Source organism: Qipengyuania sp. NPDC077410, assembly GCF_044543405.1.
Lineage (GTDB): Bacteria > Pseudomonadota > Alphaproteobacteria > Sphingomonadales > Sphingomonadaceae > Qipengyuania > Qipengyuania pacifica.
Map to the genome: position 1 here is coordinate 327,238 of NZ_JBITWB010000002.1, position 226,199 is coordinate 553,436.

Annotated in this window: 222 protein-coding genes, 1 tRNA gene and 2 pseudogenes (1 of these 225 running past the window's edge); 128 read left to right on the forward strand and 97 right to left on the reverse strand. The window is 60.0% G+C overall.

What is annotated here, in order from left to right; translation table 11 throughout:
• The 5 genes in view from ACIGGE_RS09550 to ACIGGE_RS09570 are tightly spaced (at most 50 nt apart) and all read right to left on the reverse strand, a layout consistent with a single transcriptional unit that may run on beyond the window.
• Window positions 1-325, reverse strand: the 5' end (the start) of a protein-coding gene (locus ACIGGE_RS09550) for a CCA tRNA nucleotidyltransferase (RefSeq protein WP_397490168.1). The gene continues 854 nt to the left of window position 1, outside the view; only the first 325 of its 1,179 coding nucleotides appear in the window; it begins with the start codon at window positions 323-325; the stop codon falls past the left edge of the window.
• Window positions 325-924, reverse strand: a complete 600-nt coding sequence (locus ACIGGE_RS09555) for a CoA pyrophosphatase (protein ID WP_397490169.1) — start codon at window positions 922-924, stop codon at window positions 325-327. The genes ACIGGE_RS09550 and ACIGGE_RS09555 overlap by 1 nt, the downstream gene beginning before the upstream one ends.
• A complete protein-coding gene (locus tag ACIGGE_RS09560; protein ID WP_397490170.1) occupies window positions 921-1,469 on the reverse strand; it encodes a DUF1285 domain-containing protein in 549 nt (182 codons plus the stop codon). Before ACIGGE_RS09560 ends, ACIGGE_RS09555 begins: the two co-directional genes overlap by 4 nt.
• A 27-nt stretch (window positions 1,470-1,496) precedes the next feature.
• The gene (locus tag ACIGGE_RS09565; RefSeq protein ID WP_103022650.1) at window positions 1,497-2,024 is read right to left on the reverse strand and encodes a GNAT family N-acetyltransferase; all 528 of its coding nucleotides are present in this window, start codon (window positions 2,022-2,024) and stop codon (window positions 1,497-1,499) included.
• A gap of 50 nt (window positions 2,025-2,074) precedes the next feature.
• Complete coding sequence (locus tag ACIGGE_RS09570) at window positions 2,075-3,262, reverse strand: PQQ-dependent sugar dehydrogenase (RefSeq protein WP_103022651.1); 1,188 nt, start codon at window positions 3,260-3,262, stop codon at window positions 2,075-2,077.
• Between ACIGGE_RS09570 and ACIGGE_RS09575 the strand changes: the two genes are divergently transcribed.
• The 5 genes from ACIGGE_RS09575 to folP all read left to right on the forward strand — a co-directional run bounded on the left by ACIGGE_RS09575 (window position 3,261) and on the right by folP (window position 9,250).
• The gene (locus ACIGGE_RS09575) at window positions 3,261-3,887 is read left to right on the forward strand and encodes a ribonuclease HII (RefSeq protein WP_103022652.1); all 627 of its coding nucleotides are present in this window, start codon (window positions 3,261-3,263) and stop codon (window positions 3,885-3,887) included. The two genes, ACIGGE_RS09570 and ACIGGE_RS09575, sit on opposite strands and share 2 nt — an antisense overlap.
• Before the next feature lie 210 nt (window positions 3,888-4,097).
• The gene (locus ACIGGE_RS09580) at window positions 4,098-5,237 is read left to right on the forward strand and encodes a site-specific DNA-methyltransferase (RefSeq protein ID WP_397490171.1); all 1,140 of its coding nucleotides are present in this window, start codon (window positions 4,098-4,100) and stop codon (window positions 5,235-5,237) included.
• Window positions 5,238-5,336: 99 nt separating this feature from the next.
• Window positions 5,337-6,326: a GGDEF domain-containing protein gene (locus ACIGGE_RS09585; protein WP_397490172.1), complete on the forward strand. Its 990-nt coding sequence runs from the start codon at window positions 5,337-5,339 to the stop codon at window positions 6,324-6,326.
• Between the two features lie 133 nt (window positions 6,327-6,459).
• Window positions 6,460-7,782 carry a chloride channel protein gene (locus ACIGGE_RS09590; protein ID WP_397490173.1) on the forward strand — a complete coding sequence of 441 codons (1,323 nt, stop codon included), beginning with the start codon at window positions 6,460-6,462 and terminating at the stop codon, window positions 7,780-7,782.
• 352 nt (window positions 7,783-8,134) lie between these two features.
• A complete protein-coding gene (gene folP, locus ACIGGE_RS09595; protein ID WP_397490174.1) occupies window positions 8,135-9,250 on the forward strand; it encodes a dihydropteroate synthase in 1,116 nt (371 codons plus the stop codon).
• A 20-nt stretch (window positions 9,251-9,270) separates the two neighbouring features.
• Here folP and ACIGGE_RS09600 read toward each other — a convergent pair whose 3' ends face one another.
• Window positions 9,271-10,689, reverse strand: coding sequence for a sigma-54 dependent transcriptional regulator (locus ACIGGE_RS09600; protein ID WP_103022658.1), 1,419 nt, complete (start codon window positions 10,687-10,689; stop codon window positions 9,271-9,273).
• A gap of 186 nt (window positions 10,690-10,875) precedes the next feature.
• Here ACIGGE_RS09600 and ACIGGE_RS09605 point away from each other — a divergent pair, with 186 nt between their 5' ends.
• The 16 genes and pseudogenes from ACIGGE_RS09605 to ACIGGE_RS09680 form a co-directional block, all read left to right on the forward strand.
• The gene (locus ACIGGE_RS09605; RefSeq protein ID WP_196846581.1) at window positions 10,876-11,001 is read left to right on the forward strand and encodes an aa3-type cytochrome c oxidase subunit IV; all 126 of its coding nucleotides are present in this window, start codon (window positions 10,876-10,878) and stop codon (window positions 10,999-11,001) included.
• 4 nt (window positions 11,002-11,005) lie between these two features.
• On the forward strand, window positions 11,006-12,133 hold the full coding sequence (locus ACIGGE_RS09610; RefSeq protein WP_397490175.1) for an NAD(P) transhydrogenase subunit alpha: 1,128 nt from the start codon (window positions 11,006-11,008) through the stop codon (window positions 12,131-12,133).
• 86 nt (window positions 12,134-12,219) lie between these two features.
• Entirely contained in the window at window positions 12,220-12,804 is a 585-nt protein-coding gene (locus tag ACIGGE_RS09615) for a fasciclin domain-containing protein (RefSeq protein WP_222827641.1), read from the forward strand.
• Between the two features lie 125 nt (window positions 12,805-12,929).
• Window positions 12,930-13,214, forward strand: a complete 285-nt coding sequence (locus ACIGGE_RS09620) for an NAD(P) transhydrogenase subunit alpha (protein WP_006833497.1) — start codon at window positions 12,930-12,932, stop codon at window positions 13,212-13,214.
• Complete coding sequence (locus ACIGGE_RS09625) at window positions 13,214-14,815, forward strand: NAD(P)(+) transhydrogenase (Re/Si-specific) subunit beta (RefSeq protein WP_397490176.1); 1,602 nt, start codon at window positions 13,214-13,216, stop codon at window positions 14,813-14,815. Before ACIGGE_RS09620 ends, ACIGGE_RS09625 begins: the two co-directional genes overlap by 1 nt.
• Window position 14,816: 1 nt before the next feature.
• Complete coding sequence (locus tag ACIGGE_RS09630) at window positions 14,817-15,161, forward strand: hypothetical protein (protein WP_221597771.1); 345 nt, start codon at window positions 14,817-14,819, stop codon at window positions 15,159-15,161.
• Between the two features lie 53 nt (window positions 15,162-15,214).
• Entirely contained in the window at window positions 15,215-16,408 is a 1,194-nt protein-coding gene (locus tag ACIGGE_RS09635) for a parallel beta-helix domain-containing protein (protein WP_397490177.1), read from the forward strand.
• The gene (locus ACIGGE_RS09640) at window positions 16,405-17,433 is read left to right on the forward strand and encodes an SO2930 family diheme c-type cytochrome (RefSeq protein ID WP_397490178.1); all 1,029 of its coding nucleotides are present in this window, start codon (window positions 16,405-16,407) and stop codon (window positions 17,431-17,433) included. Before ACIGGE_RS09635 ends, ACIGGE_RS09640 begins: the two co-directional genes overlap by 4 nt.
• A gap of 171 nt (window positions 17,434-17,604) precedes the next feature.
• Window positions 17,605-18,294: an aspartate/glutamate racemase family protein gene (locus ACIGGE_RS09645; RefSeq protein WP_103022664.1), complete on the forward strand. Its 690-nt coding sequence runs from the start codon at window positions 17,605-17,607 to the stop codon at window positions 18,292-18,294.
• A gap of 114 nt (window positions 18,295-18,408) precedes the next feature.
• Window positions 18,409-19,569: a deoxyguanosinetriphosphate triphosphohydrolase gene (locus ACIGGE_RS09650; RefSeq protein ID WP_222827645.1), complete on the forward strand. Its 1,161-nt coding sequence runs from the start codon at window positions 18,409-18,411 to the stop codon at window positions 19,567-19,569.
• Entirely contained in the window at window positions 19,562-20,263 is a 702-nt protein-coding gene (locus ACIGGE_RS09655; protein ID WP_301642457.1) for an NAD(P)H-binding protein, read from the forward strand. Before ACIGGE_RS09650 ends, ACIGGE_RS09655 begins: the two co-directional genes overlap by 8 nt.
• 18 nt (window positions 20,264-20,281) lie before the next feature.
• Window positions 20,282-20,731 carry an ABA4-like family protein gene (locus tag ACIGGE_RS09660; RefSeq protein ID WP_397490179.1) on the forward strand — a complete coding sequence of 150 codons (450 nt, stop codon included), beginning with the start codon at window positions 20,282-20,284 and terminating at the stop codon, window positions 20,729-20,731.
• A gap of 71 nt (window positions 20,732-20,802) precedes the next feature.
• Entirely contained in the window at window positions 20,803-22,353 is a 1,551-nt protein-coding gene (locus ACIGGE_RS09665; RefSeq protein WP_397490180.1) for a fatty acid--CoA ligase, read from the forward strand.
• Window positions 22,350-23,030, forward strand: a complete 681-nt coding sequence (locus tag ACIGGE_RS09670; protein ID WP_397490181.1) for a DUF938 domain-containing protein — start codon at window positions 22,350-22,352, stop codon at window positions 23,028-23,030. The genes ACIGGE_RS09665 and ACIGGE_RS09670 overlap by 4 nt, the downstream gene beginning before the upstream one ends.
• Before the next feature lie 667 nt (window positions 23,031-23,697).
• Complete coding sequence (locus ACIGGE_RS09675; RefSeq protein WP_397490182.1) at window positions 23,698-24,015, forward strand: hypothetical protein; 318 nt, start codon at window positions 23,698-23,700, stop codon at window positions 24,013-24,015.
• 243 nt (window positions 24,016-24,258) lie between these two features.
• Window positions 24,259-24,531: pseudogene (locus ACIGGE_RS09680) on the forward strand (DUF938 domain-containing protein); the annotation flags it as partial.
• Window positions 24,532-24,610: 79 nt separating this feature from the next.
• Here the strand turns inward: ACIGGE_RS09680 and ACIGGE_RS09685 are convergent.
• Complete coding sequence (locus ACIGGE_RS09685) at window positions 24,611-24,739, reverse strand: hypothetical protein (protein ID WP_255407954.1); 129 nt, start codon at window positions 24,737-24,739, stop codon at window positions 24,611-24,613.
• A 116-nt stretch (window positions 24,740-24,855) separates the two neighbouring features.
• Between ACIGGE_RS09685 and ACIGGE_RS09690 the strand changes: the two genes are divergently transcribed.
• The gene (locus ACIGGE_RS09690) at window positions 24,856-25,086 is read left to right on the forward strand and encodes a hypothetical protein (protein ID WP_397490183.1); all 231 of its coding nucleotides are present in this window, start codon (window positions 24,856-24,858) and stop codon (window positions 25,084-25,086) included.
• Between the two features lie 13 nt (window positions 25,087-25,099).
• Here the strand turns inward: ACIGGE_RS09690 and ACIGGE_RS09695 are convergent, their stop codons facing one another.
• On the reverse strand, window positions 25,100-26,626 hold the full coding sequence (locus ACIGGE_RS09695; RefSeq protein ID WP_196846568.1) for a CpaF family protein: 1,527 nt from the start codon (window positions 26,624-26,626) through the stop codon (window positions 25,100-25,102).
• Between the two features lie 246 nt (window positions 26,627-26,872).
• Here ACIGGE_RS09695 and glmS point away from each other — a divergent pair, with 246 nt between their 5' ends.
• Together glmS and ACIGGE_RS09705 are read left to right on the forward strand one after the other, a co-directional pair.
• Window positions 26,873-28,696: a glutamine--fructose-6-phosphate transaminase (isomerizing) gene (glmS, locus tag ACIGGE_RS09700; protein WP_397490184.1), complete on the forward strand. Its 1,824-nt coding sequence runs from the start codon at window positions 26,873-26,875 to the stop codon at window positions 28,694-28,696.
• Between the two features lie 97 nt (window positions 28,697-28,793).
• The gene (locus ACIGGE_RS09705) at window positions 28,794-31,130 is read left to right on the forward strand and encodes a putative bifunctional diguanylate cyclase/phosphodiesterase (protein ID WP_397490185.1); all 2,337 of its coding nucleotides are present in this window, start codon (window positions 28,794-28,796) and stop codon (window positions 31,128-31,130) included.
• Window positions 31,131-31,162: 32 nt separating this feature from the next.
• Here ACIGGE_RS09705 and purQ read toward each other — a convergent pair whose 3' ends face one another.
• Both purQ and purS read right to left on the reverse strand, forming a co-directional pair.
• Window positions 31,163-31,840, reverse strand: a complete 678-nt coding sequence (gene purQ / locus ACIGGE_RS09710; RefSeq protein ID WP_301642464.1) for a phosphoribosylformylglycinamidine synthase subunit PurQ — start codon at window positions 31,838-31,840, stop codon at window positions 31,163-31,165.
• A complete protein-coding gene (gene purS / locus ACIGGE_RS09715) occupies window positions 31,840-32,073 on the reverse strand; it encodes a phosphoribosylformylglycinamidine synthase subunit PurS (protein ID WP_103024892.1) in 234 nt (77 codons plus the stop codon). The genes purQ and purS overlap by 1 nt, the downstream gene beginning before the upstream one ends.
• A 271-nt stretch (window positions 32,074-32,344) precedes the next feature.
• Between purS and ACIGGE_RS09720 the strand changes: the two genes are divergently transcribed.
• A complete protein-coding gene (locus tag ACIGGE_RS09720) occupies window positions 32,345-34,348 on the forward strand; it encodes a TonB-dependent receptor (protein WP_397490186.1) in 2,004 nt (667 codons plus the stop codon).
• 262 nt (window positions 34,349-34,610) lie between these two features.
• Here the strand turns inward: ACIGGE_RS09720 and ACIGGE_RS09725 are convergent, their stop codons facing one another.
• Window positions 34,611-37,487, reverse strand: coding sequence for a M16 family metallopeptidase (locus ACIGGE_RS09725; RefSeq protein WP_397490187.1), 2,877 nt, complete (start codon window positions 37,485-37,487; stop codon window positions 34,611-34,613).
• A 124-nt stretch (window positions 37,488-37,611) separates the two neighbouring features.
• Here ACIGGE_RS09725 and ACIGGE_RS09730 point away from each other — a divergent pair, with 124 nt between their 5' ends.
• The gene (locus tag ACIGGE_RS09730) at window positions 37,612-38,493 is read left to right on the forward strand and encodes a diacylglycerol/lipid kinase family protein (RefSeq protein WP_397490188.1); all 882 of its coding nucleotides are present in this window, start codon (window positions 37,612-37,614) and stop codon (window positions 38,491-38,493) included.
• Here the strand turns inward: ACIGGE_RS09730 and purC are convergent, their stop codons facing one another.
• From purC to infA, 7 genes are all read right to left on the reverse strand, one after another.
• On the reverse strand, window positions 38,494-39,297 hold the full coding sequence (gene purC / locus ACIGGE_RS09735; protein ID WP_103024888.1) for a phosphoribosylaminoimidazolesuccinocarboxamide synthase: 804 nt from the start codon (window positions 39,295-39,297) through the stop codon (window positions 38,494-38,496). It abuts the gene before it with no gap.
• A gap of 114 nt (window positions 39,298-39,411) precedes the next feature.
• On the reverse strand, window positions 39,412-40,719 hold the full coding sequence (locus tag ACIGGE_RS09740; protein WP_397490189.1) for a cation:proton antiporter: 1,308 nt from the start codon (window positions 40,717-40,719) through the stop codon (window positions 39,412-39,414).
• A 438-nt stretch (window positions 40,720-41,157) separates the two neighbouring features.
• Window positions 41,158-41,232, reverse strand: a tRNA-Phe gene (locus tag ACIGGE_RS09745).
• A gap of 92 nt (window positions 41,233-41,324) precedes the next feature.
• Complete coding sequence (locus ACIGGE_RS09750; RefSeq protein ID WP_397490190.1) at window positions 41,325-41,513, reverse strand: DNA gyrase inhibitor YacG; 189 nt, start codon at window positions 41,511-41,513, stop codon at window positions 41,325-41,327.
• Window positions 41,503-42,495, reverse strand: coding sequence for a ribonuclease E/G (locus ACIGGE_RS09755; RefSeq protein WP_397490191.1), 993 nt, complete (start codon window positions 42,493-42,495; stop codon window positions 41,503-41,505). Before ACIGGE_RS09755 ends, ACIGGE_RS09750 begins: the two co-directional genes overlap by 11 nt.
• Window positions 42,449-43,024: a nucleoside triphosphate pyrophosphatase gene (locus ACIGGE_RS09760; RefSeq protein WP_196846561.1), complete on the reverse strand. Its 576-nt coding sequence runs from the start codon at window positions 43,022-43,024 to the stop codon at window positions 42,449-42,451. Before ACIGGE_RS09760 ends, ACIGGE_RS09755 begins: the two co-directional genes overlap by 47 nt.
• Window positions 43,025-43,030: 6 nt before the next feature.
• Complete coding sequence (gene infA, locus ACIGGE_RS09765; protein ID WP_007163491.1) at window positions 43,031-43,276, reverse strand: translation initiation factor IF-1; 246 nt, start codon at window positions 43,274-43,276, stop codon at window positions 43,031-43,033.
• 204 nt (window positions 43,277-43,480) lie between these two features.
• Here infA and ACIGGE_RS09770 point away from each other — a divergent pair, with 204 nt between their 5' ends.
• Window positions 43,481-46,429, forward strand: a complete 2,949-nt coding sequence (locus ACIGGE_RS09770; protein WP_397490192.1) for a TonB-dependent receptor domain-containing protein — start codon at window positions 43,481-43,483, stop codon at window positions 46,427-46,429.
• Window positions 46,430-46,457: 28 nt separating this feature from the next.
• On the opposite strand, the gene ACIGGE_RS09775 is transcribed toward ACIGGE_RS09770, so the two are convergent.
• Together ACIGGE_RS09775 and ACIGGE_RS09780 are read right to left on the reverse strand one after the other, a co-directional pair.
• Window positions 46,458-47,642, reverse strand: a complete 1,185-nt coding sequence (locus ACIGGE_RS09775; protein ID WP_397490193.1) for an NAD(P)/FAD-dependent oxidoreductase — start codon at window positions 47,640-47,642, stop codon at window positions 46,458-46,460.
• 1 nt (window position 47,643) lies between these two features.
• A complete protein-coding gene (locus ACIGGE_RS09780; RefSeq protein ID WP_397490194.1) occupies window positions 47,644-48,966 on the reverse strand; it encodes an APC family permease in 1,323 nt (440 codons plus the stop codon).
• 28 nt (window positions 48,967-48,994) lie between these two features.
• Here ACIGGE_RS09780 and uvrC point away from each other — a divergent pair, with 28 nt between their 5' ends.
• Complete coding sequence (gene uvrC, locus ACIGGE_RS09785; protein WP_397490195.1) at window positions 48,995-50,953, forward strand: excinuclease ABC subunit UvrC; 1,959 nt, start codon at window positions 48,995-48,997, stop codon at window positions 50,951-50,953.
• A gap of 268 nt (window positions 50,954-51,221) precedes the next feature.
• The gene (locus tag ACIGGE_RS09790) at window positions 51,222-52,646 is read left to right on the forward strand and encodes a M16 family metallopeptidase (RefSeq protein ID WP_397490196.1); all 1,425 of its coding nucleotides are present in this window, start codon (window positions 51,222-51,224) and stop codon (window positions 52,644-52,646) included.
• 110 nt (window positions 52,647-52,756) lie between these two features.
• On the opposite strand, the pseudogene ACIGGE_RS09795 reads toward ACIGGE_RS09790, so the two are convergent.
• Window positions 52,757-53,087, reverse strand: a pseudogene (locus ACIGGE_RS09795) (M28 family peptidase); the annotation flags it as partial.
• 205 nt (window positions 53,088-53,292) lie between these two features.
• Between ACIGGE_RS09795 and ACIGGE_RS09800 the strand changes: the two are divergent.
• The gene (locus ACIGGE_RS09800; RefSeq protein WP_397490198.1) at window positions 53,293-54,105 is read left to right on the forward strand and encodes a class I SAM-dependent methyltransferase; all 813 of its coding nucleotides are present in this window, start codon (window positions 53,293-53,295) and stop codon (window positions 54,103-54,105) included.
• Window positions 54,106-54,186: 81 nt separating this feature from the next.
• On the opposite strand, the gene ACIGGE_RS09805 is transcribed toward ACIGGE_RS09800, so the two are convergent.
• Window positions 54,187-55,863: a M28 family metallopeptidase gene (locus ACIGGE_RS09805; RefSeq protein ID WP_397490199.1), complete on the reverse strand. Its 1,677-nt coding sequence runs from the start codon at window positions 55,861-55,863 to the stop codon at window positions 54,187-54,189.
• A 70-nt stretch (window positions 55,864-55,933) separates the two neighbouring features.
• A complete protein-coding gene (locus tag ACIGGE_RS09810) occupies window positions 55,934-57,850 on the reverse strand; it encodes a DEAD/DEAH box helicase (protein ID WP_397490200.1) in 1,917 nt (638 codons plus the stop codon).
• Window positions 57,851-58,117: 267 nt separating this feature from the next.
• Between ACIGGE_RS09810 and ACIGGE_RS09815 the strand changes: the two genes are divergently transcribed.
• From ACIGGE_RS09815 to ACIGGE_RS09835, 5 genes are all read left to right on the forward strand, one after another.
• Window positions 58,118-61,006, forward strand: coding sequence for a TonB-dependent receptor (locus ACIGGE_RS09815; RefSeq protein WP_397490201.1), 2,889 nt, complete (start codon window positions 58,118-58,120; stop codon window positions 61,004-61,006).
• On the forward strand, window positions 61,006-62,019 hold the full coding sequence (locus ACIGGE_RS09820) for a phytase (RefSeq protein WP_397490202.1): 1,014 nt from the start codon (window positions 61,006-61,008) through the stop codon (window positions 62,017-62,019). Before ACIGGE_RS09815 ends, ACIGGE_RS09820 begins: the two co-directional genes overlap by 1 nt.
• 94 nt (window positions 62,020-62,113) lie before the next feature.
• Window positions 62,114-62,665, forward strand: coding sequence for a sigma-70 family RNA polymerase sigma factor (locus tag ACIGGE_RS09825; protein WP_397490203.1), 552 nt, complete (start codon window positions 62,114-62,116; stop codon window positions 62,663-62,665).
• Complete coding sequence (locus tag ACIGGE_RS09830; protein WP_397490204.1) at window positions 62,658-63,416, forward strand: anti-sigma factor domain-containing protein; 759 nt, start codon at window positions 62,658-62,660, stop codon at window positions 63,414-63,416. The genes ACIGGE_RS09825 and ACIGGE_RS09830 overlap by 8 nt, the downstream gene beginning before the upstream one ends.
• Before the next feature lie 241 nt (window positions 63,417-63,657).
• Window positions 63,658-65,781, forward strand: a complete 2,124-nt coding sequence (locus ACIGGE_RS09835; RefSeq protein WP_397490205.1) for a YadA-like family protein — start codon at window positions 63,658-63,660, stop codon at window positions 65,779-65,781.
• An 88-nt stretch (window positions 65,782-65,869) separates the two neighbouring features.
• Here the strand turns inward: ACIGGE_RS09835 and ACIGGE_RS09840 are convergent, their stop codons facing one another.
• The 8 genes from ACIGGE_RS09840 to hisG all read right to left on the reverse strand — a co-directional run bounded on the left by ACIGGE_RS09840 (window position 65,870) and on the right by hisG (window position 74,597).
• Window positions 65,870-66,799 carry an acyl-CoA thioesterase gene (locus ACIGGE_RS09840; RefSeq protein ID WP_397490206.1) on the reverse strand — a complete coding sequence of 310 codons (930 nt, stop codon included), beginning with the start codon at window positions 66,797-66,799 and terminating at the stop codon, window positions 65,870-65,872.
• A 56-nt stretch (window positions 66,800-66,855) separates the two neighbouring features.
• Window positions 66,856-67,734, reverse strand: coding sequence for a transcriptional regulator (locus ACIGGE_RS09845; protein WP_397490207.1), 879 nt, complete (start codon window positions 67,732-67,734; stop codon window positions 66,856-66,858).
• On the reverse strand, window positions 67,731-68,906 hold the full coding sequence (locus ACIGGE_RS09850) for a GNAT family N-acetyltransferase (protein ID WP_397490208.1): 1,176 nt from the start codon (window positions 68,904-68,906) through the stop codon (window positions 67,731-67,733). The genes ACIGGE_RS09845 and ACIGGE_RS09850 overlap by 4 nt, the downstream gene beginning before the upstream one ends.
• Window positions 68,907-69,032: 126 nt before the next feature.
• Complete coding sequence (locus tag ACIGGE_RS09855; RefSeq protein WP_196846547.1) at window positions 69,033-71,198, reverse strand: sodium-translocating pyrophosphatase; 2,166 nt, start codon at window positions 71,196-71,198, stop codon at window positions 69,033-69,035.
• 147 nt (window positions 71,199-71,345) lie between these two features.
• Window positions 71,346-72,206 carry a thiamine-phosphate kinase gene (gene thiL, locus ACIGGE_RS09860; protein ID WP_397490753.1) on the reverse strand — a complete coding sequence of 287 codons (861 nt, stop codon included), beginning with the start codon at window positions 72,204-72,206 and terminating at the stop codon, window positions 71,346-71,348.
• Window positions 72,203-72,655 (reverse strand): transcription antitermination factor NusB, encoded by a 453-nt coding sequence (gene nusB / locus ACIGGE_RS09865; protein ID WP_103024864.1) that lies wholly within the window; start codon window positions 72,653-72,655, stop codon window positions 72,203-72,205. The genes thiL and nusB overlap by 4 nt, the downstream gene beginning before the upstream one ends.
• The gene (gene hisD, locus ACIGGE_RS09870) at window positions 72,652-73,941 is read right to left on the reverse strand and encodes a histidinol dehydrogenase (protein WP_397490209.1); all 1,290 of its coding nucleotides are present in this window, start codon (window positions 73,939-73,941) and stop codon (window positions 72,652-72,654) included. Before hisD ends, nusB begins: the two co-directional genes overlap by 4 nt.
• Complete coding sequence (hisG, locus tag ACIGGE_RS09875; protein WP_397490210.1) at window positions 73,941-74,597, reverse strand: ATP phosphoribosyltransferase; 657 nt, start codon at window positions 74,595-74,597, stop codon at window positions 73,941-73,943. Before hisG ends, hisD begins: the two co-directional genes overlap by 1 nt.
• A gap of 36 nt (window positions 74,598-74,633) precedes the next feature.
• On the opposite strand from hisG, the gene ACIGGE_RS09880 reads away from it, so the two are divergent.
• Entirely contained in the window at window positions 74,634-75,725 is a 1,092-nt protein-coding gene (locus ACIGGE_RS09880) for a DUF2332 domain-containing protein (RefSeq protein ID WP_397490211.1), read from the forward strand.
• Window positions 75,726-75,728: 3 nt separating this feature from the next.
• Here the strand turns inward: ACIGGE_RS09880 and ACIGGE_RS09885 are convergent, their stop codons facing one another.
• The 5 genes from ACIGGE_RS09885 to ACIGGE_RS09905 are packed head-to-tail and all read right to left on the reverse strand — an operon-like array spanning window position 75,729 to window position 79,320.
• Window positions 75,729-76,631 carry an alpha/beta fold hydrolase gene (locus ACIGGE_RS09885; RefSeq protein ID WP_397490212.1) on the reverse strand — a complete coding sequence of 301 codons (903 nt, stop codon included), beginning with the start codon at window positions 76,629-76,631 and terminating at the stop codon, window positions 75,729-75,731.
• Between the two features lie 2 nt (window positions 76,632-76,633).
• Complete coding sequence (locus tag ACIGGE_RS09890) at window positions 76,634-77,446, reverse strand: SDR family NAD(P)-dependent oxidoreductase (RefSeq protein WP_397490754.1); 813 nt, start codon at window positions 77,444-77,446, stop codon at window positions 76,634-76,636.
• Between the two features lie 10 nt (window positions 77,447-77,456).
• Entirely contained in the window at window positions 77,457-78,347 is an 891-nt protein-coding gene (locus tag ACIGGE_RS09895; RefSeq protein WP_397490213.1) for a pirin family protein, read from the reverse strand.
• Window positions 78,344-79,075, reverse strand: a complete 732-nt coding sequence (locus ACIGGE_RS09900) for a glutathione S-transferase (protein ID WP_397490214.1) — start codon at window positions 79,073-79,075, stop codon at window positions 78,344-78,346. The genes ACIGGE_RS09895 and ACIGGE_RS09900 overlap by 4 nt, the downstream gene beginning before the upstream one ends.
• Window positions 79,072-79,320, reverse strand: a complete 249-nt coding sequence (locus tag ACIGGE_RS09905; protein WP_196848132.1) for a BolA family transcriptional regulator — start codon at window positions 79,318-79,320, stop codon at window positions 79,072-79,074. Before ACIGGE_RS09905 ends, ACIGGE_RS09900 begins: the two co-directional genes overlap by 4 nt.
• Window positions 79,321-79,404: 84 nt before the next feature.
• Between ACIGGE_RS09905 and ACIGGE_RS09910 the strand changes: the two genes are divergently transcribed.
• Window positions 79,405-79,998, forward strand: coding sequence for a DnaJ domain-containing protein (locus tag ACIGGE_RS09910; RefSeq protein WP_397490216.1), 594 nt, complete (start codon window positions 79,405-79,407; stop codon window positions 79,996-79,998).
• A 12-nt stretch (window positions 79,999-80,010) separates the two neighbouring features.
• Here the strand turns inward: ACIGGE_RS09910 and rsmA are convergent, their stop codons facing one another.
• From rsmA to ACIGGE_RS09930, 4 genes are all read right to left on the reverse strand, one after another.
• A complete protein-coding gene (rsmA, locus tag ACIGGE_RS09915) occupies window positions 80,011-80,835 on the reverse strand; it encodes a 16S rRNA (adenine(1518)-N(6)/adenine(1519)-N(6))-dimethyltransferase RsmA (protein ID WP_397490217.1) in 825 nt (274 codons plus the stop codon).
• A 74-nt stretch (window positions 80,836-80,909) separates the two neighbouring features.
• Window positions 80,910-81,917 (reverse strand): 4-hydroxythreonine-4-phosphate dehydrogenase PdxA, encoded by a 1,008-nt coding sequence (gene pdxA / locus ACIGGE_RS09920; RefSeq protein ID WP_397490218.1) that lies wholly within the window; start codon window positions 81,915-81,917, stop codon window positions 80,910-80,912.
• Between the two features lie 8 nt (window positions 81,918-81,925).
• On the reverse strand, window positions 81,926-83,272 hold the full coding sequence (locus tag ACIGGE_RS09925) for a peptidylprolyl isomerase (RefSeq protein WP_397490219.1): 1,347 nt from the start codon (window positions 83,270-83,272) through the stop codon (window positions 81,926-81,928).
• Between the two features lie 129 nt (window positions 83,273-83,401).
• Window positions 83,402-85,789, reverse strand: a complete 2,388-nt coding sequence (locus ACIGGE_RS09930) for an LPS-assembly protein LptD (protein WP_196846538.1) — start codon at window positions 85,787-85,789, stop codon at window positions 83,402-83,404.
• A 100-nt stretch (window positions 85,790-85,889) separates the two neighbouring features.
• On the opposite strand from ACIGGE_RS09930, the gene ACIGGE_RS09935 reads away from it, so the two are divergent.
• From ACIGGE_RS09935 to ndk, 4 genes are all read left to right on the forward strand, one after another.
• A complete protein-coding gene (locus ACIGGE_RS09935; protein WP_397490220.1) occupies window positions 85,890-87,350 on the forward strand; it encodes a leucyl aminopeptidase in 1,461 nt (486 codons plus the stop codon).
• Window positions 87,351-87,413: 63 nt separating this feature from the next.
• Window positions 87,414-87,863: a DNA polymerase III subunit chi gene (locus ACIGGE_RS09940; RefSeq protein WP_221597729.1), complete on the forward strand. Its 450-nt coding sequence runs from the start codon at window positions 87,414-87,416 to the stop codon at window positions 87,861-87,863.
• A gap of 31 nt (window positions 87,864-87,894) precedes the next feature.
• Window positions 87,895-88,437 (forward strand): hypothetical protein, encoded by a 543-nt coding sequence (locus ACIGGE_RS09945; RefSeq protein ID WP_301642494.1) that lies wholly within the window; start codon window positions 87,895-87,897, stop codon window positions 88,435-88,437.
• An 82-nt stretch (window positions 88,438-88,519) separates the two neighbouring features.
• A complete protein-coding gene (gene ndk, locus ACIGGE_RS09950; RefSeq protein WP_103024849.1) occupies window positions 88,520-88,942 on the forward strand; it encodes a nucleoside-diphosphate kinase in 423 nt (140 codons plus the stop codon).
• A 58-nt stretch (window positions 88,943-89,000) separates the two neighbouring features.
• On the opposite strand, the gene ACIGGE_RS09955 is transcribed toward ndk, so the two are convergent.
• From ACIGGE_RS09955 to purM, 3 genes are read right to left on the reverse strand one after another with little or no spacing between them, the layout of a single operon-like run.
• Window positions 89,001-90,197: a sulfotransferase gene (locus ACIGGE_RS09955; protein WP_301642495.1), complete on the reverse strand. Its 1,197-nt coding sequence runs from the start codon at window positions 90,195-90,197 to the stop codon at window positions 89,001-89,003.
• A gap of 4 nt (window positions 90,198-90,201) precedes the next feature.
• A complete protein-coding gene (purN, locus tag ACIGGE_RS09960; protein ID WP_397490221.1) occupies window positions 90,202-91,167 on the reverse strand; it encodes a phosphoribosylglycinamide formyltransferase in 966 nt (321 codons plus the stop codon).
• Window positions 91,160-92,269, reverse strand: a complete 1,110-nt coding sequence (gene purM / locus ACIGGE_RS09965) for a phosphoribosylformylglycinamidine cyclo-ligase (protein WP_397490222.1) — start codon at window positions 92,267-92,269, stop codon at window positions 91,160-91,162. Before purM ends, purN begins: the two co-directional genes overlap by 8 nt.
• A gap of 69 nt (window positions 92,270-92,338) precedes the next feature.
• Here purM and ACIGGE_RS09970 point away from each other — a divergent pair, with 69 nt between their 5' ends.
• From ACIGGE_RS09970 to ACIGGE_RS09985, 4 genes are read left to right on the forward strand one after another with little or no spacing between them, the layout of a single operon-like run.
• Window positions 92,339-93,607, forward strand: a complete 1,269-nt coding sequence (locus tag ACIGGE_RS09970; protein ID WP_397490223.1) for a heavy-metal-associated domain-containing protein — start codon at window positions 92,339-92,341, stop codon at window positions 93,605-93,607.
• Window positions 93,608-93,617: 10 nt separating this feature from the next.
• Window positions 93,618-94,232, forward strand: a complete 615-nt coding sequence (locus tag ACIGGE_RS09975; protein WP_397490224.1) for an ATPase — start codon at window positions 93,618-93,620, stop codon at window positions 94,230-94,232.
• A gap of 27 nt (window positions 94,233-94,259) precedes the next feature.
• Window positions 94,260-94,961, forward strand: coding sequence for a serine O-acetyltransferase EpsC (gene epsC / locus ACIGGE_RS09980; protein WP_221597723.1), 702 nt, complete (start codon window positions 94,260-94,262; stop codon window positions 94,959-94,961).
• Window positions 94,961-95,311 carry a DUF2794 domain-containing protein gene (locus ACIGGE_RS09985; protein ID WP_196846529.1) on the forward strand — a complete coding sequence of 117 codons (351 nt, stop codon included), beginning with the start codon at window positions 94,961-94,963 and terminating at the stop codon, window positions 95,309-95,311. The genes epsC and ACIGGE_RS09985 overlap by 1 nt, the downstream gene beginning before the upstream one ends.
• 56 nt (window positions 95,312-95,367) lie before the next feature.
• Here ACIGGE_RS09985 and ACIGGE_RS09990 read toward each other — a convergent pair whose 3' ends face one another.
• Both ACIGGE_RS09990 and ACIGGE_RS09995 read right to left on the reverse strand, forming a co-directional pair.
• Window positions 95,368-96,297: an SDR family NAD(P)-dependent oxidoreductase gene (locus ACIGGE_RS09990; RefSeq protein WP_397490225.1), complete on the reverse strand. Its 930-nt coding sequence runs from the start codon at window positions 96,295-96,297 to the stop codon at window positions 95,368-95,370.
• Between the two features lie 117 nt (window positions 96,298-96,414).
• On the reverse strand, window positions 96,415-97,149 hold the full coding sequence (locus ACIGGE_RS09995) for an HAD hydrolase-like protein (RefSeq protein WP_397490226.1): 735 nt from the start codon (window positions 97,147-97,149) through the stop codon (window positions 96,415-96,417).
• Here ACIGGE_RS09995 and glmU point away from each other — a divergent pair.
• Window positions 97,148-98,509: a bifunctional UDP-N-acetylglucosamine diphosphorylase/glucosamine-1-phosphate N-acetyltransferase GlmU gene (glmU, locus tag ACIGGE_RS10000; RefSeq protein WP_397490227.1), complete on the forward strand. Its 1,362-nt coding sequence runs from the start codon at window positions 97,148-97,150 to the stop codon at window positions 98,507-98,509. The two genes, ACIGGE_RS09995 and glmU, sit on opposite strands and share 2 nt — an antisense overlap.
• A 155-nt stretch (window positions 98,510-98,664) precedes the next feature.
• The gene (locus ACIGGE_RS10005) at window positions 98,665-99,402 is read left to right on the forward strand and encodes a methyl-accepting chemotaxis protein (RefSeq protein WP_282099639.1); all 738 of its coding nucleotides are present in this window, start codon (window positions 98,665-98,667) and stop codon (window positions 99,400-99,402) included.
• A 12-nt stretch (window positions 99,403-99,414) separates the two neighbouring features.
• Here the strand turns inward: ACIGGE_RS10005 and ACIGGE_RS10010 are convergent, their stop codons facing one another.
• From ACIGGE_RS10010 to ACIGGE_RS10045, 8 genes are all read right to left on the reverse strand, one after another.
• On the reverse strand, window positions 99,415-101,538 hold the full coding sequence (locus ACIGGE_RS10010; protein ID WP_397490755.1) for a prolyl oligopeptidase family protein: 2,124 nt from the start codon (window positions 101,536-101,538) through the stop codon (window positions 99,415-99,417).
• Window positions 101,539-101,605: 67 nt separating this feature from the next.
• Window positions 101,606-102,988, reverse strand: coding sequence for an ArnT family glycosyltransferase (locus ACIGGE_RS10015; protein ID WP_397490228.1), 1,383 nt, complete (start codon window positions 102,986-102,988; stop codon window positions 101,606-101,608).
• Between the two features lie 215 nt (window positions 102,989-103,203).
• Window positions 103,204-103,461, reverse strand: coding sequence for an ATP synthase F1 subunit epsilon (locus ACIGGE_RS10020; RefSeq protein ID WP_196846525.1), 258 nt, complete (start codon window positions 103,459-103,461; stop codon window positions 103,204-103,206).
• 4 nt (window positions 103,462-103,465) lie between these two features.
• Window positions 103,466-104,923: a F0F1 ATP synthase subunit beta gene (atpD, locus tag ACIGGE_RS10025; protein WP_196846524.1), complete on the reverse strand. Its 1,458-nt coding sequence runs from the start codon at window positions 104,921-104,923 to the stop codon at window positions 103,466-103,468.
• Window positions 104,924-104,955: 32 nt separating this feature from the next.
• Window positions 104,956-105,291 (reverse strand): hypothetical protein, encoded by a 336-nt coding sequence (locus ACIGGE_RS10030; RefSeq protein WP_103024835.1) that lies wholly within the window; start codon window positions 105,289-105,291, stop codon window positions 104,956-104,958.
• A 59-nt stretch (window positions 105,292-105,350) separates the two neighbouring features.
• Window positions 105,351-106,229 carry a F0F1 ATP synthase subunit gamma gene (locus ACIGGE_RS10035; protein WP_397490229.1) on the reverse strand — a complete coding sequence of 293 codons (879 nt, stop codon included), beginning with the start codon at window positions 106,227-106,229 and terminating at the stop codon, window positions 105,351-105,353.
• 30 nt (window positions 106,230-106,259) lie between these two features.
• On the reverse strand, window positions 106,260-107,789 hold the full coding sequence (gene atpA, locus ACIGGE_RS10040; protein WP_196846522.1) for a F0F1 ATP synthase subunit alpha: 1,530 nt from the start codon (window positions 107,787-107,789) through the stop codon (window positions 106,260-106,262).
• Between the two features lie 12 nt (window positions 107,790-107,801).
• Window positions 107,802-108,356: a F0F1 ATP synthase subunit delta gene (locus tag ACIGGE_RS10045; protein WP_397490230.1), complete on the reverse strand. Its 555-nt coding sequence runs from the start codon at window positions 108,354-108,356 to the stop codon at window positions 107,802-107,804.
• Between the two features lie 207 nt (window positions 108,357-108,563).
• On the opposite strand from ACIGGE_RS10045, the gene ACIGGE_RS10050 reads away from it, so the two are divergent.
• Window positions 108,564-109,394 (forward strand): TauD/TfdA family dioxygenase, encoded by an 831-nt coding sequence (locus ACIGGE_RS10050; protein ID WP_301642508.1) that lies wholly within the window; start codon window positions 108,564-108,566, stop codon window positions 109,392-109,394.
• Between the two features lie 4 nt (window positions 109,395-109,398).
• Here ACIGGE_RS10050 and ACIGGE_RS10055 read toward each other — a convergent pair whose 3' ends face one another.
• Window positions 109,399-110,943 (reverse strand): serine protease, encoded by a 1,545-nt coding sequence (locus tag ACIGGE_RS10055; RefSeq protein WP_397490231.1) that lies wholly within the window; start codon window positions 110,941-110,943, stop codon window positions 109,399-109,401.
• A gap of 83 nt (window positions 110,944-111,026) precedes the next feature.
• On the opposite strand from ACIGGE_RS10055, the gene ACIGGE_RS10060 reads away from it, so the two are divergent.
• Both ACIGGE_RS10060 and ACIGGE_RS10065 read left to right on the forward strand, forming a co-directional pair.
• A complete protein-coding gene (locus ACIGGE_RS10060) occupies window positions 111,027-112,070 on the forward strand; it encodes a bifunctional transcriptional activator/DNA repair enzyme AdaA (protein ID WP_397490232.1) in 1,044 nt (347 codons plus the stop codon).
• Between the two features lie 70 nt (window positions 112,071-112,140).
• The gene (locus ACIGGE_RS10065) at window positions 112,141-112,902 is read left to right on the forward strand and encodes a siderophore-interacting protein (RefSeq protein ID WP_397490233.1); all 762 of its coding nucleotides are present in this window, start codon (window positions 112,141-112,143) and stop codon (window positions 112,900-112,902) included.
• A gap of 69 nt (window positions 112,903-112,971) precedes the next feature.
• Here ACIGGE_RS10065 and ACIGGE_RS10070 read toward each other — a convergent pair whose 3' ends face one another.
• The 3 genes from ACIGGE_RS10070 to ACIGGE_RS10080 form a co-directional block, all read right to left on the reverse strand.
• Entirely contained in the window at window positions 112,972-113,877 is a 906-nt protein-coding gene (locus ACIGGE_RS10070) for an OmpA family protein (protein ID WP_221597713.1), read from the reverse strand.
• 255 nt (window positions 113,878-114,132) lie between these two features.
• A complete protein-coding gene (locus tag ACIGGE_RS10075) occupies window positions 114,133-115,698 on the reverse strand; it encodes a cryptochrome/photolyase family protein (protein ID WP_397490234.1) in 1,566 nt (521 codons plus the stop codon).
• A gap of 34 nt (window positions 115,699-115,732) precedes the next feature.
• Entirely contained in the window at window positions 115,733-116,329 is a 597-nt protein-coding gene (locus ACIGGE_RS10080; RefSeq protein WP_221597711.1) for an NAD(P)H-dependent oxidoreductase, read from the reverse strand.
• 80 nt (window positions 116,330-116,409) lie between these two features.
• Here ACIGGE_RS10080 and ACIGGE_RS10085 point away from each other — a divergent pair, with 80 nt between their 5' ends.
• Window positions 116,410-116,796 carry a helix-turn-helix domain-containing protein gene (locus tag ACIGGE_RS10085; protein ID WP_301642514.1) on the forward strand — a complete coding sequence of 129 codons (387 nt, stop codon included), beginning with the start codon at window positions 116,410-116,412 and terminating at the stop codon, window positions 116,794-116,796.
• Between the two features lie 3 nt (window positions 116,797-116,799).
• On the opposite strand, the gene ACIGGE_RS10090 is transcribed toward ACIGGE_RS10085, so the two are convergent.
• Entirely contained in the window at window positions 116,800-118,362 is a 1,563-nt protein-coding gene (locus ACIGGE_RS10090) for a hypothetical protein (RefSeq protein ID WP_397490235.1), read from the reverse strand.
• Between the two features lie 165 nt (window positions 118,363-118,527).
• Window positions 118,528-120,693 (reverse strand): primosomal protein N', encoded by a 2,166-nt coding sequence (locus tag ACIGGE_RS10095; protein ID WP_397490236.1) that lies wholly within the window; start codon window positions 120,691-120,693, stop codon window positions 118,528-118,530.
• A 65-nt stretch (window positions 120,694-120,758) separates the two neighbouring features.
• Here ACIGGE_RS10095 and ACIGGE_RS10100 point away from each other — a divergent pair, with 65 nt between their 5' ends.
• From ACIGGE_RS10100 to ACIGGE_RS10145, 10 genes are read left to right on the forward strand one after another with little or no spacing between them, the layout of a single operon-like run.
• Complete coding sequence (locus ACIGGE_RS10100) at window positions 120,759-121,454, forward strand: DUF4197 domain-containing protein (protein ID WP_397490237.1); 696 nt, start codon at window positions 120,759-120,761, stop codon at window positions 121,452-121,454.
• A gap of 45 nt (window positions 121,455-121,499) precedes the next feature.
• On the forward strand, window positions 121,500-122,345 hold the full coding sequence (locus ACIGGE_RS10105) for a sugar phosphate isomerase/epimerase family protein (protein ID WP_397490238.1): 846 nt from the start codon (window positions 121,500-121,502) through the stop codon (window positions 122,343-122,345).
• Window positions 122,342-123,001: a fructose-6-phosphate aldolase gene (gene fsa / locus ACIGGE_RS10110; protein ID WP_196846510.1), complete on the forward strand. Its 660-nt coding sequence runs from the start codon at window positions 122,342-122,344 to the stop codon at window positions 122,999-123,001. The genes ACIGGE_RS10105 and fsa overlap by 4 nt, the downstream gene beginning before the upstream one ends.
• 14 nt (window positions 123,002-123,015) lie before the next feature.
• A complete protein-coding gene (cobT, locus tag ACIGGE_RS10115; protein WP_196846509.1) occupies window positions 123,016-124,839 on the forward strand; it encodes a cobaltochelatase subunit CobT in 1,824 nt (607 codons plus the stop codon).
• Window positions 124,840-125,112, forward strand: a complete 273-nt coding sequence (locus tag ACIGGE_RS10120) for a hypothetical protein (protein ID WP_397490239.1) — start codon at window positions 124,840-124,842, stop codon at window positions 125,110-125,112.
• Window positions 125,109-125,783 carry a nitroreductase gene (locus ACIGGE_RS10125; RefSeq protein ID WP_301642519.1) on the forward strand — a complete coding sequence of 225 codons (675 nt, stop codon included), beginning with the start codon at window positions 125,109-125,111 and terminating at the stop codon, window positions 125,781-125,783. The genes ACIGGE_RS10120 and ACIGGE_RS10125 overlap by 4 nt, the downstream gene beginning before the upstream one ends.
• A gap of 26 nt (window positions 125,784-125,809) precedes the next feature.
• Complete coding sequence (gene cysS, locus ACIGGE_RS10130) at window positions 125,810-127,255, forward strand: cysteine--tRNA ligase (RefSeq protein WP_397490240.1); 1,446 nt, start codon at window positions 125,810-125,812, stop codon at window positions 127,253-127,255.
• A complete protein-coding gene (locus ACIGGE_RS10135; protein WP_397490241.1) occupies window positions 127,243-127,563 on the forward strand; it encodes a DUF559 domain-containing protein in 321 nt (106 codons plus the stop codon). The genes cysS and ACIGGE_RS10135 overlap by 13 nt, the downstream gene beginning before the upstream one ends.
• A 37-nt stretch (window positions 127,564-127,600) precedes the next feature.
• Window positions 127,601-128,539 (forward strand): D-2-hydroxyacid dehydrogenase, encoded by a 939-nt coding sequence (locus tag ACIGGE_RS10140; protein ID WP_397490242.1) that lies wholly within the window; start codon window positions 127,601-127,603, stop codon window positions 128,537-128,539.
• A 49-nt stretch (window positions 128,540-128,588) separates the two neighbouring features.
• Window positions 128,589-130,022 (forward strand): aldehyde dehydrogenase family protein, encoded by a 1,434-nt coding sequence (locus ACIGGE_RS10145; RefSeq protein WP_397490243.1) that lies wholly within the window; start codon window positions 128,589-128,591, stop codon window positions 130,020-130,022.
• A gap of 22 nt (window positions 130,023-130,044) precedes the next feature.
• Here the strand turns inward: ACIGGE_RS10145 and ACIGGE_RS10150 are convergent, their stop codons facing one another.
• Window positions 130,045-130,398: a hypothetical protein gene (locus ACIGGE_RS10150; protein ID WP_397490244.1), complete on the reverse strand. Its 354-nt coding sequence runs from the start codon at window positions 130,396-130,398 to the stop codon at window positions 130,045-130,047.
• Entirely contained in the window at window positions 130,388-130,606 is a 219-nt protein-coding gene (locus tag ACIGGE_RS10155) for a hypothetical protein (RefSeq protein WP_397490245.1), read from the reverse strand. Before ACIGGE_RS10155 ends, ACIGGE_RS10150 begins: the two co-directional genes overlap by 11 nt.
• Window positions 130,607-130,745: 139 nt before the next feature.
• On the opposite strand from ACIGGE_RS10155, the gene ACIGGE_RS10160 reads away from it, so the two are divergent.
• From ACIGGE_RS10160 to ACIGGE_RS10170, 3 genes are all read left to right on the forward strand, one after another.
• On the forward strand, window positions 130,746-131,435 hold the full coding sequence (locus tag ACIGGE_RS10160; protein WP_375246968.1) for a helix-turn-helix transcriptional regulator: 690 nt from the start codon (window positions 130,746-130,748) through the stop codon (window positions 131,433-131,435).
• A gap of 142 nt (window positions 131,436-131,577) precedes the next feature.
• Window positions 131,578-131,913, forward strand: a complete 336-nt coding sequence (locus tag ACIGGE_RS10165) for a hypothetical protein (RefSeq protein ID WP_103024812.1) — start codon at window positions 131,578-131,580, stop codon at window positions 131,911-131,913.
• Between the two features lie 90 nt (window positions 131,914-132,003).
• Entirely contained in the window at window positions 132,004-132,645 is a 642-nt protein-coding gene (locus ACIGGE_RS10170) for an MBL fold metallo-hydrolase (protein WP_397490756.1), read from the forward strand.
• A gap of 41 nt (window positions 132,646-132,686) precedes the next feature.
• Here the strand turns inward: ACIGGE_RS10170 and ACIGGE_RS10175 are convergent, their stop codons facing one another.
• Window positions 132,687-133,085, reverse strand: a complete 399-nt coding sequence (locus tag ACIGGE_RS10175; protein ID WP_103024811.1) for an MAPEG family protein — start codon at window positions 133,083-133,085, stop codon at window positions 132,687-132,689.
• 242 nt (window positions 133,086-133,327) lie between these two features.
• Between ACIGGE_RS10175 and rpmF the strand changes: the two genes are divergently transcribed.
• The 6 genes from rpmF (at window position 133,328) to ACIGGE_RS10205 (ending at window position 136,894) form a co-directional block, all read left to right on the forward strand.
• Entirely contained in the window at window positions 133,328-133,507 is a 180-nt protein-coding gene (gene rpmF, locus ACIGGE_RS10180) for a 50S ribosomal protein L32 (protein WP_067464131.1), read from the forward strand.
• 27 nt (window positions 133,508-133,534) lie between these two features.
• On the forward strand, window positions 133,535-134,572 hold the full coding sequence (plsX, locus tag ACIGGE_RS10185; RefSeq protein WP_103024810.1) for a phosphate acyltransferase PlsX: 1,038 nt from the start codon (window positions 133,535-133,537) through the stop codon (window positions 134,570-134,572).
• On the forward strand, window positions 134,569-135,534 hold the full coding sequence (locus ACIGGE_RS10190) for a beta-ketoacyl-ACP synthase III (RefSeq protein WP_103024809.1): 966 nt from the start codon (window positions 134,569-134,571) through the stop codon (window positions 135,532-135,534). Before plsX ends, ACIGGE_RS10190 begins: the two co-directional genes overlap by 4 nt.
• A gap of 129 nt (window positions 135,535-135,663) precedes the next feature.
• Window positions 135,664-135,960: an integration host factor subunit alpha gene (locus tag ACIGGE_RS10195; protein WP_103024935.1), complete on the forward strand. Its 297-nt coding sequence runs from the start codon at window positions 135,664-135,666 to the stop codon at window positions 135,958-135,960.
• A 10-nt stretch (window positions 135,961-135,970) separates the two neighbouring features.
• A complete protein-coding gene (locus tag ACIGGE_RS10200) occupies window positions 135,971-136,339 on the forward strand; it encodes a MerR family transcriptional regulator (RefSeq protein WP_397490246.1) in 369 nt (122 codons plus the stop codon).
• Between the two features lie 321 nt (window positions 136,340-136,660).
• Window positions 136,661-136,894, forward strand: a complete 234-nt coding sequence (locus ACIGGE_RS10205) for a hypothetical protein (protein WP_397490247.1) — start codon at window positions 136,661-136,663, stop codon at window positions 136,892-136,894.
• Window positions 136,895-137,007: 113 nt separating this feature from the next.
• Here the strand turns inward: ACIGGE_RS10205 and ACIGGE_RS10210 are convergent, their stop codons facing one another.
• From ACIGGE_RS10210 to ACIGGE_RS10235, 6 genes are all read right to left on the reverse strand, one after another.
• A complete protein-coding gene (locus tag ACIGGE_RS10210; RefSeq protein WP_397490248.1) occupies window positions 137,008-137,295 on the reverse strand; it encodes a hypothetical protein in 288 nt (95 codons plus the stop codon).
• Between the two features lie 129 nt (window positions 137,296-137,424).
• Window positions 137,425-138,798 (reverse strand): M24 family metallopeptidase, encoded by a 1,374-nt coding sequence (locus ACIGGE_RS10215; protein ID WP_397490249.1) that lies wholly within the window; start codon window positions 138,796-138,798, stop codon window positions 137,425-137,427.
• Window positions 138,799-138,831: 33 nt separating this feature from the next.
• On the reverse strand, window positions 138,832-142,254 hold the full coding sequence (locus tag ACIGGE_RS10220; RefSeq protein WP_397490250.1) for an AAA family ATPase: 3,423 nt from the start codon (window positions 142,252-142,254) through the stop codon (window positions 138,832-138,834).
• A gap of 27 nt (window positions 142,255-142,281) precedes the next feature.
• Window positions 142,282-143,022, reverse strand: coding sequence for a thioredoxin domain-containing protein (locus tag ACIGGE_RS10225; protein ID WP_103023098.1), 741 nt, complete (start codon window positions 143,020-143,022; stop codon window positions 142,282-142,284).
• A gap of 110 nt (window positions 143,023-143,132) precedes the next feature.
• Window positions 143,133-143,837, reverse strand: coding sequence for a thioredoxin domain-containing protein (locus tag ACIGGE_RS10230; protein ID WP_397490251.1), 705 nt, complete (start codon window positions 143,835-143,837; stop codon window positions 143,133-143,135).
• Window positions 143,834-144,364, reverse strand: coding sequence for a DUF721 domain-containing protein (locus ACIGGE_RS10235; RefSeq protein ID WP_375247011.1), 531 nt, complete (start codon window positions 144,362-144,364; stop codon window positions 143,834-143,836). The genes ACIGGE_RS10230 and ACIGGE_RS10235 overlap by 4 nt, the downstream gene beginning before the upstream one ends.
• A gap of 29 nt (window positions 144,365-144,393) precedes the next feature.
• Here ACIGGE_RS10235 and mutY point away from each other — a divergent pair, with 29 nt between their 5' ends.
• A complete protein-coding gene (mutY, locus tag ACIGGE_RS10240) occupies window positions 144,394-145,416 on the forward strand; it encodes an A/G-specific adenine glycosylase (RefSeq protein ID WP_397490252.1) in 1,023 nt (340 codons plus the stop codon).
• On the opposite strand, the gene ACIGGE_RS10245 is transcribed toward mutY, so the two are convergent.
• A complete protein-coding gene (locus ACIGGE_RS10245) occupies window positions 145,413-145,685 on the reverse strand; it encodes a hypothetical protein (protein ID WP_397490253.1) in 273 nt (90 codons plus the stop codon). The genes mutY and ACIGGE_RS10245 overlap by 4 nt on opposite strands.
• A gap of 60 nt (window positions 145,686-145,745) precedes the next feature.
• Here ACIGGE_RS10245 and ACIGGE_RS10250 point away from each other — a divergent pair, with 60 nt between their 5' ends.
• The 3 genes from ACIGGE_RS10250 (at window position 145,746) to ACIGGE_RS10260 (ending at window position 148,597) form a co-directional block, all read left to right on the forward strand.
• Window positions 145,746-147,056, forward strand: a complete 1,311-nt coding sequence (locus ACIGGE_RS10250; protein ID WP_196848124.1) for a serine hydrolase — start codon at window positions 145,746-145,748, stop codon at window positions 147,054-147,056.
• A gap of 78 nt (window positions 147,057-147,134) precedes the next feature.
• Complete coding sequence (gene nudC, locus ACIGGE_RS10255; protein ID WP_353050643.1) at window positions 147,135-147,917, forward strand: NAD(+) diphosphatase; 783 nt, start codon at window positions 147,135-147,137, stop codon at window positions 147,915-147,917.
• On the forward strand, window positions 147,914-148,597 hold the full coding sequence (locus ACIGGE_RS10260) for a DsbA family oxidoreductase (protein WP_397490254.1): 684 nt from the start codon (window positions 147,914-147,916) through the stop codon (window positions 148,595-148,597). The genes nudC and ACIGGE_RS10260 overlap by 4 nt, the downstream gene beginning before the upstream one ends.
• A 16-nt stretch (window positions 148,598-148,613) precedes the next feature.
• Here the strand turns inward: ACIGGE_RS10260 and ACIGGE_RS10265 are convergent, their stop codons facing one another.
• The 3 genes from ACIGGE_RS10265 to ACIGGE_RS10275 form a co-directional block, all read right to left on the reverse strand.
• On the reverse strand, window positions 148,614-148,859 hold the full coding sequence (locus tag ACIGGE_RS10265) for a hypothetical protein (protein WP_196846486.1): 246 nt from the start codon (window positions 148,857-148,859) through the stop codon (window positions 148,614-148,616).
• Window positions 148,860-148,921: 62 nt separating this feature from the next.
• On the reverse strand, window positions 148,922-150,691 hold the full coding sequence (locus ACIGGE_RS10270; RefSeq protein WP_397490255.1) for a methyl-accepting chemotaxis protein: 1,770 nt from the start codon (window positions 150,689-150,691) through the stop codon (window positions 148,922-148,924).
• 169 nt (window positions 150,692-150,860) lie between these two features.
• Window positions 150,861-151,250 (reverse strand): DUF1489 family protein, encoded by a 390-nt coding sequence (locus ACIGGE_RS10275; protein WP_103023108.1) that lies wholly within the window; start codon window positions 151,248-151,250, stop codon window positions 150,861-150,863.
• Between the two features lie 136 nt (window positions 151,251-151,386).
• Here ACIGGE_RS10275 and ACIGGE_RS10280 point away from each other — a divergent pair, with 136 nt between their 5' ends.
• A complete protein-coding gene (locus ACIGGE_RS10280; protein ID WP_397490256.1) occupies window positions 151,387-153,102 on the forward strand; it encodes a serine hydrolase in 1,716 nt (571 codons plus the stop codon).
• 9 nt (window positions 153,103-153,111) lie between these two features.
• Here the strand turns inward: ACIGGE_RS10280 and mgtE are convergent, their stop codons facing one another.
• Window positions 153,112-154,566: a magnesium transporter gene (gene mgtE, locus ACIGGE_RS10285; RefSeq protein ID WP_103023434.1), complete on the reverse strand. Its 1,455-nt coding sequence runs from the start codon at window positions 154,564-154,566 to the stop codon at window positions 153,112-153,114.
• A gap of 101 nt (window positions 154,567-154,667) precedes the next feature.
• Between mgtE and ACIGGE_RS10290 the strand changes: the two genes are divergently transcribed.
• From ACIGGE_RS10290 to ACIGGE_RS10320, 7 genes are all read left to right on the forward strand, one after another.
• Window positions 154,668-155,129, forward strand: a complete 462-nt coding sequence (locus ACIGGE_RS10290) for a peptidylprolyl isomerase (protein ID WP_397490257.1) — start codon at window positions 154,668-154,670, stop codon at window positions 155,127-155,129.
• Window positions 155,130-155,222: 93 nt separating this feature from the next.
• Window positions 155,223-156,566 carry a tRNA (N6-isopentenyl adenosine(37)-C2)-methylthiotransferase MiaB gene (gene miaB, locus ACIGGE_RS10295; RefSeq protein WP_397490258.1) on the forward strand — a complete coding sequence of 448 codons (1,344 nt, stop codon included), beginning with the start codon at window positions 155,223-155,225 and terminating at the stop codon, window positions 156,564-156,566.
• A 174-nt stretch (window positions 156,567-156,740) separates the two neighbouring features.
• Entirely contained in the window at window positions 156,741-157,784 is a 1,044-nt protein-coding gene (locus tag ACIGGE_RS10300; RefSeq protein ID WP_103023114.1) for a PhoH family protein, read from the forward strand.
• A 105-nt stretch (window positions 157,785-157,889) separates the two neighbouring features.
• Complete coding sequence (locus ACIGGE_RS10305; protein WP_397490259.1) at window positions 157,890-158,291, forward strand: hypothetical protein; 402 nt, start codon at window positions 157,890-157,892, stop codon at window positions 158,289-158,291.
• A gap of 203 nt (window positions 158,292-158,494) precedes the next feature.
• Entirely contained in the window at window positions 158,495-158,983 is a 489-nt protein-coding gene (gene ybeY, locus ACIGGE_RS10310; RefSeq protein ID WP_397490260.1) for an rRNA maturation RNase YbeY, read from the forward strand.
• A 72-nt stretch (window positions 158,984-159,055) separates the two neighbouring features.
• Entirely contained in the window at window positions 159,056-159,922 is an 867-nt protein-coding gene (locus ACIGGE_RS10315; RefSeq protein WP_397490261.1) for a hemolysin family protein, read from the forward strand.
• Window positions 159,923-159,990: 68 nt separating this feature from the next.
• Window positions 159,991-160,875, forward strand: coding sequence for a LysR substrate-binding domain-containing protein (locus tag ACIGGE_RS10320; protein ID WP_103023120.1), 885 nt, complete (start codon window positions 159,991-159,993; stop codon window positions 160,873-160,875).
• On the opposite strand, the gene ACIGGE_RS10325 is transcribed toward ACIGGE_RS10320, so the two are convergent.
• The 7 genes from ACIGGE_RS10325 to ACIGGE_RS10355 all read right to left on the reverse strand — a co-directional run bounded on the left by ACIGGE_RS10325 (window position 160,872) and on the right by ACIGGE_RS10355 (window position 165,117).
• Window positions 160,872-161,777, reverse strand: coding sequence for a lysophospholipid acyltransferase family protein (locus tag ACIGGE_RS10325; RefSeq protein ID WP_397490262.1), 906 nt, complete (start codon window positions 161,775-161,777; stop codon window positions 160,872-160,874). The two genes, ACIGGE_RS10320 and ACIGGE_RS10325, sit on opposite strands and share 4 nt — an antisense overlap.
• On the reverse strand, window positions 161,749-162,171 hold the full coding sequence (locus ACIGGE_RS10330) for a Fur family transcriptional regulator (RefSeq protein ID WP_103023122.1): 423 nt from the start codon (window positions 162,169-162,171) through the stop codon (window positions 161,749-161,751). Before ACIGGE_RS10330 ends, ACIGGE_RS10325 begins: the two co-directional genes overlap by 29 nt.
• Before the next feature lie 74 nt (window positions 162,172-162,245).
• On the reverse strand, window positions 162,246-162,686 hold the full coding sequence (locus ACIGGE_RS10335; RefSeq protein WP_397490263.1) for a MucR family transcriptional regulator: 441 nt from the start codon (window positions 162,684-162,686) through the stop codon (window positions 162,246-162,248).
• Window positions 162,687-162,803: 117 nt separating this feature from the next.
• A complete protein-coding gene (locus ACIGGE_RS10340) occupies window positions 162,804-163,256 on the reverse strand; it encodes a GNAT family N-acetyltransferase (protein WP_397490264.1) in 453 nt (150 codons plus the stop codon).
• Complete coding sequence (tsaB, locus tag ACIGGE_RS10345) at window positions 163,253-163,864, reverse strand: tRNA (adenosine(37)-N6)-threonylcarbamoyltransferase complex dimerization subunit type 1 TsaB (RefSeq protein WP_397490265.1); 612 nt, start codon at window positions 163,862-163,864, stop codon at window positions 163,253-163,255. Before tsaB ends, ACIGGE_RS10340 begins: the two co-directional genes overlap by 4 nt.
• A gap of 36 nt (window positions 163,865-163,900) precedes the next feature.
• Window positions 163,901-164,509, reverse strand: coding sequence for a malonic semialdehyde reductase (locus ACIGGE_RS10350; protein WP_397490266.1), 609 nt, complete (start codon window positions 164,507-164,509; stop codon window positions 163,901-163,903).
• 26 nt (window positions 164,510-164,535) lie between these two features.
• The gene (locus ACIGGE_RS10355) at window positions 164,536-165,117 is read right to left on the reverse strand and encodes a NifU family protein (protein ID WP_397490267.1); all 582 of its coding nucleotides are present in this window, start codon (window positions 165,115-165,117) and stop codon (window positions 164,536-164,538) included.
• A gap of 101 nt (window positions 165,118-165,218) precedes the next feature.
• Here ACIGGE_RS10355 and ACIGGE_RS10360 point away from each other — a divergent pair, with 101 nt between their 5' ends.
• The 10 genes from ACIGGE_RS10360 (at window position 165,219) to trxB (ending at window position 178,656) form a co-directional block, all read left to right on the forward strand.
• Window positions 165,219-168,158 (forward strand): M16 family metallopeptidase, encoded by a 2,940-nt coding sequence (locus ACIGGE_RS10360; protein ID WP_397490268.1) that lies wholly within the window; start codon window positions 165,219-165,221, stop codon window positions 168,156-168,158.
• A 123-nt stretch (window positions 168,159-168,281) separates the two neighbouring features.
• Window positions 168,282-169,655 (forward strand): class II 3-deoxy-7-phosphoheptulonate synthase, encoded by a 1,374-nt coding sequence (locus ACIGGE_RS10365; protein WP_397490269.1) that lies wholly within the window; start codon window positions 168,282-168,284, stop codon window positions 169,653-169,655.
• 196 nt (window positions 169,656-169,851) lie between these two features.
• Window positions 169,852-171,105 (forward strand): ergothioneine biosynthesis protein EgtB, encoded by a 1,254-nt coding sequence (gene egtB, locus ACIGGE_RS10370; RefSeq protein WP_397490270.1) that lies wholly within the window; start codon window positions 169,852-169,854, stop codon window positions 171,103-171,105.
• Window positions 171,105-172,103, forward strand: coding sequence for an L-histidine N(alpha)-methyltransferase (gene egtD / locus ACIGGE_RS10375; RefSeq protein WP_397490271.1), 999 nt, complete (start codon window positions 171,105-171,107; stop codon window positions 172,101-172,103). Before egtB ends, egtD begins: the two co-directional genes overlap by 1 nt.
• 52 nt (window positions 172,104-172,155) lie before the next feature.
• Complete coding sequence (locus tag ACIGGE_RS10380) at window positions 172,156-172,815, forward strand: TIGR02281 family clan AA aspartic protease (RefSeq protein ID WP_103023130.1); 660 nt, start codon at window positions 172,156-172,158, stop codon at window positions 172,813-172,815.
• Window positions 172,816-172,849: 34 nt separating this feature from the next.
• Entirely contained in the window at window positions 172,850-173,605 is a 756-nt protein-coding gene (gene otsB / locus ACIGGE_RS10385) for a trehalose-phosphatase (RefSeq protein ID WP_397490272.1), read from the forward strand.
• On the forward strand, window positions 173,602-175,389 hold the full coding sequence (locus tag ACIGGE_RS10390; protein WP_397490273.1) for a glycoside hydrolase family 15 protein: 1,788 nt from the start codon (window positions 173,602-173,604) through the stop codon (window positions 175,387-175,389). Before otsB ends, ACIGGE_RS10390 begins: the two co-directional genes overlap by 4 nt.
• Window positions 175,386-176,777, forward strand: coding sequence for a trehalose-6-phosphate synthase (locus ACIGGE_RS10395; RefSeq protein WP_397490757.1), 1,392 nt, complete (start codon window positions 175,386-175,388; stop codon window positions 176,775-176,777). The genes ACIGGE_RS10390 and ACIGGE_RS10395 overlap by 4 nt, the downstream gene beginning before the upstream one ends.
• A gap of 51 nt (window positions 176,778-176,828) precedes the next feature.
• Window positions 176,829-177,608: a tyrosine-protein phosphatase gene (locus tag ACIGGE_RS10400; RefSeq protein WP_397490274.1), complete on the forward strand. Its 780-nt coding sequence runs from the start codon at window positions 176,829-176,831 to the stop codon at window positions 177,606-177,608.
• A gap of 61 nt (window positions 177,609-177,669) precedes the next feature.
• Entirely contained in the window at window positions 177,670-178,656 is a 987-nt protein-coding gene (gene trxB / locus ACIGGE_RS10405) for a thioredoxin-disulfide reductase (protein WP_272020046.1), read from the forward strand.
• 15 nt (window positions 178,657-178,671) lie between these two features.
• On the opposite strand, the gene ACIGGE_RS10410 is transcribed toward trxB, so the two are convergent.
• From ACIGGE_RS10410 to ACIGGE_RS10420, 3 genes are all read right to left on the reverse strand, one after another.
• Window positions 178,672-179,106, reverse strand: coding sequence for an MAPEG family protein (locus tag ACIGGE_RS10410; protein WP_103023438.1), 435 nt, complete (start codon window positions 179,104-179,106; stop codon window positions 178,672-178,674).
• Between the two features lie 14 nt (window positions 179,107-179,120).
• Window positions 179,121-179,573 carry an MAPEG family protein gene (locus ACIGGE_RS10415; protein ID WP_196846462.1) on the reverse strand — a complete coding sequence of 151 codons (453 nt, stop codon included), beginning with the start codon at window positions 179,571-179,573 and terminating at the stop codon, window positions 179,121-179,123.
• Between the two features lie 68 nt (window positions 179,574-179,641).
• Window positions 179,642-180,595 carry a threonine/serine dehydratase gene (locus ACIGGE_RS10420; protein ID WP_397490275.1) on the reverse strand — a complete coding sequence of 318 codons (954 nt, stop codon included), beginning with the start codon at window positions 180,593-180,595 and terminating at the stop codon, window positions 179,642-179,644.
• Between the two features lie 233 nt (window positions 180,596-180,828).
• Here ACIGGE_RS10420 and ACIGGE_RS10425 point away from each other — a divergent pair, with 233 nt between their 5' ends.
• Genes ACIGGE_RS10425 through ACIGGE_RS10440 form a run of 4 tightly spaced genes read left to right on the forward strand, consistent with a single transcriptional unit; the run spans window position 180,829 to window position 184,536 of the window.
• Entirely contained in the window at window positions 180,829-182,040 is a 1,212-nt protein-coding gene (locus ACIGGE_RS10425) for a saccharopine dehydrogenase family protein (protein WP_196846460.1), read from the forward strand.
• A 2-nt stretch (window positions 182,041-182,042) separates the two neighbouring features.
• Window positions 182,043-182,399 carry a DMT family protein gene (locus ACIGGE_RS10430; protein WP_397490276.1) on the forward strand — a complete coding sequence of 119 codons (357 nt, stop codon included), beginning with the start codon at window positions 182,043-182,045 and terminating at the stop codon, window positions 182,397-182,399.
• The gene (locus ACIGGE_RS10435; RefSeq protein WP_397490277.1) at window positions 182,396-183,358 is read left to right on the forward strand and encodes a peptidyl-alpha-hydroxyglycine alpha-amidating lyase family protein; all 963 of its coding nucleotides are present in this window, start codon (window positions 182,396-182,398) and stop codon (window positions 183,356-183,358) included. Before ACIGGE_RS10430 ends, ACIGGE_RS10435 begins: the two co-directional genes overlap by 4 nt.
• A complete protein-coding gene (locus ACIGGE_RS10440; protein WP_397490278.1) occupies window positions 183,358-184,536 on the forward strand; it encodes a carboxynorspermidine decarboxylase in 1,179 nt (392 codons plus the stop codon). The genes ACIGGE_RS10435 and ACIGGE_RS10440 overlap by 1 nt, the downstream gene beginning before the upstream one ends.
• On the opposite strand, the gene ACIGGE_RS10445 is transcribed toward ACIGGE_RS10440, so the two are convergent.
• Window positions 184,506-186,230 (reverse strand): diguanylate cyclase, encoded by a 1,725-nt coding sequence (locus ACIGGE_RS10445; RefSeq protein WP_397490279.1) that lies wholly within the window; start codon window positions 186,228-186,230, stop codon window positions 184,506-184,508. The genes ACIGGE_RS10440 and ACIGGE_RS10445 overlap by 31 nt on opposite strands.
• A gap of 258 nt (window positions 186,231-186,488) precedes the next feature.
• Between ACIGGE_RS10445 and ACIGGE_RS10450 the strand changes: the two genes are divergently transcribed.
• Window positions 186,489-187,691, forward strand: coding sequence for a type III PLP-dependent enzyme (locus tag ACIGGE_RS10450; RefSeq protein ID WP_375246086.1), 1,203 nt, complete (start codon window positions 186,489-186,491; stop codon window positions 187,689-187,691).
• Between the two features lie 396 nt (window positions 187,692-188,087).
• Here the strand turns inward: ACIGGE_RS10450 and ACIGGE_RS10455 are convergent, their stop codons facing one another.
• The 7 genes from ACIGGE_RS10455 to murI form a co-directional block, all read right to left on the reverse strand.
• Complete coding sequence (locus tag ACIGGE_RS10455; RefSeq protein WP_397490280.1) at window positions 188,088-188,861, reverse strand: hypothetical protein; 774 nt, start codon at window positions 188,859-188,861, stop codon at window positions 188,088-188,090.
• Window positions 188,858-189,550 carry a nitroreductase gene (locus tag ACIGGE_RS10460; RefSeq protein WP_272020053.1) on the reverse strand — a complete coding sequence of 231 codons (693 nt, stop codon included), beginning with the start codon at window positions 189,548-189,550 and terminating at the stop codon, window positions 188,858-188,860. The genes ACIGGE_RS10455 and ACIGGE_RS10460 overlap by 4 nt, the downstream gene beginning before the upstream one ends.
• Window positions 189,551-189,612: 62 nt before the next feature.
• Window positions 189,613-190,803 carry a cell wall hydrolase gene (locus tag ACIGGE_RS10465; protein ID WP_397490281.1) on the reverse strand — a complete coding sequence of 397 codons (1,191 nt, stop codon included), beginning with the start codon at window positions 190,801-190,803 and terminating at the stop codon, window positions 189,613-189,615.
• A gap of 37 nt (window positions 190,804-190,840) precedes the next feature.
• Window positions 190,841-191,698: a TauD/TfdA dioxygenase family protein gene (locus ACIGGE_RS10470; RefSeq protein ID WP_397490282.1), complete on the reverse strand. Its 858-nt coding sequence runs from the start codon at window positions 191,696-191,698 to the stop codon at window positions 190,841-190,843.
• A gap of 56 nt (window positions 191,699-191,754) precedes the next feature.
• On the reverse strand, window positions 191,755-192,033 hold the full coding sequence (locus ACIGGE_RS10475; RefSeq protein WP_397490283.1) for a YdeI/OmpD-associated family protein: 279 nt from the start codon (window positions 192,031-192,033) through the stop codon (window positions 191,755-191,757).
• A 6-nt stretch (window positions 192,034-192,039) separates the two neighbouring features.
• The gene (hemA, locus tag ACIGGE_RS10480) at window positions 192,040-193,260 is read right to left on the reverse strand and encodes a 5-aminolevulinate synthase (protein ID WP_397490284.1); all 1,221 of its coding nucleotides are present in this window, start codon (window positions 193,258-193,260) and stop codon (window positions 192,040-192,042) included.
• Between the two features lie 143 nt (window positions 193,261-193,403).
• Window positions 193,404-194,198 carry a glutamate racemase gene (murI, locus tag ACIGGE_RS10485; protein ID WP_397490285.1) on the reverse strand — a complete coding sequence of 265 codons (795 nt, stop codon included), beginning with the start codon at window positions 194,196-194,198 and terminating at the stop codon, window positions 193,404-193,406.
• A 134-nt stretch (window positions 194,199-194,332) separates the two neighbouring features.
• On the opposite strand from murI, the gene plsY reads away from it, so the two are divergent.
• Genes plsY through ACIGGE_RS10500 form a run of 3 tightly spaced genes read left to right on the forward strand, consistent with a single transcriptional unit; the run spans window position 194,333 to window position 197,518 of the window.
• Window positions 194,333-194,920 carry a glycerol-3-phosphate 1-O-acyltransferase PlsY gene (plsY, locus tag ACIGGE_RS10490; RefSeq protein WP_397490286.1) on the forward strand — a complete coding sequence of 196 codons (588 nt, stop codon included), beginning with the start codon at window positions 194,333-194,335 and terminating at the stop codon, window positions 194,918-194,920.
• Entirely contained in the window at window positions 194,917-195,855 is a 939-nt protein-coding gene (gene dprA / locus ACIGGE_RS10495; RefSeq protein ID WP_397490287.1) for a DNA-processing protein DprA, read from the forward strand. Before plsY ends, dprA begins: the two co-directional genes overlap by 4 nt.
• Window positions 195,776-197,518 (forward strand): recombinase family protein, encoded by a 1,743-nt coding sequence (locus tag ACIGGE_RS10500; RefSeq protein ID WP_397490288.1) that lies wholly within the window; start codon window positions 195,776-195,778, stop codon window positions 197,516-197,518. The genes dprA and ACIGGE_RS10500 overlap by 80 nt, the downstream gene beginning before the upstream one ends.
• A 454-nt stretch (window positions 197,519-197,972) precedes the next feature.
• Here the strand turns inward: ACIGGE_RS10500 and ACIGGE_RS10505 are convergent, their stop codons facing one another.
• Window positions 197,973-198,158, reverse strand: coding sequence for a hypothetical protein (locus ACIGGE_RS10505; protein ID WP_397490289.1), 186 nt, complete (start codon window positions 198,156-198,158; stop codon window positions 197,973-197,975).
• Between the two features lie 112 nt (window positions 198,159-198,270).
• Here ACIGGE_RS10505 and ACIGGE_RS10510 point away from each other — a divergent pair, with 112 nt between their 5' ends.
• Both ACIGGE_RS10510 and ACIGGE_RS10515 read left to right on the forward strand, forming a co-directional pair.
• A complete protein-coding gene (locus tag ACIGGE_RS10510; protein ID WP_397490290.1) occupies window positions 198,271-198,624 on the forward strand; it encodes a hypothetical protein in 354 nt (117 codons plus the stop codon).
• A 216-nt stretch (window positions 198,625-198,840) separates the two neighbouring features.
• Complete coding sequence (locus ACIGGE_RS10515; protein WP_397490291.1) at window positions 198,841-199,203, forward strand: DUF2958 domain-containing protein; 363 nt, start codon at window positions 198,841-198,843, stop codon at window positions 199,201-199,203.
• Between the two features lie 69 nt (window positions 199,204-199,272).
• On the opposite strand, the gene ACIGGE_RS10520 is transcribed toward ACIGGE_RS10515, so the two are convergent.
• The 3 genes from ACIGGE_RS10520 to ACIGGE_RS10530 all read right to left on the reverse strand — a co-directional run bounded on the left by ACIGGE_RS10520 (window position 199,273) and on the right by ACIGGE_RS10530 (window position 201,139).
• On the reverse strand, window positions 199,273-199,551 hold the full coding sequence (locus ACIGGE_RS10520) for a hypothetical protein (RefSeq protein WP_397490292.1): 279 nt from the start codon (window positions 199,549-199,551) through the stop codon (window positions 199,273-199,275).
• Window positions 199,552-199,886: 335 nt separating this feature from the next.
• Entirely contained in the window at window positions 199,887-200,264 is a 378-nt protein-coding gene (locus ACIGGE_RS10525; RefSeq protein WP_397490293.1) for a hypothetical protein, read from the reverse strand.
• A 314-nt stretch (window positions 200,265-200,578) separates the two neighbouring features.
• Window positions 200,579-201,139, reverse strand: a complete 561-nt coding sequence (locus tag ACIGGE_RS10530) for a hypothetical protein (protein ID WP_397490294.1) — start codon at window positions 201,137-201,139, stop codon at window positions 200,579-200,581.
• 330 nt (window positions 201,140-201,469) lie between these two features.
• On the opposite strand from ACIGGE_RS10530, the gene ACIGGE_RS10535 reads away from it, so the two are divergent.
• The 8 genes from ACIGGE_RS10535 to ACIGGE_RS10570 all read left to right on the forward strand — a co-directional run bounded on the left by ACIGGE_RS10535 (window position 201,470) and on the right by ACIGGE_RS10570 (window position 205,301).
• Window positions 201,470-201,856, forward strand: a complete 387-nt coding sequence (locus ACIGGE_RS10535) for a hypothetical protein (protein WP_397490295.1) — start codon at window positions 201,470-201,472, stop codon at window positions 201,854-201,856.
• On the forward strand, window positions 201,856-202,116 hold the full coding sequence (locus tag ACIGGE_RS10540) for a hypothetical protein (RefSeq protein ID WP_397490296.1): 261 nt from the start codon (window positions 201,856-201,858) through the stop codon (window positions 202,114-202,116). Before ACIGGE_RS10535 ends, ACIGGE_RS10540 begins: the two co-directional genes overlap by 1 nt.
• Window positions 202,117-202,306: 190 nt before the next feature.
• Window positions 202,307-202,531: a hypothetical protein gene (locus ACIGGE_RS10545; protein WP_397490297.1), complete on the forward strand. Its 225-nt coding sequence runs from the start codon at window positions 202,307-202,309 to the stop codon at window positions 202,529-202,531.
• Window positions 202,528-202,959 (forward strand): hypothetical protein, encoded by a 432-nt coding sequence (locus ACIGGE_RS10550; protein ID WP_397490298.1) that lies wholly within the window; start codon window positions 202,528-202,530, stop codon window positions 202,957-202,959. Before ACIGGE_RS10545 ends, ACIGGE_RS10550 begins: the two co-directional genes overlap by 4 nt.
• A 545-nt stretch (window positions 202,960-203,504) precedes the next feature.
• Complete coding sequence (locus ACIGGE_RS10555) at window positions 203,505-203,837, forward strand: hypothetical protein (protein ID WP_397490299.1); 333 nt, start codon at window positions 203,505-203,507, stop codon at window positions 203,835-203,837.
• Window positions 203,834-204,220 carry a hypothetical protein gene (locus ACIGGE_RS10560; protein WP_397490300.1) on the forward strand — a complete coding sequence of 129 codons (387 nt, stop codon included), beginning with the start codon at window positions 203,834-203,836 and terminating at the stop codon, window positions 204,218-204,220. Before ACIGGE_RS10555 ends, ACIGGE_RS10560 begins: the two co-directional genes overlap by 4 nt.
• 39 nt (window positions 204,221-204,259) lie before the next feature.
• A complete protein-coding gene (locus tag ACIGGE_RS10565; protein ID WP_397490301.1) occupies window positions 204,260-204,706 on the forward strand; it encodes a hypothetical protein in 447 nt (148 codons plus the stop codon).
• A 67-nt stretch (window positions 204,707-204,773) separates the two neighbouring features.
• Window positions 204,774-205,301, forward strand: a complete 528-nt coding sequence (locus ACIGGE_RS10570; RefSeq protein ID WP_397490302.1) for a hypothetical protein — start codon at window positions 204,774-204,776, stop codon at window positions 205,299-205,301.
• Window positions 205,302-205,504: 203 nt separating this feature from the next.
• On the opposite strand, the gene ACIGGE_RS10575 is transcribed toward ACIGGE_RS10570, so the two are convergent.
• Window positions 205,505-206,155 (reverse strand): recombinase family protein, encoded by a 651-nt coding sequence (locus ACIGGE_RS10575; RefSeq protein WP_397490303.1) that lies wholly within the window; start codon window positions 206,153-206,155, stop codon window positions 205,505-205,507.
• A gap of 192 nt (window positions 206,156-206,347) precedes the next feature.
• Complete coding sequence (locus ACIGGE_RS10580) at window positions 206,348-206,815, reverse strand: hypothetical protein (protein ID WP_397490304.1); 468 nt, start codon at window positions 206,813-206,815, stop codon at window positions 206,348-206,350.
• Window positions 206,816-206,892: 77 nt separating this feature from the next.
• On the opposite strand from ACIGGE_RS10580, the gene ACIGGE_RS10585 reads away from it, so the two are divergent.
• The 18 genes from ACIGGE_RS10585 (at window position 206,893) to ACIGGE_RS10670 (ending at window position 226,152) form a co-directional block, all read left to right on the forward strand.
• Entirely contained in the window at window positions 206,893-208,335 is a 1,443-nt protein-coding gene (locus ACIGGE_RS10585) for a phage terminase large subunit (RefSeq protein WP_397490305.1), read from the forward strand.
• A gap of 74 nt (window positions 208,336-208,409) precedes the next feature.
• Window positions 208,410-209,810, forward strand: a complete 1,401-nt coding sequence (locus ACIGGE_RS10590; protein WP_397490306.1) for a DUF4055 domain-containing protein — start codon at window positions 208,410-208,412, stop codon at window positions 209,808-209,810.
• The gene (locus ACIGGE_RS10595; protein ID WP_397490307.1) at window positions 209,810-210,880 is read left to right on the forward strand and encodes a minor capsid protein; all 1,071 of its coding nucleotides are present in this window, start codon (window positions 209,810-209,812) and stop codon (window positions 210,878-210,880) included. The genes ACIGGE_RS10590 and ACIGGE_RS10595 overlap by 1 nt, the downstream gene beginning before the upstream one ends.
• A gap of 70 nt (window positions 210,881-210,950) precedes the next feature.
• Window positions 210,951-211,595 carry a hypothetical protein gene (locus tag ACIGGE_RS10600; RefSeq protein WP_397490308.1) on the forward strand — a complete coding sequence of 215 codons (645 nt, stop codon included), beginning with the start codon at window positions 210,951-210,953 and terminating at the stop codon, window positions 211,593-211,595.
• Between the two features lie 97 nt (window positions 211,596-211,692).
• Window positions 211,693-212,652 carry a hypothetical protein gene (locus ACIGGE_RS10605; RefSeq protein WP_397490309.1) on the forward strand — a complete coding sequence of 320 codons (960 nt, stop codon included), beginning with the start codon at window positions 211,693-211,695 and terminating at the stop codon, window positions 212,650-212,652.
• A gap of 84 nt (window positions 212,653-212,736) precedes the next feature.
• Window positions 212,737-213,132: a hypothetical protein gene (locus tag ACIGGE_RS10610; RefSeq protein ID WP_397490310.1), complete on the forward strand. Its 396-nt coding sequence runs from the start codon at window positions 212,737-212,739 to the stop codon at window positions 213,130-213,132.
• Window positions 213,133-213,149: 17 nt separating this feature from the next.
• Window positions 213,150-213,467, forward strand: a complete 318-nt coding sequence (locus ACIGGE_RS10615) for a hypothetical protein (protein ID WP_397490311.1) — start codon at window positions 213,150-213,152, stop codon at window positions 213,465-213,467.
• Window positions 213,467-213,763, forward strand: a complete 297-nt coding sequence (locus tag ACIGGE_RS10620; RefSeq protein WP_397490312.1) for a hypothetical protein — start codon at window positions 213,467-213,469, stop codon at window positions 213,761-213,763. The genes ACIGGE_RS10615 and ACIGGE_RS10620 overlap by 1 nt, the downstream gene beginning before the upstream one ends.
• A 9-nt stretch (window positions 213,764-213,772) precedes the next feature.
• On the forward strand, window positions 213,773-214,204 hold the full coding sequence (locus tag ACIGGE_RS10625; protein ID WP_397490313.1) for a hypothetical protein: 432 nt from the start codon (window positions 213,773-213,775) through the stop codon (window positions 214,202-214,204).
• 68 nt (window positions 214,205-214,272) lie between these two features.
• On the forward strand, window positions 214,273-215,178 hold the full coding sequence (locus tag ACIGGE_RS10630; protein WP_397490314.1) for a phage tail tube protein: 906 nt from the start codon (window positions 214,273-214,275) through the stop codon (window positions 215,176-215,178).
• A 114-nt stretch (window positions 215,179-215,292) separates the two neighbouring features.
• Window positions 215,293-215,751, forward strand: a complete 459-nt coding sequence (locus ACIGGE_RS10635) for a hypothetical protein (protein ID WP_397490315.1) — start codon at window positions 215,293-215,295, stop codon at window positions 215,749-215,751.
• Window positions 215,752-216,116: 365 nt separating this feature from the next.
• On the forward strand, window positions 216,117-219,926 hold the full coding sequence (locus ACIGGE_RS10640) for a hypothetical protein (protein ID WP_397490316.1): 3,810 nt from the start codon (window positions 216,117-216,119) through the stop codon (window positions 219,924-219,926).
• Window positions 219,927-219,941: 15 nt separating this feature from the next.
• Entirely contained in the window at window positions 219,942-220,613 is a 672-nt protein-coding gene (locus tag ACIGGE_RS10645; RefSeq protein ID WP_397490317.1) for a hypothetical protein, read from the forward strand.
• Window positions 220,613-220,966, forward strand: a complete 354-nt coding sequence (locus tag ACIGGE_RS10650; RefSeq protein ID WP_397490318.1) for a hypothetical protein — start codon at window positions 220,613-220,615, stop codon at window positions 220,964-220,966. The genes ACIGGE_RS10645 and ACIGGE_RS10650 overlap by 1 nt, the downstream gene beginning before the upstream one ends.
• On the forward strand, window positions 220,966-221,724 hold the full coding sequence (locus tag ACIGGE_RS10655) for a hypothetical protein (protein WP_397490319.1): 759 nt from the start codon (window positions 220,966-220,968) through the stop codon (window positions 221,722-221,724). The genes ACIGGE_RS10650 and ACIGGE_RS10655 overlap by 1 nt, the downstream gene beginning before the upstream one ends.
• A 21-nt stretch (window positions 221,725-221,745) precedes the next feature.
• Window positions 221,746-225,330, forward strand: coding sequence for a right-handed parallel beta-helix repeat-containing protein (locus ACIGGE_RS10660; protein WP_397490320.1), 3,585 nt, complete (start codon window positions 221,746-221,748; stop codon window positions 225,328-225,330).
• Window positions 225,257-225,736: a hypothetical protein gene (locus ACIGGE_RS10665; protein ID WP_397490321.1), complete on the forward strand. Its 480-nt coding sequence runs from the start codon at window positions 225,257-225,259 to the stop codon at window positions 225,734-225,736. Before ACIGGE_RS10660 ends, ACIGGE_RS10665 begins: the two co-directional genes overlap by 74 nt.
• A 71-nt stretch (window positions 225,737-225,807) precedes the next feature.
• Window positions 225,808-226,152 (forward strand): hypothetical protein, encoded by a 345-nt coding sequence (locus ACIGGE_RS10670; protein ID WP_397490322.1) that lies wholly within the window; start codon window positions 225,808-225,810, stop codon window positions 226,150-226,152.
• The last annotated feature ends 47 nt before the right edge of the window (window positions 226,153-226,199 follow it).

Below are 226,199 nucleotides of genomic sequence, written 5' to 3' on the forward strand. Positions count from 1 at the left end.
AAAAGGCGATCGTGGCGCGCCTGCCATCGGTCGCAACATCGCGCCGCAGCGTGGTGATCTCCACATTTCCGTCGTCGAAGATCGCGGTCACGGTGCCGTGGTCGATACCGGTGGGAACAGTGCGGATACCGGCATCCTTGCAGCGATCGATGACGGTGGCGGGCAGATGCCGCGTCGCCGCGTCGATATCATGCACGCGATAGTCCAGCATCGTGTCGCGTACGCAGCCGCCGACCCAGCGAATATCGTCAGCGCCCAGCGTTTCGACGAGCTTGGCGAGGCTCGCGCGCTGCGTCCATTCGGCCTTTGGCAGATGTGCCGTCATCAATGCGCCTCCAGCCACGCTATCCGACGGGACAGGTTCCAGCAGATGGCTGCCGTCACACCCCAGATCCGGTAACCATCATGATTCATTTCCAGATATTCGCGCGTAGCCCCTTTCCAGAAGACCGAATCGTGGTTCCATTGCGAAGCGTCCATGAGCTTTTCGAGGGGGCATTCGAACCAGCTTTCGACTTCACGCGGGTCCGGGCGGATGGAAAGATCGCGTGGCACTGTGGCAAGGACTGGGGTGATATCGAACCCTGTACCGGTTTGATAGCGGTCAGTCGTGCCGATCAGCCGGACGTTCTCTGGCTCGATCGCCAGTTCTTCCCATGCTTCGCGTAACGCCGCGTCCACCGCGCTTTCGCCGTCTTCGACCTTGCCCCCGGGGAACGCGACCTGTCCGGGATGATCGCGCATGGTCCGCGGCCTTTGCGTCAGGATGACTGTGGGATCGGGTCGCTCGGTCACCGCGATCAGGACGGCTGCGTCGGCGGTGCGATCAAGGTCGGCGAAGCGGCTGTCCGACATGAGCTCGCCGACATCACGCGCATGGCCCTGTTCGAACAACTGGGTAAGACGGTCGAAGATCTCGCTCATGTAGGCAGAAGCGAAAAAGTCTCGCCGCCGCTCTTCACGGTCCAGTCGTCACCGCGCTCGAGCGCGATGCGGGCGAGCTGTTCATAGGTCGAACGGTTTAGCCGCGCCTCGCAACCGCGACGGACGTGAATATAGAGCGATGGACTGTCGCCATCGCCGGCCGCGCGTATCGGATGATCAAGCCCAGCCACCACCAGTTCGTCGGTGTTCAGCCGGAAGGCGAGGTCGCCTTCGGTCTCGCTGACATCGGTTGCGATGAAGCAGGCATCTTCCACCTCTATCGACAGTTTCTGATAAGGCACGACGAGCCAGTAGCTGCCGTCTTCTTCCCGGTTCAGGAGGCCCGCAAAGGCGCGCACCATGCCGGGGCGCTTGATCGCCGAACCCTCGTGATACCAGGTTCCGTCGGCACCAATGCGCATGTGACTGTCATCGATATTGTCGGGCGACCATTGTTCGACCGGCGGAAGCTTTCGCTCCGCAACGGCCTCGGCAATCTGTGCCAGCGACATGCCGGCGAGTTCTGGGGGCGGGGTATAGGGCATCGTGGAACTGCCGATGCCAGATAGCGACTAGTTCGCCAAGCTCCACGGGCCCAGCATTCCTTCTGCGGGCAGGATTGCCGGATTGCCGCTGCGCGCCAGCAAGCGGTGTTTTTCGAACGGACCCGGGCAGTGCCAGCCCTGCGTGTGCGCAGCGGTGAACTGCCAGCGATCGTAATAGTCGGGATCACCGATCATAACCTGGGGCAGGGGCGAGGCGCCGTCTTCGAAACCCGCGTCGATCGCGCCGAGACTGGCGGCCATCAGCGCCTTGCCGAAACCTTCGCCCTGCCGTCCCGGCATGACTGCAACTGGACCCACCATGATCATCGGGTGCGCGCGTCCGCGCGGGTCCGTCAGCGCGACCGGCCAGAGCTGGATCGTGCCGGCCAGATAATCGTCATCGTCGAGCGCGGCAAAGCTCAGCGCGTCAAGCCAGTCGGTCCCTTCGCGGATGCGATAGGCCGTGCGGGCATGTCGCCCCTCGCCGAAGGAGGCATCGAGCAATTCTTCGACCATTTGCGGGTCGATAGCGGAAAGGGGAACGAGCGTCGCCATAAGGGCGCGCCGATTAGGGCGCGCCGCAGGCCAAGTCGATCAAATTCGCCTTAGCCCGGTGTTAGTTTGAGCAGCCGCCCGCCTTCCTTGTCTTCGAGCACCCAGATCGCGCCGTCTGGACCCTGTACGATTTCACGCAGACGTTTTTCAAACGGTATGCGCTGCGTTTCGCGCGCGCTTTCACCGTCGATCGTCACGACGACGAGAGCGGAAGGCTTCATGGCCGCGATCACCGCCGCGCCCTTCCAACCTGCGAACTGATCACCGGAATAGAAGATGAAATCGCCCGGCGCGATTACCGGAGTCCAGTTGACTGCCGGCTTGATGAAATCGTCTCTCGTGGAATTGCGGGGTATCGGTTTGCCGTCGTAATGATCGCCGCCAGAGACCTCGGGCCAGCCGTAATTCCCGCCCGATTGCACGAGGTTCAATTCGTCACCGCCAGCGGGGCCGTGCTCCAGATCCCACAGGCGACCCTGGCCATCGAACTGCAGGCCGAGGATGTTGCGGTGTCCCCACGACCATAGCTGTGCGCTGATACCGCCTTCGCCAGCAAGCGGATTGCCTGCTGCAGTCGATCCGTCGAGGTTCAGACGCACGATAGAGCCGAGATTATTCGACGTATCCTGTGCAGGCTGCATTTTCTGGCGGTCGCCGCTGGCAACGAAGAGGTAGCGTTCGTCCGGGCTGAAGGCGAGGCGGTGCGAATAGTGCCCGCGGCCCGTTACCTTCGGCGCCTGCCGCCAGATTACCTCCAGTCCCTCGATTGCACAGGCATTCGTCTGCGCGCATTCCAGAGTTCCACGGCCGACCACAGCCCCGCGCGTATCGCCTTCGCCCGCTTCGGCCCAGCTCAGATAGATCGTGCGGCGATCCAGGCTGCTCGAGGATTCGGACGGCAGGAAAGCTATGTCGCCAAGCCCGCCCTGGCCGCCATAATCGACCTCGGGCGCGCCTGTTACGGTCCCTTGCGTACCGTTCGCCGTATCTACGAATTTGATCGTGCCTCCCCGTTCCGTAATAAACAGCGTATCGGTGCCTGGCGCAAATTCAGCCGCCCACGGCTCGTCGAAGGTGCCGTAATCCTGCGCGTTCAGATCCTGGCCACTGGATACGGAGATGGTTTCCGATGGCATAGGCGTTGATTGGGTCTGCGCGCTATCCCCGGAAGCAGCGTTGCCGCAACTTGCGAGCAGAGCCATAGGCGATAGGGTGGCAGCAAGGACGAACTGGCGCATGTATCATTCAACTCCCGATTGTGGCCTTGGTGCTGCGCCGCTGATCGTCGGTGTGGACGAGGCGGGCCGCGGGCCGCTGGCAGGGCCGGTGGTGGCGGCCGCGGTGGTATTGTGCAACCCGGCACCTCCGGGTCTCGACGATTCTAAAAAGCTTTCGGCCAAGCGCCGTTCCCTGCTCGAGCCGCAAATTCGTACACGATGCGTCTGGGGGCTTGCCGTGGTCGAGCCCGAAGAGATCGACCGGATCAACATTTTTCAGGCCACCATGCTGGCGATGACGCTGGCGGTAAGCCGGCTGGTCGACGCCATGGGCTGCGAGCCGGAAGAGGTTCTGATCGATGGCAACATGACGCCGCACGGTCGCCATCCCGAATGGCGCTGGGCAGGAGCGCGGCCCATCGTGGGCGGGGATGGCAAGGAGAAATGCATCGGTGCCGCCAGCATCCTCGCCAAGGAACATCGCGACCGTCTGATGCGCGAAGCCGCCGAAACCCACCCGCATTATGGCTGGGACCGCAATGCCGGATATGGCACCGCCGAACATATGGAAGCGCTGCGCATGCACGGGCCCACGCCGCTCCACCGGCGCAGCTTCGCCCCGGTGTCGCAGATGGCGCTGCTCTGACATCTGCCGTATCGGGCCAGATTGAGTCCTGAGTGCCACACCCCACAATATTGAGTCCGCATATTTCGCATGGACTCAATATGTTGTGACGGGCACCTTCTGTTCTCTGTAGGACACCCGACCTTAACCATCGTGACTTAGGTTTTTCGTGCTTGACGCGGAGTCCGCTTGGACTCACCCTGTGGATAACTAAGGACAGGGACGAATATCATGGGGGTCATCGAGACCACGAAGAGTCGTGCAAAAGCGGCGGTTAAAATTGCGGATGTACCGAAGGAATTGCTGCCCTTGGGGCGCATCTTGGACGGTGACTGCGTGGAAGCGATGCGTTCGCTGCCCGATGCGTCCGTGGACCTCGTCTTTGCCGATCCGCCTTACAATCTCCAGCTGGGCGGCGATCTGAACCGGCCCGATGGCAGCCATGTGGATGCGGTGACCGATCACTGGGACCAGTTCGACAGCTTCAAGATCTACGACGATTTCACCCGCGAATGGCTGACGGAAGCCAAGCGCGTGCTCAAGCCCGATGGGGCGCTATGGGTCATCGGCAGCTATCATAACATTTACCGTGTCGGCGCGATCCTGCAGGATCTGGGCTTCTGGATCCTCAACGACATCGTCTGGCGCAAGTCGAACCCCATGCCCAATTTCAAGGGCACCCGCTTCACAAATGCGCATGAAACGCTGCTGTGGTGCAGCCAGGGCGAAAAGGCCAAATACCATTTCAACTATCGCGCCATGAAGACGCTGAACGATGAATTACAGATGCGCAGCGACTGGGTTCTGCCGATCTGCAATGGCGGGGAGCGGTTGAAGGAAGGCGGCCACAAGGTCCACCCGACGCAGAAACCCGAGGCATTGCTCTATCGTGTGCTGCTGTCGACGACCGAACGCGGCGACGTGGTGCTCGACCCGTTCTTCGGCACCGGCACTACCGGCGCCGTGGCCAAGCGGCTGGGGCGTGAATGGATCGGCTGCGAACGCGAAGGCAATTATCGCGATGCGGCGCTCAAGCGTATCGAGAAGGAACTCCCACTAGACGAAAGCGCGCTGACCACGATGCAGAGCGCGAAAGCCGCGCCGAAGGTCGCTTTCGGGGCATTGGTCGAAAATGGCTTCATCAAACCGGGCACGCAGGTGTTCGACAAGAAACGCCGCTGGGTCGCAAAAGTCCGCGCCGACGGCTCGCTGGCTTATGAAAAGCAGACCGGCAGCATCCACGGGCTGGGCAAAGACCTGCAAGGCGCACCCAGCTGCAATGGGTGGACCTTCTGGCATTATGAAAATGGCGGCGAGGTAAAGCCCATCGATGCGGCCCGTCAGCTGTATCTGCTGGCTGTGGAAGACTGACGCACGATCCGCGCGGTTTTTTGCAAGAATTTACCAATCGACTGTATTGCCGCACCCGGCCTCACGCAGGCCGGGCAGGTAAATTGTAGTGGCAGGCAGATGAAACAGGACACTATCGGCAGCAAAGTCCTGGCGTTTCTCGCCGGCAATCTGCTCGATCCCACTCCGTTCAACTATCGCTTCGGGTATCTTTATCTCAACCGGACCAGCAAGGTGATCGTCGAGGAAACCGACACCTATATCGATAGCGGCATGCGCATGACGCAGGAAGCTGTTGCCGAAATCATGCAGAAATTCGCCCAGGCTTCGGAAGATCCGGCAGAACGGATTGCCGCACGTGACGAGGCGCTCGACTTATTTCTCGACGCCGCAGGTGAACTGGCGCGTGAAACGCAGCGTCAGGCGGGCGACGTGGGCCGCGACATTGCCGAGGAAAGCCAGGTGATCCGCGAAGGGGCAGAGGGCGAAGATCTGACCAGCGCAATCTGTCGCATCGTCGATCGGGCGGCCCAGGCCGAACGCGAACTGGCTAGTTCATCCAACCGGATCGACAGGCTCCAGCGCGATCTCGAAGAAGCGCGCAACAAGGCGCTGGTCGATGAACTGACCGGCATCGCCAACCGCCGCGCCGCCCGCACGACCATTCAGGATCTCGAAACGCGCAAGGTTCGCTATTGCATCGCGATCATCGATGTCGATCATTTCAAGTCGATCAACGATACCTATGGCCATACGGTCGGCGACCGGGCCCTGAAACTGGTCGCGACCGCGCTGGAGGAATCGCTCGCGCCCTGGCCGGTGGCACGCTGGGGCGGGGAGGAATTCCTGGTGATCGCCGAAATCCCCGACCCTGCGAGGATGGTCGAAAAGGTGCAGGCTGCCAAGGATGACCTGGCCTTTCGCAAACTGAGGCTGCGCGAAACCGACGAGCCGATGAACCCGATCACCTTCTCTGCCGGCGTGGCAGGCTGCTCGAGCACCAGTGAACAAACCCTACGGCGCGCCGACAATGCGCTGTACAAAGCCAAGCAAAGTGGCCGCAACACAGTACTGATCGCGCCGGAGACAGGACGCGTAGGAGACGCTTGACGGTGGTTCGGGAACAAGACTTTCGGCATCCCTCGATAACTGGCTAGACCGCACGACTGCACATCGACGGCGTTGAAGGCACAGCGCGGGGCCCGCTGGACTCATTGCGCCGCCGCCCATAGAGAGCGCTTCGATGGCGCTCATTCCCCGCAGACCCCGGTTTCTGACAGGCAAGATGCCGCAGGAACTGGTCGGTGCGGACGACTGGCACCGGCGTATCGCCATGCTGGTTTCGGCGATATTGATCGGCTTGGCCGCGCTGCTCTTTGCCAAACTGGGCGATGGCGCGCAGGCGATGTTCGCCTCGCTGCGCCGTGATTACGTCTATCTTCCGCTGGTCCTGACCCCGCTGACGTTCCTGCTCGTGTCCGTGCTGACCCGTCGTTTCGCCCGTGAGGCGCGCGGGTCCGGCATACCGCAGGTCATGGCCGCCAGCCGCCAACCGATGGGGCGTATCGCTCGCGCATTGCTTTCCTTGCGCGCTGCACTGGCGAAGATCGTCCTGACAGTCGTCGCATTGCTGGGCGGCGCATCGGTCGGGCGCGAAGGGCCGACGGTGCAGCTGGCCGGTGCGATAATGGTACAGGTCCATCGACTGTTTCGCCTGCGCGTGACGCCCGGGGTGGTGATTGCGGGCGGTGCTGCCGGCGTTGCGGCCGCGTTCAATACGCCGCTGGCGGGAATTGCCTTCGCGATCGAAGAACTGGCCGTCGCCTACGAACAACGCGTCGCGATCCTGGTCATGGGCGCGGTCATGATCGCCGGGCTCACGGCGCAGGGGCTGGCGGGCGACTACATCTACTTCGGCGAACTGGAGGGCAGCCTTCCCATCACCACAGTGCTGGTCGCTGCGCCGCTGGCGGGCCTGCTGGGTGGGCTCTTGGGAGGATTGTTCTCTCGTCTTTTCCTGATGCTGCGCGGCCCGGATGGGCGTTGGGCTGCTTTGCTCGACCGCAAGCCGATGATCACGGCGCTGGTCTGTGGCATTGTAGTGGGACTCCTGATCTTCGTCACCGATGGCGATGCAGCCGGAACAGGCTATGAGCCGACGACCGCTCTGCTTGAGGGGCGAGAGGGCGACTTCTGGTTCGGCCCGGCCAAGTTCTTCGCTGCGCTGGCGACCAGCGCGAGCGGAATTCCAGGCGGGATTTTCGCGCCCTCGCTGGCGGCGGGTGCCGGGTTTGGACAGTGGCTGACTCCGCTTTTCCCAAGCGAACAGGCGGGGCTGATCGTGCTGCTCGGCATGGCGGGATATTTCACCGGCGTGGTCCGCGCACCTCTGACGGCGGTGATCATTCTGGGTGAAGCAACCGGCAGCAGCCACGTCATCCTGCCGCTTTTCGCCACTGCACTGATCGGAGACTGGGCCGGCAGCATGGTGTGCCGCGAAAAACTCTACATCGTCCTCGCACGGGGCTTCCTGCCGCAGCAACCGCGCGAAGACCGACCAGACTGACCTCTTGTTTCACCGCGACCCACTGTCCTACAGAGCTTTCGCGCGCTACGACGTACATCCATGGCCTACAGAGCTTTCGCGCGCTACGACGTACATCCATGGCCAATTTTATGTTACCCGCCTCTCAATGCGTTTCTGCTCGCCGCTACACGCCCAATCTGACGCAGCAATTTATGCAAACCGACGGGATCGGAGCGCAAACAGACAGTATTCCATCGCGAACAGTCAGGTTTTCCGAGCGAGCTGACGGTTTTCTGAGCAAAAAGACCTCATACTGCCCACAGCGACAAATTTTTGCTCCTGAACGGTGTAACACCCGGTCCATGTCTCAGGTTTTGAGGGACAAAGCTGAATGAGTGACAGTGTCTATATTCGGCCCGTCGGCCTCGTGTCGGGTCCGCAGAGCGAGCATGGCAATGCGATCCGGCTTGCGGGCAGCATGGTGTATGCCAGTCGCTTTGCCGTCGTTCTGCGCCGCGATGGCGTTGTGGCGGAGCGCTGGCTGGCAGCTCCCGATAGCATGGCCGAAATCCTGGGTCGGTTGCCCGACGAGTGTGCGGCGGAGGCGGAAACGCAGTGGTCCAATCTCGCGCTTGTGCAGCCGCCCCTGGAGCTTGGCGCACGAACCATCCGGCTCGACCAGCCGCAAATTATGGGCATCCTCAACGCGACACCCGACAGCTTCAGCGACGGGGGCCGGTTCCTCGATGACCGCGAGGCGGGGCGCGATCACGCGGCCACTATGGTCGAGGCGGGCGCTGCGATCATCGATATCGGCGGCGAAAGTACCCGCCCGGGTGCAAAGGCCCTTTGGGAAGGGGACGAGATCGAGCGCATCGTGCCGGCCATCGAAGCCTGTGTCGGCATGGGCGCTGCGGTCAGCATCGACACACGCAAGGCTGCCGTGATGGAGGCGGCGCTGGAGGCTGGCGCGCATCTGGTCAACGACGTATCCGGCCTCGCGTATGATCCGCGCAGCGCGGAGGTCGTGGCTCAGGCCGGTTGTCCCGTCGTCCTTATGCACGCGCCGGGTGCGGGCGGGGACGATCTTCACCACGGCGGGGAATATTCCAACGTCGTCTTCGACGTGTTCGACGCCTTGCGCGAGCGACGCGATGCGGCGCTGTCGGCGGGGATCGAGGCTCGCAATATCCTGCTCGATCCGGGTATTGGCTTCGGCAAGAGCCTGGCGGACAATCTCGCCTTGATGAACGCATTGCCCCTGTTCCACGCGCTCGGGCACCCGCTCCTGCTCGGAGTCAGCCGCAAGCGAATGATCGGTGCACTTTCGAACGAGGCAGAGGCTGGCGATCGACTTGGCGGCAGCGTGGCGCTGGCGGTGAAAGGCATTGATGCAGGCGTTCAGCTCATACGCGTGCACGACGTCGCCGAAACTGTTCAGGCGCGCAATGTATGGCGGGGGCTGCGCGATGCGGCGCTGACCGATTTCGCCGACCTGCCCGCCTGATCGCTTCTCTTACGAGTCGATCAGGCGGCGTCGTCGATCCCGAGTTCGGCGAGTTTGCGATACAATGTCGAGCGGCCGATGCCGAGCCTGCGAGCCACCTCGGTCATGCGCCCGCGATAATGGCCGATGGCGAGACGGATGATATCGGCCTCGATCTCTTCCAGCGGCCTGACATGCCCGTCTTCGGTGTACAGCAGGACACCCAATCCCCGGGCCCGGCTCTCGCCGCGGTCGGCCTTGTCGCCGATCAGGGCGGCCAGCTTCTGGAAACTGTGCGCGGTCAGGGCTTCGCGCTGTTCGAACACGCAGGCCCGGAACAGCACAGCCTGAAACTGGCGGATGTTTCCCGGCCAGTCATAGGCTTCGAGCAGGCTGAGCGCGCTGTCTGCGATAGAATGATGTTTGAGGCCGGGCCGCTCACCGATGAGGCTGAGGAAGTACCGGGTCAGCGCCGGTATGTCGCCCAGCCGTTCGCGCAGCGCCGGCAGGCGGATGCGCGTGGCGGAAAGCTGTTCGAACAACTCCTTGGAAAACTCGCCATTCGCCGTCAGCTTGTCGAGCGGAAGCGTTGAGGTGGCAAAGATACGCAGATCGATCTTGAAGCCGTGGGAGGCGCCCGTCGGGCGAACGATACCGCTGGCAAGCACGCCGGCAAGCCGTTGTTGCTGGTCTGCGGGGAGGCGATCGACATCGACCAGGATCAGTGTGCCGCCATCGCAATATTCGATAAGCCCGGTCTGGCGGTCGAAAGCACCCGCAAAGGCTCCCTTTTCGTGCCCGAACAGCAGCGATTCGAGCGATGCGGGAGGCATTCCTCCGCAATGGACGACGCGCATGATCGCCTTGGCCCGGGTACTGGCCGCGTGCATTGCCCGCGTCAGCATGTCCTTGCCGGTACCGCGCTCGCCCTCGACCAGCACGTGGGCGTGGCCGCGCGAAGCAGTGGCTGCCTTGGCCAGCGCGGTACGAAACGGTGCCGCCGAACCGACCATGGCATCGAAATCGACCGGGTGCGGCAGTTTCTCTGCCAAGGGTTGAAGCTCGGCGTCGGGTAGTTCGGAATGATCCGCCCTGTCGAGCGCCTGCAGCAGTCGATTGGGACCGAGCGGTTTGACCAGAAAATCGGTCGCGCCCGCCCGCATGGCCTCGACCGCGAACAGCGGTGAATTGTCGGCCGTCAGCGCTAGAAGCGGCGTATCGGGCCGCGCATCGCGCAATTCGCGGATCAGGTCGCGCGGCGCATTTCCGTCGGTCCATTTGTCGAACAGTATTGCGTGGACCTGATCAGATTCCGGAGACGCCAGCATTTCGAGCGCTTCTTCGCCACTCGTGAAACTGACGACGCGCCAGCCTGCGCGTGCGGCGAGGGTTGCGACGAGCCGGTTCTGCGCCGGTTCGTCGTTGATCAGCATCAGCAGGCGTGGTTCCTGTGTTGCCATCTTGGTTCGCAATGCTCCCTCGGTCCCCGGACATGGTACATATCCGTTCGCATATGTCTTACGCGCGGCGGGTTAATTGCCAATTAAGGCTGTTCCAAGCGGTATTTGGCAACAGCGGGGTTGAGCAGCGCGCACCACCGCGATAGATCGACTTCAATATCAAACTCCATGATGGGAATACGAAAGATGGACTCCGCCAACGACATGAAGGCGCACAGCAGGACTTACGGCTCCTTTATTGGTACGCTCAAATGGTCCGTGCCGCTGATTGCCCTGATTGCCCTGTTCGTCGTCATTCTGATTTCAGACTAGGCGCATGGCGCTACGCATCGCGGTGATGAAAGAACGCGCTCCCGGTGAAAGCCGGGTGGCGCTGACACCCGAAACGGCGAAGAAGTTCGCTGCGCTCGGGGCCACGGTCGCAATCGAACAAGGTGCCGGGCTCGGCGCCTCGATCACCGACGATGCGTATCGCGAGGCGGGTGCCGAAGTCGGCACCTCGGCCGATGTTATCAGCGGGGCCGATATTATCCTCGGCGTTCAGGCCCCTGATCCGACGCAGCTAACGGGTGCGAAACCCGGTGCGTGGGTTGCAGCGACGTTCGATCCGTTCCGTAATGGCGAGCTGGTTGCGGCCTATGCTGCGGCGGGGCTGGAAGCCTTGAGCATGGAATTCATGCCGCGCATCACACGTGCGCAGAGCATGGACGTTTTGTCGAGCCAGTCGAACCTCGCCGGATACAAGGCAGTGCTTACTGCCGCGAATACCTATGGCCGTGCATTTCCTATGATGATGACCGCTGCCGGTACCGTTCAGGCGGCCAAGGTTTTCGTAATGGGTGTGGGGGTGGCCGGTTTGCAGGCAATCGCTACGGCGAAGAGGCTCGGCGCACAGGTAAGTGCAACCGACGTACGCTCCGCGACCAGGGAGCAGATTCAATCGCTGGGTGCGAAACCGATCTTCGTCGAAAATGTCGCCGGTATCGAGGGCGAAGGTTCGGGCGGTTATGCCACCGAGATGAGCGAAGAATACCAGAAAGCTCAGGCCGAACTGGTTTCCGCACACATCGCGAAGCAGGACATCGTCATTACGACTGCCCTTATCCCGGGTAGGCCTGCACCGCGATTGATCTCGGACGGACAGATCGCCAGCATGAAACCGGGCAGCGTGATCTTCGATCTCGCCGTGGCGCAGGGCGGCAATGTGGAAGGTTCGGTGCCTGACCAGACAGTAGAGAAGCACGGCGTGAAAATCGTTGGCTACGCGAACACTGCCAATCATCTCGCTGCTGATGCCTCGGCGTTATTCGCGCGCAACCTCTACAATTTCCTCTTCGCTTTCTGGGACAAGGAGACGGGACGTCCCGTGCTGGACGAAGAAATCGGCGATGCCGTTCGGCTGACAAAAGACAACAAGGTCGTGAACTCCAGACTGGCAGGCTGAGCTTCCCGCGACTCCTTCAAAATAAAAGTGCATCCGATCTGCACATGGCCGCGTAACTGTTCCTGTAGAAACAGGAGCATCCCACTATGAACTATCCTAAGAAATTCGCCTTCGCCGCTCTCGCAGCGATGAGCGTCGCCACGGCCGGCTGCATGAGCATGGGCGATAACATGGCGATGGACGAACAGGTGGCTTACGTGGACGGTGCGGCAATGTACCCCACGATGAACATCATCGAAAACGCGGTAAATTCGCCAATTCACACGACATTGGTCGCTGCAGTGAAGCAGGCGCAGTTGGTCGATACGCTTTCCGGGCCCGGACCGTTCACCGTATTCGCACCCACCGACGAAGCCTTCTCGCGCGTTCCTCAATCCATGCTCAATTCGCTCATGATGGACAGCAATCGTGCTGCCTTGCAGAAGGTGCTGACCTATCATGTCGTACCCGGACGCATCACGGCTGCCGATCTCATGCAGCGGATCCGCGCTGGTAACGGCACCGCAACGCTGACTACGGTCGAAGGGGAGCCGCTCACCTTCACCATGCAGGGCGGAAATGTGATGATCAAAGGCATGAACAACAGTTCGGCTACGGTAACGCAAGCCGACGTAATGCAGTCGAATGGCGTGATCCACGTCGTCAACGGCGTGCTGACGCCCTCTATGTAATTTGACCTGTATCGAATAGCGGGGCCGCGGATGCATCGAGCATTCGCGGCCCATTTCGTTTGGCGCTCGACTTGCCATGCCCTGCTTGCAATAAGGCAGGGACAAAGAGGGAAGGGGACGTCGCCTTGGATTTCATAAGCATCCTGTCGATCTTCGTGCTGGCATGCTTCGTCGGCTATTACGTCGTCTGGTCGGTCACGCCTGCGCTGCACACGCCCCTGATGGCGGTGACCAATGCGATTTCCAGCGTCATCATCGTCGGCGCGCTGATCGCGGCCGCGGCGGCGGACGTGCCGGGGGCGAAGTGGCTGGGCCTGCTCGGCATCGTGCTCGCCAGCGTCAACATTTTCGGCGGGTTCGCAGTGACGGCGCGAATGCTCGCGATGTACAAAAAGAAGGAGAAGAAGTGATGCTTCGCCTTCTGCTTGCCGCGCCATTCGCGGTCTTGGCCGTGCCCGCCCATGCCGCCACAGGAGAGACCGTCAGCCCTTGGGTCGCGCTCGCCTATCTCGTCGCGGGCGTGTTCTTCATCCTGGCGCTGCGCGGCTTATCCAGCCCTGCGACGAGCCGGACGGGCAACCGCTTCGGCATGGTCGGAATGCTGATCGCCGTCGTGACGACGCTGATGACGCATTGGCCGATGCAATCGAGTGGAAACTGCGATAATTTAAAACTCAGTGACGGGGCCACGTTTGGTTTCTGCACCGAAATTTTCGTCATCGACTGGGCATCCTTCGGCGAAATCCTCGCCGCGATTGCCATCGGCGCGCTGATCGGCATCACCATCGCCCGCCGTATCGCCATGACGGCGATGCCCGAACTGGTGGCGGGGTTCCACAGCCTCGTCGGTCTTGCCGCAGTGCTGGTGGGCTGGGCGGCCTATCTCAATCCCGACGCCTTCGGGCTGTTCGTAGAGATAGACCGGATCGTCGATCTCGATGTTGAGAACATCATGATGGGCATTTCTTCGGTTTCCAAGGTCGAGATGGGCCTCGGCATCGCTATCGGGGCGATCACATTCTCCGGCTCAGTCATCGCCTTCCTCAAGCTCTCGGGCAAAATGAGCGGTTCGCCCATTCTCCTTCCCGCAAGGCATGTCATCAATCTCGGCACGCTCGCCGCAATCATCGTGCTTACTGCGCTCTTCGCTATGGCAGGGCCCGACGAGACCTTGCCGCTGATCATTGCGCTGACCGTGCTCGCTTTCGTCATCGGCTTCCTACTTATAATCCCCATTGGCGGGGCGGACATGCCGGTCGTGGTGTCGATGCTGAACTCCTACTCGGGCTGGGCGGCAGCGGCGATGGGCTTCACGCTCGGCAATACCGCGATGATCATCACCGGCGCGCTGGTCGGATCGTCGGGCGCGATCCTCAGCTACATCATGTGTCGCGCGATGAACCGCAGCTTCATCAGCGTGATTGCAGGCGGGTTCGGCGCGGATGACGGCGGCGGCGCTTCCGGCGAGCCGCGCGAACAGCGCCCGTACAAGCAGGGCAGTGCGGCCGACGCCGCCTTCATGCTGGAACAGGCGGAAAAGGTCATCATCATCCCGGGTTACGGCATGGCGGTTGCGCAGGCGCAGCACGCTCTTCGCGAAATGACCGACGTGCTGGAGGAAAAAGGCGTCGAGGTGAAGTTCGCCATTCACCCGGTCGCCGGCCGCATGCCGGGTCACATGAACGTGCTGCTGGCCGAAGCCAGCGTGGATTACGACAAGGTGTTCGAACTGGAGGACATTAACAGCGAATTTTCGCAAGCCGATGTGGCTTTCATCATCGGGGCCAACGACGTGGTCAATCCGGCGGCCAAGACCGACAAGTCTTCGCCCATTTACGGCATGCCCGTGTTCGACGTGGACAAGGCCAAGCAGGTCTTCTTCATCAAGCGGTCGATGGGCGGCGTCGGCTATGCCGGGGTCGACAACGATGTGTTCTACATGGACCAGACGATGATGCTGCTGTCCGATGCCAAGAAGATGGTCGAAGAAATCGTGAAGGCGCTCGACTGACATGAAACGGGTCGCGATTATTCTTGCGGTTCTGGTTATCGCCGGGCTGATCCTGTGGGCCACCGTTGGCGGCGGCTTCCAGGGATCGGTGGAAGATAGGCTCGAGGATGAAATGGTCGCTGCCGGACTGCCCCAGCCGATGGCCGAGTGCATGGCAGGCCGCATGGCGGACCGGCTTTCGATCGGCCAGCTGCGCAAGCTCGAAAGCCTCCGGCCCGAGGAAGGCGAAGCGGATATTCCGCTGAACATCGCCGAATTTCTCGAGCGGGTACGCCGCGTGGACGACCCCGAAGTGCTGGAAGTTTCCGCCACGTCCGCTGCCATATGCGCCTTCGGGGCCGGCTGAGACCCTTGCAATCGTTCGACCTTGCGCCACAATGCGTTGCAAGGGAGAGACTCATGACCATCAGACTGCCGCTTGCCGCTGCATTGCTCGCCTGTGCAATGCCCGCATTCGCCGCGACGCATAATGTCGCCCCGGGCGAAGACGCTCAGAAGGCCTTGCAGGAGGCGCTGATCCTTGCCGAGCCGGGCGACGAGATCGTCCTTGCGGCGGGCCGCTATACCGTCACCGATGGCCTCAGCCTCGATGTCGACAATGTCACCGTCCGCGGTGCGGGAATGGATGGTACGGTTCTCGATTTCACCGGCCAGCAGGGTTCGGGCGAAGGGCTGCTGGTCACCAGCGACAACGTAACCCTGCGCGATTTCGCGCTGGAAAACCCCAAGGGCGACGGCATCAAGTCCAAAGGCGCCGACAACATCGTCTATCACCGCATTCGCGTCACATGGACGCGCGGCCCGCACGCGGAAAACGGGGCCTACGGGATTTATCCCGTCGAAAGCACCGGGGTGTTGATCGACGGTGTGAAGGTCACCGGGGCATCCGATGCCGGCATCTATGTGGGCCAATCGAACGGCATCACGGTGCGCAATTCGATCGCCGAGGCGAATGTAGCCGGGATCGAGATCGAGAACAGCCGCAATGCCCTGGTCGAACATAACGTCGCGACGCGCAATACCGGCGGCATTCTGGTGTTCGATCTGCCGGCGCTACCGGTCATGGGCGGCGGCAATGTGATCGTGGCGAACAATCTCGTGGTCGCGAACGACACGCCCAATTTCGCCCCTCCCGGCAATATCGTCGCGAGCGTGCGCCGGGGCACCGGCATCCTGATCATGGCCAATGACAAGGTCCTTATCGAGAACAACATCCTTTCGAGAAATCCGACCGCTCCGATCATGGTCATCGCTTACACCCAGAGCTTCGACGACGAGCGGTACAATCCGCTTCCGCGCGATGTCGTGATCGGCGAAAACCTCTATGACGGCGGCGGTTACGACCCCCAGCTCGATGGGGCGGACATGTTGCTCGGTGCCTTCGGGGGCGAGTTGCCGCCGGTGCTGTGGGATGGGCTTGGCTCCGTGACCGCGGTCGAGGATACCTCCGGCTGGAGCCTCAATCTCACCGAAGTGGGCAAGGGGCTCGATGCGGCGAAGCCCGGGCCGTTGACCGTTGCGGCGCCGACTGGCGAATTCGACAGAAACGGCATTGGCGCGCCCGCCGAACTGGACGACCGGCTGGGGGCATGAAACCGGCTGTCGCCCTGCTCGCCAGCGCATGCCTCGCGCTGGCCGGGTCCGTTGCCGTGCGGGCGGAACTTCTCCAGCCGGGAAACTCGCGCGCACAGGTGAACGATGCGGCGGTGCTGCACGGTTTGCCGCAGAACTTGTCCGACTTCGGCTTCTTCGAAAACCAGACTGAACAGCAACCGGGGCAGGGGGTCACGCCTTACCGGCTCAATACACCCCTGTATTCGGACGGCGCCGAGAAATTGCGTTTCGTCTATGTGCCCGGTGGCGCGGCGATGAAGGCGCAAGGCGAAGGGCTGCTCGACATTCCGGTAGGAGGGGCGCTGATCAAGACTTTCGCATTCGATCAGGATGGCGGGCGCCGCCTGATCGAAACGCGTGTGCTGCTGCATCGCGCGGATGGCTGGCTGGCACTGCCTTACGTCTGGAATGACGAACAGACCGAGGCGCGGCTGGCCATTGCAGGCGCGCGTGTCGATGTCACGACACCGGGCGGGGAGGCTATCAGCTACCGCGTTCCGAACAAGAACCAGTGCAAGGAATGCCATGGCCTCGGCGGTGCGGTTACTCCGATCGGACCTAAGGCGCGAAACCTGTCGCGCGAATGGCTTGGCAAAATGGTCGCCTCGGCCCATCTCGATGCGGTCCCGGATGGATCGGACCAGTTGCCGATCTGGGAATTGCGCCAGAGCGCGGATCTGGCCGATGCCGCGCGTGGCTATCTGGACGTCAATTGCGCGCATTGCCATCAGCCCGATGCGACAGCTTCGAACAGCGGGCTGGACCTGCGTTGGGAACAGAAGTCACCGGATGCGATCGGGATCGGCAAACGCCCGGTTGCCGCCGGTCGCGGGGCTGGCGGCCACATGTTCGATATCGTGCCGGGTTCGCCCGACACATCCATCCTGACCTATCGCATGGCCAGCGCCGAGCCCGGTGTTGCGATGCCCGAGCTTGGCAAATCCACAGTCGATGACGACGGGCTGGATATTGTACGACGCTGGATCGCACAGATGAGACCGTGATGCGTGCACGCTCGTCTGCTGGCGGGAATACCTCGTTTTGGGCCTTCTTGGGCACACTGGCGCAGAAGCATGGAAAAGCGATGGAACCGCCTCTGGCGCAACCCGTTCTAACCCCCTGATACGTGGGCAAACTGCGATCAGGTTGATTTCAGGGCGGAAAAGGACGGACGGTTGCGGAAACTCGGCATTATCGGGGGCATGAGTTGGATTTCCACTCGGGCATATTACGAACGGATCAATAAAATCGTGCAGAAGAAGGCGCCGCCGATGGCGAGCCCTCCGATGCTGATCGAAAGTCTGGACTATGCGCCAATCGCGGCGGCCAAGAACGCCGATGATTGGGACAGCATCGCTTCGACGCTGGTAGAATCTGCCCGGCGGCTGGAAGCTGGCGGAGCCGAAGGGCTCGTCATGGCAGCCAATACGATGCACAAGGTCTATGATCGCCTGACCGAAGCCGTCTCCATTCCGGTGCTCCACATCGCCGATTGCGTTGGCAAGGCGATGGAGGAAGACGACTGCAAGAACGCCGCGCTTCTGGGTACCCGTTTCGTGATGACGGAAAGCTTCTATCGCCAGCGTCTCGTCTCGCATGGCGTGGACCTGCTCGCGCCCGATCAGGGTGATGTCGAACTCGTCGACGGGATCATTTACAAGGAACTCATGCTCGGCCGGGTCACACGCGATGCCGAACGCGCGCTCAAGACCATCATTACGATGAAGGAAAAAGAAGGGGCGGAAGCCATCGTGCTCGCCTGCACCGAACTCGAACTCGTCGTCGATACCGACGCCAACGTGCTCCCGGTCTACAATTCCACCGATATTCACTGCCGGGCTGCGGCGGATTGGATTCTGTCCTGACCTGATCCGGACGACGAACCCGGCCTCTGCGCCGCACAACCTGCCGAAAATCCGCCGGGTTCGCTTTTCGTTCACGTTGTCGCCCCCCTGCCGCTGACCTAAGCGTCGCCGCGCATGCACACAGCACCCTACGCATCCGATCCCGCCGCAAGTCGCGGGCGCGAGTTTCCCGAGGAACGAGCAGGTTCGCGCGGCCCCCGCAGCGAATTCCAGCGTGACCGCGACCGGATTGTCCATTCCATCGCATTCCGGCGCCTGCGATCGAAGACGCAGGTCTTCATCGCACCGGATGGTGACCACTACCGCACCCGCCTGACACACAGCCTGGAAGTGGCCCAGGTCGGTCGGGTAATCGCACGCGAACTGGGCCTTAACGAAGATCTGACGGAGGCGCTTTGTCTCGGGCATGATATCGGACATCCGCCGTTCGGACATGCAGGCGAAAAGGCGCTCGAACAGGCGATGGTCCATGCGGGCGGTTATGATCACAATGCTCAGGGCCTGCGCACCCTGGCCCGGCTCGAAGGTCCCTATTGCGACCATGACGGCTTGAACCTGACGTGGGAAACGCTTGAAGGTCTGGCCAAGCACAACGGCCCCGTGGCGGCTCCCAGCTGGGCGCTTGCTGAAATCGATCAGGCCTTTTCGCTCGAACTGTCGACCTGGCCCTCGCTCGAAGCGCAGGTCGCCGCTGTTGCGGACGATATCGCCTATGACAATCACGACATAGACGATGGTCTGCGCGCAGGTTTCCTCTCGCTCGACGATCTGCTCTCGCTCGACTGGCTTGCCGATCAATGGCGCGAAGTCGAACGGCGGTTTCCCCACGCCCCGCGCGATCGCCAGCAGCGCGAGCTCGTCAGGACGCAGATCGGGTTGATGGTAAACGACGTGATCACGCAAACCCGCGCGCAGACCAGCGGGATCATGAGCGTCGACGAAGTGCGCGCAGCAGGGCGCCAACTGGCCACTTTCACTCCGGCGATGCGCGAGCATGAGCGCAGGCTCAAGCGGTTCATGTACGATCGGCTGTATTATCACGATGAACAGATCGCGACGGCTGAACATGCGCGGGACGTTATTGCGCGCCTGTTTGCAGCCTACCATCAGGATGAGACCAATCTGCCTTCACCGTGGCTTGCATCGCTGCCGAAACAGGAACCGGAGCGCAGCCGCCATATCGCCGATTTCATCGCCGGTATGACCGATCGCTACGCCATCGATCAGTGTCGGCGCATTTACGGTCGTGCCCCTGAGGGACTGAGCAATGTCTGATACGATCCGCATCGCGTTGATCGGCGCAACGGGGCTGATCGGCACGACGGTTATCGGTCAATGCATCGGGCGCGAGGACGTTCGCCTGACGGGCATCGCGCGGCGCGAAATGAAGTTGCCTCGCGGTATTCGGATGGAACTTTTCGTCGCTGAACCTGCCAAGTGGGGCGAAGTAATCGAGGCGATACGGCCCACGGCTCTGATTTGTGCGCTGGGTACGACGTGGAAGAAAGCTGGCGAGGAAGAAGCGGCGTTCCGCGCCGTCGATCATGATCTGGTTCTGGAAACCGCGCAGGCTGCCAGGAAACTGGATGTAGAACGTTTCGTCCATGTCAGCTCTGCAGGCGCGGATCCAATGTCGAGCAAGTTCTATCTGAAAGTGAAGGGTGAGGTCGAGCGGGAACTGACCAAGATGCGCTTCGGCCGGTTGGACATACTGCGGCCCGGCCTTCTGATCGGAAAGCGCGAAGGCGATCGCCGTCCAGCGGAACGGTTTGGTATCGCTGCGGCGCCTTTGGGCAACCTCCTGCTGCACGGCAGCTACCGCCGGTTCCGCGCAATCAGGGCCGACAGTGTCGCCCAGGCTGCGCTTGCGCTTGCCAAACGGGCGGCGAGGGGCCGTTTCGTCCATGACAATGACGGCATACTGCGTGCAGCGAAGACGTTACCGCAGATCGAACACGACGCGAGTTAGAGCCTAAGGAGATCCGGCATGTGGGATACGGTTTTCAGCACTGCAAACCTGCTCGCCATGGTCATGTGGGCGGGATTGATACTGCTTCCGCGCTGGCCGGCACTGCTGGCTGCTGTCCTTTACGCAGGCGTCGGCCTGTTGAGCTTTGCGTATCTCGTCGGCCTCGTGGGCATCCTTACTGGAACGTTCGATCCGGGTGGCTCAAGCGGCTCGGCCGGCTTTTCGACGATCGACGGCGTACGCGCGATTTTCGCCAGCGATGGAGGCGTGACCATCGGGTGGATACATTACCTCGCCTTCGACCTCTTCGCCGGCTTGTGGATCGCGCGCGATGCCGACGCGAAGAACTTCTCCCGGCTTGTCCAGGCACCGATCCTGGTGGCCACCTTCATGGCCGGGCCGGTGGGGCTGTTTCTATGGCTCGTAATTCGGGAAAAACGCGCCCGGTCGGCCGGTCGCTGGAAGTGACGCAAAACAGGTTGCACGAAGCAACCGAGATGGCATGATGCTGCAAAAGCTGTCAAAAGCGGAGAGGCTTCATGACTGAAACGCAAAGGCTCACATTCGATGAGCTCATCCACCACTGGGCGCTTGAAAAACCGGATCAGGTTGCGCTCGAACAGGATGGCGATGCGCTGACCTTTTCTCAGCTCGAGGAGCGGTCGCGCAGAATTGTTTCCATGCTGCGAACGCACGGGCTGGCGAAGGGCGACAGGATTGCCTGGCTGGGCAAGAATGCGCGCCATTATTTCGAACTGTTCTATTCGGCTGCGCGCATGGGCGTGGTCATGGTCCCGATCGGCTGGCGACTGGCTGCACCGGAGATCGCCTATATCCTCGAAGACACCGGGGCACGGCTGCTGTTTACCGGGGAAGGGTTCGATGATCTTGCTGCCATGGCTTGCAGCCAGATCGAAAGCCCACCCCAGGTAATCGATACGCGCGGTGCGCAGGCCGAAATTGCTTCTGCACCGGCCGATGATTTTACAGGGGCCGGGCCTCAGGACGCAGTCCTCCAGCTCTACACGTCTGGCACCACAGGGAATCCCAAGGGCGCGGTCCTGACGAATGCCAATCTCTTTTCGCTACGCCAGCCGGCGGAAGAGGCGGCCCAGCCATGGTCGAGCTGGGATGATGATGAAGCGATCCTCATCTGCATGCCATGCGCGCACATCGGCGGAACCGGTTTGGGGATCATGGCGCTGGCTGCCGGCATACGCGGAATTGTGCAGGCCGAATTCACACCCGATGGCGTGCTGGACGGGTTTGAACAGGGGATCACCCGGCTCTTCATCGTCCCGGCCGCGCTGCAGATGGTCGTTCACCATCCGCGCGCCAGGAACACCGATATGTCGGGGGTCAAATACGTCATGTATGGCGCGGCACCGATCCCCCTCGATCTGTTGCGCGAAGCCGTCCACACCATTCCGGATGCGGGCTTTCTGCAATGCTATGGCATGACGGAAACAACCGGCACGATCGCGATGCTGCCACCGGAGGACCATTGTCTCGAAGGCAACGAGCGCATGAAATCGGCAGGCAGGGCCGTCCCGGGCGCAGAGCTCAAAGTGGTGGGTGACGACGGCGAGGAACTACCCATCGGCGAGGTGGGCGAGCTGATCTGCAAAAGCCCCTCGAACATGGCTGGCTACTGGAACCTTCCGGACGCGACGACGGCGGCGCTCAAGGACGGCTGGATGCATACAGGGGATGCCGCCTATATGGACCGGGATGGCTATGTGTACATCCAGGACCGCATGAAGGACATGATCATATCGGGCGGCGAGAACGTCTATCCGGCGCAGGTGGAAAGCGCGATCTACGGTCATCCGGCGGTGGGAGAGGTCGCGGTGATCGGCGTGCCCGACGAAACCTGGGGCGAAGCGGTCAAGGCCTGTGTGGTGCCGAAGCCGGGCCAAGTGCTGGATCCCGACGACGTCATTGCCTTCACGCGCGAGCGACTGGCCGGTTTCAAGGTACCCAAGACCGTGAATCTCATTCCGGAAATGCCGCGCAATGCCAGCGGCAAGATCCTGCGGCGCGAGCTGCGGGCCCCTTACTGGCAAGGGCGGGACAGGCAGGTCAATTGAAACGTCATGCACCCGCTACGGCCCGCAACTCGGGACCGATTGCCGACGTGCTGGCGCAGGAACTGCCCGCCAGCGGACTGGTCCTCGAAATCGCCAGCGGCACGGGCGAACACGCCCTGTTCATGGCCAGCCGCTTTCCCGAACTGACCTGGCAGCCGAGCGATTTCGATCAGGAAGCGGTGGCCTCGATCGACGCGTGGGCCAGCGAAGCAAAGCTCGCCAACCTGCGGCCCGCAATCCAACTCGACGCATCCCATCCCCCCTGGCCTGTTGGAAATGCAGACGCCATCCTATGCGTGAAAATGCATTCTGACAGTTGTTACAACGGAAAATCAGTAGGTTATCGCAAATATGATGCCTGCGTTTGCATCAATATGATCCACATAAGCGATTGGAAAGCGACTGTCGGGCTGTTCAGAGGATGCTCGAAATACCTTACAGAGGCCGCTCCAATTATACTCTATGGCCCGTACTTGGAAGAAGGTGTGGAAACTGCTCCATCCAACTTGGCGTTCGACCGCTCCTTGAAAGAGCGAAATCCGGCTTGGGGCCTCCGTACATTAGCTCACGTGGACGAGGTGGCTGCTACGTTCGGATTTGAACGCACCATCCGCTACGAGATGCCCGCAAATAACCTCTCTGTGGTCTACCGAAGAGGTTCTGCAAGCGGCCTGTGAGCTAGATTTGTACGGAATTACGGCTTTGCTCATTTTCAACAGAGAAGCGGACAGGCAGCTAGCGACCCCATTGTGGACATTACGAACAAGGCTCAGCTAGGATCGGGCGCGGCCTGACCTGCCATAGAGCAGCCGTCTCTAAGTTGTAGGCCCCGCCCTCCTTTGGCTGCAGGACAATCAGGAAGTCACGGTCATCCCGTATCTGCGCGTGAGAGATCGCTGTTGCCGGAATAACCTGCCGCCGTTCTGACCCTCTCACTATTCGCTTGGCGCGGACTTGAAGGCGCCATTCGCTTCGCCAATTTGGCAAGACCTCATCACGATCATGAAGTGTCGTGCTGCCTACTGTGGCGATGCGACCTATTACGACAAGATCATCGCAGCCGTAAGGGAGCTCGCTGGCAGGTTCGTTAGTCTCAATAGTGGTGCAGCCAGCAACAAGGAGAGACAGAACTATTGAAATGCGAGAGGCCATGCTCCCCACACCTACTGGCCACGATGTCCGCTTTCCACCCCTAATCGGACATTCGATAACAGGAACGACCCGTCCAAAAGCGGACTGGCAGCTTTGCCACGGTTGGCACCGAAAGCTGCCTGTCAGCTAACGACCCATTGCGGACATAACTTGAGTAGCTAAAGTTACTCGGAAGGAGAAGGATTGGTGAGCTTGGCGCGGATCATCACATTTCGGAATTTCGCAGTAGCTGTCGGGCTTTGCTTGACTGCATCTGCTACCTTGGCGCTAGTTCCTCTTGTCAATCCGCGCGCGCCGCTCTTTCCGTTCATTGCTGCCAATTGGGTGCTCTGGATGATCGTAGCGGGTGTTTTTCGTCGCTCTAAAGCGGAATGGGTCACACCAGCGGAAAGCGTTTGGTGGGATAGACTTACATCGATCGCGCTAGTTTCCTTCACCTTAGCGGGCTTCTTTGCATTGTATCACGGTGAAGCCCTCATTCGTGCCGGAGATTTAGCTCAATTACGTTGAGCCAATCGCCTCGGGTGGCGCAACGACCGCTTCACACCGCAAATCGGACGCTCACACTTTCCCGTGCGAGGCCGTAGAGTGGACGTTACAAAGCACTCCTGCGAGACCTCCTGAGAGACACTAGTAAGCACGCGCCTAAACTTATTTTTCACCGGCCAATGGATTGATGTGGTCCATCTGCCTGGGAATTTCTAACCTATTGAAATGACTGGATCGAGGTGCACACCTGTAGTGATGCCTAGTATGAATATGGTTCACATCAGCCCGTGGAGAGCGACAGAAGGCCTCTTTGCCGGAGCAAGGCGTATCCTGACCGGCAACGCCCCCCTGATCCTCTATGGCCCCTATATCGAGAGCGACATCGACACGGCGCCATCGAACCTCGAATTCGACGCCAGCCTCAAAGCCCGTAACCCCGAATGGGGTCTCCGGCAGATCTCAGATATGGATGATCTGGCACGCGCCGAACGCCTTCACCGGACCGCGCGGTACCCAATGCCCGCGAACAACCTTATGCTGGTCTACAGGCCCACTCCCACCCCAAATGAAAACGCCCGCCTGTGGCGGGCGCTCTCGATGTGTGGTGGTCAGGTCCTTAGATTTCGTCGTCCACCGTGTTTGCGGCGGATTCGAGATCGTCACCGGCACCGCGAACGGTGTTGCAGGCTGCGGCGGTCAGCGTCATCGAAGTGATGCCGAGTGCAAGCAGGATTTTCTTGATCATGGTTCTTCCTTCCCGAAAAGGCGCCCTGATTGGGTTCCGGGTACAGAACGGGAGATGATGCAACCGGTTCCCGGGGCAATTGAACCTGAGCCGCAGCATATCCATATGCTCGCGCCATGGCCGAGCCCGACTTTCTTCTTTTTGCCAGCGATGCCGAACTCGCCGTGTTCTGGGGCGGCATTTTCCTGCTGATCGCATTGAGCTGCATGTTGATGGAACGGCGCAGGTCCAGGCGCCGCGAAATCAACCGCGTCGGCTGGATGCCATGGACCGGGCTTTTCCTGGTCTTTGCCGTGTTCGGAGGTGGTCTGCTGGCACTGTCCGTGCCGGTAATCTTGCGTGGATAGTGATCATTGACCGTTAAAGACAGGCTTCGAGATAAGCTTGGTCGAAGCCGAATTGCCGCGCCTTTTCGAGCGTATAGGGGCGTAGGCCCGACGAGCGGAATTCGCCCAAGATCTTGCCATCTTCGCTCTCGTCAAGATATTCGAATTTGAACAGTTCCTGGGTAACGATCACATCGCCTTCCATCCCGATCACCTCGGTGATGTTGGTTGTGCGGCGCGAACCATCGCGAAGGCGCTTCACCTGCACGATGAGGTCGACAGATTCCGCAATCTGGCGCGAGATGGCTTCTTTCGGAATCTTGATGTCACCCATCAGGATCATGTTTTCCATACGGCCGAGACATTCGCGTGGACTGTTCGCGTGGAGCGTACACATCGAACCGTCGTGGCCGGTGTTCATGGCGGCGAGGAGGTCGAAACATTCCGCGCCGCGGATTTCGCCGAGAATGATACGGTCCGGACGCATACGTAGGGCGTTCTTCACGAGATCGCCGATGGTGATGGCGCCTTGCCCCTCAAGGTTCGGGGGGCGGGTTTCAAGTGGCAGCCAGTGCGGCTGCTGCAGGCGCAACTCGGCCGCGTCCTCGATAGTGAGAACGCGCTCGCCTGGGTCGATCATCTTCGACAGGGCGTTGAGCATGGTCGTCTTACCCGAACCGGTACCGCCCGAAATGACGATGTTCATCCGGCACGCGCCCGCAATCTTCAGGGCGGTACACATCTTTTCGCTCATCGAACCGAAGTCCTTGAGCATGTCAAGCGTGATCGGCTTTTCGGAGAATTTACGAATGGAAATGGCCGTGCCGCGCAGACTGAGCGGTGGCACGATGACGTTGACGCGCGATCCATCCTTGAGGCGCGCGTCGGCCAGAGGCGTGGTCTGATCGACGCGGCGGCCGACCTGGTTCACAATACGCTGGGCAATCTGGAAGAGGTGGGTTTCATCGCGGAACTTGATCGGCGCGATGATCAGTTTGCCCTTCTTCTCGATATAGGTCTGGTCGGGTCCGTTCACCATGATGTCCGACACGTCGGGATCATTCAGCAACTCTTCGAGCGGGCCAAATCCCAGCAGCTCGTCGACCAGCACCTTTTCGAGCGCAAATTGTTCGCGGCGGTTTAGCGTTACCTTCAGCTCGGCTAGCACCTCCATGATGATCGGACGAAATTCTTCCGACAGTTCATCCTTGGACAAGGTGGCGGCGGCTTCCGGGTCTACTCGTTCGAGCAGGCGCGGGAGAACCTGCTCTTTGATCTTGTGAACGCTTGCTTCGAAACCCCCGACCTGACTCTCGCCAGAGTGGGTGGTGTTCATTCGCTCGTCCAGGCGGGACATCGCGTCGCTACTGCCGGCTGACATGCCAGTTGCCGTTGGCGCGTTTGCAGGAAGGGGCGGGAACTGTTCGCCGCCCGAAGATCCGGAATCCTTCGACTGCTCAGGCGTGGCTGTACCTCCACGCATGGGTTTCGCTACGCCAAATTGCGGACGCGCACCGGCACCCATTCCTGCCGGTCCGTTTTTCCGTCCGAATGCGCTCATTGTCGGTAACCCCCGAGGTATCTCTTGATTCGCCTGGCGCAACCCTGCCCATTCGCGGCAAAGCCCGTGTCTCGAAGCTTGGTGAATAAAATGGAAACCTTGATTTTTCCCTAATGTCTGGTGGTCGGAACGCGATGCTTGGCCTGCAGCAAAGTGCCATGCGGGCGAAACATCGACTGCGCCGATTGATTGCACAGTGAGAACCGCTAAGTCTGCCCCGGCAGCGCTTATCGGAGAATGCGATCCATGTGCGGAATTATCGGTATTGTCGGCAACAAACCCGTGGCGGAGCGCCTCGTCGATGGTTTGCGCAGGATGGAATACCGCGGATACGATAGCGCCGGGATATGCACGATACATGAGGGCGCGCTCGTTCGCCGTAGAGCCGAAGGCAAGCTCAACAACCTCATTGCGGAATTGGCGGACAATCCGGCCCCGGGCGAGATCGGAATTGCTCATACTCGCTGGGCAACGCACGGGGCGCCGACCGCGAAGAACGCCCATCCACATGCTACCGAGCACGTAGCGCTCGTTCACAACGGGATCATCGAAAACTTCAAGGAACTGCGCGCCGAACTGCGCGATGCAGGTCGTGCTCTGGAGAGCGACACCGATAGTGAGGTGGTGGCGCATCTTGTTTCAAGGCTCGTTGAAAACGGCCACAGCCCTCAGGAAGCTGTTGCAGATGTTCTGCCCCGTCTGCGTGGAGCCTTTGCGCTCGCGATAGCATTCCGCGATCATCCAGACATTCTGATTGGTGCCCGTAGAGGATCCCCGCTCGTCGTTGGGTATGGCGTAAACGAGACCTACATCGGTTCCGACGCGCTGGCGCTTGCGCCGCTCACACAGGAAATCAGCTATCTCGAAGAAGGCGACTGGGTTGTGGTCACGCGTGATGGCGCGTCGATTTACGATGCGGAAAATACTGCGGTGACACGTGAAATTCGCAACTCGGGTGCGTCGGCCGCAGCCGTGGAAAAAGGCAATTATCGCCATTTCATGCAGAAAGAGATCTTCGAACAGCCGACGGTGGTGGCCCAGACGCTGGGTTCCTATCTACGCCAATCGGATAATTCGGTCGCCCTGCCACAATTCGATTTCGATATTTCGCGCATCAAGCGCATCACCATCGTTGCCTGCGGAACATCCTATTACGCAGGGATGGTTGCGAAATACTGGTTCGAGCAGTTCGCGCGGGTTCCGGTCGACATCGATGTGGCTTCCGAGTTCCGCTATCGCGAACCCGTGCTTGAGGAAGGCGGCCTCGCGCTGTTCATTTCCCAGAGCGGAGAAACGGCCGATACGCTTGCGGCTCTGCGGCATTGCAAGGAAAACGGTCAGACAATCGGCGTGATCGTGAATGTGCCGACAAGTTCGATGGCGCGCGAGGCCGATCTCCTTTTGCCGACCCATGCCGGACCGGAAATTGGTGTCGCATCGACGAAAGCCTTCAGTTGTCAATTGGCTGTCCTTGCAGCTCTGGCTGCACATATGGCGGTCAAGAAGGGCTTGATGAGCCGGGAAGAAGAGCAGGCAGTCGTCGGTCATCTGCTGGAGGCCCCTGCTGCGCTTAATGCCGCGCTCGATCACGATGATGATATCGCCAGCATGGCTCACCTGATCGCGCCGGCACGCGATGTACTTTATCTCGGGCGTGGTCCGGACTTTCCACTCGCGATGGAAGGCGCCTTAAAACTTAAAGAAATCAGTTACATTCACGCGGAAGGCTATGCCAGTGGCGAGATGAAACATGGGCCGATCGCGCTGATCGACAGCGAAGTGCCCGTTATCGTTCTCGCGCCGTCGGGACCCCTGTTTGAAAAGACAGTCTCGAACATGGAAGAGGTTCGCGCGCGGGGAGGGCAAATCGTTCTGATTTCAGATGCCAAGGGTTTGGAAGAAGCCGGGGAGGGATGCCTTGCGACGATCGAAATGCCGCAGGTTCACCCCCTGATCGCACCGCTGGTCTACGCCATCCCGGTCCAGTTGCTCGCTTACCATGTCGCTTGCGTCAAAGGCACGGATGTCGATCAACCACGCAACCTTGCAAAATCCGTGACGGTGGAGTGACTTATCGACATTTGATCGTACTGCTTGCGTTTTTACCGCGTAATAAGGTTTTGCGGCTAACCGTGCTCGTGTGAGCGACCAGCCCAACAGACAGGACATGAGTGCTACTGCACTCTCTATCCGCCAAGCCATCGGGCTCGAATCGCCCGAAGGCAGCGATTGGTCGCTCATTCATGGGCGGCAATACGCCCTGCTCAGAGAGCGTGTAAGAGCGCGGGCTATACTTCACATCACGGGCTTTATCCTGATCGCAGCCGGGCTATTCAGCTCGGTCAATGCTCTTGTGATCGTTGTCTGGGCTGGTGCCTTGCTAGCAGCCGTCGTTTTCTCCGCTCGCGCAGACATGCGTCTGGCTGATGCCGAGAGTCGGTATGTGGCCGTCGCCGAAATGAAGTCTCATGCTTTTGCGGCGGCGGCGAAAGGGGCGGTGTGGTCATTGGGTATGATCACCTGCGCTTTCATTGCGGATCCGGTTCAAACGGAAATCGTGTGGGCCGTTGTCGCCATGCTGATCCTTGGCACAACGGTAAGCCGCTTCAGCGTTCCACTCAGTGCAATCGCCTTTGCCCTTGCAGCCGGCGTCGGCGGTTTCATCGCGAGTATCGTGACGTTCCAGTTCAGTCTGGCTGCCATCGTCGTCATTTCGACGTTACTGGCGACCTTCGGGGTGATCGAGAGCGCCCGTGTGGCGGTAGCTGCTCGAATTGCTGAAACGGCGATGCAGGAAAAGAGCGAAGTGGTGTCCATGCTGCTGCGCGAATTCGAGGAAGGCCAGGCAGACTGGCTTTGGCAAATCGACACGCGCCGGCGGCTCAAGGCTGTATCACCACGCTTTGCTTTTGCGCTCGGTAAGGAACCTCGCGACGTGGAGGGGCAATCCTTTCTGCAACTCATTTCCGGCAGTGGCTGGAAGACGGGATCATTTCCGGAAAGTCTTCACGAGCTTGCCGAGAAGCTGAAGCGGCGGGAAAATTTCTCGAACTTCACCATCCGTGTGTCGATTGAAGGGCAGGACCGCTGGTGGGAATTGTCAGGTACGCCCATTGTGGATGATGTCGGCAATTACCAGGGGTTCCGCGGTGTCGGGTCCGACGTGACCGAACAGCGGGAATCGTCAGAGAAGATCGCCTATCTCGCCCGCTACGACACGCTTACGCAGTTGCCCAATCGACGCATGCTCAACGAAGCCTTGGGCGATGCGCTGAAGTATTCGGCGGACTGGCGGTCCCGCTGTGCCTGCTTGATGATCGACCTGGACCGCTTCAAGGCCATCAACGATTCGCTCGGACATCTGGTCGGCGATCAGATGCTGGCGGAGGTTGCGGCACGCTTGAAGCCTCTGACTAGAGAAGGCGAGGTTTGCGGCCGATTGGGCGGGGACGAATTTGCAGTCGTGATCCGGGATGCATCCGACAGGAGCCGTATCGAATGGCTGGCTCGCGCGATTATCGAACGGCTGTCCGAGCCGTACAAGATCGAGAACCAGGTCCTTTATGTCGGCGCAAGCGTCGGCTCCGCCTGTGGCCCCCGCGATGGACGCACCGTGGAAGAACTGCTGCGCAATGCCGATCTGGCGCTATACCGCGCCAAGGATGAAGGTGGCGGGATCCACTGCGAGTACGAACCTTCGTTGCATGCGAATGCGGAGGAGAAGCGGCAGCTGGAACATTCGCTGCGCCACGCGCTCGAACGCAACGAGATGCAACTGCATTACCAGCCCGTGGTCGATGCCAATTCGGAGGCGATAGTCAGCTTCGAAGCCCTGATCCGCTGGAAAAGCGCAGAGCACGGCTTTGTCAGCCCGGCAAAATTCATTCCGCTCGCCGAAGACACGCGCCTGATCGTGCCGATCGGTACGTGGGTCCTGCAGGAGGCGTGCAGGGAAGCGGCGGCGGAATGGCCCAAGGACGTGAAGGTCAACGTCAACGTGTCGCCCGAGCAACTGCTCGAACCGGACTTTGCCGCCACGGTCGTGCGTGCGCTGTCGCATAGCGGGCTCGAGCCACACCGGTTGGAAATTGAGGTTACGGAAAGCATTTTCATGCGCGACGGGGGCGTGGCGCGCAAGGCGCTGGAGCAGTGCATGGCGCTTGGATGCTCGATTGCGCTGGACGATTTCGGGACCGGGTATTCGTCGCTGGGGTATTTGCGGAAGCTCAAGTTCTCGACGATCAAGGTCGACCGCAGCTTCGTGCAGGGGGCCGCGCAGAAGAGCCCGGAATCGCTGGCGATCATCCGCGCGGTGGTAGCCATGGCGGATAGCCTGGGCATGACGACGACCGCAGAAGGCGTTGAAAACGCTGAGGAAGCGGCGCTGATCCAGCACTTGGGTTGCAGCAAGATACAGGGCTATTACTTCGGCCGGCCGATGCCCGCCGAGGATGTCCATCGCCTGTTCGACCGGCAAGGCGGCGAGCGCCTCATCAGCGCATAATCAGACGATACGCATGTCAATCATACGTATGATCAGGCCGAAACAAGTGTCTTGATGGCATTTTCGAACAGGGCGAGACCGTCGGTTCCGCCATGCGCTTGTTCGACGGCGCGTTCGGGGTGCGGCATCATGCCGAGCACATTGCCTTCGGCGTTCAGAACACCGGCGATGTCGCGCTGCGAGCCGTTGCAGTTTTCGACGTAGCGGAAGGCGACGCGCCCTTCGCCTTCGAGCATGTCGAGCGTTTCGTCGTCGGCGAAATAATTGCCGTCATGGTGCGCGACGGGAATATCGATGGTCTGCCCCGCTGCGTAACCGCTGGTGAACAGTGAGCGGTCGTTTTCCACCTTGAGCGCAACGGTGCGGCAGATGAAATTCTGGCTGGCGTTGCGCATAAGTGCGCCCGGCAGGAGTCCGGCTTCGGTGAGGACCTGAAAGCCGTTGCAGACACCGAGGACCGGCACGCCGCGTTCGGCCCGGCGCTTCACGCTTTGCATGATCGGGCTGTTCGCCGCCATCGCGCCCGAGCGCAGATAGTCGCCGTAGGAGAAACCGCCGGGCAGAGCGATGAAATCGAGATCTTCGGGCAAATGGGCATCGCCATGCCACACGCGGATCGGCGCAGTGCCCGAAACCCGTTCGATAGCGACAGCCATGTCGCGATCGCAATTCGACCCGGGGAAGGTGATGACGGCGGCGCGGAAAGCCATCAGTCGACCTTCTCGATGCGGTAGTTTTCGATCACCGTGTTGGCGAGCAGCTTTTCGCACATGTCGGCGAGCGCCGCATCATCGGTGCCGTCGGCCACATCGAGTTCGATCAGCCTGCCGATACGCACATCTTCGACCCCGGCAAAGCCGAGCCCTTCGAGCGCATGGTGGACGGCGCGACCCTGCGGATCGAGAACGCCGGGCTTTAGCGAGACATGGACGCGGATTTTCATCGAGCAAGCCTTTCGTGTTGGCGCGCCTATGGCGCACCGTCGCCGAGCGTTCAAGCACCTCGCAACGATCGCATGGTGATGGCGCGGGGCGTGACATATCCGCGACGGCTGTAGCGCCACTGCAACAATTGTCACGATTCTGCCTTATGGGATGGAGAGGAACTCCATTTCATCTCGCAACCTGCTATTGTGCATGTGCGGCGAAGATTGCCGTACCCCTCCAAATGCCCGCCTATCCCAGTTGCGCGCTCAAGCAGGACACCTCCTTAAAATGACGATCCGGACCACCGCTGCCCATCTTTTCGGGGCGAGCACTATCGCTTTTGCAGCCTTCGCTGCGCAGCCCGCCATGGCGCAGACCGCCGATCAGACGGGCACGGAAGCAGCCGCCGACGGGCAGCTCAACACGATTATCGTGACCGCGAACCGCCGTGAGGAGAATCTCCAGGACGTGCCGGTGTCGGCTGCGACCCTGGATGCGAGCACGGTCCGCACGATCTTCGATGCAGGCGCCGAAATCACCGCGCTTTCGGCCCGCGTCCCGGGTCTGTTCATCGAAAGCTCGAACGGACGCGCTGCGCCGCGGTTTTATATCCGCGGTCTGGGCAATACCGATTTCGATCTGGCAGCATCGCAGCCCGTATCCGTCGTCATGGACGATGTGGTGATGGAAAACGTGACGCTGAAGTCCTTCCCGATTTTCGACGTCGAACGGATCGAGGTTCTTCGCGGCCCGCAGGGCACCCTGTTCGGGCGTAACACGCCGGCCGGTATCGTAAAGATCGACACCGTGAAGCCGGGCGACGAGTTCGCCGTCAACGGGTCGCTGAGCTATGGCACCTTCAACACCGTATCCATCGATGGCGGCGTGACGGTACCGCTAGTACCGGGTCTGGCTTCGCTGCGAGTATCCGGCCTGTGGCAGCAACGCGACAACTGGGTCGACAACGGCTTTACCGGCGAAAAGGACGTGTACGGCGGCTACAGCGAGATCGCCGGTCGAGCGCAGCTGTTGGTCACCCCGAGTGACCGCCTGTCGATCCTCGGCAGCTATGCCGTGCGCGACCTCGACGGTCAGTCCACTCTGTTCCGGGCGAACATCCTCGGGCCGGGTAACAACGACCTGAACGACAATTACGACCGCGACACCGTTTTCTACGATGCGGGCGGACGTAACGAGGCGGCCTACAAGGCGCAGATCGCCACGGCGAAGGTCGATTACGACGCCGACTTCGCAACGCTGACCAGCATCACCAGCTGGGCCGATACCGAGGGCCGCAGCCGCGGCGACATCGATGGTGGCAATCTGGTCACCGGGCCGGGTTTCATTCCGTTTCCCAGCGACACGCAGGATTCGATCGATCTGAACCAGTTCACCCAGGAAGTCAGGCTTGCGTCCAATTCGAACGGCCCGTTCGAATGGCAGGTCGGCGGGTTCTATTTCGACAGCGATTTCGACGTCACGACCGTCGGTTTCGACTTCCCGCCTCCCGTTACCGTAAACCACACGAACGAGAGCTGGGCGGTATTCGGTCAAGTCAGTTCGCAAGTGACAGATGCGCTGAAGCTGACGGGCGGCCTGCGTTATACCGAAGACGACAAGGATTTCGTGGTCGTGGCGGGAGCGGCACCGCAGTTCACGACTGTTTCCGACGAGCGGCTGAGCTGGGATCTGGCAGCATTCTACGATCTGAGCGGCGACGCCAGCATCTATGCGCGCGTAGCCAGCGGTTTCCGTGCGCCGACCATCCAGGGGCGCGACGTCGCTTTCGGTTCGGCACCGTCGGTCGCCACGTCGGAAAAGATCATGAGCTATGAAGCCGGCCTGAAGTCGGAGCTGGCGGATCGCCGCATTCGCCTGAACGGTGCGGTCTATTACTACACGATCAAGGACCCGCAGTTCACCGCCGTCGGCGGGGCGGACAATCTGGTCCAGCTGGTCAATGCCGACAAGGGACGCGGATACGGGTTCGAACTGGACAGCGCGTTTCAGGCTACGCCCAACTTCCTGATCACGGCCGGGGTGAGCTGGAACCACACCGAGATCAAGGACAATACGCTGGCGGTCGGCATCTGCGCCCAGTGCACGATCGTGGATCCCACTGTCGTGCTATCGGGCAGCACCCGCGCCCTGGTGGATGGTAACCCCTTCCCCAATGCCCCGGAATGGATTGCGGATCTGACGGCGCTATGCCTTCCCGATCGGCAATGCCGGAGAGATCTTCTTCTTCACCGACTGGGCATATCAGGGGAAGACCAACTTCTTCCTGTATGAAAGCGAGGAATTCAATTCGAACAACCAGATCGAAGGCGGTCTGCGGGCTGGCTATGCCAAGGCCGACGGTACGTTCGAACTGGCAGCCTTCGTGCGCAACATCACCGATGCCGACAATGTGAAGGGCGGGATCGACTTCAACAACAATACCGCTTTCGTCAACGATCCGCGCGTGTTCGGCGTATCTGCCCGTATCAATTACTAAAGGCACATCGAACCGATCGAAAAAGGGCCGGGAGGGGCGATCCTTCCGGCCCTTTTTTCATTCGGCATCCACCAGACTTTCGTGGACGATGCGGATGCGCAGTTCCTGTGCCGGATCGAGATAGCGCAGGGCCGCCTGCTGAAGCATTTCAGGGGTAATCGCGCGTATTCGGTCTTCGTAGCTGCGCACGCGATCGAGGCGTTCGGCGCGCAGTTGCGCTTCGTCGATGATACCGAGCCACCAGCCATTTTCGCGCCTGCTCAGGGCAATCTTTTCCAGCAGCGGCTTGCGGGCACGTTCCAGAAGATCGGTGTCGACGGGCGCGCTGCGGAAGTCCTGCGCGATTTCATCGACGACTTCGAAGACTTCGTCCGCCTGCCCCGGTTCGACCACGACCGAGGTCGAGAAAGTGCCGAAGTCGCGGTAGATGTGCGACATGCTCGATCCCGCTGAGGGAGAATAGGAAGCACCCAGTTCTTCGCGGATGCGGTCGAGCATTTCGAGGCGCATGACGGTGGCGAGCATCTGCATGGTCGCTTCTTCCTGGGCATCATCGTCGTCGGTCGTGGGCCAGTAGGTCATGGCCAAGGCCTGATCCGGCGCGCCGGCATGGGTCAGCACCCGTTCCCTGCGGTCATCGGCAAAATGCGCGATCCGTTCGCTTTCATGGCTGTCGAGCGTTGCAGCGCGCGGAGGAAGCGCCCCGAAGCTGGATGCGACCGCATCGATCACGGCATCGCTGTCGAAATCGCCGACGACCGATATTTCGACAGGCGCGGTCCCGATCCGATCGCTGACGATACGGCGCGCGTCTTCGAGCGTCACCGCTTCCAGCCTGTCTTTCGATGGAACGCCGAAGCGCGGATTGCCATCGGACAGGATCTGGGGAACCTGCGAACGCGCAACGGCCTGCGGGGTCGCATCGAGCTGGGCGATATAGGGCGGGATGAGAGCCTGCCAGCGGGTCAGCATTTCAGGGCGCAGGCCGGGATCGCTGAGATAGGCGGCACTGAGCTGCATCTGCAGCGGCAGGTCGGCCATGGTGCCGATGCCGCGCACGGTAAACATGTCCGCTCCTGCATCGAAACCGTAGGTGACCCGGCGACCGGCAAGGATCTGGCGCAATTCGTCGTAGCCATGCTGGCCGAGCCCGCCCAGCGCACTGACGGCCGACAGGAAGACAGCCTGCGCGATTTCGTCTTCCGGGATGGACAGCTGGCCAGAACCGACGCGGATGGCGAAACGCAGGCGCCCCTTTTCGAAATCGGTTGGCTTGAGATTCAACCGGACATTGTTGGCAAAGCGAATGGTGCGCACGCCGAGATCGTCGATCACCGTATCGTCCGCGATTGCCGAGGGCGGCCCGAAATCGGTGTAGGCGAAGTCCAGCCCGCTGGTGTCGAGCGGGGCGGCGACCGGCTGCGTCTGCGAGGCCCGCCAGACGTCGAGGATCGTTTCCTGTGCGTCGGGAATCGCCTGTTTGGTCGAGACGTGGATCAGCGGATCGGTGAGAGCATAATGCCGGGCGAAAGCCTGCGAGACAGCAGCCGCGGTGATGGACGGCTTTTGCGCGAGGAACAGGTCGTAGGTCGTCTGGGGGCTGACGAAAATCCGTTCGCGCCGTGCCGTCGAGAGAATACCGTCTGCCAGCTGGCTGTTGCGGCGCGTATCCTGCTGGCTGGCCGCATCGCGATAGCGCTGTTCGAAATTGGCTAGCTGTTCGGCGAGTTCCGCATCGGTAAAACCGTATTCGACGGCGCGCCGCCATTCCTGTTCGCCCACTTCGAGCGCGCGCTGCCATTCGCCTTCGCGGGCCTGCACCACGAGCTGTGTCTGACGCTGGATGTCGAAGAAGTCGGAGGAGGACGCGCTGGCGCCGATGATCGGGGCATCTGCGCCGTTGGCGATCGTCTGCAAGCGCCGGTTGAGGATCGCCGTGCCGAGGCTGATCAGGCGCGACTGGTCCGTTTCCGCGACGGTGGGCTTGCGGTCCTGATAGGGGGCGAAGCGATCGATGGTGACCAGATACTGCACGTCGGGATCGACGAAATTCGCCGCAGCGGGTCCGCGCGAAAGATCGAGAGTGCCCTTGTCCACCTCGACCCGGGGCGTTTCCGGGGCCTGCCAGTCGCCGAAGCGGTCCTTGATGCTGGCTTCGACCGCGTCGGGATCGAGATCGCCGACGATGACGAGGGCCGCGTTGTCGGGACGATAGAAGCGGGAGTAGAGGTCGCGTACGGTCGCGCCCGGCGCAGTGTCGATGATCGCATCCGTGCCATCGGCGCGAAAGCGCGTGGCATAGCGGGTGCCGGGCGCGATGAACTGGAAATAGTCCTTGATCCGCCGGATCGAGAAATTGTTGCGGGTGCGGGTTTCCGACTGGATGATGCCGCGTTCCCGGTCGACCGCCTCATCGGCAATGGTCAGTTCGCTGGCCGTTTCGCGCATCAGCATCAGCGCGGTGTCGACCAGATCGGGGTCGGTCCGGGGCAGGTCCAGCTTGTAGATCGTATCTTCGAACCCGGTCGAGGCATTGGTGTCCGCGCCGAAGGCAAGGCCAAGCCGTTCGAGCAGCTTGATCATCTCGCCTTCGGGCACATTGGTCGACCCATTGAAGGCCATGTGTTCGAGCATGTGGGCAAGACCGAGTTCCTGCTCGCCTTCATCGATCCAGCCCACGTCGAAGCCGAACCGGATGACGGCGGTACCCTGCGGCGTACCGTTCCTGAGGATCGCATAGCGCATGCCGTTTTCGAGCACGCCGAAGCGGACCGCCGGATCGGGCGCGATATCGTAAACCGGATGACCCCAACCGGTCGTCGACTGCACCGTATCGGCCGGAAGGGCGGGGGGATCGTCCTGTGCTGCGATGGGCGAGGTCAGGGCAAGGAGCGGCAGCGCGGCGATCGCGCGGCGAAAAACGGTCGACTTCATGCAGATCACGCTATGGGGGCGAGGGGGCAAAGCCAAGCGGCTTGCGACCAAATTCTGCTGGCGGCATCGCCGGTTCCACCAACTGCGTGTTTGCACCGGCATGGCCCTGCGATAGGGGAGGGGGATGCCTGCGCTCGACCTCGTCTACAATCCCGTTTCGGGCAGTTTCAGCGACGACCATCTTGAGGCCCTGCGCGATGCGCTGATCGAGGCGGGTTTTCGTGTTACCCCGATGCCGACGACGGCAGCAGGCGCGCGCCTTTCCGGCCAGGCCGATCTGGTCTGCGTCCATGGCGGTGACGGCACATTGCGCGATACGGTGCAGGCGCTGGGCGAGCGGGCAGGGAGCATGCCGATCTGCGTGGCACCTTCGGGCACGATCAATCTGGTCGCGCGCGAACTGGGCTATCCGCGGTCACCCCAGCGCTTTGCCGAGGCCGTGCGCGCGGCGTGGGAGCGCGGGCCGGAGAGCTGGGTGCAATCCCCGCTCTACCGGCTGGGGGACATGCCGATCGTGTCCTGCGTTTCCATCGGGCCGGACAGCCACGCCGTCGCGAGGGTGGACAGCAGGCTGAAGCAGCGCATCGGGCGCTATGCCTATGTCGTCGCGCTGGCGCAGCAGATGCGCGAGTGGCCCCGCGACACAATGACCATTCGCGGCGAACTCGCCGATGGGGAGCGGTTCGAATATGAAGCGGAAGCGGCCATCGTGAGCCACGCCGCCCTTTACGCCGGGCCGTTCCAGGTCAGCCCGGGGGCCCGGCTGGGCGCGGATTCGGTCGAACTGATCACGGTGAAACGCGCGACGCGGCTCGGCACGATCGCGCTAAGCCTGGGGGTGCTGCTGCGCCTGCCGCTGGCGCGGATGGGGCTCGCCGATATCCGCACCTGCCGCAGGATCGAGTTCGATCGCTGCGTGACGCCGGTGCAGGTCGACGGCGATCACATGCCCGAATGCGCTTTCGCCATCGCGCCGAGCGGGCTGACGCTCAGCTACGTCGTCTGATTATTTCTTGGGCTTGGTCGGGGTCCGCAGCCGGCCACGGTGAGCGTTCATGTCGAGCACTTCGCCGGGGCCGCTATCGTCGTTCTGCAGCAGGCCGAGACGGCGCGCGACTTCCTGATAGGCTTCGCTTTCGCCGCCCAGGTCGCGGCGGAACCGGTCCTTGTCCAGCTTTTCGCCGGTGTTGATGTCCCACAGGCGGCAGCCGTCGGGGCTGATTTCGTCGGCGAGGATCACGCGGCTGTAATCGCCATCCCAGATACGGCCGAATTCGAGTTTGAAATCGACGAGCCGGATATCAATCGCGGCGAACATGCCGCACATGAAATCATTGATGCGGATCGCCATGCTGGACATGTCCTGCAGTTCTTCATGGCTGCACCAGTTGAAGCAGGCGATTTCTTCTTCCGAGACCTTGGGGTCGCCCAGGGAATCGTCCTTGAGGCAATATTCGATCAGAGTGTGCGGGAGCATTTCGCCTTCTTCGATGCCGAGACGCTTGGACAGCGTGCCGGCAGCGACATTGCGCACCACCACTTCCAGCGGAATGATTTCCACCTGGCGGACGAGCTGTTCGCGCATGTTGAGGCGACGGATGAAATGCGTCGGGATGCCGATGTGCGACAGGCGGGTGAACACATATTCGCTGATGCGATTATTGATCACGCCCTTGCCGTTGATCGTGCCCTTCTTCTGCGCATTGAAGGCGGTCGCGTCATCCTTGAAATACTGGATGATCGTACCCGGTTCGGGGCCTTCGTAGAGGATCTTGGCCTTGCCTTCGTAGATCTGGCGGCGACGTGCCATGGGCATGCATTCCTTCGCGCAAAAAAGCGTGCGCCCCGGCAGGTGGAATCGACGCGATCCGCACGCCCCGGGGCGATTGATCCCGCGCTTACCGGAAGGGGCCGGGGAAAGCAATCATGCGGGCGGACTGCCGCGGGCTTCCCGTTCCACGGCGGGCGCGCGATCTTCTTTCAGCTTTTCGATCAGCCGGCCCAGAGTGGCGCGCTGAACCAGGACGCTGAACAGGACGGCGGCGAATGTCGCGGCAAGGATGAGGTCGCGGGTTTCCCCGGGCGGGAGCGAAAGCGCGAGCGCGATCGAAATGCCGCCGCGCAGGCCGCCCCACCACAGCACCGGCCCCGCACCCTTGTCCTGCAGGCGAGCGGCGGGGATCGTCCTGGTGGACACGATGATGCTGATGGCACGGGCCGCCAGCGTAAGCGGAATCGCCGCCAGAGCGAGGATGGCTTCCTCGAAGCCGACGACCAGGACAATCATTTCGAGCCCGATCAGAAGGAACAGCACCGAATTGAGCAATTCGTCCACGAGCTCCCAGAACTTGATGACATAGTCGCGGGTCACATCGCTCATCGCATAGGTAACCCCCTGGTTGCCGACTAGCAGGCCCGCGACAGCCATGGCCAGCGGGCCCGATACATGCAGATAGCTGCACAGGGCATACCCGCCCATGACGATAGCCAGCGTCACCAGCACTTCCAGCGCGTATTCGTCCATTCCCGCCAGAGCGCGGTAGCCGACATAACCTGCCGCTAGCCCGACGAGGATGCCGCCGCCTGCCTCAATCGCGAACAGCCGCGCACCTTCGGCCAGTGAGAATTCGGTGCCGCTGATGGCAGCGCCCAGCAGAATGATGAAGACGACGATGCCCACACCGTCGTTGAACAGGCTTTCGCCCGCCACCGCGCTTTGCAGGGACTGAGGTACGCTCTCTTCCCTGAGCACACCGAGCACGGACACCGGATCTGTCGGGGCGATCAGCGCGCCGAAGACGAAGTACCAGATGGGTGCGACGGGCAGGGCAAGCAGCAGGCCGACGCCCCACATCGCCAGGCCGACGAGCACGGTCGAGACGATCACGCCCACGGTCGAAAGCAGGAGAACCGGAAGCCAGGCGACCTTCAGCCGGTCGAGATCGACATGCAATGCACCGGCGAAGAGCAGAAAACTCAGCATCCCCTGCAGCAGCGTTTCGGTGAAATTCAGCTGCCGCAAGATGTCGGTCACCCAGTCGCCCAGCGTAATCGCGGGAATGAAGGCATTCGCAATCATCAGGCCGATGGCCGTCAACGCGCCCATCACGGTCAAGCCGATGACATGGGGCAGCTTGATGAAATGATGGTTGAACCAGCCCAGCAAGGCGGAAGCCACGACGAGGATCGCGGCAATGTCGAAAGCGGAAAGCGCGCTGCTGGTGTCATGCATAGGGCGTGCCTAGCTTGCGCGGGGGTGGAGGGGAAGCGTCGCGGGTAAGGGGCAGGATGCATACCAGCGGTGAAGCCGAGTTATGCGGTCATCTTCGCGGAACCGTGCGAGGTTCCTCAGCATCAATACGTTAATCGGTCAGGTGAGTATGGACTGCAGTATAGGGGAGCTGGAAATAATCCAGCACGTCGCCCGCCGCTTTCCCGACCGTACTTTGTGAATCCTTGAAGAGCAATTCTCGTAGATTGATACCCAACCCCACAAAAATATGCCGCTTCGGGACGATACCGGCCGCCCTATCTTCCAGAAGGAAATCATCTCCGTGATAGCCCAGGTGCAGTTCGAGGTACCGAAGCGGGCTATTATCGAAGGCTTCGAAGCCGGCCGGCTTGAGCGCAAGGAAATAGCGTTGCTGCTGAAGATCTGCTGGAGAAGAAGTGGTGCCCAGGGGCGGAGTCGAACCACCGACACGACGATTTTCAATCGTCTGCTCTACCACTGAGCTACCCGGGCACACTGCGTCTGCTATGGAGCCTGAAAGGGCCCCGTGAGCAGTGAGAGCGCGCCTATGGCGAAGCTCGTCCGCCTTGGCAAGGGGGGAATTTCTACTCTTCCTTGCCGTCGCTGAATTCCGCCGCGATTTCTTCGGGCAGGGCAGGCCGCCCGGCCACGGAATAGCCGTCGCCAAACCATTTCGATAAATCGCGGTCGCGGCAGCGGCTGGAACAGAACGGCGCGTATTCTTCGCTGCGGGCCCGTTTGCAGATCGGGCAAGGGCGGGATCTAGTCGTCATGCGGGACGATCTGGGCAGTGGCCGCTTCGATCGCAAGCCCCGGGTCGATCGCAATGCGCACCGGGCGCGCGGTGCGCCGCTCGAGTTCGGCGATCCATTCGGGCCCGAGCCGTGGCCTCAACGCGGGATGAACGGTCAACAATGTCGCGCCGGGCCCTTCGACCATTTCGGCGCGGCGTAGCGCCATGCGGGCCGCCATACCTATGCGCGAGGTGGCGAAACGATGCAGCAGCGACGGGCCGTGAAGCCGAGCAACAATCTGAACGAGGCCGAAGCCGTTCATTGCCGTGCGTTCATGGGAAAAACCCGACAACGCCTCTTCGAGCGCCGAATCCACCGCCTTGCGGTCGGATTTCGTCTGGAGGGTTGGAAAATCGATCCCGATCGAGCCGCCGAGATCGAAGAGCGTGAGCCAGCGTGCGATTTGCGGAACTGCGGCGAGGGACAGTTCGCGCGGAGGCAGGTCGCCATCGATATCGATCAGTGTCATGGCCGGCGTCACCGCAAAGAGTAGCGAGCCGCCAGCGAACTCGACCTCGCCGGAGGATGCAGCATGCCAGATGTCTTCCCAGACCCCCGCGGGGAAGCGACGGACCGACCTGGCGTTGGCCGACGGATCAGATAGTGTGCCAGCAATCGTTGAAACCGGCCGGGCGGCTGGGAGTTTGAAGCGTCCGCGTTCCGTCATCGCGCTGCGCGTTATGGCGAAAAGATAGTTTGCGCCCTCGCTTGCATCGCGCGGAAGTTTATCCACCAGAACCTCGCGGCCGGAGGGATGTTGCGCGGTTCCTCGTGCGCCTGTCTTGCGCAGCAGCTTGCCTTCGAATTCATCGCCCGCCTGGATTTCACCCGGCCAGTGGACGCCGGCGGCGAGAGGTGTTTCACCATCAAGCAGCAGGGCCCGGCGTTCGCCGATACCCTCTTCGACCTGCCATTCAGGCAATGTCGAACCCAGCGGCGCGCAGCAATGTGCGCGTTTCATAGAGAGGCAGGCCAACCACACCCGAATGGCTGCCCTGAATCCGGCTGATCAACCCTTCCGCGATGCCCTGAATGGCATAGCCACCTGCCTTGCCTTCCCATTCGCCGCTGGCGAGATAGGCGTCGATTTCGGCGGACGAGAGGCGCTTGAACATTACCACCGTTTCGCTCAGCCGTTCACGGATGGCGCCGTCCGGTGCGCGAAGGGCGATGGCGGAAAGGACGCGGTGGCGTCGACCCGACAGCAGTTCGAGGCATTTGCGGGCCGTGGCTTCGTCTTCGGCCTTGGGCAGGATGCGGCGGCCCGCGGCTACGACCGTGTCGCCGGCGAGTACGTGGCCGTCACCGGATGCGGCAGCCTGCGCCTTTTCGCGCGCCATGCGCTTTGCATAGTCGCGCGGCAATTCGCCCTTATGGGGCGTTTCATCGATGTCCGCGGGATTGATGGCAGCAGGCGTCAACCCGAGACGGGCGAGAAGCTCGCGCCTGCGGGGACTGGCCGATGCTAGAACGAGGGTGGGCTGGCCCACGTGCGCTTATTGGGGGCCGGGGCCGCCGCGACCTGGCATGAAGCGGTAAGTAATGCGCGCCTTCGTGAGATCGTAGGGCGTCAGTTCGCAAAGCACTTCGTCACCGACGAGCACGCGGATACGGTTCTTGCGCATCTTGCCGGCGGTGTGGCCGAGCACTTCATGGCCGTTCTCGAGCTCGACGCGGAACATCGCATTGGGCAGCAGTTCCACCACCCTGCCGCGCATTTCGAGAAGTTCTTCTTTCGCCATGTAGTTCCTTGGACTGTGCCGTTGGTCGATTTGTGTCGCGCGCCCATAGCGGCAGTAGGGACAAAAGGGAAGACTCGGTCGTTAAGCGCGGCGCAAGGCTGGCGCGACATTTTGTTACCCGACATTTCTTGCCTGCCGGCTCCGCCTCGTCCAGCCATGCTGCCGGGGACGGAAGAGAATTGAGACAGGATCACAACGCTTTCCATGCACTATCTCCCCCGTATTTCCGCACTTGCGCTGACCATTGCGCTTGCCACGCCGGCCTTCGCACAGGATGCCGATCCCGCACCTGCGACAAGCCAGCAAGGATCGCAGGACGAACCCCTTCCCGACGATGCCATCATCGTAACCGGCGAACGTGTGCGCGGGCAGGTGCAGACCGATGTCCCGCCGGTGGTCGAACTCGATGAAGCGGACATTGCAGCCTACGGTGCGGATTCGCTGGCTGACCTGATCGAGCAATTGGGGCCCCAGACGGGATCGGCCAGTGGCCGCGGCAGCGGGCGTCCGGTCTTCCTGGTCAACGGACGGCGCGTTTCGAGCTTCCGCGAGTTCCGCCGCTATCCGCCCGAAGCGATCGTCAAGGTAGAGGTATTTCCGGAAGAGGTCGCCCTGCAATATGGCTATCCCGCCGATCAGCGCGTGGTCAATTTCATCCTGAAGGACAATTTCGCCAGCCGCGAGGTAGAACTGGAATACGGACAGCCCACGGCAGGGGGCCGGTCGAGCGGCGAAGCGGAATATTCGCAGCTGACTATCAACGGCGGCGACCGTCTGTTGCTGGGTGCGGAATTCAACACGTCATCCATGCTGACGGAAGCCGAACGCGGGATCATCCAGACCGAAAACAGCGTGCCGACCGTGGCGTCCGATCCGGATCCTGCCGCCTTTCGCAGCCTTGCCTCCGACAGCGAAGGGTTCGAGCTCGAGACAACCTGGAACACCAGTTTCGGCGAAGGCGCGCGGGCGCCGACTTTCTCGATCAACGGCAATCTGGAGCGCAGCGTCACCCGATCGCTGTCCGGGCTGGATACGGTGCTGCTGACCGATCCCGATGGTAACACCGAACTGCGCGCGATCGATGCCGATCCGATCACGCGCCGGACATCTTCGACCACCGCCTCATTGGGCAGTTCGTTGAACGCGCCCGTGGGCGACTGGAACCTTGCCCTGACGCTGGATGCAGCGCGCGGATGGAGCACATCGGAAATCGACCGCCGACGCGATACGAGCGGCCTGGTGGCAGCTGCCGCTGCGGGCGAGATCGACATCACGGGTGATCTGGGGACCGTCCCCAGCGCTGGTTTCGATGAGGCGCGCAGCAAGACCTATACGATCGATACACTCGCGACGCTCACGGGGCAGCCGATCCTACTGCCGAGCGGCGAGGTCAATGTGACCGCCAAGGTCGGGTACAAGCTCAACGGAATCGACAGCACAGACACGCGTACGAACGGGCTGGAAACATCGCTCAACCGCCGCCGCGCGCTTGCCGGCGTCAATCTGGGTATACCGCTTGCCAGCGCGCGCGAGGATTTCCTCGGCGCGTTGGGCGAACTCAGTCTCGATTTGGGCGGTGGCATCGACGACCTTTCCGATTTCGGGACGCTGACGAACTGGAATGCCGGATTGAACTGGCGGCCGTCTGAAAGCCTGTCGCTGCAGGCGAGCTACACCGTGCGCGAGGCCGCACCGAGCCTGACCCAGCTTGGATCGCCGCAGATCGTCGACGTCAACGTCCCGGTGTTCGACTTTGTCACTGGCGACACGGTGCTGGCCAACGTCGTCACGGGCGGCAATCCGGATCTGCTTGCGGAGACGCAGCGCGATATCAAGCTGTCCGCATCCTACGATTTCGATCTGTTCGACAGGTCCAATTTCCGCGTCGAATATTTCCGCAACCGTTCGGACGACGTGACCGAAAGCTTCCCCGTCCTGACACCCGCCATCGAGGCGGCATTCCCTGATCGCGTGACACGCGTCGATGGGCAGTTGGTGGAGCTGGACCGGCGGCCGGTGACGTTTGCCGAACGTAATTCTTCGCGCATCCGCTACGGTTTCAACTTCTTCGGCAAAGTCGGCAAGCCCGCCCCCGAGAGCGAAGGCGGCGGCGGAAGGCGCGGAGGCTTCATGGCGCGCATGGGCGCTGCCGGAGGACAAGGATCGGCACCGGGACAGGGCGGAGCAGGGCAGGGCCGTGGCGGCTTCAACACCGAGCGCTTCGCCCAAATTCGCGCGCAATTCTGCAAGGAAGGCGCAGAGCCCGATATTTCTCAATTGCCAGAACAGATGCAGCAGCGACTGCGCGGCGAAGACGGACAGATCGATCCGGCCCGTGTCGCACAGATGCGCGAACGCTTCTGCAGCGCGGATGGTGCGCCCGATCCGCAGCGAATGGCCGCGATGCGCCAAGCGCTTTGCATAGGTTGGAACGCGGCAGATCCGTCCGCCTCAACCCCGGTTGATCTTGCCGCACTGCCCGAACGCATTCGCGAGCGCCTGACGGGCCCCGATGGCCAGATCGACGAAGCCCGGTTGAACGAGTTGCGCAGCCGGGTCTGCGCTTCGCCGCAAGCCGGAAAAGACGGAGCCGAAACACGTACTGCCGGTTCGTCCGGGGCTGGTGAAGCGCGAGGAGGCGGCCGCCGTGGTGGCGGCGGAGGACGTGGCGGTCGGGGCGGCGGCGACGGTCAAGGACGCTGGAACCTGTCGCTCTATCACACGATCGAACTCGAGAATTCGGCGCTGATCGCGCCTGGCATTCCGGAACTCGATCTACTGAACGGCGACGCCCTGAGCGGATCGGGCATCAGCCGGCATAACTTTACCATGGAAGGCGGGCTGTTCTACAAGGGCATGGGTCTGCGCCTGTCGGGCAATTATGCCAGCGGCACCGATGTGGACACGCTGACGTTCCATGACCTTGCCACTTTCGACCTGCGCCTGTTCATGAATCTCGAGGAGCAGAAGTGGCTCACCGGTGAGACACCGGGCTTTTTCAAGGGAGCGCGCCTCTCGCTCCGGGTCGACAACATCTTCGATGCCCGGCAGCGTGTGACGGATGAGAACGGACTAGTCCCACTTGGCTATCAGCCTGACCTCGTCGATCCGTTGGGACGTGTGGTTTCGCTCGAGCTGCGGAAAGTCTTTTGATTGCTGGCGGGTTGGCGCGGGCGAGCGTTTACAGCGCGTCGCCCGCCGCGACGCCGCTAGCCCAGGCCCATTGGAAATTATAACCGCCAAGCCAGCCGGTCACATCAACTGCCTCACCAATGGCGAACAGGCCGGGAAGGCGCTTCGCTTCCATTGTGCGGGACGACAGTTCGGCAGTAGAGATACCGCCGACGGTGACCTCCGCCTTGGCAAAGCCTTCGGTCCCGTTCGGATGGAACGCCCAGCGTTTCAACCGCTCACCTGCGCTGCGTAAAGCCTTGTCGGGCATATTGCCGAGGTCGCCTTCGATCCCGATCTTGTCGGCCAGGATATCGGCCAGCCGTGCCGGGAGAGCTTCACGCAAAAGAGTCTTCAAGCCAACGCGCGGGCTGGTGCGCTTTGCATCCATCAGCCACTCAGCTGTCTGGTCGGGCAGGAAATCTACCAGCAGCGGATCGCCTGGTCGCCAGTACGAACTGGCCTGAAGGATCGCCGGACCAGACAAGCCGCGATGGGTGAATAACGCTGCTTCTGCAAAGGAGGCTTTGTTGGCAGTGGCCACAACGGGCGCGGACACGCCGGAAATATCGCGAAACAGGACCTCTTCGCCGCCGAGTGTTAACGGAACGAGCGCGGGGCGGGGCTCCACCAGCTTCAATCCGAACTGGCGCGCCAATTCGTAGGCATAACTGGTGGCGCCCATTTTCGGGATGGATGGTCCGCCGGTCGCAATGACAAGAGCGGGCGCGGTTGACGCTTCAGCCGAAGTGGTGACCTTAAATAGGCCGTCACGTTCGACCGACGCAATTTCCTCGCCGCAGCGGATTTCTACGTCGCCGCCACTCTCACGCGCACGTGCGCATTCCTCCAGTAGCATGGCAACGATCTGCTTTGCCGATCCATCGCAGAACAATTGGCCGAGCGTCTTTTCATGCCACGCGATGCCGTAGCTTTCTACAAGCGAGAGAAAGTCGCGCGAGGTATAACGCGCCAGCGCCGATTTCGCGAAATGAGGATTGGCACTGAGGTAATTGGTTGGTCCGGCGCCGATATTGGTGAAGTTGCATCGACCGCCGCCCGATATCAGGATTTTCTTACCCGGTTTTTCAGCCCGTTCGAGCACCAAGACGCGCTTACCCCGTTGACCGGCACGCGCCGCACACATCAATCCGGCGGCCCCCGCGCCGAGAATTATCGCGTCGAAACTGGCCATGTCAGCGCGGGGCGAGCGGTTCAGCCGGTCGTTCCTGCCGCGCGACAAAATAGAGCAGCGTTCCCGCTACGACCAAACCGCCGAAAACCTGCCAGCTCTGTGCATCGGCATGGGTGCCGACCCAAAGTGTGCTCAACACCGTGAGGATCGACACAAAGCCATGTACCGGATCGATCCTTCCTTCGCGATGTTCGATCACCGGAAGAGCAAAGGCTGCGATGAGGTAGGTGAGGAGGCGGGTCAGGGTGCCCGCCAAAGCCAGCACCATGAAACCTTCCCACAGCCCGAAGGCGATGCTCGCGGCGCCATAGAACAGGATCGAGTTGACCGGAGTATCAAGCCTTGGCGACACGGCCATGAACCAGCGTGGCAACATGCCCCGCTCGGCCATGCCGAATGTCATCCGGGGAAGACTGATGCCGCCTGCGAAATTATTCGCTCCGATGCTGAAGGCCGCGGCAATAACTATGGCGATCGCGCCTGCCGGACCCATTGCCGCATCGGCTGCCAATGCCAACGGGTTTTCGGAATCCGCAGCCACGCCGGGATCGATGGCGATATAGGCCCAGATGACCAGCATGTAGAGCAGCGTAACCGCCCCCAGCATCGCGACCAGCGCCAGCGGTACGTCGCGCTTGGGGTTCTTCATTTCGCCTGCGGGCAGCACGACATATTCAAAGCCGATGAAGGCGTAATATGTAAGCAGAACCACGCTTTCCGCATCGGTGAATTCAGGCAGAACCAGCCCCGCACGTGGATCGCCGGCGAATAGCCCGGCAAAGATCAAGGCCAACAGGGGCAGAAGCTTCACGGCTGTGAGGGCGCTCAGCGTGGCAACCGAACTTCTCAGGCTGAAGAGGTTCACGATGGTAATGAAGCCAATGAAGCCTGCGACCAGCAGCGGGCGCAGGACCGGTCCGTCAAGCACGGGAAAGAGCGTGGCGAGATAGGAGACCATGACATGCGTGTTTGCCGCCACGGTAACGATGGCGCTGGCATAACGCGCCCAGCCCGCCTGAAAACCGACGAACCGCCCAAACGCCGCTTCGCCATAGAGGATGGGACCACCCGAATGTTCGAACCGCGCCGACAGCCAGGCAAAGGTCAGCGTGAGTGGAAGGAACAGCAGTCCCCCGAGCAGTATCATCCAGGGCGCGAAGTCGCCCACGGCCAAGAACAGTGTGGCGGGCAGGGCGAAGATCCCCGCGCCGATCATGCCGTTCACCGGCAATAGTGAAGCGCCGAACAGCCCCATGGTCCGCGGCGGTGCGAGTGGTTTCCCGTCCATCGCGCGGTGGATGGCCGCAAACGCTGCTTTGCACAAGCACTCGCCTCGCACTATCTCCACCGCCATGTCGCGTACGAAAGCCAGTTCTCCACACGATCCGAGAGGCAAGGAGCGTTTTCACGAGGAAAGCGCGACCAAGGTCGTGGCCAGCGCGCAGCCCGATCTCGAAGCCGGTATCACGGCGATCCGCGATACGGTGAAAACACTAAAGCCACGGCCCGGCGTCTACCGCATGCTCGATACGCGAGGGGATGTGCTTTATGTCGGGAAAGCGCGCAGCCTGAAGGCGCGCGTGGCGAACTACACCCAGATAAAGGGGCTCACCAACCGCATCCAGCGCATGATCAGCCAGTGCCGCGCGATGGAAATCGTTACCACCAATTCCGAAGCAGAAGCGCTGCTGCTCGAAGCCCAGTTGATCAAACGCTACCGTCCGCCGTTCAATGTGCTGCTGCGCGACGACAAGAGCTTCCCCTTCATCCTGCTGCGCGCCGATCATGCCTATCCGCGAATCATGAAGCATCGCGGTGCGCGCAAGGCCAAGGGGAATTATTACGGCCCCTTCGCCAGCGCCGGTTCCGTCAACAAGACGCTGAACGCGCTGCAGAAGCTGTTCCTGCTCCGCAGCTGCACCGACAGCTTTTTCAACAATCGCGACCGGCCTTGTTTGCTTTACCAGATCAAGCGCTGTTCGGCCCCCTGTGTCGGCCGCATCGACGAAGCGGGCTATGCCAGCCTTGTGCGAGAAGCGAAGGATTTCCTTGGCGGCAAATCGGGCGCCGTTCAGACGCAGATCGAAAAGCAGATGGCGAGGGCGGCCGAAGATCTGGATTTCGAGACCGCGGCCATCCTGCGCGACCGTTTGCGTGCGGCAACCTTCATCCAGGGTAGCCAGGCCATCAATGCGCAGGGAGTCGGCGACGCGGATGTCTTCGCACTCGCAGCCAAGGGTGGGCAAGTAGGCGTGCAGGCTTTCTTTATTCGCGGCGGGCAGAACTGGGGGCACCGCACGTTCTATCCGCGCAATATCGGCGATCTCGACATGGACGAGGTGTTGTCCGATGTGCTGCTGCAATTTTACGAGGAAGTGCCTCCTCCGCGTACGATACTGGTCGATCGCGAACTTGCCGAACAGGCACTCGTTGCAGAAGCGCTGGCTGAAAAGGCGGGACATTCGGTGGCGATCTCGATCCCGCAGCGTGGCACGCGCAGGAAGTTGATGAGCCAGGCACAGCGCAATGCTGTGGAGGCATTGGACCGGAGGCTGGCCGAAAGCGGTACGAAGGCAAAGGTTCTGCGCGAACTGGCCGAATTCCTTGAACTGGATGACGTCCCGCAACGTATCGAGGTTTACGACAACAGCCATATCCAGGGTACGAAGGCGGTTGGTGCGATGGTCGTGGCAAGTGCGGAAGGGTTCGAGAAGGGCCAGTACCGCAAGTTCAATATCAAGAGCGCGCAGACCAATGACGACTTCGGCATGATGCGCGAAGTGATGAGCCGCCGCTTCCGCAACCTCGCTAAAAATCCGGATGGCGAGGAGGGGAAGGCGAATAGCCACGAAACCGTATGGCCCGATCTCGTCCTGATCGACGGAGGCAAGGGCCAGATGTCATCGGTGCGCGACACTCTGGCGGAAATGGGGATCGAGAATGTGCCCCTGATCGCCATTGCCAAGGGCCCGCATCACGGGCGGGAGGGTCGCGAGGTGTTCCACTTCCCGGATGGGCGGGAAAAGACTCTGCCGGTGAATTCACCGCTGCTGTTTTATCTGCAGACCCTGCGGGATGAGGTTCACCGCTACGCCATCGGTGCCCACCGCGCAAAGCGCAGCCGCGCGATCACCGCATCACCGCTGGATGAGATTCCCGGCATCGGCCCCTCGCGCAAGCGCGCGCTCCTGCTGCACTTCGGCACCGCGGGAAAAGTAAGAGCGGCCGCGCTAGACGACCTCAAACGCGCGCCCGGTATCAGCGAAGGCGTGGCGCAGCAGATCTACGACTTCTATCACGCCGGCGGGTGAGGCTCAGAACCATTGAAGGCTAACTCCCCGTCCTGGCTAGTGGATTTAGTCTGGCTAAATTGATCGCGAATATTCATCAGGGTAGATCAGCTGTTTGATTTTTAGGTGGCGAAAAATGTTCATTAGCGTCGCCGTTTTCCTGTGAGAGCATTCCCCGCAACATACTGTGAATGGGTGGCAGCCAGCAATGATGAGACCGTTAACCTGCCGATTTTGGGTAACACTTTCAGCGGTGTTTTTGCTTGGCATTTTGCCCACTGAAGGCTCCTTGGCGTCGGAAGACGTCCAATCGGAGCTTTCCCCACATGGCACTTTGCCCTTGGTAGGTTCTTATGAAGTCATCGACGCGAGGACTGGCGAACTTCCAAACGGCCTGCGTTACGTTATTTTGCCGCGCAAATCATCCGAGCCCGGAATTGGCATCGAGATGTACGTTGAAGGGGGATTCATTGCGGAACGCCGACCAGGTGAGCGCGGACTTGTCCATTTCATCGAGCACATGGCTTTCGATGGCACGACGAACATACCGCCGGGCCAACTCCTCGAGATAGGTATGCCAGTATCATTCCCGGCTCCATCTGCCGGAGCAACCGATTGGCGCGGTTCAAGGTACTACTTCTCGTCCCGCACTAGTAAAGTGAAGGACATAGATACCCTCCTATTTATTCTGCGGGAGTTTGCGAGCGAGCAGACCTTTCTGCCGGAAGCGATTGAGCGCCAACGTGCAGACGTGCTCAGAGAAATGGACGAGAAGAGGATCGGGAATCACATTTATGCCGATCTTGTCGCGGCCGTTGGGCCTGGAACACCGACCGACCTTATCGATGCTCAGAACTCGCAAGATGTGGCGAACGCACCAATCGAAGTGATCGAGGCACTTTATCGCGATCTTTATCACCCAGTATCGACAGTGATCAGCGTTGTTGGCGATGTCGATCCAGATGCAGTCATAGCCTTGATCGAAGACCGTTTCGGTGACTGGCGGCCAGAAGGTACGAGACGAGAGCCTTCTTCGGAATGGGAATTAGAAGCTGATAAGATTTCAAATCTCAGCGTCGCTGCCGAGCCTCGAAGTCGCATCGGCACAGCGCTGAGTTGGTCGCTTCCTTCGTCCGATACACCACTGCGACGCCTTGTTGCGCTCGATGCCGCCCTGATGGACATGCTGGCTGTCGAAGCCCTGTCCGCGCGCTTAGAAGCGCAGGATCCTGACACGGATAAAAGCAATCTGAGAGTGAGCATTGATGATGGCACAAACGGATACCGATTGGTTTTAATTGTTCTCGTGCAACCTGAGAGGGATTGGGTAGCGTCGGTATCCAATCTCTCCGAACTGGCCTGTTCTCTCCACAGTCGTGGATTCTCACCGGACGAGTGGCGCACCGCAAAGGCATCAACCCTCGCATCGCTTCACGACCGGGCGAGGGCGGTTGGATCAGTTACGAACGTGGCTCTGGCCGGCCAGCTTGCAAACGCCCATTCGCGGGGAATTTGGGTTTTCAGCCCGTCAGAGCTTCTCTTCCATGCAACCAAGATTTTTCCCGACCTAGACGAGTCCCGGGGAAATGCGTGGCTGCGAGATCGGATTATCTCTGGTGTGCAGCATTTGCGTGTCGAGACACCCGCGCTGTCCGCTTACGAACACCCTACTGAGATTGTTCGCAAAGAATTTGGGTCGCAGAGTTGCGAGTAATCTTATTGCATTTCAACTTGAGAAACACACTTACTCTTGAGGTTGACGTACGCCCCTCGCGCCTGCGCTTTCCTCGCGCACTTGCTTGAACTCGGAGCCGTCCTTCCACATAAGCCACGCTTGGCAAGGCTGAAATGGTCCGCTCGATAGAACAGGCCGCGTTCGGGAGGCTTTCCTCGCTTACCGTACGCCTCTGGGCTTGTGCAAAGCGGGCAAGATCGTCTTCGTACTGTGGCCTTTACCGATCAGGATCACATCCTTCGACCGGCCCGCGGTTTGCAACATGTCCAGGTTGAAATTGGCGACGGTCTTGTCCAGCAGATAAATTGGATCGGCGGCATAGTATTCGGATCCGAGCAAACCGCGCTCTTCCGCAGTCCAGAAGGCGAAGATCACGCTGCGTTCGGGCGCGGGGCCACTCTTGAATGCGCGCCCGGCATCAGCGAAGGCGTGGCGCAGCAGATCTACTACTTCTACCACGCGGGCGGGTGACGGTCGTGGAATGACTTAGGAGCGCGCTCTGACCGTTTCGATCGTGCTCGTCGCTTTTTCGTAATGAGCGAGAGAATATTTGCTATCCGGATAGGCGCCTTGCAGTTCAAGCACTCCAATCTATAGGAACGCCAAGCAGCTTTTGGAAGAATTTATGCATGAACAGCTTGGGCGCGCCGATGTCGCGGGTTTAGGTGCCCCGTATGCGGAACCTCGAAAAATTGAATCTTTAAGTGATTGTTATTTCTACCACACGATGGACGTCCCCGGCCATGGGACCATCGCAGGCGAGTGGGACCTCCGAGGTCGTGAGGGCGAGTATTTAGGGCATTTCGACTTTGCGGGTAAGCGCGTGCTCGACGTTGGTGCAGCCTCCGGCATTTTGAGCTTCTTCATTGAGAAGCAAGGCGCCGATGTGGTTTCATACGACCTGTCGGATGAATTCGATTGGGATATTGTTCCTTTCGAAGTCAATGACAATAAAGCTGCACGGGAAAGCCGTCGCAATCATTTGCGAATGATTAATAATGGCTACTGGCTATGTCATGAAGCTTTTTCTTCTAGAGCAAAGATGGTCAATGGAGTGGTATACGACATTCCAACCTCAATTGGTTCTGTAGAAGTTTCCGTTTTTGGAAGCATTCTATTGCACCTGCGCGACCCTTTTCTAGCCCTGGAGAATGCCGCGCGTATTACCGATGAGACGATTATAGTTGCCGATCTTTCGCCCTATTCTAAATTGAAGAGCAAGTTTGCGAAAAATCCAAAGTTCATGCCTCGTGGTTCTGATCCGCACGGTATAACTGACGGTTGGTATCGTCTCCCCCCGCTGCTGGTTGAAGAATACTTGCGCATCCTTGGATTTGAGAAAGCGAGGATTGAATGGCACAAGTTTACGTACGGCTCTCAAGAGCGGTGGATTTACACGATCATAGCTGACCGTGTTCGGCCAAAACGGAATGTGTGACGCTCAAGCGCAGGCAATTGAAATGGCTGGCCCTCAGCTTTATTCGGCCGGTTCATTATCGCCTGCATTTTCTCGGTAGGCTTAGTGCGCGCCCCTCGCCCCTGCGCTTTCTTCGCGCACTTGCTTGAACTCGGAGCCGTCCTTCCATTCAGGCCAGTGCTCGCTGTTTGCTAGCTCGGCGCCCATATCGCGGAACAGGGCGATGTCCTCCACCGCTCCTGCAAGGTTCCAGTCTTCGCTCCAAGCGTCGCAGGCGGCGTGGTAGCAATCACCGGTGTAGGCATCGACCCACGCCTGACCGGCGTCGTTACCGCCTTCGACCAGATCGGAAGCGCCCGCGATGCCCATCATCAGCATTACCGGCACGCCGCGCTTGGCAAGGCTGAAATGGTCGGCTCGATAGAACAGGCCACGTTCGGGTAGGCTTTCCTCGCTTACAGTACGCCCCTGGGCCTGCGCAAAGCGGGCAAGATCGTCTTCCAACGTACTTTGCCCTTTACCGACCAGGATCACATCCTTCGACCGGCCCGCGGTTTGCAAGATGTCCAGGTCGAAATTGGCGACGGTCTTGTCCAGCGGATATATCGGATTGGCGGCATAGTATTCGGATCCGAGCAACCCGCGCTCTTCCGCAGTCCAGAAGGCGAAGATCACGCTGCGTTCGGGCGCGGGGCCACTCTTGAATGCGCGGGCGATTTCAAACAGCCCGGCAACGCCCAGCGCATCGTCATTCGCGCCTGCGCGGTAGATGCGGCCCTGTTCGTCCGGTTCACCTTCACCATAGGCGTCCCAGTGAGCGCCGTAGATTATACTTTCGTCCGGTTTTGATGTGCCGGAGATCTTCGCCAGTACATTCTGGCTCTGAACTACATCGCTCTTTACGGGGAACGATGCGGAAAACGTCGTATCAAGATCGACAGGTTTGAAATCCCTGCGCCGCGCAGCGATGCTCAGTTCGGCCAGATCCTGCCCGGCAGAAGCGAACAGCGTTTCGGCGGTTTCTCCTGAGATCCAGCCCTGCAGCGCAAGGCTGGTGATATAATCCTCGGGGCGGACGACATCGTAATTCTCGCCCCCAGGGCTCTCCACGACATTCCAGCCATAACCAGCACCCGGTGTTTCGTGGACGATCAGCGCGCCGATCGCCCCCTGCCGCGCAGCCTCTTCGAATTTGTAGGTCCAGCGGCCGTAATAGGTCATCGTACGGCCCCCGAATGTGCCCGCGACTTCTTCACCATCCTGGGCATGGAAATCCGGATCGTTCACCAGGAACACGGCGACTTTTCCCTTGAGGTCGACACCCTTGAAATCGTCCCAACCTCGTTCTGGCGCATCGACACCGTAGCCGACAAAAACCAGCGGGGCGTTGTCGATAGCGGCCGTATCGGACGGCTGCAGGGTCGACACGTAAATATCTTTCGGGAAGTTCAGATTTTTGGTCGTGCCGCCATGTTTGAACGACAGGGTCCCCGGGGTGCCAAGGCGCGTGTGAAGCAATGGCACCTTCTGGGTCCAAGTACCGTCTTCGCCGCCCGGTTCCAGCCCCAGTCCCTGCAAACGCCCGATGAGGTAACCGATGGTCCGTTCTTCGCCGACCGTTCCAGGCGCTCGTCCCTCAAACTGGTCGGAAGCCATGGTGCGCACGGTTTCTTCCAGCTTGTCCGGATCGATGCCCGCCGGCTCTCCTTCCGGCTGCTGCGCGATCGCAGAAGTGGTGAAGAACAGGGCAGTCGTTATGGCGAGGCTGCGTAGGATCATGGAACGCTCCGGCTAGGGCAAAGCATTACCCTAGCCGGTGTGTTCATAGGTGCAAGGTCAGCGGCCCACTTCAGGGCTTGGGCGGTTTACCCTTCCCCTTGAAGGGCTTGCCCTTCTTGAAGGGTTTGCCGCCGGCAGGTTTGTTATCGCCGGGTTTTCCCCTGAAGCCGCCGCCGGGTTTGCCCTCGCCAGACTTGCCCCGGAAACCGCCACCGGGTTTGCTGTCGTTGGTCTTGCCGCGGAACCCGCTGCCCTCCGGCTTCCCATTGCCGGACTTCCCTCTGAAGCCGCCGCCGCCGCCGGGCTTCCTGTTCAGCGGGCGAGCGTGGACTTTGCCACCGCCACCATGCTTGCGGTTCTCACGCGCTTCGACACGTGGGCCTTCCGGTGCTTCGACAATGGCAATGGCGTCCTGTTCGTCATCGGGGCTTGCTGTGCGCTGCACAGCATCCGCGAACTTGGCAGCAATGGGACGGGGCACCTGAAACCAGGTTTCATGCTGGCCAATGCGGATCGCACCGATTTCATTCCGCGTGATGTGCCCGCGGCGACAGATCAGCGGTAGAATCCAGCGCGGCTCGGCATTCTGGCGTCGCCCGATGTCCATGCGGAACCACACGACATCTTCGAAGCCGGGACGGTGACGTTCGGCCTTGGCCTTTTCACGTGCTTCGGGCGTGTTGGCGAGCAGTTCTTCCGGCTCGGGCATTTCCGCCCTGTGCGCCTGCACCAGTGCAGCGGCGATATCTTCCGGGGCCATACGGGTCATGATGTCGGCAGCGAGTTCGCGATCATACTCTTCGATTTCGCGCGGTGCCGTGAGGTTCTCGATCAGACGGGTACGGTCTTTTTTCCGGATGGCTTCCGGAGTCGGCGCATCGATCCATTCGGCTTCGATCTGTGCGCCCCGCAGCATGCCTTCCACCCGGCGGCGCCGGTTGTGGGGGACCACAATGGCGGCGATACCCTTTTTGCCCGCACGGCCTGTGCGACCGGAACGGTGCTGCAGCGTTTCCGCGTCGCGCGGTATCTCGACATGAATGACGAGGCTCAAGGTCGGAAGATCGATACCGCGAGCCGCAACGTCGGTCGCCACACACACGCGTGCGCGGCGGTCTCGCAGTGCCTGAAGGGCCTGATTGCGTTCGCTCTGCGAATGCTCACCAGAAAGCGCGACCACGCCGAAGCCACGGTTCTGCAAGGTCGCGTGAAGGCGGCGGACGCTTTCGCGAGTGGCGCAGAAGCAGATTGCCGTCTCAGCCTCGTGAAAACGCAGCAGGTTGACAACCGCGTTTTCGATTTCCGACGGCCCGACAGCAACGCCCTGATAGGCGATATCGCCATGTCCACGCGTTTCGCCGACCAGCGAAAGCCTCAATGCGTTGCGCTGATAGCGTTCGGCCAGCCGTTCGATCGGGCGGGGCATGGTGGCGGAGAAGAGAAGCGTGCGGCGTGTCTCGGGTGTCGCGTCGAGGATTTCCTCGAGATCTTCGCGAAAACCCATGTCGAGCATTTCGTCCGCTTCGTCGAGTACCACGCCGATAAGGCCCGACAGGTCCAATGCGCCGCGCTCGATATGGTCGCGCAGGCGCCCCGGGGTGCCGACGACGATGGCCGGTCCGCCACGCAGGTTGCGCCGTTCCTTGCTCGCATCCATCCCGCCGACACAGGTTGCGATGCGCAGGCTTGCACCTGCAAAAAGCCACCCAAGTTCACGGCTGACCTGCAGCGCCAATTCGCGCGTTGGAGCCACTACGAGCACGAGGGGGGTCTCGCTCAATGGCGAGCCGCCGAGGTCGCTCAGCAACTGGTCGGCAAGGGCCAGGCCGAAGGCAACCGTCTTCCCGCTGCCGGTCTGAGCGGAAACGATCAGGTCGCGACCATGCGATTCGGCTTCGGTCACGGCCTTCTGAACGGGGGTGAGCGCCTCGTAGCCACGAGCGGTCAAAGCCTCGCCGATCACCGGTGGGAGGTGGGAAAACGACATTGAATTCTTTCTTTTGGGCGCGGGGCTCGGCAGGGGGTGCCGGCTCGTCGCGGAGCGGGCACGGCCCGCAATCGCGTGCGCCCTACACGCAAATTGCGCGTTTGGCCCGCATTATTTGCACTGACGGTCGGTCGAGCGCTCGCAAGGCCCGGCATTGTGACAAATGAAAGGCAAAAATAGCGCATTTGTCGTCAAACCGCCTCCGTGCGGCAATCAACCGGTCAAACACCGAAGCTAGGCGGCCCTCAACTTACTCGGAGGGCAACCATGAAAATCAGACATTCCCTATTCGCCGGCGCTGCAATCGCCGCCATGTCACTTCCCGTTCTTGCTCATGCTGGCGAGGTCGCCGGGACGGTTTCGGATACAAGTAACACCATTGCGCTGCGTAGTGCGCAGGTCCGCATTGTCGAACTGGACCGCGTGACAGCAACATCGCGAGACGGCTCCTTCCTGTTTGCCGATGTTCCGGCTGGCGATTACACGCTGGAAATTACGTATGTCGGTGCGGAAACCGCCACCCGGTCGATCAGCGTCCCCGCTACCGGCACAGTGCGCGAGGATGTTGCGCTCGCAGGTTTCGGGGATGATGAGATCCTGGTGGTTGGTCAGGCTGCCAACTTGTCCAGCGCGCTTTCGCGCAAGAAGGAAGCCGATGGCATCTCCGATGTGTTGACGCGCGATGCGATCGGCCAGTTCCCCGACCAGAACGTCGCCGAAAGCTTGCGCCGCCTGCCCGGCGTGAACGTGCTGAACGATCAGGGGGAGGGGCGCTTCGTATCGGCGCGCGGCCTCGATCCGGAGCTCGTATCGACCTCACTCAATGGGGTCCGTTTGCCTTCACCCGAAAGCGATGTGCGCTCGGTCGCGCTCGATGTTATCTCCAGCGACATCATCGAATCTATCGAAGTGAAGAAATCGCTCACTCCCGACATGGATGCCGACACAATCGGTGCTTCGGTCGAAATCCAGACAACCAGCGCTTTCGATCGCAAGAAGGACTTGCTGATCGTCAAGCTCGAAGGGAGTTATAACGATTACGCCGACGCACTGACGCCGAAAGCAAGCCTCGATTTCGCCACGCTTCTTAGCGACAATTTCGGCATATCCGGCGGCGTTTCCTATTATCGACGCAAGTTTGAAACCGACAATATCGAAGCCGACGACTGGATCGACGAGGGCGGCATCGTTCCTCTCGAACTGCAGTATCGCGACTATGACGTGGAACGCGAACGGATCAGCGGCACCTTGGGCTTCGATTTTCGCGCCAGCGATACCACCGACCTTTACGTCAAGGGGACGTGGAGCCAATTCGACGATCAGGAATATCGCCGCCGGCTGACGTTCGACATGGGCGACTTCGAGGATTACGGACCGACCAGCTTCGCCAACGGCATCGCAACGTTCAACGATGCGACCATTCAAGATCCGGAAAGCGACGATCCTGCCGACACGGTGCGCCAGCGGATCGGCGTAGAACGCGATATCAAGGACCGTTTCGAACGCCAGCGGATCTGGTCTGTCGTTGCAGGCGGAAAAACCGATACGGGAACCTGGTTCGCTGACTACTCTGCCAGCTATGCCCGCGCTTCCGAACGCGAGAATGGCAGCGTCGACCCGGCAGAATTCCGCCAGCGTTTCTCGGACGACGGCCTCGAAATCGGCTTCGATCTGACGGATCCGCGCGTTCCGCTCTACACCGTCAATTCCGATCCGGGCAGCTTCTACGATCCGGCAGCTTACGAACTGACCGATATCGAATACACCGCGCTTTCGGACGCGAGTGACGAGGAATGGGCGGGACGCGTTGACTTCGGGCGCCGGTTCATCACGGACGGGGGTGAATTCACGGTTCAGGCCGGTGCCAAGGGCCGCTGGCGGGACAAGCGTTACAATGCCAACATCGAATTTTACGAGAACGACAGTTTCACGCTGGACCAGGCTCTGGGCTCTGCCACCTATCGCCTGATTTCCCTCGAACCGATGGCGAGCAACACCGGTGCCAGCGACTTCTTCCGCGCAAATCGTGACGATTTCGAATTTGTTGCACTCGATAGTGCCTTCGATTCAGCGGTGTCTGACTATTCGGTCGGCGAAGACATCATGGCTGGTTATCTTCTTGGCCGGTGGGACAGCTCCACTCTGCGTGTCATCGGCGGTCTGCGTTACGAACACACCAGCAACGACATTCGCGGCAATCTCGTCACGCTCGTCGAGGAAGGGGGCACTTTGCCTGATGGGGGTGAAGCCGCCGACGACACTGTGCTCGTCGAACCCACCACGATCGACAAGAACTATGGCAACTGGCTGCCCAGCCTGAATGTCCGTTTCGAGCCGACCCGGAACGTGGTTCTGCGCTTAGCCGGATACCGCAGTCTCGTGCGCCCAAAATTGTCGCGCCTTGCGCCTCGTTTCGCTGTCGAACAGAATGACGATGACGAGCGCGAAGGCGAGTTCGGCAACCCCGACCTTCTGCCGTACAAGGCGTGGAATTTCGATGCCTCGGCCGAATATTACATGAGCAGCACCGGTGCGATCACGGCCGGCATCTTCTACAAATCCATCAAGGATTACATCGTGGATGCCAATTTCGAGGGTGACGATCCGCCGTTCAACGGTGTCTACCGCGGGATTGAATTCGATGAGGCGGTCATTCCTCTGAATGGCGATACGGCCGAGGTGTTCGGCGTGGAAATCGGAGTTTCGCAGGCGTTTACCTTCCTGCCCGAACCGTTTGACGGGTTCGTCGTCAGCGGTAACTACACTTATACCGATGCAACGGGCACGGTGTTCACCGATGGCGACATTGCCGATCCTCGCAAGATCACGCTCCCCGCGACATCGAAGCATACTGCCAACCTATCGCTCGGTTACGATAAAGGACCGGTCGATATCCGCCTGTCGGGCACCTACCGCGACAAGTATCTCGACGAACTGGCTGGGACGGCCGAATACGATCGCTTTGTCGACGACCACTTCCAGCTCGATCTGTCGGCCAAATTTCGGGTCACCGATGGTATTCAGATCTTCTATGAATGGGTGAACATCAACAACGCGAAATATTTTGCTTACAACACGCTCGGCAACCAGCGTAACCTGTTCCAGTACGAGGAATACAACTGGACCATGAAGGGCGGCGTGAGGGGGACTTTCTGATGCGTAGCACACTTCCCATCCTCGCCAGCGTCAGTCTTGCCGCATGTGCGACTACCCCAATGCCCGGCGAGCCAGCCGTCCCGGTTTATGCCGTTGCAGAAACCGTGCCGGTAGCGACGGCGAATGAAGACGCTGCCGATGATCCTGCGATCTGGCACAACGCCGCATCGCCGAGCGACAGCCTGATCGTCGCGACCGACAAGAAGGGCGGGCTCTACGTCTATGGCCTCGACGGCGAGGTGAAGAGCTTCAGCGAACACCCTGCGCTGAACAATGTCGATCTCGTCGACATGGGCGATATGGGCGTGATCGTCTTTGCCAGTGACCGGAGTGATCCCGTAAATGCCGGCATCATGCTTTATCGGCTCGATACGGCGAAAGGCACGCTGACGAAGCTAGGTCGCGTCGCCACCGGTCCGGGCGAGGCTTACGGTATCTGCGGTACACGTCGCGGCAACACCCTTATCGTCTACACTGCCCCCAAAAGCGGGCGGATCGGGGAATGGGAAATCGCGCTCGACGCGGCGCCTGCCGCGCGCGAACGTCGCACAATGCAGGTCCGCACCCAACCCGAAGGCTGCGTTGTCGATCATCGCAACGGTACGCTCTACATCGGAGAAGAAGACGTCGGCATCTGGCGGTTCCGGTCCGATGCAACGACGGGCGAGCTGGTCGCCGAGGTGGACGGGCGCAAGCTAGTCGCCGATGTTGAAGGACTGGCGCTGGTTCCCGACGGCACCGATGGCGGCTGGCTCTATGCGTCCAGCCAGGGCGACAACACCTATATGCGTTATGCTTTGCCCGACATGACACCTGCAGGGCGGTTTCGCATCGCAAAAGGTGCTTTCGGCAGTGCCGAGGAGACCGACGGGATCGAAGCGATGGCAGGCGATTTCGGACCGGCATTTCCCGGCGGACTGTTCATCGCCCAGGACGGCATGAACGAAGGGAAGGCGCAGAATTTCAAACTGGTCCCGCTGGCTGAGATCGAGAAGGCGCTCGCGACCGAGTAAATACCTCGCGGACATGGTTTTCGCTGACAGAACCTTACCTTGACATCGATGCTCCGGTGGCGGACACATCGGTGTCAGGGGGTAGATGAGACGAATGTCGGCTGCGCGCGAGGAATTGACGGGGGCGATGGCCGGCATTGCTGGCGGCGATCGTAGGGCGCTTAAAACCGTCTATCGCCTGACGTCTGCCAAGCTTTTCGGCACAATCGCGAGGATCGTTCCAGACCGCGAACGAGCCGAGGATGTCCTTCAGGATGTCTATGTCAAAGTCTGGCGGCGTGCCGCGCGTTTCGACAGCCGCAAGGGTAGCCCGATTACCTGGCTATGCACGATCGCACGGAATACCGCGCTCGACGAACTGCGCCGTGACGGTCGGATCGTCGAACGGGCGGAAGCGACGCTGCCCGAAGTCGAAGACACCGATGTTCTTCCCGCCGACGAATGGTTGTGTGCGATGGAAGAGAGCGAAGCTTTGGCGCGCTGTTTGAAAAGGCTGTCGGGTGATCAGCGCCGTTCCATCAGGCTCGCGTTCTTCGATGGCTATTCATATTCCGAGCTTGCTCTCAAAATCGACGTTCCGCTCGGCACATTGAAGAGCTGGATCAGGCGCGGCCTTGCCGGTTTGAAGGGCTGCCTTGGTGGCTGATGACGAAGTAATTCAGTCGGACGACCCGTTCCTGACCGCGGGCGAACTCGCTCTGGGTGTACTCGAGGGCAGTGACCTGGCGGCCGCTCGTCGCTTGCAGCTTTCCGACGTGACCTTCGCGGCGGCGGTCGAATGGTGGGAGGCCCGGCTCGGCGCGATGAGTGAAGGAGCGCGGAGCGCTCTGCCCTCCGATGCTGTATGGCAGGGTATTGTTGCACGGATCGACGCAATTGATGCCCAGCGAGACATGCCGGCCGCAGCAGCGATGGCCCCTGTGCACGGGCGGGGCCCTGCGGGATGGAGCATTGCTGCTGCGCTCGTTGGCGTGAGCGCAGCAGCAGCGGCCTTGGTTCTCTTCCTGTCCACCCCAGCGACATCACCGATTGCACCGCCGGAAATTGCCGCAGTTGCGGGTGATCAACTTGTTGCCCAACTGACAGATGCGGAAGCCAATCGCAGTCTTGCGAGCCGCATCGATCCCGAAAGCGGGCAGCTAAGGCTCGCAATCGCCGGTCTGGAAGCGGAACCGGGCAAGACTCCCGAACTATGGGTCATTCCTGCAGGTGGTGCCCCGATATCTTTGGGCGCAATTCCCCAGCAGGGCAATTTCGCTCGTGACCTGTCGGTCGAGGAAAGCTCGTTGCTGGCGGCGGGAGCAACGCTGGCCGTCACTTTCGAAGACGACACGGGCGAACGGCACGAAACGCCTACCATGCCGATCCTGCTGGCAGGTCCTCTGGCGGAAGTCTGAGCCAAATCTCAAAATAATTCTCTGATACTATTCAGGGCGTTGAGATGCATATTCTTATTTTTCTGCGCGCGAGTGCATCCGATCGGGCTGCACGCAAGTAGCTGTTGGCGTCATCTCGATCGGGATGGCAGCCGAGACCCGTAGGTCTTCGTGCAGAACAAGGTGGAATAACCGCCAGCTGTGGGAGAGGATGGCCCGCGTCGATCGGCTTTCTGGTCCGTTAAAGGAAAGAGAAAGCATCATGATCAAGACTTTCGAAAATCGCATCGCAGCCGCGCTTCTGGCCGGTACTGCAGGCCTGGCATTTGCCACGCCTGCGCTGGCAGATGGAACCCCGGAATGTAATGCCGCCAATACAAATTCTACCGAGTGCGGCATCGATTCGGTTGCGACAGGTAACGGCGGCGTCGCCGTCGGAACAGGTGCCGTGGCAGATGGTACCGATGCAGTGGCAATCGGCAGCGACGATGCCGGAGCCGCCCCCGCTACCGCGACCGGCCCTTCCACCACCGCGGTCGGCGGAGAGTCGGTCGCTACCGGCCCTGGCGCAAGCGCTTATGGCTGGCAATCGATGGCGACCGGTGAACGCGCGACGGCGCTTGGCCATCTTGCGACGGCGCAAGGGGTTCGCTCTGTCGCTGTGGGCGAGAATGCCGATGCCCAGACAGACAATGCGACAGCGATCGGCAATGAATCGATCGCGAATGGCATCGATGCACTGGCTGTTGGTGACACGGCGATGGCAATGGGCAATTCGACCAGTGCAATTGGCGGCGAAAGCGTCGCAACCGGGCCGGGTGCGTCGGCCTTCGGCTGGCAAGCACTCGCAACCGCTGAACGCGCAACTGCTGTCGGGCATCTGGCAACCGCACAGGGTGTTCGCTCCGTCGCGATCGGTGAGAACGCCGATGCCCAGACGGACAATGCAACGGCGATTGGCAATGAATCGATCGCCAACGGTATCGACGCACTGGCTGTTGGCGATACGGCAATGGCCATGGGCAATTCGACCAGTGCGGTCGGCGGTGAAAGCGTCGCGACCGGACCGGGCGCGTCTGCCTTTGGCTGGCAAGCACAAGCCAATGCAGAGCGCTCTACCGCCTTGGGCCATCTGGCAACGTCGGATGGTTTCGCGTCGGTCGCAGTAGGTGAAGCTGCCGCTGCGCAGGGTCGTGGCGGCATAGCTATCGGCGGCAACACCGACGGTGGCGCATTCGGTGCCCTCGCAACCGATGACGCTGGCATCGCACTCGGCGGCGACGCCGAAGCTCGCGGCGTGGGCGCTATCTCCATCGGCAGCGATGGCGACGGTGATGGCGATGGCTCGGTTGCCGACGGTGTGGATGCACTTGCTCTTGGTGCAGACGCGACCGCTATGGGCAATTCGACCTCGGCTATCGGCGGCGAAAGCGTTGCCACCGGGCCGGGCGCGTCCGCTTTTGGCTGGCAGTCCTCTGCCGGTGCAGAGCGAGCCACTGCGCTCGGTCACCTCGCTACCGCGCAGGGCGTTCGCTCTGTCGCGATAGGCGAGAACGCCGATGCACAGACTGACTTCAGCACCGCGATCGGCAATGAAGCGATCGCCAATGGAGTGGATGCTCTGGCAATTGGCGACACGGCGATGGCGATGGGCAATTCGACCACCGCAGTCGGCGGCGAAAGCGTTGCGACAGGTCCGGGCGCGACAGCTTATGGTTGGCAGTCATCGGCTGGAGCGGAACGTGCCACGGCGCTCGGCCACCTTTCAAATGCCTCCGGTGTTCGCTCGGTCGCAGTAGGTGAAGCTGCCGCTGCGGCTGGCGATGGATCGATTGCCGTAGGTAATCTGGCCAGTGCGACGGGCACTAATTCGGTCGCCATCGGTAATGGCGCCAGCGCGACCAACGATGGACAGGTCGTGGTCGCTTCGCTCGACACAAGCACAGGATCGCAAGTCGGACCCATTGCTGTGGTAACAGCCGATGCCAACGGAACGCTGGGCGTCAGTTCGTCAGCAGGGCTGAGTAATCTTGCCAGCTTCACCGACGTGCAGGCAAACAGCGTGGCGATCGCCGGCAACTCCGCCGCTATCATGGATCTGCAGGGCCAAACCGGTCTCCTGTTCGACCTTGCTGCCGAAAACAGCGTGCAGGCCCGCCGTGCAAACGAAGGCGTGGCAATGGCGCTGGCCATGGAATCGCCAATCATCATGCCGGGTAAGCGCTTCGGCGTAGCGGGCGGCTTCGGCTATTATAACGACCGTGTCGCAGGTTCGGCTTCGGTTGGCCTCCGCGTAAGCGACAACACCGTGTTTACCGGTGGCCTTGGGGTCGGCTTCGACTCCGGCGAGGTGGGCGCACGCGCCGGGTTCCAGGCTTCCTGGTAATCCATCTGCCAGCTTCCTGAAGGACCAGGAAGGAAGGGCGGGGTGCCATGCATCCCGCCCTTTTTGCGTCTGCATCCGTTGGGCCGAGCTATTCGCCTGTCTTTACCCGTTTTCGCATCATCCCTTCCTGCGCGACACTGGCGACCAGTTCGCCCGCGCGGTTGAAGATGCGTCCGCGGTTGAAACCCCTCCCGCCACCGCTCCATGGGGCATCGGTGGCGTAGAGCAGCCATTCGTCGGCGCGGGCGGGGCGATGGAACCAGATCGCATGATCCAGGCTGGCACCGACGAGTTCGCCCCGCATCCAGCTAAGCCCGTGGGGCAACGCGCTGGTCCCCAACAAGGTATAGTCACTCGCGTAGGCGATAATCGCACGATGCAGTGCAGGGTTCTCGAGGATCGAAGGCAGATCGGAGACGGTACGGAACCAGGTATGCGCTCGGGGCGCGCGCGGTTCGCTGTTCATCCAGTGCAACTGATCGACCGTGCGCATGTCGATAGGTCGAGGGCGCAGGACGAGAGCGCGTTGCTGTTCGCCCATTCGGTCTCCAGCACGCTCGACCATGGCGCGGCGCATTTCCTGATCGCTCTTGAGTTCTTCGGGCGCTGCAACATCCGGCATGGCCACATCGTCATGCGACAGGCCGTCCTCCGGTCGCTGGAAACTCGCGGTCAGGTTCAGAATGGCGCGCTGCTCGCCAGTATCATCTGCCTGACTGGCAACGACGCGTCGATTGGCAAAACTGCGTCCGTCGAAGTCGCGCGCGGTACGATAGGCGATATCCACGCCCTCCTTCCCGCCACGAAGAAAGTAGGCGTGCAGCGAATGTGCTTCCAGCCCATCAGGCGCGGTCGCTTGCGCGGCTTGCAGGGCCTGGGCAATGACCTGACCGCCGAATACGCGCCCGACCCCGCCAGCTTGCTGCGGGGCGGTAAAGGCGTCTTCGCCGTCGCGGGACACAGTCAGCAGGCTGACGAGCTCTGCGACCAATTGCTCAGGGGACTGTTTTTCGCTCACTCCAATGGCTTTGCGGAGGGTTTACGTATCCGTCAAGCGCCCGACCTGTCAGCAAGTCACTTGGCGGAGCGGAAGGTCCTTCGCCAAGCCCGGTAGGCCAGTGACTTTGCACGATTGCTGGCTGGCCAGCGCCCCGGCGCACGCGGGTTGATGCCCCATTTCCGCACGATCCCGTTGAAGCAGCGGGAATCGGATTCAGCGTAGCTCCATTCGCTGCGCCAGGTGATGGAAAGCGAGATGGAACTGGCCGATCCATTGCGCACGAAATGCGGCGCCATGACAGGCACGTAGACGGCCTCTCCCGGATCGATCGCGAAGGCGGTGCCGCCGGGCAGCAAATCGTTGCTCCAAGGCAGTTCGCGCGGTCCGCCAAGGTGATAGCTTTCATGGACCTCATCGGGAGCATAGGTGGGGTTGCCCGCCGGGAACTGGGTCATGACCTTGTTGCCCTTGAGCTGCAGCAAGATGTTGTGTTCCGGATCGAAATGGTAGGGCGTGACAGCGTTCGGGCTGGATATGAAGATGAAGCCCTGCGGTGTCAGCATGGTGCCGGTCGTGGCCTCGATCATGGGGCGAAGCTCTTCCAGAAGCCCCATCAGCAGAGCGTTATATTCAGGGATTTGCTCGATATTCTTGAGCACTGCCCAGCTGTTGCTGGTGGCTATATGGCGAATGGTTTCGCCGATGGTGAGCCCGTTCGAACCTGGCTTTCCATCCACGCCTACCGGCAGATCTCCGCGGTTGTACTCGACGGAACGCTGCGGCAGAGCTTCCGCCAGACCGGCCAGCGCATCGAGCGCGAGGCGGTCGTCATCCTTCAAGTCATGGCGCAGGACGTGCGGTCTTTCGGGGTAATCACGTGCGAATCGAGCGTATGATTCACCCGAAAACACCCGTGTTCGGCGGGCGGTAAGCGTCTGATCGTGTGCGGTCATCGGTTGTTCTCCGACCTGCGGGCTTCGATTGATGTCAGAATGTCGCCGACCCCCCGGCGGATCGCGCCGCCGACCGGAATGGACAGGGAAACGATTTCGCGGCGATCGTCCCAGATCTGTTCGATCATGGGATGGCCGGCAGCCGCGCAGCTATCGGTCATCCCGATTTCTTCGCGCTCCAGCAGGGCGAGGTTTTCTACCTGCAACAGCATTCCGGGCGACAGTTTGTAAAGATCCTCGTCGAAAGCGGTCTTGAAGCTGTGGGCGAGGGGGGGCGTGACGAAATTGCAGAGCATCGCCACCGGCTTGCCGTCGACATGGAATGCCAGCCGCTCCAGCCTATGCTCCCGGGCCGCGCCGTGAAGGCTTTCACGGAAAAAACAAGCGGTTTGCCGCGCGCTGACGAGCGAGGAACTTTCCTGTCCTTTCCAGCCTGCATCTTCGAGCTTTAGAAACTGGTCGATCCATTCGTCCAGACAGTCCTCCCCTGTCGCTCTGGTAAAAATCGTATGGCCGGTTTCCTCCAGCCGCCGCCGCTTGCGAGACAATTCCTTGCGGCGCTTCTTTCCGAGGATGGAGACCAGATGAGCTTCGGGCGACAGACCGCGGCGAAGACAGGCCCGGCTAACGCGATGGACAACCCGGTTAGCCCTTCGCTTCGCCTTGCAGACACGGTTCAGCGTATCGAGAGCAATCCCGTCGCCGGGGAGACAAGCGATATGAAGGAACAGGCTCGATCGCCAATTACGGTCGCTCCAGTCGAGTAGGGCCGACCAGAACGCGTCTGCATGATCCCCCGCAATCAACGGTTCCCCGCAAAAGCTATTCGGGTGCATCCAGTTGCCGATGTGGGGCAATGGATGGCCGTGATAGTCGCGGGCCCGGTAAAGTGGCATGAGGCCCGCCAGTTCGCCGTCCACGACCAGTGTCGCCAGATGAACGGTGCCGCGAGGATCGAACTGCTCGAGTGAGGGCAGGACGAACCAGTGTTCGCCAAACGGATTGGGCGTGGCTGCGGACGCGGCAAGACGGCGCCACGATTGCACGAACTCCGTCGAAATGCAGTCTTTCCAGGGTCGTACGGAAAGCCCGTCGGGACCAATGGCGCGTGACCCGACGCTCGCGGGTTCCCCACGCCAGCCGTCTTCGATCAGGTCTTCGATCCGCGTCAATTGAAGGCGTCCCCTTGTCGGGCGATAGCATATATCGAAGCGCCTTAAACTTGCTTAATGCGCCAAACGCAAAGGGCGGCGGTACCCGCCGATACCGCCGCCCCGGATTTGGACAAAATTACAAGATCAGCCAGTCGCGAGCGCAGCCAGCAGCAGCAGGGCGACGATATTGGTGATCTTGATCATCGGGTTTACCGCCGGGCCTGCCGTATCCTTGTAGGGATCGCCCACGGTGTCGCCGGTCACTGCAGCCTTGTGCGCTTCGCTGCCCTTGCCGCCGTGATGGCCGTCTTCGATGTATTTTTTCGCATTGTCCCATGCGCCGCCACCGGCGGTCATGGACAATGCGACGAAGATACCGCCCACGATCACCCCAAGCAGCAGTGCACCCAGCGCAGCGAAGCCATTTTCTTGGCCCGCGATCAGCGTGATCACGTAATAGACCACGATCGGGGCCAGTACCGGCAGCATCGAAGGCACGATCATTTCCTTGATCGCCGCTTTGGTAACGAGATCGACCGTGCGGGCATAGTTCGGCTTGCTGGTGCCGGCCATGATGCCCGGATCGCCGGCGAACTGTTCACGCACGTCCTTCACCACATCGCCCGCGGCGCGGCCTACTGCGGTCATGCCCATTGCACCGAACAGGTAGGGGAGCAGCGCGCCCAGCAGCAGGCCGACGATGACGTATGGGTTCTCAAGACTGAAATCGACGTCCGCATTCGGGAAGAATTCGGCAAGATCGGTGGTGTAGGCTGCGAACAGGACCAACGCGGCGAGGCCGGCAGATCCGATAGCATAGCCCTTGGTCACCGCCTTGGTGGTGTTGCCCACAGCGTCGAGCAAGTCGGTCTTTTCCCGTACACTGTCGTCGAGGCCAGCCATTTCCGCGATGCCTCCGGCATTGTCGGTGACAGGGCCATAGGCGTCCAGCGCCACGACCATGCCTGCCAGGGCCAGCATGGCGGTGGCAGCATAGGCAATACCCATGAGCCCTGCGAGCTGGAACGTGGCGATGATGCCCGCAACGATCAGGATCGTCGGCAATGCGGTCGATTCAAGACTGATGGCCAGACCCTGGATGACATTGGTGCCGTGGCCGGTTTCCGATGCCTTGGCGATCGATTTTACCGGGCGATAGTTCGTGCCGGTATAATATTCGGTGATCCAGATGATCAGGCCCGTAATCGCAAGACCGATGAGCGAGCAGTAGAACAGCGACCAGCCGGTGAAACCGCCGATCTGTTCGGAAAGCCCCTCTTCTGCGAGATTGGTACCATCGGTTGCAGCAACGATTTCCGTTACCGTGCTGCCGCCGATGACGGTATCCATGCCGCCAAGGGCAACATTGATCACGATCCAGATCAGCGGGATCGAGAGCAGTGCGGTGACGAGGAAGCCTTTGTACATCGCCCCCATCACATTCGTGCTGCCCTTGCCGAGCTTCACGAAATAGGTTCCGATGATGCTGGTCACGATGCAGGCACCGCCGATCAGCAGCGGCAGGGCCATCATGGGCATCAGCAAATCGCCCAGTCCCTTGAGCAGCAGTGCGGTGAGAACCATGGTCGCACCGACGGTGACGACATAGGTTTCGAACAGGTCGGCCGCCATCCCGGCGCAGTCACCGACATTGTCGCCCACATTGTCGGCGATCACGGCAGGGTTGCGCGGATCGTCTTCCGGAATGCCGGCTTCCACCTTGCCGACCAGATCGGCGCCAACGTCGGCAGCCTTGGTGAAGATACCGCCGCCCAGACGCGCAAAGATGGAAATGAGCGAGGCGCCGAATGCCAGACCGACCAGACCATCGATCACCTCCCGGCTGTTGGGTGCGTGGCCACTGGGGCCCACGAGGTACCAGAAGAACACCGCGATCGCGAGAAGGGCGAGGCCCGCCACCAGCATGCCGGTGATGGCACCGGCGCGAAACGCGATGGTGAGACCCTGCTGCAATCCGCTTTGCGCAGCGGCAGCCGTGCGGACGTTCGAGCGTACCGAGATATTCATCCCGATGAAGCCTGCAACGCCCGAAAGAATCGCGCCGATCACGAAACCGGTTGCCGGGATAATGCCGAGGAAGATGAAGACGAGCACCGCCACGACCACACCAACAATGGCAATGGTGGTATACTGGCGCTTGAGATAGGCCTGCGCACCTTCCTGAATGGCCGCGGCGATTTCCTGCATCTTTTCGTTGCCGGCGCCGGAACTGAGCACCTGGCGGCTGGTGACGAAGCCGTACACGACGGCAAGCAGTCCCAGCACAATTGCTATGAAAACAAGGTCCACTGAAATTTCCCCTCCCGATTGATTTTATATGCGGTCTGCGCGGGAAACGCAGAACCATCTGGGCTAGGGGTATAAGGGGCCTATGTTGCGTGACAAGGCCGAAATGCGCAGCAATCTTCGCCTGCTAGCCATCATGTGCGCAAGCGATCAGTGCCGGTAGCCGAGGCCGTCTTCGGGTGTCAGCATGTCACCATCGAGGAGGAGCCCCGGCGGGCCCGAAAGGACGGTGCCGATGCGGGTGGCCGATACGGGCGGTGCATTACCGTCCGACATGGTGAAGAGCAGCTGATAATCGTCGCCCCAGCGCATGCATTCCTCGCGCCGTTCGGGATCGGCTGCAGGAATGCTGCCGGCATCGATATCGAAGCATGTCCTGCTCGCCTGCGCCATACGCCAGCTATCGAGGAGGAGCCCGTCCGACACGTCCATCATCGCACTCACGAGGGGGGCAAGCGACTGGCCTTCCGCCAGTAGCGGCTGCGGCCGGCGATAGGCGAGATCGTTGGTACTGCCGGAACCACGCTCCTCCATCCCCAGCATCGCACGCCCCAGAACGCCGGTGACGTATATGGCATCACCCGCCTGCGCGCCGCGCCGGTCCGGCACGGTTATGCTGCTGGCCTTTCCGATTGCCGTACAGCCCCAGACCCGCCGTCCATCGGCCCTAACCGTATCGCCTCCCAGAAGCGGTACGTCGTAAGCTTCCAGAATTTCTCCAAGGCCCTGCGCAAACCGATCGTCATCGTCGCCCAGCATATGGGACACGAGCACGCCGACCGGTTGCGCGCCTTTCGCTGCTAGGTCGGAAAGGTTCACTGCAATGAGTTTCCACGCAATGTCGGCCGGGTCTTCATCCTCGCGCACATGGACGCCCTGAACCAGCGTATCATGCGTCAGGACAAGGCGTTCGCCGCCTATTTCGATGACTGCGGCGTCATCTTCCAGCCCACGGGCTGCCGAATTATCTGCCAGCGCCTTCAGCGCAGAGATGAACCCGGCTTCGTTCAGCGTCCGGCATCCTTGGCCACAGCATCCAGGACGCCGTTGACGAACTTCGCCTCGCGGTCGTCGAAGAAGGCTTTGGCGACATCGACATATTCACTGATCGCGCTGGCCTTGGGCACATCGGGCCGGGCGATCAGTTCGTAGGTTCCGGCACGCAATATCTGCAGCATGGTCTTGTCGAGCCTTGCCAGCGTCCAGCCTTCGGCCAGCCGCGCGGTCAATTTGCCGTCGATCTCTTCGCGCCGTGCCTCGACCCCGCCGACGATGTCATCGAAGAAGTCGACATCCGCTTCCGCATATTCCTCGTCCTCGATGACGCGGCCAAGGCGGTGCTGGTGAAATTCGTCAAGCAGCTTGGCAAGGCGCGTGCCTTCCATCTGCTGCTGGTAGAGCGCCTGAACGGCGCCGAGGCGAGCGGCGCTGCGGGCCTGGGATCTGGAATTCTGGCTCATTTCAGTCTCGTCGAAATCGATAGGGCGTGCGCGGGGAGACCTTCTGCCTCCGCCAGTTTCACCGCGGCCGGGCCGATGGCCGCAAGGGCAGCTTCGGAGGCGTCGATAAAACTGGTGCGCTTCATGAAATCAAGCACCGACAATCCGCTGGCAAAGCGGGCGCGGCGCCCAGTGGGAAGAACGTGGTTGGGCCCGGCAATATAATCACCCACTGCCTCGGGCGTGTGTCGGCCCAAAAACACGCTGCCTGCATGGCGCATGGCATCGAACAGGGATTGCGGTTCGTCGACCATAAGCTCGACATGTTCGGCAGCGAGGCGGTCGGACAGGGCAGGGGCTTCGTCGAGGCTATCGACCAGTACGATCAAGCCATGGGTGTCCCAGCTTGCCTTCGCAGTTTTCGCCGTCGGCAATTTCATCAGGGTGATGTCGACCGCATCCTCGACCTGACGGGCAAGGTTTTCGCTGTCGGTAATCAGGATCGATTGGCTCGTCGGGTCATGCTCCGCCTGACTCAACAGATCGGCGGCGATCCAGTCAGGGTTGTTGTTGCCATCCGCGATCACGAGAATTTCGCTCGGCCCTGCCACCATGTCGATGCCGACCACGCCATAAAGCTGGCGCTTGGCTTCCGCGACCCAGGCGTTGCCCGGTCCGGCGATAACATCGACCTTGCCGATCCGTTTCGTACCGTAGGCGAGTGCGGCCACGGCCTGTGCCCCGCCGACGCGCCAGATTTCGTCGACCCCGGCGATATGGGCAGCCGCCAGAACCAGCGGATTGACCTCGCCCTTCGGCGTGGGTGTGGTGACGACGAGACGCTCCACCCCGGCAACCCTGGCAGGGATCGCGTTCATCAGAAGGGAAGACGGATAGGCTGCGCGGCCCCCGGGAACATAGAGCCCGGCGGCATCAACCGGCCGCCAACGCGCCCCGAGGCGCATGCCGATATCATCGGTGTAGTCGCGGTCAGAAGGTAGCTGGCCTTCGTGATAGGCGCGGATGCGCGATGCGGCGAGTTCGAGCGCGTCGCGCAGATCGGCGTCGAGCGCTTCGTAGGCAGCGCAGCATTCCTCCAGCGGAATCTGCCAGTCGCTATCCCGTGTCAGGTGATGCCCATCGAAGCGGGTCGTGTATTCGACCAGCGCACTATCGCCGCGTTCGCGCACTTCGTTGATCATCGTTGCGACATCCCGCCCGACCTGAGCGTCGCTTTCGCGCCTGTCTCGCACGACGCGATCGAATTTCTTGGAAAAATCGGCGTCGCTGGTGCGCAGAAACTGCATCAGGCGGCCTCGCGCCGGGCAGCGTCGGCGCGGAATTCCTCGACCAGCGCAGCGATGCGCGGATCGGTCTTCAAGGCGGCGCGGTTGACGATAAGCCGGGCGGAGATGTCCAGAATGCGGCTGGTTTCAACCAGGCCGTTTTCGCGCAGTGTGGTCCCGGTCGAAACGAGGTCGACGATCCGCCCTGCCAGCCCCAGTGCAGGTGCGATTTCCATCGCCCCGTTCAGCTTGACGCATTCGGCCTGGATACCCTGCCGTTCGAAATGGCGGCGTGTCAGATTTGGGTATTTGGTCGCGACACGCAGGTGGCTGGCCCCGTCGACACTGGCTGCGCCTTCCTTCGGCTCGGCAACCGACAGCCGGCAATGTCCGAAATCGAGATCGACCGGCGCATAAAGATCGGCATAATCGAACTCCTCGATCACGTCCGACCCGACGATGCCCATCTGCGCAGCGCCATGCGCGACGAAAGTCGCCACGTCGAATGCGCGCACGCGGATCAGCCGCATATCGTCGCGCGTCGTCGCGAAGGTCAGCGAGCGGTTGGCCTTGTCGTGAAAGGCATCTTCGGGCACCACGCCGGCACGCGCCATGACAGGCAGGGCCTCGTCGAGGATCCGCCCCTTGGGAACGGCGAAGGTCAGGCTGTCGTTCATGGGCTGCGCAAATAGGCAGCAGGAGGCCAAAGGGCAATGACGATCGACAAAGCGGAATATGTCGCGAGCGATCCCGAAGCTACGGGCCCGGAAACGGTTGCGCGGGCTTTCGAAAACCAAGTTGCATATTGCCGGTCCAGCAACGCTGCCATCACGGCCACGGTATGTCAGGCCTTGCGTGACTTGATAGACACCGAACGCGGCGGTGCGGTAATGCGCAGAGTGCGGCGATGGGCAGGGCCGGCGCTGGCCGATGCCCTGCCACTGAGATTGGCTGGCGGGTTGCACGCGCTTCATCTGAGCGGCGAGGAACCGCGTCTTGCGCCAATATACGAAGGGCTGGGGCCGAACAATGCGGCTGAATTGATCGCCGATGCCATAGAGCGGCACGAACCATATTTGATGCCGTGGCTCGATGGGCCCCCGCAGACCAATGAGGCGGGCCGGTCTGCCGGATATGCGGCGGCATTTCTGTGGTTGGTCGATCACGGGCTTCCCGGCGAGTTCGACCTACTTGAAATTGGTTCGAGCGCGGGAATAAATCTGATGATGCGCCGTTATCGCTACGATCTGGGCGGGGTGGCTGTAGGACCGAAGTCTTCGCGTATTCACCTGACGCCGGAGTGGCGCGGCGAACCTCCGCCGGATCGCGATTTCGATATCATCGCCGCCGAAGGTTGCGATGTTGCACCAGTCGATCTGACCGATGAGAAGCAGGCGCTACGCCTCAAGGCGTTCATCTGGCCCGAATTCACCGAACGGTTCGCCCGGATGGACGCTGCAATCGCGGCGGCTAATACCTTCCCGCCCGAGGTGGCACGAATGCGCGCAGCGGATTTCCTGCGCGATCGCCTTGCCCGGCCCCAGCAGGAGCGTACGACCCGCGTCCTGATGCATTCGGTGGTCTGGCAGTATATCCCGCAAGAAGAGCGGGAAGGGATCGTGGAGATGATGGAACAGGCCGGCCAAGAGGCGAGTAAGGACAAGCCACTTGCCTGGATCAGCCTGGAAGCCAATCGCGATACGCACCGCCATGAACTGACCGTGCGATATTGGCCCGGCGGGCAGGCGTGGCAGAAGCTCGCCACGGCCCACCCCCATGGATCGTGGATTGAGTGGGAGGGCTGACTACTAAGCCGGACGCTCGAGAAACGCCTCCATCGCCTCGTTGACGGCGAGCGGCGCTTCCCATGGTACGAAGTGGCCGCAGTTGGGCACCTCGACCAGCGTGAAATCTTCAATGCACTCGCGCATGCCTGCTGTATTTTCCGGCGGCAGGGCCAGATCGTCCTGCGCCCAGATAACCAGGGTCGGCAGGCGCAGCCGCGGCAGGGCGGGGGCGGTCCAGCCTTCGGGCAATCCGAACGGCGCATCCATCGTGGGCACGTCGATCGGGCTGGCGCGATACCAGTTGAGCATGGCGAAGGCGGCATCACGGTCCTGCCAGTCTTCCAGCAGCATGGCACGCTCTTCCGGCTCCATCCGGTCGGGCGCATCCCATTTGATTTCCTGCATCAGAATCCCGCCCAGCCCGTGTTCGCGCACCAGCGCGTCGTTCGCCGGATCGCGGAAACCACGCATGTACTGGCTGGCTTCGCGCTGAACCTTGCTGGTGTAGAGCAGCTTCTGGAAGACCTGCGGATGCGGTGCGTTGGCGACTATCGCGCGGGTCACGCGGCCCGTATCCTGGCCGGCCAGCGCTACGCCCCATGCGATCGCGCCGCCCCAGTCATGCCCGACGATGGTGAAGTCCTCAACGCCCAGCGCAGCGGCCAGCAGGAAGATGTCGCCCACCAGCTTGTCGGGCGAATAGTCGGCCACCGCCTGCGGCTTGGACGATCCGCGATAGCCGCGCTGGTCCGGCGCGATGCAGCGGAAGCGGTCGGAAAAATGCGCGATCTGATGGCGCCAGGTGCGGTGGCTCTCGGGAAAGCCGTGCAGGAAGATCAGGACCGGCGCATCGCGAGGCCCTTCATCGACCACATCGAGTTCGATTCCATTGCCCAGCGCAATCCGCTTCTGTTCCAGCCCCATGGTCACTCCTCCGCTTTCATCTTCTCCATGTAACCGGCGGCAACCATGCCCGCGACCTGATCGAGCAACTGGTCGGGCGTGCGGCGCAATTCGCCCATCGCTTCTTCCACGCCTTCCGCCACGATGATTTCTCGTTGGTTCGCCTCGACTGCGCTGACGATGCGACTGGCCGCTTCGGCCGGATCGATGCCGTTATCGATCACCTTGTCGCTGCGCCCGCGCTTGCTGCCATCCGCGGTCAGCGCATTGCGGCTCACGTCGGTGGCGACGGAACCCGGGCAGACCACGTGGACCGAGATGCCCGATTGCGACAGCTCGGCGCGCAGCGCATCGGCATAGCCGACCAGCCCGAACTTGGCCGCGCAATAGGCGGTACGCATGGGCACGCCGACCTTGCCCGCAATGGAACTGATGAACAGCAGGTGCCCGCTGCCACGCGCGGTTACATGCGGCAGCAGCGCCTGCGTCGCCGCGATCTGCGCGGTCAGGTCGATATCGATGATCTCGCGATAGACGCTCATGTCCGTGTCGACGGCTGCACTGCGCTGCGACACGCCAGCATTGGCCACGAAAATGTCCACGCCCTTCCAGGCGATTGCCTGCTCGGTCGCGGCCTGCATCGCCATATCGTCGCGCACGTCGAAAGGCAGTACCAGAGATTCGTGCTGCAGTGTGTCTGCGACATCGGCCAGTCTCGCTTCGTCCCGGCCCGACAGGATGATATTGGCGCCCCGGCTTGCCCATTCACGTGCCAGCGCTGCACCGATGCCGCTGCTGGCGCCCGTGATCCAGGCGGTCTTGCCTTCGAAGCTCATCATATCCCCCTTATGGATAGGTCACCGTCTTGGGCGCGCCGTCAGGCAAGGGAATGAATTCCCCGTCTTCGCCCGGCACCGTGCCGAAACGACCTTCATGCCAGTCGTCCTTGGCCTGGTTGATGCGTTCCCGGCTTGAACTGACGAAGTTCCACCAGGCGTGGCGCTTGGTGGTGAACGCCTCGCCGCCCATCAGCATGACGCGCGCGCCGCTCCTGCTCTCCAGAGTCATTTCGCGGCCCGGCTGCAACACGGCAAGCTGGTATAACGTCAGCGCGTGCCCATCGACCGACGCCTCGCCGCCCACCAGCATCACCGCGCGTTCGTCGGCATCTTCCTCCAATGGGATCATGCCACCTGGCTCCAGCATGATTTCGGCGTAGATCGTGTCGGCATGCGTCGTGGTCGGCGCACGTTCGCCCCACAATTCTCCCATGATAACGATGGCCTTGGCATGTCCGTCCTCGATGACCGGCAGATTGGTCACCGCTTCGAAAGCCGGATCGATTTCCTCGCGCCCGTCCGGCAGGGCGAGCCATGTCTGCATGCCATAAAGCTTGGGACCGGCCTTGCGCTCCGCTTCGGGGGAGCGCTCGGAATGAACGATGCCTTTGCCGGCCGTCATCAGATTGACCTGACCCGGGCGGATCGTGGCAAAGCTGCCGATGCTGTCGCGATGGTCGATGGCGCCTTCGAACAGCCAGGTCACCGTGGCGAGATTGATATGCGGGTGGGGCCGGACGTCCATTCCCGAACCCAGATCGAGCTGCGCCGGGCCGAACTGGTCGACGAAGATGAACGGACCCACCATGCTGCGGGATTTGGCCGGCAAGACCCGTCGAACTTCGAACTGGCCCAGATCGTGAGTGGTCGGGGTTAGGGTCTGCTCGAAATTGCTCATGCCGGGTCGAGGTCCTCGTAATGACGGAAGATACCGTCTTCGTTGAAAGCGATACGCCGATCGCTTGCGAGATAAGCTGCAATCCCTTCGATAGTCGAGACTGCATTGCTGCAGGCTATCAGACGGGGGTAGTCGCTCTCCACCGCAGCCATCCGATTGGGGAACGCATAACGCAGCCCTGCGACCAGCTGAAATAACGATGTGTCGACATGCGACCACTTCGTGCCGGCAACGAACGGACCGTCGCAAATGCCGAGGGCGGTCTCGAAATGATCGAAGAATTTGGGAATGCGCTCCTCACGAAATGCCTCGGCAGCCCTGATCGCCGCATCCTTCTGATCGTCGAAATACAGGCCGCCTGCAATCGGATGGTGCACATTGTGCACCTCGGCCACCATGTCGGAAATGGTCAGCTGCAGCTGGATCAGATGAAGGTCCTTCGCCCCGTCGCCAGTGCCCAGATGGTGGCGATCGGTCAGCCAGGTGACGATATGGGCGACCTGCGCGATCGCAAACCCGCTCTCCCGTTCGACCAGATAGGGCGGCGCATAAGGTGCAAATTCATCTGACTTGCTGCGTCGTTCCATATCGTCGACCAGAGCTTCGACGCCATCGTTTCGTGCGCGGTCGCGATAGGTAATACCCGCCGCTTCCATCAACAGGCGAACGAATTCTCCGCGGCCCTGGATAGAGGGCCAGTACCACAGATCGTATTCGGGCCCGCTCACGTTACCGGGGCCGACGCCTGAATGGCGAGGGCATGGACACGTTCACCGGGAATGTCGCCCAGCGCGCGGTTGACCATGCGCTGGCGTTCGAGGCGGGACTTGTCGGCGAAGGCGGGCGCTTCGATGACCACGGTAAAATGCGATTCGCCGCTACCATCGTCTCCGGCATGGCCGGAATGCTTTGCGCTGTCGTTGATTACCTCAAGCCGCGTGGGGCTGAAGGCTTCTTTCAGAAGGTCTTCCATTTCCTGCTGGACTGATCCTGCCACGGTTTCGAATCTCCTTTTCGGGGGTTTCCTTAGCGCACTTCGCTCCCCATCCTAGAACGAATGCGCCAGACAAAGTTTCACGGACGATACGAAGACACCGGGCGGGTATGCGCCCATCCATCCTGCGAAGAACCGGGCGAATTCCGCGCTCCGGGCGGCGGAGGGCATGGTTTCGACGGACCGGGTGAATGGCGCTGGCTGTGTCTTGAGCATGTGCGCGAGTTCAATGCGGGCTATGATTGGTTCGAAGGGATGAGCGCCGAGGAAATCTATAACGCACAGGCCCCGGGGGCGGGCTGGCGGACCGAAAGTCCCAGTTTTCGTCCAACCGCGGGCGTCGATGGGATGCCGCGCTGGTCCGATTTCGACGATCCTCTGGAAGCCATCTCCGCGCGTGCTGCTGGCATCAAGAGCCGTGCCCGGCGTGAGGCAGAAATGGCGATGGACGGCCGCTTCAGTCGCGAAGAGGCAGAAGCGCTGGAAACGATGGGTCTGGGCCTGAACACGGATCGGCGGCGTCTGCGCCGTCGGTATTCGGAACTGGTGCGCCGCTATCACCCGGACCGCAATGGCGGGGATCGGCAATACGAAAGCCAGCTTGGCCGCGTGGTGGAAGCGTACCAACTGCTGCGCAAGTCGCGCGCTATCGCATAGGTTGCAGGTCTCTCAGCGCCCCAGCGACCGGACGAGTTCCACGAATTCCGCGACCGTTACCGTCTCTGCTCTGCGCTGCGGATCGATGCCCAGTTTTTCCAGCGCCTCGACCGCGCCCGGTACGCCTTTCAAACTCTGACGCAGCATTTTGCGGCGCTGGCCGAACGCGGCTTCGGTCAGGCGCTCCAGCATGCGCGCGCTTACCCCTTCGGGCATGGTGCCGGGTTCGACATGCACGATCGCGCTCATCACCTTCGGCGGCGGGGTAAAGGCGCTGCGATGAACCTTCATCGCCAGCTTCGCCGTACTGCGCCACTGGGCCAGTACGGCGAGGCGGCCGTAGGCAGAACCGCCTGGCTGGGCCGCAATCCGCTGGGCGACCTCCTGCTGGAACATCAGTGTGAGGCTGGTCCACAGCGGCGGCCATTGCTCCCCGCCCAGCCAGCGTACGAACAGCGCGGTGCCCACATTGTAAGGCAGGTTCGACAGGACGGCGAAAGGCTCGCCTCCCATCAACTCCGCATGATCCAGCTTCAGCGCATCGCCTTCGATCACCCGCAGCTGTCCCGGAAACGCCTCGCCCAGTTCGGCAAGCGCGGGCAGGCAACGACGATCCATCTCGATCGCCGTGACGCGCGCGCCGGCACGCAGCAAGGCGCGGGTCAGCCCTCCGGGGCCCGGCCCGACTTCCAGCACCTGCTTGCCTGAAAGGTCGCCGGGAACGGCCGCGATCCGGTCGAGAAGATGCTCGTCGAAGAGGAAATTCTGCCCCAAGGCCTTGGACGCAGAAAGTCCGTGGCGGGCGATCACCTCGCGAAGGGGGGGAAGAGCGGTCATGCGCTAAATCCGCTCTGCTGAGCTCGTGGAAGCATAGCCGGGACGCTTGCCCCATCCCGCCGCCTTCGACAAGCTCAGCCTGTGTGTGCGTGCTTCCTGCGGGCGGCGATTTCACCGGCCATCTTCAGGGCCGCGATCATCGCGCCCGGCTCGGCCAGGCCGCGACCGGCAATATCGAAAGCGGTGCCATGGTCGGGGCTGGTGCGCACGATCGGCAGGCCGAGCGTGACATTGACCCCCTCGTCGAAATCCAGCGCCTTCAACGGCACCAGGGCCTGATCGTGGTACATGGCCAGCGCCGCGTCATATGTCTGGCGCGCACGGGGTGTGAACAACGCATCCGCCGGATGAGGGCCGGTGACGGCAAAGCCTTCCGTCACCAGCGTTTCGATGGCCGGCGCGATTATGCGTGCTTCTTCGTCCCCGAAGCGGCCGTTTTCGCCCGCATGGGGATTGAGGCCGCACACGGCGATCCGAGGGTCTGCAATCCCGAAATCATGGGCCAGTGCCGCAGCCACGATCCGGACGCGGCGCGTGATGAGTTCCTCCGACAGCCGTCCGGGCACATCCGCCAGCGCGCAATGAACGGTCAGCGGAACTGCGCGAAGGCTCGGACCGGCCAGCATCATCACGGCTTCATCCGGAGCCAGTCCGCAGACTTCTGCCAGGAATTCGGTCTGGCCGGGATATTCGAAACCGACCTTGGCCAGTTGTGCCTTGCCGATGGGGGCCGTCACCAGACCGGCGGACGCACCCAGCAGGCAGTATCGCGTCGCTTCGGCGAGTGAATGCAGCGCCAGCGCGGCACCAGGCTCGTCGGGTTTTCCCGGCGTAGCAGCCACATCTTCGGTACCAAGAACGGGTATTGCCCGGTCGAAGACAAGGGCCGTCTTCGCAGGATCCGACATGACCTCGATTTCGACAGTGAGGCCACGCCTTCGGGCTGCCTCGGCCAGTACGCTTGCACCCCCGACCACGAAAAAGGGCGCGATGCCAGATTCCTGACGCCGCGCCCAGCTTTCCGCTATGATCTCAGGCCCGATCCCCGCCGGATCGCCAAGGGAAACGGCGAGGGGAGCCATGATCGGTGTCAGTTATACTCGATGTAGGCGTCGTTGCGCAGGTCGCGCAGATAACGCTGGGCACGCTTTTCGATGCGGTCTTCTTCGAGCTGGCCCATGATCTGGTTGAAGTCCGGACCGGCAGCCGATTTCGGATCGTCCCGGCCGCATAGCATGAGCACCCGGACGCCTTCTTCGAACGAGCCGAAGGGCGGGGTGGACTGGCCGACCTGCAGTTGCAGGATGATGTTCTGCAGCTGCTCCGGCAGGGCACGGACGCGGATCTGATCATTGGTCACGACATTCGCGCCGAGTTCGGCGGCGACGTTTTCCGCGTCACCGCAGCCACGGATTTTCTGCACGCCTTCGGTGAAGCGGGCGACGCGCTGCTGGGCCGCGGCCTCGGTCGTACCCGGATCGAATCCGATCTGGATCTGCTTGAGGCTGAGAACGGCATCGCGCGGATCGGCCATCAGCACCTGGCGCCGGTCGATCAGGTAAAGGATCGAATAGCCGCCCGGAATGGCGATCGGCCCGACGAGCTGACCGGGGGTCATTTCGCTGGCTACCTGTTCGAGCTGTTCGTTCTTCAGCTGAGGCAGCTGGATCCAGCCGAGATCGCCGCCGACCGCTGCGGTCGATGCTTCGGAGAACTGGCGGGCATAGGCGACGAAGCTGCCACCCTGACGCAGCTGTTCCACGATCTTGCGGGCATTGTCCTCAACCGCAGATGACGTTTCAGGCGTCGCCGACAGGTAGATCTCGCCAAGACGGTATTCTTCCGTCCCGCGCGAGGCCTCCATGCGTTCGATCATCTCGTTCACCTCGTCGGTCGAAATGTTGACGAACGGGGCCACGTTGCGGCGCAGCAGATTGTTCCATGCCAGTTCGCCCGTGATCTGGCGCTTCAGCGCTGCGGGCGAAGAGCCGATCGATGTGAGATAATCGTCCATCTTCCCAGGCTCCTGACCGAAGTTCTGGGCGGCAACGCGGGCATAGGTCTGGTCGACCTCGGCCTGCGAGACTTCGATTTCCTGCGAGAGGGCCGCCTGGATCTGCAGCGTTTCGTCGATCAGATTGCGCAGCACCTGCATGCGGACGCGGACCATTTCCTGTTCGCTCACCGGGCGTTCGTTCGCGGCGAGGAGCAGCGCGACGCGCTGGTCGATGTCGGTCTGGGTGATCACGAAACCGTTCACCACTGCCGTCGCGACGCGCTTGTTCGGATCGCTGTTCGTGAGCATGCTCAGGTCGCTCGGCAGACCGAGAAGGTCGCCTTGCGCCATCGCGTCCTGGGCCTGTCCCGCGATCGGCGCGGTAGCCAGCCCGGCAGCAGCGGCAGCGGAAAGCAGTCGGGAAATTATGTTTGCAGTCACGTGTCGAACCTATCTAACGGCAACGTCTGGATGCCAATATGCCGGTCGCCATGAAGGGATGCGGCTTAACGGAAGCTGATAATCGCTCGCCGGATAGCGTGTTTGGCGCAAGGTGCCAACAAGCGCCGCCTAGCGGAAGCCCAGATTTCTCAGACTGAAATAGAACTGGAAGGTATCGCCGCGTTCCGCATCGCCCGAACTGATGTAGTCGCGGCGCCACGTCACCCCGATTTCGAGGCAGTCGTCCTGATAGGCGACACCGAGCCGGGTGCGGATCGGATCGAACCCGTCGGAATCGAAGGTCGGGTCCTCCTCGCGGTCGGTCAGATTGAACACGCCCGATCCGAAGATGGACCAGTAATTGGCGAAGGCCACGCGCACCGCGCCGCGCAATTCCTCGCGATCCTGAAGATCCTCGACCTGCGTGATGTCGCGGTTGAGGCGGACATAGCCCAGTTCCGCATAGGTCTTGCTCGACCCGACCGCCGCGTCGATTTCGTTGCGGCGGATGGCGAAGCTGTCCTTGTCCAGCCGGAAACGGTGCGTAAACTTGACGAAATTCTGGTACCGCACCTCCGTCCGGCCGACGAAATCGGAGAATTTTTCCGACAGGCCCGTCCCGTCGGGGAATATCTCCCGGTCGTTGTCGAGCCGGTAGGACTGGCCGATCGTGCTCTTCACTTCCCAGTCGGGCACCCGCAGCGACCAGTCGACGCCGTATGTTACACGCGCCCCGTCTTCCACCCGGTCGTATCCCGGGAAGCGGTTGAGCGCGAAGAGATTGGAATCTTCCAGATCGATCGCCCGCGCATCTTCGTTGGGGATCGCGAGGTTCCTGATCGGCGGCGTCGCCACGAACTGGACCCGCGGGGTGAAGACCTGCGTTCCGCCGAACGCTTCGCCCACGAAGGGCCACTGCACATCCACCGCGCCCAGTGCCACACCGCGATATTCCCAGCCGGGATTACCGCGATAGCTCGGCGTCTGGGTGAGGAAGTTCTCGTCCGAATGATAGACGTCGCCGCGCACCATGCCGGTCAGCGTCACGACCTGGCCCATGCCGGTCACGCGGCGCAGGTCCCATTGCGCGCGGGCGAAGGCGCGCTGCGTGTCCTGGCCGATGTCGCGCGTGATGGCGAGCGTGTTGGCCTGCAGCTCGAGCTGCCCGCCCATGATCGGGGTTTCGGGCCGCCAGCGGGCGTCGAACACCGGCAGCGCGATGGGCACTTCGCCTTGCGGCTGATCCAGGCGCAGCGTCTGCGTGGCCCAGCCGGCGAGCGAGATGTAGCTGTGTTTCCCGATCCGCTCCAGTTCGACCATCGACCGCAGCCGGTCGTCGCGGCTGATGTCGTACCGGCGCAGGAAGGTGCGGTCGGTCGCGCGGCGGATCGATCCGGTCAGGCTCCAGTTCGGGCTCAGCTGGAACTTGCCGTTGGCGAAGAGATAGCCGCGGAATTCCTCTTCCCCGACCAGGTCGCCGGTGCGCGTCGAGATGCGCTGGCTGTGCGTGGCATAACCGGTAACCTGATAGGCGCCGCGGTCGGTCAGGTGCCGCCATTGCCCGGCCAGCATCGGCGCGGCCTGGGTATAGAGATGGGTGGTCAGCGTCAGGTCGCGGTTCTCCGCGAACCGGATGTAATAGCTGCCCGATACTTCCACGCCATTGCTCTGCGACACGCGCAGGTCGGGCACGAGGAAGCCGGAAACCGGCCCGCCATCGGTCCGCAGCGCCAGGCCCGGCAAAGGCAGGATGCGCGCCCCGAACAGTTCCAGATAGGCACCTGTAAAACGGATACGCTGTTCGTCGGGGTTGTAGACCACCCGTTCTGCGGTGATCCGCCAGCTCGGTTCCTTGGGGCAACCCTTGGGCGTTACCACGTCGCAACCGCTGTAGGCGGCATCTTCCAGCGCGACCGTGCCATCGTTTTCGCGCACGCCGCGATTGGCGGCCAGCCGGCCGCCCTGGCGCAGCGCCAGCAGCAGATTGTCCATCGCCCCGGCTTCGAACTCGTCGGTCAGCTCGACGCGTTCGGAAAACAGCTGATTGCCGTTCTCGTCCACGAAGCGGACGCGTCCGTTGGCGACGATCTCGCCCGTATCCTCGTTCCAGGTGACCGAATCGGCGCGCAGCGAACGGTCGCCGCTGCGCAGCACGACGTTGCCGCTGGCCGTAACGACGTCGCTTTCCGAACTGTATTCGAGAATGTCCGCCTCGAACCCGATCTCGCGTTCGCCGGCGGCATTGATGCCATCCGCGCCGGTGGGCGGCGGCGGTGTGTCGAGGCCGGCATTGGGTTCGGGTATCGTCAGCAGCTCGTCGACATTTTCCGCTGTATCGACAGTGGGCTGCTCGCTGCCCGGCTCGCCCTGCGGGTCTTCGACCGTGCCGACATCGTCCGCCGCGGCCTGGGCTGCAAGCGGTGCCGATGCGCACAGGATCAGCGCTGTCGCCGCCAGTGTCACTGGACGAATGGCCACCCGGCTGGCTCGTTTGGCTGACTCGGCAGGCGGGAGCATCACTTGCCTATCGCACCGCCCACGCCTAATCGCAATCGCCATCCTTGCAGGCCGGCTGCCAATTGCGCCAGCCCCACCAGAAATTGTTTTGGGAGATCCCATGGAAATTCAGTTCACCCAGTCCCGTCCGCAGAGCGCGCGCCTTGTTGCCCAAGTCACCGACAAGGGCAAGGTTCCTGTCGGTCTCGACAAGGCGATGACCGAAGGCATGGAAGCTGCGCGGTTCAAGGGCAATACCGGGCAGGTCTTTGACGGGTTCGTCGATCGCGACGGTCAGGTTTTCCGCCTGGCGATCGCCGGTGCGGGCGACGCCAAGGATGATGCGCGGCTTGCCAATCTCGAAAAGGCCGGCGCCGCGCTGACAGCCAAATACCAGTCGATCGGCAACGATGAACTCGTGCTCGACCTGTCGGACAGCAATCTTTCCGGCGAAGAAGCCGCCAGCGTCCTGTTCGGCCTGCGCCTGCGCAACTGGCGCTACGATATCTACCGCACCAAGATGAAGGACGACCAGAAGGTTACGCTGGCCAAGGTCACCGTGGTCGGCGCGCCCGATGGGACGCAAGCCGCGTGGGAAGACATGGCTCATGTCGCTACCGGCGTTGAATTCACGCGCGAACTCATCACCGAACCGGCCAACATCCTCTATCCGGAAACCTTCGTCGAACGCTGCCAGCAGCGCTTCGAGGGCACCGGCGCGGAACTGATCGTTCTCGACGAAGTGCAGATGGAAAAGCTCGGCATGGGCTCGCTGCTCGGCGTCGGTCTCGGTTCGGATCGGGAATCGCGCATTCTTGCCATTCGCTGGAATGGCGGCGCAGGCGATGAAGCCCCCACCGCGCTCGTGGGCAAGGGCGTCACCTTCGATTCGGGCGGCATCTCGATCAAGCCCGGACCGGGTATGGAAGACATGAAATGGGACATGGGCGGCGCCGGTGCGGTCGCGGGGGCGATGCTCGCTCTCGTCGGTCGCAAGGCCAAGGCCAATGTCGTGGGGGTCGTCGGCCTCGTCGAAAATATGCCCGACGGCAAGGCCCAGCGCCCCGGTGACGTCGTCACCTCGATGAGCGGCCAGACCATCGAAGTCCTCAATACCGATGCCGAAGGCCGTCTGGTGCTCGCAGATGCGCTGCACTGGACGCAGGAAGAATTCCAGCCTGCACGCATCATCGATTTCGCCACCCTGACCGGCGCCATGATCATCGCGCTGGGCAATGAATTTGCCGGTGTGTTCTCGAATGACGACAAGCTGGCGAAAGACCTGCACGATGCCGGCGAAATCACCGGCGATCGCAACTGGCGCATGCCGATCGACCGCGCTTACGACAAGCTGATCAATTCCCCGATTGCCGACATGAAGAACATCGGTGGCCGGGCGGCCGGATCGATCACGGCGGCGCAGTTCCTCCAGCGCTTCATCTCCGACGATACGCCTTGGGCGCATGTCGATGTTGCGGGCATGGTATGGTCCGACAAGCCGGGCCGGACCTGGAACAAGGGCGCGACCGGCTATGGCGTGCGTCTCGTCGACCGCTTCGTGCGCGACACGCTGGAGAAATAGGACAGCCCAATCCTCGATCGGCGGCTGCACATTGCGCCCGCCGATCGAACCGACAGGACCCCGATGAGCCAGACCCGCGTCGATTTCTACCAGCTCAGCCGCGATCCGGTGGATGTGACCGTGGCGAAGCTTGCGCGCAAGGTGCTGCAGGCGGGCGAACGGCTGGTCGTCGTCAGTGAAGACGAAGACCAGCGCACCCGCTTGTCCAAGGTCCTGTGGGAGCAGGGGGGCGCGGCCTTTCTAGCCAATGGCATGGCCGACAGCCCGCATGCGGCGCGCCAGCCGATCCTGCTCTCGGCAAATTGCGATGCCCCCAATGAAGCGCGCATGGCGATGATCGTCGACGGGCGCTGGCGTGACGAAGCGCTGGCCTTCGACCGCGTGCTCTTGATGTTCGATGCTGCGCAGCGCGATGCGGCGGCGGATCTGTGGCGGCGCTTCGCGAAAGACGATGCGATCGACAACCGGATCAACAAGCAGGACGAAAACGGCGCCTGGCGCGAAGGGCGCTGACGGAACTCTTCGGCCAGTCGTGCATCGGTTGATGATGAACCGATTCCCGCATGTCCCGAACGTCGCCGCCACGATCCTCGCAGTCTTGGCGCTGGGGGCCTGCACCAGCGAGAACGGCGAAGATGGCGCGTCAGGCACCGGCGATGCCGCTCAGTCGGTCCAGCCGCGCGGGTCCTACGACATCGACCGCGAAACCGGGGAAACGCGGGCGCGTTTCACCGATAACGATGGCATCACGACCACCATGCGTTCCGGGGAAAAGGTCCCCGTTCGCCTGCCTTCCGGCTTCACCGTCTATCCGGACGCGACGATCACCAACAACACCCGGGTGGAACAGGCGGATGGCCTTCTCGTCCTCATCAATCTGGAAACGGACGCCCCGCTCGACGAGCTGGTGGGCTATTACCGCAACGAAGCCGATGCGGCCGGGATCGACGTCGCGACCTCGTTGCAGTCCGGACCGATGACGATGATCGGCGGCGAAAACGGGGATGGCACCAGCTTCTCGCTCACCGCTACGCGGGATCGGGATACCACCAGGGCGCAACTGTCCATCGGGCGCGGCCTCGAATGAATCTTGCCGGGTCGCGCGCGCGGCGCTAGGGGCGCGCGCGAGAACTCTCTCCCCATAAAATCCCTACGCAAGGAACAGTCCCATGGCGGTTACCCGCACCTTTTCGATCATCAAGCCCGACGCCACCCGTCGTAATCTGACCGGCGCCGTCACCAAGATGCTGGAAGAAGCCGGCCTGCGCGTCGTCGCTTCGAAGCGCATCCAGATGACCCGCGAACAGGCCGAAGGGTTCTACGCGGTCCACAAGGAACGCCCCTTCTTCGGTGAACTGGTCGACTTCATGATCTCGGGTCCGGTCGTCGTACAGGTTCTCGAAGGTGAAGACGCTGTAAAGCGTAACCGCGACGTGATGGGCGCCACAAATCCGGCCGATGCCGATGAAGGCACGATCCGCAAGGCCTTCGCCGAATCGATCGAAGCCAACTCGGTCCACGGTTCGGACAGCGATGAAAACGCCAAGATTGAAATCGAATTCTTCTTCAACGAAGACGAAATCGTCGGCTGATTTTTCCGCTGGATGATGACAGGCCTCGTCGCAGCGATGCGGCGGGGCCTTGTCGTATCTAGGCCTCGGCGAAGCGGGCGATCTGGGATCGATGCTCGCGATGCGCCCCGGTGTTTGAACGTTCGTATTCGCGCTCGATCTCCGCCAGTGCGGCGGGGAGCTGCTCGATCTCCAGCGCGGCATAGATGCGGATGATTTCCCGGCGCCAGTCTGCGCCCAGCGCTTCGAATTCGACGCGGGCAACGTGCCCCTCGAACTCGCTCAGCGCCTGCTCGATCCGCTTCTCTCGCAGAGCCAGCTTGCGCCCCCATTCCGCCTGTATCGTGGCAAGGTCGGCCTGACCGCTCTGGAATGCCATCTGACTGGCGATCAGCGACACGGAACTGTCCAGCACCGCTTGACTGTCGCGATGCGTCACGACCACGCGTGCCTCGGGAAACTGCGCCAGCAGGGCAGGCAGGTCTTCCGAAAACTGCGGGCACTTGATCGCGCGGGGCAGGGCCTCGTCGCCCATCGTGGCGGCATCGGTACGCAGGATGCGCGCAAACTCCGCATAGACCGGTCCGGGGTCGCGCGCCTCGCTCCAGCGGACGAACTCGGGAATGTGCCACTGCGCTTCGAACGTAGCGGGTGACAGGGCGGCGGCAAGCCAGCCGATTTCCTCGTCGATGCGCGTGGCGCCGAACGGATGCAGCGTGTCCAGCCAGGGATTGATGCGCCGCGCGATGGCCAGTGCGGCACCCGCCTTCAGCGGGCGCAGGTCGGGCTTGGCCGGTACCGGATAATGGCTGTTGCAGAACCGGGTGCCGGTATGGCGCGGATCGGCGGCGATCAGCCGGTGAATGCGGGTCGTGCCCGTTCGCATCTGCCCCACGATAAGGATCGGCGGGGCAATCTCCGTCGTGGCAAGCTCGGGGCTCTCGCGCCAGATGCGGCCCAGTGCATGGCGTTTGCGGATGGCGGACGTCAGTTGCCCATATGCCATGGTGTGACCCAGCGCGCTCAAATTCGCCTCACCTCTCAGGCTTGTGCAAAGCCGATCCAGCCGGGTGCGGAAATCCTCGACCTCGGCTTCGCTGCGGCCCGCATGCTCGTCTTCGCTGTCGAAGCCCCGGCTGCCAACCGACCACAGGAACTCCGGCTCGAGCGGGGGTTTCGCCGTGACACCGCCATCCCACAGTGCCTGGACCGCCCGGTCGGCCCATATGGCAGGCTTTGCGCGGGCGAGCGGGTGGGGGCGGGGCGGGCTGGCCATGCGGTCAGAATTCGTCCGCTACGTCGAGCAGGCGGGTCACGCTCTTGGGCGCGACAGCACGCCAGCTTCGCTGAAGCCAGTCTGCGACACTCTCCCAGTCGACGCCGGGCCGGTTCAGGATCACGCCGATCCATCCTGCCGCGCCGTAATAGGCGGGTTTGTAATAGGCTTGCGGCTGCGCTTCGACGAGGCCTTCAAGCTCGTCCATGCTCGAACATTTCACCAGCAGCGAAATATGCGGTGTGCCGTGATGCTGGTCGGAAAAATAGGCGAAGAACTTGCCCGATTTTTCCGTGCCCACCCGGAAGCCGGGCGAACCGTGGCTTTCGCGTTCGTGCGTTTCGGGCAGGGCCAGCGCCAGTTCGCGGACGCGGCCCAGCAGCCACTCCGGGTCGCTCCCTCGGGAAACGTAATCCGCCAGGACCCGGGGATAGAGCTGGTGTTCGGCGTGTCGGACGTGTTCGGCCAGCGAATCATACGTATGATTGACATGTATCTTCACTTTGATCTGGCCCAGCACTTCGCCCGCATCGAGCTCTTCGGTGACCAGATGCACGCTCGCCCCGCCATGCGAATCGCCTGCCGCAATGGCCCGCGCATGCGTGTCGAGACCCGGATATTTGGGTAGCAGGGACGGGTGGATATTGAGCATCCGGCCTTCCCAGCGTCTCACGAACTCGGGGGTCAGGATGCGCATATATCCAGCAAGAACAATATATTGCGCCCTGGCATCCAACGCCGCCTGTTCCATCGCCGCATCATGCTCGCTGCGCTTCATGCCCTTGTGGGACAGCGCGAAAGTCGCGACACCTTCGGCCTCAGCCAGCGTCAGCGCCTCGGCCTCCGGATCGTTGGATGCCACCAGGCCGATCTCGTAAGGGCACCCCGGCAACCGGCTCGCATAAAGCAGCGCCGCCATATTCGTCCCCCGTCCGGAAACGAAGACCGCGACCCGCGCCTTGTCAGGCATTATGCGTCGCCGACCAGCTATCGCGCGCGGACCAGCTGCCGGCCGAACCTTTCACCGTGCAGCCCTTGTCACCTTCGGCGATGCGCCCCACGGCAAGGACGGTTTCTCCTGCTTTTTCAAGGCGGTCGCGTACTATTTCGACATTGGCGGGTTCGACGGCCAGCACCATGCCGACGCCGCAGTTGAACGTGCGCGCCATCTCGGCCGGCTCGATATTCCCCTGGGCCTGAAGGAAAGCCATGAGTCCCGGTTGCTCCCATCCATCCGCATCGACTTCCGCATGCGCGCCAGCAGGCAGCACGCGGGGAATGTTCTCGAGCAGGCCGCCACCGGTAATGTGGGCCATCGCATCGATCAGCCCGTCGCGCACCAAGGGCAGCAGCGTCTTCACATAGATCCGCGTCGGCTCGATAAGCGTGTCGATCAGCAGGCGGTCCCGATCGAATACGGCAGGACGGTGGAGATTCCACAGCTTGTCTTCTGCGAGCCTGCGAACCAGCGAATAGCCGTTGGAATGCACTCCCGAACTCGCGACACCGAGAAGGATATGTCCCGGCGCGACACGCTCGCCCGTCAACTGCTCCCCGCGCTCGACTGCGCCGACGCAGAAACCGGCAAGGTCGTAATCGCCGGCGGCATACATGCCCGGCATTTCCGCCGTTTCACCACCGATCAGCGCGCAACCTGCTTGCTTGCAGCCTTCGGCAATGCCGGCAATGACCCGCTCGGCTACGCCATTCTCGAGCTTGCCGGTGGCGAAATAGTCCAGGAAGAAAAGCGGTTCGGCCCCCTGAACGATCAGATCGTTGACGCACATGGCAACGAGATCGATTCCGACCGTGTCATGTTTGCCGCTATCGATGGCGAGCTTCAGCTTGGTGCCGACGCCATCATTGCCTGCCACCAGCAGCGGATCCTTGTAGCCCGCAGCCTTGGGATCGAAAAAGCCCCCGAACCCGCCGATTTCTCCATCGGCACCCGGGCGCATGGTGGCCTTCACCAGAGGCCCGATGGCCTTGACGAGAGCATTGCCCGCCTCGATTGAAACACCTGCCTGTTCGTAGGTGTAAGACGGGGTGTTCTGGCGCGGTTCGTCACTCATGACACCCGCCTTACGCATTCGCGCTTGGATTTCCAGTTGCCTTTGGGCAAAAGGCGCCCTGTTTTCCCCATGAGCCAAGCTATCTCCCTTCAGCACGCCCTTCGCCGTCCCGCCATATTGGCGATCATGCTGGCCGCTTTCTGCGCGCTGGGCGTCGCCGTATGGGCGCAAGTCGGGGGTGAACGTGGTATCGCGCCAGTCGCGTCGACCAGCGATATCCAGGTTTCGGGTGTCGAAGTGGATGTACATGCCGACACCGGTACCGAAGCCCGCGAGAAAGCCTGGGTCGAAGCGCAGCGTAAGGCTTGGGAGCGTCTCGACGGACCCGAATTGAGCGATTCGCAGATCGAAGCGCTCGTGTCAGCCATCGTCATCGAACGCGAGCGACTGGGGCCAAAGCGGTATATCGCCACGCTCGGGGTGGTTTTCGATCGTCAACGGGCATCCCGCTATCTTGGGGCGCAAGGCGAGGCGACCCGTTCCGCACCCATGCTGCTCCTGCCGGTAACCGTTTCGGCAGGCACGCAGATGATCTACGAGCAGCGCAATCCATGGCAACGGGCCTGGGCTGAATACCAGGCGGGCCAAAGCCGGATCGATTACGTGAGGCCCGCAGGCGCCGGCGGCGATTCGCTTTTGCTGACCTATGGACAGACCGGCCGACGCAGCCGCACGTGGTGGCGCAATGCACTGGACCAGTTCGGCGCCGCCGATGTGCTCGTCCCCATCGCCAATCTGCGGTATACCTATCCGGGCGGTCCCGTTGAAGGTACGTTTACCGCAAGGTTCGGGCCGGACGACGACTTCCTGGGTAGCTTCGAAATGACGGCAGCGTCGCCCGCCGAACTGCCGGCCATGCTGGATAAGGCCGTTGTCCGCTTCAATCGCCTGTTCGAAACCGCGCTGGCCAACGGCACGCTCAAACCCGATCCGACGCTCAACATCGGTACTCCGGAACTCAGCCCGGCGCTGCAGCGGCTGCTCGAACTCGGGCGATCGGTCCGTGCGCAGGATCAGGCCGCGGCAACTGCAGAGCCGACGACCGAGAGCGGCGATGCAATCACGGCTGCGCCGATCCGCACGCCTCCGCCCGAAGGTTCCGTCGCGCTGTATACTGTGCAGGTCGCGACCCCCGATGCATCTGCTTTCGATACAGCCGTCAGTTCGGTGCGGGGCACGCCCGGTGTCCGCAATACGGGTATCCGTAGCACGGCGATCGGTGGGACATCGGTGATGACGGTCAGCTATTCCGGCACGATTGCGCAACTGGCGGATGCCCTGCGCGCACGGGGCTTTACCGTCAGCCAGGGCAGCAACGCGCTCGCCATCAGTCGCTGAGACGCAGGCGATGACGTCGCAGATTGCGCTCCCGCTGATTCCGGCAGGTGCGAGAGATTCGGCATCCATCGCCATAGGATCCGGCAACCGTGCGGTTGCAGAAGCGCTTGCCGCACCTGAAAACTGGCCGTTTCGTACCGCCATTCTCCACGGACCACCGCGCTCTGGCAAATCGCTTCTGGCGCGCTGGTTTGCCAACCGGCATGCGGGAGGGGTGATCGATGGCGTGGAGGCGCTTGATGAAACCGAGGTCTTCCATAGCTGGAACAGGGCCCAGGAAGACGGTTTCCCGTTGCTGATTGTGGTTGATGGCGAAAACTGGACGATAACTCTTCCCGACTTGCGCAGCCGTATGGGGGCTGCCCTGCAACTCGAGATCGGTGCCCCGGACGACGATATGGCCGCCGAACTCATGCGCAACCACGCGTTGCAGCGCGGTCTTGTCCTGGGAGAGGGGGCACCTGCCTATCTCATCCCGCGTATGGAGCGCAGCTATGCGGCAATTGAGAAAATCGTGTCGGAAATCGACCGGCTGAGCCTTGAACGGCAGGTTCCGGCAACCCTATCTGTATGGCGAGACGCGCTGGAAGCGGTGCAGGGCCCCGAACAGGGCCGCTTGATTTAACTGCCCGCGAGTGGGAGAATAGTGCCAATGTTGGAACGGCTTGTCGCCTATCTCGACAGCGTGAAGGCACGCGATCCGGCCCCCCGCAGCCGCTGGGAAGTGCTGACATATCCTGGTGTCTGGGCCGTCGGGTATCACCGCATCGCGCATTGGCTGTTCGAGGCGGAGCTGTTTTTTCTCGCCCGATTGGTGAATCACTGGAGCCGTATGTTCACGGCGATCGACATTCATCCCGGTGCGAAGATCGGAAAGAACTTCTTCATCGATCACGGTTTTTCGGTGATCGGAGAAACCGCCGAGATTGGCGACAATGTGACCATCTATCAGTGCGTCACATTGGGCGGGACGAACCCGACGAATGGAAAGGGCGGCAAACGTCACCCGACCATTTCGGATGATGTCATCATCGGTTCGGGGGCGCAGGTGATCGGCCCGATTACTGTGGGTCGGCGCGCGCGTATCGGTGCCAATGCGGTCGTCACGGATGAAGTGCCGGAGGGTGCTACCATGATTGGTCTGAAGGCCCGCAGCACACTGGTCCCGGCTGAGGAGTGGGTGAAGGAATTCATTCCCTATGGCACGCCATGCGATGATCCGTGCGAAAGCACGCGCGAGCTTGGTCGCGATTGCATCGAAAAGCTCGAGAACGAGCTTAAGCAGCTGCGGGCGGAAGTCACTGCCCTGCGTGCCGAACGGGAACCGGTCCGACGCAGCGGGACCGAAGATTGATGAGCTATCTCGGCGACACGGTGGTCGCTTTCCCCGGGCGTAAACCGCAGCAAGTGGGCTTCGGTCGCGATGAACTGACGCGAATACTCGATCTTTACGGACGCATGGTCGCTGCTGGGGAGTGGCGTGATTATGCCATGGACTTCACGCGCGACGTAGCCGTTTTTGCAGCTTTCCGACGCGCAGCGGAAAGGCCGCAGGCGCGGATCGAGAAACGCCCGGCATTGCGCAATAAGCAGGGCATGTGGACGCTCTTCGGTGAACACGGCCAGATATTGAAACGCGGGCATGAACTGCCCGGCGTCATTGCCCCTGTCGAACGTCGCTTGCTGAAAGCGATCGACGATTAGGACATAAAAAAGGGCCCGCATGTGATGCGAGCCCTTTCGTAAGCTGTCGGTCAGTATCAGCTGCGGGCCCTGCTCGGCCCCGTACCGGTTACTTTCTGCATTGCGGTCAGGATAGCGCCCGACTGTTCGCTACCGGACTGCGGGGCCTTGAGGTTCGAAAATTCGCTGATCTTGTCCCAGTTGGCAGCAAAGCCTTCGACCGTGCGATCTTCGTCCTTCAGCCAGACTGCGTCGTTCATAACCGTCCAGGCGGAATGGAAACCACCAGCGCCGGCGCCGACGATGGCATTGGTCGGCGCATCTTCACTAACGAGGAAAAGCGCGGCGGGAACCACATTGACCGGATCGAACAGCTTGAAGGCTTCTTCGGGGAAGAGATCTTCGGTCATGCGCGTGCCAGCCACAGGCGAGATCGTGTTGACCTTGATGTTGTATTTCGCACCTTCGAGCTGCAGCGTTTTGGTCAGGCCAGCCAGACCCAGCTTGGCCGCACCATAGTTTGCCTGGCCGAAATTGCCGAACAGACCGGTCGAGGACGCGGTCATGAGAATACGGCCATAGGCCTGCTCGCGCATGGTTTCCCAAGCTGCCTTGGCGACATTGGCCGAACCGTTGAGGTGAACGTCAACGACGAATTCGAAATCGTCCATCGTCATTTTGGCGAAGGTCTTGTCGCGCAGAACGCCGGCGTTGTTGATGACGACATGCACGCCGCCCCACTTCTGCTTCGCGTCGGCGATCATCTTTTCCATCTGGTCGAATTCGGTGACCGAACCGCCGTTCGAAACCGCTTCGCCGCCGGCCTTTTCGATTTCCTCGACTACCTGCAGAGCCATATCCGAATGGCCGGTACCGTCGCGCGAACCACCCAGATCGTTTACGACGACCTTGGCGCCGCGCCGCGCGAGCTCCAGCGCGTATTCACGGCCCAGACCGCCGCCAGCGCCGGTGACGATTGCTACCTTGTCCTTGAAATCGATGCTCATGGAACTGCTCCTGCTATGTCGTTTACGTAAAGGTCAATGTGGGCTGCGAGGTGGCACGATCCCCTCGCAGTTGCAACAGGGGGCATGGCGGACCGCCATTCCGTAGCGGCGGACTGTTCAGCCGAGCCGCGCGAGAGCCGGTATGAGTTCGGACAACGAATCGATTTCCGCATCCGCACCCAGTTCGCCGCGGGGCTTGTCGCAATATCCATAGCGTGCGCCGATCACCGGCACATTGGCCGCGCGAGCCGCTTTCACGTCGTATGAACTGTCGCCCACGAAGGCGAGCGCCCCCCCACCGCCACGCCTGATGGCTTCGAAGATCGGGTCCGGTGCAGGCTTGGATCGTCCCTTGCCCATGGTATCGCCGCCGATGACGCCGGCGAAGCGATCGCGCAGACCCAGCGATTCCAGGATTTGCGAGGCGAAGCTTTCGAATTTGTTTGTCACCACGACCATGGCGATGCCACGATCTTCAAGGTCGGCCAGTACCTCGGCGGCGTGCGGGTACGGCCGCGTGTGGACTGCGTTGTTCTCTGCGTAGAAAGCCAGCATGGCTTTGTAGAGCTTGCGGAATTCTTCTTCCGGCAGGCCGCCCTGTTCGTCTACCGCGCGCATCAGCATGATCTTCGCACCGCCGCCGATGAGGTCGCTGGCGTGATCGGCGGGGACCTTCTCAAAACCACCGAGCTCAAGGGCGTGGTTGACGGCTGCGCCGAGGTCCCGGTGGGTTTCGAGCAGTGTCCCGTCGAGATCGAAACCGATAATCTGAAATGGCAGTTGGCTCATGCGACGGGCGGTGCAGTATGCGCCTTCAAACTGCAAGGGAATGATGGCAAGGGCCTTGATCATGAAAACCGATCGCGAATTCGCCGCCATAATTCTTGCTGCCGGCAAGGGAACCCGCATGAAAAGCACACTCCACAAGGTGCTTCATCCGATTGCTGGACGCCCGATGCTGATGCATCTGCTCGACAGCCTTGCGGAACTGGAACTCCAGCGCACCGTGGTCGTGGTTGGCGACAAGCGCGAGCAGCTGGATGCCGCGCTGGCGGATCGCGATATCACGACCGCTCTTCAGAAACCCCAGCTTGGCACGGCCCACGCTGCGCTACAGGCGCGCGAAGAATTGGCCGGGTTCACTGGTAACATTCTCGTGTGTTTTGGCGATTGCCCGATGGTCAAGGCGGCTACCGTTCGCAAACTGGTCGCTGCGCTGGACGATGGGGCCAAGGTCGCGGTGCTCGGTTTCCGCCCCAATGACCCACTGCAATATGGCCGCATCATTGCCGATCGCGATGGCCGGGTGGCGAAGATGGTGGAATATAAGGATGCAACGGAAGACGAAAGGGCGTGCGACCTTTGCAATTCCGGTCTCATCATTGCGCATTCGGACGACATGTGGGCGCTGCTGGATGGGGTCGGCAATGACAATGCGCAGGGTGAATATTACCTGCCCGATGTCGCGACAGGCGCCATCGCGCGGGGCGATAGAGTTGCCGTGGTGGAAACCGATGCGGCTGAAGTCGCGGGCATCAACAGCAGGGCCGAACTGGCGGCTGCAGAAGCGCAATGGCAGGATGATCAGCGCGATTACTGGATGAGCGAAGGGGTCACTCTGAGGGCTCCGGAAACCGTATTCTTCAGTTACGATACCAGGCTGGCTGCCGACGTCACGATCGACCCGAATGTGGTGTTCGGTCCCGGTGTGACCATCGCGAGCGGCGCTCATATCAAGAGCTTTTGTCACCTCGAAGGGGCAACTATCGGAGAAGACTGTTCGGTTGGACCCTACGCGCGCCTGCGGCCCGGCGCCGTTATGGGAAAGAACAGTTTTGTCGGCAATTTCGTCGAAATGAAAAAGGCAGTGCTGGGCGAAGGCGCAAAGGCAAGCCACCTCTCCTATCTCGGAGATGCTGAAATAGGCGCTAATGCAAATATCGGGGCGGGCACGATTACCTGCAATTACGATGGCTATTTTAAGTACAAGACCGTGATCGGGGAGCGCGCCTTTATCGGCTCCAACAGCTCTCTCATCGCGCCCGTCACGATTGGCGCGGATGCAATTGTCGGTGCGGGAAGTGCCGTCAGCCGTGACGTCGGTGCAGGCGATCTTCGGGTGGTCCGCGGCGAGCAGAGCGTGAAGCCTGGTTGGGCCGACCGCTTTCACGATGCGATGAAGAAGAAAAAAGCGGCCGAGAAGAAGGACTGACAGTTTCCACTTTCGTCGTACGATTCTTGTAGGCTCGATTTTTCGGAAATCACGGGCAGCGGCGGGCCGAAAGTCCGTCAGCCATCCCTATTCGTTTACAGCTCGTTTACCATGTTCCTTTAGCCGGCGGTGGAGGTTAATCGGGAGCCCCGACATTGGATACGGAAAAGTCTAGCCAGCTGGCCGAGTATAAGGCGGTATGGGCTGCGACAACGCAATCGTTTGGCATGGTCCAGATGACCTTCGACGGGATCATCACCGCAGCAAACGAAAAGTTTCTCGAGATCTTCGGATATCGCGAAAAGCAGGTGGTTGGTTTTCACCACCGCATGTTGTGCGATCATACTTATGCGCAGTCGCACGAGTATCGTAAGTTCTGGGCACAGCTGGGCGAGGGCCTGACGATGGCCAATCGTTTCAAGCGCGAACATCGTAATGGCGGCACCCTGTGGCTTCAGGCAGTCTACACGCCCATCTTCGATGCCGATGGAAAGCCTGCCCGAGTGCTCAAGATCGCGACCGATATAACGCGACAGACGGAGCTCGAACTGGAGCTCGACGACCGCCTACGCGACAGCGAGCGGCTGCGAAAGGAACTGGTGGAGGCTTCCAACATCAAGGAAGCGACCATTTCGGACATCGGCAAGATCGTGCGCACGATCGAGGCTGTCGCTGACCAGACGCGCCTTCTGGCACTGAATGCATCGATAGAGGCCGCGCGAGCTGGTGAAGCGGGCCGCGGCTTTGCCGTCGTCGCCGACGAGGTCAAGAAACTGTCTCTCACGATCGGCGAGGCGACGAGGCAGGCTGAGGGCCTGATGAAAAATGCCCTTGAATCCAAAAATCCGTCCACCCCGGCCAGGCCGGAGGGACGGATCAAATTGGTCGCCTAAGCTGCCCGTTTATCAGTCGGCCAGTCGCTGCAGCAGATAGATCATTTGCAGAGCCTGGAGCCTGGCGCGCTGTTCGTTGTCCACTCCGCCGGAATGGCCACCGGTGGTGTCTTCGAAATAATAATAATCCTGTCCCAGTTCCTTAACCCGTGCAGCGCCCTTGCGAGCATGGGCAGGATGGGTGCGATCGTCCGCAGTCGACGCCCAGAAGAATGGAGCAGGGTAATCCTTGCCTTCCAGCAGTTTCTGATAGGGAGAATAGGGTTCGATCCAGGCGCGCTGTTCCGGAATGCGTGGATCGCCATATTCGCCGATCCACGACGCGCCGCGTCCAATCTCGTGATAGCGCAGCATGTCGAACAGCGGGATCTGGACGATTGCCGCGTTGAATAGCTCCGGTCGCTGGGTGAAGGCCGTGCCGACCAGCAATCCGCCCTGCGAGCCACCCTGGATACCGAGGTGCTCGGGACTGGTGATGCCGCGTGCGATCGCGTCTTCCGCGATAGCAATGAAATCGTCCCAGGTGCGCTGCTTGTTTTCGCGAATTGCCGACTGGTGCCAGTTCGGGCCGAATTCGCCGCCCCCACGCATGTTGCCGAGGATGTAGGCTCCGCCACGCTCAACCCAGATCTTGCCGATCGAACCGAGGTAAGACGGTAGGCGCGGAACCTGAAAACCGCCGTAGCCGGTCAGCAAGGTAGGATTGGTGCCATCCATTACCATGCCCTTGGGCTTGACGAGGAAATACGGAATTTTCGTCCCATCGGCACTGGTCGCTTCGAACTGCTCGACTTCCATCCCGGCCGCATCGAAGTTGCTCGGGGAAGTCTTGATCACTTCGGGCGCGTCACTGCCATCGGAATAGTAGAGGGTCGACGGGGTGAGGAAATCAGTCACCGAATACATGATCTCGTCGGACCCATCGGAAGCCGCCGCTACCCCGAGTGTCGAGTTATCCGGTAGCGCAATTTCTGTGGAAACCCATTTGCCGTCCACATAGTCGAACTTGAGAACCCTGCCTCGAACATTGTCGAGAAGGCTTACATAAAGGCTCTCTGCCGTATTCGCCGCGCCTTGTTTGGTCTGCTTCGCTTCCGGCGCCCAGACGAGCGTCTTGGTCGCGCCATTCGGGTCGGCCTTGAACTCTTCCAGATCGACGGAAATCAAGGCATCCGCTGGGAATGTCTGACCCTGCGTCTTCCAATCCACATCGGTCGAAAAGAGCAACTGGCCGTCTATCAGGCCATAGGGCGCTGCTTTGAGCGGCATGTCGAGGCGCAGCCACTCGCCGTCTTTCTGCCAGAAGTATTCGGTTTCGTGGAAGCTGGTTGCGCGGAAGGCATACGTGCCATGTACAGTGCCGGTATGATCGCGCAGCAGCGTTGCTCCCGACCAAACGTCGGCTTCCTCGCCGCGCCAGATTTCTTCGGCTTGGTCGATTGGCGTTCCGCGTTTCCAAACGCGAGTTGTCCGTGGATATTGGCTTTCCGTTAGTGTGCCTTCACCGAAATCGCGGCTGACGAGCAGTGTATCCTGGTCCAGCCATTGGATGCCGCCTTGGCTTTTTTGATCCAGGACGAAACCGCCATCGACGAAGGACTTGGTCGACATATCGAATTCGCGAAGCACGGTGGCGTCCTCGCCGCCGTCGGATAGCGCGATCATACAGAGGCGCTCTTCTGGCGGCAGGCAATCGTAACCTTTGTAGACCCACTCCCGGCCTTCGGCCTTGGCGAGTGCATCCACATCGAGAACGGTTTCCCATTGTGGATTGTCGGTTCGATAGCTTTCCAATGTGGTGCGGCGGACAAGCCCGCGTGGATTCTGCTTGTCCTGCCAGAAATTGTACAGTCCGTCGGGCCGGATCGACACGTAGGGAATGCGATCTTCACTATCGTAGATTGCAAGCGCTTCGGCCTTGACCTCGCCGAACCGAGGGTCGCCCGCCAGCAACTCCGTAGTGCGTTCGTTTTCCGCCCGCACCCAATCAAGAGCCCTGTCGCTGCGCGCTTCTTCGAGCCAGATGTAACTGTCTTCCTCAGGGCCGGGAATGCCATCTTGAGCAATTGCGGGTGTGTTCGTTGCAAACGTCATGGCAGCCGCAATGGCCAGCGCAGATACGAGTTTCAAGGGCATGTCTCCGAAGAAGCTTGGAATGGCCTCAGAGTGAAGGCTCATCATCGGAAATTCAAGCTTCCGATTGTCAGTCGATCCGCTTCCATACTCTGATTGTGCGTTCGTGGAGGACGCCATTGGTCAATTCGCGATAATGGTCTGTTACCGCTCGCTCAACGAGTTGCCCTGCATCTTCGTTTTGGATCGTGAATTTTGTATCAGCGGTCACGATGATCGGCGGCCGGTTCGCAAGAATGCGTGCCACCTCGTCGGTCTGCTCTAAGCCGAGGGCATTTCGCTCAAGAGCGTTATTCAAGTGATCAGGGTAGATGTAGCGGGTGGGCAGGCAGCTACCGCTGAGCGTGTAGAGCGATGTCGGTCCGTCGAAGACCCACAAACATTTGGTCTTATTGTCGACATTGGGCGCTATGGCCCGTGACAGCCTATTCAGCGTTGCGCTCTGTTCTTGCGACTGTGCGTATTGCTGCGGCAAGAACAGCGTAGATGCTGCACCCGCAAGGACGATTGCAAACGGTATCCAGCGTACTTTTGTCCGGCAGTCGATGAGCGGAAGGGCTACCAGAATCGCGTTTGGGACCAATGCCGCGTAATAATACCGATAAACGGTCGCGGGCAGAAAGACCGTTGCAAGAGACGCGACAAGCCAGAAAAGAATAAAGATATAGGTTTGGCGTTCGCGCGGTGGACTTAATCGGATCGCTGCGTAACCGCCGAGAACGATCAGGACGACGAGCGGCGATACAAATGCGGTGTGATCTATATCGAGCCTGCCACTTGGAGAAGGCAGGCGATCAAAAAACGACGTGAAATTGGCGAACAGGAAAGCATCGAAGTGACCGATGCCAGTGTAGAAGGCGCCTACGGCGATTGTTGGAAATAGGCCCAGAGCGGCGAATGCAATCCCTGGCCGCCAGAGTTTAGACACCGGCGCGCCAAGTTTGTACTGCCCCCAAAGCGCCCACATACCAAAAAAGATACATTGCGGAACGACAGTGTATTTCACTTGCAAGGCCAACCCGCCGATCACCATCGCTGCAAGCGCGCGGCGAAAGGCGCGGGGATGGGCAGGATCTCGTACCAGCAGTGCCATCGCCAGCATCATCGGTACATAGAAAGCCTCCGACTGGCCGGAATGGCTGCCGTAAGTCGACATCAACACAACATAAAGCAGCCCGGCGCCGGAGGCTGCCACACGGTCGACGAGAGCACGGGACAGAACATACATAATCACCGCGCCAGCTAATGTGAACAATCCGGCGAGGACCTGATATGAAGCAGCCGCCGGACCGCCGACGGCATGCGCCAGAGCGAAGAGTGCAAACAGGCCAACCGGCTTTCGGTCCCACAGATCGACAAAGGGTAGTTTGCCTTCCAGCATCGCATTGCCGATGAGAGAATAGAGCTGCTCGTCTACGTCGGCATTTGCATTCCCGATCCACGGCGCGCGCACCGCGATTACCGCCAGCAGGAGGACGATACACGCGGCGACATCGGCGCGCCTCCATTTCCTGATCGGCTCGGTTTGGGGCAGCGAACTCATGACAAGCATATGTCCCGACATTGGTTAAATTACGCGTAAGCACGCTCCTCGGTGCCAAGCCTGCTCCGAAACGAAAAAGGGCGACCCGTGGGGCCGCCCTTCCTGTTTATTCTGTGGTACGAGCTTCAGCCTTCGACGTGCTCGGCTAGGACGGTCAGTCCTTTTTCGCTGACTTCCGCAAAGCCGCCGCGCACCTCGATGCTTTCCGGAGCGGCCCCTTCGGTCTTGTAGACCTGCACGGCGCCGTCGCGGATCGTGGACATGAAGGGCGCGTGACCCTCGAGCACACCAAATTCGCCTTCCGCTCCGGGGACGACGACCATGTGGACGTTTTCGGAGCGGACCAGCTTGGCCGGTGTGACGAGTTCGAAGTGGAGGGCCATGTGCTTACGATTCCTCGGCCAGCTTCTTGGCCTTCTCGACCGCCTGATCGATGCCGCCTACCATGTAGAAAGCGGCTTCCGGCAGGTGATCGTATTCGCCTTCGACGACGGCCTTGAACGACTTGATGGTGTCTTCGAGCTGGACGAACACGCCCGGAATGTTGGTGAACACTTCGGCGACGTGGAACGGCTGGGACAGGAAGCGCTGGATCTTGCGGGCACGGGCGACGGTCAGCTTATCTTCTTCGCTGAGTTCGTCCATACCGAGGATGGCGATGATGTCCTGCAGGCTCTTGTATTTCTGCAGTGTTTCCTGGACCTTACGGGCCGTTTCGTAGTGTTCCTGGCCGACGACGCGGGGTTCGAGAACACGGCTGGTGGAGTCGAGCGGATCGACGGCCGGGTAGATGCCCAGTTCCGAGATCGCGCGGCTCAGCGTGGTCGTTGCGTCCAAGTGGGCGAACGAGGTTGCCGGGGCCGGGTCGGTAAGGTCGTCGGCGGGAACGTAGATGGCCTGGACCGAGGTAATCGAGCCCTTGGTGGTCGAGGTGATGCGTTCCTGCAGATTGCCCATGTCCGTCGACAGGGTGGGCTGATAGCCAACGGCCGAAGGAATACGGCCGAGCAGAGCCGACACTTCCGAACCCGCCTGCGTGAAGCGGAAGATGTTGTCGACGAAGAACAGCACGTCCTGGCCTTCGACGTCGCGGAAGTATTCCGCCATCGTCAGACCCGAAAGAGCGACGCGGGCGCGGGCGCCCGGAGGTTCGTTCATCTGACCGAAAACGAGCGCCACTTTCGAACCTTCGGACGTTGCGTTGCCGTCCGCGTCCTTGGCGATGACGCCGGCGTCGAGGAATTCGTGATAGAGATCGTTACCTTCGCGGGTACGTTCACCCACGCCGGCGAAGACGGACACGCCGCCGTGGCCCTTGGCGATGTTGTTGATCAGTTCCTGGATCAGAACCGTTTTGCCAACGCCGGCGCCGCCGAACAGGCCGATCTTACCGCCACGCGCATAGGGAGCGAGAAGGTCGATCACCTTGATGCCGGTGACGAGAATAGCCGCTTCGGTCGACTGGTCGATGAACAGCGGGGCTTCCGCGTGGATCGGCATCGTCTGGTCTGCGCCGATCGGGCCGCGTTCGTCGATCGGCTGGCCGATGACGTTCATGATGCGGCCGAGCGTCTTCGGTCCAACCGGGACCGTGATCTGTGCGCCGGTGTTGACGACTTCCTGGCCACGAACGAGGCCGTCGGTGCCGTCCATCGCGATGGTGCGAACGGTGTTTTCACCGAGGTGCTGCGCGACTTCGAGAACCAGCGTGTTATCGCCGTTCTTCGTTTCCAGCGCGGTCAGGATGCCGGGCAGTTCACCTTCGAACTGCACGTCGACGACGGCGCCGATAACCTGGCTGATGGTGCCATTGGGCGATTGGTTGAGTACGGGAGCGGTGGCCATGATCTATGTCCTGACTTGGGGTTTATCGCGTCTTAGCCGACGCAAACATTTTCCGGATCGGCAAAGGTCCATTCGCCTTCGCCAGCAGTGAGTGTTGCCTTATTACGCAGGTATTCGTCGTCACCGAGGCCGAATTCGCAGACGACGTCCGGAGAACCCATGCCGGAGCGCTTGCAGACTGCAGTGTTGACGGGCTTTTCGTCGGGGCAAGCTTCTGCATACTTGACCGAAAACAGTTCCTGATCGGGCGCGGGCAGCGTTTCGACCGGTTCGGGCGTCGCGACTTCAGCCACGGGCTGTTCAGCCGGTTCATTGCCACATGCAGCAAGCAGGGCGAGAGCGGCGAGGGCGGGGATAGTCTTGATCATCGTAGTATGGCTCCGGTCAGCGTTCTGCGACACTTTCCGGCATCCTCTCCATTTATATTCTACAGCGCTTCCGCGCCGGCAATGATTTCGATCAGTTCTGTCGTGATCGCGGCCTGGCGGCTGCGGTTGTACTGAATGGTGAGCTTCTGGATCAGATCGCCGGCATTGCGCGTGGCGTTGTCCATCGCGGTCATCGAAGCGCCCTGTTCGGAAGCTTCGCGTTCCAGCAACGCACCGAACAGCTGGGTCTTCACATACCGCGGAAGCAGTTCTTCGAGAATTTCCTCTTCGCCCGGTTCGTATTCGACGACGGCATCGCCGCCGGTAGACGCTGCTGCGGGAGCAGGCGAAGGGACCGGGATAAGCTGATCGACCGTCGGATCCTGCGCCAGTGCCGACTTGAAGATCGGGTAGATAAGATGCGCGACATCGAATTCGCCATTCTCGAAACGCGCAATCAGATCATCGGCAATAGCCTCTGCTTCTTCAAACCCGATATTGCGCACAGCCGAGGTATCGAAATGCTTTTCGATGCTGCTGGCAAAATCGCGCTTGATCGGGGCGCGGCCCTTCTTGCCGACGAGGTAGAACTTCACGCCCTTGCCTTCGGCGATAAGCGCGCGGGCCTTGATCTTGGCGGCCTTGACGATGTTGGAGTTCAGACCGCCGCACAGACCCTTGTCGGTGTTGACGACTACCAGCAGGTGACGCTTGTCATTCCCGGTGCCGGCCAGCAGCCGGGGTGCGCTGTCGCCGCTGACCTTGCCGGCGAGCGAAGCCATGACGCCCGACAGCCGTTCGGCATAGGGGCGTGCAGCTTCGGCCGCAGCCTGAGCGCGACGCAGCTTGGCCGCTGCGACCATCTGTTTGGCCTTGGTGATCTTCTGGGTCGATTTGACCGAGTTGATCCGACCCTTGAGTTCCTTGAGGCTAGCCATTTCGGCTCCCTATCTTAGTGTCTCGTGGACTCAGGCGAACTGCTTGGCGAAGGTCTTCAGCGCGTCGACGACCTTGTTCTTGGTGTCGTCTTCGAACTTGCCGGTGGTGCGGATTTCTTCGAGCACGCCAGCATGTTCGGACCGCATGAAGCTCAGCATCTGGGCTTCGTAATCGGTCACGCGATCCACCGGAACGTCGTCGATGTAGCCATTGGTGCCAGCGAAGATCGACACGGTCTGCTCTTCGAACGGCATCGGCGAGAACTGCGGCTGCTTGAGCAGTTCGGTCAGGCGCGCACCGCGGTTGAGGAGCTTCTGCGTTGCGGCGTCGAGGTCCGAGCCAAACTGCGCGAAGGCAGCCATTTCGCGGTACTGTGCGAGGTCGAGCTTCATCGAGCCCGAGACCTTCTTCATTGCCTTCGTCTGAGCGGCACCGCCCACACGCGAAACCGACAGACCCACGTTAATGGCGGGACGGATACCCTGATAGAACAGGTCCGTTTCGAGGAAGATCTGGCCGTCGGTGATCGAGATCACGTTGGTCGGAATGTAGGCCGAGACGTCACCGGCCTGCGTTTCGATGATCGGCAGTGCGGTCAGCGAGCCGCCGCCTTCAGCCTTGTTCATCTTTGCCGCACGTTCGAGCAGGCGGCTGTGGAGATAGAACACGTCGCCCGGATAGGCTTCACGGCCCGGAGGACGACGAAGCAGCAGCGACATCTGACGATAGGCAACGGCCTGCTTGGAAAGGTCGTCGTACACTATGACGGCGTGCATGCCGTTGTCGCGGAAGAATTCGCCCATCGCAGCGCCGGTGTAGGGTGCGAGGTACTGCAGCGGAGCCGGTTCCGAAGCGGTTGCGGCCACGACGATGGTGTATTCCATCGCGCCGTTTTCTTCGAGCTGCTTCACGATCTGTGCAACGGTCGAACGCTTCTGGCCGACGGCGACGTAGATGCAGTAAAGCTTCTTGCCTTCATCGTCGGACTGATTGGCTTCCTTCTGGTTGATGAAGGTGTCGATCGCGACAGCCGATTTACCGGTCTGACGGTCGCCGATGATCAGTTCGCGCTGGCCACGGCCAACCGGGACGAGGGCGTCGATGGCCTTGAGGCCCGACTGCACAGGCTCGCTGACCGATTCACGCGGGATGATGCCCGGAGCCTTCTGTTCGACCAGACGACGCTCGGTCGTTTCGATCGGACCCTTGCCATCGATCGGATTGCCCAGAGCATCGACCACGCGGCCAAGAAGGGCCTTGCCGACGGGAACGTCCACGATGGTGTTGGTGCGCTTTACGCTGTCGCCTTCGCCGATTTCCTGGTCGGAGCCGAAGATAACCGCACCGACGTTGTCGGCTTCGAGGTTGAGCGCCATGCCCTGAACGCCATTGGCGAATTCGATCATTTCGCCGGCCTGCACGTTATCGAGGCCGTGGATGCGGGCAATACCGTCACCCACCGACAGCACGGTACCGACTTCGCTGACTTCGGCTTCAGTACCGAAATTGGCGATCTGGTCCTTGATGACCTTCGAGATTTCTGCGGCGCGGATATCCATGATGTGTGTCCTTTAAGCCTTCATGGCCTGGGAAAGCGAATTGAGACGGGTGCGGATCGAGGCATCGAGGCGCTTCGAACCGATGGTGACGACGAGGCCGCCCAGCAGATCGGGGTCGACGTTCGTGGAAAGTTTTACGGTGCGACCTTCGCGGGCCGTCAGCTTGGCTTTCAGATCGGCGAGCTGCGCATCGCTGAGCGCATGCGCGCTGGTCACTTCGGCCGTGACTTCCCCGCGCTGTGCGGCGGCGATGGCGCGGAATGCGCGAATTACCTGCGGAAGCTGCGACAGGCGGCGGTTCTGTGCCAGCACGCCCAGGAAGTTCTGTGTCAGCTCTGAAACGCCCAGAAGGGCAGACACGCCCCACAAGGCCTCTTGCGCATTGGCACGCGACACCTTGGGGTTGGTCGTGACGGCAGCGAGCTCGGGCGATTCGCCGAGCGCGGCCTCGATCTTGTCGAGGTCCGATTCGACCGCTGTCACGGTCCCGTTTTCGCTGGCGAGGTCGAACAGGGCCGAAGCGTAACGCCCTGCCAGGCTAGCCTGAATACCGGCGGAAATATCCACGCGCTTGAGGTCCTCTCGGGTCCGGAAGAAAAGTCTGTGCGAGCCGAGCCGTTCGCGGGCAGACAGGAGTCGCCCCGGCAAGGTCGGCGCGCGCCTAGCAAAGCCCCCCGTCAATGGCAAGCCGACTCCGGCCCGGGAATCTGGACTCCGTTGTTAAAGAGCGTAAATTACGTGGCGCAAAGAAACCAATCGCACGGGAGAGAAGCGATGGAGACCGTACCGCTGGCCCCGAATTGCGGGGTCGAAATTACCGGTGTGAATCTGGCCAGCGTGGATGGCCGGGAACTGGATAGCATAAAGCAGGCGATCTTCACGCACGGTGTCGCCCTGTTTCGCGGGCAGGACGATTTCACACCCGACGCGCATATCGCCTTTGCCAGGAGGTGGGGCGGCATCGACATCAACAACTACTTCCCGCTGACGGACGATCACCCCGAAATCGCAGTAGTGCGCAAACGGGCGGATCAGGTCACCAATATTGGCGGCGGATGGCACACGGATCATTCCTACGACCAGATCCCTGCGATGGGATCGATCCTGGTCGCGCGGACGCTGCCGCCAAGCGGGGGCGATACGCTGTGGGCGCATATGGGCGAGGCTTATGATGCGCTGTCCGACGAACTGAAGCAGGAGATCGAGGGGCTGGAGGCCTTCCACACCGCCGACCACATATATGAAGAAGGCGGGCTATACGCGCAGACCGACATCGGCAGCGATTTGCGCGGTCAGGGGCTGAAGACGGGCGCGACCCATCCCATCGTAATCCGTCACCCGCAGACCGGGCGCAAACTGCTGTATGTAAACAGCGCCTTCACGATCAATATCGTGGGCCGGACACGGCAGGAAAGCCTGCCGTTGCTGCAACGTCTATACGACGCCGCAACGCAGGCAGACAATGTCTGCCGCGTGGCGTGGGAAGCGGGGTCGGTGGCGATCTGGGACAACCGCACGACCTGGCATTTCGCGTCGAACGATTATCAGGGACATGCCCGCGAAATGCACCGCATCACGCTGACGGGTGAACCGCTGGCAGCCTGATCCGTCAGTTTCGCGCCTTGCATTCGTAGACCAGGCGTTCGTTCGCCTGCTGCGGCAGCTTGCCCAGCACTTCGCTCTGCAGTTCGCCGAGCCTGGAGGCGGCACCTTCGCTGCCACACTGGGGCGCTTCGAATTTGGCCCGGGCTTCGCGCGCTTCGCTCATTTCGCTGCGGGGAAGAAGATACCGTTCGCTGCGGAAGATGCGGCGGTCGGGATCGAAACTGTTGACCGACACGGCCGCCTCGTCGTTGGGCACGAACACGCGGCTCCACGAACCGCCGGCAAAGCCATATTGCGTGCGTTCGTTGACGCAGCCATCGGCGGTCCAGTCGAATTCCACGTCCTGCGTATCCGCACTGGTAATACGGCTGCGTTCGGGCACGAGCGTGCACAGCAGGGCCAGATCCTTGGCCTCGCCAGGTTCCGCATCGGAGCCATCGGCGCCTTCCTGCATGGAGGCCGCGACGCGGCGGTCGATTTCATCGAGGCCCGGGCGGGTCAGATAGGCGGCGAGGGCGATCAGGACGACGAAGGTCGTCGCGCCGCCGACGATGCGAAGACGCTTCTCGTCACGTTCGCCTGCGTCCTGCTGCCACAGGGTGAGCGCCCACTGGCCCAGGCCGAAGGCGACGAGCAGGAGCACGAAGGCCAGGAATACCCGGTCTTCACGCTCCATGATGACGGCCTGCTGCGCTTCGATCTGGGCGCGTTCGCGCCTGGCACGCGTGGCTTCGGTGCGTTCGGCCAGATCGGCGCGCGCAGCCATCTGTTCGCTCTGCATGCGTTCCCGCTCGGCCGCGTCGAGATCGGCCATGGAACGGCAGGTGGTGTTGTTGACGCGGGGCTCGACCTCGTTTTCGCGCAGGAAGGGAAGAAGCTCGCGATTGGATACGGCGAAATAGAATTCCGCATCGCCGCCATCGTTGTCTGCCCCGAAACTGTTCACCCCGACCACGCGGCCGCAGGCGTCGAGCAGGGGACCCCCGGAGTTTCCGCGCGCGATGGGGGCGGTGTGCAGGATGGTGTCGAACTGACGGCTGGGGCGCGCGCCCGAAATGAAGCCGCGACTTTTCACCGGAGGCTGGCTGCGGAAGATGTCGCTGATGTCGAGCCCCTGGGCGCGGTCGACATTCATCGGATAACCGACGCTGGTTACCTCGCCGCTGTCGGGCGGCAGCCCGCCGGCAATCGCCAGGGGGGGCAGGCGCAGATCGCCCGTGATCCGTATGAGCGCCAGATCGTTGCGCGTCGAAACGGCGATAAGCTGGCCGTAGACCGCCTCGCCCCCGCCAGTGGGGACGATGCCGATCTTCATCACCTCGTCACGCAGCGCGTCGCGCACGACATGGGCGTTCGTCACGACCTTGTCCGGGGCGACGGCGAAGCCCGTGCCGTGGCTGATCGGGAACAGCTCGCCATCCTCTTCGCCGATGATGACGACGCGCACCACGCCGCGGGCGGCCGCATCGATATCGGCAGGATCCGCATGGGCCATCGCCGGCGCGAGGAGCGTGAGCAAGGCGGCAAGGAAGAGTGGAAGGCGTCCCATCGGAGCCGCCTTGTGAAGATCATTGGCTTTGATCGCAAGATGCGGGATGCATCGCGCGGGGGACTGGCGCACATCGGCGTTCCATGCGCTATAGGGAGGCTGCCGTGACCATCACCGACGACACTGCCTGGGCCGCCGTCATGCGGCGCGACCGAACCTATGACGGGCGGTTCGTCACCGGCGTGCTGACCACGGGTATCTATTGCCGACCATCCTGCGCGGCGCGACATCCGGACCGGGGCAATGTGCGCTTTTTTACCGATTGTGCGGCGGCGCGGGCGGCGGGCTTGCGGGCATGCCAGCGCTGTCTGCCGGACGACGTCGGGCGGGACGAGGCAGCCGTGCTGGCCGCGATCGACGAGATCCGCAATGCGCAGGACGTACCTTCGCTCGCGGTTCTGGCCGAGTTGACCGGCTATTCGCCGACGCATTTCCAGCGCATCTTCAAGCGCGCGATCGGTCTTTCGCCGGCGAGCTACGCCCGGGCCCTGCGCGAAGAACGTGCGCGCAATTCCCTTTCGGCCGGTGAAAGCGTGACCGGCGCGATCTATGAGGCCGGCTATGGATCGGCATCACGCTTTTACGAAAATACGAAAGGACGGCTGGGGATGACGGCAAGTGCATGGGCGAACGGCGGAGCGGGCGTGACGATCAACTGGGCGGTGGTCGAAACGAGCATGGGGCCGATGCTCGTCGCGGCGACGCAGAAGGGCGTCTGCCGTCTGTCGTTCGGCGAGGACGAGAGCGAGCTGGCACGCCGGTTCCCGAAGGCCGAGCTTGTGGAAGGCGGCGACGCGTTCGCAAAATTGCTAGCCGAGGTCGTGGCCAGCGTCGAGGCACCGGGTGATTTTTCGCATATCCCGTTGGACGTGAAGGGAACTGCTTTTCAGGAGGCGTGCTGGGACGCGCTGCGTGCAATCCCTCCAGGCGAAACGCGCACTTATTCGGAAATCGCCGCGGCGGCAGGCAATGCCAAGGCGGTACGCGCGGCGGGGAGCGCGAACGCAAGGAACAATGTGGCCGTTCTGATCCCGTGCCACCGCGTCGTGCGCAAGGGCGGCGACCTCGGCGGCTATGCCTATGGCCCCGATATCAAGCGCGAATTGCTGAAGCGGGAACGGCGGTAAGGGCGGTCGCCCTGAGAACCGCCGGAACAATCGGCCTCGAATTGCGAATGATTCTCATTAACTGAAGGCGATGAGCACGAGACCAAGCCCGCGAACCCTTACAGTCCAATGCAGCCGGCGCCTGTCCCCATCGATGATCCGCATCACGCTGGGCGGCGATGAGCTAAGAGACTTTCCCACCGGCTTTGCAGGCGGTTATATCAAACTCATCCTGTCGCCACCGACTGCGACATCGAAAGCGGTTATACGAACCTATACGATCCGCCATCAACGCAGCGATGCGATCGACGTCGATTTCGCATTGCATGGAGGAGAAGCCGCAGGACCAGCGACACGCTGGGCGCTGTCGGCAATGCCGGGTGATACCGTCCTGGTCGGAGGGCCGGGATTGCCCAAGCCCCTGCCGGAAGGTCGCGACTTCTATCTTGTCGCCGGTGATATGACTGCTTTGCCAGCCATCTGCGTCAACCTTTCTGCTCTTGCTGCGAATGCTCGGGGATTAGCCGTCATCGAGATACAAGATGAGGCAGACCGACCGGACATCATCGCTCCCGAAGGCGTGCAGATCCGTTGGCTTATCAATCCGGAACCGGGACGGCATCCCGATCTCTTGGTCGAGGCGCTGCGATCGATCGGGCAGCCTGAAGGAAAGATCGCCGCGTGGGCAGCGTGCGAATTCACCTCGATGAGGAAACTGCGCGATTACCTGCGCGGCCAGATGGGCCTTGGCGGGGACGATCTTTATATCTCGAGCTACTGGAAGCACGGACTGATCGAAGACGAACACAAAGAGATCAAGCGGGCGGATGCAGATGCCCAGCCGGTATCTTGATTGCATGAACGACCGATAGAAAAAGGGCGGACCGTGAGGCCCGCCCTTTTTGCTGAAGATCGGTTCGGATCAGAACCCGGACCCCATCCCGTCTACACTCTTGCTCACGAGGATGTTGACGGCAACGCGGCGGTTCTGCGCTTTGCCGGCTTCGGTCGTGTTATCCGCCGCAGGATCCGCCTCAGCCATGCCGGTCGGCGTCATCATGCGATACGGGGCCCACTTGCATTCCTGCTGGAGGAAGTTGACGACGCGCGCCGCGCGCTTTTCGCTGAGTTCTTGGTTGAACTCGTAATCGCCGGTCGAATCGGTGTAGCCGACGACGAGGAGCAGGGCGTTCGATGTTGCATCTGCCTGGCCAGCGGCCTGACACAGTTCGGCCCGCGCGGAATCCGACAGGGTGTACTTGCCCGTGTCGAAATAGACGTTGGTGACGCCCTTCACGTTGTATTCGTCGATATTGGCGACCCGGCCACGCAGAGCCTCGGTAGCGGCTTCGTTGGAAGCAAAGCGCTGATCCGTTCCGTTGTGGATCATCCGCGCCGTCTTCAAGTCCTTGCTCTTGAGCGCGACCTTGGTCGCGATCAGACCGCGATTGGCCCATTCGACCGTTTGGACTTCGACAGGCAGACCATTCAGGAGATCTGCAGGGGGCAGGGTATCCTTGTTGAGGCCGAGGAAGCCACCGCTGCTGCGGATTTCAGTCGCCGGGCTGATCGCTACGATGGTGCGCGCGCCATCGACAGTGGTAACCTGCATCTTGTCGTCCGTGCGAGCGGAAATGACGCCTTCGACGGTCGGGCCATCGGGCATGCCGGACAGATCGCTGGGAGTGGTGCCGGTGACAGTGGTTAGAACTTCACCGTCCTGACCGTCCTGCGGTGCGATTTCTTGTGCGTAGACACTACCGGTCACAGGCAGAGTCAGTGCGGCAATTATGGCCAATGTCTTCGAACTTTTGGAAATGGCAGTCATAATCTTCTCCTTAAACCGTCAACCGCATGTGCCATGTGCCCGGACCAAACCTGTCCGGTGCACCCCCTCCGTTAAGCATATGCGGGCAAATGAGCCCCCTTTGTCCATCATCAATCACATGCGGCACACGGCCGCGGGTCGGCACCGGTGTGCAGGTCGACCTTATGCGCAAATGAACGTCCCCCCATTTGTCTCCAAACGAGTCGTCAATCTGACCTCAATATGCGGTGAAGCGACGTTCAGGAGGTCGCAGCGTTAACCATCTTTGCGGCGAGCCCAGCCCGAACGGGCCGGTGTGAGGGTATTGAGGAAGCGATCTGCACTACGCAGGTAGTCCCGCTGCTTTTCAGACCCCATCCGATCCCAATTGGCGTAAATCCGGCCGATCCGCCGGTTCTTTTCCAGCCGGTCACGGTGCCGGTGCATAAAGTGCCAATATAGCGGGTTGAACGGGCATGCGCCTTCGCCGGTCTTCTTGTTCGGCGAGTATGCACAGCCCGCACAATAATTGCTCATCTTGTTGATGTAGTTTCCGCTGGCGGCGTATGGTTTGGACGCGAGCTTCCCACCATCGGCATAAAGGATCATGGCCGACACATTGGGCAGTTCGACCCATTCGTAAGCATCGGCATAAACAACAAGGAACCAGTCCTGTACGTCGCGCGGAATTATACCCGCTAGCAATGCAAAATTGCCGAGCACCATCAGGCGCTGGATATGGTGCGCATGCGCGTTATCGCGCGTCGAACGGATACAGTCGGCAAGGCAGGCCATTTCGGTTTCGCCTGTCCAGTAGAATTCGGGCAGCCCCCGTTGCGCATTGAGTTCATTGGCAGTCTGCAAATGCGGCATCTGGTTCCAATAGAAGCCGCGCACGTATTCTCGCCAGCCGATGATTTGCCGGATGAAGCCTTCCACCGAATTGAGCGGCGCCTTGCCGTCACGATAGGCTTGCTCGGCGCGATGGCAGAGATCGAGCGGGTCGAGCAGCCCGAGATTGAGGCTGGTGGACAGCATAGAGTGAAACAGGTCGTCCTCGCCCGCGACCATTGCATCCTGATAGGGACCGAAGCATTCGATCCGTTCGGCGAAAAACGCGTCGGCAGCGTCTTCTGCTTCCTCGCGCGTGACGGGCCATTCGAATTTCTCGAGGCTGCCGAAATGATCGCGAAATCGATCTTCGACCAGTTCGATGACCTGCTGTGTGATCTGGTCTGGTTCGAACTTCGGGCGTTCCGGCGCGGCAAGGCCTTCCTTAGGTGGCTGGCGGTTTTCGCTATCGTAGTTCCATTCTCCGCCTTCGGGCCTGTCCCCATCCATAAGCAGGCCGGTCTTTCGGCGCATTTCGCGATAAAAGAACTCCATCCGCAATTCGGTGCGGCCTTCGGCCCATTCATCGAATTCCGGCTGGGGGCAGATGAAGCGGTCGTCTCGCAGGATCTCCACGTCGCAGGGAAATTTATCGGGCCATTGTTCCATATCCTGGCGGACCCGCCATTCGCCCGCTTCCACGACCCTGATCAGGCGCGGTGAATGGTATTCGACCGCGCGGGCCAGCTCGCCAGTAAAGCTGCCCGCATTGTCTTTGTCGTCGAGCTTGACGTAAGCCACCGTCCAGCCGGCTTCGCGCAACTCGTCGGCGAAGTGGCGCATGGCTGAAAAGATCAGGGCGATCTTCTGCTTGTGATGTTTGACGTATGTTGCCTCGTCCCAGACCTCCATCATCAGGATGACGGTGTCGTCCTTGGCGCACCCACGGATCGACGCGATTTGGCGACTCAACTGATCGCCGAGTATGGGAACGATAACGGGGCCGGGCATTGCCGTTTCAATGCCCAGCGTCCGTCTTGGTGCCTCAGAGTTTTGCGATCGTTTCTTTTGCCGCTTCCATTCCGGCGGCGATCGCTTCCGGACCGAAGCCGGCTTTTTCGACGCGCACGAAATGAAGGTCGTCGACCCCAATGAAACCGAAGAAAGTCGTCAGCAGGCTTTCCTGGTTTTCCGCCATCTGATCGTTGGAATATTCGCCGCCACGCGCCGATGCGATCACGACCTTGCGACCGCCCGCCAAGCCTTCCGGTCCAGCTTCAGAATATTGGAACGTGACGCCGGGCACACCGAGGCGATCGAGCCATGCCTTGAGCTGTGAGGGGATGGTGAAATTGTACATCGGCGCGCCAACGATCACGATGTCGCTCGCGAGAAATTCGTCGAGCACGGCGCGCTGGTCGGGATAGGCAGCCGCGACGGCTTCTTCATGCGTGTCCGGCGCGGTGCGGATCGCCTTGGTGGTGATCGGGTCGATGTGGGCGAGCGGTTCTGCGACGAGATCGCGGGTGACGAGCGTGGCGTCGGGATGTTTGGCCGTGAAGTGAGCGACCAGCTCGTCGGTCAGCTTGCGGCTGATCGATTGATCGCCGGTGGTCGAACTGTCGATGCGAAGGATTTGCACTATTGAAACTCCGTAGTTACTATCGATAACTTGGAGGCTATATGGAAACTACAACCCGACTTGCACAAGAAGGCACTTTTGTGTCCGATAGGGACACCGGTGTAACCCTTGAAGTTCACAACGCGCCGCAATGTACGGCCGTGAACGATATTCTCGCCCGCGTCGGGGATAAATGGTCCGTGCGCGTGGTGATGGCGCTGACCGAGGAATCGCGGCGGTTCAATGAATTGCGGCGCGAAATTCCCGGTATTTCCCAGCGCATGCTGACACGGACGCTGCGCGGGCTGGAGCGGGACGGGCTCGTCAGTCGCGCAGTGACGCCGACAGTGCCGCCCCGTGTCGATTACGCGCTGACCGCGCTCGGCAAATCCTTGTGCAACCCTGTCGCCCAGCTCGGCAATTGGGCTATCGCCAACATCGGCAAGGTAGAAGCCGCTCGCGCCGTGTTCGACAGCGAGCAGGATTAACGTTCATTCTGCGTCTTCCTCCTCATCATGGTCAAGTTTGGGGCGCAATTCTTCAAGCAGGGGTTGGGTAATTCCGGACTTGGCCTGCTCAACCATTTCGCGCAATTCTTCGATTTCTTCCCCCGAAGCATGTGGCAAATTTATGAGCGGGCCGAGAATAACTATCGCTTCGTCGCTGCGATTCTCGAGCAGCAGAAGATAAGCTAACGAGCGGCGAACGCCGATATCAAACGGAGCTATATCGAACGCCTTCTCGAGACCAATTTTAGCGGCGTCCGGAATGGACTCACCAGCATATACAAAAGTATTGAAGTACTCCGTGAGAACATCCGGACGGTTTGGATCTACGCTGTTCGCATCAACGAGCTGTTGTCTAGCCAGCTCGATCTTGGATGCATCACTTTCCGCACCTTCCAGCGCGATCCGAGCTAGGAATGTGCGGGCTCGTATAGAGTTGCTGTTTAGGGCTAGTAGTCCATTAGCCATGTCGGCAGCGGCATCTAGATTTTCAGCGTCAAATTCTGCTTCCATTGCAGCGTCTAAGACTGCAGGTGAGTTTGGATAGCTCGCAACAAGAGTTCGGCTAGTTTTTGCTAAATTTTTGGCATCGCGCTTACGGACCCCCGCGGTTGAGCGAATATGCAACGGCATAACGGCGGCTTCCGCCTCGGTAAGTTTGGTCAGCTCAATTTCTGGGTCGCTTCCTGCAGGGAAGTTGACAGATATAGCCCTAACTCGACCGCGGTGGTACTTACCCAAGTCTTTCTGCAAAATGTCTAAATCGCCAAATGCCTGAGTTGCAGCTTGCAGATTTGGAGTCCCCTCAGTCACGAGCCGTAGATATTTAGCTAGCTGTCCCTGCCTCGAAGGTTCGAAAGAGAGGTAACTCGTAAACATCCATCCATAGGCATACTGACGGGCAATATCGATCCCGCTAACTTTATTTTCTGTAGTATCTAAGTCTAAAATATCCTTTACATTGAAACTGAGTTCTCGCAGCACGAAGTTACGGTATCTCGGAGGTTCGCCTAGTACAAAGCCATCGTCAGTGAAGCGTATGGTGGCAAATAACTCAGCAAATCCTTCACTATACCAAAATGGATAAGCGGCAGGTGCGTGTTGACGAGAAAAATAGTGCGTGTATTCATGAAACAATACTTGCCCAGGGCTTAATTCTTCATGGGTTTGCCCCCGCGTCCCTAAACTACCGCGTGAACGACGTTCCTCCGTGGCGGGAGCGAATGCTACTGAATTGCCGGCTCTCGGGATAAAGAAACCAGCTACATCCCCTGAGTATGCCAACTCACCGACGTCTGAAACTGTACCCGTTTGGTATATCGTTACTTTCTCACTGTCATGAACGTTGCCTTCATCGAGAGGCAAGCCCCTGAATAGCCGCAGCGACTGGTGAAGGCGTTCTAGGTTGACGGCGACGTCTCGCGCTGTCTCCCTGCCGGCTTCAGATATTACACGAAAATGGTCGGTCTCTGCAGACCACCAGTCTTCGGCGGCCATTAAGGGCGTACCAATCATTGCGATGCCGAATACCAATAACTTTTTTATCATTTGCAGACCCCCAGACTAAATTAAGTGGTCTCGCCGGAAAATGTCGCATGTGTCGTGCGAACTAGACAGCACACAGTGCGATACAGGATTTCCGTAACCCCCAACTTGAAGCTATCAGCCTAAATACAGGCAGAAATCTTTGCAAGGGTCTGCGGGCAGTGGCGGTTAGACGAAACTGTAAGGATCGATATCGACTGCCACGCGCACGCCTGCGGGGTGATCGACCTGTGTCAGCCACCGTCGTATCACGTGCTGTAGTTGCACACTGCGACGGGCATTGATGAGAAAACGATAGCGGTAACGCCCGCGCAGCAGGGCCATGGGGGCAGGGGCCGGTCCCAGGATCATGCAGTCCGCCACATCCGGCCGGAAAGCACCAAGGCGATTGGCCGCCTCACGCGCTTCGCCGTCGTCTTCCGACGATATGATGATCGAGGCCCAGCGACCGAACGGCGGAGCGCCGGCCTCGCGCCGCATTTCGGTTTCGGCAGAATAGAAAGCGTCCCGGTCCCCCGCAGCGAGTGCGGCAATCACCGGGGCCCCGGGATGGCGCGTCTGGATCAGGACTTCACCCGGCTTTGAACCGCGTCCGGCACGCCCGGCGACCTGGGCCACCTGCTGATACGTCCTTTCCCCTGCGCGCAGATCGCCGCCTTCCAGCCCCAGATCGGCATCGACGACGCCGACCAGCGTCAACTCGGGGAAATGGAACCCCTTGGTGACCAGCTGGGTGCCGACGATCACGTCGATTTCACGCGCTTCAACCGCAGCGATAAATTCTGCGGCACGGCCCGGTGAATTGAGCGTGTCCGACGTGGCCACGAATACGCGGGCCTGTGGGAGCCGCTCGGCCACTTCGTCAGCAATCCGTTCCACGCCCGGCCCGCAGGCGACGAGGCAATCGGGTTCGCCGCATTCGGTGCAAGCCTGTGGTGCAGGCGCCTCGTGCCCGCAATGGTGGCAGGCCAGCCGGCGGGTGAAGCGATGCTCGACCAGCCAGGCGCTGCAATTGGGACATTGATACCGGAAGCCGCAATTGCGGCATAAGGTCAGCGGTGCATAGCCGCGCCGGTTCAGGAAAAGCAGCGATTGTTCGCCGCGCTCCAACCGTTCCTCGATCCCGTCGATCAGCCGCTGCGCCAGCCACATGCCCTGAGGCGGCTTTTCTTCGGTCAGATCGATCAACTCGATCGCCGGCAATTCCGCGCCGCCGAAGCGGCTGGGCAGATCGACCTTCGCGTAAATCCCGCTCTCCGCCATCTGAAGGCTTTCTAGCGCCGGGGTGGCGCTTGCGAGAATGACAGGCACCTTTTCGAAATGGCCGCGCATAACGGCGACATCGCGCGCATTGTAGCGCACGCCGTCTTCCTGTTTGAAACTCGTCTCATGCGCTTCGTCGACGACAATCAGCCCGAGCTTTGCGAACGGTAGGTACAGGGCGGAGCGTGCGCCGACCACCACCTGCGCCGAGCCTTCGCAAACCGCGCGATAGGCGCGCCTACGTTCGGTCGATTTGAGCGAGGAATGCCACAGGATGGGGGCGGCGCCGAAGCGTTCTTCGAACCGGTGGAGGAAGTTCTCGGTCAAGGCGATTTCGGGCAGCAGCACCAGCACCTGCCGCCCCATGCGCAAGGCTTCCGCCACAGGTTCGAAATAGGTTTCCGTCTTCCCCGACCCGGTTACACCATCGAGCAGGAACGGCGCGAAGTCCCGCTTGCGCACCGCAGCGGAGAACACGTCGGAGACAGCCTGCTGCTCAGCGCTCAGATCGACCTGTACGAAATCCGGGCGTGCGGTGTCGTAAGGCCGGTCGCAATCCACCTCGACAGGTTCGAGGACGCCCTGATTGACTAGCCCTCGCAGGACCCCTTCGGACACGCCCGCAATGCCCGACAACTCGCGAATGTTGGCCTGTTCGCCGTCCAGTGCGTCGATGGCTGCCTGGCGCTGGGGCGTCATGCGTTCCGGCAAGCCGCCGGTGAGGCGATATTCGGTCATCGTCGCCGGGCCCTTCAGCGCTCCCCCGGACGACAGCGCCATTCTTGCCACCCCGGCGAGGGAGGCGACGTAATAGTCGGCTGTCCATTCGATCAGGCGGCGCAGAGGGGCCGAAAGCGGCGGGACGGGTAATATACCGCGTAGCGGTCGCAGCTTTTCGGCCGGAACCTCGGTACCCGGCAGCCGTTCGGCCTCCCAGACGATTCCGATGACGGTCCGCGGCCCGAGCGGGCATTCGACCACCGATCCGGGTTCGACCCTAAGGCCTTCCGGCACCTTGTAATCAAGGGGCCCCAGGGCAGCATTGAGGACAAGGCAGCGCACGCGGTTCATCGCTCGGCCATATGGGCGGCGCAAGGCTATGGAAACAAGGGTGGGATGAAATGAGGACCAACAATATGAACGATATTCTCGTGAAACCCACCGGGCGACGTGCCCTGCTTGGCGGCATGGCGGCATCGGGTGGGCTGCTTTTGCTGCCGGCCTGTACGTCAGTGCCGCGCTTCAGTCTCGTCGATGCCGTGCAGCGTATGCTGTTCCTGTCGAGCGAGCGCGCCTTCGCACGCATGCTGCAGACCGACGGGTTCTGGGACCAGCAGGTTGCACAGGTCGGCTTCAGCAATCTGCTGGGCGCACGCGGGGATGTCCTGTCGCGGATACTGACCTCGGCCCTGTTCAAGGACCGACTGGACCGCGCGTTCGGCGACATCGCCTATGAAGGAGCAGCGCGGGCCGCACCGCTGGTTACCGATGCCGTTCGTGTAGTCGGTATCAACAATGCTCTCGATCTGGTGCGCGGCGGGCCGACGGCAGCGACCGCGTTCCTGCGCCGTTCGATGGGGGCCACGCTGGTGGAAGCGATGGTGCCGGAACTGGGCCAGGCGATACGTATTTCGCAGGACCCTCTGGTCGGCGAACTCATCCGGGGGCTGACGGGTGTTGATTTCGCTGGGGCGACCAATCGTTTCGCGACCAGTCTGGACAATACGATCTGGCGGGAAATCGGTGCGGAAGAAGCGGCGATCCGCCGTGATCCGAGGGCGACACGTGATCCCCTGATCATCGGCGTGTTTGGAGCCGCTGCGCAATATTGATCTAGACGGCTGGGCGCGCCGGGCACGGAATGGCATAGAACATCCATGCGAACCCTTCTCGTCGCTTTCCTTCTGGGCACCACAGCCTGCAGCACACCTGTGATCGAGCCTAGCCCCATCGTCGGCGCGCAGCTTTACACGGTGCGTGAAAGCATGGCGGCCGATCCTCTCGCAACGCTGCGTCGCGTTGCCGATCTGGGGTATCGCGAGGTGGAAATTGCCGGGACCTTCGGGGCCAAGCCCGAGGCGATTTGTCAGCAAACGCGTGCGCTGGAACTGCGGGTTGCGGCTGTGCATGCAGACTGGCAGTTGCTGCGTACGGATCCGGCGGCTGCAATCGCGGAAACCAAGGCGCTATGCAGCGATACACTCATTCTCGCCTGGTTGCCTGAAGATCAGCGGCAAACCTTGGCTCAATGGCGCGAGTGGGTGGAGCATTTGAACCTGATCGCCGACCTGGCAGAGCGGGAAGACGTGCGGATCGCGTATCACGCCCATGATTTCGAGTTTGCAGAGATAGACGGGATCCGGCCCATCGATCTGCTCATGGACGAGCTCGATCCGCGTATCGGCTTCGAACTGGACACATACTGGCTGGCTCATGCGGGCGAAGATCCTCTGCGTTTTCTTCAACGGCATGCCGATCGGGTCACCCATCTTCATCTCAAGGATATGGCGGGTAACGGAAGCATGGCCGATGTGGGCGAAGGCACGCTGCCGCTGGCTCAAATCATCATTCAGGCGCAGCGACAGGGCGTGCGACACTTTCTGGTCGAGCGCGACGATGCATCCGATCCGTGGGCCAGCCTAGCCGCAAGTCTTGACTCGCTGCGCGCTATGCCCTTGCAGCAGGACACAACTTCAAACGCCTTCCGGAGCGCGAATCCATGAAATTCTTCGTCGACACTGCCGACATCGCCGACATCAGGGAAATGGCCGACACCGGCCTGCTCGATGGCGTCACCACCAATCCGTCGCTGATCGCAAAGTCGGGCCGCGATTTCATGGAAGTAACCAAGGAAATCTGCGACATCGTGGATGGGCCCGTGAGTGCCGAAGTCGTCGCGCTCGATCACGACACGATGATGAAAGAAGCGGAAACGCTGCGAAAAATTGCCGACAATGTGTGTATCAAGGTTCCGCTGACGATCGACGGCCTGAAGACCTGCAAGAAGCTCACCGGCGACGGCACACAGGTCAACGTCACGCTGTGTTTCTCGGCCAATCAGGCGCTGCTCGCAGCCAAGGCGGGGGCGACCTTTGTTTCGCCTTTCGTGGGGCGGCATGACGATAACGGCTTTGACGGCATGGAGCTTATCGCCGATATTCGCCAGATTTATAACAACTACAATTTCGGCACGGAAATCCTCGTCGCCTCGGTTCGCAACCCGGTTCACGTGCTCAAGAGCGCGCTGATCGGGGCCGATGTCGCCACCATGCCGCCCGCCGTCATCAAGGGTCTGTTCAAACATATCCTGACCGACAAGGGCATCGAGGGCTTCGTCGCCGACTGGGCGAAGACCGGCCAGAGCATTCCGACACAGTAAGTGACCGACCATAAGTGACCGACCAGACGCCCCTCGACCGTTTCAAACAGGCGCTGACGAGCGCGTCGCGCGCGCTCGCGAACGAGCCTGAGGTCGAGGTGGCGTGGAGCGCGGATGCGCCTGCGCAATCGGGCAAGAATTTCCGTGTCCCGCTGCCTGGCCGAAATCTGCCCCGCGATCAGGCGATCGAGGCGCGCGGTTTCGCTGACAGCTTCGCGTTAAAGCTGCGCCACCATAACGAGGCGCTTCATAACAAGGGCGCGCCGCCAGAGCCCATCGCACGGGCTTGTTACGATGCCGTCGAACAAGTTCGCTATGAGGCGATCGGTTCGACCCGCTATGCAGGCATTCGCGATAATCTGAATTCGGCAGTAAAGCTCCGTACGGCATCGGATCCCATAGTGCGCGCGGACGAAGCGAAAGACGTGCCGCTTCCCACGGCGCTGTCGCTGATGCTGCGCGAGGCTTTGACCGGCGAGGCGATCCCCGAACGGGCTCAAGCGGCCGTCGATCTGGTTCGAGACGATATTCTTGCAAAGATCGGCACCGATATGGACGGGCTCGCCGATGCCCTCGACGATCAGCGCGCCTTCCAGGATCTGACGCTCGATATGCTGCGGCATCTCGACCTTACCCTTCCCGATAGTCCCGAACCGACCGATGCCGAAGATGGCGAGGACGAGGAAGGCGAAAACCCGGAAGAACAGGATACCGACGAGGAAGACGAAGGCGGGGCCGAACCGCAGGCTGCCGATGCGCGCAGCGAAGTCACCGACGGTGAGGCGGAAGGCGATGCCGATCAGGATGTCGATGGCGAGCAGGAAATGGCCGACGGCGACCCTTCGGATGACGGCGAAGAGGGTATGCAGCCCGTCCGGCCAAATCGGCCGTGGACCGATCTTCCCGATACTTTCGAATACAAGGCCTATACCGAGAAATTCGACGAGATCGTCGAAGCACCGGAACTGTGCGATAACGAAGAACTCGACCGGTTGCGGACCTATCTCGACAGCCAGCTCGCCGGATTGCAGGGCGTGGTCACACGTCTTGCCAATCGCCTTCAGCGCCGCCTCATGGCGCAGCAGAACCGCAGCTGGGATTTCGATCAGGAAGAAGGTCTGCTCGATGCCGCGCGTCTGACGCGGGTGGTCGTCAGCCCCGGTCACGCACTTAGCTACAAGATGGAGCGCGATACCGAGTTCAAGGACACGGTCGTCACGCTGCTGATCGACAATTCAGGTTCGATGCGTGGGCGGCCGATTTCCATTGCCGCGATCAGTGCCGACATACTTGCGCGCACGCTCGAGCGTTGCGGCGTGAAGACCGAAATTCTGGGCTTTACAACCCGCGCCTGGAAGGGCGGGCAGGGTCGCGAGATGTGGCTGGCCGATGGACGGCCTGCCAATCCCGGTCGCCTCAATGATCTGCGGCATATTCTCTACAAGAAAGCGGATGAGCCCTGGCGCCGTGCGCGCCGCAATCTCGGCCTGATGATGCGCGAAGGATTGCTCAAGGAGAACATCGACGGCGAGGCGTTGCTCTGGGCGCACGACCGCCTGCTCCGCCGCCCCGAGGACCGCCGCATCCTGATGGTGATTTCCGACGGCGCGCCGGTCGACGACAGCACGCTGTCGGTCAACCAGGCCGGTTATCTCGAGGGACATCTGCGCAAGGTGATCGACTGGATCGAGAAACAGTCGCCGGTGCAACTGGCGGCCATCGGGATCGGCCACGACGTGACCCGTTATTACAAGCGATCGGTGACGATCATGGATGTGGAGCAGCTTGGCGGGACCATCATCGAGCAGTTGGCGGATTTGTTCGAGGTGGACGGCTGAATGGATTGGACGCTAGCACTCACCGGCATGCTAGTAATTATTTGGTCTTTATCCGGTCTTTGGCGGCCTGAGAAAAATGTCGCTAGCGTAGAAGGGTGGCGGAAGAGGCTGAACGAATTAAAGGCCGGTGCGTCCGAAAGCTATTTTGAAGAACGGCGGCAATTGGAGGCGTATCCTCCACCAGAACATGCAACAATCACAAAGTTACGTGCTGTCAGCCTTGTGGGTATGAGCATTGGGGCAATACTGATCGTGATTTCAGCATTCAGATGAACGTCACCGAAGCCGTTCAGTCGCGCCGTTCCGTCCGCGCATTTCTCGACACGCCTGTCGAGCGTGAAATCTTGGCACGTATCCTAGAAAAGGCGCAGCGTTCACCGTCGGGTGGCAACACCCAGCCGTGGCACGGCATCCTCCTGACCGGCGATCCGCTGCAAAAGTTGTTCGACCGGATTGCGGAGGAATTTCCCAAGGGCCGCGCGGCGCATGCGCCCGAATATCACGTCTATCCCCCCGAACTGGATGGCGCCTACGAACAACGCCGCCGCGGGGTGGGCGAAGATATGTACGGCGCGCTCGAAATCTCCCGTGAGGAGAAGGCCAAGCGCCTGATGTGGTTCGCACGCAATTTCCAGGCCTTCGGGGCACCCGTATTGATGCTGGTCCACACGCCGAAATACATGGGGCCTCCACAGTGGAGTGATATCGGTATGTGGCTGCAGACCATCGCCCTGCTGCTGCGCGAGGAAGGGCTCGATTGCTGCTTCCAGGAAGCCTGGGCGGTCTATTCGCCGCAGATCCGCGAAGTGGTCGACATTCCCGAAGACCACATCTTCTTCTGCGGCATGGCAATCGGCTACCGCGATACAGAAGCGCCGGTGAACAATTTCGACGTCAAACGCGCCGGGACCGACGAGAGCGTGCGCTGGGAGGGTTGGCAGTAGGCGTGCCGCCACCTAATGCGCGTTTCATGACCGACGCGCCCCTGAAGCTGTTCAATTCGCTCACCCGCAAACTGGAGGAATTCCGGCCCGTTCACGAGGGGGAAGCGCGCGTCTACAGCTGCGGGCCGACAGTCTACAACTACCCCCATATCGGCAACATGCGCGCCTATGTCTTTGCCGATGTCCTTGGCCGCACGCTGAGCTGGAAGGGCTACGAGCTCACCCACATCATCAACATCACCGACGTGGGTCATCTGACCGATGATGGCGATGCGGGCGAAGACAAGATGGAAAAGATGGCTGCGGCCAAGGCGCAGTCGATCTGGGACATCGCCAAGCATTACACCGAAGCCTATTGGGCGGACGTGAAGGCGCTCAACATCCGCGAGCCGGCCAAGTGGTCGGTGGCGACCGATTACATCGACGAGATGATCGATTTCGCAAAGGGCATTGCCGACAGGCATTGCTACGAACTCGACACCGGCCTCTATTTCGACGTGTCGACAGTCGCCGATTACGGGAGGCTTGCTCGCGCGGTGACTGAAGAGGGCGAGGGACGGATCGAAACGGTAGAAGGCAAGCGCAACGCTGCCGATTTTGCGATCTGGCGCAAGACACCTGCGGGCGAGACACGGCAGATGGAATGGGACAGTCCGTGGGGCAAGGGCGCCCCCGGCTGGCATCTCGAATGTTCGGTCATGGGCGAAAAGCTGCTCGGCTTCCCCTTTGATATCCATACCGGCGGCATCGATCACCGCGAAATCCATCACCCCAACGAAATCGCGCAGAACCAGGCCTTCTGCGGTTGTGGCGGGCTCGATGTGGCGACACATTCGGGCGCGAAAATCTGGATGCACAACAACTTCCTCGTCGAACGGTCGGGGAAGATGTCGAAAAGCTCGGGAGAATTCCTGCGTCTGCAATTGCTGATCGACAAGGGCTACCACCCGCTCGCCTACCGCATGATGTGCCTCCAGGCGCATTACCGCAGCGAGCTGGAGTTTTCGTGGGAGGGGCTTGGTGCGGCCCTCACGCGGCTGAAGCGGATCGTCATGGCGGCGGAAAAGCTGCAAGACGCGCCCTTAGGCGATCGCTCGCACCCGAAATTTGCAGCCCTGCGGGACAAGTTCGCAGCCGCCATGTCGGACGATCTGAACACGGCGGTCGCCCTGGTCGCTCTGGAAGAAGCGCTGGCGATGAAAAAGGTCGATGCCAGTGTAAAGCGCGCTGTCATCGAAGAGATGGATCAGGTCCTGGGACTGGGACTGTTCGGCCTGACCCGCACAGATCTTCGCATCCGCCCCAGCGATGCCCGGATTACCGAAGGCGAGATCGAGGCCGAACTGTTCCGCCGCAAGGAGGCGCGCGTAGCCAAGGATTTCGCCGCGTCGGACGCGATTCGGGAAAGTCTTGCAGACAGTGGCGTAGAGGTTATGGATGGTGATCCTCTCGGATGGGAATGGAAGCTTTGACGAAGGCCGATCCGCAAGCAATCCTGTGGCAACATCTGAAAGACACGCCGCAGGGCTTGTTTTTCGTCCGCGACCATCCGGCAGAAGATTTCGTTCTGCCGTTCTATTGCGAAGAAGCGCATCTCGCCATCGAAGTGGATGACGATCCGTTCCGCCCACGGGACGATGCCGCGCGCGAACGGTGGCAGGATCGGCACAAGGTCGACATCATGCAGGTTCCGCCCAGCCACGTGCTGCGCAATGCCGGCGAAGTTGCGGAAGCAATCCTCGACATCGCTACCCGTCGCAAGGAACGGTTTGCGAAATAGTTTCTGAGCGGCAATGACAGGCGTCGAGGAGAAATCGATGACCAAAGCCGCCCTGTCCGCCATGATCCGTCCACTGGTCGAACCGCGCCTTCCCGAATGGGTCGAGCCGCTGTGGTTCACCAGCAAGGAACAGGCGCTGGATTTCGCGCCGCAGGCAGAGATCGGCTGGTTCGATCTCAATGAAAAAGAACCCATGATCGAAATTGCCCGGGCGGCGACCAACCTCAAATGGTTGAATTCGATCTATGCCGGGCTCGACTTCATGCCTCTCGACATTCTGAAAGAACGGGGTGTGGTCGTCACGAACGGGGTCGGCATCAATGCCATCACCATCGCCGAATACGTCGTCATGCTCATGCTATCCCATGCCAAGGGATATCGCGATGTGGTGCGGGCGCAGGATCGCCATGAATGGCTGCGTGACAGTCCGGGCAAGCGGGAATTGTCGGGCGAGCGTGTGCTTCTGCTCGGCATGGGCGCCATCGGTTCGTTGATCAAGACGCGCCTCGAAGCCTTCGACATGACGGTCGTTCCCGTGCGCCGTTCGGGTGCCGATGGTGCGCTTCGTCCGGGCGAATGGCGCCAGAAACTGGGCGAATTCGACTGGGTCGTGCTGGCCGTGCCATCCACTCCCGAAACGAAGCACATGATCGGCGCGCTGGAACTTGCTGCAATGCGCCCGAACGGTGTGCTGGTGAACATTGCGCGCGGCGATGTCGTCGATCAGGAAGCACTGGTCGCTGCCCTGCGGGAAGAAAAGATCGAAGCAGCACTGCTCGACGTGACGGATCCCGAACCACTGCCCGAAGATCACCCCTTGTGGGAACTTGGCAATGCGCAGGTCACCATGCATCTGTCGGGCAGGGCGCAGACGAAGATGTTCCAGCGGTCCGCCGATCGCTTCATCGAAAATCTCGAACGTTGGCACAAGGGCGAACCCGTCCAGCCGCAGCTCGACCTCGAGCTCGGCTACTGACGGAACGCTCCCGCTTGTCGCGCCGTTGATGCTCCGAACAGGAGATCACATGCCCAGCCTCAAGGAAACCTACCCGCTCTATCTGAACAACAAGGCACAGCAGCCGAACACCGATCTCGAGGTGATGGACAAGTTCACCGGCAAGGTCGCCTTCCGGACCGCGCTGGCGACGCCCGAAATCATCGATCAGGCGATCGCGGGGGCGGTGCAGGCCACGGAACCGATGGCGAAGCTCGCCAGCTACGAACGGCAGGCGGTGCTGCAGCACTGTGTCGATCGCTTCAAGGAACGCTTCGACGAGCTGGCCTATGCCCTTTGCGTCGAAGCGGGCAAGCCGATCAAGGATAGCGAAGGCGAAGTCACGCGCCTGATCGACACCTTCCGTATCGCGGCCGAAGAATCGGTGCGGATGTATGGCGAAGTCATGCCGCTCGACATTTCCGAACGGGCGAAAGGCTATCAGGCGATCTGGAAACGCGTTCCGGTGGGACCATGCAGCTTCATCTCGCCGTTCAACTTCCCGCTGAACCTGGCTGCACACAAGGTTGCCCCCGCCATCGCCGCGGGCTGCCCGTTCGTGATGAAGCCTGCCAGCATGACCCCGCTCGGTGCCATCATCATGGGCGAAGTTCTGGCGGAAACGGATTTGCCGGAAGGGGCCTTCTCGATTCTGCCAGCCCATCGCGACGGCGCCGATATGTTTACCGAAGACGAGCGGCTGAAGCTGCTCAGCTTCACCGGCTCGCCTGCCGTCGGCTGGGCGCTCAAGGCCAAGTCGGGCAAGAAGAAGGTGGTGCTCGAACTAGGCGGGAATGCTGCGGTCGTCGTCGACCGGGACGCCGATCTGGATGACGCGTTGGAACGGATCATCTTCGGCGCCTTCTATCAGAGCGGGCAGAGCTGCATCGGCGTCCAGCGGATCATCATTCACGAAGACGTGTACGACCGTTTCCGCGATATGATGGTCGAGAAGACCAAGAGTCTGGTCGCGGGCGATCCCAAGGACCGCGATACCTTTATCGGACCGATGATCTCGGAAAAGGAAGCGAGCCGGCTCAAGGGATGGATTGACGATGCCATCGATGGCGGCGCCTCTCTGCTGACCGGCGGCGGCTGCAAGGGCAACATGCTCGAAGCCACGCTGCTCGAAAACGTGCACAAGGATGCCAAGGCGCTCAACGAAGAAGCCTTCGGCCCGCTTGCCATTCTCCAGAAATTCTCCGACTTCGACGAAGCTCTGGCAGAGGTTAACCGAAGCACGTTCGGTCTGCAGGCGGGCATCTTCACGCGGGACCTGTTCAAGATGTTCGATGCGTGGGACCGGCTCGAAGTGGGCGGTGTGGTTATCAACGACGTGCCCAGCTACCGGGTGGACAACATGCCGTACGGCGGCGTGAAGGATTCGGGCTTGGGCCGCGAAGGGATCAAATTCGCCATGGAAGACATGACCGAAATCAGGAATCTCGTCGTCCGCCGAAACTGACCCTGTCGCGTTGCCGGACGGATCAACTCTCCTCCAGCAACAGCAGTTCGCACTGCACCAACAGCCGTGGCTCGGGTAGCAGCCGATGCTCGACCTCGAGTATCGCTGCGTCCGCCACGATCTGGCCGGGAATGGCAAATTCATGTTCGGGCAGTTCTGCGACGAACATTTCGCCAGTCGCGACGGCGTCCGCTCCTGCGAAAACAAGCTTGAGCGAATGGCGGGTGCCAGCGAAGGTAATGCTCGCCCATGCTTTCTCCGTATGGGTGAGTACTTTCCCGTCGCCGCTATGCAATTCGGCGAGAGCCTTGCGGACACGATCAGCAGATGTGCGGCGGGCCCGGGGCGATCTGGCTGAATTGCTCTCAAGCAACATAGGCAGTCTCCTGGGCGGCGGGGGTGACGGTACGGGCAGCTTCGAAGCCTGCCATGAACCCGCGGATGCGTTGCTCGGTGCGGTCGCGCGGTTCGCGACCCATCCGCAAATCGAGTACGAATCGCGGGTCCTGAATGGCCAGTCGGCCGAATTTGGTGGCCGGCATTTTGTGCTGCCGGAGGAATTTCTCGACGGATCGGATCAGCATGCGAAGGCTCCCGGTAGGCTGGTCTGACAGACGAATCGCTCGTCTTGTTCCTCATTTGTTCCAACCGAAATCCTACTTGTCTAGGAAAAATACTATGGTATAGGATTTTTCCGCGATCCAGCCAACAAGGAGGCCGGTCATGGACTTTGTCGAACCGCTCGATCGGTACGAGCCCGAGGAACGCTATGCCCGCGCACGACTGCGGGAGATCATTCGTGAGAAGGGGCACAGCCTGTCGGCCCTGGCCCGCCTGATCGGGCGTAATCCGGCGTATCTGCACCAGTATGTCGGTCGTGGAAGCCCTCGGCATTTGGACGAGCCGGACCTGATGAAGATTGCCGAATTCCTGGGCGTCGATCACGAGGTGATCGCCACGCGGGAGATCGTCCGGCCGCGCTCCTCGCGAATGCAGGACTCGGGCGATACTGAAGGCTTCGTGCAGGTGCCGCGCCTGCCGTTGGAGGCTTCGGCCGGGCCGGGTGCCTTCAGTGCGGAGGAAATTTCCTATGACGCCTTTCAGTTCTCCCGCCGCTGGCTGCGCGAGATGGGGCTGGAGGGCGCCGACCTGACCGCCATTCGGGTCGAAGGCGACAGCATGGAACCGCTGCTGCGTTCGGGCGACGAGATCTTCGTCGATCGCAACAAGCGGGGCGGTGAGGGAGTGTTCGTGGTCCGCATCGGTGATGCGCTTCACGTCAAGCAGGTCCAGTCCCGCGGTCCCGGCGACATCGCCCTGATCAGCGCCAACGATGCCTATGCGCCGATCGAGCTGGCGCGCGACGAAATCGAGGTCATCGGTCGGGTCGTGTGGAAAGGGGGCAGGCTTTGACTCTATGCCCAACTCCTCTGTGGATCGTGGTGTCTAGGGGGGCGAGCATGCGCAAATGGAACAAACGCCGGGTGACGACGTAACTCCCATACTCCTGGCGCTCTGGTGGATGTGGCAGGGACATCACACGAGGAGACATCGTATGCGCAAGGCTCTACTTCCCATCGCTATCGTCGGCGCACTGTCGCTGTCCGGTTGCGCAAGTTACGGCCTCGGCGGAATTGGCGGCGGCTCGGATGGCTACGGTTCCGATTACGGATATGGCTATAATGGTCGCGACGATTTCGAACGCGCCGCTGTCAATGCCTGCGGGCGTGAAGCTTCGCGCTATGGGCGAGTTTCGATCAACTCTGTCAATCAGGAAAGCCGCGATAGGGTAGTGGTTACCGGGCGTATGGAAACGCGCCGTGGCGATCGCGATCGCTTCGGCTGCACCTTCGACAGAAGCGGTCGGATCACCGATTTCCGGCGCCTCTGATACGCGGGCGGCAATGGCAATGCGCGCTTGCAAAAGGGTAGGCGCGCAGCCATTTCAGCCCGCATGACCGACACTGCAAGCAAGCCCCCGATGAAAGCCGGTATCGTCCCGGTCACCCCTCTGCAGCAGAATTGCTCGCTGATCTGGTGCACTGCGACCAACAAGGGCGCGCTGATCGATCCGGGCGGCGATCTGGGCAAGGTGAAGGCCGCCGTGGCCAAGACCGGTGTCGAACTGGAGAAAATTCTCATCACTCATGGTCATATCGACCACTGCGGCGAAGCCGGGGTGCTGGCCAAGGAACTCGGTCTACCCATCGAAGGGCCGCAGGAAGCTGATCGTTTCTGGATCAGCCGCCTGGATGATGACGGCGCAAAATACGGCGTTAACGGTCAGGTTTTCGAACCCGACCGCTGGCTCGAAGATGGCGACACCGTTACTGTGGGCGATCTGACGCTGGAGGTCATCCACTGCCCCGGTCACACGCCCGGCCACGTGGTTTTCTTCCATCGGCCCAGCAAGTTCGCCGTCGTCGGCGACGTTCTCTTTCAGGGCAGCATCGGGCGTACGGATTTCCCCATGGGCAATCACCAGGACCTGATCGATGCGATCACGCAGAAGCTCTGGCCATTGGGCAACGATGTGACCTTCATCCCGGGTCATGGCCCCACCAGCACATTCGGGCAGGAACGCAAGACCAACGCCTTCGTCAGCGACTACGCGCTTTCCTGATACTTTGCCGGGCCGGGACGCAGGACCCGGCCTGCACAATCCTACATCACGCCAAGCACGATCAGCACGGCCACCGCCGCCAGCCCGAGCTGTGTCAGCATCGTCACAATCGTCCCGATGGAGCGACCTTTGCCCAGCGTCCCTCCGTCCATACCGAAACCGTGGGCGACACGGCCCAGCATGTAGATGGCAACCACCCAGGCCAGCCAGGGATTCCCGCGGCCCGCCAGTTCTATGCCCGCCACCAGCACCAGTACGAAGGCCGTATTCTCCACGAAGTTGAGCTGCGCCCGCATCCGGGCGGTCAGCGGGCCGCCGTCATCGTCGCCGACGGAAATCTTCGTCGCCATGCGCATCTGGCCTACGCGAATGCTCAGCCAGAGATTTATGATTGCCGCTGCTGCAGCCGCGGTCAGTGTAACCGGCAGGATAACGCCCATGCTTGTCCTTCCCTTGCGATCTCTCCACCGGAGACCCATCTGGGGTGCTAGGGTGATGGTTCGCGCCGCGCAATGCCGATCAGGCAGCGATACGGGTTGCATCCCCTGTGAATTTCGCTATAGCGCGCGCCTTCACCGCCACGGTCGGGATATTCGGGTTCACGCGCTCTTGTGCGGTGCCGGACCATCCCCTAGGGCGGCCACCGAAATTGATTGAAATTGTTTGAGGAACAGGTGCCGCCATGGCCGTCCCCAAGAGGAAAGTATCGCCCCACCGTCGCGGCAATCGCCGTGCGCATGATTCGCTCAAGGTTGAAGCGCATCACGAGTGCTCGAACTGCGGTGAACTCAAGCGTCCGCACAATCTGTGCCCGCACTGCGGCTACTATAACGGTCGCGAAATCATCGCCGTCGGTCTTTAAGACCGTCAGCAAAGCCGGAGAATCCGCATGAGTCTGCCGCGTATCGCCGTTGATGCGATGGGCGGTGATGAAGGCGTGCGCGTCATGGTCGAAGGGGCTGCGCTTGCGCGGCGCCGCCATGACAAGTTCAAGTTCCTGCTGGTAGGTGACGAAACGCGGATCAAGGCCGCGCTCGAATCCCATCCCGGCATGGCTGGAGCCTCCGAGATCCTGCACAGCGACGACGTGGTCGGCGGCGACGAGCTGCCGAGCCGCGCCTTGCGCCGCGCAAAGACCACCAGCATGGGTCTGGCGGTCAATGCCGTGAAGCAGGGCGATGCCGGTGCTGCGGTCAGTGCCGGCAATACCGGCGCGCTGATGGCGATGAGCAAGCTTGCGCTGCGCACCATGCCCGGTCTTGATCGGCCGGCGCTTGCTGCGCTGCTCCCGACGCTTACCGATAATGATGTGGTCATGCTGGACCTTGGCGCCAATCGCGAATGCGATGCGCGCAATCTGGTCCAGTTCGCCATCATGGGGGCTGCCTATGCCCGCGTCGTTACGGGGCGTGAACGGCCGCGCACGCGCCTGCTCAATATCGGTACCGAAGAAACCAAGGGCACCGAAGATATCCAGGCCGCCGCCGAAGCGCTGCGCGCCGCGACCGGTCTTGCCATGGACTTCGAAGGCTATGTCGAAGCTGACAAGATCAATCGCGGCGAATGCGATGTGGTCGTGTGTGACGGTTTTTCTGGCAATATCGCCCTCAAGGCCATCGAAGGGGCGGCACGGTTCGTGACCGATCTGCTGCGCCAGGCATTCACTTCCAGCGTGCGTTCCAAGATCGGCTTCCTCGTTTCGCGCCCGGCCACCGAATTGCTGCGCCACCATCTCGATCCCAACAATCATAATGGCGCGGTCTTCCTCGGCCTCAACGGTGTGGTGGTGAAAAGCCACGGCAGCGCCAATGCCAAGGGCGTCGCCAACGCTGTCGAGGTCGCTGCCCGGCTGCTGGAGGACGACATTACCAACCGCATCAAACACGATCTTGCCGCAGTCGGTACAGAAGGATTGGCAGCCAAGTGATCCGCTCCGTAATCACGGGAACCGGCTCGGCGCTACCGGCCAATTGCGTCAGCAATGCCGATCTTGCCGAACGTGTGGACACCAGCGACGAATGGATCGTCGAGCGGACGGGTATCCGCCAACGCTATATCGCTGGTGAAGGCGAAACCACCTCCACTCTCGCTATCGACGCATCGCGCAAGGCGCTTGCTGCGGCAGGGGTCGATGCTGACGAAATCGGCCTGATCATTCTGGCCACGGCCACGCCCGACCATACCTTTCCCGCCACGGCCACACAGGTTCAGGCGGCGCTGGGTTGCGGCGGCGGTGTCGCCTTCGACGTGCAGGCCGTGTGTTCGGGCTTCCTCTATGCGCTGGCCACAGCCGATTCGCTCCTGCGGACCGGCATGGCAAAGAAGGCGCTGGTGATCGGGTCCGAAACTTTCAGCCGCATTCTCGACTGGGATGATCGCACGACCTGCGTACTCTTCGGCGATGGCGCGGGCGCAATCGTGCTCGAGGCGAAGGACGTGGCCGAAGACGGCCCGGGCATCCTCGCCAGCCGCCTCCATGCAGAAGGCGCGCATAAGGACATGCTCTATGTCGACGGCGGACCGTCCACCACGGGCACAGTCGGCAAGCTGCGCATGAAGGGCCGCGAAGTTTTCCGCCACGCCGTGGTCAATCTGGCCGACGTGCTGCGCGAAGTGCTCGAAGAAACCGGTATGAATGCCGCGGACATCGACTGGGTGGTGCCGCATCAGGCCAATGCCCGCATTCTCGATGCCACCGCGCGCAAACTCGATCTGCCATCCGAAAAGGTGGTCGTCACCGTCGATCGTCACGCCAACACCTCGGCCGCATCCGTGCCGCTGGCGCTCGACACGGCCGTGCAGGATGGCCGTATCAAACAGGGCGATCTCGTCATGTTCGAAGCGATGGGTGGCGGCTTCACATGGGGCGCATCGCTCGCACGTATGTAGGTGCGGCCAAAAATACGCCGAGCCGATTTGCCAGAACTGCGGCAAACCTCTATATTGCTTGGCGAAGTTTGAATTTGGGTCGCATTCTCGCTCAGGGTCGCATCTGGGGGGAAAGAAAGAATGAATATTATGCGTTCCGTAGGCACACTGACGCGGGCCGACCTCGCTGAAACCATCAACCGCAAGATGGGTCTCAGCCGCGCTGAATCGCTCGACATGGTCGAAGCGATCCTGGCCAAGATTTGCGATGCTCTGTCCGATGGCGAAAACGTGAAGATCTCCGGTTTCGGCAGCTTCGTTCTGCGCGACAAGTCGGAACGGGTCGGCCGCAATCCCAAGACCGGGGTCGAAGTGCCGATCACGCCGCGCCGCGTGATGACCTTCCGCGCCAGTCAGCTCCTGAAAGAGCGGATCGCGAACGGCTGAGGATATCCGCATGGCGAGTTTCGACGACGGTAAGGACAGCGGCGCTCTGCGCACCATCGGCGAAGTCGCCAAGGCCACCGGCATCAAACCGCATGTGCTGCGTTATTGGGAACAGCAGTTCCCCACGCTCAGGCCGCTCACCCGCAGCGGCGGGCGGCGCTATTACCGGCCCGAAGATATCGAACTGGTCGAACGCATCGAGCGCCTCGTCAATCGCGAAGGCTATACGCTGAAAGGCGCGAAAGCCGCCTTGCGCGGCGCGTCCGATCAGCAGGCGGCACCGCCGGAAGCGGCAACGCCGGAATCGCCGCCAGCCGCTGACCTGCTCCGCCAACTCGAAGCAATCCGCAACGATCTCAAGGCAGCCCTCGCGGCCTGAAACCGATTCCTCGCGACTCCGGCGCGAAGGGCGGCGATGCCGTAGTTGCCGCGCCGAGGTAAAGTCGGCCCGAATAGGCGGCATCGGGATCTTCTCCGATAACCGAAGATGGCTCGGGAATTGCAACGAGGACTGCCAAGAGCGGACAGTCAGGTAACGCCCCCATTGCGGACATCCCAATCATTGGTAACTTCTCGTTTCGGAGGAATTAGAATGATCCAAGCTGTTATCGCCTTGTTCGCATTCCTGACGCTGATAGGCATGTCTTTGCGAGCGAACCGAAAATTCGCGGGAGAGCGTCGACTACCAATGCAATGGTCCATGTCAGGAACAGTCAACTGGACTGCTCCACGGCTTTTGGCATTATCCTTTACGCCGATGCTGGCGGGACTTGTCCTGGTCGCCGCAACCGCCGCAACGATCATGACCGAACCTCGGCCAGGTCAGGAAGGAATGGCGGTCCCGGTCATACTGTTTCTGTCCGCAGCTTTCCTGGCCGTTCACAGCTTGCATCTGCGGCTGATCAGCAAACTGACAAATCCGACCGGCAGCTAACCACCCTAAATTCAGACCCCCTCGACTACATGCGGAGCGCTTCAATGGCGACCGTCCGATATTCTAGCAACCGCGGCAAATGCGGTCCGGCAGCTAACGACTCCAAAGCGGACTCAATCGTCTTTCTTTGCGGGGTCAGGTCCAAACATGGTCTCGTTGAACCACTCGCTGAGTCTGAGGCCGCCTTGCCAGAGAAAGCTGAAGGCGATTCCACAACCGAACATTGCAAGACCGATTTTTACATCGTTCCAACCGTAACCCCACCCAAACTCCAAGAAGGAGTCAGCGGCAGCAGCAATCGTGAATAGCCCAATGAATGCCAGCCAAATCGGAATAAAAATCCGACCATAGCCTCGGTTGAAGCGAGCCATTCTATGAGCGAACGAACCGAGCGGCATCATTTTAGCCTAGTATCGCGATTGGCAGTTTTCCACCCCAAAAGCGGCCAATAGCGACACTCCAAAATCCACCCAGCAGCGGCCCTCTGGCGCTCCACGTTTCCTCGCCAAAACCACTCCCTGCTCCTCGCATCACTCCGACGGGATCAGCGTGAGCTTCGTCTGCCTGCCATCCAGAAGCCGCACCTTTTCACCGTCGAACCAGGCGTCTTCCTCGGACCGGAAGTCCACCATTTGTCCGCCCCATTCGGGTACGGCGTTGTAACTGGTCAGTTCGATCGACCAGGCGGTGTCGGGGCGCAGGGCGTAATCGCCGCGGGGGTCGCCGTTCTGATTGTCCCAGAAACCGATGGGCGTTCCCGCGCCGTGTCCGTGATATCCGATTGGATGCGAATAGATCGACGGCATCAGTCCCTGCGCAATCGCCTTCGCGCGCGCGCGTGACAGGATCTCGTTTCCGCTCAGCCCGGTTTCGAACGATTCCAGCAGTGCATCCTGCACGCGGTTCGTCGCGGCAAGGCCGTCTGTCAGCCCTTGCGGGGCGGAGGTTTCGCCCGGTTTCAGCACATAGGCCAGATGCTGCGTATCGGTGTTCAGCCGCAGATAGGTAATGCCGAAGTCGGTCCACAGCAGATCGCCCGGCTGGATCACCGTGTCGCCGCGCAACATCCCTTCCGCGCCCTCGCGCTGGATGCCGACCGACGGGTGGAACCAGGGCGTCAGGCCCAGCGAAGCCAGCGTATCGCGATACCACCATTCGACATCCGCCGCGGTGGTCGAGCCGGGCGTGATGACTTCGCGGGAAAAGGCGCGCGCGATCAGCGCATGCGCAATGCGGACAATGCCGGGATAGATTTCCATCTCTTCCGGAATGCGGTGCTCGAGCCAGCGTGTCGCCAGCGTTTCGCCCGACACGATGCGGTCGCGGTAGGTCTGCGGCAACGCCGCGCTCATCAGCCGGTACTGGCTCAGCGTCATCCCGTCGCCAAAGGCGCTGAGGTCGGAGAAGTTGATCGCGATCTTCTGCGGGTCGCGCTTGGCCACGATATCCGCGACCGCCTGCCACTGGTCGGGTTGCGTACCCGGCTCCCATGCCGCTTCGAACAGATCGCCAAGCCCGTATCGGCTCACCGTCAGCCGCTCCACCGGCTGGCCTTCGCCCGGATCGTAAAAGACCAGGATGGTGCGGCGCCGCGCACTCATGCTTTGCCCGTCCAGCATGGTCGCGATGACGGGCTCCTCGAAATATTCGCGCGCCATCAGCACCCACATGTCGATGCCCTCTTCGCGCATGATCTGCGGCACCACCGTGTCGAGCCGTTTTGCCAGGATGCGGTCGATAACCTCGGCACGCTCCCGCATCGACAGCAGTTCCGGCATGTCCGGGGCGGCCTGTTCGCTATCGCTCATGGCGATCTGCGGCGGCGCGGCGTCCTGCGCATGGGATGGCGATGCGGCAAGGGCGGCGCACAGCAGGGCGGCCCTGATCGGGAAACGCAATAACATTGTCGGAAAAATTCTCCCCTCGGGCCGGCCAGCCTATTCCGCGGCCAGCAATTCTTCTGCTCCGCCAAGGTCCACGCTGACGAGACGGCTGACGCCTTTTTCGATCATGGTCACGCCGAACAGGCGGTGCATCCTGCTCATGGTCACGGCATTGTGCGTGACGATGAGGTAACGGGTCTGCGTTTCGCGCACCATCGCGTCCAGCAGGTCGCAGAACCGGTCGATATTGGCATCGTCCAGCGGCGCGTCGACTTCGTCCAGCACGCAGATCGGTGCCGGGTTCGTCAGGAACAGGCCGAAGATCAGCGCGGTGGCGGTCAGCGCCTGTTCGCCGCCCGAAAGCAGGGTTAGCGATTGCAGTTTCTTGCCCGGTGGCTGGGCAAAGATTTCCAGCCCGGCCTCCAGCGGATCGTCGCTGTCGATCAGTGCAAGGTGTGCCTCGCCCCCTTCGAACAGCCGGTTGAACAGGCGCTGGAAGTGGTCGTTGACCTGCTCGAACGCCGTGCGCAGCCGCTCGCGCCCTTCGCGGTTGAGATTGCCGATCGATCCGCGCAACCGGCTGACCGCCTCGCGCAATTCCTCCTGATCGGCGGCATTGGTGCCATGCTCGCTCTCGATCCGCTCCAGCTCGTCCGCGGCGACGAGATTCACCGGGCCGATGCGCTCGCGGCTGGCGGTCAGGCGGTCCATCTCCTCGCTCTCGGCCTCGGCGGACCGGATGGCGTCCTCGTCGAATTCGAAGCGCTGGGGCAGCAGCGGCGGCGGGCACTGGAACCGCTCGCCCGAGATGCGTGTCATCTCGATCCGGCGGCTGTCCTGACTTTCGGCCCGGGCGGCAAGGCCGGCGCGGTTTTCGCGCGCTTCGGCCAGTGCCTCGTTTGCGGCGGCAAAGGCGCGGTCGGCGTCCTGTGCGGCGCTCCCTGCCTCGGCCACCGCCTGTTCGGCTGCGGCAAGTTCGCGGGTCAGCCGGTCGCGGACCTGATCGCCCTGTTCGATCTCGCGTATCAGCCCTTCCGGCTTGGCGGCGACGATCGCGCGTTCTTCCTCGATTTCCTCCGCCCGGATTTCCATCTCGGACAGGCGCCGTGCGGCATCGCCGCTGCGGGCCTGCCAGTTAGCCATGTCGCTGCGCTGGGCCGATGCCCGCTCGCGCGCCACGGCCAGCGCCTGGTCGTGGGCGGCCAGTTCCGCTGCGCGGGCCTGCAGGTTCGACCGGGACCCTTCGTTCCTCGCGCGTGCGGCTTCCAGCGATGCGCGACCGGCTGCGGGATCGGGCAGGGCATCGCGCTTGGCCTCGGCAGATGCGAGATCGGCCTTGGCCGAGGCGATCACTTCGCCATGCTCGGCCTCGCTGCGGTCGAGCTCCTCCAGCCGCGCCGCCAGTCTCTCGCGCGCGGCTTCGGCCTGATCCAGTGCGCGCAGCGCCTGACGCTCCGCATCGGCGGCGCCGGCCAGTTCGCGTTCCGCCGCGATCAGATCCCGCTGAACGTTCACCAGCTGTTCGGCGGCCCGATCAAGCGTATGATTGGCATGCGTTGCAGCGTCTTGCAGGGCAGGCAGGCGCTGGTCGAGCTCGGCAAACCGGTTCTCCGCTTCCAGCCGTGCGGCCTCCGCAGAACCTTCGCCGCGCACCACCAGACCGTCCCAGCGGCGCAATTGCCCCGCCATCGTCACAAGCGCATGACCCGGCTCCAGCGCCCGGCCATCGTCGTCTTGCGCGACATGCACAAGGGCCAGCAAAGCGCGCAATTCCGCGGGACAGCTCTCGACATGGGCCGACAGGCTGTCCTCCACGGGCGAGGGCGCATCGGCCCCGGTCCAGTACCGCCCCTCCGCATCGCCCTCCGGCACGCCCAGCAGCGCCTTGCCATCGCGGCCCAGCGCCGCGGCGACGGCCCGCTCGTATCCCTTGGCGGCCCGCACGCCGTCGATCGCCTGCTGGCGACCGCTGCGCTTGGACATCGCCCGCTCGCGCGCCTCCCGGTCGCGCTTCAGCGCTTCCCACTCGCGCTGCACGCCGGACAGTTCGGCCCTGGCTTCGGCGAGGTGCGACGATGCCTCGTCGCGCTCCGCCTGTAGCTCCGCCTTGCGCGCCTGGAGGTCGTCCAGCCTTGCTCGAAAGCTAGCCAGCGAGGCTGCGGCCTCCTCGGCTGCGGCTTTGGCAGCATCGACATCGGCATCCGGATCTTCACCGGCCAGCGCGGCGCGCTGCTGCGCCATGCGGCGTGCTTCCGCTTCGGCCCGGTCGAGGCGCGCTTTCGCCTGGGCGATCTCGGCTTCGGCCACGCGCCACTCCGCCTCGACCCCGGCGTTGTCCGCTGTCGCCTTGGCCAGCGCCAGTTCGGCTGTGCGGCTGTCCCGCTCGGCCTGCTCCTGCGCGCGCTCGAGGGCAGGGCGGCGTTCCTCGTCCGTGGAGAGAGCCTTCTCGCTCTCGGCCAGATCGCGCTCCAACTTCGAAAGCGCCTCGGCGGCATCCCGCGTCAATCGGTCTGCATCGCCCTTGTCGGCTTCGAGCCGCGCCTTCTGCCGGTCGAGATCGGCGAGCCGCTGCTCGGCCGCTTCGAGCTGTGTGCTCAGCGCCGCCATGCGGTGCCCATGCGCGCTCGCATCGTCCCGGCGGTCCGCCTGTTCCTCGCGCGCTTCCGCCAGCGCTTCGGCGGCCGTCCGCTGCGCCTTTTGCGCCTCGTCCGCAGCCTTCTGCGTTTCGCTTACCCTCGCTTCGGCAGCCGCCGCCGCTTTCTTGGCTTCTTCCGCCGCCGCTGCCGCGTCGCGCCAGCGGGCGAAGACCAGCCGCGCTTCGGCGGTCTTTATCTCGTCGGACAGCTTGCGATAGCGTTCCGCCTGCTTGGCCTGCCGCCGCAGCGAGGCGATCTGGCTGTCGAGCCCGGCCATGATGTCTTCGAGCCGTTCGAGGTTCGTTTCGGTTTGCCGCAGTTTGCTTTCGGCATCGCGCCGCCGCACGTGGAGGCCCGCGATGCCCGCGGCTTCTTCGAGCATCTGGCGCCGTTCGGTGGGCTTTGCGGCGATGACCTGCGCGATCTTGCCTTGGCTGACGAGGGCAGGGCTGTGCGCGCCGGTGGCCGCATCCGCGAAGATCAGCGCCACGTCCTTCGCGCGCACGTCGCGCCCGTTCAGGCGATAGGCGCTGCCGGCGCCGCGTTCGATTCGCCGGACGACTTCCATCTCGTCGCCGTCATCGTCCGCGCCGTTAAGAACGACTTCGGCAAAATCACGCTGCGGCCTGCTTTGTGTGCCGGCGAAGATGACGTCTTCCATTCCGCCCGACCGCATGGATTTGGGCGAGTTTTCGCCCATCACCCAGCGGATCGCCTCGAGCAGGTTGGATTTACCGCAACCGTTGGGGCCGACGACACCCGTCAGCCCCGGTTCGATATGCAAGGTGGAAGGCTCGACGAAGCTCTTGAAGCCACTCAGCTTGAGCTTCGAGATCTCCATTCCTGTCCCGGCCCCCCGTTGCCAGCTTTACCTGGCGCCGGCGCGCTGCAGTATCGGTTCAAGCCCGGCCCAGGTGTTGGCATCGACATCGCGGCCGTTCAGCTTGAAGGTCGGGGTGCCGGTAATGTCGAATTCGCTGCCGTAGCGCTGGGTGAAGTTAGCCTGTTCTTCCAGCTTGGCGGTATCGGCCAGGCACTGACGTCCCTGATCTTCGCTGATCCCGCGTGCGGCGAAGAAATCGAGATAGCCCATCTGTTCGGCGGCCACCACGAAGCGTTCCTGCATCGGGCGCTGCATCGCTGCTTCGAAAGCGGCCTGATTGGTCTGGATCGGCTGCATGATAGTTTCGTAATTCATCCAGACCTGGTCCGATAGCGGCAGGACCGCTTCTACGGGGCCGCATTGGGTCAGCCGGCCGAGCAGCAGGTCGAGCGGGCCATGGATGGCGTATTGGCGCAGTTCGAAGCTGACGACGCCGCTGTCGATATATTCCATCAAGGGCTCGCTGCCTTCCACCGCGAACCGTGCGCAGGTCGGGCAGGTGAGCGAGCCGTATTCCATCAATTTGAGCGGCGCGTCGGGATTACCGACGAGTACGCCGCCATCGTCGGTCATGACTGCCGTGCTGCGCCATTCGGTACCGGCCGGTGCGGGGATGGCGGCAATGGCTTCGCCCTGGATCTCACCGGTTTCCTCTGCACCCGATCCGCAGGCGGCCAGCGCCAGGGCAAGCGGAGCGGCAAGGGCGAAACGCAAGGTCTTGGTCATGAAAATCCTCGTATCTATGCTGGGGAGGCTATGCCGGGGGATGTCCCCAAGGAAAGTCGCTATTGTGCGTATCCACAGGGCTTTCCCCCGAAAAAGGGGTTAACTGGTCTTCAGATTGCGTCCTTGAGACGTTTTTCGAGCGAAGGCCAGTCATGCGCTTCGAGCAGCTTGCCATCGAGTACGAAGCTCGGCGTGCCCGTGAGCTGGTACTTCGCAACATCGGCTGCCGAAGTATCGGCCAGAGCCTTCGCTTTCGCTTCATCGGACAGGCACCGGTCGAGATCGGCCCGGCGGTAGCCACGGGTTTCCATTATCTCGTAGAAATCGAGGTCGCTCGCGATCGCCTGGAACCGCGCCGAATTCGTGCCGAACTGCCAGCGTGAACGCTGCGCCTGTGTCGCATTGCGCGCCTTGTCCATCCATTCGTCAAAACGATACATGATCGCTTCGTGATTCCCGCCGAACTTCTTTTCATCGCCGCAGTGGGTCAGTAACGCGGCGGTCAGATCGACGGGGTCGCGGATCAAGTGGCGGACTTCATAGCTGATCTTGCCGGTGGGAACGTAGGACAGCTTGATTGCCGCATCGCCCTTGCGCGCGAATTCCGCGCAGTGAGAGCAGGTGTAGCTCATGAATTCGATCAGCTTCTTTTCGGCTTCCGGGTTGCCGAAAAGATGCCCGCCATCGAATGCCTGCAGCATGCCGGCCCAGTTGCCGCCGGGCTTCATCAAGCGTTCCTGCGCATTTGCGCCAAGAGCCAGCGTGCTCGCACCGACCAGCGCGAGCGCTGCCATGGCCAACGATTTGATTTTCACTTTATGTCATCCCCGTCTTCTCGAGACCCGATGCTGCGCGCCAGCGATTCCAGCACCGTACGCAGTTCCGGGTCTCCGATATCGCGCAGACTGTCACCCAATTCCATCGGAATCGGTTTGAGCGAAGGCGGCGCTTTCTGCGCCTCTCTTCCCGGTGGTGGCTTAACCTCGCCTTGCCGCAGCTTGATCCGGGCGACGGCACGATATCCGAAGAACCGGTTCACCCGTTCGATTATTTCCGGAATGACCTGCTGGACCAGCGGCGCATGTGCAGGTTTGACCACCAGATGCATGATGCCTTCGGATTTCTCGCCCGGCGGGAAACGGATCATTTCGGGTGTGCATGTCCGGGCGTGTATTTCGCCCACGATTTCAGGCCAGCGGCTGACGACCGAGCTCTGGACGAAGCCGTAACGGCGAAACGCGCTGCGTCCGATCTGCGGCATGAGGTCGCTGATAGGCTTGGCCACCCCGCCGCGTGGACGCCGGTAGTGTTTCGCCTCGGATTTCGTCTTGTCGCTTCCCATGTCGCCTGGCTCCATGCCATAGGCGGGCGGTGGCCGCCACTGTCTCTGACAATTTGCTCGACTGGTATGACGCGCATGCCCGCGAACTGCCGTGGCGCGCGCAGCCGGGAACGCCTCCGCCGGAACCGTACCGCGTCTGGCTGTCGGAAGTCATGCTCCAGCAGACCACTGTCGCCGCGGTGAAACCCTATTTCGAAGCGTTTCTCGCGCGCTGGCCCAATGTGGAGGCGCTTGCGGCAGCGCCAGAGGAAGACGTCATGGCGGCGTGGGCGGGGCTGGGCTATTACTCGCGGGCGCGAAATCTCGTGAAATGCGCGCGGGTCGTGGCCGAACTGGGGCACTTTCCCGAGACGGAAAACGACCTTCGCAGATTGCCGGGCCTCGGGGCCTATACCGCTGCGGCAATCGCAGCGATCGCATTTGAAAAACGTGCCGTGGTGGTCGATGCCAATGTCGAGCGCGTCGTCGCGCGACTGTTCGCTATCGAGGAACCGCTGCCGGCCGCCCGCAAGGCCATTCGCACAGCAGCCGATGCCATCACACCCGATATGCGTGCCGGCGACTTTGCGCAGGCCATGATGGACCTGGGCGCGACGATCTGCACCGCGCGCGATCCCAGATGCCTCCTGTGCCCCTTGTCGAACGCCTGCAAGGCAAGGGCCGAGGGCGATCCGGGACGATTGCCGGTCAAGGCCCCGAAGAAGGCAAAACCGGTGCGACAGGGGCAGGCCTACTGGATGGAAAACGATGGGGCCGTGTGGCTTGTCAGGCGTCCCGGCACCGGCATTCTCGGCGGAATGCGCGCCTTGCCTGACGATGGCTGGAACGCCCGCTCCAGCGGTTCGATGCAAACGCCATCACCGAGAATATGGGAGAGCGCCGGCGTCGTGCGCCACACTTTCACCCATTTCTCGCTCGAGCTGACGGTCCTCACCAGCCTCGCGGCGAGCCAGCCTGAAGGCCAGGGCGAATGGTGGCCGATCAACAGCCTCGACGAAGCAGGTCTGCCGACCTTGTTTGCCAAGGCTGCCCGGTTGGCGCAGTCGGGTTAGATAAGCCCGCCGCCAAGCGACAGCCGGATCGCCGCAATCAGCAGGACGATGAGGCAGAAATTCCGTCCCCCGTTGCTCGACGAAAACTGGCCAAGCACCACGCCGATCACGATCAGCGGCAGTGCGAACCAGTTGGCCCAGCCGAGAAGAGGAATAGTCGCCGGAATGACGACGACGAGGGACACGAGTCCGAACAGGATTGAGAGAAGGTTCAGCATGTGTTCGGTATGGGTAAAGCACCGGGGCAATGCAACAGTTTCAATTCGCAATTGACGGCCCTGCGCCGCTCACGCACAAACCTTCGCAAACAGAGTATCGGAGAGAGACGAATGGCCTATCGCGAGTTCGACACCCCCAGCATGTCCCGCCGCGCGCTGCTGCGCGGGGGCGCCTGGCTTACCGCAGGGGCGGCGCTGGCGGGTGCTCCGATGGGCCGCATGGCTTTTGCTCGCGAAGCTGCTGCGGACTGGAAGAACGTCAGCGCGATGGTCCAGAAATACGTGACCGAACGCAAGGTGGCGAACATGGTCGCGACACTTGGATGGGGCGACAAGGAGCCTCTCTATATCGCTCGCGGCACATTGGCATTGGGCGGAACGGTCAAGGCCGATGCCGACAGTCTCTATCGGATCTATTCCATGACCAAGCCGATCACCGGCATGGCAGCGATGATCCTCATTGACGAAGGCAAACTTGGGCTCGATCAGCCGATCGCGGAACTGCTCCCGGCTTATTCCAACATGATGGTGCAGAAGACCTATGACGGCTCCATCACCGACGTGGTCCCGGCGGAACGCCCGATCACGGTGCGCCAGCTGCTTACCCACACTGCAGGCCTTGGTTACAACATCGTGCAGAAAGGCCCGATCGCGGCGGCCTATACCGAACAGGGCCTGATCCCGGGTCAGGTCAGCCGTCTTCCGCTTCCCGGCCTCGGTCGCGCGACGGCAGTAAAGGGACTGGATGTCTTCGCGGACCGGCTGGCCAAGATGCCGCTGGTGCTGCAGCCGGGTTCGAAATGGAGCTATTCTGTCGGGCTCGATCTGATGGGCCGCGTCATCGAAGTGGCATCGGGCATGAAGTTCGATGAATTCCTGCGCACGCGGATCTTCGAACCCACCGGCATGACCAGTACCTGGTTCACCGTGCCGGAAAGCGAAATCGGCCGTCTGACGACGAATTATGGGATCATGAACGGCTCGCCGCTGCCGATGGACCCGGCGCGGGCGTCGATCTTCCTCGACAAACCGCCATTCCCGTTCGGTGGCGCCGGGCTGGTGTCGAGCCCGCGCGATTATGATCGTTTCCTTGAAATGCTGCTGGGATACGGCGTCATCGACGGACGGCGCGTCATGAGCGAAAAGGCCGTGAAGCTTGGCACCTCGGACCTTCTTCCGGAAACCGCCACGACCAAGGGTACGTGGATCGAAGGCCAGGGCTTCGGCGCGGGCGGGCGCGTAAGCGACGGCGCCTACGGCTGGGGCGGGGCTGCCGGTACGGTCGCCCTGGTAAGCTACAAGGTCGGCCTGCGCGCCAATCTGATGACGCAGTACATGCCGTCCGAAGCCTACCCGGTCCACGACGCTTTTCCAAAGGCGGTGCTGGAAGACCTTGCCGTCATGCAGGGAGCGAAGAGCTAACCCGTGCTCTCCTTCACTGGCTCGCGCCTCGACCGCGCCGACCATGTCCGCGCCGATCCGGAACGGCTTAGCGGCTATATGAACTGGAAAGCGCGGTTGCTGGCGCTGGACGGGTTGATGCCGTCACTGGACGATCACGGGCGGCTGGCATTCGGCACATTGGCCGATGCGCCCGAGAATGCGGAGCTGTGCTTTCTGGGACTCGATGACGGCAAGGCCTGTTTCGCTGCGGTTCCGCCGCGCGGAGACGCCGCTCCGCGCATGGCTAACCCACAACTATGGTCGTTGATGGCGACACTGCAGCCCGACGATCTCGCGCTATATGGCGGTGCTCGCAGCCTGATCGACTGGCATGCGCGCCATCGTTTCTGTGCTGCCTGTGGCGGTGAGACGGTACTGGCCAAGGGTGGTTGGCAGCGCGACTGCACGCAATGCGGTGCCAGCCATTTCCCGCGCACCGACCCCGTCACGATTATGCTGGTCGAACACGAAGGACGGCTGATGCTGGGCCGCGGTCTCGGCTGGCCCGAGGGCCGCTTTTCGGCACTCGCCGGTTTTGTCGAGCCGGGTGAGAGCATTGAAGAGGCTGTCGCGCGGGAGGTGCTGGAAGAATCGGGCGTGCAAGTGCGCGATGTAACCTATGTCGCCAGTCAGCCCTGGCCGTTTCCGAGCCAGTTGATGATCGGCTGCCACAGCCATGCCGATAGCGAGGAACTTACCATCGACGAAACCGAGATGGCCGAAATCGACTGGTACACGCGTGAGGAGGTTGAGGCGGCACTGGCGGGCAACGGCCGCTTCGTTGCCCCTCCGCCGCATGCTATAGCGCATCACCTGATGCAATGGTGGATAGATCGATGAGCAGCCCGCGAACCTTGCGGATCGATATATGGTCCGACGTGATGTGCCCGTGGTGTCTGGTCGGCTGGGGATCCCTGCAGAAGGGGCTGGAACTGCTCGACGGCGAGATCGAGGCGGATGTGCGCTGGCACGCCTTTGAACTCAATCCCGACATGCCGGCCGAAGGGGAAGAAAGCGCCGCGCATATCGCGCGTAAATATGGCTCCACCCCCGAACAGTCCAAGGCGGTACAGGGCCGGATGCGCGAAGCGGCCCAAGGCGCTGGCGTGTCGCTGGATTATGAAGGTCCCGATCCCGAGCCGCAGCGCTGGATGTGGAACACTTTCGATGCGCACAAGCTGCTGACATGGGCCGGTGAGCAGTTCGGACCCGAAAAGCAGACCGAACTCAAACTTGCTCTGTTCAAGGCGCATTTCAACGAGCGTCGCCGCATTGCGGATCATCAGGTCCTGATGGCTATCGCCGAAAGCATGGGTCTCGACCGTTCCGAAGCGCAAGCTGCGCTAAAGAGCGAAGAACTCGCCCACAAGGTTCGCGCGGAAGAGAGCGCTGCCTGGGACCTGAACATCACCGGAGTTCCGGCGATGATCGTAGAAAACAAGTTCATGATCCCCGGCGCTCAGCCACCCGAAGCCTACGCGGATGCACTGCGACGGGTGGCGGCGAAGATTCCGGCCTGATCGCTGCTGCGCCGATCTAGCTGCTGCGCGAATCCTGCATGGCGGAAAGCGTCTTTTCGCCTTTCCGAGCATCCTGATCGGGATTGTCCGAGCCTGTTTCCGGCTCGCGGTTGGCGGGGTCGGTAGCGCTGTTTTCTTCGCCGCGCTTGCCCACACGGCGGTTGACTTCACCGCCAGCGGAACCCTGCTGCGATGGCGTGTCGCCTTCGGTGATTTCCTCGATGAATTCGTTGTCGGGGTGACGCGATTGGCGTTCGGGCATTGGTACATTCTCCTTTGCCGTTTCAATGGGCGAGGGAGGGGGCCTGTTCCGAGATTCTGGCCTTATGCTGCGCGCACTGATTCCACGAACTCCCGCGAGCGGGCATCGAGATCGTGGGCCGTCAGGTCTAATGTATCGGCAGAAGCGAGTACCTGCTCACAAGCTTTGCCCGTATTGCGGGCCATCTGTGCTATCTGCGCGATGCTGCTGCCGATATTGTCGACGCCATTGGCCGCAAGGTCGAGGTTTCGCGCGAGTTCGCGGCTCGAAACCGACTGTTCGTCAACAGCTTGCGCGATGGCGGTCGCCGTCAGTTCGACCTCACGAATGCGCTCACCGATTTGCGCCAGGGCATCGACGCTCTCCCGGCTCGTTGCCTGCATGCCGATTATACGGGCGGCCACCTCGCCGGTTGCATCGCGGGTCTGCCGGGCCAAGTCCTTCACTTCGGAGGCGACGACCGCAAAGCCGCGCCCGGCTTCGCCACCGCGCGCTGCCTCTATCGAAGCGTTGAGAGCGAGGAGATTGGTCCTGTCGGCAATCGCTCCGATCAGATCGACCACATCGCCAATTTCTTCAGCCACGTAAGCCAGCTCAGCCATCTTGGTGTCGGCCAGTTCGGTCGACTGCCGCGCGTCCTGCACCACGCTGGCCGAATTGCCCGCCTGCTTGCCGATTTCCGCTATAGAGAGGGCAAATTGGTCGCTGGCCGCGGCCGCCGCGGTAACGCCGATCTGCGTTTCTGCCATGTCGCGCGAAACCTGCTCCACGAAACCGATCGTCTGGGTTGCAGCTCCGGCCATGTCGGCCGACGTTGACTGAAGCTCCCGCGAAGCCTGCGCAACGCTTACGGCTACTTCACCGACACCGCCGCGGAAATTATCGACCAGCCGGCGGAGGACCGCATTCTGCTCTTCGCGTGCCTTTCGCTGAAGGTCCGCAAGCGCATCGGCGCTTTCGCGGAATACTACCAGCGCTCTAGCCATTTCGCCGATCTCGTCCTCTCGGCCGGTGCCCGGTATGGCGATGGACCGGTCGCCTCCGGCCAGGCTCGTCATCGCGCCCGTGATCTCGCCCAGTGAATCCGAAACCTGTTCCGAAAGTGTCTTGGCGCCGAGGTGAACCAGCGCGATACACCCCGCGATCAGCGTCAGGGCGATGATCATGGTCCAGGTCTTCAGCGTTTCGAGTGACTGCTGGGCGGTATCCGACTGCGCGATCAGGGTGGCTTCGATGTCGGCGGACTGCTGCGCCAGCTGATCTCCGCTTATGTCGATCGCGTTCGCCAATGCGTCGCCAGTGGCGGAAGGACCGTGTGCATCGATAGACGATTGCAGGGCGCGCAGTTCCGGACGGAAGCCTTCGACCTGCGTGACCAGCCATTCCATCTGCTCGCGCGAAGCGGCATCTCCACCCTTCAGCGCGATTGTCGCCTCGACCTCGGCGTGTGCCTGCTCGAGCGTCGTGAAAGCCGATCTGATGACCTCGGCATCGCCACTCGCGGCGAAGCGCGAAGCGAAATAGCGGCTTTCTGCGATCGACGTCGCGAGCTGCGCAGCGGCCATAGCGCGAGATGCGCTGGCGCCTGCCTGATCGGAACGGGCGGTGAGGGCGGCCTGTGCGCCGCCAAGGATAACACCCAGCAGAACCAGGATCGCCGTGAAGGAAATCGTGTACACGCGGACCTTGTCCGCAATGCTGGTGCGCACGAAGCCATAGCGATGGAGGATGCCATTCCGACCTGCAGCCTGGCTTGTCGCAGCCCGTTCACCCCATAATCGCGGGTGGCCCTTGCTAGCGAAACTATCGGCAAAATTCGGCTGGTCGGTCATGGGAGTGCTGCGCTGTTGAAGTCAGGTGCGCCCTAGGTCAGCGCCCTTACCACGACGTAAATATAAGAAGGAAAATGCCCGCAAAAACAGATGCTTATTACTGAAAGCTTCCGGTCGTCCGACGGTCACAATCGTTGTAAAGCAAGGGCTTGTGCCGTGTTCCACCAAATCAGATCAGTCCCAGGCGCTCCAGCTTGCCTGCCAGTTTCCCCGGGAGCGCATCACCAATGTCCTCGCCTTCGGCCAGATCGCGCGGCACGTCTCCCTTGAGATAACGCCAGCCCTGATGCGCGCGCTTCGGGCGGGGATGCACGCGGACGAGTTCGGGCTTGAGGTCGATCGACCAGCGCCCGTCAGCCGTCTCGGAAAATCCGATGATTTCACTGCGTGCCACGATGCTGTGCTGATGGATCCAGTAAAGCGATCCGCCGATGCACTCTTCCCACTTCGTCGGGCGATAACGCGTGGTCAGGTTAGGGCTACGCCGCTGCGCATACCAGCTTTCGATATCGCCATAGCTTTGCGCCCCGAAAGCGATTTTGGTCAGATTGAGCGGCATGGGGACCAGATGGGATGATGGGGCGCCGCACTCAAGTGCATTTTGCCGATAGTCCCAAAAGCATCGCGACATTGATCTGATTGGCATCAGGCGTAAGAATGCCCGGGCAATTTCGCCTGGGGAGCGTGCTTTGAACATGAGAAGCCACATCGGAAATGCCGGTATCGTCGCAGCGCTTGTCGCCGCAGCGCCGGCAGTAGCGCAGCAGGCGGACGGCTATTGGCGCGGCAGTCTCGACCTCAACGGCACCAGTCTGACGATCGGCGTCGCTCTCGAGCGAGCGGCGGACGGGGCCATTGTGGGAACGCTCGACAGTCCGGATCAGAAAGCCTTCGACATTCCGCTTTCGGAAGTGGCGGCTGATGCCGACACTCTATCCTTCTCCGTACCCGGCATAGGGGCAGCCTATTCGGGCACGTGGGATGCCGAGGCCGAAGCCTGGCAAGGCGTGTTCAGCCAGGCAGGAATGCAGTTTCCGTTGACCCTGAGCGCCGCCCAGCCCCCCGAACGGACCGCCGAGGTCAAACAGCCATCCCTTCCGGATGATTGGGAAATTCCCGGTGATGACGCCATCCGGACAGCCATAACCGATCGGCTTGCCGGCAGACCCGGCGCCGAAATGATCGTCGGTACGGTGGAAGCGGCGAACGCGCGCACGATTTCCAGCGACGAGGCGAGCGTGAATGCGCGAACCTTGTTCGAGATCGGCTCGATGACGAAGGTTTTCACCGGGCTTCTGCTGGCCGACATGGTGCTCGATGGGACGGTTTCCCTCGATGATCCGGTCGAGAGTTACCTTCCCGAAGGCGCCACAATGCCCCGGCGTGACGGCAGGCAGATCACTCTGCGAAATCTGTCGCAGCAGGATTCGGGTTTGCCGCGCTTGCCCGACAATCTCAGCCCGTCCGATGTCACGGATCCCTATGCGGATTATACCGAAGCGGACCTGCTCGGTTTTCTCGCCGCCTACGAATTGCCCAGAGAAATCGGCAGCCAGTATGGCTATTCGAACCTCGGCGTCGGCTTGCTCGGTTATGTTCTGGCCCGCGCGGCGAAAAGCGATTTCGAAACCCTGCTGCGAACCCGCATCCTTGATCCTCTGGGAATGGAAGATACCGCCATTACGCTCACGCCCGATCAGCAGGCTAGGTTTATCGGCGGGTTCGACGAATATATGCGGCCCACCAGTGCCTGGAATCTGGCGGTTCTCGCCGGGGCTGGTGGGTTGCGCTCGACGGCGCACGACATGGATATCTTTCTCAAGCGAGCTCTCGACCCGGAATCTCCCATCGCTCCGGCCATGAAACTGACGCTGGGCGAGACGAGGCAGTGGCCGGGGTTCAAAGCCGGTCTTGGCTGGATGATCACAATGGCCCCAGCGGGCGAAGTGATCGGGCACGGCGGCGGGACGGGTGGTTTCCGCTCCTACATGGGTCTGCAGCCTGCCACCGGTCGCGGGGTCGTGGCCCTGACCAATTCCGCCGCCGAACCGTCCGCGCAGGATATCGCACTTCACGTCCTGATCGGTGCGCCGATCGCGGAGGCGAAAGCCGTTCCAGAAGCGCCTACGGGCGTGGACCGTACGGAAGTGGAACTGTCGCAGCAACAACTGGACCGGGTTACCGGCACCTATCGGTTCAACCCCGATCTGGCCCTCGTCGTCACGCGGAAGGGCGATCAGCTTATGGCTGCGATCACGGGGCAGGGCGCATTGCCGATCTTCCCGCGTTCGGAAGCGGAATTCTTCTGGCGAGCCGTCAACGCCGAGATCGTGTTTGCAGAGGAGAATGGGATCGTCACGGGCGCAACCTTCACCCAGGACGGGGCCAGTTCGCCGCTCGTGAAAGAATAATGCCGCCGGTCAGCTGCCGACGATACCGCTGGCCACCGCAAGACCGAGAAACGCGAAGAAGCCCATGGAATCTGTGATCATGGTCACGAAGACGCTGCTGGCCACTGCCGGGTCCTGATCGAGCCTGTCGAAGATCACCGGCACCAGCACGCCGGCGAGCCCGGCGATGACCACGTTGATGACCATCGCAAGTGCGATGACGCCGCCCAGCATCGGGCTGAAGATCACGCCAGTTGCCAGCCCGATGAGGACCGCGATGGTCATGCCGTTGAGTACTGCCACGCGCATTTCCCGCAGCAGGATGCGCCGCGTATTGCTGCGCGTCAGCTGGTTGGTGGCGATTGCACGGACGGTCACTGCCATGGTCTGTGTGCCCGCATTGCCACCGATGCTGGCGACGATCGGCATCAGCACGGCAAGGGCAACCAGTTGCTCGATCGCTGCGCCGAACATGGCGATGATGAGCGATGCGACCAGCGCCGTGCCCAGATTGGCGATCAGCCAGCGGACACGCGCGGAATAGGCTTCGCGGATCGGTTCGTTGATGTCGCCATCACCCGCACCCGACATCAGCAGGGCGTCTTCGCCCGCTTCTTCGGAAATGATGTGGACAACGTCGTCGACCGTCATCTGACCGACAAGCCGATCGTTCTCGTCGACCACGGCAGCGCTGATCAGATTGTATTTCTGGAACATCAGCCCGACCTCTTCCTGGTCGAGCATGACCGGGATGAGCGTCTGATCGCGCTTCATCACGTCCGCCAGCGCCACATTGCGCGGCGCACGCAGCACCCACGACAGGGCGCAGGTTCCGACCGGATGATGCTTTTCGTCGACCACGAACACTTCGAAGAATTCGTCGGGCAGGTCGCGCCCGTCGCGCAGGTAATCGATCAGGTCGCCCACCGTCAGATGTTCGGGCACGGCCACGAACTCGCGGCTCATCAGACGGCCGGCGGTTTCCTCGGGATAGGACAGGGCGGACTGGATCGCGATCCGGTCCTCCAGCTCGACCTCGGCCAGAATGGCACGCTGGTCGGCCTCGTCCAGATCCTCGATCAGCTGGACGGCGTCGTCGGTCTCGAGTTGGTCGACGATCTGCGCCACGGCCTCGGGCGGCAGCGCTTCCATCATGTCCTCGCGGACATAATCGTTCAGCTCGGCTACCACCTCCGACGTCATCAGATCGGTTATGGCGGCGGCGAGCTGGTAACGTTCCTGCCGTTCGAGAAGTTCGAGAAGGTCGGCAATGTCGGCCGGGTGAAGCGGCTCGACCAGTTCGTAGACCGCCTTGGTGTCGCCCTCCTCGAGCGCGTCTTCGACGGCCCGGACGAACTCCGGCTTGAACGTATTTTCCTCGTCCATGCGCTCGTCGTCGATGCGGTCGTCCGGACGACCTTCCTCGGCCGGCTCGTGCGCGAGCAGGAATCCGTCTTCATCGAGGGGGCGGTCGCTCTCCGACATGAGCATCGCTCTAGGCACCCGCCATGGGATTGCAAGCAGAGGGTGACACGCTCTGCACAATCCCTATGTAGGCGCCAATCGATTTACAGGAGACACGACACATGGCTGACAAGCTGACCTTCACACTCGACACCGGCGACGGCGAAAACAAGGACGTGGTAATCAAGCTGCGCCCCGATCTGGCTCCGGGCCATGTCGAACGGATCACCGAACTCGTCGGTGAAGGATTCTACGACGGCGTCATTTTTCACCGCGTCATCCCCGGCTTCATGGCGCAGGGCGGCGATCCGACCGGCACCGGCATGGGCGGCAGCGACAAGCCCGACCTGAAGGCCGAATTCAACAGCGAACCGCACACTCGCGGCACCTGCTCGATGGCCCGCACCCAGGTGCCCGACAGCGCGAACAGCCAGTTCTTCATCTGCTTCGACGACGCCGAATTCCTCGATGGCCAGTATACGGTCTGGGGCCAGGTAGAGAGCGGCATGGAGCATATCGATGCGCTGCCCAAGGGTGAACCGCCGCGTGAACCGGGCAAGATCGTCAAGGCGACCGTCTCGTAACCGTTCCGGTCAGCAATTAGACGGGAAGGGCGGCCATGTGCCGCCCTTCTCATTGAAGGAACCCCTCTTCTTCGCTATTGGCGCACACCTGCTATGAAACCGACTACCGCCCCCAAGACCTATAGGGTCAAGAGCTTCGGCTGCCAGATGAACGTCTATGACGGCGAGCGCATGGCCGACATGCTGGACAAGCGCGGGATCGTGCCGGCGCCTGAGGGCGAGGAAGCCGATCTCGTGGTCCTCAACACCTGCCACATACGCGAAAAGGCGGCAGAGAAAGTCTATTCGGACATCGGGCGCCTGACCAAGGCGGGGCGCAAGGTCGGCAAGGAACCTCTGATCGCGGTAGCAGGCTGCGTCGCGCAGGCCGAAGGCGAGGAGATCATGGCGCGCAGCCCGGCGGTCAGCATGGTCGTCGGCCCGCAGGCCTATCACCGCCTGCCCGAAATGCTGGACAAGGCGGTTCAGGGCGAACGGGCCACGGATACGGACATGCCTGCCATCGCCAAGTTCGCGGCCTTGCCGGAGCGGACAAAACGCTTTCCTACAGCCTTCCTCACGGTGCAGGAGGGCTGCGACAAGTTCTGCACCTATTGCGTCGTGCCATATACGCGGGGCGCGGAGATTTCCCGCCCCTTCGCCGATCTGGTAAAGGAAGCGCACCGTCTGGCGGAGCGCGGCGCGCGTGAAATCACGCTGCTTGGGCAGAACGTCAACGCGTGGAGCGGTGTGGATGCGAAAGGTGACAGTTGCGGGCTGGACGGGTTGATAAGAGAGCTTGCCAAGATACCGGAATTGCAGCGTATTCGCTACACGACCAGCCATCCCAACGATTTTGAAAAAGGGCTGGTTAGGTGTCATGCCGAGGTCGAAAAGCTGATGCCCTATCTGCACCTGCCGGTGCAGAGCGGATCGGACCGCGTGCTCAAGGCGATGAACCGCAGTCACACGGCAGACAGCTACCTGCGGCTGCTGGAAGATATGCGCGCTGCGCGGCCCGACATTGCGCTGTCGGGCGATTTCATCGTGGGATTCCCCGGCGAAACCGAAGCAGAGTTCGAAGAAACCCTCGCGCTGGTCGACGAGGTCAAATATGCGCAGGCGTTCAGCTTCAAATACTCGCCGCGCCCCGGCACGCCCGCCGCCACGATGGACGGGCAGGTGGCAAAAGAGGTCATGGACGAACGCCTTCAGCGCCTGCAGGCGGCTCTCAACCGCGATCAGCTCGCATTCAACGAGGCAAGCGTGGGAAAGACCTGCCAGGTCCTCGTCGAACGCAAGGGCAAGCTGCCGGGCCAGTGGCTCGGCAAGACCCCCTGGCTGCAAAGCGCGTGGTTCGAAGGCGACGTGGCGATCGGCGATCTGGTCGAGGTGGAATTGCTCGAAGCAGGCCCCAACTCGCTGAGCGCCACGCTGCGCGAAAGAGTGGGGGCCTGACCACCCTTACTGGCCCCGCGTCAGGGGAGTCGGTAAAGGTGGAAACGCTCCACGTCTGATGGACGCTCTGGCATGCCAATGACGGAATGATGACTTTCCACCGTCATCGTGCGGCGAACAGCTTGCCTCCGGAGCGATGAGGCTTACATTCCGAGTCGTAGACGAAAGGAGCCTATGGCCCGTAAACCCGCACAGAAGGACACCCGGTCTTTCACCCCGCCGCCCTCTCCGCAACGCGAAGTGCGCCGCGCCCAGGTTGACATAGGCTTTGATAATCAGAGCTTGCTGGGCGCCTTGTTCGGGCAATTCGATGCCAATCTGGTACAAGTCGAAAACCGCTTGGGCGTATTCATCTCGGCGCGCGGCAATCAGCTTCATATCGAAGGGCCGGAAGACAGCGTGGCCCGTGCACGCGACGTGCTGAAGGGCATGTACGACAAGCTATCGATCGGTCAGGACCTCGATACAGGCGCGATCGAAGCCTTGATCGCAATGTCCGACGAACCGACTTTCGATGGGATCGTCGATGCCGAACCGGGCAATGGCAAGGGCGGGCCGCCGATCATGATCCGCACGCGGCGCAAGACGATCGTGCCGCGCAGCGCAATGCAGGCAACCTACATGCGCAGCCTGGTGCGCGACGATATCATCTTTGCTCTCGGCCCTGCAGGAACAGGCAAGACCTATCTCGCAGTGGCGCAGGCGGTGGCGCAACTGATCAATGGCAGCGTCCAGCGCCTGATCCTGTCCCGGCCTGCGGTGGAAGCCGGTGAAAAGCTCGGCTTCTTGCCCGGCGACATGAAGGAAAAAGTCGATCCCTATCTGCGTCCGCTCTACGACGCGCTTTACGACTGCATGCCGCCCGAACAGGTTGAGCGGCGGCTAGCTTCCGGTGAGATCGAGATTGCACCGATCGCCTTCATGCGCGGACGCACACTGGCCGATGCCTTCGTCATTCTCGATGAAGCACAGAACACCACGCGCGAACAGATGAAGATGTTTCTTACCCGCTTCGGCCAAAATAGCCGCATGGTCGTTTGCGGAGACCCACGGCAGGTCGACATTCCGGGCGGCGGCGGCATGAGCGGTCTCGCCGATGCTGTGGGCAAGCTGGAAGGCGTCGACGGTTTCGGCACGATCCGGTTTACGGCCGCCGATGTGGTGCGCCACCCGATCGTGGGGCGGATCGTCGAGGCTTACGAGGGGAAGGATGCGTAGGGTGGTCGACGTCGGCTAACGACCCGATTGCGGACGTTTAGCACCTATGTCACTCTTAAATCGTTCATGGAGGGATTTCGGTAATTGGTAGCGCGCTCTTTATTCTTGACCGTAGCCCTGTGCTTAGCAGCGATGCCTACGGACAGGGCAAAAGCGATCAGTTGTCACACTGGGCCTTTTATCCTTTTCTTCGATAAGAACAGCGCCTTCATAGATGCTGAAGCTCGCAAAATTCTCGATAATGCGATTTTGGCGGCAGAGGATTGCTTCGCGCGATATCCGCAAGTGGCGGGTCATACCGACAAGGTTGAAGGCCCAGAGGTGGGGCAATTGCGGGTGAATGTTGTTAGGAAATATCTGGAGGCTCGCGGCTTCTCCAGCGCGGACACCACGGGGCACAATTTTGGTTCGGATAGGCCGCGAATGCTCGAGAGAGGGCGGGCTGAAGAGCCTGAGAACAGGCGAATTGAGCTTACGTTGTGGCATAAGGGTGCGAGCGATTATTGAACAGCGCTCCATGTGCGCTTTCCACCCAAAGGTAGACGTCTCCAGCCACCGCTTTCCTACCTTCGGACCGTCAGCTAGATGACACCGATGGACTTCGATTTCGCCTCTCTTCCAGTACCAGCCCCCAGCAGTCCGCCGGAAGCCAGCTTTTTCCCCATTGGACAGTGTGACATGCGGTCCATGTCTCGGATTTCTGCGGGCTGATGGAGCTCGACATCGAAATCGACGGATGGCCCGAGGCGCCTGACTGGGCGGCGCTGGCCGATCGCGCGGTCGAGGCTGCCAGCGGGGTCGAACCGGCGCTGGCGAACGCGCGCCTCACTGCCTCGATGCTTTTCACAATCGACGAGGAAGTCCACGCGCTCAACAAGGAGTGGCGCGGCAAGGACAAGCCGACCAACGTGCTGTCCTTCCCCATGTTGGAGCGCGACGACTTGCTCGCGCTCGCATGCGAGGGGCCCCCAGAAATGCTCGGTGATCTCGCACTGGCGCACGAGACCTGCGCCCGCGAGGCGGCGGAAAAGGGCATCGCGCTCGAGGACCACGCCGCGCACCTGATCGTCCACGGGCTGCTCCATCTTGCCGGGCATGATCATGTCGATTCCGACGCTCAGGCCGAAGCGATGGAGGCGCTTGAAATCGCAGCGCTTGCAAAATTAGGCATCGCGGACCCATATGGGGATCGCAACTGACTGGAGTGCATTGTTAGGGCCATGCCCGATTCGTCATCACCCGCGGGAGACGCGGAGAGTAGCAGCGGGCTGATGCTCGCAATCCGGAAATTCTTCGACCCCGATCACGGCGAACGCTCGCTGCGCGCGCAGCTGGAAGAAGCGATCGACGAACATGAGGGGGAGAACGGCGAAGAGGCGCCGGAAAACAGCGGCACCGGCGATCTGTCGCTGGTCGAGCGGCAGATGCTGCGCAATCTGTTGCACTTCTCCGAACACGATGCGGACGACGTAGCCGTGCCGCGCGGCGAGATCATCGCGATCGATGCCAAGGCGAGCTGGGACGACCTGGTCGATACGTTCGCCGAACACGGCCATTCGCGCATGCCGGTATATCGCGATCAGCTCGACGACGTGATCGGCATGATCCACATCAAGGACGTGTTCCCGATCCTCGCTCGCCGCGAACAGCCTCCGCGCGATTGGACCGTGCTGATGAGACAGCCGCTCTATGTTCCGCAAACGCGCAACGCTCTGGACGTGCTGGCCGATATGCGTGCGCAGCGCATGCATCTGGCTATCGTGGTGGACGAATTCTCCGGCACCGACGGCCTCATCACCATCGAAGATCTGGTCGAGGAAATCGTCGGCGATATCGAGGATGAGCACGATGATGCACCCGAAGAATGGATTGTCGATATCGGCGAGGGGATGTGGGATTGTGACGCCCGCGCCGAACTTGACGATGTGGCCGAGAACGTCTCGCCGGCGCTTGCTGAAGTTGAGGAATCTGTCGACACGCTTGGCGGTCTCGCCTTCGTGCTGGCAGAGCAGGTCCCGGAGGTTGGCCGTATACTGGAGCATCCCAGCGGGTGGCGGATCGAAGTGACCGATGGCGATGAAACGCATGTGAAGCGTCTTCGCCTGCACGCCCCCGAACCGGATTCGACCACCGTGTGACAACTGTTGCAGATTTTTGCACATTCGCGCTCGACAGGCGTGATTTGCGTCAATAGCGTGCAACCATCATGGCAACACGGCGATTACCCCCACTTCGAGCTCTGGAGGCCTTCGTCCGCACGGTTCGCCTCGGCTCTGCGCGCGCGGCGGCAGACGAACTCGGTCTGAGCCCGTCGGCTCTTTCACGACGGATCGGCAATCTCGAAGAATTCGTCGGCAAGAAGCTGTTCACGCGTGCCCGTCAGTCGATGAAGCTGACCGATGACGGCCATGCATTTTTCGAAGCAGTGAACCCGCAGCTCGAGGCATTGGCCCGCGCTGTTGAAAGCCAGTCGGAAAACCTTTCCGTCTTGCGTTTGCATTTGGGCGTCTTGCCGCTGTTCGGCACTCAACGTCTATTCCCGCGGCTTGGAGAATTACGGGAGCGGCACCCGCTTCTTCATATCGATATCGATACCGGGGCGCATCTGGAAGATCGGGTCGGCGACGTGCTCGATGCCGCCATCATCCTATCCCGCGGCCCGTCACGCGGGCTGCACGCAGTTCGGCTCGATTACAATAAGGTCCACGCAATCTGCAGCCGCGATCTTGCGGAGCGTCTGGGCTCCACCCCCGATGCATCACTGTTGATGAAGCAGACATTCCTGATCCACAACGAGCTTCCGGAAAGCTTCAATGCGTGGCGCCGGGAGATTGGCATGGGCGATCTTGAACCCACCGCGATCGACCATTTCGATTCGGGGCAGATCATGCTGGAAGCGGCCGCGCAAGGCCTCGGCATTGCGATTATGCATGACGATCACATGCGCCGGGCTGCCGATACCCGGCTAGCCAGACTTTTCGAGGTAGAGGTGGAAAGCCCCTATAGTTACTGGTTCGTGTGCAAGCCAACCGCGCTGGAAGAAAGACCGGTGCGTTTGTTTCACGATTGGTTGGTAAAGGCGGGGCTTTAGTCCGAGATTTCGGTGCTCGCTTTTGGACGATAATGCACGGCTTCGACGACATGCTGGAAGTCGCGCAATGGTCCGCCGAGGTTAGCGACCAATTGCCGCTCGATCTCTTCTCTAGCCTTTGCGGCTACCGCCTTGCGCCCCCTGTAATCCACCGGGCTGAACGGCTCGAGATAGTGTAGCGAGAGCCGGAAGCTGCCTTTGCGCGCCATGACCCGCATCGCATTGTGCAGGCCGCTTTCCTCGCCGATCCAAGCGATATCCTCGGCGTTTTCTCCGTAATTCAGCACGACCGGCTGCACCATCACGCCCGCAGGGGGCGGCTCAAGCACGGATATCATGCTCGATTTGAACGGGAGAAGCGAATGGCCGTCGGTAACAGTGCCTTCGGGAAAAACCGTTACCGACCAGTTGTCCTGCAAAGCTTCTCGCAGCGCATTAATCTGCTCGGCCACGCCCATGCGGTTTTCGCGCTTCACGAACACGGTGCGATTGAGCCCACATAACCACCCGATCACGGGCACTTCGGACAATTCCTGCTTGGCGACAAAAGCCGTACCGCTGGCGCCAGCCATGCTCAGGATATCGACCCAACTGATGTGGTTAGAGATGAAGAAGACGTCGCGCCGCAACGGCGTTCCGACGATCTTGACGCGCGCACCGACGATCCATGCGGTAAAGCGCAAGAAGAGCATGGGGAAGGGGGATCCATAGGCGAAGATCCGGTAGAGGTAATGCAGCGGCACGAACACCAATAGCAGGAGCAGGATGCCGAATGCGCGCAGGGAGAACCGGACCCAGCCAGCGACTGTTAGCGGTACTTTTTCGCCTCTCGCTGCCGCCAGTCGCTTGGCGGTATATTTCGCAAGCTTGCGCTCACTTTTCGCGGTCGAGGCGGACGCCATAGAGTTCCAGCCTGTGGTCGACCAGGCGATAACCGAGCTTGGCAGCGATCTGTTTCTGCAGGGCTTCAATTTCCGGGTCGACGAATTCCACGACTTTGCCGGTTTCCACGTCGATCAGATGATCATGATGGGCTTCCGGCGCGGCTTCGTAACGGGCACGGCCATCGCCAAAATCATGGCGATCGAGAATGCCCGCCTCTTCGAACAGCCGGACGGTACGATAGACCGTGGCAATTGAAATTCCCGAATCGATCTTGTTAGCCCGTTCGTGAAGCAGTTCGACGTCGGGGTGATCGTCGCTTTCCGACAGCACGCGCGCGATTATGCGCCGCTGTTCGGTAATGCGCAGGCCCTTGTCGGCGCACAATTGTTCAAGATCGATTTTCTGGTGCAAGATGGATTCCCGAATGAAAAACGCCCCGCACCCTTATCGGGCCGGGACGTTTTGCTCAAGGCGAACCGGAGCGTTCAGGCCGTCTTCTTCTTCCGGCCCCGCTTCTGACCGGGCTTGCGGCCAAGGCCAATCTTCACGGCCAGTTCGCGGCGCTTTTCGGCATAGCTTGGCGCGACCATAGGATAATCGGACGGCAGGTTCCAACGCGCCCGGTATTCGTCAGGCGTCATGTCATAGGCCGTCTTGAGGTGGCGCTTGAGCATTTTCATCTTCTTGCCGTCTTCAAGGCAGATGATGTAATCCTTCTTGACCGACGAACGGATCGGTACGGCAGGTTCTAGCGGCGCTTCGCTGGTGACTGTTTCCCCGTTGAGGCCCGAGAGCGCAGAATACACATTCGAGATCAATGTCGGGACGTCGTCTACGGATACGCTGTTGTTGCTGACATGCGCTGCGACGATATCCGAGGTGAGAGTGATAAGTGTCTCAGACATGTCTGTTTCAAATTTTTCCATTACTTTCCCTTTTATTTTGAGGGATATCGTTGAACGTCGCGACCCGTTCTTCCGGACATTGTATGAAAACGACAAAAAATTGCAAGTATTTCGCCGGGTTTTATTATCGGCGCTTAGCTACAATGTTTGCACGAAGGTGATTGCATCCAACAGCGTGCCATCCAGCGTGCGGTAGTAATTCGCTCTACGGCCGATTGGCTCGAAACCGCAGGACAGGTACAATTTCTCAGCCGGATTATTTGCACGCATCTCCAAGAATACCCGCTCCGCTCCTTCTTTTCGGGCGACATCCAAAAAATATTCGATGAGCGCGCGGCCTACACCGCTATTTCTTACCTCGGGCCTAACGCCGATCAGCAGAAGTTCTTCTTCGCCAGGCGCGCGCCGCGCCAGAATGAACCCTGCTGCTTCGTGTCCCGGTGCTAGTAACCGCGCGTGTTTATCGAAAATAATCGCATAGGTGTGTGGCATGGCCAGCGAATTTTCGACCTGCTGCCGCGTCCACGCTTCGCGCCAGTGGGGATCGAACGCAGCATCCATCACGCTCATAATGTGATCGAGGTCCGTCATTGCGTGGGAAGCTTTGCGTCGGGCGCCCGGCCATAAAGCGGGGACAACTGGTGACGCAGCAGGGCGTCGGGCACAAGAAGGGCATCGCTCGCATTCGGCAGAATGATCGGCGCACTTGCAACGCCAATCAAGGCGCCAAGGTCCTCCGCTCTCGTGCCTGCCAGTATGTCCTGTGTTCTGCGCATGGCAGCGGTATCTGGAGTCAACGAGGCGACATCATCCAATGGCATTCCATCAGTGCCGAAATCCTGCACGAACCACTCGCCGTGGCCCCCGGACATGCAGACCGTAACGGCCCGGTCCGTACCGGCGCGCGCCATGGCAGCAACCAGCGCTAGGGTAGGGTAGCCGCGTACCGGGACTTTCCAGGCCACACCCAAGGCGCGAGCCACGGCCAGTCCGATACGCACGCCGGTAAAACTTCCCGGACCTAAGGAGATGCGGATCTGCTCTGCATGGCCTTTCTCCGGCAGTTCCGCAATCATCGGAACAAGCCGTTCGGCATGGCCGCGACCAAGCACTTCGTGGCGGGTGTCTATCAGTTGCCCCTGATCGAACAGGGCGATCGAACAGGCTTCGGTTGCAGTTTCAATGGCCAGAATGCGCATGAATGCGCACTGCCTCAGGCAAAGCCGGCCTGCAAGTCAGGCGATGCGGTTGAACCTGTCGAAGTCAGGTCGAGGGCTGCGATCAAAGATGCTGCTGGGATCGCCGTACCCGATGGAGCAGATAAAATTGCTGCGAGTGCGCGGATCGTCAGCGAAGAATTCTTCGTCGACAGCCTTATTGTCGAACCCGGACATCGGACCGCAGTCCAGCCCAACAGCTCTGGCAGCGATCATCAGATAGGCTCCTTGCAAGGAGGAATTGCGAAACGCGCCCTCCTTGCGTCCATCCTCGTCACCTTCGAACCAACTTTTGGCGTCGGTATGAGGGAACAGCCACGGCAGTTCCTCGTGGAAATCGATGTCATAGCCCACGATAGCCGTGACGGGAGCAGTCTTGATCTTGTCGCGATTTCCATCTGAGGCCAGCGCGGCAAGCTTGCCTTTAGCTTCCTGCGACTTCACCCAAACGATACGCGCAGGCTGCATGTTGGCCGATGTCGGGCCCATCTTCATCAATTCGTAGATCGCGTGAATTTGCTCGTCGCTTACCGGTTTATCGAGCCAGCCGTTGTAACTGCGCGCTTCGCGGAAAATCTGGTCGAGCGCATCGCCGGACAGAGCGGTGTCGTGAAACTGAGTGGTCATGAATTATCCCGGTTGGAACTGGAAGATCAGGCTGCCCGGACTTCAACGACCTCTGGGACATAATGTTTCAATAGACCTTCAATGCCATGCTTGAGCGTCGCCGTGGATGATGGACACCCGGAACACGCACCCTGCATTTGCAGATGAACTATGCCGTCACGGTACCCGCGATACTGAATATCGCCTCCGTCGCCCGCGACGGCCGGTCGGACCCTCGTTTCCAGCAATTCGTTGATCTGAGAAATAATGTCTGCATCTTCGTCAAGCTCGTCGACCAGCATACCCTGATTTTCGGGGGGAATCGAAATGCCGCCCGCGCTGCCCGGTGTGAAGAGCGGTGCCTGCGCAACGAAATGATCGAGCAGAATCGCCAGCACCTGCGGCTTGAGATCGGTCCAGTTTACCCCTGGTGCAGCAGTGACGGTGACAAAATCACCGCCGAAGAACACATTCACCACCTCTCCGGTATCGAAGATTGCCTGAGCCAGCGGGCTGGCCTCTGCCGCCTCCGGCGTGGCAAATTCGCGCGTTCCCTGTCCCATGACCGGCTGGCCGGGAAGGAACTTGAGGCTCGACGGGTTGGGCGTGGTTTCGGTCTCTATGAACATGCCTGACGATGTAGGAAGCTCGGGAACCGGGGACAAGGACGGAACGCTTGGCGCGTGAACATTCACCTAGCCTTCACGGTTGTCCCGCCTATATGCCTTCCATGACCAATTTTTCGCGCGCCGTCCGGCGTCTCGCGCTTTTCCTTCCCGCTGCGCTGCTCGTACCGCAGCCCATCCTCGCGCAGGAACCGGCCGTTCCGGCTCCGCAATATATAACTCCGGCAGGTGAAACTCCGTGGATTTATGAGGGCAGCGACGTTCCGCGCGACGAGGAATGGACCTTCGGTGAATTGCCCAATGGTCTGCGCTATGCTGTTCGCAAGAACGGCGTGCCGCCCGATCAGGTTTCCGTTCGCGTTCGCATCGATGCTGGGTCCTTGCATGAAGAGGATTCAGAACGCGGCTATGCCCACCTTCTGGAGCATCTGCTTTTCCGCGAAAGCCAGTATCTGAAGGTCGGAGCGGCCATTCCGACATGGCAGCGGCTCGGTGCGACCTTCGGCAGCGATACAAATGCGCATACCAGCCCGACGGAAACCGTCTTCAAGCTGGATCTGCCCAATACTAATGCGGCCAAGCTGGCAGAAAGCATGAAGCTTCTTTCCGGCATGGTGCGCAGCCCAGTCCTATCCGATACGAACGTGAAAGCAGAAGTACCGATCGTACTTGCTGAAAAGCGTGAACGTGGCGGAGCATCCGAACGGGCTGGCAATGCCAGCCGAGAAGTGCTTTTTGCCGGACAGCGACTGGCGAACCGCATCCCGATCGGGACCGAAGAAACGCTGCGGGCTGCAACCGGCGAAAGCGTCAGCGCCTTCTACAAACGTTGGTATCGCCCTGAAAACGTGGTCGTTGTTGCTGCAGGTGATATCGACCCGATGGTGCTTGCTGCGGAAATCGAAAAGTGGTTCGGCGACTGGCAGGGCGATGGTCCTGCAGTCGCAGCGCCAGACTTCGGCGATCCAGTGGCACCCGCCGGGGCCGATCCGTCCAACCCGGTCGGCGAGATCGGCGTCATCGTCGAGCCCGATCTGCCCCGTTCGTTCACGTACACGATCATGCGCCCCTGGCGACCGGTTCAGGACACCGTCGCCTATAACGAAGGTCTGCTACGCGACGCCTTGGCTCAGGCTCTCATCAATAGGCGACTTGAATCCCGCGCGCGTTCGGGCGGCAGCTATCTCTATGCGCAGGTATCGCAGGATGATGTCAGCCGGTCGTCAGACATGACCTTCGTCACTTTCGCTCCTTTGACCAGCGACTGGAAAGCGGCGCTTGATGATATTCGCGGCGTAATCGCCGATGCTTTGGCCACTCCGCCGACGCAGGAAGAAATCGATCGAGAGCTTGCGGAATTCGAAATTGTTTTCAAAAGCCAAGTCGAACAGCGGCGCGTCCTGCCTGGGCCGCAGCTGGCCGACGACATTGTGAACGCTGTCGATATTCGCGAAGCGGTCGCTGCTCCAGAAACGGTCCTTACCGTTTTCAATTCGATGAAGCAGACTTTGACGCCGGAACTCGTGCTCGAACATACGCGGTCGTTGTTTACGGGCGATGTTATCCGTGCGGCCTATGTCACACCGGCAACGGGTGAGGCGGATGAAGAGGCGATACGATCTGCACTCCAGGAGACGGTCGCAGCCGATACGGGTTCGCGCCTGACCGGCCGCGCCGTGTCTTTCGAAGATTTGCCCGCAGTCGGTGAACCGGGTCAGGTAACTGCTCAGGGACCGATCGGCGTTCTCGATATTGAAAAGGTTGAATTCGCCAATGGCGTGAAGGCCATCCTGTGGTCTAACGATGCCGAACCTGGACGGGTAGCGGTCAAGGTTCGCTTCGGCGCCGGCTATCGCGCACTCGACGCGGAAGATGCCGTCTATGCAAATCTCGGCAGTTCTGCACTGATCGGTTCGGGTATCGGCGAGCTGGGCCAGGAAGAACTCGATCGTCTCGCTACAGGCCGCAAGTTCGGTTTCGATTTTGAAACCGGTGACGGCGCATTTACCTTCTATGCGCAAACGCGCGAAGCTGATCTCGACGAACAGCTCTATCTGTTCGCTGCCAAGCTGGCGATGCCGGGCTGGGATCCCAATCCGGTCATTCGTGCAAAGGCGGCGGGCAAACTCGCTTATGAAAGTTACGCTGCGAGCCCCGGCGGTATCCTGCAGCGCGATTTGGAATATCTGCTGCGTGACAGCGATCCGCGTTTCCAGACGCCCACGCCAGAAATGTTCGATGCTGCGACGCCGGAGAAGTTCCGCGAAGTATGGGAACCGCTGCTCAAGCAGGGACCGGTCGAAGTACTCGTCTTTGGTGAATTCGACAAAGCGGCTACGATCGAAACGCTGCGCAAGACGTTCGGCGCGTTGCCTGCGCGTGAAGAGCCTAGCGCTGCTGTTCTCAACCGCGGGGTCGACTTTCCCGAAGCCGGCGAGACGGTTGTTCGCCATCACCGCGGCGATGCCAATCAGGCAGCCGCCGTCGTAGCCTGGCCCAGCGGGGCGGGCGTCGACAATCTGCGCGAATCGCGTCACCTCGAGGTACTCACGTCGGTCTTCAACAACCGCCTGATGGACGCCATGCGTGAACATGCCGGCGCGAGCTATTCGCCGGTTGTCCGGTCTGAATGGCCGAGCGACGTTAAAAGTGGCGGCCGGATCGCGGCACTCGCCCAATTGCGACCCGAAGACGTGCCGGTCTTCTTCGCCGAAGCCGAACGTATTGCGAAGGAACTGGCGAGCGAACCGGTCAGTCAGGACGAATATGACCGCGTCGTCGAACCGCTCCGCCAGTACGTCAGCCGAGCCTCAACCGGTAACCTCTTTTGGCTTTACCAGCTCGAAGGCTCGACCGTCGATGCTCGCCGGGTAGACATGCTGCGCTATCTGCTGGCCGATTACACCGAAGTTCCACCTGCTCAATTGCAGGCGCTGGCGCAGAAGTATTTCGGGTCCCGCGCAGGCTGGCACCTGGCGATCATCCCACAAGGGCAAGAACTTGCAACTGCGGCCAGCACCGGAGCCGCTGCGGCCAGCCGCTGAGCCGGTCACTGCAATCGGCTTTTTAAGCTGGCCAAGCAAATGCTGCTTGCGACATGATACCTGTTCGTCTGCTAAGGGGCGAACAGTCAGGCGCGACTTTCAGCGACGCAAATGGAAAATATAATGGCAACGAATTGGGCACCCGACAGCTGGCAGGGATTCACGGCGAAGCATTTGCCGACTTATCCCGACGCGGCTGCTCTCGATGCCGCAACGACGACGCTCGAGACGCATCCTCCGCTGGTTTTCGCAGGCGAGGCGCGCGCGCTCAAGGCGGATCTGGCGGAGGTCGCGCAAGGCCACGCATTTCTGCTCCAGGGTGGGGATTGCGCGGAAAGCTTCGCGGAATTTCATCCGAACAATATCCGCGATACATTTCGCGTGCTGTTGCAGATGGCGGTCGTCATGACCTTCGCCAGCAAAAAACCAGTGATCAAGGTCGGGCGCATGGCAGGCCAGTTCGCCAAGCCGCGCAGTTCCGACACCGAAACGCAAGGATCGGTCACGCTACCGAGCTATTTCGGCGACAACATCAATGGCATCGAATTCGACGAAGCCACCCGCGCAGCCGATCCGCAGCGCATGGTGCGCGCCTATTCACAGGCCGCGGCCACGCTCAACCTGCTGCGTGCCTTCGCCACCGGAGGCTATGCCAATCTTCGTCAGGTTCATCAGTGGACGCTGGATTTCATGGGCCGCAGTCCGTGGGCCGACAAATTTTCGGACATTGCCGATCGCATCGGTGAAGCCCTCGATTTCATGGAGGCGTGCGGGGTCGATCCGCACGTGCTACCACAATTGCAGCGCACCAGCTTTTACACGAGCCACGAAGCGCTGCTGCTCCCGTACGAACAGGCGATGACCCGGCGGGACAGCCTGACGGGCGATTGGTACGATACCAGCGCGCACATGGTCTGGATCGGCGACCGTACTCGGTTCGATGATAGTGCGCATGTCGAATTCTGCCGGGGGATCGGCAATCCGTTGGGGATGAAATGCGGCCCCAGCCTCGAAACGGACGCTATGTTGCGCCTGCTCGATACGCTCAACCCAGCGCGCGAACCGGGCCGCATCACGCTGATCAGTCGCTTCGGCCACGACAAGGTGGAAGAAGGCCTGCCCCGCCTCGTTCGGGCGGTAAAGACGGAAGGCCACCCCGTTGTGTGGAGTTGCGACCCGATGCACGGCAACGTCGTTAAATCGGAAAGCGGCTACAAGACGCGGCCCTTCGATCGTATCCTGACCGAGGTGAAGGGCTTCTTCGCCGTCCATCGTGCCGAAGGGACGCATCCGGGCGGTATCCATGTCGAAATGACCGGGCAGGACGTGACCGAATGTGTGGGCGGAGCGGTGGCGATCACCGATGAAGCGTTGAAAGATCGCTATCACACGCATTGCGATCCCCGCCTCAACGCCGCTCAGTCTCTCGAGCTCGCCTTCCTGATTGCCGAGATGCTGAACGAAGAACAGGCCGTTCGCCGCGCTGACGCAGCCTGATCCTTCCTTCCGGCAGACGTCTGCCCACGAGAGTGCGGAACCCGGCGACCTCCGCTGCATTATTCGGAGAATGCAGTTCACTTCATTGTTCGGGCGGGCTTTTCTACCTCAACCCTTTAAACGCTGGGTGAATCGCGTCATAATGGGACAGGCCAGCCATGTCCCGGCTGCCGAAATATAAAGGGGGGGATAGACGATGCCCCATGCCCAGCCGCGATCAATCCTGACGTTAGGGCAAGATCTTCCGGCACGCTACGCCGCTGTCCGCGGGTTGAGCCAGGCTCTGGCCGCGCCGCTGTCCGATGCCGACGCTACCATTCAGTCAATGGAAGATGCCAGTCCAGCGAAATGGCATCTCGCCCATACCACCTGGTTCTGGGAAACCTTTCTGCTGCGCGATCATGCCGAAGGCTACGCGCTCTACGATGAGAATTGGCCCTTCGTTTTCAATTCCTATTACGAGACGGAGGGTGAGCGCATTGCCAGGTTTTCGCGTGGAATGCTTTCGCGTCCGACGCTGTCCGATATCGTGGAATGGCGCAAACATGTCGATGCTGCGATGGATGGCCTGTTAGGGCGCGAAGAACTGGCGCCGCTGATCGAGCTCGGTCTGAGCCATGAACAGCAGCATCAGGAATTGTTGCTGACCGATATCAAACACGCCCTGTTTCAGAACCCTCTTGGCGTGAAGATGTGGGATGTGTCTGCGGCAAAAGCGAATTCCAGCCCGAACGATTGGCATTCGCATCCCGGTGGTATCGCGCGGATAGGTCACCAAACAGACGGGTTCGCCTTCGACAACGAGGGGCCTGCTCACCGCGTTCTCCTCGAACCTTTCGCTCTGTCCTCGCGACTTGTCACGAATGGCGAATGGGATGAATTCATCGCCGATGGCGGATACGACACGGCGACCTTGTGGCTTTCGGACGGATGGGGCTGGGTACGGGAGAACGCCATTCGTGCGCCGCTTTATTGGCGCGATGACGAACAGTTTACTCACGCCGGCTGGCAGACGCGCGATCCCGATGCCCCGGTAACGCACATCTCTTACTTCGAGGCTGATGCTTTCGCCAGTTGGGCTGGCCACCGCCTGCCAACCGAATTCGAATGGGAAGCCATCGCCCGTGGGCAAGAAGGCGAATTGCCTGCGCATGACCCCCAAGGCGGTAATCAACTCGACGACGCGACACCCCCACTGCCGCGTGGCGGCGCCGAACTGTTCGGCGATTGTTGGCAGTTCACCCGGTCCGGATATCTACCCTACCCACGTTTTCGACCTGTCGAAGGTGCTGTGGGCGAATATAACGGCAAGTTCATGAGCGGGCAGTTCGTCTTGAAGGGTGCGAGCTGCGCGACCGCGCGAGGTCATTCGCGAGCAAGCTATCGCAACTTCTTCTACCCACACCAACGGTGGCAATTCACCGGCGTCAGGCTGGCAAAGGACATCTGATGAAAACCGATACTGGCATTGCACTTGTCGATTTGGACGAGGAGGGGGTCGATCGCGCTTTTCGTGCCGACGTACTCAAAGGACTAAATCAGCTGCCGAAGGCCATACCGGCGCGCTGGTTTTACGATCAGGAAGGCTCACGGCTGTTCGAACGCATCACGCAACTGGACGAATATTATCCCACTCGTGCGGAAACCGATATTCTTAAAACCCGCAGCAATGAATTCGCCCAACTTGTCGGGCAGGGCAGGGCCGTGGTCGAATTTGGATCTGGCAGCTCGGTCAAGACGCCGCTCCTGCTCGAGGCGATCGAGCCGGCAGCCTATGTTCCTCTCGATATCTCGGGCGATTTCCTGCGTGAAAGCGCTGTCGCCTTGTCGCAGAAATTTCCCGATCTCCCGGTTCACCCTGTCGAGGCCGACTTCATGCGCCGCGTGAGCCTGCCCGACGGCGTCGGGCCGCTCAAGAAACTCGGATTCTTCCCGGGTTCGACCATCGGCAACATGGTTCCGCGCACGGCGGTCGACCTGCTTCGCTCGATGCGGGCCACGCTCGGAGCGGATGAAGGCGAAAGCCCGTTGCTTTTGATCGGGATGGATCTCGTCAAGGACCAGCAGAAACTCGAAGCCGCCTATGACGATTCCGATGGTGTGACGGCCGCCTTCAACATGAATCTCGTCACGCGCATCAACCGGGAACTTTCAGGGACCATTCCCGCGGATGCTCTCGACCACCGCGCTGTATGGAACGACGATCTCGCACGGGTCGAAATGCACCTGGTCGCCAATCGGGACATCGACTTCACCGTATCGGGTGAAAGCTTTTCGATGCGTTCTGGTGAAACGATACATACCGAAAATAGCCACAAATTCACGCCTCGTAGTGCGAACCTGCTGCTTCTTGCCGGCGGTTGGACGCCGATCAAGCGATGGGTCGACGAAGATGAAAGGTTTTCGGTGGTACTAGCTCGCGCAACCGAGCAACGCGAAGCGCCCTGAGCGACTGCGGCTATTCATGGACGTGTCACCGGCACGTTCCTATATGTAAATAATGGAACTCGAGCCCGTTTTCAGCGCCGCTGCGGATACACTGCGTGCCATTCCCCGGTCGGAGCTGCTGATGGCGGCGGTCGTCGCCATGCTTGTAGGGTGGTTCGGCGCAATGATCGCCAAACGCTCGATGCTCGGCGGCGTGCTACGCATGGCGAGTTCACTTGCGCTTGGTCTCATCCTCCTTACTGTCGTCTTGCAGCTCTCGCGTTTCGATCCCCGCTTCGACATGGCCGTCCCGCAGATCGGCCTGCCCGAACAGGTCGTCGAAGGCGGCGAGACGCGCATTCCCCTATCCGCCGACGGGCATTTCTGGGTCCGTGCCGATGTAAACGGCGTGCCGGGAAATTTCATGATCGATACCGGCGCGACGCTGACGGCGATTTCAGCTGGGCTGGCAGAACGGGCGGGGCTCGAACCAAGACGCGGCGGCATCCCCATCATGCTCGGCACGGCGAATGGGACGGTACAGGCGCATGTGGCAACGGTCGATAGCCTTACCTTCGGCAATGTCAGCGCCAGCGGCACCGATGCTGCGATTGCGGAGAACTTCGGCGACTTCAACGTCATCGGGATGAATGTGCTTGCGCGCCTCGGCTCCTGGCGGGTGGAAGACAACACCCTCATCCTTGTTCCTCGAGCAGAAGATACGATTTCATGAACTCTGGCGTTTGACCGCGCTGCCGGAGCCGCTAGTGGCTTGCAGTATGGACGGTTCGACCACGCTCCCCGCCCCGCCGCTGCTCGGTGAACTCCTCGTGCAGGGACCGGTCGCGCTTTTCCTCGATTTTGATGGCACACTGGTGGAAATTGCTGCTCGGCCCGGTGAAATTTTCGTGCCGGATGCGCTGGCAGGCGCCCTTCAGACCTTGAGCAGTCGGCTGGACGGCAGATTGGCCTTGGTCAGCGGCCGCGCACTGGATGATCTGGCAGGCCACCTGGGTGAACTGGCCGTATGCCGCGCGGGTTCGCATGGTGCATCGCGCTATCTCGCCGATGGCACCCGCTTGGGCGAAGAGCCGCGCGGACTGGCAGATAGCTCGATTGCCGAACTCAAATCCTATGCCGAAGACAATGGGTTGTTCTACGAAGAGAAAGCGCACGGCGGTGCCCTGCATTTTCGTGATCAACCAGCCAAAAAGGACGCGACGCTTGCTTTTGCAGCAGATTTCGCTGGATCGCGCGATCTCTGTGTTACCAGTGGGAAAGGCGTGATCGAACTCGTCCGGCCGGGCGCTACCAAAGCCGCAGCAGTCGAAGCTTTCATGGAAATAGCTCCCTTTGCGGGCGCCACTCCCGTGTTCATTGGCGATGATGTGACCGACGAGGACGGGTTCGCTGGCGCGATAAAATTCGGCGGATTCGGCATCGCCGTCGGAGAACGTCCGAGTGAGCGGGCACGATACGCTCTCGGCAGCGTTGCTGCAGTGCACCATTGGTTGGAGATATGATGAAGCCCGATCTCGAGCTTTCCCCTATCGGTAATTGTCAGGTCAGCGCCTTGATCGATCGTGAGGGAGCCATCGTCTGGGGCTGTGTTCCCCGCGTGGATGGCGACCCGGTCTTCTGTTCTCTGTTGAACGGTGATGCGCGGGATCGTGGTATCTGGCGCTTCGAATTGGAAGGCCAGACCAGCGCTACGCAGCGTTATGAACGCAATACCGCCATTCTCGTCACGCGCTTGGAAAGCGAAGACGGAAGCGCAGTGGAGATCCACGATTTCGCGCCGCGCTTCGAACGTTCGGGTCGGATGTATCGTCCCGTAGCCTATGCCCGCATCGTCAGGCCGGTGGCTGGTGCGCCGCGCATGCGTGTGGTGCTGGCACCGATGATGGAATATGGGGCCAAGCTTGCCGAAACCACCAACGGCACTAACCATGTTCGCTATCTAATCGGTCCGCAGGCATTGCGCCTGACGACTGATGCGCCAGTCGGGTATGTGCTTGAAGGCCGCAGTTACCGGGTCGAGAGTGATCAGCACTTCTTTCTTGGCCCCGATGAACCCTTCGTCGGCAACATCCGCAGCGAAGTCCGTCGTTCGGAAGCGGCAACAGCCCGCTACTGGCAGCATTGGGTGCGCGGCCTGCATATACCTCTCGAATGGCAGGAAGAGGTCATCCGGGCGGCAATCGCGCTCAAGTTGTGCCAGCATGAAGAAACCGGTGCGATCGTCGCTGCACTTACCACGTCTATTCCGGAGGCACCGAACAGCCAGCGCAACTGGGACTACCGTTACTGTTGGATCCGCGACAGCTATTACACCGTGCAGGCGCTTAATCGCCTCGGCGCGCTCGATGTGCTGGAGAAATATCTCGCCTATCTACGCAACATCGTGGACCAGGCCCGCGGCGGGCAAATCCAGCCGCTGTATTCGGTCATGGGGGAAACCGAACTCCACGAATTCGAAGCCGAGAAGCTCGCGGGTTATCGCGGCATGGGGCCGGTACGTGTGGGTAATGCCGCCTACAAACAGGTTCAGTATGATTGCTACGGCCAGATCGTCATGCCGACTGCGCAGGCCTTCTTCGACACCCGTCTGCTGCGCATGGCCGACGACCGCGATTTCGAGCATCTCGAAGAAGTTGGCGAAGCCGCGTGGGCCAAGCATGACAAGCCAGACGCCGGGTTGTGGGAGTTTCGTACCCGGCAGGAAGTGCACACTTATTCCGCAGTCATGTGCTGGGCAGCCTGCGACCGTCTCGCGAACGTCGCTGCTCGTCTGGGCAAAGGCGACCGCGTAATTTACTGGCAGGAAAGGGCGTCCGCCATACGCGCAAAGATAGAAGAGATGGCGTGGGCGGACGAAGGCGACCACTACCGCGCCAGCTTCCAGAGCGACTATCTCGACGCAAGTCTTCTCCAGATGGTTGAGCTGCGTTATCTCAAGCCGGATGACGCGCGCTTCCTGAAGACCTTCGCCGCTATCGAGCGCGACCTGCGCCGCGGCAATCACATGCTTCGCTATGCAGCGGAAGACGATTTCGGTGCGCCCGAGACTGCGTTCAACGTCTGCACCTTCTGGCTGATCGAAGCGTTGGCGCTAGTTGAGCGCCGCGATGAGGCTCGAGGTATTTTTGACGATATGCTCAGTCACACGACCCATTCCGGCCTGCTTAGCGAAGACCTCGATTATGAAACGGGCGAGCTTTGGGGGAACTTCCCGCAGACCTACTCGCTAGTTGGTATAATCAACTGCGCTGGCCTTTTGAGCAAACCCTGGAGCGAAGTCCGCTGACCGGAGATCCACGCCTCGTCGTCATTTCCAACCGCGTTGCGGTTCCCAAAGCTCGTGGAGCGGCCGGTGCCCAAGGTGGCCTAGCAGGCGCGCTGCATGCAGCGTTGAAAGATCGCAAGGGCTTGTGGTTCGGGTGGTCCGGCGAGGAAAGCGAAAGCGGCCGGACGGGTCACATCGATACGCAAACGTCCGACGGGGTAACAACAGCCACGCTCGATCTCTCGCAGCGCGATATCGATGAATACTACAATGGCTATGCCAATTCGACCTTATGGCCGCTATTTCACGATCGACTTGATCTGGCAGAATACGAGCGTGAAACGGCCAAGGGATACGAGCGTGTAAACGAGCGCTTTGCCGAACTCGGCGCTCCTCTGATTGACGCAGAAGATATTGTTTGGGTTCACGATTACCACTTGATCCCGCTCGGCGAACGGCTGCGTTCACGCGGGCTCAAGAACCGCATAGGGTTTTTTCTCCACATTCCCTGGCCGGCCACCAGGATGTTCGTCTCTCTGCCGTATCACGAACGGCTGGTCCGAACTCTGCTATTCTACGACGTCGTTGGTTTTCAAACGCAGGAATGGCTCGAAAGCTTTCTGCATTATTGCGAAAACGAACTGCGCGCGGAAGTTGACAAGGCCAGTGGCACGGTCACCTTTGAAGGCCGCACCACCATCGCAAGAGCTTATCCTATCGGCATCGACTGGGAACATTTCTCGAAGCTTGGTGAGAATGGTGAGGCGCGGCAGGCGCAACAGCGGCTGATCAGTTCGACGCGTCGACGCATCGCGATGATCGGTGTGGACAGGCTCGACTATTCGAAGGGAATTCCGGAGCGCATAGATGGCATCGGACGGTTCTTCGATAAAAACCCGGAGAGCATTCGCGATCTCGTCTTCATTCAGATCGCTCCGCCGAGCCGGGAAGACGTTGGCAGTTATCAGGAAATCCGTGCTGCCCTTGAACAGAAATGTGGCCAGATCAATGGTGCGCGAAGCGAAGTCGACATGGTGCCCATCCGGTATGTGAACCGGGGATATAGCCACGCTGAACTGTTCGGGTTCTTTCGCGGGGCCAAGATCGGACTGGTTACGCCACTTCGCGATGGCATGAACCTTGTGGCGAAAGAATATGTTGCTGCGCAGGATCCGGAAGATCCCGGGGTTCTCATCCTTTCACGCTTTGCCGGCGCTGCTGCTCAACTGAAAGACGCAGTTCTGGTTAATCCGCATAGTCCCGACGACATCGCCCACGCTATTCGCATCGCTCTCGATATGCCGCTGGTGGAGCGGAAGCGTCGGTATGAGAAGATGATCGCAACGGTGCGCGATGACAATGTCCAGAACTGGACCAGGAATTTCCTGCACGATCTTTCCGAGGCCTGATCAAGACCTGCGCGATTGCGCATGCGATGCGCGACTGCCACCGTCTCCGCCATGATTCGTGATCCTTTTCTCAAAACGCAGGGCATCCACAACTTTCGCGACTATGGCGGCTGGGCCACGAAAGGCGGGGGTGCCGTTCGTACGGGACTGCTCTTTCGCTCCGGCCATCACGTCGGCGCGACTGACGCAGACCTTGCAGCCATCGCTCCGCTGGACATCCATACCGTCATCGATCTGCGCGGTGAGAGCGAGCGCAGCGCCAACCCCTGCCGGCGGGTCGAGGGTTTTGATGGCGAAGTTCTGTTCTACGAAGGGGAAACGACAAGCAGTCCCCCTCATATGGATATCGATCCCGAGATGAGTGCGGGCGATTTCGCGCGTCAGCGCATGTTGGCAGTCTATACTCGTATGCCCGACAATCCGGCGATGATCGACATGTTCGGCCGCTATCTCAACATTCTTGCTAACAGGGATGGAGCTAGCCTGGTCCATTGTTATGCCGGGAAGGACCGGACGGGCGTTGCGGCGACCATGCTGCTGCATATTCTCGGGGTATCCGAAGAGAACCAGCGACGTGAATTTTTGCGAACCAATGACAGCCCTACGTTCGAAGTTCTCGCGCGCCAGTCACTCCCCGGCATCGAAGCGCGGCTCGGGCGCAAGCTGGATGACAGTGCGGCAAAGGACCTGCTCGGTGTGCGCGAAGAGTATCTCGACCGCTTTCTCGAGATCGCGAGCGATCGCCACGGGAGCTTCGATGGCTATCTGGAGCAGGCGATAGGTGTGGATGAAGCGCTTCGTGAAGCCCTGATCACACGCTTCGTTGCGTGACTCTCGGCCCTGCGGTTCCCATATAGCCGCAAAACCCATTCAGACTTACGGAATTGACGACATGGCTACCCATCGTACCAAGATGCTTATCATCGGCTCGGGCCCGGCAGGGTATTCTGCCGCCATTTACGCAGCGCGAGCCATGATGGAGCCCATCGTGGTGCAGGGGCTGCAGCCCGGCGGCCAGTTGACCATCACGACAGATGTCGAAAACTATCCCGGCTTCGCAGACGTTATCCAGGGTCCCTGGCTGATGGAGCAGATGCAGAAGCAGGCCGAGCATGTCGGTACGCGCATGATGTGGGACACGATTGTCGATGTGGACATAGCCGGCGGATCGCCTTTCAAGGCGATCGGAGACAGCGGCGACGAATACATCGCCGACGTTCTGGTGATCGCCACAGGGGCGCAGGCCAAGTGGCTCGGCGTTCCGGGCGAGCATGAACTGGGCGGCAAGGGCGTTTCAGCCTGTGCCACGTGCGATGGCTTCTTCTATCGCGGCAAGAAGGTAGCAGTGATCGGCGGCGGCAACACGGCAGTCGAAGAAGCCCTGTACCTGACCAACCATTCTGACGATGTGACCCTGATCCATCGCCGCGACGAATTGCGTGCGGAGAAAATCCTGCAGGAACGCCTGCTCAATCATCCGAAGATCAGCGTGCTGTGGAACAAGACGGTCGAAAGTTTCGAGGCCGGTCCGTCGGGAGCACTGGCCCATCTCAACTTGCGCGACACGGTGACTGGCGATGCGAGTACCTTCGACGTCGACGGCGGCTTCGTCGCCATTGGCCACGCCCCTGCCACCGAACTGTTCAAAGGCAAGCTGCCGATGGACGACGGTGGTTACCTGCTGACCGAGCCGGGTTCACCCAAGACGGAAGTTCCGGGCGTATTCGCAGCGGGCGACGTCACCGACCACGTTTATCGCCAAGCGGTTACGGCCGCCGGGATGGGCTGCATGGCCGCGCTCGATGCAGAACGCTTCCTTGCCAACCTCGAGATCGACATCGACGGCCACGCGCATGCAGCCAAGGAGGCTGCAGAGTAAGCGGCCCGGTCCCCGTCAGATGTGAAGATCGAACACGGCGATGGCGGCGTGGAAGATCAACGCGATCAAAGCGATACTGGACAGCGCAAATAGAACGAAGCGGACCATCACGACATTGGCGGTCGCCTGAACCAGCGAGTGGGTGATCCTGAGACCTACATAGATCCAGGCGATCAGCGCGTTCATGCCGTCACCCCAGCCAATCAGGGCGAGCAGAAGCGCCACCGCGTAGAACACCGTCGGCTGTTCGTGCAGGTGGTTGTAGTTATGTGCCTTCCATTGCACCTGCTCGGGAAGGCGTTCGTCGAGCGTGCCGGTCTTGCGCGCGTCGTCGGGCTGGATCTTCGCTTTCGACATGGCCGGAATGCGGGTGGCGTACATCCAGAGCCACATGATCATGGTCCACGCCATCAGCACGACGACAGGCTGGAGAATTTGCGAATCAATCATCGAAGCGGTCCCTGTCATGCCGGCGCCAGGCTCGGGTCATGGAACATGGTTAGGGCAATGGCGCGATAGGCGAGATACATCAGCGCCGCGCTCGACAGGAAGAAGAGCAGGAAGCGGATCTTTACGACGTTTACCGTGGCCTGCCAGACCGAATGCACGATACGCAGAGCGACATAGATCCATGCAGCAACGACGTCGAAAGCACTGGCGCCGAGCAGCGCGATGATGATCGTGACGGCGTAGAACAGCGTCGGCTGTTCCATGAGGTGAGCGTAATTATGCGCTTTCCAGTTGATCTTGTCCGGCAGGACCCCTTCGAGATCCTGGCCGCGACCGCCCGGACGGGCATTTCCCAGGCCGCCACCGGCCTTGCCCATAGCTGGCAGGCGCGTTGCAGCCATCCAGACAAGCATAATCAGCGACCACGCGATCAGTACCGCCGCGGGTGCGAGCATCTGGGCTAGCATTGTCGATTTCCTCCCCTTCGACCCTTGCCGGCGAACGTGCGGCGGCGCGGATGGAATGTCAAACGCAACTATCGATCAGTGATGGTCGCAGCGAAGCTTGCTGCGTCGGTGTTACCGCCGGTGACCATGATCACCGTGTCCTCGTCCACCGCGACCTTGCCCGCCAGCGCTGCGGCAAGGGCGGCAGCGCCGCCGGGTTCGACCACGAGGTTGAGATGGCCGCAGGCGAAGCGCTGTGCTGCCCGGACTTCCTCGTCAGTTACAGTGATACCGGGTTCGGCGCGCCCTTGCAGCACCGACAGGTTGATCGGCTTGGTCGCATCGGGTTGCAGGGCGTCGCAGATGGTGGAAGGCGGGTTCTCGCCGACATGGACCACCTCGCCAGCCGCGATCGCCCGACCGACCATGTCCCACCCGTGCGGCTCGACAATATGAATAGCACTTTCGGGACAGGCGAGAGCGAGACCGGCCGCCAGGCCGCCGCCGCCGCAGCAGACCAGCAGGCGCGACGGTGCACGGCCAAGCTGCGCCTCGGTCTCTATTCCGGCGCTTCCCTGTCCTTCGATGACCCAGGGATCGCCGAAGGCGTGAACGAGGACTGCGCCGCGTTCTTCCACCAGCTTGGCCGCCACGTCGTCCCGGTTTTGGCCGGGGCGGTCATACAGAACGATTTCCGCGCCCAGAGCACGGGTCGCTTCCAGCTTCACCTGTGGAGCGTTGCGCGGCATCACAATCGCGGCGGCAATCCCGAGACGACGAGCCGCCCAGGCAACGCCCTGCGCATGGTTGCCCGAGGAAACGGCGATCACGCCGCGCGCCCGTTCCATGTCATCAAGGTTCGAAAGCCGCCACCAGCCCCCGCGGATCTTGAACGCGCCGACAGGCTGCAGGCTTTCCGCTTTCACATGGCAGCGAACCCCGCCGATCTCGACCGGCAACAGCGGGGTGGGGGGCAAGATAGCGGCGACAGAGCGCGCTGCGGCAAGCACGCCGTCGCGATTCGGTGCGCGGATATCGCTCATCAGTTCGTCGCTCCGGTAGAACACATGGACCGCATGTTACACCGTCCAAGGGCAAAAAAATCCGGCCCGGTTTGGCGCTGCAAACGGGCGGAGAGGGGGCAGGGGATATAATCGGTCATGCACCCGGCTATGCCGAAATTACGCAAAGTAGGAAACGGGGATGGCGGATCGTTTGGCGCTGCCGGTGCATTTCGCTAGGGAGCGCCCAAGATTCGAACCCGGAGAATATTTTCATGTCGACAGTCCTCGTGATCGGTGCCGGCGGCGTCAGCTCGGTCTGCGTCCACAAGATGGCGATGAACCCCGATATCTTCACCAATATCCACCTGGCCAGCCGCACCAAGAGCAAGTGCGATACGATCGCCGCTTCCGTGAAAGAGCGTACGGGGGTGGATGTGAGCACCTATGAGATCGACGCCGAGGAAGTTCCGGCGATGGTCAATCTGATCAAGAAGATCGGTCCCGAACTCGTGGTCAACCTGGCCCTGCCATATCAGGATCTGCCGATCATGGACGCCTGCTTGGAAGCGGGCGTCGATTATCTGGACACGGCCAATTACGAACCGAAGGACGAGGCCAAGTTCGAATATCACTGGCAGTGGGCCTATCAGGACCGCTTCAAAAGTGCAGGATTGATGGCGCTGCTGGGATCGGGTTTCGACCCCGGCGTAACCAGCGTCTTCACCATGTGGCTCAAGAAGCACAAGCTGAAGACCATTCGCCAGCTCGATATTCTCGACTGCAACGGCGGCGACCATGGCCAGGCCTTCGCCACCAATTTCAATCCCGAAATCAACATTCGCGAAGTGACCGCACCGGCGCGCCACTGGGAAAACGGTGAATTCGTCGAAACCCCGGCCATGGGCAAGAAGGTCGAATTCGACTTCGAGGCGGTCGGCCCGAAGAACATGTACATGATGTACCACGAAGAGCTGGAAAGCCTCGCCAAGTTCAATCCGGAGATGGAACGGGCGCGCTTCTGGATGACGTTCGGCGATGAGTACATCAAGCACCTGACCGTCCTGCAGAACGTGGGCATGACCCGGATCGATCCGGTCCGGTATCAGGGCAAGGACATCATTCCGCTCCAATTCCTCGCTGCGGTCCTGCCCAAGCCGGAAACGCTGGGCGAAACCACCAAGGGCAACACCAATATCGGCGTGATCGCGACGGGTGAAGCGCTGGATGGCAGCGGCGAGAAGACGTTCTACATCAACAATATCTGCAGCCACGAAGCGGCGTATGAGGAAACCGGCAACCAGGCGGTTTCCTATACCACCGGTGTGCCGGCGATGATCGGTTCGGCCATGATGGTCACCGGCAAGTGGACCGGCGACGGCGTGTTCAACATGGAAGAAATGGATCCAGATCCCTTCATGGACATGCTCAACGAACATGGCCTGCCGTGGCAGGTGAAGGAACTGGACGGACCGGTGGATTTCTGACCGTGACCCGCGCGGCTGTGTTCGCGCCGATCGTGCTCCTCGCCCTATCCAGCCTGCTGATGAATCTGGCGTGGTACGGCCATCTCAAGGCTCCGCATCGCGCGTTGTGGGTGGCGGTGCTGTTGAGTTGGGGAGTTGCGTTCTTCGAATACATGCTGGCCGTGCCGGCGAACCGCATCGGCGCGCAGAGCTATTCACTGGCTGAGCTCAAGACCATTGCCGAGATCTGCTCCTTGATCGGTTTCGTCATCGTCGCCTGGGCATTGTTCGGAATTCGTCCCGGACTGAACCAGGCGATCGGCTTCATGCTGATCGCTGCGGGGGCGGTGTTCGTGTTTCGCGGACCTTTTCCGTCATGAAGCGGATAGCAATTCTTGCCGCGCTGGCCCTGACGGCATGTTCGGGCCAGACAAAGCCGGAAGACGCGCCGCGCGCCGAAGTGGATGGCAATTGGGCGGAAATCCCGGAAGGCGTCGCCTGGGGCGAAGTCAGCGCCGTCGATACCGACAGCCACGGGCATGTCTTCGTGCTCCAGCGTGCCGGACGCGATTGGAAAGAGCCGTTTCCGTCCAATCCGATCGAAGAGCCGGTAGTTTTCATGTTCGCGCGCAACGGTAAGTTGCTGGGTCGCTGGGGCGCCGGCGAGATGGTGATGCCGCACGGCCTGTCTATCGATGATACGGACAATATCTGGATCACCGATGTGCAACGCGAGCAAGTGCTGCGCTTTTCCCACGATGGCACGCTGGAAATGACGATCGGCGCGCGAGGCAGATCGGACGATGTGCCGGATCATTTCGGCAGACCGACGGACGTTGCCTTCGGCAGGGACACGGTATTCGTAGCCGATGGATATGCGAATTCGCGGATCGCGGTATTCGATCGGCAGGGTAATTTCCTGAGCCAATGGGGCCATGAAGGTTCGGGCGCTGGCGGGCTTGCCGTTCCGCATTCGATCGCGGTGAAGGACGGCAAGGTCTATGTCGCCGATCGCGAGAACCGGCGCATCAAGATATTCAGTGAAGGCGGGCGTCTGCTGGAAACGTACAATACGCCCGGCTATCCCTATGCGGTCAAACCGCTGGGGCAGGGGTATTTCGTGTCAGTCGAAGGGCGCGATGCCAGCGATCGTGAAGGTGCCATCGTGCGCGTCTGGCGGCCGGATGGTACGATCGAGCGCATTCTCGACGCGAGCGGGGAAGGGCCGTCCAAGGGGCACGACCTTGCGATCGGCGGTGACGGAACAATCTATCTGGCCGATCCGGAGGGCAAGCGTGTGCTGACCTTCGAACTGGCCCAGACGACGGAAGACGAGTGATGGAAACAAAAGCCGGCGATCCAGGCGCATTCGCCCAATTCGATCTGGACCGGGTCAGCAGCCCGGCCTTTGTCGTGGATGCGGCAAAGCTGCGCGCCAACTGCCAGGTGCTGGCAAACATCCGCGACGAGGCCGACATCAAGGTGCTGGCTGCGCTCAAGGCCTTTTCGATGTGGTCGACCGCGCCGATCATCGGCGAATATCTGGACGGTGTGTGTACGTCCGGCCTGTGGGAAGCGCGGCTGGCGAGCGAATTCTACGACGGCGAGATCGCGACCTATTCTGCCGCTTATAAGCCCGACGAGCTGGAAGAGGTGTGCCGGCTGTCCGATCATGTGATCTTCAATTCGCCCGGCCAGCTGGAGCGGGCCGCGTTGATCCTGGAAAATGCGCGCGCGGCGGGCCAGGATTTCGATGTCGGGCTGCGCATCAACCCCAAGCATGCAACGGGCGAAGTGCCGCGCTACGATCCGTCCAGCCCGGGCAGCCGGCTGGGTTTCCCGATCGACCAGTTAACGCCGGAAATCATGGCGCAGGTCGATGGTATCCATTTCCACAATCTGTGCGAACAGGATTTCGAACCGCTCCATGCCACATGGGACAAGGTATTCGATGCGATCGAACCGTGGTTCGGCCAGCTCAAGTGGATCAACATGGGCGGGGGCCACCATATCACCCGCGCCGATTACCAGCGCGAGGAGCTGATCGAATTCCTGCGCGATGCGAAAGAGGATACGGGCGCGGAAATCTATCTCGAACCGGGTGAGGCGGTGGCGCTGGATGCGGGTATCCTCGTCGGGACGATACTGGACACCGGTTTCAACGAACTGCCCGTCGCCGTGGCCGACATTTCGGCCACCTGCCACATGCCGGACGTGATCGAGGCGCCCTATCGCCCGGCCATGCTTGGCGAAAGCACGGACCAGACCGTGCCAGAGGTGCGGATCGGCGGGCCATCATGCCTCGCCGGGGACGTGATCGGCGATTACCGCATTCAAGGCGGCGCAGAGGTGGGCAAGCGTTTCGCGTTCCTTGACCAGGCCCATTATTCGATGGTGAAAACCAATACGTTCAACGGGGTCCAGCTTCCCAGCATCTATCTGTGGGACAGCGAAACCGACCACCTCGAGCTGGTGAAAGAGTTCGGCTACGACACCTTCCGCGACAGGTTGAGCTGAGGACCAAGCAGGGGCGCAGCGTCCCTCGTTTCTCGCAGAGGGTCGCGGCGGTCGAAGCATAGCTGGTCGCGGCCGCTTCGCTTGGCATTGTAAAGCAGCAGGTCGGCTTCGCGATAGCTTGCCTTCGGATCTGCGGGATCGACCTTGGCGAGGCCGGCGCTGGCCGTGATCGGCTCGTCCAGACCGGGCACTTCGTTATCGATCGCGAGGGGGATTGCGCGGCGCACCCGGTCGAGTTCGAGCGCGGCCAGTTCGACCGACGCGGCCCGGACGACGACGGCGAATTCCTCGCCCCCCAGCCGCCATGCGCCGACGAAAGAGCCGGTTGCGACCTCACGTCTCAGCATGTCGCCCAACCATTCGAGCACGCGGTCGCCCGTGGCGTGGCCATAGGTGTCGTTGACCGATTTGAAGCGATCGATGTCGATCAGGCCGAGCATGTCTCCCGCCTGCCAGACGCGCGCATCGTAATCGCGTCGATTCCCAAGGCCCGTCAGCGCATCGTGGCGTGCCTCGCGCGCCAGATCGTCGCTGACGGCAAGAGCGGCGTCGCGTTCCTCCCGCAGGGCTTTGACGCGCCAGCCCACGGCCGCCATCAGCGCAGCAGCTTCGAACGCCAGAGACAGGTAGAAGCCGAAGTCGGCGATCGGCGGGAGCGAGTAAAGGCCGAGGTTGCGGACCAGCCGTTCGATGGAAAATACGAAGGGTACGCTCCACGCCATGACGAATACACGCGCGGCCTCGCTACCCTTGCGCCACGCCGAGGTGGTGATCACCAGTGTGGCGATGGAACCGGGGATGAAGCAGAGGTTGTAAGCGGCGCGCATGCTCATACCCAGCAGGGCGCCAAGCGGAAGCAGAAAGCCGCCTGCAAATACCAGCAGGCCGCACGCGATTGCCACCCGCCGCATGGCAGGCGTGATTGCGTCGCGTTCAAAGAAGGTCAGCGCGAAGGGGGCGAGCAGGGCGATCGCCCAGGCGAGAGTGGCGTAGGAAATCACCGAACGCGTCCAGAGCGAGATGCCCGGCGCAATCAGGAATATGAGGGAGCCCGCAGTGGTGACGTAAATGACCAGCAGAACCGAGAAAGCGAAATGCACGGCGGCGAACCAGCGGCGCAGCGCGATCGCCATGAAACCGCTGACAATCGCGGTAAGTATGAGCATGCCGAGGACCACGCCGAGCAGCACCAGCGATCCGGTACGGTCGCGCTCTGCCGCTTCGGTCGACACGACCTTGAGCCCATGGGCGAGATCGGGCCCAAGCGGACGATCGACGCGCACGAACAAGGGGCCGGTGCCGCCAAGGCTGTGCAAGGGGAGGGCAAAGCGGGTGCCGGTCGTCCAGTTCTTTGCAAGCGCGGCGGAACTCATGGCCCGGCTTGCCATGCGACCATCGGACTTTGCCCGCGCAATGATCAAGCCGCTGGATGCCATGGCATCGCCGATGAGAACCGGCTCCTCGACATGCAGCGCCTCTGCGGGGATGCGAACCCAGCTGTGATCCCCGACCGCATCGAGCTTGGCCGCATCGCATATCCAGTTCGAAGAAGCTACTGCCTCCGCCGAATCGAGCAGGTCGTCCGTAGCAAGGATGCAATTCGCCGCGCCGCTTGCTGCGCGCGCATCCACAGCCATCCCGGAAAGGAAGGTTGCGGCGAGCATCATCAGCAAATAGTGGACGGCGCGTCTCATAAAGGCGGCGCTAGCATCACATGTTTGCGTGTGGGTTAATCTTTCGCCTTTTGATAAAAAACGGTTTTTACCGGTCGCCCCATCGCAACTCAGCCTCGCCGCGACCCGGCTGCGCTTGCATTCCTATTCCAACATTTCACTTGCGATTAATGACCCACCATTTATATGCGCCGCTCCCGCTGCCCCAAGGGGACTTCCTAACCGCAAGGCAGCTTGTCGTTTCATGGTCCGCAAGGACTGTTTAGGGGGTCCCTTGAGTTGCCGCATTTCCCTGACGCCCGGTCCGTAGTTCGCGCGCTCGCGCCCGACGAACCCATCATTCTGAACCGCCCGCACGCCGCGGCGCGCGCTGCCCGTTTCTTCGTCGAGAAGTTTCCGGGTAAGTCGCTCTATGCGGTGAAGGCCAACCCGTCGCCGGATCTGGTCCAGATCCTGTGGGACAATGGCGTGACGCATTACGACGTGGCTTCGATCGCCGAAGTGCGGCTGGTGCGTGCGACGCTGCCCGAGGCGACGCTCTGCTTCATGCATCCGGTGAAGGCGCCCAGCGCCATTCGCGAAGCCTATCGCCAGCACGGCGTGAAGACCTTCAGTCTCGATTCCGTCGAGGAACTGGAGAAGATCGTCGATGCATGCCGTGACGATGCGGGCGAACCGGCGCAGGACCTGCGCCTGTGCATCCGTCTGCGCGTATCGAGCGAATATTCCGAGCTCAGCCTTGCGTCGAAATTCGGGTGCGACCTGACCGAGGCGCCCGCGCTGCTGCAGGAAGCGCGCCAGCATGCCGACTGGCTGGGCCTGTGTTTCCACGTGGGCAGCCAGGCGATGACGCCCTTCGCCTATGTACAGGCGCTGGAACGCGTGCGCATCGCCATCGGCGAGGCGTCGGTGGTCATCGACATGATCGACGTCGGCGGAGGTTTTCCCTCGGTCTATCCGGGGATGGAGCCTCCGCCGCTGGAAGACTACTTCCAGATCATCCACCAGAACTTCTACAATCTGCCGATCGCTTACAACGCCGAATTGTGGTGCGAGCCGGGCCGTGCGCTGTGCGCCGAATACAGCTCGCTCATCGTCAAGGTGGAGAAGCGGCGCGGCGACGAGCTGTACATCAACGATGGCGCCTATGGCGCGCTGTTCGATGCGGCTCATGTGGATTGGAAGTTCCCCGTGCGCGCGCTCGAAGACGATCTGATCAAGCCTGAGATGGATTTCGCCTTCTACGGTCCGACCTGCGACGATGCGGATTACATGCAGGGCCCATTCGTCCTGCCCGAAGATATTCAGGCAGGCGATTATATCGAGATCGGTATGCTTGGTGCATACGGCGCGGCGATGAAAACGGACTTCAACGGCTTCGGCGCTGCCGAGCGGATTGTAGTGCAGGACGAGCCGATGGCGAGCCTTTACGATGGTAGCCGCCAGCGTCCGGCGGCGGACAACGTCGTAAGCTTGCGCTAACGCGGGCTAAGCTAGCGAAGAAGAAGAAGGGCCGCCCGTGCTTCGAGCAGGGCGGCCTTTTCATTCGTTGCGACACGATCGGACTCGCGTAATCCAGCCTGACGACGCCGGACTGGATTACGCGTCTGCACGTCCGGAACGCGGGGCTTTCGATGTTTCCTGGCGCTGCTGAGGCGCACCGGGCCGCTGCTTTTTCGCTTCCAGCAACCCCGTGAAAGAGCCTGTCGGCACAAGAAGAATGTTCTTTTTCATTTCTTGCAATCGTCATCGTGAACAGTTGGCAGTGCCGATCGCTTTGCCAGCCTTTCTGTCGGATGAACGGTCGTCGGCCCATCGCACGCCATGAACGGGCGACGGACGAAGTGAACGACAATACGGCCAAAATGAGGCTGTTTCCTAGCCGTACCTTTCGCGATGGGCGTCCAGCGTCGGCCTGACCCTGCCCAACGCTTCGCCGACCAATTCGGGAAATGCGTCACGTTCCAGTTCCAGCACAGCATTGTGTGCTGCTGCTATGCGCTTCGCCCCGGCCCATTGCGTACCGATGTCGAACGCCCAGTCACGAAAAGCGTCGGCCGCACCGGCGCGCGGTTCGAGCGCCTTCGCCAATGTGGGATGAAAGCCAAGCCGGCCCGTGAATGGCATAAGCGAAAGCGGAAAGCCCTTGCGCAGATATACGAAGGTATCATCGACATGAATGGTCCCGCTCGCCCGATGAAACGCGAGCACTGACGAAAAATGCACGCTATCGTCGGAACAGACCAAGGGAACCCCGCTCGGTACCGAAAACGAGAAGTCGTCACTGTACTGCTGTGCGAGTTCGTCCTGTTCGCAGCGAGTGTCTGCCCAGGGCAAGTGGGGCAAATGTTCGTGATGTCGGGCAGTGCCATGGAGCTGCGCGTTTGGAAACGCTTCATGCATCCATTCGCAATGGAGTGTGTGGAAGGGATGCAGGTTGAGCACCGCCTTCACCCTGGCACCGCTATCGGTCAGTTTGAGGATGTCGGAATGGACGGCATCGGGGAGGGTATAACTGTCGAGAAACACAAAATTGCCGTTGGCGAGTCGAACCAGCGAGCATTGCGTTCCCACGTCGAAAAAGCCCCCGACCCGAAAACTGCCGCGAACGGACCAGAAACCGTTACCCAGATCGATGAAGGCGCTACTCATGGAAACCCCACGAAGCGTGCCGCTTCGTTGACCGGCTTGCGCTCGCTGACGACCGCATTGGCTGGAAAACTCTCGTCGGGCCAACCCAGCGCCACTGCTTTCATGATTACCTGCTCCTCTGGAATGCCCGCATGTTCGCGAACCACCGGGCTTTGCATGATGCCCTGCGAATTGATTACGCAGCCGAGGCCGCGGCTCCATGCCGCGTTGACCAGTGCGGTCGTTACGGCTCCGCAATCGAAGGGCGTGTCATCGCTTCCCGACAGTTCGCGATCATAGGCCACGATTACGCAGACCGGCGCATCGAACTGGCGAAAACCGCGCAACACCCAATCCTGCCGTTTTTCCTTATCGTCCCGTTCGATGCCCATCGCTCCGAACAATTGCTTGGCAACCCCGATCTGGCGTTCGCGATGAATGCCTGCAAAAGGCTCTCCGCGCCGGAATTCGCGGCTGTCCGGCTCACCGGCGAGAATCCGTTCCGTATTGCCTTTACGAATGCGGTCGAGAGGTTCGCCCGTGATGACATGGAAATGCCACGGCTGCGTATTCATGGATGTCGGTGAACGCATGGCGAGGGTCAGCACCTCTTCGATTATCGCCCGAGGCACCGGTTTGTCGAGGTAACCCCGGATCGAACGGCGGCTCGTCACCACCTCTTCGTACGTCATATCCGGATTGCCGCTCATCCATCTTCTCCCAAGTCTGTTCGTAGCAGGGTTAGCGCTGCGAATCGAAGGCGCAAAATCCGCTACGGCCTGGTGGGCAGGCAGGTGCCAACGTCGGGCGCAGGGAAGGTGCGGCAGTCGAAGAAGATCGCTTCTGCCGCGTTCGCGCTTGCCGAAACAAAGCTGAAGCGCACGCTTCGGCGGGCTTCTTCAGTCAGTGGCAGCTTGGCCGGAATGTTGCTCGCATCGCTCCATCCTTGCACGCGGCAGTACCCTTCGCTCCCACACAGCGCCCGTGCCTTGTCGACCAGCGCCGCTGGCGAGTCAGACGATGATACGAGCACGAAATGTATTCCCGCGCCTGGCGAAGACGGTGTTGCGTCGCCCGCTTCGGTGGTTTGGTTTACCAGCTCGGTCGTGATGCTACGCACCGCTTCGCCGCCCTGCATGAGGGTGGTGAGTGGGTTGGCCGTTGCCACGGTCAGTGCCGTTTCCTGCAAGCGCAGCGGATCCGGTTCTCCTCCGCCATAACGAGCGGAGAGTGCATTCCGCGTGCCCCAGAAACCGCGCCAGCGGAAGAAGATATGGGGGCCGACCTGCGCCACCTTGTCGAGCTTGTCGCTCCACCATGGATAGACGTAATTCGCATGAAAGTGGGTGGCGTTGCCGACAGTCGCATCGATAGCGCCGGCGAGCATTTCGTCGGCCCGTGCACGGGATGCCCGCCAGGCAGCATCGGAATAGCGACGCGCCAGCGACCCATCACAGGTGAAGCTGAACTGGCAACCGGTCGGTCGCTGCGAGCCTTCGAAGACCACGCCGCAGACTGTTTTGGCGAATGCAGGATGGCGAACGCGATTGAGTATGACCTGCATCACCGCGCGTTGATCACCGTCGCCGCCGCCCGCTTCGGCCATTCCGGCGAGAGCCAGACAGTCGCGCGCACGCGCCCGATCCGCGCTGCTTCCGCGAAACGAAAACGGAGTGGCCTTGCCCGGTCCCGCCTCTGCGAACCCGACTGCCGCATTACGGGCCTGTGCATCATCTGCGGCAAGCTGGGAGAGGATCACCGTGTCTTCGCCCGTGGCGGGAAGATCCGGTACGGCAGGAAGGGGAAGGACCTCCTCCACCGCGGCCTCCCGATCATGAACGGGAGAGTGGGGCGTCTGGTGGAAAAGCCCCAGGAACAGGAAGGGCAGCAGCAGAAGGCCGACCAACGCCAGCGCCGGAGCAAAATCGCGTTTCGATCGCGTGCCAGAACCGTTGCCATTCATCGGGGCTATTTAAGCCGGTTTTTTCCCGCTTCCAGCGTCAGGCTTCGAAATAGGGTCTGTCGCCTGCGATCGTCACGCGTTCCATCACCCGCCTCGCAGGGAAATAATCGCTGGCGGCAAAATGCTGGCAGGCGCGGTTGTCCCAAAAAGCGATCGAACCAACACGCCAGCGAAAGCGGCATTGAATTTCCGCATCGCGCGCCGTGGCGAACAGGTGATCGAGTAGCCACCGACTTTCGGCCTCGTCCAGCCCATCGATGTGGGATGTGAAGGCGGTGTTGACGTAAATCGCCCGTTCGCCTGTCTCGGGATGCGTGCGGATGACAGGATGGCGCGTGGGTGGATATTGATCGTGCAGTTCTTCCGGTCGCTTGCCGAGCCGACGGGCAAAAACGCGAGCAATGTCGTGAACGGCGGTGAGACCTTCGCAGAAACGCTTCATCTGATCGGACAGCCGTTCGTACGCCATATGCATGTTCGCGAAGAGCGTGTCGCCGCCACATTCCGGCACCTCGCGCGCAAGCAGGATCGATCCGAGCGATGGTTCTTCGCGCCAAGTGACATCGGAATGCCAGGCATTTTCCTGACCGCGGCTTTTGGGTCCGTGTTCGATCCGCAGCACTTCGGGATCGGGCTGGTCCTTAGGCGTCGCCGGGTGGATTTCGAGTTTTCCAAAGTGGCGCGCAAAAGCGATATGCTGCGCCGTGGTGAGATCCTGATCGCGGAAGAAGATGACACCATGTTTGAGAAGGGCCGCCCGGATTTGAGGTATCCGATCACCGATATCCGTCGACCCCAGGTCGATGCCCAGAATTTCGGCCCCAATGGCAGGCGTCATCGGCCTGATGTCGAGCGTGCCGGTATCGAGCTTCGTGCGGTCGAAGGTAGTTGCCATTTATCTCTCTCCTCGAGGCGTAGCATGCCACAAGGGGAGGAGAACTGGCTAGAGGGTCATGCGTCGACGAACTTGCGCGCGCTTTCGCGCCGGTGCGGGCAGCCGGGCCAGCAGCACGGGCGCTTTTTCCCCTCAAGGATTTCCTCGTGCAGCCGCTCGCGACGCTTTTCGCGCGTAGCCTCCTGCTTGGCGGACAGGGTCCAGCAGATCCATTCATTTCTGGCGAGCGGGGTCAGCGCTTCCCATTTCGCCAACAGCGAAGCATCGCCATCGAGCATAGCTTTAAGTTCTGGGGTGAGCTGGTGGCGAAAGTCGGGGTCGGCTGCCTTTGCCACGCCGCTTCAGGCCGCTTTGGCCAGTTCCATATCCATCCGGTCCCAGATCTCTACCAGGGCAGACACGAGGTCGTCCATCATGGCGGGAGTGTGCGCCGGGCCGGGCGTGAAGCGGAGCCGTTCCGTGCCGCGCGGTACGGTGGGGAAATTGATCGGCTGTACGTAGACGCCGTATTCGGCAAGCAGGATGTCGCTGATCTTCTTGGCGTGAACCGGATCTCCCACCATCAGCGGGACGATATGCGTTACGCTGTCCATGACCGGAAGGCCCGCATCGCGCATCTTCTGCTTGAGCAGTTCGGCGGCAGCCTGCTGACCTTCGCGCTCCTCGCTCGACGCCTTGAGATGGCGGACCGATGCCAGCACGCCAGCCACCAGAGCAGGGCTGAGCGATGTGGTGAAAATGAAGCCGGGCGCATAGGACCGGATGCAGTCGACGATCTTCCTTTCCGCTGCGATATAGCCGCCCATCACGCCGAACGCCTTGCCCAGCGTGCCTTCGATGATGTCGATACGATGTGCCGCTTCGTCGCGTTCCGAAATGCCGCCGCCGCGCGGGCCGTACATGCCGACGGCGTGCACTTCGTCGATATAGGTCAGCGCGTTGTATTTTTCCGCAAGGTCGCAGATCGCATGGATCGGTGCGACGTCGCCATCCATCGAATAAACGCTTTCGAAGGCGATCAGCTTGGGCGTGTCCGCATCTTCGGCAGCCAGCAACTGTTCGAGGTGTTCGAGATCGTTATGGCGGAAGACGCGCTTTTCGCAGCCCGAATTACGGATGCCCGCAATCATGCTGGCGTGGTTCAATTCGTCGGAAAAGATCACGCAGCCCGGCAGCAGCTTCGCCACGGTCGACAGCGTAGCGTCATTGGAAACATAGCCGCTGGTGAACAACAGGGCCGCGTCCTTGCCGTGTAGATCCGACAGTTCGGCTTCGAGCTGGACGTGATAATGGGTGTTGCCACCGATATTGCGCGTTCCACCCGAACCGGCGCCCACATCGTGCAGCGCTTCTTCCATGGCCTCGATGACCTTGGGATGTTGCCCCATGGCGAGATAGTCGTTCGAGCACCACACGGTGACCGGCTTTGGACCGTTGTGACCAGCAAAACACCGCGCGTTAGGGAAGGCGCCCTTGTTGCGCAGGATGTCGATAAAGACACGATAGCGGCCTTCCTCATGGAGTCGGGCAATCGCTTCGTCGAAGATCTGGTCGTAGTTCACGGCGTAGTCGCTCGTATCTGCGCCGCCCTTCCGCGGCTGACTATGCGGCTCGCCCTAATCGAATGCGTTGCAAATCGCCACTGCGATCTTTGCGAACGATTCTCACCTGTCGAAACAAGCTCTGCTGGCCGAAACCCGGCTGGCTAAAGAACTTCGAGGCGATCGAGACCGATTTGCGACAGGGGCCCGCGTACCTTCTCGAAGTTTTCGAGAGAGCCGGTTGTCACGGCCCGGTCCGGTACGGTGCGCGTCATGGGCTGTCCTTCGACCAGTTGAGCGACCCGCCGCGCAATGCCGTGCGCGCCATGTACGAATCGAACGCCGGGTCCAAATGCTTCGCCGAGCTCCTGCTCGAGCAGGGGGAAGTGGGTGCAGGCGAGCACCACCGTATCGATTTCGTTGCCGCGAGCCTGCTGAACCAGCCCCCGGGCAGCTTCCGCCACGGCGTCGACGTCAACTTTCTCGCCGCGCAACTTAGCTTCCGCCAGGGTGACAAGGTCGTTGGCACCGTAACGCAGCAATTTCTTGCCGCCGGCGAATTCGCGTTCGAGATCGTCGACATATCTCTGGCGGATCGTCGCCTCGGTGCCGAGCAGGCCGAAGACGCCCGTCTGTGTCATGGCGGCAGCTGGCTTGATCGCGGGAACGGTGCCCACGATCGGAGTTTCCAGCACGTCGCGAACCATGCCGAGCGCGATCGTGCTGGCCGTGTTGCAGGCGATACAGATCAGGCGCGGCTGGTAGCGTTCGGCCATGCGGCCCAGCAGCCCCGCCACGCGGGCGGCGATTTCCGCTTCGCTTTTCGCGCCGTAGGGCAGGCCAGCCATGTCGGCTGCATAGATGATCGGCGCTTGCGGCAGCAGTGCGCGCAATTCTGCCAGCACGGTGAGCCCGCCGACACCGGAATCGAACAACAGGATGGGGGATGATGCGTCCAAAGCGGATTTTCTTTACGATGCGGGTGTGAAGGTGACGTCAGTCGGGCATTGCCCAAGGCCCGTACTTACTTTTAGAGCGAGTTCATAGAGAAAGGGCGCGACCGTTCCCGGTTCGTCCATAAGCGGAGTTTCCCGTGGAAGCATTATACGCAGCGCTGCTCGGCTACCTGATCGGATCCATTCCGTTCGGCCTTTTGCTCACCAAAGCCGCCGGCATGGGGGACGTGCGCAGTATCGGCTCCGGCAATATCGGCGCGACCAACGTACTGAGAACGGGCAACAAGGGATTGGCGGTAGCCACGCTTGTCCTGGATCTAGCCAAGGGGCTCGCTCCGGTCGTCATCGCGGGGCAGCTCTGGGGCGAAATGCCAATGGCATTCGCTGCGGGTGCTGCGGTGCTGGGACACTGTTTCCCCGTGTGGCTGGGGTTCAAAGGCGGCAAGGGCGTCGCCACCAACGCCGGCGTTTCGTTCGGCCTCGCTTGGCCGATAGGGCTCGCCTATGCTTTCGTATGGCTCAGCGTGCTGGCAATTTTCAGGGTATCTTCGCTTGCCGGTATGGCCGCGGTGGTCGCCGCCGCTGCCGCCGCACCTTTGTTCGGATACCCGCAGTTCTTTCCGGTTCTCGCCGCGATCGCGGTGGTGATCATCTACCTTCACCGCGCCAATATCACGCGCCTGATGAAGGGAGATGAACCGAAGGTCGGCGGCAGCAGGAAATGAACGCACCCGCGCATCCGGCGTTATCGCAGGAGGAAGCGTTCGCCCGTATACGCTTGCTACGTTCTCCCAATATCGGCCCGGTCAGCTATGCCATGCTGCTGCAGCGTTTCGGCGCCGCTACGGAGGCGTTGGAAGCGCTGCCCGATCTGGGAAAACGCGGCGGGAGACAGTACCGTGCGATACCGGCTGAAAAGGTCGAACGCGAGGTGGAAAGCGTGCGCAAAGCGGGCGCCAAATACCTTTTCCACGATCAGCCCGGCTATCCCGCATTGCTCCGTGAAATCGAAGGCGCGCCGCCGATCCTGACATGGCGCGGGGACCTATCGCTTGCCGCCAGACCATGCGTGGCCATCGTCGGTGCCCGCAACGCCAGTGCGGCGGCGGTCAAGCTGGCACGCGAATTTGCAAAAGGGCTGGCGGAAGCGGGCCTTACAGTCGTTTCGGGTCTTGCCCGCGGCATCGACGGCGCTGCGCATGAGGGTGCTTTTCCTCACACAATTGGCGTGATCGCCAGCGGCATCGACATTGCCTATCCCCCACAGCATGCGGAGTTGCAGGATCGGATCGCTACCGAAGGTCTGTTGCTTGCAGAACAACCTCCGGGCACCGAACCGCGTGGAAGCCACTTCCCCAGCCGCAACCGCATCATTGCCGGGCTGGCGAGCGGGACGCTCGTGGTGGAAGCGGCGGTAAAATCGGGTAGCCTCATTACAGCTCGATTGGCGGGAGAGGCCGGGCGCGAGGTCATGGCAATACCCGGCAGCCCGCTGGAAGCCCGCAGCCACGGCTGCAACCATCTGATAATGTCAGCGGCAGTAGCACAAAACTCTGGAATGTGCTTATCCGGAGTGAGCAATGACAATCCCTGCCTACGTTTACGCCCGTTTCTCCAGCATGGAGCAAGGAAAGGGCACCTCGCTAAAGCGGCAGCTTGAAAGCGCCCGCGACTTTATCAAACAACATTCCGATTGGGATTACCCTTTCACGGACCCGCTAGCGCAGCAGGAACGCGATTTCACGGATCAGGGCAAGTCCGCATACGCTGGCGTCCATCGTGAAGCTGGTGGCGCTTTGTACGAGCTTGAGCGCAAAGCTACGGCAGGGCACTTCCGAAATGGTGCTGCGCTTGTCGTTGAGAACTTGGACCGCTTAACGCGCCAAGGGTGGGAAGAAGCCCTCAAGATTCTCACGACACTCACCACTAATGGAATGAGCGTCCACACCATCCACGGTGGGAAGAGGTTCAACGCTTTCGAGAAGCCCGACATGGGGCAAGTCATTACCGTTATCGTAGAAGCGGAAGCTGACCACAGGGCCAGTGACGACAAGAGCAAGCGACTGCGCAAGGCGTGGGATGCAAAGATTGAAGCCATCCAGAATGGCGACCGCAAGGCGTTCAGCAAGCATCTGCCAGCATGGTTAGAAATTGACCCCAAGACAGGCGAATGTGTGGCGAACGAACACAGGGCCGAAATTGTCCGCGAGGTCTACGAGAAGTACGTCAATGGACAAGGACTGCCATCCATCGTCCGAGACATAAACGGACGCGGTGAAACATCATGGGCGCGAGGCTCACGCAAGGGCAATGGCTGGAACACTGCCTACCTGCACAAGCTGCTCAAGAACCGCGCAGTCCTAGGTGAGTTTGCTCCCAAGTCTCGCAAGCATAGCGAGGCGTCACACCACGCTGTCAGCAAGGGCATCGTGATACCTGACTACTATCCGCAAATTGTACCAACGGACCTGTTCAACAAAGCACAGGCGACAAAGCAACAGCGAAAGGCGATTGGTGGCAAGGAGGTAAGCCGACTGCGCAACCTGTTCGCAGGATTGGCTAGCTGCTCGGAATGCGGTTCCAAAATGTATTATCAGTTGGAACAGCGGAAGGACCGCAAGGTCCAACACAAGACGAAGAAGGGCGAAAAGCGGACCTACACGGTTCGCACAGACCGTTCCTCATTCCGCTGCAATAGCAACCGCCGTTCGGCAGGATGCACCAACAAGACGCGCATCCGATACGAGAATTTGGAAACAACCATCCTCGATGTGTTGCTCACAAGTGCGCTCGACAATCGCGACTTCGCCATGCCGGATCGCATTGCCGAGATTGAGAACGCAATCGCGGAGCGTGAACGCCACATCACCCACTTGGAAGCACAGGCCAAAAACCTAGTAGACAACCTCGCTGCTAGGTTCAGCGAAGCACTGGCAAACAGGCTTGGCGACCTAGAGGAAGAGATAGGCGCAGAGCGTGACAATAACGAAGCCCTGCGCAAAGAGCTTTCGGGAGCCAAGGGCAGCGCAAGCCCCGAACAACACATTGCCCGCGTCAGAGAGGTACGGGGCAGCTTACAGGACAAGGACGAGGAAGTCCGCTACGCTGCTCGCTCCAAAGTAAGCCACGCGCTGCGCAACATCATAGGGTCAATGACCTGCTATCCAGACAAGCGCACCTACGTCCACACGGACCTGTTCAGCATCCGTATAAACGCAGATGGCTCACACGACGTTATTGACGTTGTTGAAGACGCTAAGGCGCACAGGGAGCAACTACCAGCGCAAGTGCTGGCACAGTTGCAACGGGTGGAAGCGGGGTAAATGGACGGGAGGGCGACCCTCCTCCCGTCCTAGCGAGGAAGGAACACATAGCTGCGTCTATGTCTTGTCCCGTATCACTCGCCATTAACAGTAGGTCCAACTGCCTCGCTAGTGCTTCTAGCTGTGAGCAATCTTCTGGTAGATCGAAGGCTAGTTTGATAGCCTCACGTAGTACATCCTCGTCCATACAATGTAGTCCTTCCAATCGCGCATCTAGCACGAATCATCTACCTTGCAAGTAAAATTACAGGATAGTGTTTGACAGCTACATGTATGGCGTTATCGCGGCTGTTGAGTCTCTAGTGCGGGTGACTATGCGTTCCATACACGTAGTCCTTCCAAACCCCGCTAGAGGCTCACTCTATCTAAGATGCCCCTGTGCAGCCCTGTAAGGGTCAGACATGGAAAAGGCGCTAACTTGTAGCGCCTAGTCCTTAGCTTTGCTGTATGGGCGTTAGATACGCGGCACTTCCATTTCCACCCCGTCAATCTCGATCATAAAGTGGTCTTCGTACCGCGTGTAAAACACCGGTGTTTCATCGAACTTGATGCAGCCTTCGTTCTCGTTCCAGTAGGTAGCGTCGAGGTCCAGATTTTCTTGAATCTGCGTTACGATGAATTCGAGGTCTACGATCTGCATGTCTGTTACCTTGTGCTAGTTGGTAACAGATCTAAAAGACGCCATTCAGGAGTAAGAGCAACCAGAAAATGCAGATACAGGTAACGGCTCGTCGATAAGGCTAAGTAGGTACATGCCTGCTATCCCTATCAAGTACCTTCTACTCGCGCTGTTCGTTATCGGGCTTTGCTCAACTGCCTACTTTGGATGGCGCAGTTACAACGCTGCGATTGAGCGCGCTGCTAATCTACAGAACGAGTTAGATGACAAGGTAGCAGAGTTGGAAGCTACCAAAACAACCTATGAAGCAATCGTAGGTGGGATGGCCTCAAACGAAACCGAGAGAGTGCGGATTATTGAACGCACCGATACCATCAAGGAAGAGGTACATGCCTATCCAGTCACTACGCAATGCGTTGACAGTCCTGCTGTTAGGCACGTTCTTGGCCGCTTGTCAGACAACGCAGACAACTCCACCAAGGATTGAGTACCCCGCACCGCTGTTCGAGTGCTTAGATGCGCCTGACGCTTCCACGGTAACGGACGACACCAAGCTAGCGATCTACATTGCGGAATTGGCTGGTGCCCATGAGGACTGCAAGACGCGCCTCAAAACACTGCAAGGCATAGTGAACCAAAAATCTGGATGACATTCAGGGTCGCTGGTGTCTTCTGACATTGCTCCACAACACGGAGCAAACAGATGAACTGGTACAACATACTCAAGGGTGACACGCGGGATCAGTTGGAGAACAACTGGCGCGAGCAAGCTAAGGTCAAAGGCACCAGCAAGGAAATTGACTACAAGCCAGCCTGCAAGCTGTTCATCCCTTGGGCATCAGGCACATGGCTGCTCACAGAGCTTGAACCCGGCACTACCCTCGCATTCGGCCTCTGCGATCTAGGATTTGGTACGCCTGAACTTGGCGATGTATGCCTCCACGAACTCTACAGCGTAGAAGGCCCCGGCGGCTTGCGCGTTGAGCAGGACATTCATTTTACCGCGAAGAAAACGCTGCGCGAGTACACCAAGGATGCAATGCGTATCGGCTGCATCGTGGTATAACTACCGACAGCTTGAGGGTTGGAGACCAAGCGAAGCGAGAGCGCACCAACGCTCTCGCTTCAACCATGACTAAGCTACAGCAGGCGTATCGTAGACAGGCGCTAAGCTACCACCAAACACATCTATGAACGCCATAGCATACGCTAGTCGGTCAAAGTCTAGCACAAGGCATTCAGCTTCGAGGCTAGTATCTTCGTCAACCTGTTTTTCCAATTTGCTATCACAGTGGGTCTTTAGCCACTTATCAATCAACTCCAAAACGGTGCAGGTATTATCGGCCATCTCACGCTTTATCGCGCTAATGGTTTCTGCTGGATCATGGGGTTTCAAGTAGTCTTTGTAAGCCATAGGTAGCGACAGAAATACGGAACAGTGCAATTTCATTCTCCTAAAAAGTCAGCGTCGTTGCTGACAATTGAATGCTCTCACGAATCCCAAATCTGTCGAGCGAATTGTTTTGTAGACAGATCCCAAACCCGTGCTACCGTCTCGTCATAGCTTGGGGGTCTAAGGGGGCAGATACGCCGTAGGACGCCCTCTAAGGGGTCAAGGAAGGCGGCAATACCTTTCCCGCTTACCAACTGCACCAAACCATTTGCCAGCCATTCTGGCCCTCTATGGCCCTGATACAGAAAACCCCCAAGCCAAGGACTCAGGGGCAATCTGCGCAGCAGAGGAAAGCGTTACCGCTGCGAAACTTCCAATACTGCCGAGAAGTGGTTGATTGGAATGTAGACGACGAACGAGCGTTCGCTTTCCGTGGAATGCACTAGCACAGGCACTTTGTCGTATTCGTCCGCGTAGTGGGCAAGCTGCTCGTCCGAGATTGTCAGCTTGAATTCCTCGGTGAACAGATAGCTATCGCCTAGCCATTCAGATGAATCCCCCACCTGCTCAAACGGTACGCGCTCACCATCTTTGAACGTCGCGTGATCGTAGCTGCGGAAGTCCTCGGGGTAACGGACTAGCCCGCTGACCTCTATGGCCCCTGCTACGCCCTTCTCGACAGTGCGGCTGACAATAGCATAGCCATCCGTCCTATCGCGCGCAGTGAACCTCACAGGGGGAGCCATGAACTTGCGCAGCCCTGTTGCCTCATTGGCTTCCACTTTGACCCGCGTTGTATCGCTTGCCAGTTGTACGGCGTCGGGTGCAGCACCAAACACCGGACTAACGAACGTAAAAATGCCAACTACACTTCCAACACATAACCTAAGCATAACCTAACCTCCATGTTACAGAGGCCAGACCAGCTAAAACCAGAATAACTGGAAGTCAGCCGAAGAGTTGGAAATGGTTAGTGGTTTGTTAAGGTCATGAAAAAGCCCGCCACCGGTTAGGTAGCGGGCTTCTTGTAGACTAGCTGGATTGCAGCTTAGTCGAGAGCGGGAAGTTCCTTGTAGGCTTTGAGGACTTCGGCCTTGTTCCAGCCCTTCTTCTCGACGTTAGCGTCAAGCAACTCGTTTGCGCGTTCCTCACCGTACCGCTTGACGTTGCGACGGTGCGTAAGTTCGGGCTTAATTTCCCGAACAGTGTCGCTAGGTGCGCGCTGCGCAGTGCTAGCAGAGGACTGGTCGCGTCCTTCCCATGCCTTGCGGATCATGTCGTCCATGTCGCCCTTCTCGATAGCCTTCTTGGCTTCCTCGAAGAACGCAACAGCGTCGGCCTTGATGATTTCGTCATTGCTCGTTTGGCCCGTGGTGTTGCCCACTACGGACACGGTGCCGATGTTGAGGCCAACGGACGCACCATCCTTGCCTTCCTTGACCTTGTACCAGCGCGTAACGCTCTTGCCGGGTTCCTTCTTCACGGAAGCGATAACGCTATCCAGCTTCGTGAGCAGTTGCTTCTTCTTCGCGGGCACAGGGTCCACTACCGGAGCAGCGTGGAATTCCTTAGCGACTTCCTTGTCGGACTTGAGAAAATCGAGAGCCATGTTGAGTACCTTCCTGTTGTGCTTTGTACCAAGTGCGTCTTGTTCGCCTGAACACCGGAAAGCACCAGTCTAGGTACATTGCAACCAGAAAAGTGACATTTAGGTAAATAGGGGCATGAGCATACATTGCCCTGCAATCTACAAAGCGACGCTATCGCTAGCCGATGAGCAAGACATAGTTGAGTTTCTTAGTCTGCATACCAAGGGCGTTGAATGGCTCAGAAAGAATGGCCGGGAGGACGCTTTAGTCAATGTCTACAGCGGGAAACAGAAGATCACGTTCGTACTGAATGACCTCGAAACGGCGCTGCTAATGAGGCTTTCCTTGCAATGAAACAGAACGTCCTAGACCCCAAGACATACCTCCCCAATCACCTCATCCCAATCACATGCTGGGTTTCATACGAGCGCAATGAGGACGCAAGAGCGCAACTGCTCTACGCTGCGCATGAAGCACAAAGCGAGAATGTCAGGCGCGAAGCCAGAGTGGCAATGGCCAAGATGGAATGGGCACAAAGCAATCTTGCAGAGGGCGATTACCTGTTCCGCACATACTTCACGCCCCTGTATGAATTAGCGATCTTCCACCCCGAATGGTACGATGAAGTTTGCGAGATAGGCGCAAGCCCTTCGGACCTCCTACACCAAGTCTGCATTACCTTTGACGACGCCTTGCAATGCGAGTTGTTCAAAGCTGGCACCAGTGAGATTTACTGATGACAGCCGCCGACGTGATGATCCTAGAAAGCCGCCTAAAAGCCCTCACACGAATGCGGCTTGGCCTTCGCATACTGCGCGGACAGCACAACACCAGTTTCGACAATCCAGTGATGTTCACCTTCGGCAGCAACAGCTTCATCATTGATAGGGAAGACCTAGAAGCATTCGCGGACTTAGAGGACTTGGAAGAGAACATAGGCGCTAACCGCTTCATGAATGAGTACATGTACCCATTCCTAAGAAACTTCGCAAATTAGGTTACTTTAATTTTGCGTTTGAAGCCCTCTAGGGTGTAAATTGGTAAATACATAGAGCGTTGGGAGAGAGTTAAAACGCTTGTACGGTTTCAAGTTGGTGGGTCTTTAGTCATTCGGCACCAACACTAGAACCCTCGGAGGATGCTCTTTCCCCTCCGAGGGTTTTTATTTGAACAAAGGAAAGAGCAAGATGGATACAGATACACCAGCAACCACCCAAGCAATCAAATACGTCCTACACGTAGGCTTGTGCTACTTGATTGGCGCAGCACTTATCGAACTGGCGTTGCTCGTACTGCCGATTAGAGAATACCTGAACACGTCGCTTGGCAACGTGAGCATCTACCACTTCCTCGGACTGCTTATCGGAACGGCACTTGTCGTTGCGCTTGGTAAGAGGGCAGGTGCGCAATGAGCGGGAAGAAAGACCCTGCGACAGCGATGCTCAAAGCCGTTGCGCAGTTCTTTGAGGACCGCACGAACCGAGCAGTCATGCTGGACACAATGGCGGAAATCTCCCGCCATAAGGAATGCTGCTACCACACCAGAGAGGCGATGGAATGGACTGACGCTTTCAAGGGCACCCTTACGGAAGCGCAGCAGAAGGAATTCGAGAAGATTTGTCCTAAGGGCCGCGACATTCCGAATGAAGAACTGACTGCCCTACCAGCTTCCTACTACGAGCCGCGCGATGGACAAATTCGGGAAGAAGCCCGCGCCTACATCGAGCAGACGCTTAGGGACTACAATCGGGTCGTTCCACAGAAAGGAATAGATGTTTGGGGTCCGGACTTCGCTGACTTGCCGCCGCTCACTTTAGAGGATTTGGAGAGTGAGCAATGACACAGGAGGACGACCTAAAGTTATTCCTGCGCGATAACCTCCAAAGACGAGTGGACGCAATCGCTGAACTGGTACCGCACCTCATGGCAGCAAATGACAATGAGCAGCTAACCAGACTGCTAGGTGAGGGAAAGCAATGTCAGGCAACACTAGAGCGGTTGGATGATTTGTCAGACACAGCCCTACAAGTTGCGTGTGACAAACTAGCAGAGAAATACGGCCTCACCCCTCCAAGGAAGCGATACCCAACTAAGCGGGTCTTATACGCACCAAGGAGCAGCCCAATCCACACCCATTCAAATAAGGTAGAGATTACCGATGGAATGAGGTTCGGACAGCTACGCATAATCGAGGAAGTGCAAACCAAACTCTATGATGCCGTGTCGGGCAAAGAAAACGCAATCAAGATGCGACGCTTTAGAGCAAGGTGTGACTGCGGGACCGAAACCATAGTCTACCTATCCAACCTACGTACAGGCAAAACACGAAGCTGTGGCAGTACCATGTGCCGTGACAGATAACCTCCCACAAGAAGAGGTGAGCAAATGAATAGAGTTCAGCGCCGTACCATGCAGGTAAAGTCCTTTCGCATTCTCAAGAAGGAAGCCAAGCGCCGCAAAGCAACAGGTCCAACTAAGAATGATCTGCTTTACGCCAAGCTACACGCCGAAGAGGATGAACTTGAAGCGCAGATAGAGGAACTCTTTGACGAGAACGCAGAGCTCCAAAAAATCATAGACCGCAATGACGAGCGAATAGAAGCCTTGGATGAACGCATAGAGTTAATTTGGGAGTTACAAACCGCCTACAACAACGGCGAAGACATTCTCCTACACAAACTGCAATCAAACCCTCCAGAAGAAGAGGCAAGCAAATGAAGAAACAACACCACACCTACGGCAAGCTAGTCCTCGATGTACCAGCCGAACGAAGGGAAGAGATTGAAACGTGGGCGGCACAGATGGAAAGCGACAACCCCGAACTACACGATGCTGTCATTGAAGCTGATAAGGCGTTGTTCGAACTGCTAATGAGCATTCGTACTGGTGAGATACCAAACCCTTGGGAAGAGTGGACGGACAAACCAGTACGCTCGTTCGAATGTGATAGCGCAGTCAGTTGCCACAAGGACGATCTACCACAGGACATAAAGGACCGCCTACACGCTAGGAAGGAAGAGCTTCGCGCAGCAAACCCATTCAAGGACATGCCGGATGAAGGATTGTCCGATGAGTTCTTAAATCATCCTGACAGCAGATAACCCTCCAGAAAAGTCCACATAAGAAGGGACAAGAAGAACATGGATAAAGCAACCGATGCCGTAATGGCAAAACTAAAAGATGCCTATGTGGAGAGGGAAACGATCAAGCAAGACCGCGAACATCTACATGAAGAACTGAGAGAGGTAATCAATCGCATGGTGGATAACCACATGGAACGATGGTTGCTAAATCGGACAATCGAACTAGCGGCACAGATGAACATACCACTTGTTCAAGCTAAGATGCTGGCAAGGGAAGATGATGGGTATGACAAAGAGCGCAAGAGTTACGAGAGCAAACACGCTTGGGAAGACATCGAGGATAGACATTTCGTAATCAGCCCCATTGTAGAACACTTAGAGGTGGACCCGATGAGCTTCTGTAAAAGATCAAAATACCAGAACTGGTTGTACCGTTTGTATCGCAAGTTGGGTGGTTATTTGGGCGATAAGAAAAAGTGTGTAGAGTATCCAAATCGGTTTTGAATGATACCGTGAACCACCCTTTTTAAGCACAGACTGAACCTTGAACCCTTTTGGGTTAAATAGGTGCATGGCCAAATCCAAACAAACAACTAAGCCTAAGAGTGATGCGCAGCTTGCGATCGGGCAGGAAATGGCAGCAGGTAGCAAAGAGCTACAGGCAACCGCTAAGAAAGAAGTCCGCAAGCGCAAGCCCCACGGCAACAGCAAGTTCGATGAACGCAAGTGGAAGAAGATACTGGAATGTGTTGCTACCTATGGCGACCTTATTGAAGCCTGCGACAAACCAGACATGCCAAGCGTTACCACAATCTACCGCTGGATAAGCACGAACCCAGAACTCAAGGACGACATGCGCCAAGCGTGGGACATGTTCACGATGATAGGCAACAGCGTGAATAACAACATCCTACGGGGTGGAAAGCTATCAACGGGTGACTTTAGACGCGATGAAGCCCTAGCAGCACAGAACCGCTGGTTCATGTCCAAGACGAACCGCAGGGACTTTGGCGACAAGCAACAGGTAGACGTTATCCATCACGACCCTGTTATCCTAGACGGTATCATCATTGATGGTGATGGTGGGGATGGCGTTTAATTATTGACTGGCAGACCCGCGCGGCTGTTTACGCTGGTAGATGAGCAACATCATTGCAGACTTAGACTACATCGACAGTGTAACCAAAGACATTCAACTAAAGCTGGTGCTTAGCATCGCTTGCCATGTACGGAACCACTGGAACGACAACCCTACACTTCCAGACATACGTGACATGAGTGTTCAGCAATTAGCGGCGATCTTTATCCCACCAGACGCCCCACGCTAGCAGCATGCCAGCGGCCACCCCTAGCAGTCTTTATGTGGCGCTCATTCAGGTAGTCAGCAATGCTACGGAGGGTGGTGCATCCACTTGCCCGTGCAAGGGCCACATGGGGTTCAACAAGGGCCTTCCACTCCTGACTGCGCTCAGTACGCACTCTGGCACTCTCCGCCCTTCCTAGGGCAGATACGGCCCTTATGTTGCCACGGTCCCCACCCAGCTTAGTGCCCCGTGCCTTAGCCGCCTTCAATGCCTCCTTGGTGCGCTTGCTAATCGTCTCGGCTTCCCACTGCGCAACCTGCGCCATGATGCCTATGGTAAAGCGGTCGGCAAACGGCATGTCTGCAAAGCGGACCTCCTGCCCACTGTCGAACAGCGTATTAAGGAACGCGGCATTGCGGCTAAGCCTATCCAGCTTTGCCACTACCAGCACGGCACCTGTTAGCTTGGACAGGGCAAGAGCCTCTAGCAGCTTAGGACGAGTGTTGGACTTGCCAGACTCCACCTCGACAAACTCTGCAATGGGATCGCCCTCTATGGAACGAGACACGGCTTCACGCTGCGCTTCCAAACCCAACCCACTGTCACCCTGTTTGCGAGTGGACACGCGGTAATAGGCGACAAATTGCATGGTAGGCTCCTGTAACAACGTCCGTTGCATCAGTCGTTACAGCCGAGGACAGTAGGAAGCGACCTAAGAATGAAGGGGGTGTATTACCCCCCTCGGGCACCGCTGGCGGGATAGGCCCATTCCGTAGATTCGACCTACCTAAAACCTGTCACACCCTTCCTGTACTTTTTTCTTCTACCGTGCCAAAACCTGTCAGAAGTCAGAGCGCATAGCCAAGCAATCATTGAAGTACGTTAGACCACGACCGCTCGGAGTGGATGGTAAGTTCAGCCTTGCAATCTCCACACCGTCTCGCACCACCCTTACGCCTACAGTGTCATTGTCTAGCAGCCGCTTAATGTCATTCACACTCGTTACCAATCGAAAGCCACCTTCACCCGCAATCGCCTTCGTGTAGGTAATCGCTTCGCCATCTGCGTTTTCCAGTACGATCACACCTAGATCATCCCCCGGCGCAATGTCCCATAGATCATTGCCCACGATAAACGCTGCTGGCTTTCCGCGTTCCTTACCATAACCAAAGAACGTATTACCCTCGTCACCGAATGTAGAACCGACTGCGCACTTGTTTGCGTCAGACATGTTCATAAAAGGTACTTCCTGAGCGGTTGCACTTGTGGCCATTCCAGCTAGTACCAGACTTAGAAGTAGTTTCTTCATACGCCATCCTTCCATCAAATCACTAAACGCTATGCCGTAGCGTCACGAATTTAGCTTGTCATCCGGTAAATACTGGAATGGCGAGCACTTCCACTAAAACTAAACCGCAAGGTATCCGGCCTAACTTCGAAGGCTTTAATGACGATCAGCGGGCAGCGTATGCCCTTGCTACGTCTAACAACCATAAATTCCATCTGTTCTATGGAGGGGCAGGTAGCGGTAAATCATGGCTAATCATGTTCATCGTCCTGCTTCGTGCTTTGCGGGCACCGGACTCACGCCATGCGATCTTCCGTTTAACCCGTGCATCATGTGAGCAGACGCTTTTCGACAAGACGCTCATTGAAGTCCTGCAAGTAGGTTTCCCCGGCCTTTATGCGCAGTTGGTTGCCGCCAAGGCGTTCAATTACACTGACATGACCGTGACCCTGCCAAATGGGTCCAAGCTGTTCTTCAATGGATTGGATGAGAACCGTCTAACCAAAGTGCTTGGTGACGAGTTCAACACTGTATGGGTCAATGAGTGCAATGAGGATGGGCTTTCCTACGCTACCGTAAACGTCCTGCTCAACCGTTTACGTGCCGTTCGCAAAACCGTTGATGGCAAAGTCCTCAAGAACAAGATGTTCTTCGACTGCAACCCACGCTTCTACAGCGATTGGGAATACAAGGTCTTCATGCAGGGGATTAACCCTGAGGATGGCGATGCCATTCCACGCCCTGAGCAATGGGTAAACTGCAAACTCAGAACTTTCTCCAACCAAGCCAATCTCTCTGAGGACTACTTGGAGAACCTAGAACTCATGGGCGCTAAGGATCGTAGGCGTTACATGGAGGGTGAGTGGTCGGACCAAAACCAACACGCGCTGTTCACGGAAAAGGTCTTCGTCAGCAATCGCATTCCAAAGCCCAAGAATGTCATCACACCACAGGAAACCCTACAGCACTTGCGCGAGCAGGAGGGGATTGAACTCAACCGCGTTACCGTATCCGCTGACCCCGCTGTTACCGCTGATCCAAAGAGCGACTTAACGGGTATCACGGTTCAGGGCATCTACCTTGACGCCAATGATACTGAACATGCCGTGGTGTTGGAGGACTTGTCGGCTCGCTACACACCAGACGCCGCCTGTAAGGTAATCGCGGAAGCCTACAGGGAATGGGGCGCAAGTCGTGTCATCATGGAAAAGAACCAAGGCGGTTTGTGGCTAGAGTCCACCTTGCGCAAACACTTCCCCAATGTGCCGCTCAAGTTCGTGTCCGCTACCACTACAACGGGTGGCAAAGCCAGCCGCGCTGAACCTGTTGCTGCACAGTATGAGCGTGGTGTCGTTCATCACGTTGGGAGCCTCAAGGAACTAGAAAACCAGATGTGTGACTTTGGTAGTCCCGCCAGCCGCAAGAAGTCACCGGACAGGATGGACGCTGTTGTGTGGGGTCTAACGGAATTGTTCGACCTTGGCGCTGAGAAGCGATCCATTCCGGGCGTGAGAATTAGCCGCAAGGGCTACCGTAGATAACTCTGACCTTCGCCGGATAAGTACAGAGTCAGGGGCTTCCTCTGACCGACGTAACTTATGGGCAGAGGGCTAACTTGGCACAGCAAATCAACACACCGACACCAGAGATTGAGAAGTGGCATTCCCGCTGGCAGCGCAATCGAGACTTCGTTGATGGTGAGGAAGCCGTAAAGAGCAAGGGCGAACTCTACCTGCCTAAAGTGCGGGTGGATGACAGCTTTGCGGAATACCATGCACACCTACAGCGCACAGGCTTCTTTCCAGCCGCGTTCAAGATTGCGCAGGGTTGGATGGGGCTCATCTTTAGGAAAGACCCGACCCTAACCGCAAGCCCTCGCGCTCAACTGCTCGCTGGATTGGCAACGCGGGATGGCCTCACGCTGGATGACTTGTCCGCATGGTTTGTCCGCGAAACACTGATTACCAATTTCACTGGTGCGCTAGTCGATCATCCAAGCCGAGAAGCCTTCCCTGCCACAATGAGCGCAGCCGATGAACTGCGCCTAGGCTTCCGTCCCTATCTTGCCCGCTACACCGCCGAGAACATCTTGGAAGTGAAGCGCGGCTTCATTGGGATGCAGATTGGACTGGTTCATGTTCGTTTGCTTGAGGATGATGGCAAGCAGGTACGCGAACTGCTCATCAATGACGCTGGACAGTATGAGGTTCGTATCCACCGCGAAGCCAATGGCGGCTTCAAGCAGGTTGAACGCTACGTCCCTAAGCAGAATGGCCAGCCGCTATCCGAGATCCCTTTTGTGCTGCTCAACACCGAGGACAGCATCACACCCACCCCTAGCTTGCTGGAAAATGCCGTTGGACTGAACCACCAGCACTACCAGTTGGAAAGCCAGCTTGCCGCTGCAATCCACCTCACCCAAGCGCCTATCGCAACGATCACTGGCTATGAGCCGGCGAAGGATGATGATGGGAACGAGATTGTCGCCAATTGGCCAATCGAACCGGGCGCAGTTTGGGAATTTCCAAGCAAGGAGGTCAAGGTAGATTGGCACATTTACGAGCCAAAAGGCCAAGAACTCGTCATCAACAAGATGCGCGATTTGAAGGATGCTTTGAGTGCGATCGGCCACTCCATCCTTGCACCTGAAAAGCCAGCGCCGGAAGCTGCCGAGACGCAGCTAATCCGCCGCGCCGCTGAAAACGCAATGCTGGCAGATTTCACCAAGCGCATCGCAAGCCGCATTGAGCGCGCCTACAGCAAGTGGGGCGTTTGGATTGATGGCCAGCCTGTAACCTATGCACTCAACCTAGACTTCGTACCGCAGCCAATGGCAGCGCAACAAGCGACGCTCCTATCCAACATGGTAACAGCGGGACAGCTTTCGCTTAGAACCCTGCACGAAGCGTTGAAGCAGGGCGAATTGATGCCGCTGGACTTTGATCCTGAGGTGGAAGCGCAGCGCATTTCGGAAGAGCAAATCGACTTGCCGCCTATCGCACCCCTAGGTGAGTAATGTCGGTAAACGAGCAGCTTCAAGATAGGGCAATCCGTCACGCGGTTGCGCTCCAACGGTACGGCAAGGGATTGTCGGACAAGCTGGTGCGACTGCTCAACAGCGCAGACGCCGACATTGTGGAAACGCTAGCCAAGCGGCTCGTCGCCATTGACGAGCGAGGCTTTGACACTGGACCCGCTACCACCAAGCGATTGAAGAAGCTGCTAGAGGAAGTCCGTGCGCTCAACAGCGCAGTCTACAAGTCCCTCCATGACGAACTTGAGGGCGAGCTGGTCAAGTTTGCGGCCGCAGAGGCAGCGGCGCAGCAGACAGCCCTGCAAACCGCCCTGGTGGTTGAATTGGGCACCAAGCTACCAGCACCAGCCAGATTAGCTGCTATCGTCTCAGAGACGCCCATACAGGGCTATTTGCTCAAGCCGTGGGTCGAGGGCATGGAAAAGGCTCGCATGGACCGCATTGAGCAGCAAATCCGCATTGGACTGCTCGAAGGCGAAGGCACGGACAAGATTGTTCGCCGCATCCGTGGCAGCAAAGCCGCTGGCTACCGCGATGGCATTTTGGACAAGAGCCGCCGTTCAACGCAGAGCCTTGTTCGTACTGCCGTGACGCAGGTTAGCAACGTGGCGGCGCAGGAAACGTGGAAGGCGAATTCCAAGTACGTCAAAGGCTGGCAATTCCTCGCCACACTGGACAGCCGCACAACTGTCACCTGTGCTGGCCTCTCTGGCAAAGTGTTTCCGATTGGCGAAGGCCCTATGCCACCTCGCCACATTGCTTGCCGCTCAATTAGCGTTGCAGTCACCAAGTCCTTCCGAGAACTAGGGCTGGATAGGGACGAACTGCCTAAGGGCACCCGCGCAAGCATGGATGGCCAAGTAGCTGGCGATACCACGTTCAAGGATTGGCTGCTCAAAAAGGGCGATACCATGCAGGACAAGGTACTAGGTCCAAAGCGCGCAGAATTGTTCCGTTCTGGTAAGCTAGACCTAGATCAATTCATCAAAGCAGATGGCTCAGTCCTTACATTGGACGAACTAGAAAAGCTCTATCCCTCACTGCTCAGCTAAATAGCCGGTCATTCGATGGTGGATGGCAACACGGCGATGGTGCCACTTCCCAATTCGATGGAGAACCGGGATGAGCGAAGAAAAAGACAACACCGATCTACAGGCGCAGATTGACGCCTTGAACGAGAAACTAGCGAAAGCCGAAAAGGCTAAGAAGGACGCGCTAGGTGAGAAGTTCAAACTAGCCAATGACCTAGACGAAGAACGCACTGCCCGCGAGCAAGAACGCGAGGAAGCAGAGCGCGCCGCTGGTGACATTGCTGCGCTGGAAAAGCGCCTTACTGAAAAGTGGGAAAAGCAACTCAAAGCGGAGCAGGACAAGAACGCTACCCTAGATACCGAGTTGCGTACAATCCGCATCGACAATGAAATTAGCAAGGCATTGGATGAAGGCAATGTACTGCCTCACATGAAGCCAGTTCTTTCTTCCTACTACAAGATGATGACCAAGTACGAAGATGGACAAGGCAACATCGAAGGCAATCCAATCGCAGACTACATCAAAACTCACCTAGCTAGTGACGAGGGAGCGAACTACCGCAAGGCGAGTGAGAACACTGGCGGGAATGCCAACGACAGCACCAAAACAGTTACGATGCAGAAGCTAAGCAAGCGTCCCGAGACTCAAGCAGAGTGGGATTACTTGGATAGCCTACCAGATGCAGAACGTAACGCGCTTTGCGATGCAATTGGCGAACCTAGCCTCAAAGTCTAACCCAATAACCACAGGCATAAATAGCCGGTCAGGAACAGCTACCTGACCGGCTCCAACTTGCGAGCCGAATCAACTACGCAAAGTTGGAGAAAACTTTATGACTATTACCAATGCTACTATTGCTAGCATGGCAGGTTCCGAACGCAAGATGCAGGTCGCAGTTGACCGCATCCGCAACGAAACCAACGAACTAGTTGGTTCGGGCCTTGCAGCTACAACCGCAGAAGTGCAGGCACTCGCAAATGGCGGTCCTCGCAAGGTTTCGCTGGACTACGTGAAGCCACTTTCAGCAGACGTTTTCAACGTCACCAATGACGACATCAACGACGAAGGCGACGTTGGCGGCATGGAAGGTGCTAGCTTCAACGCTATGCGCCTCGACCTCAACTACGCATTCGGTACCACTGACCTAACGCAGATCGTCACTGGCTATGCCAAGGACGGCGACATTCGCGCTGGTCTAGCTGGTTACCAGAACGCTGTTACCAAGGGTCTAGTTGGTTCCTCGCTCATCGGTGTTCGCGCTGCTCTAGAAGCTAACGCTGTCATCACCCATGACGTAGAAGGCGACTATGACTGGCAGGCAATTTACGACGCCGCTGCAACCGCAGAAGAGTGGTCGAACCTGTTCAACATCATGCTCGTTTCGCATGGCCGTTATGCCAAGATGCAGGGCGCACAGAACGGTTTCGTTGCTCCTTCGGAGTCGAACACTCGTTTCGCTAACGCACAGGGCTACACGCTCATCAAGACCAACACTCTAACCGACGATCAGGTTGTACTGGCACGTACCGGCGCACTTGCATACGGCGAAGGTACTGCGCAGCAGGCTTTCGAAGTAGAGCGTAAGGCTAACGGCGGTAACGGCGGTGGCGCAGACATTCTGCACACTCGTTTCAGCCGCGTCGCTCAGCCAGTTGGTATGTCCTACGAAGGTGGAATTCCTACCTCGCAGGCAGCGGTTAAGACTGCTCTTGAAGCAGCCGCAAGCTGGGAACTGGTTGCTCCAGAAGCACAGTTTGGCTTCCGCTTCATCAACTTCAACACCGGCGCTTAATAGGCGACACACAGAATGGGGCCGCTCCGCAAGGGGCGGCCTTTTTCGTCTGAGGTAAATACCGGAAACTAGAACGGGGCGAACATGGACCTAGCAGCATCAAAAACCTACGCGGCAGAACGCAACCTAGAGGACTGGGGTTTGGAAGCAGATTCCGTGCTGCAAGCCAAGTTGCTCCTTGCCTCTGACTACCTAGCTGAACGCTATGACTTGAAGGCGGAATTCACAGCCGCAGAGCAAATCAAGTATGATGTTTGCCACTTCAAGATTGCCTTTGACTTCCTCGTCAATGGCGACCCATCCACACGCGCTGAACGTCTCACCACCAAGGAGAGCAGTGAGCTAACTGGTGTTGGTAAGAGCGCAAAGGAATTCGCAGAGGGTGAGCATGATCCTTACCCCGGCGTAACAAGGCTCTTGGCGCCCCTGTGCAGGGCCACACAGACCCCTAGCGTTAGCTTCGGCAAGTTGGTGCGCTAATGGCGTTTTATGACGACATGGCCCTGCTAGCGGCTTCGCTGCTCAAGGACTTCGGCACTCGCGCCACGCTGACTACGAACAATCGCACCTTCAACAAGCGGACTAACCGCATGGAGGACGAGGACAGCACAGACACCACTTGCCTTGCGGTGGTTCGTCCAATCGAAATCACAGACGAGGATGGCCGTTTGCTAAAGCAGACACAGGCAGTCCTGAACAAGCTACCCGTTGAAGGCGGCAAGCTAACAATGGGCGACAGCACTTGGACGATTGGGAAGGTAACGACTGTCAAGCCAGTTGGTAAGCCAATCGTCTACTTTGCGGAGGTGAGCTAATGAAGATTGACTTTAGCGACCTAACCGATGGCTCAATCCAAGACTTAGTGGATGAGACAGTCCTAGATGTAACCAGCAAGGTAACGCTGGACGCGCACACCAACCTAGTTGCTGGAAGCCCTGTAGATACAGGTGCGTTCCGTGGTGCTTGGACAGTCGAGACACCAAACAAAGCCTATGAAGATGGCGCAATCGAGAACGACAAGGAATACGCGGCTGCTCTAGCAGATGGCCGCTCCAAACAGGCCCCCAAGGGATGGGTCGAGAACGCAATCGAGGCGGCGACCCGCCTGTAAGGAGTTACAATGAAAATCTACATCGACGTTGATACGCTCAATGCAAAGTTTTGGGACACTGCGCTCACCTATGATGAAGGTGAGAAGTCAATTCCAGAGGACCAGATTCTCACCGAGAACGGCCCTACGCAGGAAGTGGATGAAAGCAAGCCTTGGGTTCGTTGGTCCATTAGCCCCGGCGCTTCAAAGCGCGTCACGCAAGGCAACACCAAACTGTTCAAGAACCTAGGCACTGCTCACTTTGAAGTGTTCATTCCTAAGGGCACTGGAACAGCCACAGGGGAAGAAATCCGAGACGCTATGATCGCTGCAATGGCGGATTGGCGCAGTGAGGACAAAGCCCTGCGCATCTACAAGCATGATGCAACCAAGGGTCAAGGCACGAAGGAGTGCCACCAGCTTAACGCGGTATTCTACTACGAGTCCAAGCGCGAAGCCTAACCAGACCACAGACTAAATACAGGCGGAGCCAGCGCGGCTCCCCTAGTCTATAGATACAGGAGAACCGCATGGCACTCGTTAATGCATCCGATCTTTCACACTCGATTGTGAAGGAAACTATTTTCGGGGAGACGCCTACAACTGGCGCAACCCGTTATGAACTACCTGTTGCTGCGGACCAAGAACCGCTAGCAGCTTCCGCCTCAGTTATCGCAAGCCAAACCAAGCGCCCCAACCGTTCAAGCAACGGTCAGCGTCGTGGAGCAGAGATGGTTGAAGGCTCAATGAGCACTCGTTTCGTGAAGCACGCATTCATGGACCTTCTGCTAGAAAACGCTCTCTGCAACACCTTTGCAACGAACGTCCTTAAGGCAGGTGAAGTTGACCAGACATTCTCGCTGATTACCAAGTTTGCGAACGACATGTACAAGGTCAATGCTGGTTGCGCTGTAACTGGCTTCAACATCTCCGCTAAGGGTAATGACGAAGTTTCCATTAGCTTCGACATTATTGGCAGCAAGCAGACGCGTTCTGCAACTAACAATGCTCTAACCGTAACCAACGCAACTGGACTCAACGAGTTCATTGGTTCGGAAGTCAACACCATTACGGTAGCTGGCCAGACCCTACAGGTCGCTGAACTAACCTTCTCAACCAAGCTAGACAAGCAACGCCGCTTTACACTCGGCAGCAATAGCAGCTTGGCTTATGGAGTTGCTGGTACCCGTGAGACGATCCTAACAGTCAAGGCGTACCGCGAGAGCTTCGACGTTGACACTGCAATCACCGGACTTGCACAGGCAGCTTCGTTCTCGATTGGTGGCGTTGGCACTGGCTACCGCTTCGAAATGCCAGCCTCTTACGGCGACATTCCAAAGGATACTCTATCAGAGGGTTCGGCATTCGTGGAAATCAACTTCTCGGCTGGTTACGACGCTACCGCAGGTACCAACCTCGTAATCACCAAACTCTAATCTAGACCGCACCGCTCTCCCAACCCGCGGTCTAGGGGAGGCTCGTTGCTACGGCAGCGGGCCTTTCCCGTCTGAAGGCTAAATACTTGGCCAAACATAGTATGGGAGATTCCAATGGCCAAATTCAATTTCGACATTCCAACCCGTTTTGACGAAGAGCAGGCACGTGAAGGTGTCTGGTTTGCAGTAGAAGACGAACACGAGCAGATGTGGGGCGAGTTTAAGCTAGCCTTCCTTGATGGTGACAATCCAGAGATTAAGCGCCTACGTACCAAGCTGAAAGCCAAGTACGCAAAGGACATTCGCCTAGGCAAACTGGATCAAGACAAGGTTGCAATGGAAGTGTTTCTCTCCTGCGTCCTTCTAGATTGGAAGAACGTCAAGGCAGGTGGCAAGGACGTACCTTACAGCAAGGAAGCGGCAGAAGCCTATTTTGATCTTCCACAGGTAAAGTCATTCGCATGGCCAGCCCTCCTACAGTACGCAAGCGACGTTCGCTGGTACAACGACAAGGCAGCAGACCAAGGCGTTGACCCTGTAGTGGACAAGGAAGAAACTTTGGGAAACTCCTAAAGGTACTTGATTGGACCCTCCGCGAAGACTTGGAGACGTTACAGGACCAAGCCGACGCGGGGGTATCCTACGCCATCGAAAAGATGGAGGAAGCACCAACAGAGTACAATGAATTCTACTGGTGGGCGTTTAGTGAGATAATCACAGAGCGTCCCTTGGGTATGTCCCTAGGACCAATACCTAATAGCAAAATCCAAGAGTTCTGTAACGAATGGGCCATCTGGGGGTATGAGCGTTATGTATTCACCCACTGTATGCGCCAGCTAGACAACAGACAGCTAAAAGTATTCCGAGAGCGCAGCGAGAAGCGCAACAAGGCCAAGTAGTCATCGGGGTAAATACGGGCACAGATTTATGAGGTGCCCATGTCGGAAGCTGTCAAAACAATTAGAATCCGTATTGATGCGTCGGGTGCCCAAACAGGTGCCCGACAAGTCAACTCGGCACTTGACTCAATTACCAAGCGCTCGTCCTCGATGCGAGGCGCTAATGACAATGCCGCTGGGTCGCTAGATCGACTAGGCAAGTCAATGGGCGGTGCGTCAAAGCACGGCAGGGCGATGGAAGGCATCTTGGGCGGTATTCAGGGCCGTGCAGCTTCCACCGTTCCAGTAATCGGCAATTTGGTTTCAAGCCTCGTTAGCATGGGTCCACAGGCGGCTGTCGTTGCCGCCGTTGGTGCAGCTTTCGCAATCGTAGCAACACAGGCAGTCCAAGCGGCTGCTAAGGTAGAGGTTTGGAAGGCTAACCTAAAAACCATGGTCGGTAGCGTAGAAGCTGCCGACAGTGCGTATCGCGGGTTAGTTGACTTTGCTGCAAAGACCCCATTTTCGCTAGATCAATCGGTGGAGGGTTTCACCAAACTGAGAGCGATGGGACTTTCGACAAGTGAGTCCATTCTTACTAGCTACGGTAACACTTCTGCCGCTCTTGGTAAGTCCATGAAGCAGATGATCGAGGCAGTAGCAGACGCTACCACCTTCCAATTCGAAAGACTTCTAGATTTCGGTATCAAGGCTCGTACCGAAGGCAACAAGGTATCGTTCACATTCCGTGGCGTTACTACCACAGTTGGAAAAAACGCGAAAGAAATTGAGCAGTACCTGATAAGCATCGGTCAAACTGACTTCGCTTCTGCGATGGCCGCGCAGATGACTACGATTTCAGGTGCGTTTTCGAACTTGGAAGACACCATCTTCCAGATGTTCGCCAACATCGGTGACGGGCAGCTAGGTCAACTCGTAAAAGACGTTGTTCAAACGATAACAGCAGGCGTTGAAACTTTTACTCCTTTCCTAAGCGGTATCGCGGACCTAATTGGCGGCATCATTCGGTACGTGTGGGAATTGGGTAAAGGTATCGCACAAGTGTTTACCGTCCAGTTTGGCGGTGCCGAAGGTGCGACAACCTTAGTTCAAGATTTGGGTAGAGCTTTCTCGATTGTCGGCGAAATCTTCGCTGTCCAAGGTAAAATCATTGGAACGATTTTCGGGTTCATTGCACAGGCCGCTGGAATGGTGGTTGGCCTAATCCGAAGTGCCTTCCAGAAGCTTTTTGGCTGGTTGCTACCTAGCTTCAACTTTGCTGGGCAGAGTGCAGGACAGGCCCTTATGGGTATCTTGAGCGCAGCGGAATTCATCGCTGACCAATTACCAGCCGTTTTCGCAACTGCCCTCAATGAGATCAAAGGCATGTTCGTAAGCGCCGGGCAGGCGTTCGCAGCTAGCTTGCAGGGTGACTTCTCCAAGTGGGGTGAAGTTGACCTCTCGTTCTCGAAAACAGGCAAAGCGGCTTCCGCCATGTGGAAGGGCGCAAGTGCTATCTTCCAGAATCAGGAAGCAAACCAAGCTCGTTGGGATGGCTATCTCGGTGGGGGTGACAGCAACTTAGATTATGACGGGGTATTCAACGACAAGCCGTCAGGTAGCAGTCCAGGAGGTGGACGAAGCGCGAAGGACGCGGCTGCTGAAAAGCTGAAGCTGGAACAGGAATTTTGGAAGACGCTTGAGGACCAAGCTGCCGTTGCTGCGCTCCTTCCTATTGAAGCTGAAAACCTCAAGAAGCAGCAAGAGCTACAGAAAATCCTAGGCCGTGATCTGCTCACCACTGAGCAAGAACGCGTCAACTCCGCGCTGCAATTGATCCGCACCAATGAGTTTCTAACCAGCGCCAAGGAAGCTAGCATCGAGGCCAACCGCCAAGCTGGCATCGAGGAAGAGCTAACTCAGAAGCGCGTCGCTGGAATGCGCGAGGACCAGCTAGACGTTGAGCGCCGGGTTCTAGAATTCCGCAACGACGCCTTGGCAGAAGGCGTGGACATTACCGATGAAGCCTACTTAGCAGCCGAAAGGCAGCTTCGTGTGGACGAGGAACGCCTAGCTACCAACGAGCGCATTAACGAGCAGTTGGACCGCGCCGTAGATCTCGCTGACAGGTACAGCGCCAGCTACCGATTGGCACAGGAGGCTATCGGCTTCCAAGATGATCGTGAAGCTGCTCGCGTGGCTCTCGACAGGGGCGAGATTACCCAAGACGTTTACGACGACATTCTGAGGGGAATTGACGACGCTGCCAAGGAAGGCGGCTTGCGTATGAAGGAAGAGTTCGCAGACCGCATTGTCGAACTAGGTGAACTAATCGGCGGCAAGTGGGGCAAGGCAATCTCCGGCCTAGGTGACTTGATCTACAGCCTCGTAGACGCAGCCCGTGGTGACAGCTTTGCAGGAATGGGGCCGCTGGGTGGCATCATGGACCTGTTTGGCCGCAACATGGACGGAACGCTGAACAACTTGGGCAAAGGCTTCCAAGATGGCGTCTCAGGCTCCCTAGAAAAGCTCTTCAAGGGCGAAACGTGGACGAAGCCACTCCAAGGCATGTCGGACAGCTTTAAGGGCTTCAAGGGCAGCTTAGGGCAAATCTTCGGCAAGGGCGGCGACTTCATGAAGGGTATCGGAAGCGTTATGGGAACGCTAGGCGCTGGTGCTCAGATGGGCAGCATGGTTGCTGGCGTGGGCAAGGCCATTTGGGGCAAGTTCAGCAACACAGGCGCACAGGTAGGTGGCGCACTAGGTAACATCTTCGGCCCAATCGGTTCGCTGGTTGGTTCGACCCTAGGCGGCATCATCGGCGGCTTGTTCAAGAAGACCAAGTACGGCACGGCGGTTGTTACATCGAATGGTGTTACAGCGCGTGGACGCGGACAGGGTAACATTGATGCTGCCGTAGAAAGCGGCAACTCCATCACCGATACGCTTGCTCGTATTGCAGACACACTAGGCGGTGGGGTTGGCAGCTTTGGCGCACTGTCGATTGGTACCTACAAGGACAAGTGGCGCGTTTCTACATCAGGCCGCACAGGCAAGATGAAGGGCAAGTATAGCGATGTTACCGACTTTGGTAAGGACGGACAGGAAGAAGCCGTTCGCTACGCTCTAAGCGTGGCAATCCAACGTGGCGCGATTACTGGCATCCGTGCTTCAACCAACCGACTGCTAAAGGCTGGTGGCGACATTGAATTGCAGCTTGAGAAGGCATTGCGCTTTGAAGGTGTGTTCAAGGAACTAGCTGCGCTCAAAGACCCTGTGCAGGCAGCAATTAGCGGCGTCAATGACGAGTTCAAAGAGCTAAAGAAGCTGTTCACGGAAGCAGGTGCTAGCGCAGCAGAATGGGCCGACCTTGAGGAATACAGAAGCCTCAAGATGCAGGAGTTGATGAAGCAGGAAACGTCCACCCTGCGTGACATTCTCAAGGAACTGAACGGCGAAGCTGGCGGCGCAAGTCCACTCGCATTGCTGACACGCGACATGGCGGAATTCGCCAAGTACCAGACGGACATTGCGGCTGGTAAGTCGATTGACCAAGGCGAGTACAGCAACCTCATTGGTAGCATTCTCGACAACGCTTCAATCTACGGCACCAACTCCGTTGAGTACCAGAACATCTTGGACCAGCTACGTGGTGCAACGGAAGGCGCAATCGAGAACATCGAAAACCGCTTCGAGAACGATCCTACAACCAACGCAATTATGGATGGCACCAACGCTACCCTAGGGGCGATTGGAAACACCAACGACATTCTATCCCGTATGGAAGAGTTGATGCGTAACGGACAGGGCATCGTCGGTGGCGGCGGTGGTGGATTGCGCTCAATCAATGGGCGTGTGGTTCAGCACTAAGGGGTAAATACCAACATGGCCAAGAAACTCATCTATTCTAACCGTGCTGGTATTCGCAACGAGTCTTGCCCGTTCGTTTATCTTTTAGGGTGGCCTGACTTAAACCAGTTTTACATTGGTGTTCGCTTTGGAAAGGGTTGTCACCCAGACGACCTTTGGACGCGATACTTTTCTAGCAGCTACAGGGTTCATGAGATTGCGCAAGAGTATGGGCCTCCACCGGTTAGAGACATCATTGGCATCTACTCATCTGAGGCCGAAGCGCGAGAAGCGGAAAAGACGCTCTTGAGAGAGAACAAAGTTCATCGCCTATCCAATTTTGTGAACCTCACAACCGGTGGCCCGGCACCTATGACGGACGAACAGCGGGCTAATCACTCCAAGGCATTAAAGAGAGCCTACGAATCTACCGAATTAAGAGAAAAACTTTCAGCCGCAGTAAAGGCATCGTGGGCAGGCGATGACGAACGAAGGCGTCAAATGAGTAGACGCGCCAGAAAGATGGGCCAACAAAGGGCTAGAAAGTATTTTACTTGGAAGGGGCAGGAATGGACTGCCGAGCAATTAGTTACTGGTAGCCACCTTACACCCCATCAATTCCTCAACAGAATGAACCAAGGCTACACGATAGAAGATGCCCTGACTACCCCGTTACGTAAGCGCTCTCGAACAAGGAAGAATTCATAATGACCATTGATCCAGAAAGAGCAGCGTTCATCAAGCATGAGTACCGCTACATAACCGCAAAGAACGCGGCAATCCTCGGTGCTGACAAGTCCGCAAGGTCTGTGGAGATTCAGGCGAACGTGAATGAAGCAACGGCGAACAGCCTTGCTGCAACCATCCTCGCACAGAACGCCAATGCTCGCATCTACGAAGTAGTAATTGAAGGGCTAATTGAGTTGGATGACTTAGTGGGAGGCATCCCGCGTTACATTCCTGAGATTGCCGAGTTTCACACAGATGGCCGGTCCTGCTTGCTCCTGTCCTACGAAGCCGACCTTGAAACAGGTCTAACAACTGGAAAGGTGCTTGGCTAATGGCATTGATACTCGTCCACCCTTACAACTTGACGGTCCTTGCCTCACAGAGCGCGGCTACTGCACCAGCAAGTAACCTGAACGTTGATTATCCCAACATGGTTTGGAAAAGCACTGGAACGACAGGGGCGTTCATTGAGGTGCGGTTGGACAGTTCGCTAAGCTGGGATTTCATTGGACTGGTAGGAGCAAACCTGTTTGCTGCCGATGCGGTACGCATTCGTTCCGCTACAAGCCAAGCCAACCTCACAGCGTCACCAGCTTACGATCAGACATTCAACGTCACTGGTACAGCGAACAGCGATTACAACCTCGTCTATCACATTCCTGCTAGCGCAAAGACACACCGCTTTATTCGCTTGGACTTTACCCTAAGCGGCAACCCGAACCCACATGTTCAGGCCAAGCGTCTCGTCATTGGCAAGAGGTTAGAAGGTGATGATGTAGACGTTGGTGCTGACTTCAACATCGAAGATACCAGCCGCATTAGCGATTATCGTGGTATCCAGATTAGCGATCCTTTTGACGCGAAGGACTCTTGGAAGTTCAGCGTAGGTTACGTCAAGGCAACTGACTACAACACCAAATGGCGCAACTTTATTAAGGGTGCTTTAGGTAAGGCAGTTCTGTTCATTCCAGACACCTTGAACAACTCGCACAATCAGGAATCGGTGTTTGGAAGGCTACAAGGTCCAACTAACGCGGGCCTGATTACGGGCGACGCCTACAAGGTAAATCTCTACATCAGGGAGGTGTAAGCCAACGCTTAAATAAGCGGTATGGCAACACCTCTTAACATCCTCGTTGAAGTAAGCCCCCTTAACGGCTCTACTCCCGTTACACTGCGCCTAGCGAGCCTAGATGCTGACCTTGTTGCCCTAGAGGCGAACGGGCAAAGCTGGCTTCCATGTATCAACCAACTGCCCAAAACGTCCGTTTCATTCTCCAAAGATGGCATCCTTGGCGACATGGAAATCAGCCGTGGTGAGGTTGGTTATGTAATTTCCAGAGACTTTGGGAACAGCGCATGGACGAACTACAAATGGAACGGTGCATTCTGCCAAATTTGGGTTGGTGAGAAGGGAAAGCCATTCTCTGCCTACCGCAAGTTCTTTCAGGGCAAAGTCAGCTCGCTTGATCGCGTTGGTATTGAAGCCAAGTTCAGCCTCTTAGGCCCGGAAGCAGACCTTACCAGTTCAATCCTGACACTTGAGTACGCTGGTACTGGTGGCCGGGAAGGCCCGTCCTCGTTGAAGGGACAGGCCAAGCCTCGCTGCTATGGTTCGCCTCGCTCCGTTGAGCCTGTCGAGATTGACCCTGTGTACCTCGTCTATCAGGTCCACGGATACGGGGCAGTCCAGAGCATCACGCCCTATGAGTTTGGTGCGCCTTTGCTGGCATCCCAGAACAAGGGCAACGTTGCGACCTACACTGCGCTTTGCAACATGACGCTGAATCCCGGCGAGTATGCGACTTGCCTTGCTGAAGGCATGTTCCGCTTCGGCGGCACTCCTACTCCCAAGGTGTCTGCAGACGTTGTAATGGCCAGCGGAAACGCGCTGTCAGACATTGCAGAAGCAGTCCTTCTAGACGCCAGCGTTCCGGTCGGTGACATTGGCGATTTCAGCGCCTTTGATAGCGTCCAGACGAACCTCTACATCACCGAGGAAAGCGACTTCCTTGAGGTCTTTTTTGGCTTGTTCAAGGAAGCTGGTGGCTACGCATTCGCAGACGCAAATGGTGTGTGGCAGTGTGGCAAGTTCTACCAGTCCACCAAGACCCCTGTTGCCCTCAAGTCCGATCGCTCAGCCTTCCCAGTGCTTTTACAGTGGAAGCAAGAGGCAGCACAGGCGCCCCTGTGGAGGGTCAAATACGGGTTTGATAAGTGCTGGGGTGTCCATGCAGACTCAGACGCCTCTCCGCTCATCAATGAGCTTGCTGGCGACCTCACAGCCGCAAAAGACGCTGCCGACGCTGCGCTTGATACTGCGAACGCGGCGGCAAGCGACGCTGCGCTAGCCTACGACGCCTTCAACACATTCGTGAGCGATGGTATTTTGGACTCAAGCGAGAAGAAGCGCATCGTGGCTGAAATTGCCGAGTATGCGGCAGAGAAACCTGGCATCGAGGCACAGGCAGACCAGTTTTCCATTACCACGGAAAAGACAGCTTTCCAGAATGCCTACACTGCTCTGACAAGCTACCTAAATGGTCTGTCGCCAGCTTACACCAATTACAGCGTTGCCACTCCGGTTAATCGCACCACGTTCCTTTCCAAGCTGACTGATTACACCAGCGCGAGACAGGACCTACTGAACAAGATTGCTTCGCTTGCTCGCATCAAGTGGAATGGTGCTTGGAACGCGACGACTACGTACTCCTTAAATGATGGTGTGACACATTTAGGTCGATCCTTCATTTCGAGAACGAACGGAAACATCAACCACAGTCCGCCTACCACGGCTACAAACAACACTTATTGGAGTATTGTCGCTGATAGGGGAGCCGAGGGCGCTCCAGCAGTAAAATTTCTAACCACAACCAATGTTACGTTAGAAGGCAGCAAGGCTACAAAAACGGGTGGTGGAACCAACTGGAACGCTGGCGTCTACTCACAAGAGGCATTCAATGGTGGTGCGTATGCATCAGCTAAGTTGGTTCAGGCAAACTCGATGCTTATGGTCGGACTTTCCACGAACAGGAACACGAGTACAACGAACAACTTCACCGCTATTGATTACGCCCTCTACGCTGATAGCAGCTCGCAGAATTATCAAGTCTACAGGAATGGCATTTACATCAATCCACTGCCTGTTACGCCACAGGCTGGCGACATTCTGGCTGTTCGCTATGACGGCAACCTCGTATCCTATTGCGTGAATGGAACAGAGTATCTTACCCACTCTGCGAGCACTGGTGAGTCCTTGTATTTCTGTGCTTCCATTAGAAGTCTCAACTCGGCGATTGATTCCATGACCTTCGGACCAATGGCTTCAAAATCAGGATTAGAAGTCTCACCATCGTCCTTTGGTGCGAAGTATGCTCCAACGGTGGACGATACCGCCGCCCTGCTTGCTGCGATTGAACATGCAAACGGAATGGGCGGTTATGTGCTCATTCCAGCAGGCAAGACCTTGTACACCTCAGGAATTTCGTTGCCCGCGAAGGCAATTATTCGCGGTTCAGATCGCTTCACATCGAAAATCAAGTTGAAGAGCGATGCAGCATTCGACACCCGCCTACTTGATGGTCGCGCAGCGCTCACTGGCAAGTCCTACGAGTTAAGCAATCTGACATTGGATGCGTCTCAATCAGACACGCTTTACCACAGTGTCGCGCTAGAAATCCATGCGGCTCAAGTTGCCCTTCGTGACTTAGAGGTGACGGGCGGAGCGATTGAAGGAATTTACCTTTATCAGTGTTCCAATTTCCAAGTCAGCGAGGTCCACTCGTACGGCAATGGGGGCTACCGAGTGGATGCTTCGGGATTGCACTTAGATACCTGTGACAATTTCATCGTTTCCAACCTCAACTCTCACGACAATGGGTTCCACGGACTTATTCTGACCGGCGCTGTTAACGGCTCGGTCAAAGGCGTTATGCGCAACAATGGGTTCGATGGTGTTCGTGCGCAGTACGGTTGTACCAACGTCGATCTAGACATTGTTTCCAGCAACAACTTCCGAGGCATCTACTTCACTACGGGCTGTAGTGATTGCACGGTTCGCGGGAAGCTAATGAACAATGGAAATGGCATTCTTACCAATGATGCCACCGGAATTACCTGCTATGCCAATGCAGGAGGCAATGCGGAATCAGACGTTTACACAGTCCAGCCTACTGACACCCTGACTTGGTTAGGCTCCCCTTCTTCACCAGTCGTCAACGCTGATAACCAAGGCAAAGTCATTAACCGAGTAGTCCGTATCTCCGACACCGGACGGCTATTAGGTGCAGCATCCATGTTCACTGCGGCACAGGTTGGCATCAAAAGTACAACGAGTGTCGCTATGTCGGCAGTTGATGCAGGATCAAGCACTTCTGTTAACGTAGCTGCCCATAACAGGACAGTTCCAGAGCTTACAGGTGCTAGGACAATCACCTACAATAGCGGCTCAGTCGTAGGACTCGGCTACAGCAAGCTCTATTACATCTATTGTGACGATCCTGACTTAGAGGGCGGCTTAGTGACCTACCATGCGACAGAAGACCCAATAGATTTGTCGGTGGCGGCAAGGGCTTATGTTGGAACGATCACAACACCGGCAGCAGGTGGTACGGAAACAGACGGTGGTTTCGGCGGCAGCGGCGGTGGCGGTGGCGGTGGCGGTGGCGCCTACCAAAACAAATTCGTCCAATACTAAATACGGTATGTTCGAAGGATTCATCCAAGCAGCTGACGGGAAAGATCAACTCTGGCGATCTGAGAAATTCGCCTGGCGTGTGCGAGTTAGGCCATTGGATGAAGTATCTTCAAAGGCTCCCACGAACGGTGAACAACCACTGACAGCAACCAGCATGAGCGTGTCAGTAAGCGTTGCACTGCTAGATGAGGCGCTAGAAGTGAGCAAAGACACAGAAGGTCGTCTTATGGTTTTTGATGCGACAAGCGTCAACTTCCCTGTAGGTCAATTAGACGACCCCGACTTCAATCCAGAAGCCATCCTTGAAAAAGCCATTCTAGATCGAATTCAAGCTGCTGAGTTGCAGTTGGAAGGCAGAGCGAGAATTGAAGCAGCTCTTTCTAGTTGGAAGAGAGATACCTTCTAGTCTCATTCTCGCTGATGCAGTCCCGCCGCCCCAAGCCACTAAATACTGCGAACTAGGCAAAGGGGTGGCTAATGGGCGACACTATCAATCTCCATTACAGCGCAGGGCTTTCCGGCGATACAGAGAATTACGAAATCCAGTACGAGATAACGGGAGACAATGATGCTCCTATTGCTCGCGCCTCGCTAACTCAAGCGTTCTTTCGTGTATTCGAAGGCACAAAGCGCAGGTTAGATAAAACGCTAGATGATCTAGCGTATGACCCGCAAACTGGCGTTCTATCCGGTCCAATTATGAACAGCGAACTTGCCTTCCTCAAGGATGGCTTGGAGTACACCTTTGCCTTTGGTGTCGTTGTATCGGGAGAGCAGCACATTCTAGATGAAGGCTTCGTACTTCCAGCGAGGTACGAGTAATGGTTAAAGCTGTCAGAATTGAACAAGCACCCTTTAAGGTAGTGAAG

Excerpts from the sequence above, each read along its gene's own strand:
- ACIGGE_RS09730 (WP_397490188.1), top strand. The coding sequence starts at position 37,612 with ATGCCTGCGCTCGACCTCGTCTACAATCCCGTTTCGGGCAGTTTCAGC.
- purQ (WP_301642464.1), bottom strand. The coding sequence starts at position 31,840 with ATGGCTTTCCGCGCCGCCGTCATCACCTTCCCCGGGTCGAATTGCGAT.
- pdxA (WP_397490218.1), bottom strand. The coding sequence starts at position 81,917 with ATGGCTCCCCTCGCCGTTTCCCTTGGCGATCCGGCGGGGATCGGGCCT.
- ACIGGE_RS09885 (WP_397490212.1), bottom strand. The coding sequence starts at position 76,631 with ATGGGGCTGGAACAGAAGCGGATTGCGCTGGGCAATGGAATCGAACTC.
- hisG (WP_397490210.1), bottom strand. The coding sequence starts at position 74,597 with ATGAACGACAGCCTGACCTTCGCCGTTCCCAAGGGGCGGATCCTCGAC.
- ACIGGE_RS09575 (WP_103022652.1), top strand. The coding sequence starts at position 3,261 with ATGTATCATTCAACTCCCGATTGTGGCCTTGGTGCTGCGCCGCTGATC.
- ACIGGE_RS09880 (WP_397490211.1), top strand. The coding sequence starts at position 74,634 with ATGACGATCGACAAAGCGGAATATGTCGCGAGCGATCCCGAAGCTACG.
- ACIGGE_RS10600 (WP_397490308.1), top strand. The coding sequence starts at position 210,951 with ATGAGCGAAGAAAAAGACAACACCGATCTACAGGCGCAGATTGACGCC.
- ACIGGE_RS09770 (WP_397490192.1), top strand. The coding sequence starts at position 43,481 with ATGCACTATCTCCCCCGTATTTCCGCACTTGCGCTGACCATTGCGCTT.
- ACIGGE_RS10060 (WP_397490232.1), top strand. The coding sequence starts at position 111,027 with ATGCGCTATAGGGAGGCTGCCGTGACCATCACCGACGACACTGCCTGG.
- ACIGGE_RS10545 (WP_397490297.1), top strand. The coding sequence starts at position 202,307 with ATGGATACAGATACACCAGCAACCACCCAAGCAATCAAATACGTCCTA.
- ACIGGE_RS09815 (WP_397490201.1), top strand. The coding sequence starts at position 58,118 with ATGAAAATCAGACATTCCCTATTCGCCGGCGCTGCAATCGCCGCCATG.
- ACIGGE_RS10300 (WP_103023114.1), top strand. The coding sequence starts at position 156,741 with ATGGCCCGTAAACCCGCACAGAAGGACACCCGGTCTTTCACCCCGCCG.
- ACIGGE_RS09565 (WP_103022650.1), bottom strand. The coding sequence starts at position 2,024 with ATGGCGACGCTCGTTCCCCTTTCCGCTATCGACCCGCAAATGGTCGAA.
- ACIGGE_RS10260 (WP_397490254.1), top strand. The coding sequence starts at position 147,914 with ATGAGCAGCCCGCGAACCTTGCGGATCGATATATGGTCCGACGTGATG.
- ACIGGE_RS10290 (WP_397490257.1), top strand. The coding sequence starts at position 154,668 with ATGGCTGACAAGCTGACCTTCACACTCGACACCGGCGACGGCGAAAAC.
- ACIGGE_RS09585 (WP_397490172.1), top strand. The coding sequence starts at position 5,337 with ATGAAACAGGACACTATCGGCAGCAAAGTCCTGGCGTTTCTCGCCGGC.
- ACIGGE_RS09895 (WP_397490213.1), bottom strand. The coding sequence starts at position 78,347 with ATGAGCAATTTCGAGCAGACCCTAACCCCGACCACTCACGATCTGGGC.
- ACIGGE_RS09750 (WP_397490190.1), bottom strand. The coding sequence starts at position 41,513 with ATGACGACTAGATCCCGCCCTTGCCCGATCTGCAAACGGGCCCGCAGC.
- ACIGGE_RS10280 (WP_397490256.1), top strand. The coding sequence starts at position 151,387 with ATGAGAAGCCACATCGGAAATGCCGGTATCGTCGCAGCGCTTGTCGCC.
- ACIGGE_RS10660 (WP_397490320.1), top strand. The coding sequence starts at position 221,746 with ATGGCAACACCTCTTAACATCCTCGTTGAAGTAAGCCCCCTTAACGGC.
- ACIGGE_RS10170 (WP_397490756.1), top strand. The coding sequence starts at position 132,004 with ATGAAAGCCGGTATCGTCCCGGTCACCCCTCTGCAGCAGAATTGCTCG.
- ACIGGE_RS09805 (WP_397490199.1), bottom strand. The coding sequence starts at position 55,863 with ATGATCCTACGCAGCCTCGCCATAACGACTGCCCTGTTCTTCACCACT.
- ACIGGE_RS09560 (WP_397490170.1), bottom strand. The coding sequence starts at position 1,469 with ATGCCCTATACCCCGCCCCCAGAACTCGCCGGCATGTCGCTGGCACAG.
- ACIGGE_RS09605 (WP_196846581.1), top strand. The coding sequence starts at position 10,876 with ATGGACTCCGCCAACGACATGAAGGCGCACAGCAGGACTTACGGCTCC.
- ACIGGE_RS09740 (WP_397490189.1), bottom strand. The coding sequence starts at position 40,719 with ATGCATGACACCAGCAGCGCGCTTTCCGCTTTCGACATTGCCGCGATC.
- ACIGGE_RS09630 (WP_221597771.1), top strand. The coding sequence starts at position 14,817 with ATGAAACGGGTCGCGATTATTCTTGCGGTTCTGGTTATCGCCGGGCTG.
- ACIGGE_RS09825 (WP_397490203.1), top strand. The coding sequence starts at position 62,114 with ATGTCGGCTGCGCGCGAGGAATTGACGGGGGCGATGGCCGGCATTGCT.
- ACIGGE_RS09720 (WP_397490186.1), top strand. The coding sequence starts at position 32,345 with ATGACGATCCGGACCACCGCTGCCCATCTTTTCGGGGCGAGCACTATC.
- ACIGGE_RS10615 (WP_397490311.1), top strand. The coding sequence starts at position 213,150 with ATGGCCCTGCTAGCGGCTTCGCTGCTCAAGGACTTCGGCACTCGCGCC.
- ACIGGE_RS09570 (WP_103022651.1), bottom strand. The coding sequence starts at position 3,262 with ATGCGCCAGTTCGTCCTTGCTGCCACCCTATCGCCTATGGCTCTGCTC.
- ACIGGE_RS09995 (WP_397490226.1), bottom strand. The coding sequence starts at position 97,149 with ATGATCAAGGCCCTTGCCATCATTCCCTTGCAGTTTGAAGGCGCATAC.
- ACIGGE_RS10575 (WP_397490303.1), bottom strand. The coding sequence starts at position 206,155 with ATGCAATTTGTCGCCTATTACCGCGTGTCCACTCGCAAACAGGGTGAC.
- ACIGGE_RS10515 (WP_397490291.1), top strand. The coding sequence starts at position 198,841 with ATGAACTGGTACAACATACTCAAGGGTGACACGCGGGATCAGTTGGAG.
- ACIGGE_RS10100 (WP_397490237.1), top strand. The coding sequence starts at position 120,759 with ATGAACGATATTCTCGTGAAACCCACCGGGCGACGTGCCCTGCTTGGC.
- atpA (WP_196846522.1), bottom strand. The coding sequence starts at position 107,789 with ATGGATATCCGCGCCGCAGAAATCTCGAAGGTCATCAAGGACCAGATC.
- ACIGGE_RS10350 (WP_397490266.1), bottom strand. The coding sequence starts at position 164,509 with ATGACCACTCAGTTTCACGACACCGCTCTGTCCGGCGATGCGCTCGAC.
- ybeY (WP_397490260.1), top strand. The coding sequence starts at position 158,495 with ATGGAGCTCGACATCGAAATCGACGGATGGCCCGAGGCGCCTGACTGG.
- ACIGGE_RS10380 (WP_103023130.1), top strand. The coding sequence starts at position 172,156 with ATGGAACTCGAGCCCGTTTTCAGCGCCGCTGCGGATACACTGCGTGCC.
- ACIGGE_RS10355 (WP_397490267.1), bottom strand. The coding sequence starts at position 165,117 with ATGTTCATAGAGACCGAAACCACGCCCAACCCGTCGAGCCTCAAGTTC.
- cysS (WP_397490240.1), top strand. The coding sequence starts at position 125,810 with ATGACCGACGCGCCCCTGAAGCTGTTCAATTCGCTCACCCGCAAACTG.
- ACIGGE_RS10315 (WP_397490261.1), top strand. The coding sequence starts at position 159,056 with ATGCTCGCAATCCGGAAATTCTTCGACCCCGATCACGGCGAACGCTCG.
- ACIGGE_RS09835 (WP_397490205.1), top strand. The coding sequence starts at position 63,658 with ATGATCAAGACTTTCGAAAATCGCATCGCAGCCGCGCTTCTGGCCGGT.
- ACIGGE_RS10440 (WP_397490278.1), top strand. The coding sequence starts at position 183,358 with ATGGAAACAAAAGCCGGCGATCCAGGCGCATTCGCCCAATTCGATCTG.
- ACIGGE_RS10550 (WP_397490298.1), top strand. The coding sequence starts at position 202,528 with ATGAGCGGGAAGAAAGACCCTGCGACAGCGATGCTCAAAGCCGTTGCG.
- ACIGGE_RS09890 (WP_397490754.1), bottom strand. The coding sequence starts at position 77,446 with ATGAGCTTCGAAGGCAAGACCGCCTGGATCACGGGCGCCAGCAGCGGC.
- plsX (WP_103024810.1), top strand. The coding sequence starts at position 133,535 with ATGAGTCTGCCGCGTATCGCCGTTGATGCGATGGGCGGTGATGAAGGC.
- ACIGGE_RS10460 (WP_272020053.1), bottom strand. The coding sequence starts at position 189,550 with ATGAGCGGCAATCCGGATATGACGTACGAAGAGGTGGTGACGAGCCGC.
- ACIGGE_RS09810 (WP_397490200.1), bottom strand. The coding sequence starts at position 57,850 with ATGTCGTTTTCCCACCTCCCACCGGTGATCGGCGAGGCTTTGACCGCT.
- fsa (WP_196846510.1), top strand. The coding sequence starts at position 122,342 with ATGAAATTCTTCGTCGACACTGCCGACATCGCCGACATCAGGGAAATG.
- folP (WP_397490174.1), top strand. The coding sequence starts at position 8,135 with ATGAGTGACAGTGTCTATATTCGGCCCGTCGGCCTCGTGTCGGGTCCG.
- ACIGGE_RS09955 (WP_301642495.1), bottom strand. The coding sequence starts at position 90,197 with ATGGCCAGCCCGCCCCGCCCCCACCCGCTCGCCCGCGCAAAGCCTGCC.
- ACIGGE_RS10580 (WP_397490304.1), bottom strand. The coding sequence starts at position 206,815 with ATGAAGAAACTACTTCTAAGTCTGGTACTAGCTGGAATGGCCACAAGT.
- ACIGGE_RS10010 (WP_397490755.1), bottom strand. The coding sequence starts at position 101,538 with ATGCCCTTGAAACTCGTATCTGCGCTGGCCATTGCGGCTGCCATGACG.
- ACIGGE_RS10175 (WP_103024811.1), bottom strand. The coding sequence starts at position 133,085 with ATGGGCGTTATCCTGCCGGTTACACTGACCGCGGCTGCAGCAGCGGCA.
- ACIGGE_RS09650 (WP_222827645.1), top strand. The coding sequence starts at position 18,409 with ATGCACACAGCACCCTACGCATCCGATCCCGCCGCAAGTCGCGGGCGC.
- ACIGGE_RS10210 (WP_397490248.1), bottom strand. The coding sequence starts at position 137,295 with ATGATGCCGCTCGGTTCGTTCGCTCATAGAATGGCTCGCTTCAACCGA.
- ACIGGE_RS10065 (WP_397490233.1), top strand. The coding sequence starts at position 112,141 with ATGAGCACGAGACCAAGCCCGCGAACCCTTACAGTCCAATGCAGCCGG.
- ACIGGE_RS10360 (WP_397490268.1), top strand. The coding sequence starts at position 165,219 with ATGACCAATTTTTCGCGCGCCGTCCGGCGTCTCGCGCTTTTCCTTCCC.
- ACIGGE_RS10335 (WP_397490263.1), bottom strand. The coding sequence starts at position 162,686 with ATGGAAAAATTTGAAACAGACATGTCTGAGACACTTATCACTCTCACC.
- ACIGGE_RS10165 (WP_103024812.1), top strand. The coding sequence starts at position 131,578 with ATGCGCAAGGCTCTACTTCCCATCGCTATCGTCGGCGCACTGTCGCTG.
- ACIGGE_RS10625 (WP_397490313.1), top strand. The coding sequence starts at position 213,773 with ATGAAAATCTACATCGACGTTGATACGCTCAATGCAAAGTTTTGGGAC.
- ACIGGE_RS10160 (WP_375246968.1), top strand. The coding sequence starts at position 130,746 with ATGGACTTTGTCGAACCGCTCGATCGGTACGAGCCCGAGGAACGCTAT.
- ACIGGE_RS10560 (WP_397490300.1), top strand. The coding sequence starts at position 203,834 with ATGAAGAAACAACACCACACCTACGGCAAGCTAGTCCTCGATGTACCA.
- ACIGGE_RS10120 (WP_397490239.1), top strand. The coding sequence starts at position 124,840 with ATGGATTGGACGCTAGCACTCACCGGCATGCTAGTAATTATTTGGTCT.
- ACIGGE_RS09705 (WP_397490185.1), top strand. The coding sequence starts at position 28,794 with ATGAGTGCTACTGCACTCTCTATCCGCCAAGCCATCGGGCTCGAATCG.
- ACIGGE_RS09580 (WP_397490171.1), top strand. The coding sequence starts at position 4,098 with ATGGGGGTCATCGAGACCACGAAGAGTCGTGCAAAAGCGGCGGTTAAA.
- ACIGGE_RS10035 (WP_397490229.1), bottom strand. The coding sequence starts at position 106,229 with ATGGCTAGCCTCAAGGAACTCAAGGGTCGGATCAACTCGGTCAAATCG.
- ACIGGE_RS10320 (WP_103023120.1), top strand. The coding sequence starts at position 159,991 with ATGGCAACACGGCGATTACCCCCACTTCGAGCTCTGGAGGCCTTCGTC.
- ACIGGE_RS10610 (WP_397490310.1), top strand. The coding sequence starts at position 212,737 with ATGGACCTAGCAGCATCAAAAACCTACGCGGCAGAACGCAACCTAGAG.
- purS (WP_103024892.1), bottom strand. The coding sequence starts at position 32,073 with ATGAAAATCCGCGTCCATGTCTCGCTAAAGCCCGGCGTTCTCGATCCG.
- ACIGGE_RS10645 (WP_397490317.1), top strand. The coding sequence starts at position 219,942 with ATGGCCAAGAAACTCATCTATTCTAACCGTGCTGGTATTCGCAACGAG.
- ACIGGE_RS10275 (WP_103023108.1), bottom strand. The coding sequence starts at position 151,250 with ATGCCGCTCAATCTGACCAAAATCGCTTTCGGGGCGCAAAGCTATGGC.
- ACIGGE_RS09985 (WP_196846529.1), top strand. The coding sequence starts at position 94,961 with ATGAGCTATCTCGGCGACACGGTGGTCGCTTTCCCCGGGCGTAAACCG.
- ACIGGE_RS10250 (WP_196848124.1), top strand. The coding sequence starts at position 145,746 with ATGGCCTATCGCGAGTTCGACACCCCCAGCATGTCCCGCCGCGCGCTG.
- ACIGGE_RS10105 (WP_397490238.1), top strand. The coding sequence starts at position 121,500 with ATGCGAACCCTTCTCGTCGCTTTCCTTCTGGGCACCACAGCCTGCAGC.
- ACIGGE_RS09975 (WP_397490224.1), top strand. The coding sequence starts at position 93,618 with ATGACGTCGCAGATTGCGCTCCCGCTGATTCCGGCAGGTGCGAGAGAT.
- glmS (WP_397490184.1), top strand. The coding sequence starts at position 26,873 with ATGTGCGGAATTATCGGTATTGTCGGCAACAAACCCGTGGCGGAGCGC.
- ACIGGE_RS10265 (WP_196846486.1), bottom strand. The coding sequence starts at position 148,859 with ATGCCCGAACGCCAATCGCGTCACCCCGACAACGAATTCATCGAGGAA.
- ACIGGE_RS10425 (WP_196846460.1), top strand. The coding sequence starts at position 180,829 with ATGTCGACAGTCCTCGTGATCGGTGCCGGCGGCGTCAGCTCGGTCTGC.
- ACIGGE_RS10150 (WP_397490244.1), bottom strand. The coding sequence starts at position 130,398 with ATGTTGCTTGAGAGCAATTCAGCCAGATCGCCCCGGGCCCGCCGCACA.
- ACIGGE_RS09685 (WP_255407954.1), bottom strand. The coding sequence starts at position 24,739 with ATGATCAAGAAAATCCTGCTTGCACTCGGCATCACTTCGATGACGCTG.
- atpD (WP_196846524.1), bottom strand. The coding sequence starts at position 104,923 with ATGGCCACCGCTCCCGTACTCAACCAATCGCCCAATGGCACCATCAGC.
- ACIGGE_RS10225 (WP_103023098.1), bottom strand. The coding sequence starts at position 143,022 with ATGACCAAGACCTTGCGTTTCGCCCTTGCCGCTCCGCTTGCCCTGGCG.
- ACIGGE_RS09695 (WP_196846568.1), bottom strand. The coding sequence starts at position 26,626 with ATGAGCGCATTCGGACGGAAAAACGGACCGGCAGGAATGGGTGCCGGT.
- ACIGGE_RS10445 (WP_397490279.1), bottom strand. The coding sequence starts at position 186,230 with ATGAGACGCGCCGTCCACTATTTGCTGATGATGCTCGCCGCAACCTTC.
- ACIGGE_RS09660 (WP_397490179.1), top strand. The coding sequence starts at position 20,282 with ATGTGGGATACGGTTTTCAGCACTGCAAACCTGCTCGCCATGGTCATG.
- ACIGGE_RS09590 (WP_397490173.1), top strand. The coding sequence starts at position 6,460 with ATGGCGCTCATTCCCCGCAGACCCCGGTTTCTGACAGGCAAGATGCCG.
- ACIGGE_RS09640 (WP_397490178.1), top strand. The coding sequence starts at position 16,405 with ATGAAACCGGCTGTCGCCCTGCTCGCCAGCGCATGCCTCGCGCTGGCC.
- ACIGGE_RS09845 (WP_397490207.1), bottom strand. The coding sequence starts at position 67,734 with ATGACCGCACACGATCAGACGCTTACCGCCCGCCGAACACGGGTGTTT.
- ACIGGE_RS10090 (WP_397490235.1), bottom strand. The coding sequence starts at position 118,362 with ATGATAAAAAAGTTATTGGTATTCGGCATCGCAATGATTGGTACGCCC.
- epsC (WP_221597723.1), top strand. The coding sequence starts at position 94,260 with ATGTTGGAACGGCTTGTCGCCTATCTCGACAGCGTGAAGGCACGCGAT.
- ACIGGE_RS09555 (WP_397490169.1), bottom strand. The coding sequence starts at position 924 with ATGAGCGAGATCTTCGACCGTCTTACCCAGTTGTTCGAACAGGGCCAT.
- ACIGGE_RS10145 (WP_397490243.1), top strand. The coding sequence starts at position 128,589 with ATGCCCAGCCTCAAGGAAACCTACCCGCTCTATCTGAACAACAAGGCA.
- ACIGGE_RS09610 (WP_397490175.1), top strand. The coding sequence starts at position 11,006 with ATGGCGCTACGCATCGCGGTGATGAAAGAACGCGCTCCCGGTGAAAGC.
- ACIGGE_RS10325 (WP_397490262.1), bottom strand. The coding sequence starts at position 161,777 with ATGGCGTCCGCCTCGACCGCGAAAAGTGAGCGCAAGCTTGCGAAATAT.
- hisD (WP_397490209.1), bottom strand. The coding sequence starts at position 73,941 with ATGCAGTTTCTGCGCACCAGCGACGCCGATTTTTCCAAGAAATTCGAT.
- ndk (WP_103024849.1), top strand. The coding sequence starts at position 88,520 with ATGGCGGTTACCCGCACCTTTTCGATCATCAAGCCCGACGCCACCCGT.
- ACIGGE_RS10050 (WP_301642508.1), top strand. The coding sequence starts at position 108,564 with ATGGAGACCGTACCGCTGGCCCCGAATTGCGGGGTCGAAATTACCGGT.
- ACIGGE_RS10620 (WP_397490312.1), top strand. The coding sequence starts at position 213,467 with ATGAAGATTGACTTTAGCGACCTAACCGATGGCTCAATCCAAGACTTA.
- ACIGGE_RS10630 (WP_397490314.1), top strand. The coding sequence starts at position 214,273 with ATGGCACTCGTTAATGCATCCGATCTTTCACACTCGATTGTGAAGGAA.
- ACIGGE_RS09910 (WP_397490216.1), top strand. The coding sequence starts at position 79,405 with ATGCGCCAGACAAAGTTTCACGGACGATACGAAGACACCGGGCGGGTA.
- ACIGGE_RS10565 (WP_397490301.1), top strand. The coding sequence starts at position 204,260 with ATGGATAAAGCAACCGATGCCGTAATGGCAAAACTAAAAGATGCCTAT.
- ACIGGE_RS09655 (WP_301642457.1), top strand. The coding sequence starts at position 19,562 with ATGTCTGATACGATCCGCATCGCGTTGATCGGCGCAACGGGGCTGATC.
- ACIGGE_RS10215 (WP_397490249.1), bottom strand. The coding sequence starts at position 138,798 with ATGTTATTGCGTTTCCCGATCAGGGCCGCCCTGCTGTGCGCCGCCCTT.
- ACIGGE_RS10410 (WP_103023438.1), bottom strand. The coding sequence starts at position 179,106 with ATGATTGATTCGCAAATTCTCCAGCCTGTCGTCGTGCTGATGGCGTGG.
- ACIGGE_RS10455 (WP_397490280.1), bottom strand. The coding sequence starts at position 188,861 with ATGAGTAGCGCCTTCATCGATCTGGGTAACGGTTTCTGGTCCGTTCGC.
- ACIGGE_RS09615 (WP_222827641.1), top strand. The coding sequence starts at position 12,220 with ATGAACTATCCTAAGAAATTCGCCTTCGCCGCTCTCGCAGCGATGAGC.
- ACIGGE_RS10530 (WP_397490294.1), bottom strand. The coding sequence starts at position 201,139 with ATGGCTCTCGATTTTCTCAAGTCCGACAAGGAAGTCGCTAAGGAATTC.
- ACIGGE_RS09600 (WP_103022658.1), bottom strand. The coding sequence starts at position 10,689 with ATGGCAACACAGGAACCACGCCTGCTGATGCTGATCAACGACGAACCG.
- ACIGGE_RS10520 (WP_397490292.1), bottom strand. The coding sequence starts at position 199,551 with ATGGCTTACAAAGACTACTTGAAACCCCATGATCCAGCAGAAACCATT.
- ACIGGE_RS10585 (WP_397490305.1), top strand. The coding sequence starts at position 206,893 with ATGGCGAGCACTTCCACTAAAACTAAACCGCAAGGTATCCGGCCTAAC.
- ACIGGE_RS10235 (WP_375247011.1), bottom strand. The coding sequence starts at position 144,364 with ATGGGAAGCGACAAGACGAAATCCGAGGCGAAACACTACCGGCGTCCA.
- ACIGGE_RS09990 (WP_397490225.1), bottom strand. The coding sequence starts at position 96,297 with ATGAGCATCGATTTCAAGGACAAGGTAGCAATCGTCACCGGCGCTGGC.
- uvrC (WP_397490195.1), top strand. The coding sequence starts at position 48,995 with ATGTCGCGTACGAAAGCCAGTTCTCCACACGATCCGAGAGGCAAGGAG.
- ACIGGE_RS09935 (WP_397490220.1), top strand. The coding sequence starts at position 85,890 with ATGGAAATTCAGTTCACCCAGTCCCGTCCGCAGAGCGCGCGCCTTGTT.
- ACIGGE_RS10365 (WP_397490269.1), top strand. The coding sequence starts at position 168,282 with ATGGCAACGAATTGGGCACCCGACAGCTGGCAGGGATTCACGGCGAAG.
- ACIGGE_RS09945 (WP_301642494.1), top strand. The coding sequence starts at position 87,895 with ATGATGAACCGATTCCCGCATGTCCCGAACGTCGCCGCCACGATCCTC.
- ACIGGE_RS09755 (WP_397490191.1), bottom strand. The coding sequence starts at position 42,495 with ATGAAACGCGCACATTGCTGCGCGCCGCTGGGTTCGACATTGCCTGAA.
- ACIGGE_RS10400 (WP_397490274.1), top strand. The coding sequence starts at position 176,829 with ATGATTCGTGATCCTTTTCTCAAAACGCAGGGCATCCACAACTTTCGC.
- purM (WP_397490222.1), bottom strand. The coding sequence starts at position 92,269 with ATGAGTGACGAACCGCGCCAGAACACCCCGTCTTACACCTACGAACAG.
- ACIGGE_RS10075 (WP_397490234.1), bottom strand. The coding sequence starts at position 115,698 with ATGCCCGGCCCCGTTATCGTTCCCATACTCGGCGATCAGTTGAGTCGC.
- ACIGGE_RS10135 (WP_397490241.1), top strand. The coding sequence starts at position 127,243 with ATGGAAGCTTTGACGAAGGCCGATCCGCAAGCAATCCTGTGGCAACAT.
- ACIGGE_RS10140 (WP_397490242.1), top strand. The coding sequence starts at position 127,601 with ATGACCAAAGCCGCCCTGTCCGCCATGATCCGTCCACTGGTCGAACCG.
- ACIGGE_RS10070 (WP_221597713.1), bottom strand. The coding sequence starts at position 113,877 with ATGACTGCCATTTCCAAAAGTTCGAAGACATTGGCCATAATTGCCGCA.
- miaB (WP_397490258.1), top strand. The coding sequence starts at position 155,223 with ATGAAACCGACTACCGCCCCCAAGACCTATAGGGTCAAGAGCTTCGGC.
- ACIGGE_RS09775 (WP_397490193.1), bottom strand. The coding sequence starts at position 47,642 with ATGGCCAGTTTCGACGCGATAATTCTCGGCGCGGGGGCCGCCGGATTG.
- ACIGGE_RS09725 (WP_397490187.1), bottom strand. The coding sequence starts at position 37,487 with ATGAAGTCGACCGTTTTTCGCCGCGCGATCGCCGCGCTGCCGCTCCTT.
- egtD (WP_397490271.1), top strand. The coding sequence starts at position 171,105 with ATGAAAACCGATACTGGCATTGCACTTGTCGATTTGGACGAGGAGGGG.
- rpmF (WP_067464131.1), top strand. The coding sequence starts at position 133,328 with ATGGCCGTCCCCAAGAGGAAAGTATCGCCCCACCGTCGCGGCAATCGC.
- ACIGGE_RS10155 (WP_397490245.1), bottom strand. The coding sequence starts at position 130,606 with ATGCTGATCCGATCCGTCGAGAAATTCCTCCGGCAGCACAAAATGCCG.
- ACIGGE_RS09625 (WP_397490176.1), top strand. The coding sequence starts at position 13,214 with ATGCTTCGCCTTCTGCTTGCCGCGCCATTCGCGGTCTTGGCCGTGCCC.
- ACIGGE_RS10500 (WP_397490288.1), top strand. The coding sequence starts at position 195,776 with ATGACAATCCCTGCCTACGTTTACGCCCGTTTCTCCAGCATGGAGCAA.
- glmU (WP_397490227.1), top strand. The coding sequence starts at position 97,148 with ATGAAAACCGATCGCGAATTCGCCGCCATAATTCTTGCTGCCGGCAAG.
- trxB (WP_272020046.1), top strand. The coding sequence starts at position 177,670 with ATGGCTACCCATCGTACCAAGATGCTTATCATCGGCTCGGGCCCGGCA.
- ACIGGE_RS10470 (WP_397490282.1), bottom strand. The coding sequence starts at position 191,698 with ATGGCAACTACCTTCGACCGCACGAAGCTCGATACCGGCACGCTCGAC.
- ACIGGE_RS10200 (WP_397490246.1), top strand. The coding sequence starts at position 135,971 with ATGGCGAGTTTCGACGACGGTAAGGACAGCGGCGCTCTGCGCACCATC.
- ACIGGE_RS10420 (WP_397490275.1), bottom strand. The coding sequence starts at position 180,595 with ATGAGCGATATCCGCGCACCGAATCGCGACGGCGTGCTTGCCGCAGCG.
- nusB (WP_103024864.1), bottom strand. The coding sequence starts at position 72,655 with ATGAGCCAGAATTCCAGATCCCAGGCCCGCAGCGCCGCTCGCCTCGGC.
- ACIGGE_RS10650 (WP_397490318.1), top strand. The coding sequence starts at position 220,613 with ATGACCATTGATCCAGAAAGAGCAGCGTTCATCAAGCATGAGTACCGC.
- ACIGGE_RS09690 (WP_397490183.1), top strand. The coding sequence starts at position 24,856 with ATGGCCGAGCCCGACTTTCTTCTTTTTGCCAGCGATGCCGAACTCGCC.
- ACIGGE_RS10055 (WP_397490231.1), bottom strand. The coding sequence starts at position 110,943 with ATGGGACGCCTTCCACTCTTCCTTGCCGCCTTGCTCACGCTCCTCGCG.
- ACIGGE_RS09905 (WP_196848132.1), bottom strand. The coding sequence starts at position 79,320 with ATGGAAGACCTTCTGAAAGAAGCCTTCAGCCCCACGCGGCTTGAGGTA.
- infA (WP_007163491.1), bottom strand. The coding sequence starts at position 43,276 with ATGGCGAAAGAAGAACTTCTCGAAATGCGCGGCAGGGTGGTGGAACTG.
- ACIGGE_RS10220 (WP_397490250.1), bottom strand. The coding sequence starts at position 142,254 with ATGGAGATCTCGAAGCTCAAGCTGAGTGGCTTCAAGAGCTTCGTCGAG.
- dprA (WP_397490287.1), top strand. The coding sequence starts at position 194,917 with ATGAACGCACCCGCGCATCCGGCGTTATCGCAGGAGGAAGCGTTCGCC.
- ACIGGE_RS09930 (WP_196846538.1), bottom strand. The coding sequence starts at position 85,789 with ATGCTCCCGCCTGCCGAGTCAGCCAAACGAGCCAGCCGGGTGGCCATT.
- ACIGGE_RS10505 (WP_397490289.1), bottom strand. The coding sequence starts at position 198,158 with ATGCAGATCGTAGACCTCGAATTCATCGTAACGCAGATTCAAGAAAAT.
- ACIGGE_RS10540 (WP_397490296.1), top strand. The coding sequence starts at position 201,856 with ATGACAGCCGCCGACGTGATGATCCTAGAAAGCCGCCTAAAAGCCCTC.
- ACIGGE_RS09940 (WP_221597729.1), top strand. The coding sequence starts at position 87,414 with ATGAGCCAGACCCGCGTCGATTTCTACCAGCTCAGCCGCGATCCGGTG.
- ACIGGE_RS10020 (WP_196846525.1), bottom strand. The coding sequence starts at position 103,461 with ATGGCCCTCCACTTCGAACTCGTCACACCGGCCAAGCTGGTCCGCTCC.
- ACIGGE_RS10670 (WP_397490322.1), top strand. The coding sequence starts at position 225,808 with ATGGGCGACACTATCAATCTCCATTACAGCGCAGGGCTTTCCGGCGAT.
- ACIGGE_RS10465 (WP_397490281.1), bottom strand. The coding sequence starts at position 190,803 with ATGAATGGCAACGGTTCTGGCACGCGATCGAAACGCGATTTTGCTCCG.
- ACIGGE_RS10030 (WP_103024835.1), bottom strand. The coding sequence starts at position 105,291 with ATGATCAAGACTATCCCCGCCCTCGCCGCTCTCGCCCTGCTTGCTGCA.
- nudC (WP_353050643.1), top strand. The coding sequence starts at position 147,135 with ATGAACTGGAAAGCGCGGTTGCTGGCGCTGGACGGGTTGATGCCGTCA.
- ACIGGE_RS10125 (WP_301642519.1), top strand. The coding sequence starts at position 125,109 with ATGAACGTCACCGAAGCCGTTCAGTCGCGCCGTTCCGTCCGCGCATTT.
- ACIGGE_RS10435 (WP_397490277.1), top strand. The coding sequence starts at position 182,396 with ATGAAGCGGATAGCAATTCTTGCCGCGCTGGCCCTGACGGCATGTTCG.
- ACIGGE_RS10415 (WP_196846462.1), bottom strand. The coding sequence starts at position 179,573 with ATGCTAGCCCAGATGCTCGCACCCGCGGCGGTACTGATCGCGTGGTCG.
- ACIGGE_RS10195 (WP_103024935.1), top strand. The coding sequence starts at position 135,664 with ATGCGTTCCGTAGGCACACTGACGCGGGCCGACCTCGCTGAAACCATC.
- ACIGGE_RS09800 (WP_397490198.1), top strand. The coding sequence starts at position 53,293 with ATGCATGAACAGCTTGGGCGCGCCGATGTCGCGGGTTTAGGTGCCCCG.
- ACIGGE_RS10205 (WP_397490247.1), top strand. The coding sequence starts at position 136,661 with ATGTCAGGAACAGTCAACTGGACTGCTCCACGGCTTTTGGCATTATCC.
- ACIGGE_RS10340 (WP_397490264.1), bottom strand. The coding sequence starts at position 163,256 with ATGACGGACCTCGATCACATTATGAGCGTGATGGATGCTGCGTTCGAT.
- ACIGGE_RS10095 (WP_397490236.1), bottom strand. The coding sequence starts at position 120,693 with ATGAACCGCGTGCGCTGCCTTGTCCTCAATGCTGCCCTGGGGCCCCTT.
- ACIGGE_RS10270 (WP_397490255.1), bottom strand. The coding sequence starts at position 150,691 with ATGACCGACCAGCCGAATTTTGCCGATAGTTTCGCTAGCAAGGGCCAC.
- ACIGGE_RS10555 (WP_397490299.1), top strand. The coding sequence starts at position 203,505 with ATGAATAGAGTTCAGCGCCGTACCATGCAGGTAAAGTCCTTTCGCATT.
- purC (WP_103024888.1), bottom strand. The coding sequence starts at position 39,297 with ATGGCACGTCGCCGCCAGATCTACGAAGGCAAGGCCAAGATCCTCTAC.
- tsaB (WP_397490265.1), bottom strand. The coding sequence starts at position 163,864 with ATGCGCATTCTGGCCATTGAAACTGCAACCGAAGCCTGTTCGATCGCC.
- ACIGGE_RS10390 (WP_397490273.1), top strand. The coding sequence starts at position 173,602 with ATGATGAAGCCCGATCTCGAGCTTTCCCCTATCGGTAATTGTCAGGTC.
- ACIGGE_RS10570 (WP_397490302.1), top strand. The coding sequence starts at position 204,774 with ATGGCCAAATCCAAACAAACAACTAAGCCTAAGAGTGATGCGCAGCTT.
- ACIGGE_RS10605 (WP_397490309.1), top strand. The coding sequence starts at position 211,693 with ATGACTATTACCAATGCTACTATTGCTAGCATGGCAGGTTCCGAACGC.
- rsmA (WP_397490217.1), bottom strand. The coding sequence starts at position 80,835 with ATGACCGCTCTTCCCCCCCTTCGCGAGGTGATCGCCCGCCACGGACTT.
- ACIGGE_RS10640 (WP_397490316.1), top strand. The coding sequence starts at position 216,117 with ATGTCGGAAGCTGTCAAAACAATTAGAATCCGTATTGATGCGTCGGGT.
- mgtE (WP_103023434.1), bottom strand. The coding sequence starts at position 154,566 with ATGTCGGAGAGCGACCGCCCCCTCGATGAAGACGGATTCCTGCTCGCG.
- ACIGGE_RS10510 (WP_397490290.1), top strand. The coding sequence starts at position 198,271 with ATGCCTGCTATCCCTATCAAGTACCTTCTACTCGCGCTGTTCGTTATC.
- egtB (WP_397490270.1), top strand. The coding sequence starts at position 169,852 with ATGCCCCATGCCCAGCCGCGATCAATCCTGACGTTAGGGCAAGATCTT.
- ACIGGE_RS09820 (WP_397490202.1), top strand. The coding sequence starts at position 61,006 with ATGCGTAGCACACTTCCCATCCTCGCCAGCGTCAGTCTTGCCGCATGT.
- ACIGGE_RS09970 (WP_397490223.1), top strand. The coding sequence starts at position 92,339 with ATGAGCCAAGCTATCTCCCTTCAGCACGCCCTTCGCCGTCCCGCCATA.
- ACIGGE_RS09635 (WP_397490177.1), top strand. The coding sequence starts at position 15,215 with ATGACCATCAGACTGCCGCTTGCCGCTGCATTGCTCGCCTGTGCAATG.
- ACIGGE_RS10635 (WP_397490315.1), top strand. The coding sequence starts at position 215,293 with ATGGCCAAATTCAATTTCGACATTCCAACCCGTTTTGACGAAGAGCAG.
- ACIGGE_RS10655 (WP_397490319.1), top strand. The coding sequence starts at position 220,966 with ATGGCATTGATACTCGTCCACCCTTACAACTTGACGGTCCTTGCCTCA.
- ACIGGE_RS10535 (WP_397490295.1), top strand. The coding sequence starts at position 201,470 with ATGAAACAGAACGTCCTAGACCCCAAGACATACCTCCCCAATCACCTC.
- ACIGGE_RS09665 (WP_397490180.1), top strand. The coding sequence starts at position 20,803 with ATGACTGAAACGCAAAGGCTCACATTCGATGAGCTCATCCACCACTGG.
- ACIGGE_RS10595 (WP_397490307.1), top strand. The coding sequence starts at position 209,810 with ATGTCGGTAAACGAGCAGCTTCAAGATAGGGCAATCCGTCACGCGGTT.
- purN (WP_397490221.1), bottom strand. The coding sequence starts at position 91,167 with ATGCCTGACAAGGCGCGGGTCGCGGTCTTCGTTTCCGGACGGGGGACG.